Source organism: Aeromonas sp. 5HA1, from assembly GCF_029237245.1.
Classification (GTDB): Bacteria; Pseudomonadota; Gammaproteobacteria; order Enterobacterales; family Aeromonadaceae; genus Aeromonas; species Aeromonas salmonicida.
Window position 1 is genome coordinate 1 of sequence record NZ_JAACFW010000004.1, and the last position, 229138, is coordinate 229138.

The 229138-nt window shown below is 57.7% G+C and carries 201 protein-coding genes, 3 tRNA genes, 1 rRNA gene and 4 pseudogenes (1 of these 209 cut by a window edge); 121 read left to right on the top strand and 88 right to left on the bottom strand.

The window, feature by feature from the left end:
• The first annotated feature begins 145 nt into the window (after positions 1-145).
• The 3 genes from rrf (at position 146) to tcdA (ending at position 1441) form a co-directional block, all read left to right on the top strand.
• Positions 146-260 (top strand): 5S ribosomal RNA (rrf, locus tag GWQ27_RS04825).
• 98 nt (positions 261-358) lie between these two features.
• Positions 359-435, top strand: a tRNA-Asp gene (locus tag GWQ27_RS04830).
• Positions 436-604: 169 nt separating this feature from the next.
• Positions 605-1441 (top strand): tRNA cyclic N6-threonylcarbamoyladenosine(37) synthase TcdA, encoded by an 837-nt coding sequence (gene tcdA, locus GWQ27_RS04835; protein ID WP_275906799.1) that lies wholly within the window; start codon positions 605-607, stop codon positions 1439-1441.
• Between the two features lie 21 nt (positions 1442-1462).
• Here tcdA and GWQ27_RS04840 read toward each other — a convergent pair whose 3' ends face one another.
• Complete coding sequence (locus GWQ27_RS04840; protein WP_192896387.1) at positions 1463-1897, bottom strand: SufE family protein; 435 nt, start codon at positions 1895-1897, stop codon at positions 1463-1465.
• 13 nt (positions 1898-1910) lie between these two features.
• Complete coding sequence (locus GWQ27_RS04845) at positions 1911-3131, bottom strand: cysteine desulfurase (protein ID WP_275906800.1); 1221 nt, start codon at positions 3129-3131, stop codon at positions 1911-1913.
• A 166-nt stretch (positions 3132-3297) separates the two neighbouring features.
• Here GWQ27_RS04845 and rep point away from each other — a divergent pair, with 166 nt between their 5' ends.
• Complete coding sequence (gene rep, locus GWQ27_RS04850) at positions 3298-5310, top strand: DNA helicase Rep (protein WP_059113836.1); 2013 nt, start codon at positions 3298-3300, stop codon at positions 5308-5310.
• Positions 5311-5320: 10 nt separating this feature from the next.
• Here rep and GWQ27_RS04855 read toward each other — a convergent pair whose 3' ends face one another.
• The 5 genes from GWQ27_RS04855 to GWQ27_RS04875 form a co-directional block, all read right to left on the bottom strand.
• Positions 5321-7606, bottom strand: a complete 2286-nt coding sequence (locus tag GWQ27_RS04855) for an EAL domain-containing protein (protein WP_275906801.1) — start codon at positions 7604-7606, stop codon at positions 5321-5323.
• 84 nt (positions 7607-7690) lie between these two features.
• Positions 7691-8146 (bottom strand): c-type cytochrome, encoded by a 456-nt coding sequence (locus GWQ27_RS04860; protein ID WP_005318144.1) that lies wholly within the window; start codon positions 8144-8146, stop codon positions 7691-7693.
• 197 nt (positions 8147-8343) lie between these two features.
• Positions 8344-9372, bottom strand: coding sequence for an L-threonine 3-dehydrogenase (gene tdh, locus GWQ27_RS04865; RefSeq protein WP_021140268.1), 1029 nt, complete (start codon positions 9370-9372; stop codon positions 8344-8346).
• A gap of 68 nt (positions 9373-9440) precedes the next feature.
• Positions 9441-10631: a glycine C-acetyltransferase gene (locus GWQ27_RS04870; protein ID WP_021140267.1), complete on the bottom strand. Its 1191-nt coding sequence runs from the start codon at positions 10629-10631 to the stop codon at positions 9441-9443.
• 115 nt (positions 10632-10746) lie between these two features.
• Positions 10747-11391 carry a TetR/AcrR family transcriptional regulator gene (locus GWQ27_RS04875; protein WP_005318149.1) on the bottom strand — a complete coding sequence of 215 codons (645 nt, stop codon included), beginning with the start codon at positions 11389-11391 and terminating at the stop codon, positions 10747-10749.
• A 146-nt stretch (positions 11392-11537) separates the two neighbouring features.
• Between GWQ27_RS04875 and rfaD the strand changes: the two genes are divergently transcribed.
• The 6 genes from rfaD to GWQ27_RS04905 all read left to right on the top strand — a co-directional run bounded on the left by rfaD (position 11538) and on the right by GWQ27_RS04905 (position 18502).
• Positions 11538-12497: an ADP-glyceromanno-heptose 6-epimerase gene (rfaD, locus tag GWQ27_RS04880; RefSeq protein WP_275906802.1), complete on the top strand. Its 960-nt coding sequence runs from the start codon at positions 11538-11540 to the stop codon at positions 12495-12497.
• A gap of 85 nt (positions 12498-12582) precedes the next feature.
• Positions 12583-13704 carry a glycosyltransferase gene (locus GWQ27_RS04885; RefSeq protein ID WP_275906803.1) on the top strand — a complete coding sequence of 374 codons (1122 nt, stop codon included), beginning with the start codon at positions 12583-12585 and terminating at the stop codon, positions 13702-13704.
• Between the two features lie 90 nt (positions 13705-13794).
• Positions 13795-15555: a polysaccharide deacetylase family protein gene (locus GWQ27_RS04890; RefSeq protein ID WP_275906804.1), complete on the top strand. Its 1761-nt coding sequence runs from the start codon at positions 13795-13797 to the stop codon at positions 15553-15555.
• A 6-nt stretch (positions 15556-15561) separates the two neighbouring features.
• Positions 15562-16773, top strand: coding sequence for an O-antigen ligase family protein (locus tag GWQ27_RS04895; RefSeq protein ID WP_275906805.1), 1212 nt, complete (start codon positions 15562-15564; stop codon positions 16771-16773).
• Positions 16774-16820: 47 nt separating this feature from the next.
• Complete coding sequence (locus GWQ27_RS04900; RefSeq protein ID WP_275906806.1) at positions 16821-17453, top strand: glycosyltransferase family 25 protein; 633 nt, start codon at positions 16821-16823, stop codon at positions 17451-17453.
• The gene (locus tag GWQ27_RS04905) at positions 17450-18502 is read left to right on the top strand and encodes a glycosyltransferase family 9 protein (RefSeq protein WP_275906807.1); all 1053 of its coding nucleotides are present in this window, start codon (positions 17450-17452) and stop codon (positions 18500-18502) included. The genes GWQ27_RS04900 and GWQ27_RS04905 overlap by 4 nt, the downstream gene beginning before the upstream one ends.
• Here the strand turns inward: GWQ27_RS04905 and GWQ27_RS04910 are convergent.
• Positions 18477-19541: a glycosyltransferase family 9 protein gene (locus GWQ27_RS04910; protein WP_275906808.1), complete on the bottom strand. Its 1065-nt coding sequence runs from the start codon at positions 19539-19541 to the stop codon at positions 18477-18479. The two genes, GWQ27_RS04905 and GWQ27_RS04910, sit on opposite strands and share 26 nt — an antisense overlap.
• Before the next feature lie 167 nt (positions 19542-19708).
• Positions 19709-20572, bottom strand: coding sequence for a YicC/YloC family endoribonuclease (locus GWQ27_RS04915; RefSeq protein ID WP_059169735.1), 864 nt, complete (start codon positions 20570-20572; stop codon positions 19709-19711).
• A 271-nt stretch (positions 20573-20843) separates the two neighbouring features.
• On the opposite strand from GWQ27_RS04915, the gene rph reads away from it, so the two are divergent.
• From rph to GWQ27_RS04960, 9 genes are all read left to right on the top strand, one after another.
• Positions 20844-21560, top strand: a complete 717-nt coding sequence (rph, locus tag GWQ27_RS04920; RefSeq protein WP_275906809.1) for a ribonuclease PH — start codon at positions 20844-20846, stop codon at positions 21558-21560.
• Between the two features lie 82 nt (positions 21561-21642).
• Entirely contained in the window at positions 21643-22296 is a 654-nt protein-coding gene (gene pyrE, locus GWQ27_RS04925; protein WP_219598053.1) for an orotate phosphoribosyltransferase, read from the top strand.
• A gap of 176 nt (positions 22297-22472) precedes the next feature.
• Complete coding sequence (locus tag GWQ27_RS04930; protein WP_275906810.1) at positions 22473-24905, top strand: heavy metal translocating P-type ATPase; 2433 nt, start codon at positions 22473-22475, stop codon at positions 24903-24905.
• A 10-nt stretch (positions 24906-24915) separates the two neighbouring features.
• Positions 24916-25305, top strand: coding sequence for a Cu(I)-responsive transcriptional regulator (cueR, locus tag GWQ27_RS04935; RefSeq protein WP_005318178.1), 390 nt, complete (start codon positions 24916-24918; stop codon positions 25303-25305).
• An 84-nt stretch (positions 25306-25389) separates the two neighbouring features.
• A complete protein-coding gene (locus GWQ27_RS04940) occupies positions 25390-26544 on the top strand; it encodes a diguanylate cyclase (RefSeq protein WP_181455381.1) in 1155 nt (384 codons plus the stop codon).
• 30 nt (positions 26545-26574) lie between these two features.
• Positions 26575-26838, top strand: coding sequence for a YihD family protein (locus GWQ27_RS04945; RefSeq protein WP_005318183.1), 264 nt, complete (start codon positions 26575-26577; stop codon positions 26836-26838).
• Between the two features lie 196 nt (positions 26839-27034).
• Positions 27035-28486 (top strand): cytochrome c oxidase accessory protein CcoG, encoded by a 1452-nt coding sequence (ccoG, locus tag GWQ27_RS04950; RefSeq protein ID WP_021138504.1) that lies wholly within the window; start codon positions 27035-27037, stop codon positions 28484-28486.
• A gap of 84 nt (positions 28487-28570) precedes the next feature.
• Positions 28571-29560: a serine/threonine protein kinase gene (locus GWQ27_RS04955; RefSeq protein ID WP_275906811.1), complete on the top strand. Its 990-nt coding sequence runs from the start codon at positions 28571-28573 to the stop codon at positions 29558-29560.
• Between the two features lie 377 nt (positions 29561-29937).
• Positions 29938-30546 (top strand): thiol:disulfide interchange protein DsbA/DsbL, encoded by a 609-nt coding sequence (locus GWQ27_RS04960; RefSeq protein ID WP_005318191.1) that lies wholly within the window; start codon positions 29938-29940, stop codon positions 30544-30546.
• Positions 30547-30649: 103 nt separating this feature from the next.
• On the opposite strand, the gene phnE is transcribed toward GWQ27_RS04960, so the two are convergent.
• From phnE to GWQ27_RS04985, 5 genes are all read right to left on the bottom strand, one after another.
• Positions 30650-32185, bottom strand: a complete 1536-nt coding sequence (gene phnE / locus GWQ27_RS04965; RefSeq protein WP_275906905.1) for a phosphonate ABC transporter, permease protein PhnE — start codon at positions 32183-32185, stop codon at positions 30650-30652.
• Complete coding sequence (locus GWQ27_RS04970; RefSeq protein ID WP_256686537.1) at positions 32185-32946, bottom strand: ATP-binding cassette domain-containing protein; 762 nt, start codon at positions 32944-32946, stop codon at positions 32185-32187. The genes phnE and GWQ27_RS04970 overlap by 1 nt, the downstream gene beginning before the upstream one ends.
• Complete coding sequence (locus GWQ27_RS04975; RefSeq protein WP_265431837.1) at positions 32943-33788, bottom strand: putative selenate ABC transporter substrate-binding protein; 846 nt, start codon at positions 33786-33788, stop codon at positions 32943-32945. Before GWQ27_RS04975 ends, GWQ27_RS04970 begins: the two co-directional genes overlap by 4 nt.
• Positions 33789-33912: 124 nt before the next feature.
• The gene (gene pncB, locus GWQ27_RS04980; protein WP_021138499.1) at positions 33913-35091 is read right to left on the bottom strand and encodes a nicotinate phosphoribosyltransferase; all 1179 of its coding nucleotides are present in this window, start codon (positions 35089-35091) and stop codon (positions 33913-33915) included.
• 101 nt (positions 35092-35192) lie between these two features.
• Positions 35193-35828, bottom strand: coding sequence for a nicotinamidase (locus GWQ27_RS04985; protein WP_275906812.1), 636 nt, complete (start codon positions 35826-35828; stop codon positions 35193-35195).
• Between the two features lie 74 nt (positions 35829-35902).
• Here GWQ27_RS04985 and GWQ27_RS04990 point away from each other — a divergent pair, with 74 nt between their 5' ends.
• Both GWQ27_RS04990 and GWQ27_RS04995 read left to right on the top strand, forming a co-directional pair.
• Positions 35903-36553 carry an NUDIX hydrolase gene (locus GWQ27_RS04990; protein WP_011898224.1) on the top strand — a complete coding sequence of 217 codons (651 nt, stop codon included), beginning with the start codon at positions 35903-35905 and terminating at the stop codon, positions 36551-36553.
• Positions 36550-37047, top strand: a complete 498-nt coding sequence (locus tag GWQ27_RS04995) for a DUF523 domain-containing protein (protein WP_275906813.1) — start codon at positions 36550-36552, stop codon at positions 37045-37047. The genes GWQ27_RS04990 and GWQ27_RS04995 overlap by 4 nt, the downstream gene beginning before the upstream one ends.
• Positions 37048-37205: 158 nt before the next feature.
• Here GWQ27_RS04995 and GWQ27_RS05000 read toward each other — a convergent pair whose 3' ends face one another.
• The gene (locus tag GWQ27_RS05000) at positions 37206-38105 is read right to left on the bottom strand and encodes an acyltransferase (protein WP_275906814.1); all 900 of its coding nucleotides are present in this window, start codon (positions 38103-38105) and stop codon (positions 37206-37208) included.
• 136 nt (positions 38106-38241) lie between these two features.
• A pseudogene (locus GWQ27_RS05005) lies at positions 38242-38913 on the bottom strand (ATP-binding protein); the annotation flags it as partial.
• 114 nt (positions 38914-39027) lie between these two features.
• On the opposite strand from GWQ27_RS05005, the gene GWQ27_RS05010 reads away from it, so the two are divergent.
• The 5 genes from GWQ27_RS05010 to GWQ27_RS05030 all read left to right on the top strand — a co-directional run bounded on the left by GWQ27_RS05010 (position 39028) and on the right by GWQ27_RS05030 (position 45043).
• Positions 39028-39717, top strand: a complete 690-nt coding sequence (locus GWQ27_RS05010) for a TnsA endonuclease N-terminal domain-containing protein (RefSeq protein ID WP_275906815.1) — start codon at positions 39028-39030, stop codon at positions 39715-39717.
• Positions 39710-41638, top strand: a complete 1929-nt coding sequence (locus GWQ27_RS05015; protein WP_275906816.1) for a Mu transposase C-terminal domain-containing protein — start codon at positions 39710-39712, stop codon at positions 41636-41638. Before GWQ27_RS05010 ends, GWQ27_RS05015 begins: the two co-directional genes overlap by 8 nt.
• Complete coding sequence (locus GWQ27_RS05020; RefSeq protein ID WP_275906817.1) at positions 41635-42525, top strand: TniB family NTP-binding protein; 891 nt, start codon at positions 41635-41637, stop codon at positions 42523-42525. Before GWQ27_RS05015 ends, GWQ27_RS05020 begins: the two co-directional genes overlap by 4 nt.
• Positions 42522-43616 (top strand): TniQ family protein, encoded by a 1095-nt coding sequence (locus GWQ27_RS05025; protein ID WP_275906818.1) that lies wholly within the window; start codon positions 42522-42524, stop codon positions 43614-43616. Before GWQ27_RS05020 ends, GWQ27_RS05025 begins: the two co-directional genes overlap by 4 nt.
• Positions 43617-44128: 512 nt before the next feature.
• Complete coding sequence (locus GWQ27_RS05030; protein ID WP_275906819.1) at positions 44129-45043, top strand: hypothetical protein; 915 nt, start codon at positions 44129-44131, stop codon at positions 45041-45043.
• Here GWQ27_RS05030 and GWQ27_RS05035 read toward each other — a convergent pair.
• A complete protein-coding gene (locus GWQ27_RS05035) occupies positions 45033-46619 on the bottom strand; it encodes a hypothetical protein (RefSeq protein WP_275906820.1) in 1587 nt (528 codons plus the stop codon). The two genes, GWQ27_RS05030 and GWQ27_RS05035, sit on opposite strands and share 11 nt — an antisense overlap.
• Positions 46620-47562: 943 nt before the next feature.
• On the opposite strand from GWQ27_RS05035, the gene GWQ27_RS05040 reads away from it, so the two are divergent.
• The gene (locus tag GWQ27_RS05040) at positions 47563-48459 is read left to right on the top strand and encodes a hypothetical protein (RefSeq protein ID WP_275906821.1); all 897 of its coding nucleotides are present in this window, start codon (positions 47563-47565) and stop codon (positions 48457-48459) included.
• A gap of 110 nt (positions 48460-48569) precedes the next feature.
• On the opposite strand, the gene GWQ27_RS05045 is transcribed toward GWQ27_RS05040, so the two are convergent.
• The 7 genes from GWQ27_RS05045 to GWQ27_RS05075 all read right to left on the bottom strand — a co-directional run bounded on the left by GWQ27_RS05045 (position 48570) and on the right by GWQ27_RS05075 (position 59633).
• Entirely contained in the window at positions 48570-49661 is a 1092-nt protein-coding gene (locus GWQ27_RS05045) for an XRE family transcriptional regulator (RefSeq protein WP_275906822.1), read from the bottom strand.
• Complete coding sequence (locus GWQ27_RS05050) at positions 49606-50253, bottom strand: hypothetical protein (protein ID WP_275906823.1); 648 nt, start codon at positions 50251-50253, stop codon at positions 49606-49608. Before GWQ27_RS05050 ends, GWQ27_RS05045 begins: the two co-directional genes overlap by 56 nt.
• 604 nt (positions 50254-50857) lie before the next feature.
• A complete protein-coding gene (locus tag GWQ27_RS05055) occupies positions 50858-53167 on the bottom strand; it encodes an RNaseH domain-containing protein (RefSeq protein ID WP_275906824.1) in 2310 nt (769 codons plus the stop codon).
• 8 nt (positions 53168-53175) lie between these two features.
• Positions 53176-56244, bottom strand: coding sequence for a hypothetical protein (locus GWQ27_RS05060; RefSeq protein WP_275906825.1), 3069 nt, complete (start codon positions 56242-56244; stop codon positions 53176-53178).
• A complete protein-coding gene (locus GWQ27_RS05065; protein ID WP_275906826.1) occupies positions 56232-57263 on the bottom strand; it encodes a hypothetical protein in 1032 nt (343 codons plus the stop codon). The genes GWQ27_RS05060 and GWQ27_RS05065 overlap by 13 nt, the downstream gene beginning before the upstream one ends.
• 1395 nt (positions 57264-58658) lie before the next feature.
• Positions 58659-59030 (bottom strand): hypothetical protein, encoded by a 372-nt coding sequence (locus GWQ27_RS05070; protein WP_275906827.1) that lies wholly within the window; start codon positions 59028-59030, stop codon positions 58659-58661.
• Between the two features lie 225 nt (positions 59031-59255).
• Positions 59256-59633, bottom strand: coding sequence for a hypothetical protein (locus GWQ27_RS05075; RefSeq protein WP_275906828.1), 378 nt, complete (start codon positions 59631-59633; stop codon positions 59256-59258).
• Positions 59634-59797: 164 nt separating this feature from the next.
• Between GWQ27_RS05075 and GWQ27_RS05080 the strand changes: the two genes are divergently transcribed.
• The 3 genes from GWQ27_RS05080 to GWQ27_RS05090 all read left to right on the top strand — a co-directional run bounded on the left by GWQ27_RS05080 (position 59798) and on the right by GWQ27_RS05090 (position 61356).
• Complete coding sequence (locus GWQ27_RS05080; protein WP_275906829.1) at positions 59798-60361, top strand: hypothetical protein; 564 nt, start codon at positions 59798-59800, stop codon at positions 60359-60361.
• A 173-nt stretch (positions 60362-60534) separates the two neighbouring features.
• Complete coding sequence (locus tag GWQ27_RS05085) at positions 60535-60810, top strand: hypothetical protein (protein WP_102989885.1); 276 nt, start codon at positions 60535-60537, stop codon at positions 60808-60810.
• Positions 60811-60828: 18 nt separating this feature from the next.
• Positions 60829-61356 carry a type II toxin-antitoxin system HicB family antitoxin gene (locus GWQ27_RS05090; RefSeq protein ID WP_275906830.1) on the top strand — a complete coding sequence of 176 codons (528 nt, stop codon included), beginning with the start codon at positions 60829-60831 and terminating at the stop codon, positions 61354-61356.
• Positions 61357-61462: 106 nt separating this feature from the next.
• On the opposite strand, the pseudogene GWQ27_RS05095 reads toward GWQ27_RS05090, so the two are convergent.
• A pseudogene (locus GWQ27_RS05095) lies at positions 61463-62308 on the bottom strand (YifB family Mg chelatase-like AAA ATPase); the annotation flags it as partial.
• Positions 62309-62692: 384 nt separating this feature from the next.
• Here GWQ27_RS05095 and ilvG point away from each other — a divergent pair.
• The 6 genes from ilvG to ompA all read left to right on the top strand — a co-directional run bounded on the left by ilvG (position 62693) and on the right by ompA (position 70517).
• Positions 62693-64339, top strand: coding sequence for an acetolactate synthase 2 catalytic subunit (gene ilvG / locus GWQ27_RS05100; protein WP_265461695.1), 1647 nt, complete (start codon positions 62693-62695; stop codon positions 64337-64339).
• Positions 64336-64626, top strand: coding sequence for an acetolactate synthase 2 small subunit (gene ilvM, locus GWQ27_RS05105; RefSeq protein ID WP_005318216.1), 291 nt, complete (start codon positions 64336-64338; stop codon positions 64624-64626). The genes ilvG and ilvM overlap by 4 nt, the downstream gene beginning before the upstream one ends.
• Positions 64627-64638: 12 nt before the next feature.
• Positions 64639-65580, top strand: coding sequence for a branched-chain amino acid transaminase (locus GWQ27_RS05110; protein ID WP_059111903.1), 942 nt, complete (start codon positions 64639-64641; stop codon positions 65578-65580).
• Positions 65581-65729: 149 nt separating this feature from the next.
• Entirely contained in the window at positions 65730-67571 is a 1842-nt protein-coding gene (gene ilvD / locus GWQ27_RS05115; RefSeq protein ID WP_275906831.1) for a dihydroxy-acid dehydratase, read from the top strand.
• Positions 67572-67574: 3 nt separating this feature from the next.
• Complete coding sequence (ilvA, locus tag GWQ27_RS05120; RefSeq protein ID WP_169047048.1) at positions 67575-69095, top strand: threonine ammonia-lyase, biosynthetic; 1521 nt, start codon at positions 67575-67577, stop codon at positions 69093-69095.
• A gap of 315 nt (positions 69096-69410) precedes the next feature.
• Positions 69411-70517 carry a porin OmpA gene (gene ompA, locus GWQ27_RS05125; protein WP_058395154.1) on the top strand — a complete coding sequence of 369 codons (1107 nt, stop codon included), beginning with the start codon at positions 69411-69413 and terminating at the stop codon, positions 70515-70517.
• A 56-nt stretch (positions 70518-70573) separates the two neighbouring features.
• On the opposite strand, the gene GWQ27_RS05130 is transcribed toward ompA, so the two are convergent.
• Entirely contained in the window at positions 70574-70969 is a 396-nt protein-coding gene (locus GWQ27_RS05130) for an HPP family protein (RefSeq protein WP_211183137.1), read from the bottom strand.
• Between the two features lie 133 nt (positions 70970-71102).
• On the opposite strand from GWQ27_RS05130, the gene GWQ27_RS05135 reads away from it, so the two are divergent.
• Complete coding sequence (locus GWQ27_RS05135) at positions 71103-71657, top strand: TetR/AcrR family transcriptional regulator (protein WP_265461698.1); 555 nt, start codon at positions 71103-71105, stop codon at positions 71655-71657.
• A 52-nt stretch (positions 71658-71709) separates the two neighbouring features.
• Positions 71710-72825, top strand: coding sequence for a hypothetical protein (locus GWQ27_RS05140; RefSeq protein WP_275906832.1), 1116 nt, complete (start codon positions 71710-71712; stop codon positions 72823-72825).
• Between the two features lie 87 nt (positions 72826-72912).
• Here GWQ27_RS05140 and priA read toward each other — a convergent pair whose 3' ends face one another.
• Complete coding sequence (gene priA / locus GWQ27_RS05145) at positions 72913-75120, bottom strand: primosomal protein N' (protein ID WP_275906833.1); 2208 nt, start codon at positions 75118-75120, stop codon at positions 72913-72915.
• A gap of 147 nt (positions 75121-75267) precedes the next feature.
• On the opposite strand from priA, the gene rpmE reads away from it, so the two are divergent.
• The 3 genes from rpmE (at position 75268) to GWQ27_RS05160 (ending at position 78510) form a co-directional block, all read left to right on the top strand.
• Positions 75268-75483, top strand: a complete 216-nt coding sequence (rpmE, locus tag GWQ27_RS05150) for a 50S ribosomal protein L31 (protein ID WP_005318234.1) — start codon at positions 75268-75270, stop codon at positions 75481-75483.
• A 169-nt stretch (positions 75484-75652) separates the two neighbouring features.
• Positions 75653-77086 (top strand): DUF2867 domain-containing protein, encoded by a 1434-nt coding sequence (locus GWQ27_RS05155; RefSeq protein WP_042467752.1) that lies wholly within the window; start codon positions 75653-75655, stop codon positions 77084-77086.
• 179 nt (positions 77087-77265) lie between these two features.
• Positions 77266-78510 (top strand): malic enzyme-like NAD(P)-binding protein, encoded by a 1245-nt coding sequence (locus GWQ27_RS05160; protein ID WP_275906834.1) that lies wholly within the window; start codon positions 77266-77268, stop codon positions 78508-78510.
• Between the two features lie 79 nt (positions 78511-78589).
• Here the strand turns inward: GWQ27_RS05160 and GWQ27_RS05165 are convergent, their stop codons facing one another.
• The 4 genes from GWQ27_RS05165 to trmA all read right to left on the bottom strand — a co-directional run bounded on the left by GWQ27_RS05165 (position 78590) and on the right by trmA (position 82168).
• The gene (locus tag GWQ27_RS05165) at positions 78590-78772 is read right to left on the bottom strand and encodes a hypothetical protein (protein ID WP_010635722.1); all 183 of its coding nucleotides are present in this window, start codon (positions 78770-78772) and stop codon (positions 78590-78592) included.
• 54 nt (positions 78773-78826) lie between these two features.
• Positions 78827-80152, bottom strand: coding sequence for a two-component system sensor histidine kinase RstB (gene rstB / locus GWQ27_RS05170; protein ID WP_275906835.1), 1326 nt, complete (start codon positions 80150-80152; stop codon positions 78827-78829).
• A 38-nt stretch (positions 80153-80190) separates the two neighbouring features.
• A complete protein-coding gene (rstA, locus tag GWQ27_RS05175) occupies positions 80191-80898 on the bottom strand; it encodes a two-component system response regulator RstA (protein ID WP_275906836.1) in 708 nt (235 codons plus the stop codon).
• A 136-nt stretch (positions 80899-81034) separates the two neighbouring features.
• On the bottom strand, positions 81035-82168 hold the full coding sequence (trmA, locus tag GWQ27_RS05180) for a tRNA (uridine(54)-C5)-methyltransferase TrmA (protein WP_275906837.1): 1134 nt from the start codon (positions 82166-82168) through the stop codon (positions 81035-81037).
• Positions 82169-82340: 172 nt separating this feature from the next.
• On the opposite strand from trmA, the gene GWQ27_RS05185 reads away from it, so the two are divergent.
• The 8 genes and pseudogenes from GWQ27_RS05185 to GWQ27_RS05220 form a co-directional block, all read left to right on the top strand.
• Positions 82341-83483 carry a DUF5610 domain-containing protein gene (locus GWQ27_RS05185; protein ID WP_059111892.1) on the top strand — a complete coding sequence of 381 codons (1143 nt, stop codon included), beginning with the start codon at positions 82341-82343 and terminating at the stop codon, positions 83481-83483.
• Positions 83484-83573: 90 nt separating this feature from the next.
• The gene (locus tag GWQ27_RS05190) at positions 83574-84113 is read left to right on the top strand and encodes an ATP--cob(I)alamin adenosyltransferase (RefSeq protein ID WP_275906838.1); all 540 of its coding nucleotides are present in this window, start codon (positions 83574-83576) and stop codon (positions 84111-84113) included.
• A 99-nt stretch (positions 84114-84212) separates the two neighbouring features.
• A complete protein-coding gene (locus tag GWQ27_RS05195; RefSeq protein WP_275906839.1) occupies positions 84213-85895 on the top strand; it encodes an HAD-IIIC family phosphatase in 1683 nt (560 codons plus the stop codon).
• Positions 85888-86118 carry an acyl carrier protein gene (locus GWQ27_RS05200; protein WP_043142890.1) on the top strand — a complete coding sequence of 77 codons (231 nt, stop codon included), beginning with the start codon at positions 85888-85890 and terminating at the stop codon, positions 86116-86118. The genes GWQ27_RS05195 and GWQ27_RS05200 overlap by 8 nt, the downstream gene beginning before the upstream one ends.
• Complete coding sequence (locus GWQ27_RS05205; RefSeq protein WP_275906840.1) at positions 86115-86864, top strand: AAC(3) family N-acetyltransferase; 750 nt, start codon at positions 86115-86117, stop codon at positions 86862-86864. The genes GWQ27_RS05200 and GWQ27_RS05205 overlap by 4 nt, the downstream gene beginning before the upstream one ends.
• Before the next feature lie 61 nt (positions 86865-86925).
• Positions 86926-88281, top strand: a complete 1356-nt coding sequence (locus GWQ27_RS05210; RefSeq protein WP_345893533.1) for a DUF4910 domain-containing protein — start codon at positions 86926-86928, stop codon at positions 88279-88281.
• A gap of 132 nt (positions 88282-88413) precedes the next feature.
• The gene (locus GWQ27_RS05215) at positions 88414-89529 is read left to right on the top strand and encodes a class I SAM-dependent methyltransferase (RefSeq protein ID WP_275906841.1); all 1116 of its coding nucleotides are present in this window, start codon (positions 88414-88416) and stop codon (positions 89527-89529) included.
• 120 nt (positions 89530-89649) lie between these two features.
• Positions 89650-89787: pseudogene (locus tag GWQ27_RS05220) on the top strand (IS1595 family transposase); the annotation flags it as partial.
• Between the two features lie 150 nt (positions 89788-89937).
• Here the strand turns inward: GWQ27_RS05220 and GWQ27_RS05225 are convergent.
• Genes GWQ27_RS05225 through pseF form a run of 5 tightly spaced genes read right to left on the bottom strand, consistent with a single transcriptional unit; the run spans position 89938 to position 94480 of the window.
• Entirely contained in the window at positions 89938-90201 is a 264-nt protein-coding gene (locus GWQ27_RS05225; protein ID WP_265457743.1) for a hypothetical protein, read from the bottom strand.
• Positions 90198-91493: a 6-hydroxymethylpterin diphosphokinase MptE-like protein gene (locus tag GWQ27_RS05230; RefSeq protein ID WP_275906842.1), complete on the bottom strand. Its 1296-nt coding sequence runs from the start codon at positions 91491-91493 to the stop codon at positions 90198-90200. The genes GWQ27_RS05225 and GWQ27_RS05230 overlap by 4 nt, the downstream gene beginning before the upstream one ends.
• Positions 91486-92532 carry a pseudaminic acid synthase gene (gene pseI / locus GWQ27_RS05235; RefSeq protein ID WP_275906843.1) on the bottom strand — a complete coding sequence of 349 codons (1047 nt, stop codon included), beginning with the start codon at positions 92530-92532 and terminating at the stop codon, positions 91486-91488. Before pseI ends, GWQ27_RS05230 begins: the two co-directional genes overlap by 8 nt.
• A gap of 6 nt (positions 92533-92538) precedes the next feature.
• A complete protein-coding gene (gene pseG / locus GWQ27_RS05240; RefSeq protein ID WP_275906844.1) occupies positions 92539-93795 on the bottom strand; it encodes a UDP-2,4-diacetamido-2,4,6-trideoxy-beta-L-altropyranose hydrolase in 1257 nt (418 codons plus the stop codon).
• A complete protein-coding gene (gene pseF / locus GWQ27_RS05245) occupies positions 93785-94480 on the bottom strand; it encodes a pseudaminic acid cytidylyltransferase (protein ID WP_275906907.1) in 696 nt (231 codons plus the stop codon). Before pseF ends, pseG begins: the two co-directional genes overlap by 11 nt.
• A gap of 165 nt (positions 94481-94645) precedes the next feature.
• On the opposite strand from pseF, the gene GWQ27_RS05250 reads away from it, so the two are divergent.
• The 14 genes from GWQ27_RS05250 to GWQ27_RS05315 all read left to right on the top strand — a co-directional run bounded on the left by GWQ27_RS05250 (position 94646) and on the right by GWQ27_RS05315 (position 109004).
• Positions 94646-95182 (top strand): GNAT family N-acetyltransferase, encoded by a 537-nt coding sequence (locus tag GWQ27_RS05250; RefSeq protein ID WP_275906845.1) that lies wholly within the window; start codon positions 94646-94648, stop codon positions 95180-95182.
• Positions 95179-95412, top strand: coding sequence for a hypothetical protein (locus tag GWQ27_RS05255; RefSeq protein ID WP_005318271.1), 234 nt, complete (start codon positions 95179-95181; stop codon positions 95410-95412). The genes GWQ27_RS05250 and GWQ27_RS05255 overlap by 4 nt, the downstream gene beginning before the upstream one ends.
• Entirely contained in the window at positions 95412-96161 is a 750-nt protein-coding gene (locus GWQ27_RS05260) for an SDR family NAD(P)-dependent oxidoreductase (RefSeq protein WP_275906846.1), read from the top strand. The genes GWQ27_RS05255 and GWQ27_RS05260 overlap by 1 nt, the downstream gene beginning before the upstream one ends.
• Complete coding sequence (locus GWQ27_RS05265; protein WP_275906847.1) at positions 96161-97531, top strand: AMP-binding protein; 1371 nt, start codon at positions 96161-96163, stop codon at positions 97529-97531. The genes GWQ27_RS05260 and GWQ27_RS05265 overlap by 1 nt, the downstream gene beginning before the upstream one ends.
• Positions 97531-98589, top strand: coding sequence for an acyl-protein synthetase (locus GWQ27_RS05270; RefSeq protein WP_275906848.1), 1059 nt, complete (start codon positions 97531-97533; stop codon positions 98587-98589). Before GWQ27_RS05265 ends, GWQ27_RS05270 begins: the two co-directional genes overlap by 1 nt.
• Entirely contained in the window at positions 98568-99773 is a 1206-nt protein-coding gene (locus GWQ27_RS05275; RefSeq protein ID WP_275906849.1) for an acyl-CoA reductase, read from the top strand. The genes GWQ27_RS05270 and GWQ27_RS05275 overlap by 22 nt, the downstream gene beginning before the upstream one ends.
• A 171-nt stretch (positions 99774-99944) precedes the next feature.
• Complete coding sequence (locus GWQ27_RS05280; RefSeq protein WP_212540831.1) at positions 99945-100889, top strand: glycosyltransferase family A protein; 945 nt, start codon at positions 99945-99947, stop codon at positions 100887-100889.
• A 37-nt stretch (positions 100890-100926) separates the two neighbouring features.
• Positions 100927-102030 carry a glycosyltransferase family 8 protein gene (locus GWQ27_RS05285; RefSeq protein ID WP_275906850.1) on the top strand — a complete coding sequence of 368 codons (1104 nt, stop codon included), beginning with the start codon at positions 100927-100929 and terminating at the stop codon, positions 102028-102030.
• A 47-nt stretch (positions 102031-102077) separates the two neighbouring features.
• Entirely contained in the window at positions 102078-103055 is a 978-nt protein-coding gene (locus tag GWQ27_RS05290) for a class I SAM-dependent methyltransferase (RefSeq protein ID WP_275906851.1), read from the top strand.
• A 133-nt stretch (positions 103056-103188) separates the two neighbouring features.
• Positions 103189-104499 carry a glycosyltransferase family A protein gene (locus GWQ27_RS05295; protein WP_275906852.1) on the top strand — a complete coding sequence of 437 codons (1311 nt, stop codon included), beginning with the start codon at positions 103189-103191 and terminating at the stop codon, positions 104497-104499.
• A 77-nt stretch (positions 104500-104576) separates the two neighbouring features.
• The gene (locus tag GWQ27_RS05300; protein WP_275906853.1) at positions 104577-105911 is read left to right on the top strand and encodes a glycosyltransferase; all 1335 of its coding nucleotides are present in this window, start codon (positions 104577-104579) and stop codon (positions 105909-105911) included.
• Positions 105912-105922: 11 nt separating this feature from the next.
• A complete protein-coding gene (locus tag GWQ27_RS05305) occupies positions 105923-107032 on the top strand; it encodes a DegT/DnrJ/EryC1/StrS family aminotransferase (RefSeq protein ID WP_275906854.1) in 1110 nt (369 codons plus the stop codon).
• Between the two features lie 51 nt (positions 107033-107083).
• Positions 107084-108241 carry a hypothetical protein gene (locus tag GWQ27_RS05310; protein WP_275906855.1) on the top strand — a complete coding sequence of 386 codons (1158 nt, stop codon included), beginning with the start codon at positions 107084-107086 and terminating at the stop codon, positions 108239-108241.
• Positions 108242-108245: 4 nt separating this feature from the next.
• Positions 108246-109004, top strand: coding sequence for a class I SAM-dependent methyltransferase (locus GWQ27_RS05315; RefSeq protein ID WP_275906856.1), 759 nt, complete (start codon positions 108246-108248; stop codon positions 109002-109004).
• A gap of 508 nt (positions 109005-109512) precedes the next feature.
• Here GWQ27_RS05315 and GWQ27_RS05320 read toward each other — a convergent pair.
• Positions 109513-109782: a hypothetical protein gene (locus tag GWQ27_RS05320; protein WP_275906857.1), complete on the bottom strand. Its 270-nt coding sequence runs from the start codon at positions 109780-109782 to the stop codon at positions 109513-109515.
• 177 nt (positions 109783-109959) lie between these two features.
• Here GWQ27_RS05320 and GWQ27_RS05325 point away from each other — a divergent pair, with 177 nt between their 5' ends.
• On the top strand, positions 109960-110751 hold the full coding sequence (locus GWQ27_RS05325; protein ID WP_275906858.1) for a methyltransferase domain-containing protein: 792 nt from the start codon (positions 109960-109962) through the stop codon (positions 110749-110751).
• A 244-nt stretch (positions 110752-110995) separates the two neighbouring features.
• On the opposite strand, the gene pseC is transcribed toward GWQ27_RS05325, so the two are convergent.
• From pseC to GWQ27_RS05375, 10 genes are all read right to left on the bottom strand, one after another.
• Entirely contained in the window at positions 110996-112132 is a 1137-nt protein-coding gene (gene pseC, locus GWQ27_RS05330; RefSeq protein ID WP_275906859.1) for a UDP-4-amino-4,6-dideoxy-N-acetyl-beta-L-altrosamine transaminase, read from the bottom strand.
• Positions 112129-113133, bottom strand: coding sequence for a UDP-N-acetylglucosamine 4,6-dehydratase (inverting) (pseB, locus tag GWQ27_RS05335; protein WP_108535629.1), 1005 nt, complete (start codon positions 113131-113133; stop codon positions 112129-112131). The genes pseC and pseB overlap by 4 nt, the downstream gene beginning before the upstream one ends.
• A gap of 221 nt (positions 113134-113354) precedes the next feature.
• Positions 113355-115184, bottom strand: coding sequence for a maltodextrin glucosidase (gene malZ / locus GWQ27_RS05340; protein ID WP_275906860.1), 1830 nt, complete (start codon positions 115182-115184; stop codon positions 113355-113357).
• Between the two features lie 6 nt (positions 115185-115190).
• Positions 115191-116039: an HDOD domain-containing protein gene (locus tag GWQ27_RS05345; RefSeq protein ID WP_005318309.1), complete on the bottom strand. Its 849-nt coding sequence runs from the start codon at positions 116037-116039 to the stop codon at positions 115191-115193.
• 137 nt (positions 116040-116176) lie between these two features.
• On the bottom strand, positions 116177-116596 hold the full coding sequence (locus GWQ27_RS05350; RefSeq protein ID WP_275906861.1) for an META domain-containing protein: 420 nt from the start codon (positions 116594-116596) through the stop codon (positions 116177-116179).
• 334 nt (positions 116597-116930) lie between these two features.
• Positions 116931-118292 (bottom strand): molecular chaperone, encoded by a 1362-nt coding sequence (gene yegD, locus GWQ27_RS05355; protein ID WP_265434195.1) that lies wholly within the window; start codon positions 118290-118292, stop codon positions 116931-116933.
• Between the two features lie 177 nt (positions 118293-118469).
• Positions 118470-119459: a 2-hydroxyacid dehydrogenase gene (locus GWQ27_RS05360; protein WP_275906862.1), complete on the bottom strand. Its 990-nt coding sequence runs from the start codon at positions 119457-119459 to the stop codon at positions 118470-118472.
• A 77-nt stretch (positions 119460-119536) separates the two neighbouring features.
• Positions 119537-119995, bottom strand: a complete 459-nt coding sequence (locus tag GWQ27_RS05365) for a CreA family protein (protein WP_275906908.1) — start codon at positions 119993-119995, stop codon at positions 119537-119539.
• Between the two features lie 174 nt (positions 119996-120169).
• Positions 120170-121024: a hypothetical protein gene (locus tag GWQ27_RS05370; protein ID WP_275906863.1), complete on the bottom strand. Its 855-nt coding sequence runs from the start codon at positions 121022-121024 to the stop codon at positions 120170-120172.
• A gap of 50 nt (positions 121025-121074) precedes the next feature.
• Positions 121075-121461 carry a TraR/DksA C4-type zinc finger protein gene (locus GWQ27_RS05375; protein ID WP_005318322.1) on the bottom strand — a complete coding sequence of 129 codons (387 nt, stop codon included), beginning with the start codon at positions 121459-121461 and terminating at the stop codon, positions 121075-121077.
• Between the two features lie 467 nt (positions 121462-121928).
• On the opposite strand from GWQ27_RS05375, the gene GWQ27_RS05380 reads away from it, so the two are divergent.
• The 9 genes from GWQ27_RS05380 (at position 121929) to GWQ27_RS05420 (ending at position 131184) form a co-directional block, all read left to right on the top strand.
• Positions 121929-123260, top strand: a complete 1332-nt coding sequence (locus GWQ27_RS05380) for a glutamine synthetase family protein (RefSeq protein WP_219598034.1) — start codon at positions 121929-121931, stop codon at positions 123258-123260.
• Positions 123261-123438: 178 nt separating this feature from the next.
• Entirely contained in the window at positions 123439-124800 is a 1362-nt protein-coding gene (locus tag GWQ27_RS05385) for an aspartate aminotransferase family protein (protein ID WP_099994574.1), read from the top strand.
• Between the two features lie 54 nt (positions 124801-124854).
• On the top strand, positions 124855-125952 hold the full coding sequence (locus GWQ27_RS05390; RefSeq protein ID WP_081097817.1) for a polyamine ABC transporter substrate-binding protein: 1098 nt from the start codon (positions 124855-124857) through the stop codon (positions 125950-125952).
• 116 nt (positions 125953-126068) lie between these two features.
• Positions 126069-127154, top strand: a complete 1086-nt coding sequence (locus GWQ27_RS05395) for a polyamine ABC transporter substrate-binding protein (RefSeq protein ID WP_059111854.1) — start codon at positions 126069-126071, stop codon at positions 127152-127154.
• Between the two features lie 76 nt (positions 127155-127230).
• The gene (potA, locus tag GWQ27_RS05400) at positions 127231-128385 is read left to right on the top strand and encodes a polyamine ABC transporter ATP-binding protein (RefSeq protein ID WP_005318332.1); all 1155 of its coding nucleotides are present in this window, start codon (positions 127231-127233) and stop codon (positions 128383-128385) included.
• Positions 128382-129287, top strand: coding sequence for an ABC transporter permease subunit (locus GWQ27_RS05405; protein WP_005318334.1), 906 nt, complete (start codon positions 128382-128384; stop codon positions 129285-129287). The genes potA and GWQ27_RS05405 overlap by 4 nt, the downstream gene beginning before the upstream one ends.
• A 73-nt stretch (positions 129288-129360) precedes the next feature.
• Positions 129361-130203, top strand: a complete 843-nt coding sequence (locus GWQ27_RS05410) for an ABC transporter permease subunit (RefSeq protein WP_005318337.1) — start codon at positions 129361-129363, stop codon at positions 130201-130203.
• A gap of 45 nt (positions 130204-130248) precedes the next feature.
• Positions 130249-130953 carry an MOSC domain-containing protein gene (locus GWQ27_RS05415; protein WP_275906864.1) on the top strand — a complete coding sequence of 235 codons (705 nt, stop codon included), beginning with the start codon at positions 130249-130251 and terminating at the stop codon, positions 130951-130953.
• 154 nt (positions 130954-131107) lie between these two features.
• A tRNA-Pro gene (locus GWQ27_RS05420) sits at positions 131108-131184 on the top strand.
• Between the two features lie 289 nt (positions 131185-131473).
• Here GWQ27_RS05420 and GWQ27_RS05425 read toward each other — a convergent pair.
• Both GWQ27_RS05425 and GWQ27_RS05430 read right to left on the bottom strand, forming a co-directional pair.
• Positions 131474-132001: a hypothetical protein gene (locus GWQ27_RS05425; RefSeq protein ID WP_005318344.1), complete on the bottom strand. Its 528-nt coding sequence runs from the start codon at positions 131999-132001 to the stop codon at positions 131474-131476.
• Positions 132002-132125: 124 nt separating this feature from the next.
• The gene (locus GWQ27_RS05430; RefSeq protein WP_275906865.1) at positions 132126-132590 is read right to left on the bottom strand and encodes a thioesterase family protein; all 465 of its coding nucleotides are present in this window, start codon (positions 132588-132590) and stop codon (positions 132126-132128) included.
• Between the two features lie 133 nt (positions 132591-132723).
• Here GWQ27_RS05430 and recQ point away from each other — a divergent pair, with 133 nt between their 5' ends.
• Entirely contained in the window at positions 132724-134547 is a 1824-nt protein-coding gene (gene recQ / locus GWQ27_RS05435; RefSeq protein WP_275906866.1) for an ATP-dependent DNA helicase RecQ, read from the top strand.
• An 87-nt stretch (positions 134548-134634) separates the two neighbouring features.
• Here the strand turns inward: recQ and GWQ27_RS05440 are convergent, their stop codons facing one another.
• A complete protein-coding gene (locus GWQ27_RS05440; protein ID WP_125608323.1) occupies positions 134635-134937 on the bottom strand; it encodes a c-type cytochrome in 303 nt (100 codons plus the stop codon).
• A gap of 104 nt (positions 134938-135041) precedes the next feature.
• Here GWQ27_RS05440 and GWQ27_RS05445 point away from each other — a divergent pair, with 104 nt between their 5' ends.
• The 3 genes from GWQ27_RS05445 (at position 135042) to GWQ27_RS05455 (ending at position 137612) form a co-directional block, all read left to right on the top strand.
• A complete protein-coding gene (locus GWQ27_RS05445) occupies positions 135042-136469 on the top strand; it encodes a protein adenylyltransferase SelO (RefSeq protein WP_275906867.1) in 1428 nt (475 codons plus the stop codon).
• A 10-nt stretch (positions 136470-136479) separates the two neighbouring features.
• On the top strand, positions 136480-136767 hold the full coding sequence (locus tag GWQ27_RS05450) for a DUF3630 family protein (protein WP_275906868.1): 288 nt from the start codon (positions 136480-136482) through the stop codon (positions 136765-136767).
• A 170-nt stretch (positions 136768-136937) separates the two neighbouring features.
• Complete coding sequence (locus GWQ27_RS05455; RefSeq protein WP_059111846.1) at positions 136938-137612, top strand: 7-cyano-7-deazaguanine/7-aminomethyl-7-deazaguanine transporter; 675 nt, start codon at positions 136938-136940, stop codon at positions 137610-137612.
• Positions 137613-137883: 271 nt separating this feature from the next.
• On the opposite strand, the gene rraA is transcribed toward GWQ27_RS05455, so the two are convergent.
• Entirely contained in the window at positions 137884-138369 is a 486-nt protein-coding gene (gene rraA / locus GWQ27_RS05460; protein ID WP_005318362.1) for a ribonuclease E activity regulator RraA, read from the bottom strand.
• 145 nt (positions 138370-138514) lie between these two features.
• Between rraA and GWQ27_RS05465 the strand changes: the two genes are divergently transcribed.
• A complete protein-coding gene (locus GWQ27_RS05465; protein WP_275906869.1) occupies positions 138515-140368 on the top strand; it encodes a methyl-accepting chemotaxis protein in 1854 nt (617 codons plus the stop codon).
• A gap of 70 nt (positions 140369-140438) precedes the next feature.
• Here the strand turns inward: GWQ27_RS05465 and mgtE are convergent, their stop codons facing one another.
• The 7 genes and pseudogenes from mgtE to GWQ27_RS05500 form a co-directional block, all read right to left on the bottom strand.
• Positions 140439-141863 (bottom strand): magnesium transporter, encoded by a 1425-nt coding sequence (gene mgtE, locus GWQ27_RS05470; protein WP_058395131.1) that lies wholly within the window; start codon positions 141861-141863, stop codon positions 140439-140441.
• Positions 141864-142013: 150 nt separating this feature from the next.
• Positions 142014-143420, bottom strand: coding sequence for a siroheme synthase CysG (gene cysG, locus GWQ27_RS05475; RefSeq protein WP_275906870.1), 1407 nt, complete (start codon positions 143418-143420; stop codon positions 142014-142016).
• 12 nt (positions 143421-143432) lie between these two features.
• Positions 143433-144245: a nitrite transporter NirC gene (nirC, locus tag GWQ27_RS05480; protein ID WP_275906871.1), complete on the bottom strand. Its 813-nt coding sequence runs from the start codon at positions 144243-144245 to the stop codon at positions 143433-143435.
• Between the two features lie 50 nt (positions 144246-144295).
• Positions 144296-144613, bottom strand: coding sequence for a nitrite reductase small subunit NirD (nirD, locus tag GWQ27_RS05485; RefSeq protein ID WP_275906872.1), 318 nt, complete (start codon positions 144611-144613; stop codon positions 144296-144298).
• Between the two features lie 35 nt (positions 144614-144648).
• Positions 144649-144720, bottom strand: a pseudogene (gene nirD / locus GWQ27_RS05490) (nitrite reductase small subunit); the annotation flags it as partial.
• Positions 144720-147266, bottom strand: coding sequence for a nitrite reductase large subunit NirB (gene nirB / locus GWQ27_RS05495; protein WP_275906873.1), 2547 nt, complete (start codon positions 147264-147266; stop codon positions 144720-144722). The gene nirB and the pseudogene nirD (GWQ27_RS05490), both read right to left, overlap by 1 nt.
• Before the next feature lie 299 nt (positions 147267-147565).
• The gene (locus tag GWQ27_RS05500) at positions 147566-148486 is read right to left on the bottom strand and encodes a LysR family transcriptional regulator (protein ID WP_219591463.1); all 921 of its coding nucleotides are present in this window, start codon (positions 148484-148486) and stop codon (positions 147566-147568) included.
• A 190-nt stretch (positions 148487-148676) separates the two neighbouring features.
• Between GWQ27_RS05500 and GWQ27_RS05505 the strand changes: the two genes are divergently transcribed.
• Positions 148677-150071, top strand: a complete 1395-nt coding sequence (locus tag GWQ27_RS05505) for an MFS transporter (protein ID WP_275906874.1) — start codon at positions 148677-148679, stop codon at positions 150069-150071.
• Between the two features lie 73 nt (positions 150072-150144).
• Here GWQ27_RS05505 and hslU read toward each other — a convergent pair whose 3' ends face one another.
• From hslU to argS, 4 genes are all read right to left on the bottom strand, one after another.
• Entirely contained in the window at positions 150145-151473 is a 1329-nt protein-coding gene (hslU, locus tag GWQ27_RS05510; RefSeq protein ID WP_005318386.1) for an HslU--HslV peptidase ATPase subunit, read from the bottom strand.
• Between the two features lie 64 nt (positions 151474-151537).
• Positions 151538-152071, bottom strand: a complete 534-nt coding sequence (hslV, locus tag GWQ27_RS05515) for an ATP-dependent protease subunit HslV (protein WP_275906875.1) — start codon at positions 152069-152071, stop codon at positions 151538-151540.
• Between the two features lie 191 nt (positions 152072-152262).
• A complete protein-coding gene (locus GWQ27_RS05520) occupies positions 152263-153090 on the bottom strand; it encodes an SPOR domain-containing protein (RefSeq protein ID WP_059168219.1) in 828 nt (275 codons plus the stop codon).
• 3 nt (positions 153091-153093) lie between these two features.
• The gene (gene argS, locus GWQ27_RS05525) at positions 153094-154839 is read right to left on the bottom strand and encodes an arginine--tRNA ligase (RefSeq protein WP_275906876.1); all 1746 of its coding nucleotides are present in this window, start codon (positions 154837-154839) and stop codon (positions 153094-153096) included.
• A 313-nt stretch (positions 154840-155152) separates the two neighbouring features.
• Between argS and GWQ27_RS05530 the strand changes: the two genes are divergently transcribed.
• From GWQ27_RS05530 to GWQ27_RS05540, 3 genes are all read left to right on the top strand, one after another.
• Positions 155153-155719 (top strand): LON peptidase substrate-binding domain-containing protein, encoded by a 567-nt coding sequence (locus GWQ27_RS05530; RefSeq protein WP_021138448.1) that lies wholly within the window; start codon positions 155153-155155, stop codon positions 155717-155719.
• A gap of 132 nt (positions 155720-155851) precedes the next feature.
• Positions 155852-156421 carry a sigma-70 family RNA polymerase sigma factor gene (locus tag GWQ27_RS05535; protein ID WP_005318397.1) on the top strand — a complete coding sequence of 190 codons (570 nt, stop codon included), beginning with the start codon at positions 155852-155854 and terminating at the stop codon, positions 156419-156421.
• A complete protein-coding gene (locus tag GWQ27_RS05540) occupies positions 156414-157091 on the top strand; it encodes a ChrR family anti-sigma-E factor (RefSeq protein ID WP_275906877.1) in 678 nt (225 codons plus the stop codon). The genes GWQ27_RS05535 and GWQ27_RS05540 overlap by 8 nt, the downstream gene beginning before the upstream one ends.
• A 63-nt stretch (positions 157092-157154) precedes the next feature.
• On the opposite strand, the gene bacA is transcribed toward GWQ27_RS05540, so the two are convergent.
• From bacA to galE, 6 genes are all read right to left on the bottom strand, one after another.
• Positions 157155-157970, bottom strand: a complete 816-nt coding sequence (bacA, locus tag GWQ27_RS05545; RefSeq protein ID WP_275906878.1) for an undecaprenyl-diphosphate phosphatase — start codon at positions 157968-157970, stop codon at positions 157155-157157.
• A 271-nt stretch (positions 157971-158241) separates the two neighbouring features.
• On the bottom strand, positions 158242-159237 hold the full coding sequence (locus GWQ27_RS05550) for an aldo/keto reductase (RefSeq protein ID WP_275906879.1): 996 nt from the start codon (positions 159235-159237) through the stop codon (positions 158242-158244).
• A gap of 182 nt (positions 159238-159419) precedes the next feature.
• Positions 159420-160400 carry a galactose-1-epimerase gene (gene galM / locus GWQ27_RS05555; RefSeq protein WP_265461753.1) on the bottom strand — a complete coding sequence of 327 codons (981 nt, stop codon included), beginning with the start codon at positions 160398-160400 and terminating at the stop codon, positions 159420-159422.
• Between the two features lie 91 nt (positions 160401-160491).
• A complete protein-coding gene (gene galK, locus GWQ27_RS05560) occupies positions 160492-161640 on the bottom strand; it encodes a galactokinase (protein ID WP_275906880.1) in 1149 nt (382 codons plus the stop codon).
• Complete coding sequence (locus GWQ27_RS05565; RefSeq protein ID WP_113721034.1) at positions 161637-162695, bottom strand: UDP-glucose--hexose-1-phosphate uridylyltransferase; 1059 nt, start codon at positions 162693-162695, stop codon at positions 161637-161639. The genes galK and GWQ27_RS05565 overlap by 4 nt, the downstream gene beginning before the upstream one ends.
• An 82-nt stretch (positions 162696-162777) precedes the next feature.
• On the bottom strand, positions 162778-163791 hold the full coding sequence (gene galE / locus GWQ27_RS05570; protein ID WP_275906881.1) for a UDP-glucose 4-epimerase GalE: 1014 nt from the start codon (positions 163789-163791) through the stop codon (positions 162778-162780).
• A gap of 204 nt (positions 163792-163995) precedes the next feature.
• Between galE and GWQ27_RS05575 the strand changes: the two genes are divergently transcribed.
• The 6 genes from GWQ27_RS05575 (at position 163996) to GWQ27_RS05600 (ending at position 173904) form a co-directional block, all read left to right on the top strand.
• Positions 163996-165000: a substrate-binding domain-containing protein gene (locus tag GWQ27_RS05575; RefSeq protein ID WP_011898254.1), complete on the top strand. Its 1005-nt coding sequence runs from the start codon at positions 163996-163998 to the stop codon at positions 164998-165000.
• A gap of 219 nt (positions 165001-165219) precedes the next feature.
• Complete coding sequence (locus tag GWQ27_RS05580) at positions 165220-168297, top strand: beta-galactosidase (protein WP_275906882.1); 3078 nt, start codon at positions 165220-165222, stop codon at positions 168295-168297.
• Between the two features lie 234 nt (positions 168298-168531).
• Positions 168532-169518 (top strand): galactose/glucose ABC transporter substrate-binding protein MglB, encoded by a 987-nt coding sequence (gene mglB, locus GWQ27_RS05585; protein ID WP_005318413.1) that lies wholly within the window; start codon positions 168532-168534, stop codon positions 169516-169518.
• Between the two features lie 53 nt (positions 169519-169571).
• The gene (gene mglA / locus GWQ27_RS05590; protein WP_021141103.1) at positions 169572-171092 is read left to right on the top strand and encodes a galactose/methyl galactoside ABC transporter ATP-binding protein MglA; all 1521 of its coding nucleotides are present in this window, start codon (positions 169572-169574) and stop codon (positions 171090-171092) included.
• Positions 171093-171108: 16 nt separating this feature from the next.
• A complete protein-coding gene (gene mglC / locus GWQ27_RS05595; protein ID WP_219598008.1) occupies positions 171109-172119 on the top strand; it encodes a galactose/methyl galactoside ABC transporter permease MglC in 1011 nt (336 codons plus the stop codon).
• 51 nt (positions 172120-172170) lie between these two features.
• A complete protein-coding gene (locus GWQ27_RS05600) occupies positions 172171-173904 on the top strand; it encodes a methyl-accepting chemotaxis protein (RefSeq protein WP_275906883.1) in 1734 nt (577 codons plus the stop codon).
• A gap of 605 nt (positions 173905-174509) precedes the next feature.
• Here GWQ27_RS05600 and GWQ27_RS05605 read toward each other — a convergent pair.
• The 3 genes from GWQ27_RS05605 to GWQ27_RS05615 form a co-directional block, all read right to left on the bottom strand.
• The gene (locus tag GWQ27_RS05605; protein WP_005318419.1) at positions 174510-174878 is read right to left on the bottom strand and encodes a hypothetical protein; all 369 of its coding nucleotides are present in this window, start codon (positions 174876-174878) and stop codon (positions 174510-174512) included.
• Position 174879: 1 nt separating this feature from the next.
• The gene (locus GWQ27_RS05610; RefSeq protein WP_159167231.1) at positions 174880-175527 is read right to left on the bottom strand and encodes an AAA family ATPase; all 648 of its coding nucleotides are present in this window, start codon (positions 175525-175527) and stop codon (positions 174880-174882) included.
• Between the two features lie 99 nt (positions 175528-175626).
• Positions 175627-175803, bottom strand: a complete 177-nt coding sequence (locus tag GWQ27_RS05615) for a hypothetical protein (RefSeq protein WP_005318424.1) — start codon at positions 175801-175803, stop codon at positions 175627-175629.
• A gap of 747 nt (positions 175804-176550) precedes the next feature.
• Between GWQ27_RS05615 and arcA the strand changes: the two genes are divergently transcribed.
• The 4 genes from arcA to GWQ27_RS05635 all read left to right on the top strand — a co-directional run bounded on the left by arcA (position 176551) and on the right by GWQ27_RS05635 (position 181396).
• Positions 176551-177771, top strand: coding sequence for an arginine deiminase (arcA, locus tag GWQ27_RS05620; protein ID WP_058395113.1), 1221 nt, complete (start codon positions 176551-176553; stop codon positions 177769-177771).
• 62 nt (positions 177772-177833) lie between these two features.
• Positions 177834-178760: a carbamate kinase gene (gene arcC, locus GWQ27_RS05625; RefSeq protein WP_005318428.1), complete on the top strand. Its 927-nt coding sequence runs from the start codon at positions 177834-177836 to the stop codon at positions 178758-178760.
• Between the two features lie 102 nt (positions 178761-178862).
• Positions 178863-179867 carry an ornithine carbamoyltransferase gene (gene argF, locus GWQ27_RS05630; RefSeq protein ID WP_021140781.1) on the top strand — a complete coding sequence of 335 codons (1005 nt, stop codon included), beginning with the start codon at positions 178863-178865 and terminating at the stop codon, positions 179865-179867.
• A gap of 122 nt (positions 179868-179989) precedes the next feature.
• Positions 179990-181396, top strand: a complete 1407-nt coding sequence (locus GWQ27_RS05635; RefSeq protein WP_275906884.1) for a YfcC family protein — start codon at positions 179990-179992, stop codon at positions 181394-181396.
• 165 nt (positions 181397-181561) lie between these two features.
• Here GWQ27_RS05635 and GWQ27_RS05640 read toward each other — a convergent pair whose 3' ends face one another.
• The 4 genes from GWQ27_RS05640 to GWQ27_RS05655 all read right to left on the bottom strand — a co-directional run bounded on the left by GWQ27_RS05640 (position 181562) and on the right by GWQ27_RS05655 (position 184474).
• Positions 181562-182053, bottom strand: coding sequence for an arginine repressor ArgR (locus tag GWQ27_RS05640; protein WP_005318434.1), 492 nt, complete (start codon positions 182051-182053; stop codon positions 181562-181564).
• 201 nt (positions 182054-182254) lie between these two features.
• Positions 182255-182719 (bottom strand): aspartate carbamoyltransferase regulatory subunit, encoded by a 465-nt coding sequence (pyrI, locus tag GWQ27_RS05645; protein WP_005318436.1) that lies wholly within the window; start codon positions 182717-182719, stop codon positions 182255-182257.
• Between the two features lie 17 nt (positions 182720-182736).
• Positions 182737-183657, bottom strand: coding sequence for an aspartate carbamoyltransferase (gene pyrB, locus GWQ27_RS05650; protein WP_275906885.1), 921 nt, complete (start codon positions 183655-183657; stop codon positions 182737-182739).
• Between the two features lie 274 nt (positions 183658-183931).
• The gene (locus GWQ27_RS05655; RefSeq protein WP_275906886.1) at positions 183932-184474 is read right to left on the bottom strand and encodes a hypothetical protein; all 543 of its coding nucleotides are present in this window, start codon (positions 184472-184474) and stop codon (positions 183932-183934) included.
• Between the two features lie 201 nt (positions 184475-184675).
• Between GWQ27_RS05655 and GWQ27_RS05660 the strand changes: the two genes are divergently transcribed.
• A tRNA-Trp gene (locus GWQ27_RS05660) sits at positions 184676-184752 on the top strand.
• Positions 184753-185058: 306 nt separating this feature from the next.
• The gene (locus GWQ27_RS05665; RefSeq protein ID WP_275906887.1) at positions 185059-186429 is read left to right on the top strand and encodes a phosphatidylserine decarboxylase family protein; all 1371 of its coding nucleotides are present in this window, start codon (positions 185059-185061) and stop codon (positions 186427-186429) included.
• 54 nt (positions 186430-186483) lie between these two features.
• Here GWQ27_RS05665 and GWQ27_RS05670 read toward each other — a convergent pair whose 3' ends face one another.
• Positions 186484-187002, bottom strand: coding sequence for a class IV adenylate cyclase (locus GWQ27_RS05670; protein ID WP_059111823.1), 519 nt, complete (start codon positions 187000-187002; stop codon positions 186484-186486).
• A gap of 361 nt (positions 187003-187363) precedes the next feature.
• Here GWQ27_RS05670 and GWQ27_RS05675 point away from each other — a divergent pair, with 361 nt between their 5' ends.
• Positions 187364-189253 carry a methyl-accepting chemotaxis protein gene (locus GWQ27_RS05675; RefSeq protein WP_021140785.1) on the top strand — a complete coding sequence of 630 codons (1890 nt, stop codon included), beginning with the start codon at positions 187364-187366 and terminating at the stop codon, positions 189251-189253.
• Between the two features lie 55 nt (positions 189254-189308).
• Here the strand turns inward: GWQ27_RS05675 and GWQ27_RS05680 are convergent, their stop codons facing one another.
• Together GWQ27_RS05680 and GWQ27_RS05685 are read right to left on the bottom strand one after the other, a co-directional pair.
• Positions 189309-189821 (bottom strand): lipocalin family protein, encoded by a 513-nt coding sequence (locus GWQ27_RS05680; protein WP_275906888.1) that lies wholly within the window; start codon positions 189819-189821, stop codon positions 189309-189311.
• A 14-nt stretch (positions 189822-189835) separates the two neighbouring features.
• Positions 189836-190738 carry an AraC family transcriptional regulator gene (locus GWQ27_RS05685; RefSeq protein ID WP_219598005.1) on the bottom strand — a complete coding sequence of 301 codons (903 nt, stop codon included), beginning with the start codon at positions 190736-190738 and terminating at the stop codon, positions 189836-189838.
• Positions 190739-190883: 145 nt separating this feature from the next.
• Between GWQ27_RS05685 and yqhD the strand changes: the two genes are divergently transcribed.
• The 8 genes from yqhD to GWQ27_RS05725 all read left to right on the top strand — a co-directional run bounded on the left by yqhD (position 190884) and on the right by GWQ27_RS05725 (position 201663).
• Positions 190884-192047, top strand: a complete 1164-nt coding sequence (gene yqhD / locus GWQ27_RS05690) for an alcohol dehydrogenase (protein WP_021140788.1) — start codon at positions 190884-190886, stop codon at positions 192045-192047.
• A gap of 507 nt (positions 192048-192554) precedes the next feature.
• Positions 192555-194078, top strand: coding sequence for a Re/Si-specific NAD(P)(+) transhydrogenase subunit alpha (locus GWQ27_RS05695; RefSeq protein ID WP_021139838.1), 1524 nt, complete (start codon positions 192555-192557; stop codon positions 194076-194078).
• Positions 194079-194089: 11 nt separating this feature from the next.
• Positions 194090-195574: a Re/Si-specific NAD(P)(+) transhydrogenase subunit beta gene (gene pntB, locus GWQ27_RS05700; RefSeq protein WP_059111821.1), complete on the top strand. Its 1485-nt coding sequence runs from the start codon at positions 194090-194092 to the stop codon at positions 195572-195574.
• Positions 195575-195670: 96 nt separating this feature from the next.
• Positions 195671-196423 carry a transporter substrate-binding domain-containing protein gene (locus tag GWQ27_RS05705; RefSeq protein ID WP_087756971.1) on the top strand — a complete coding sequence of 251 codons (753 nt, stop codon included), beginning with the start codon at positions 195671-195673 and terminating at the stop codon, positions 196421-196423.
• A gap of 182 nt (positions 196424-196605) precedes the next feature.
• Positions 196606-197271, top strand: coding sequence for a PAS domain-containing protein (locus tag GWQ27_RS05710; RefSeq protein ID WP_275906889.1), 666 nt, complete (start codon positions 196606-196608; stop codon positions 197269-197271).
• Positions 197272-197299: 28 nt separating this feature from the next.
• Positions 197300-198607: an L-serine ammonia-lyase, iron-sulfur-dependent, subunit alpha gene (locus tag GWQ27_RS05715; protein WP_275906890.1), complete on the top strand. Its 1308-nt coding sequence runs from the start codon at positions 197300-197302 to the stop codon at positions 198605-198607.
• A 239-nt stretch (positions 198608-198846) separates the two neighbouring features.
• Entirely contained in the window at positions 198847-200247 is a 1401-nt protein-coding gene (locus GWQ27_RS05720; protein ID WP_042467774.1) for an L-cystine transporter, read from the top strand.
• A gap of 87 nt (positions 200248-200334) precedes the next feature.
• The gene (locus GWQ27_RS05725) at positions 200335-201663 is read left to right on the top strand and encodes a CoA-disulfide reductase (RefSeq protein WP_275906891.1); all 1329 of its coding nucleotides are present in this window, start codon (positions 200335-200337) and stop codon (positions 201661-201663) included.
• Positions 201664-201788: 125 nt separating this feature from the next.
• Here the strand turns inward: GWQ27_RS05725 and GWQ27_RS05730 are convergent, their stop codons facing one another.
• A complete protein-coding gene (locus GWQ27_RS05730) occupies positions 201789-202544 on the bottom strand; it encodes an outer membrane protein assembly factor BamD (RefSeq protein ID WP_042467795.1) in 756 nt (251 codons plus the stop codon).
• A gap of 117 nt (positions 202545-202661) precedes the next feature.
• On the opposite strand from GWQ27_RS05730, the gene rluD reads away from it, so the two are divergent.
• The 4 genes from rluD (at position 202662) to GWQ27_RS05750 (ending at position 208157) form a co-directional block, all read left to right on the top strand.
• Positions 202662-203642: a 23S rRNA pseudouridine(1911/1915/1917) synthase RluD gene (gene rluD, locus GWQ27_RS05735; RefSeq protein ID WP_005318472.1), complete on the top strand. Its 981-nt coding sequence runs from the start codon at positions 202662-202664 to the stop codon at positions 203640-203642.
• Between the two features lie 135 nt (positions 203643-203777).
• Entirely contained in the window at positions 203778-204527 is a 750-nt protein-coding gene (pgeF, locus tag GWQ27_RS05740; protein WP_131730426.1) for a peptidoglycan editing factor PgeF, read from the top strand.
• Positions 204528-204698: 171 nt separating this feature from the next.
• Positions 204699-207272 (top strand): ATP-dependent chaperone ClpB, encoded by a 2574-nt coding sequence (gene clpB / locus GWQ27_RS05745; protein ID WP_219598000.1) that lies wholly within the window; start codon positions 204699-204701, stop codon positions 207270-207272.
• A gap of 60 nt (positions 207273-207332) precedes the next feature.
• Positions 207333-208157 carry an MBL fold metallo-hydrolase gene (locus GWQ27_RS05750; protein WP_275906892.1) on the top strand — a complete coding sequence of 275 codons (825 nt, stop codon included), beginning with the start codon at positions 207333-207335 and terminating at the stop codon, positions 208155-208157.
• 219 nt (positions 208158-208376) lie between these two features.
• Here GWQ27_RS05750 and asnA read toward each other — a convergent pair whose 3' ends face one another.
• Positions 208377-209369, bottom strand: coding sequence for an aspartate--ammonia ligase (gene asnA, locus GWQ27_RS05755; RefSeq protein WP_219591445.1), 993 nt, complete (start codon positions 209367-209369; stop codon positions 208377-208379).
• A 153-nt stretch (positions 209370-209522) separates the two neighbouring features.
• Between asnA and asnC the strand changes: the two genes are divergently transcribed.
• Positions 209523-209984: a transcriptional regulator AsnC gene (gene asnC, locus GWQ27_RS05760; RefSeq protein WP_005318482.1), complete on the top strand. Its 462-nt coding sequence runs from the start codon at positions 209523-209525 to the stop codon at positions 209982-209984.
• 21 nt (positions 209985-210005) lie between these two features.
• On the opposite strand, the gene GWQ27_RS05765 is transcribed toward asnC, so the two are convergent.
• Positions 210006-210770, bottom strand: coding sequence for a transporter substrate-binding domain-containing protein (locus GWQ27_RS05765; protein ID WP_059168197.1), 765 nt, complete (start codon positions 210768-210770; stop codon positions 210006-210008).
• 85 nt (positions 210771-210855) lie between these two features.
• Between GWQ27_RS05765 and GWQ27_RS05770 the strand changes: the two genes are divergently transcribed.
• Positions 210856-211392, top strand: coding sequence for a DUF2301 domain-containing membrane protein (locus GWQ27_RS05770; RefSeq protein WP_275906893.1), 537 nt, complete (start codon positions 210856-210858; stop codon positions 211390-211392).
• On the opposite strand, the gene GWQ27_RS05775 is transcribed toward GWQ27_RS05770, so the two are convergent.
• A complete protein-coding gene (locus tag GWQ27_RS05775) occupies positions 211389-211793 on the bottom strand; it encodes a CBS domain-containing protein (RefSeq protein WP_059113722.1) in 405 nt (134 codons plus the stop codon). The genes GWQ27_RS05770 and GWQ27_RS05775 overlap by 4 nt on opposite strands.
• 141 nt (positions 211794-211934) lie before the next feature.
• Here GWQ27_RS05775 and GWQ27_RS05780 point away from each other — a divergent pair, with 141 nt between their 5' ends.
• Positions 211935-212639 (top strand): SDR family oxidoreductase, encoded by a 705-nt coding sequence (locus GWQ27_RS05780; protein WP_111588569.1) that lies wholly within the window; start codon positions 211935-211937, stop codon positions 212637-212639.
• Here the strand turns inward: GWQ27_RS05780 and GWQ27_RS05785 are convergent.
• The gene (locus GWQ27_RS05785) at positions 212565-213125 is read right to left on the bottom strand and encodes a 2-amino-4-hydroxy-6-hydroxymethyldihydropteridine diphosphokinase (RefSeq protein WP_005318495.1); all 561 of its coding nucleotides are present in this window, start codon (positions 213123-213125) and stop codon (positions 212565-212567) included. The genes GWQ27_RS05780 and GWQ27_RS05785 overlap by 75 nt on opposite strands.
• A 126-nt stretch (positions 213126-213251) precedes the next feature.
• Here GWQ27_RS05785 and GWQ27_RS05790 point away from each other — a divergent pair, with 126 nt between their 5' ends.
• From GWQ27_RS05790 to GWQ27_RS05805, 4 genes are all read left to right on the top strand, one after another.
• The gene (locus tag GWQ27_RS05790; RefSeq protein WP_096071838.1) at positions 213252-213344 is read left to right on the top strand and encodes a YnhF family membrane protein; all 93 of its coding nucleotides are present in this window, start codon (positions 213252-213254) and stop codon (positions 213342-213344) included.
• Between the two features lie 104 nt (positions 213345-213448).
• A complete protein-coding gene (locus GWQ27_RS05795) occupies positions 213449-214849 on the top strand; it encodes an ATP-binding protein (RefSeq protein WP_275906894.1) in 1401 nt (466 codons plus the stop codon).
• Between the two features lie 8 nt (positions 214850-214857).
• On the top strand, positions 214858-215373 hold the full coding sequence (locus GWQ27_RS05800) for a hypothetical protein (RefSeq protein ID WP_058395097.1): 516 nt from the start codon (positions 214858-214860) through the stop codon (positions 215371-215373).
• Positions 215370-216650: a sigma 54-interacting transcriptional regulator gene (locus GWQ27_RS05805; RefSeq protein ID WP_059168192.1), complete on the top strand. Its 1281-nt coding sequence runs from the start codon at positions 215370-215372 to the stop codon at positions 216648-216650. Before GWQ27_RS05800 ends, GWQ27_RS05805 begins: the two co-directional genes overlap by 4 nt.
• 55 nt (positions 216651-216705) lie before the next feature.
• On the opposite strand, the gene GWQ27_RS05810 is transcribed toward GWQ27_RS05805, so the two are convergent.
• Positions 216706-217188 carry a DUF1097 domain-containing protein gene (locus tag GWQ27_RS05810; RefSeq protein WP_275906895.1) on the bottom strand — a complete coding sequence of 161 codons (483 nt, stop codon included), beginning with the start codon at positions 217186-217188 and terminating at the stop codon, positions 216706-216708.
• Between the two features lie 372 nt (positions 217189-217560).
• Here GWQ27_RS05810 and msrP point away from each other — a divergent pair, with 372 nt between their 5' ends.
• Both msrP and GWQ27_RS05820 read left to right on the top strand, forming a co-directional pair.
• Positions 217561-218565 (top strand): protein-methionine-sulfoxide reductase catalytic subunit MsrP, encoded by a 1005-nt coding sequence (gene msrP / locus GWQ27_RS05815; RefSeq protein ID WP_169046975.1) that lies wholly within the window; start codon positions 217561-217563, stop codon positions 218563-218565.
• Positions 218566-218638: 73 nt separating this feature from the next.
• The gene (locus GWQ27_RS05820; protein ID WP_275906896.1) at positions 218639-219271 is read left to right on the top strand and encodes a protein-methionine-sulfoxide reductase heme-binding subunit MsrQ; all 633 of its coding nucleotides are present in this window, start codon (positions 218639-218641) and stop codon (positions 219269-219271) included.
• Between the two features lie 47 nt (positions 219272-219318).
• Here the strand turns inward: GWQ27_RS05820 and GWQ27_RS05825 are convergent, their stop codons facing one another.
• Positions 219319-219567 carry a PepSY domain-containing protein gene (locus GWQ27_RS05825; RefSeq protein ID WP_021139857.1) on the bottom strand — a complete coding sequence of 83 codons (249 nt, stop codon included), beginning with the start codon at positions 219565-219567 and terminating at the stop codon, positions 219319-219321.
• Between the two features lie 63 nt (positions 219568-219630).
• Between GWQ27_RS05825 and GWQ27_RS05830 the strand changes: the two genes are divergently transcribed.
• The 4 genes from GWQ27_RS05830 (at position 219631) to GWQ27_RS05845 (ending at position 222705) form a co-directional block, all read left to right on the top strand.
• Positions 219631-219963 (top strand): hypothetical protein, encoded by a 333-nt coding sequence (locus tag GWQ27_RS05830; RefSeq protein WP_005318516.1) that lies wholly within the window; start codon positions 219631-219633, stop codon positions 219961-219963.
• Between the two features lie 106 nt (positions 219964-220069).
• Entirely contained in the window at positions 220070-220726 is a 657-nt protein-coding gene (locus tag GWQ27_RS05835; protein WP_005318517.1) for a response regulator transcription factor, read from the top strand.
• Between the two features lie 37 nt (positions 220727-220763).
• On the top strand, positions 220764-222113 hold the full coding sequence (locus tag GWQ27_RS05840) for a sensor histidine kinase (RefSeq protein ID WP_021139858.1): 1350 nt from the start codon (positions 220764-220766) through the stop codon (positions 222111-222113).
• Positions 222114-222243: 130 nt separating this feature from the next.
• A complete protein-coding gene (locus GWQ27_RS05845; RefSeq protein ID WP_113721028.1) occupies positions 222244-222705 on the top strand; it encodes a hypothetical protein in 462 nt (153 codons plus the stop codon).
• A 76-nt stretch (positions 222706-222781) separates the two neighbouring features.
• On the opposite strand, the gene torA is transcribed toward GWQ27_RS05845, so the two are convergent.
• Complete coding sequence (torA, locus tag GWQ27_RS05850; RefSeq protein ID WP_275906897.1) at positions 222782-225262, bottom strand: trimethylamine-N-oxide reductase TorA; 2481 nt, start codon at positions 225260-225262, stop codon at positions 222782-222784.
• A gap of 22 nt (positions 225263-225284) precedes the next feature.
• A complete protein-coding gene (locus tag GWQ27_RS05855) occupies positions 225285-226415 on the bottom strand; it encodes a NapC/NirT family cytochrome c (RefSeq protein ID WP_275906898.1) in 1131 nt (376 codons plus the stop codon).
• 366 nt (positions 226416-226781) lie between these two features.
• Between GWQ27_RS05855 and GWQ27_RS05860 the strand changes: the two genes are divergently transcribed.
• Positions 226782-228752, top strand: a complete 1971-nt coding sequence (locus tag GWQ27_RS05860; RefSeq protein ID WP_275906899.1) for a DNA topoisomerase III — start codon at positions 226782-226784, stop codon at positions 228750-228752.
• Between the two features lie 80 nt (positions 228753-228832).
• Here the strand turns inward: GWQ27_RS05860 and GWQ27_RS05865 are convergent, their stop codons facing one another.
• Positions 228833-229138, bottom strand: partial view of a TrkH family potassium uptake protein gene (locus tag GWQ27_RS05865; RefSeq protein WP_275906900.1) — the final stretch only. It continues 1050 nt past the right edge of the window; the window shows 306 of its 1356 coding nt (coding positions 1051-1356); its start codon lies off the right edge, out of view — the gene reads right to left on this strand; the stop codon is at positions 228833-228835.

Below are 229138 nucleotides of genomic sequence, written 5' to 3' on the forward strand. Positions count from 1 at the left end.
AATTACCCGTGAGGCTTAACCATACAACACCCAAGAAGTGTTTCTGGCCTTGTAGCGAATGAACGAACTACTAACTAATTCAGTGATAGCGAAGCCAACAGGCAACTCGTTATTCACGTCAGCTTTCCAAGATTGAAGTAATTTGCCTGGCGGCCATAGCGCCGTGGAACCACCTGATCCCATGCCGAACTCAGAAGTGAAACGCGGTAGCGCCGATGGTAGTGTGGCATTCGCCATGCGAGAGTAGGACACTGCCAGGCACCCAATTAAACGATGATGTGCAAAATCACGTCATTGGCCGAGAGGATGACACCTCGTTGAAACGGCAGACAATTTAGCAAAAAGCTAACCAGACAGCGGAGCGGTAGTTCAGTTGGTTAGAATACCGGCCTGTCACGCCGGGGGTCGCGGGTTCGAGTCCCGTCCGCTCCGCCAATAAATTGAGAAGCCCAGTCGAAAGACTGGGCTTTTTTCATTTCCGAAACTGCAAAGTCAGCGGTCACCATTCCCCACCCCCTCTTCCTTTCTCCATACTGAGCCCTCTTGATGATCGCCGCTGGCTGCGGTTGCCGCTATAATGGCCGCCCTCAAGCAAGGTGATGGTATGAAAGCAGAATATCTACAGCGATTCGGGGGCATTGCCCGTCTTTATGGTCAGAGTGCACTTGGCTCCTTCAGTCAGGCCAGGGTCTGCGTGGTGGGCATCGGCGGGGTCGGCTCCTGGGCGGCCGAGGCGTTGGCCCGTGCTGGCATCAACCAGATCACCCTGATCGACATGGACGACATCTGCATCACCAACACCAATCGCCAGATCCACGCCATGCAGTGTACGGTCGGCCGCCTCAAGACCGAAGTGATGGCAGAGCGCATTCGAGCCATCAATCCGGATTGTGACGTGATCGAGGTGGATGATTTCGTCACTCCTGACAACCTGGCCGAGCATATCAAGCGGGAGTTTGACTACGTGGTGGACGCCATCGACTCGGTCAAGGCCAAAGTGGCGCTGATTGCCTTCTGCAAGCGCAACAAGATCCCTGTGATTGTGGCGGGTGGTGCTGGCGGGCAGATGGATCCCACCCAGATTACTGTGGCCGATTTGGCCAAGACCATTCAGGATCCGCTGGCAGCTAAGGTGCGCTCGGATCTGCGCCGGCTGCACAATTTCAGCAAGAATCCTGCTCGCAAGTTCGGAGTGGAGTGTGTCTTTTCAACCGAGCAGTTGAGTTACCCGGATGGCAATGGTGGCACCTGTCAGGCCAAGGCCGCCAGCGATGGCACCATGAAGATGGATTGTGCCTCCGGCTTTGGTGCTGTGACGCCGGTGACGGCAACCTTTGGGTTGGTTGCCGCGTCCAGGGTATTGAAGAAGATTGCCGAGCGGGGTGCTCGCGCCGGAAAAGAGGCCGGGAGTGAAGAAGTAGGGTCGATTAGCGAAGCGTAATCGACCACTGAACAAGGCGGATTAGACTGCCTGCTCCCGGATCGCCAGCACGATCGCTCTGAGCCCGTTACCCCGTGACGGGCTCAGGTGTTTTTCCAGCCCCAGCTCGGTGAAATAAGCCTCCATGTCAAAGGCCTGAATCACTTCTGCGGATTGGTGGTTGAGCGCCGCCAGTAGGATGACGATGAGGCCGCGCACTATGCGGGCGTCGGAGTCGCAGGCAAAATGCCAACGGTCATCCTCTCCCTGCTCCCCTTTCAGCCAGGCCTGGCTTTCACACCCCTTGAGACGAAACTCCTCCTGCTGCCACTCGGCAGGGAGGACGGGTAGCAGCTTGCCGAGCTGGATGATGAGCCGGTACTGGTTTTCCCAGCCGTGGGCGGCCGCAAATTGTTGGCGGATGCCCTCGGCATTGGGTTCCAGGCCGATCTGGGTATAGGTTGCGAGGCTGTTCATGAGGTTGTCTGCCTTAGAAGAAGTCACTGAGTTTGCGCAGAGCCGCCAGCAGGGCATCCACGTCGTCTTGATTGTTGTAACAGGCCAGCGAGGCCCGCATGGTGCCGCCGATGCCAAGGCTCTCCATCAGCGGCATGGCGCAGTGATGGCCGACCCGCAGCGCTATGCCCTGCATGTCGAGCAGGGTGGCGGCATCCTGGGGATGGATGTCATCCAGCAAGAAGGATACGGCGCCGGCGCGCTGGCCGGGTTCACCGACAAGACGCAGACCCGGTACCTGCCGCAGCCCTGCCACCAGATGGTCGGTGAGTACTTGCTCGTGGTGAACCAGGGCAACCCTGTCTTGCTGCATGATAAAGTCGATGGCGGCAGCCAGGCCTATGGCACCGGCGATGTGCGGGGTGCCTGCCTCGAACTTGAACGGCAGGGCGTTGAAGGTGGTGCCGCTGAAACTGACCCTGTCGATCATCTCGCCGCCAGCTTGCCATGGCGGCATCCGTTCCAATAGCTCGGTGCGGCCCCACAACACGCCGATGCCGGTCGGGCCATAGAGCTTGTGGCCGGAGAAGGCGTAGAAGTCGCAGCCGATGGCTTGCACATCTACCTCGAGGTGAGCCACCGCCTGGGCACCATCGATCAGGGTCAGGGCGCCGACAGCTTTGGCGGCAGTTACTATCTGCGATACCGGATTGACGGTGCCGAGGGCATTGGAGACATGGGCCACGCTCACCAGTCGGGTGCGCGGTCCCAGCATGGCTAGGTAGGCGGCCATATCCAGATCGCCCCGCTCATTGAGGGGAATGACCCGGACAACGGCGCCGGTTCGCTGGGCAATCAGCTGCCAGGGGACTATGTTGGCATGGTGCTCCAGGGTGCTGAGTACGATTTCGTCTCCCGCTTTGAGCTCGCTCATTCCCCAGCTTTGGGCCACCAGGTTGATTGCCTCGGTTGTGCCGCGGGTCCAGATCACCTCGCGACAGTGAGGCGCATTGATGAAGCGGGCGACCGTCTCGCGGGCGGCCTCGAAGGCCCGGGTGGCGCGGCTGCTCAGGGCATGGGCAGCGCGGTGCACGTTGGCGTTGTCGGCCCGATAGTAGTGCGCTATGGCATCCAGCACCGCCTGGGGTTTCTGGGTGGTGGCGGCGTTATCCAGATAGACCAGAGGATGGCCGTTGACCTGCTGCGCCAAGGCCGGAAACTGGCTGCGCAGTTGGTCGTGCTCTTGCTGATTCATGCTCCCCTCGTCATCATCTGGAAAAGTCGGCCATGATCCTGAAAATGGCGCTCGAACACAAGGCGCACGATGCTTGCCGACTGATGGTGTATGGTGCATCGATACGGCTCGCCCGCTGATTTCTGTTACAATGCCGCCCCTCATCATAAGCCAAGAGATCCGGCCCATGAAGCTCAACCCCAATCAGAACGAAGCGGTCAAGTTTGTCTCCGGCCCTTGCCTGGTGCTGGCGGGAGCCGGATCGGGCAAGACGCGCGTCATCACCAACAAGATCGCCTACCTGGTACAGCAGTGTGGCTATAACGCCCGCAACATAGCAGCCGTCACCTTTACCAACAAAGCGGCGCGGGAAATGAAGGAGCGGGTCGGTCAGACCCTGGGTCGCAAGGAGGCGCGGGGACTCATGGTCTCCACCTTCCATACCCTGGGTCTCGATATCATACGCCGTGAGCACAAGAGTCTGAATCTCAAGGCTAACTTCTCCCTGTTCGACGATACCGACCAGCTGGCACTGCTCAAGGAGCTGACCGAGGCTGAGCTGGATAATGACAAGGACAAGTTGTCGGCCCTCATCAGCCAGATCTCCAACTGGAAGAACGACCTCATACTGCCGGCGCGTGCCATGCGTATCGCCCAGGGGCCGGAAGAGGTGCTGATGGCCCAGCTCTATGAGCGCTATCACCGCCAGATGGTGGCCTATAACGCGCTCGACTTCGATGACCTTATCGTGATGCCGACCCTGCTGCTCAAGAGCAATGAAGAGGTCCGCACCCGCTGGCAAAACAAGATCCGCTACCTGCTGGTCGATGAGTACCAGGACACCAACACCAGCCAGTACGAGCTGGTGAAGCAGATCGTCGGCGAGCGGGCCCGCTTTACCGTGGTAGGGGACGATGACCAGTCCATCTACTCCTGGCGCGGTGCCAAGCCGCAGAATCTGGTGCTGCTCAACGAAGACTTTCCGAGTCTCAAGCTCATCAAGCTGGAACAGAACTACCGCTCCAAGGGGCGCATTCTGAAATGCGCCAACATATTGATTGCCAACAACCCTCACGTGTTCGACAAGGCGCTCTTCTCCGAGCTCGATTACGGGGTGCCGGTCAAAGTGTTGTTTGCCAAGAACGAGGAGCACGAAGCGGAGCGGATCGCCGCCGAGCTAATGGGCCACAAGTTCATGAACCGCACCCGGTTCAAGGATTACGCCATCCTCTATCGTGGCAACCATCAGTCGCGCATCTTCGAGAAGGCGCTGATGACCAACCGCATCCCCTATCGCATCTCGGGCGGCACCTCTTTCTTCTCCCGTACCGAGATCAAGGACATCATGGCTTATCTCAAGCTGCTGGTGAATCCGGACGAGGACACCGCCTTCCTGCGGGTGGTCAATCTGCCACGGCGGGAGATAGGTCCCACCACGCTCGAAAAACTGGGTCAGTATGCCAACCAGCGTGGCAAGAGCCTGTTTGCCGCCAGCTTTGAGCTGGGGCTGGAACAATCGCTCTCCGGTCGTGGTCTGGTGGCCCTGCAGGCCTTCACCAATTGGCTGGTGCGATTAGGCGAACAGGCGCAGCGGGGCAACCCGGTGGAGGCGGTGCGGGACATGATCAAGGAGATCCACTACGAAGAGTGGCTCTACGAGACCTCCCCCAGCCCGAAGGCGGCCGAGATGCGGATGCAGAACGTCTCCACCCTCTACCGCTGGATCACCGAAATGTTGGAAGGGGATGAGCTGGAAGAGTCGATGACGCTCGCCCAGGTGGTCACCCGCCTTACCTTGCGCGACATGATGGAGCGTAACGAAGGAGAAGATGACGCCGATCAGGTGCAGCTGATGACACTGCACGCCTCCAAGGGGCTGGAGTTCCCCTATGTCTTCATGGTGGGGATGGAAGAGGGCCTGTTGCCACATCAGACCAGTATCGATGAAGACAACGTGGAGGAAGAGCGGCGCCTCGCCTACGTGGGCATTACCCGTGCCCAGACCGAGCTCACCTTCACCCTCTGCAAAGAGCGGCGCCAGTATGGCGAATCGGTACGGCCCGAGCCGAGCCGCTTTCTGCTGGAGCTGCCCCAAGACGATCTTGAGTGGGAAAATCAGAAGAAGGTGACGGCCGAGGAGCGCCAGCAGAAAGGGCAGGTTGGCGTCGCCAACCTGCGAGCGCTGTTCAAGAAGGATTGAGCCGACACGGCTAGCCGCGTTCACTCTTGGTCTGGCTGAGCAGGGGAGTGATATCTGCCCCCGGCATGGGGGGGGAGATGTAGCGCCCTTGCCCCATCAGGCAACCCATGTCGATCAGCTTCTGCAACTGCTGCTGGTTCTCGATCCCTTCGACCACCAAGGTGAAGTCCAGATCCTGGCAGATGTCCCGCATGGCGCGGATCAGCGCCAGATCCTTGGGGGATTGCAGCATGCGATGGGTGAAACTGTCATCCACCTTGATGTAATCCACCGGGAAGTGGAACAGGGCATTGAGGGAGGAGAAGCCGGTGCCAAAATCATCCAGACTGATCTGAATGCCTTTGGCCCTAAGCTCGTGCAAAGAGGTGAGGGCATCGGAATCCTGCCGCGACAGCTCCCGCTCGTTGAATTCGAAAATCAGGTAACCCGGTGCTATCCCCTCGCTCTCAATAATGTCGACCAGTCGCATGATCTGATCGTGGTTGACCAGATGCTTGCCGGAGAGGTTGATCGCAACCTTGAACTTGCTCTGGCCCGACATGGGCAGCCAGTTCTTCAGTTGTTGGCAGGTGTGGCGCAGTATCTGGTAATCCAGCTCCTGAATAAGTCCGCACTGCTCCGCCAACGGGATGAAGTCGAAGGCATCCTTGAGTACACCCTCCTCCGTGATCCAGCGAGCCATCACCTCCAGCCCGGTCAGACGACTGTCCTTGAGCCGGATCACCGGCTGGAAATAAGGCACTATGCGCCCCTCTCGCAGGGCTCTGGCCAGCATCTCCTCCGGTGAGGTCCAGGTCTGGGCCGAGCACTCTTCCGAATAGCTGACGATGCGGCTGCGACCGTTGCGTTTGGCCTGATACATGGCCAGGTCGGCCTGATGCAGCAGCTGACTGATATCTGAAGTCTGCTCCGACACACTGGCCACCCCCAGGCTGACTGTGATGCTCAGCTCATTGCCTTGCAGCCGGAATGGATAGGAGAGGCGGCTGATGACGCGGTTGAGAACAGGGCTGATATCCTCCTCGTCCTTGCTGTTGTCCAAGTAGATGACGAATTCGTCCCCTCCCAGTCTGGCCACCATGTCGTTTTGTCTGATGCAGGTTTGCAGACGGCGACTCATCTCTTTGAGCAACTGATCGCCAGCGCTATGGCCCAGGGTGTCATTGACCTGCTTGAAGTGATCCACATCGACGAAGATGAGTGCAAATCCTGGCGTCTTGTAGCGGTGGAAGTGGGTCATGGCGTGGTTGAGGTGGTTCATCAACAGCGCCCGATTCGGCAACTGGGTCAGTGGGTCGTGAAGCGCATCGAATTGCAGCCTGCGTTCGAGCTCCTGGTGTTGCTTGAGTTGCTTCTGCAATCTGAGATTGGTCTGCCGCAGCTGTTGCAGGCGCTGGTTGATGGAGTCTTCCGAGTTGATGTCGTGCAGCTGCTGCCGGATCCGCCTCAGCTCCAGCAACAGGGTCAGCTGGCTGCGCAGAAAGTCGAGGAACAACCGGTTATCTGTCTCCAGCGGCTGCTGAGTACTGATAAGGAAGTGGGCAAAGTATTGCTGCTGCAGGCGCAAGGGCTGGCTGTACCAGTGCAACTGCTCTTTGTGCTGTTCCATGTTGTTGGTGCTGTGGCACAGGCTGGTGATGAACTCATCGCTGTGCGGTGGCTGCTCGGGATATATTTTTTCCAGCCGATGGCTGTCTATTCGGACCAGCAACATGTCCTGAATGGCCAGTATCTGGCGTAGCACAGCTTCCAGCTGGGAGAACAGTGCCTGGCTGGGCAGGGTATTGGCCAGGCGGATAATGCGATTGATGCTCTCAATCTTTTTTTGCCAGTCCGGATCCTTGCGGATAAGGGGGGAGGCCAGTTCCGATAGCTGGGAGCCTGCCTGGGTTTCATTCAGCCGCTTGGCGAGACATTCCAGCAACAGGCGCAGTGTGGGCAGATCCTTGGGCTGACAGCAGGCCAGTAACCACTGTATCTGACCGTGCTCGACCGGCAGTATGCACCAGCCTTTCGCCTCATCGAGCTGGTCAAGCTGATCGGAGATCCGCGACTCCTCCAGCCCCAGCTGCAGTTTGAAACGGTCAGAAATCTGATGCTCGCAGACCCAGTGCAGCCCCGCTTCCGATAAGCCCAATATGCCAAAATGTTGCAGAGGACAGAGCTGGTTCAGCTGCTGGATCAGGGTGTCATACTCTTTAGGGGTGGCCTCGGAGGGTGCTGGGAAGTCCATAATAGAGGAAACCAACGCCAACAAGGGAGTCGAGTAATGCGGTGCTGTGGGTTGGGCTGACATAGAAACTCCCGGTTTGCCTACCTTACAAAGAGTAGTCGGAAGTAAACAGATTGAAAGGGCCGCAATTGCGGCCCTTTCAATCACTTAGAGGTTGTCGGTCATGTAGTGAATGGCGTTTTCGATCTCTTCATCGCTACAGGTGACGCAAGTCCCCCGTGCTGGCATCACACCGCTCTTGCCGGTGAAGCCTTCAATTGCATGTTTCTTTAATATATCAATGCCTTGCGCTATGCGTGGCTCCCACACAGCCTTGTCGCCGCGTTTGGGGGCACCGGCAATACCCATGTCATGACAGGCAAAGCACGCCCCTTTGTACACGGCCTCGCCATCACGTGGGCCGGATGGTGCTGCCGCCACAGGAGCTGCGCCTGCAGTCGCAATCCCTTCCAGCTCCTTGGCGGTATAGACCTGACCGACGGGCTTGATCCGTTCGGCAATCGCGTCCGGTGACATCTCATCGGCAGCAAGTACAACGCCGGACAAACTGGCAGCCGTCATTCCGACAGCCAGCAAATAGCTCAGTTTTTTCAACACGCTCATGTACTCCCAGCAGGCTTTTATTATCCCTAGAAAACGGCTGGATTATAACCGAATAGTTACAGCCATTTAAACGCTTGTGTGTGAAGTGTTAAGCACTCTGCGTGCAAAGTTTCTTCGTCAGATCACAAACTGGTGAGGATGCATGATAAAAAAACCCGGTATTCACCGGGTTTCATGAAAGAGGGCGACCCAAGGGCTTATTTGTCCCAGCTGAGGATTACCTTGCCGGACTTGCCTGACCCCATGGCTTCGAAGCCTTGCTGGAAGTCATCGATATGGAAATGATGGGTGATGATGGGAGTGAGATCCAGACCTGACTGGATCAGGCTTGCCATCTTGTACCAGGTCTCGAACATCTCGCGGCCGTAGATCCCTTTGATAAACAGTCCCTTGAAGATCACCTTGTTCCAGTCTATGGCCATGGTGGAGGGGGGGATGCCGAGCATGGCAATTTTGCCGCCGTGGTTCATCTTGTCGATCATGTCCTGGAAGGCCGAGGGCACACCGGACATCTCCAGCCCCACGTCGAAGCCTTCAGTCATGCCGAGTTCGCTCATCACGTCAGCAAGTTTCTCTTTGCTGACGTTGACGGCGCGGGTGGCACCCATCTTGCGAGCCAGCTCCAGCCGATATTCGTTGACGTCCGTGATCACCACATGACGGGCTCCCACGTGGCGACAGACGGCTGCAGCCATGATGCCGATGGGGCCTGCACCTGTGATGAGCACGTCTTCGCCCACCAGGTCGAAGGAGAGCGCAGTGTGCACTGCGTTGCCGAACGGGTCGAAAATGGCGGCCAGTTCATCGGGGATGTTGTCGGGCAGCTTGAAAGCGTTGAAGGCCGGGATCACCAGATATTCGGCGAAGGAACCCGGGCGGTTGACGCCGACCCCTATGGTGTTGCGGCACAGGTGGGTGCGGCCGGCCCGGCAGTTACGGCAGTGACCGCAGGTAATGTGGCCCTCGCCGGAGACCCGATCCCCCACGGCGAAGCCACGCACTTCCTGGCCGACGGCGACCACTTCGCCCACGTATTCATGACCGACCACCATGGGCACGGGGATGGTCTTTTGGGCCCATTCGTCCCAGTTGTAGATGTGCATGTCGGTGCCACAGATGGCGGTCTTGCGGATCTTGATCAGCAGATCGTTGTGGCCGAGCTCGGGTGCCGGGACATCCGTCATCCAGATGCCGACTTCGGCTTTGAGTTTGGAGAGTGCTTTCATGGTTGTTCCTTCATGCCAGTCAATCACGATGAATGCAGAAAAAAGGGGCTGCAGCCCCTTGGTTCAAATCAGATGACACCGAGTTCGCGGCCGATGCCGATGAAGGCATCGATCGCCTTGTCCAGCTGTTCACGGGTATGAGCGGCGGACATCTGGGTGCGAATGCGGGCCTGGCCCTTGGGGACGACAGGGAAGGAGAAACCCACCACGTAGATGCCGGCGGCCAGCATGCGGCTCGCCATTTCGGAGGCCAGCTTGGCATCCCCCAGCATCACAGGGATGATGGCGTGATCGGCACCTGCCAGGGTGAATCCGGCAGCGCTCATCCGCTCGCGGAAGTAACGGCTGTTCTCTTTCAGGCGGGCGCGCAGCTCGTGACCGTCGGCCAGCATGTCGATCACCTTGATGGTGGCCGAGACGATGGAGGGGGCCAGCGAGTTGGAGAAAAGGTAGGGACGGGAGCGTTGACGCAGCCAGTCGATCACCTCTTTCTTGCCTGAGGTGTAGCCACCGGAGGCGCCTCCCAGTGCCTTGCCCAGGGTGCCGGTAATGATGTCGACTCTGTCCAGCACACCGCAGTATTCATGGGTGCCGCGACCGTTGTCGCCAATGAATCCGACTGCGTGGGAATCATCCACCATCACCAGGGCATCGTACTTGTCGGCCAGATCGCAGATGGATTTCAGATCGGCGATGACTCCATCCATGGAGAAGACGCCGTCGGTGGCGATCAACTTGAAACGGGCACCATCGGCGTTGGCCTGTTTGAGCTGGGCTTCCAGCTCGGCCATGTCGTTGTTGGCATAGCGATAACGCCTGGCCTTGCACAGCCGCACGCCGTCTATGATGGAGGCATGGTTGAGGGCATCGGAAATGATGGCGTCTTCGGCACCGAACAGGGTTTCGAACAGGCCGCCGTTGGCATCGAAGCAGGAGGAGTAGAGGATGGTATCCTCGGTGCCGAGGAAGGCAGAGAGCTTCTGTTCCAGCACCTTGTGGTTGTCTTGGGTACCGCAGATGAAGCGCACCGAGGCCATGCCGAAGCCGTGGCTATCGAGCCCCTGATGGGCTGCTTCGATAAGTTCCTTGTGGTTGGCCAGTCCCAGATAGTTGTTGGCACAGAAGTTCAGTACCTGCTCACCGCCCACCGCAATCTGGGCCTGTTGGGCCGAGGTGATGATGCGCTCCTGCTTGTACAATCCTTCAGCCTGTACTTGGCCAAGTTGCTCGGTCAGGTGACGATAGAATCCGTTAGACATCCTCGATCCTTATTGGCTATTGCAGCTGTTTATCAACAATGGGCAGTATTTTACTGCAATCTGTTGCGGTGAATTCAAATGATTGTGCTGACATTCAACAATTGTGAAACAGATCTCACCCTGCTGGTTGGGCCAGTTGACTGTAATGCTGCTCCAGTTGACGGATCTGCCCGGCCACCTGGGGCTGAATATAGGGACGCAGCAGGAACAGCACCCGCAATACCCCCTGGTAGAGCAGTGGCTTGGTGATGCGGGTATGGGGGGCCTGGGCAATCTGGAACGGGATCCAGCAGGTCACCACCATCTTGATGGTCTGGCCAAGGTCGGGCAGGTCCTCGTCGTTGACATCTATGATACCCCCTTCGCGCAGGCTCCTGAGCAGGGCGACCACGGAGGAGCGCAATTGCTCCTGGGCCTTGAGATACTTCTGCTGCAATGGCTCATCGCGACTGAGGATGTCCGGTAAATTTGCGTAGAAAAAACGGAACTGCCACATCAGATAAAAGATGGCATCCAGGTAGCCCATCAGGTTTTCCAGCTTGATCTCGTTGCTGCGCGCCGGGGTAAAGCTCTCGCTCAGGTGACGGGCATATTGATCAAAAATCGAGTGGATGATGTCTTCTTTATTCCTGAAATGGTAATAAAGGTTGCCTGGGCTGATGCCCAGATGGGCGGCAATGTGGTTGGTGGTGATGTTGCGTTCACCCTGATCGTTGAACAGCTCGGTGGCGCTGTGAATGATCCTGTCTCTGGTTTTCATCACTGTTCCCTCTGGCGGGCCCCTTGCATCAAGGTCGAATCCCCTTGCGGCCCGTGATAAACTTTTCGGCAATTTCAAATTGGCTCACTATACACAGCTTTAACAAGCAGTCACATGTGACCATCAACGTACGCGAGGCAAACTCCATGATCGTAGTAACTGGCGGTGCTGGCTTTATCGGCAGCAATCTGGTCAAGCAGCTGAACGCTCAAGGACGGACCGATATCGTGGTCATCGATGACCTGACCGACGGCACCAAGTTCGTCAATCTGGTCGACCTGACCATTGCCGATTACATGGATAAGGACGAGTTCCAGGCGCGGATCGTCTCCGGTGACGAATTTGAAGAGTGGGATGACGGCATCGAGGTGATCTTCCATGAAGGTGCCTGCTCCGCCACCACTGAGTGGAATGGCAAGTTCATCATGGAGGTCAATTACGAGTACTCCAAGGATCTGTTCCACTACTGTATCGAGCGGGAAATTCCGTTCATTTATGCCTCCTCCGCCGCGACCTACGGTGGCCGCAACGACAACTTCATCGAAGATCCCAAGTTCGAGCAGCCGCTCAACGTCTATGGCTACTCCAAGCAGCTGTTCGACCAGTACGTGCGCCGCTGGCTGCCTGAGATCAACTCCCAGGTCGTGGGTCTGAAGTACTTCAACGTCTACGGTCCACGCGAGCAGCACAAGGGCTCCATGGCTTCCGTTGCCTTCCACCTCAATACCCAGGTGAAGCAGGGTGACAATCCCAAGCTGTTTGAGGGCTGTGACGGTTTCCCGGATGGTGGCCAGATGCGTGATTTCATCTATGTGGACGATGTCTGCAAGGTTAACCTCTGGTTCTGGCAGAACCCGCAGCACTCCGGCATCTTCAACTGCGGCACCGGCCGAGCCGAGCCTTTCCAGAACGTGGCCGAGGCCGTGATCAAGCATCACCAGCAGGGCGCCATTGAGTACATCCCTTTCCCGGATCATCTCAAGGGGCGCTATCAGAGCTTCACCCAGGCAGACCTGACCAGGCTGCGCAGCGTGGGTTATGACGCCGAGTTCAAGACAGTGGCCGAAGGCGTGGCCGATTACATGGTCTGGTTGAACCGGGCGTAAATCAGCCTTATGGAGTCCGGGCCGTCTCCTAAAGAGATGGCCCGTATTTTTAGTATTAAAACCTCCAATTGAAGTGACTTTAAGTATGAAAAAGAAAGTGCTATTCCTGATGGAGACGTTGGGAGGAGGAGGGGCTGAAAAGGTATTGGTTAATATTGTCAATAGTCTTGATGATATAAAGTATGACGTCACGTTGTTATTATTGAAACGTGAGGGAATGTATTTATCAAAAATACCACCTCATGTAAAAATACGGTACCTGCTAGATGCAGAGCCTACGGGGCTAGTGCGTAGAGGAATGATGTATTCGCTAAAGAAAAGATGGCTTAATGTAGTTCTATCAAAGCCATGGCTAGCCAATATGTCGTTTCCAGAAGAGTATGATGTCGGGGTTTCTTTTCTGGAGGGTGACAGTAGTTTGCTATTATCCCACCTGGATGGTCCCAAGAAAAAAATAGCATGGGTACATATAGACCTGGAGAAACATCATACCCTGCCAAGAGAGATAGAGAAGGCCGTATATGAGAGCATGGATCAAATAATCTGTGTTTCGGAAGGTTCTAAGCATTCAATTTTGAGTCTTTACCCTGCCCTCAATGATATTACCTCAGTTATTTATAACCCGATAGATCTAAAAAAAATCATTGATGGTGGCGAACAGAAAATCAGAGTTGGTTCGGGCCTCAATGTATTGGCTGTTGGTCGCTTGCTCAATGATCAAAAGGCATTTGATGTTCTGTTGGATGCTCACAGAATAAACATATCTGCGGGATTGAATTATCACTTGACGATTCTTGGTGAAGGATCGGACAGGTCGACCCTGGAAGCCTATATCACAGAGCATCAACTGGGTAATAATACTAACTTGCTTGGTTTCAAAGATAACCCTTATCCCTACATCGCAGGTTGTGACATATTTGTCATTTCTTCTCATTATGAAGGGTATCCAGTTGTACTGGTTGAGGCGATGACGCTCGGCAAACCCATCGTGTCGACCGAGTGTACCGGACCCAAAGAGGCATTAAGCAATGGAGAGTTTGGTCATTTGGTACCCATTGCGAATGCACAAGCGTTAGCTGATGGTTTGAAAATGCTATTGGAGAATGATGCCATTCGTGAACGCTATGCTGAGTTATCAAAGCAGCGATCTGAATTTTTCAGCTTCGAACGCAGCATGCAAGATATTGAGACACTATTAAATACCTAGTCATCGCCTCATCGGCATGATGAAATTCGTCTACCGCTCTCTCATGAAATGGTAGAGAGATGTATAGAATACGTTGTGGGTGGGAAAAATATGAACATATTGATGGCACTCTCCCAGCTCGAAGTGACGGGAGCTGAGGTCTATGCCACCACTGTCGGTAACGAATTGACCCGACGTGGTCATCAGGTTTGCTACGTATCGGATACGCTGACCAAGCCTACTCTGGGGCCGGTGTTCAAGCTGCGTTTCAACAAGCGCAGCATATTGCGCCGTTTCTTGCATGTGTTTTACCTCATCTATCTCATCAAGAAGCACCATATTCAGTTGGTACACGCCCACTCCCGAGCCTCCGGTTGGAGCAGCTATGTGGCCTGCAAGCTGACCGGTACCCCTATGATCACCACGGTACATGGGCGTCAGCCGGTACACGCCTCTCGCAAGGCCTTCCATGCCCTTGGGTTTAGGGCTGTGGCTGTCTGTGAAGACATAGCCCACCAGATCATCGACAACCTGGGGGTGGATCCGGACATAGTGCAGGTACTGCGCAACGGTATCGAGACCGACAAGTTCCAGCCTGTGCCTGTGCCTGACAATGCCAGGCCTGTGATCGCCATCATAGGTCGCCTGAGCGGTCCCAAGGGCGAGCTCTGTTATCGCCTGCTGGATGAGGTGCTTGATCTGGACACTTGTCAGGTTCGTGTGGTGAGCGGCAGTCAGGTGCCCGAGCGTTTCTGTCGCTTTCAGAACCAGGTCGATTTTGTCGGCTATGTGGATGATGTGCCTGCCTTGCTGGCGGGTTGCGATCTGGTGATCGGGGCTGGTAGGGTCGCAATGGAGGCACTGCTGTGCGGGCGCCCTGCGTTTGCCATCGGCGAGGCCAAGGCGATTGGTCTGGTGACTGAACAGAATCTGGCGGAGGCGCTGGCCAGCAACTTTGGTGACATAGGCCCCAAGGATCTGGCTATCGACTTCGCTGCCTTGAAGGCGCAAATTCTGCCTGCGTTGGCCAGCCGGAGTGTGCCTGACGTTATTTGCCAGCGCATTCAGGCTGAGTATGGCTTGCAAGGGGTAGTATCCGGTCTGGAGTCTGTCTATCAGGATGCTGTAGTCGAGACCCTGCGCCGGGAGATGCCTATCGTCATGTATCACCGCTTTATCGAGCATGACAGCGAGAAGGGGGTGCATGGTACCTGGATGCCGATTGCCATGTTTGAGAAGCATCTGCGCTTGCTGAAATGGTTGGGCTACGAGACGCTGACCTTCCGCGATCTGGCTGACAGGGGCTTCATTCATCGCCTGGAATATGGCAAGAAGTACCTGATGATCACCGCCGATGACGGCTACCAGGACAACCTGACCCGCATGCTGCCATTGCTTGAAAAATACGATTACAAAGCCGTGGTATATGTGGTGACGGGAGAGGAGCATAATCGCTGGGACGTGGAACACCCCACCAACCCGGATACCCAGATTTCCCTGATGAATGGGGAGCAGATAAAAGCACTGGTGGCCTCCGGCCATGTGGAGATTGGGGGCCATACCCTGACCCATCCACGGCTGAGCAAGCTCCCCCCCGAGCAACAAGCCCATGAAATAAGAGAAAATAAACGACAGTTGGAGGCATTGCTTGGCTATTCGCTGCTGTCGTTTGCTTACCCTTATGGGGACATGGATGATAGCGCCAAGGAGCAGGCACAGGCCGCTGGTTACCGCTTTGCCGTAGCCACCAACAGTGGTCCCCGAGCCATGCATCAGGATCCCTACCGGATCCGTCGCATCGCCATTTTCCCTCGTACCGATGTTTTTGGCCTGTGGCGGAAGATTCGGGGTAACTACGTATTCAGGAAATAATAATTGATGTCCATTAGAAGCCTCGAACTGCTCGACAAAGCTACGACAGCCTTGTTTGCGCTGGTGATTATGTTTTCCTTTTGCGGCCTTTTTTTGGTACCAGCCGGCCAGACAATTCTTTCCAATCTACTCGTCGTGGCATCCGTATTTGGTCTGCTAAATTACTTTGTTGGTAAAAAGCGAGACGTCGGGCTTGAGGACCGGCGTATTCTCTGGGTCTTGGCAGCCTATGCAGTCATGATTTTTGTAAACCGGCTGATCCATGGTGATCAATATGGTGTGATGCGTGGTTTATTCTACGTTGTCGTGTTTGCGTTGATGATACCACGCAAGCCAGTTCTGTTGACATTGGGCTATGCTGCGATTGTCACTGGGGGTATTGGCTTGGGTATTATGAGCCTCTGGCAATATCAGAGTGGTATTGTCAGAGTTGAAGGATTTACCAATGCCATTCTCTTTTCACAGGCTGCATTGACACTGGCGATATTGAACTGGTTTGTGTTCCAGCAGAGGCAACTGTTGCGCTGGATAAGGTATGGTGCCTTGGTCGCGTTGGTGGCGGCCCTGTTTGCTCTCTATCTGTCCCAGAGTCGGGGGGTCTGGTTGGCCCTTGGTGGTATCGTTGGTTATGTCATTTGCTACAAGGCGTTATTCAAACCATGGAAATATATTGCCATAGCAATATTGTGCATCGCATCCATGGGTATTACTTACCATACCAATCAATTGGTACAACTCAGGGTCGCAGATGCGGTTTCTGATCTTAATTTGGCTGAAAAAGGATCGTACAACTCTTCGTGGGGGTTGAGGGTCGTTGCATGGCAGAGTGCTTGGCTTGGGTTTCTGGATGCACCTGTTACCGGAGTGGGTACTAATGGTTTTGATGCATTGAAACAAGAGCAGGTCGCGCGAGGATTGGTTCCTCCATTGGCTCTGAATGCTGCCTTGGCACATGCTCACAGCCAATATATGCAGAATCTGGTTATTCGAGGTGGGATAGGTTTTGTCGTGCTGGTAGCATTCCTTTTCCTACCTCTATGGTTGTCCATAAAAAAAATGGGTGGAGATGCAGCATGTGTTCTGATTCCACTTTCCTTTGCCATCAGTGCATTCAGCGACGTACCATTTGAACATCAAGACATACTATATCTATATGTCTTGAGTATGATATTTGTTTGGCATTCATCTGAAATAAAAGTAAATGAGAGCACATTATGATTCCGATATTTGTCATTAGTCTTTCTCGAAGTCAAGATCGGCGAGCAATGCTGATTAAACAGATGAAGCATCTTGGCCTTGAATTTACATTTTTCGATGCAGTCGATGGTAAAGCGTTGAGTGATGCTGAGTTGCAGCATGTTGACTTTCCCCTTGCCCGTGAGACGTGTGGTCACGATCTCAGCATGGGCGAAGTAGGCTGTGCCATGAGTCATATCAGGTTGTATGAGATGATGGTGGAAAAAAACATAGAGCGTTGTGTGGTGCTGGAGGATGATATATATATCCATATGCACTTCAACGCGATTATGGAGAGCGCCATTGCAAAGAGTCATTCTGAGATTATTTTCTTGTATCATGGCAAAGCTAAATGTTGGCCATGGATGAAGCCTTTGCCAGAGGGATATCGTCTTGCAAGATATCGCACCCCAAGTTGTAGCTCTAAACGTGGGATAATCTCTACTGCTGGTTATATATTGACATTGTCTGGCGCTAAAAAATTATTAAGCAAGGCATATCCAATCAGAATGCCCTCTGATTATCTGACCGGGCGGTTGCAATTGAATGGACTGACTGCATCCGGAGTTGAGCCAAGCTGCATGGATGTAGGATTGTTTGAGACAACGATCGATGATCGCAACTATGGTCCTCATCTGGCTAACCGAGAGGTCGAATCGTGATTGGATATCTGCAGCTATTACGCGACCGGATTCGTCGAGCCTTGGGAATTATTTTTTTTGACAAGAAGACCCCTCTTGGCTTGCAAGGAGACATAAGTCATATTTTAGTTATTCGTTGGGATGCTAAGATAGGCGATTCATTTGCCTCATCATTTTTCTTTCGAGAGCTGAAAAAGCTGCCTAATAAATTCATTACTGTTATTACCTCCCCTGCCTTGGCACCTTTGTATCGAGAGGGGTTTGGTGTTGACCATGTGATAGAAGTAACTAAAAGGCCAAGTTACAAAACTCTTTGCGATATAGCCTTGTCAATTCCTCATGTGGATCTGGCAATACATCTCACCGAAGGGATGAAGATGAAAGACTTATACTTTTTGTATAAGTTATCACCAACCAATATCGCATCGCTGGATGATAATGTCGCACGGGTAAATATAAAGCTCTCTGATACTACCAAGGGCATGCTATTTCAAGAGAAATATACATATCTATTGAACATGTTAGGGTTAATGGATGTAGATACTACATATATCATCCCCGATGTTGCTAGAGACAAGGTTATATCTGGCTGCGACAATAGTATTATCATCAATCCTTTTGGTAGCACGCGTTACAAGTCCATGTCACAAGGAAAGGTAACGGAATTGCTGACTGTTTTGGGTCAGTGTTTCCCCACTCGTCATTTTGCTCTACTTTCCTCACCGGCTACTCGTGAGGATGCACAGAAAATGATAAATGGTTGTGGTGCAAACAATGTGGCGCTACTGGAAGGGGTGAATACAATTGAGGATGCAATTTATTGCATTCGGGCAGCCAACGTGGTCATTTCGGTCGATACTGCCATCGTTCATATCGCAGCCGGACTCAAAAAACCACTAATCGCTATTTACCCACTACATGGGAATGAGTTCAATCAATGGCTACCAAGTCCCTCGCCCTTAACCAAGGTGATATTTAGCCACTCTCCAGGCATCAATGCGGATATGAACAATGTAGAAAGTCATGCAATATCTGACGCGCTTTCTATGTTGCTTTCAATTGAGCAATAAGTGTACTCAGTCTTTCCGTCACCATCTCAGGGGTAATGAGGCGATAGAGTTGTTCATTCGTGCCATTTTTATTCAGTGCTGAAAGCTGGTCAGTTTCTGCCCCCTTGGCATCGAAGATATCGATGGCTTGATAACGGGGGTGGTTGACCGGGTTGGCGATGATCTTGTCGCCGCCCGGGGCGACTATGGTCAGCAGGGGCAGGTCGATGGCCTGGGCCATGTGGCGCGGGCCTGTATCATTGCCGACAAACAGCTGACAATGGGCGAACAGACCCACCAGTTCCCGCACCGAGCGGGTCTTGATGTGGTCAAACACGCTGGCCTGCAGCTCGGTTGACAGCAGCGGTTTGAGGCTGCGGTTGTACTCTTCTTCTCCCGGCCCGCAGTAGATCAGGATCTGGGCGTTGTGCTGTTCGATGAGCCATTGGGCAACCTGGGCGAAGCAGTCGATGGGCCAGCGCTTGTAGTGCCCCAGCGAGTTGACCCCCATGGCGATCAAGGATCGCGCGGGATCGACGCCGGCTGCCTGCAAGGTTTCACGTCCCTGCTGTTTTTCTTCCTCACTCAGCCAGAGATGGTAATTGCGATCTTCCCTGGCCAGTTTGAGGGGTTTTAGCAGCGAGAACCTGTCGTCAACCAGCGTGCTGTTGCCCTGGAATTCGGTGTCTTTGCGAAAGCGCACTATGCGGTTGTGGCCGAGCCGCCAGGGGAAGGAGTCAAATCCTATCCGCAACCTGGCGCCGGAGAAGAGGCAAGTCAGCAGGCCTATCATCTGGCCCTGGCTGTTGACCACCACGTCATAGTTTTCGCGGCGGATATCCAGCAGCAGGTCCTTCATGTAACGCCAGTCGTTGCGCCTGGCTTTCTCGATGACGATGAGTCGATCTATATTGGGGTTGCCCTGCGCCATACCCGCGCAATAGTCCATGACCAGATAGTGAACTTCCCCGGTTGGCTCGTTCTGCTTGAGGTTGTTGCACAGCGCGGTGGAGATCAGCACATCCCCTATCTGCTTGGTTTGTACTACAAGGTATTTCATAAGGCAGGCCTCAATAGAGGTCGTTGTTGATCATCAGCGTGCCAGCATACCGCACAAGCGAGTCAGATGCTGTCGGCTCTGAGTGAAAATCTGATCTGGCTCAAGCCAATGGTGGCGTAGTGCGAACACAAAGTAGAAGCCCGTCGCTGACGGGCTTCTTGCATCCATCACTCTATGTTCTGGATCTGCTCTCTCATCTGTTCGATGAGGACTTTCAGCTCGACGGCGGACTGGGTCACGTCGGCGTTGATGGATTTCGAACCGAGCGTGTTCGACTCGCGGTTGAACTCCTGCATCATGAAGTCCAGACGGCGACCACAGGCGCCACCCTTCTTCATGATCTTGATGGTTTCGCTGATGTGCATCTCCAGGCGATCCAGCTCTTCAGCCACGTCGATCTTCTGGGCCAGCAGCACGATTTCCTGCTCGATCCGGGCCGGATCCAGTTCCACCTTGGCCTCGGTCAGGCGATCGGTGAGCTTCTGGCGCTGCCACTCTATGATCTGTGGCAGGTGCACGCGTACTTTCTTCACTTCCACCTGAATGCCATCCAGACGCTGCTGGATCAAGTTCTTGAGGTTGGCACCCTCGCTGGCACGGGAGGCGATGAAATCCTCCATGGTCTGGTCAAACCCGCCGAGCAGCTCGGTGGCAACAGCGTCCATGTCCTGTTCGGCGGCGGCCATGACACCCGGCCAGCGCAGCACGTCGACCGGGTTGAGCTGGCCCTGGCCCGCTTCTTTCATTACCCAGTTGGCGCTGTCTATGATCAGCTTGGCCAGCTCTTCATTGATGTGCAGCTGGCTGGCGGCGGCTTGTGCTGCTTCGAAACGCAGGTTGCACTCCACCTTGCCGCGCTGCAGCTTGGCGCGGAAACGTTCACGCAGCACCGGCTCCAGGCTGCGCAGTTGCTCCGGCAGGCGAATGTAGGTTTCCAGATAGCGCTGGTTGACCGAACGAATTTCCCAAACGGCTGTGCCCCAGTCGCCCTTGAATTCCTTGCGGGCGTAGGCGGTCATGCTGTGAATCATTGATTGTTCCGAGCTTGATGAAGTGTGGGGCCAGTATACTCAGCCCGGCCCTGCTCGTCAGCCGATGCCGTGGTTTTAGAACCAGGTCCAGCTTTTGTGGCGCTGCTGCCCTGCATCCCTATTGATGGTTATTGCTGCCTGTTCCTGCGCGCTCATTCACCTTGGCGACGGTCTTTCACGACTGATCAGGAACCGCTTCTTAGCGGCTGATATTTGGGGCGGGATCACTTATAATCCCCCGCCAATTTGAGCCAGCCCAGAGGTCCGTTCCATGTCACGTCCCAGCGATCGCAGTGCCGCGCAACTTCGCCCGGTTACCATTACCCGCAATTTCACCAAACATGCAGAAGGCTCAGTGCTGGTGGAGTTCGGTAACACTCGCGTGCTCTGCACCGCCAGCGTCGACACCAGCGTACCGCGCTTTCTGAAAGGGAAGGGTCAGGGTTGGGTCACTGCCGAATACGGCATGCTGCCGCGCTCCACTCATTCCCGGATGAACCGCGAAGCGGCCGCCGGCAAGCAGAGTGGCCGTACTCTGGAGATCTCCCGTCTGATCGCCCGCTCCCTGCGTGCGGCTGTCGATCTGACCGCGCTGGGCGAGCACTCCATCACCGTTGACTGTGACGTGCTGCAGGCTGATGGCGGCACCCGCACCGCTGCCATTACTGGTGCCTGCGTGGCCCTGGTGGATGCCCTGAACTGGATGGTGGAGAAGGGACTGATCAAGCAGAGCCCGCTCAAGCAGATGATCGCCGCCGTCTCCGTCGGCATGTTCGAAGGGGAAGCCATCTGCGATCTGGAGTACATCGAAGATTCCGCCGCCGAGACCGACATGAACGTGGTGATGACCGAGGATGGTCGCATCATCGAGGTGCAGGGCACCGCAGAGGCCGAGCCCTTTACCCATGAGGAGTTGCTGGCCATGCTGGCGCTCGCCAAGGGCGGCATCGAAGAGATTATCGCGCTGCAGAAGCAGTCGCTCTCCTAATTTCTGTTTTGAAAAACGCGGCATTGACCGCGTTTTTTTATACCCCCACACAAGTAAACGACAAGCCAAGCAAGGAGCCAGAATGAAAGCCTACCAGCGTCAATTTATCGAGTTCGCCCTGGAGAAGCAGGTCCTCAAATTCGGTGAATTCACCCTGAAATCCGGTCGTAAAAGCCCCTATTTCTTCAACGCAGGTTTGTTCAACAGCGGCCGCGATCTGGCCCGCCTCGGCCGCTTCTATGCCGCCGCCCTGATGGATGCCGGCATCGAATTCGATGTGCTGTTTGGCCCGGCCTACAAGGGGATCCCCATCGCCTCCGCCACCGCCGTGCAGCTGGTGGAGCAACACGATGTGGATGTGCCCTGGTGCTTCAACCGCAAGGAGGCCAAGGATCACGGCGAGGGCGGCAATCTGGTGGGCAGCCCGCTCAAGGGGCGCATCATGCTGGTGGACGACGTCATCACCGCCGGTACCGCCATCCGCGAATCCATGGATCTGATCCAGGCCAACGGCGCCTCCTTGGCTGGCGTACTGATCGCGCTGGATCGTCAGGAGAAGGGCAAGGGTGAGCTCTCCGCCATTCAGGAGGTGGAGCGTGACTACGGCGCCCACATCATCGCCATCATCCAGATGGGGGATCTCATCGCCTATCTGGAAGAGAAGCAGGCCGAGCAGCCGGAGCTGGCTACGCAACTGGCTGCCATGAAGGCGTACCGCGCCCAATACGGCATCTGAGCTGATCACACCGCGTAATAGTTGAATGCGGCGCCCGTTTGCTCTCTGGCAGCAAACGGGCGCCATTTTTTCATCTGCAAAAAGTGAGTCAGGTGGCTTGAGCTTACCCTTAAGGTAAAGGTTAGGGTTTGCTGGTCGGTGCTCGTTCTGGCCGACGGGTTCCGAGGAGGAACAAGATGACCACTCATATTCAATTACCCATCCATCTGCAGCTGCCGCTCACAGGCATGAGCTGCGCCAATTGCGCCAGCCGCATCACGACCGCCCTCAACAAGCTGGAGGGGGTCGAGGCGACCGTCAACTTCGCGCTGGAGCAGGCCGCCATCGACCTGGCCAGCCCCGATCGTTTGCCGGCTGTGCTGGAGAGCATTCAGGCACAGGGCTATGACTATGGCCACGAGACGCTCTCCTTCCAGATCAGCGGCATGACCTGTGCCGGTTGCTCGGCTCGTCTGAACAAGATGCTGGCGGCATTGCCTGGCGTTATTTCGGCTGAGGTCAATTTCTCCATCGAGCAGGCCCGTATCGAGCTGGTGCCGGGTATGCAGACGCCGGCCTCGTTGCGCGAACGTATAGAGGAGCTCGGTTTTGGAGCCCAGTTGGCGCAGGGCTCTGCCAGCGGTCGCCGCCAGCAGTTGCAGGCGCGTGAAGAGCAGGAAGCCGCCGCCGCGTACAAGGCGCTGATCCAGGTTGTTATGTCGGCCCTGCTGACCCTGCCGCTGCTGGTGGGCATGTTCTCAATGGCCGGTCTGCTGCCCTGGCATCTGCCCGCCTGGCTGGAGCTGGTGCTTGCCACCCCGGTGCAGTTCTGGATCGGGGCCCGCTTCTATCGCGGTGCCTGGCTCGCCATCAAGAACCGCTCCGCCAACATGGATGTGCTGGTGGCGACCGGCACCAGTGCCGCCTATTTCTACAGCCTCTATCTGCTGCTGACCTTGGGGATGGCCGCCAGCGGCCAGCTCTATTTCGAGGCGAGCGCCATCATCATCACCCTGATCTCCCTCGGCAAGCTGCTGGAAGCCAGGGCCCGACGCAGCACCCAGTCCGCCATTCGCGAACTGATGGCGCTGCGGCCGGAAACCGCCACCGTCTGGCGCGGTGAGAGCTGGCAGAGCGTCGCCATCGACGAAGTGCTGCGCGGCGATCGGCTGCGGGTGCTGGTGGGTGAGCGGGTGCCGGTGGACGGCAGAATCGTGAGCGGCGAGAGCGAGCTGGATGAGTCGATCCTCACCGGCGAGAGCCTGCCGGTGCTGCGCGGCGAGGGCGACAAGGTGCTGGGCGGTGCGATCAACCGCTCCGGCGTGCTGGAGATCGAGGCCACCACGGTGGGGGAGGACTCCAGCCTCAGCAAGATCATCGCCCTGGTGGAGAGTGCCCAGATGGGCAAGGCCCCGCTGCAGCAGCTGGTGGACAAGGTCTCCGCCGTGTTCGTGCCTGTGGTGATGGCCATCGCCCTCTTCACCCTGCTGGTGTGGTACGCCATCGGCAACGACTTCGGTCAGGCGCTGCTGGCGGCGGTGGCCGTGCTGGTGATCGCCTGCCCCTGCGCGCTGGGACTGGCCACGCCGGCCGCCATCGTCACCGGCACCGGGGTGGCGGCGCGCCACGGCATTCTGATCAAGGATGTGGATACCCTGCAGAAGGCCCACGCCATCAAGGCGCTGATCTTCGACAAGACAGGTACCCTCACTCAGGGGCGGCCGGTGCTGGCGAGCTGGAGCGGCAACGACGAGCAGCTGCGCTTCGCCGCCGCACTGCAGCAGGCGAGTGAGCACCCGCTGGCGCTGGCCATGCGCGAGGCGGCCGGTCAGGATGCCGTGCTGCCCCAGCCGGAGGCGGTGGAGGTGCGGGTCGGGGCCGGTATCCTCGGCCAGGTGGCGGATCATTCGGTCGCCATCGGCAATGCCAGTCTGCTGGCCCAGCTCGGCATTGACGTACCACAACAGGATGAACAAGCCGCCGACGGCGCGACCCGGGTCTGGGTGGCCATCGACGGTGTGGTGGCCGGCATAGCGGCCCTGGCCGATACCTTGCGCCCCGAGAGCCCCGAGGCCATCGCTACCCTGCGCCAGCGCGGCATCGCCAGCTGGCTGGTGAGCGGTGATGCGCCGGCGCCGGTGGCCCATATCGCCGCCAAGCTGGGGTTGGACGGAGCCTTTGACTCCGTGCTGCCTGCGGGCAAGGTGGAAAAAGTGGAGGCGCTGCGCGCCCGCACCCAGGGGCTGGTGGCCATGGTGGGGGACGGGGTGAACGACGCCCCTGCGTTGGCGGCGGCAGATGTGGGGATCGCCATGGGCTCCGGCTCCGATGTGGCAATGGAGACCGCCTCCATCACTCTCATGCGATCTGACCCTCGCTTGGTGGCCGATGCCATCGACATCTCGGCGGCCACTTGGCGCACCATACAGCAGAACCTGTTCTGGGCCTTCGTGTTCAACATCATCGGCATTCCGCTGGCGGCGCTGGGTTACCTCAGCCCCGAGCTGGCGGGGGCGGCCATGGCCCTGAGCAGCATCACAGTCTTGAGCAATTCCCTGTTACTGAAACGCTGGCAACCGCGGGCGCTCGCCCATGCCAGCCACCATGTCAGCACTGAATCGAACCGTTAAGGAGTCATCCATGAACATCAGCAAGGTAGCCAAGGCGACGGGACTGACCGCCAAGACCATCCGCTACTACGAGAGTATCGGCCTCATTTCAGCCCCTGTACGCAGCGATAACGGTTATCGCAGCTACACGGAGGGTGCGTTGCGGGAGCTGCGCTTCGTCAAGCGTGCGCGGGAGACAGGCTTCAATCTGGAGGAGTGCCAGGAGCTGTTGGCGCTCTATCGGAACGAACACAGAACCAGCGCTCAGGTGAAGAAGCTGGCGCAGGAGAAAATAGTCGATCTGCGCAGCCGCATCGCAGGCTTGCAGGCCATGCTGACCTCCCTCGAAGGGCTGGTCTGTTGCTGCCACGGGGACGAAAATCCGGAGTGTCCTATCCTGGATGAGCTGGAACGCGGTTGACTAACCGCTTAATAACAGACGTTTTATTGTTGGCCCGGAAGGGGGAGTGGTAGACTGTGCGGCTCTTGTACAGGGAGCATGCAGTTGACTCAGAGTGTGACACGTCAGGTGAAGCAGGCCATCATGGCCCAGCTTTATACTCACTCCTCATTCAGCCTGCCTTGCCTGGGCCTGCTGGCACTCGGCTGGAGCCTGCTGTTCCACGATTACCTGCCCGCCGGCGAGGCGCTCGGCTGGTTGGCACTGGTCTGCCTGCTGCTGCTGTGTCGTGGCTGGCACCTGCGCTGGCGTCAGTCCAGTCTGACGCAGACCCCCTTGCCAGTGCTGGAACGCGAGTTGTTCATCGGGGTCACCATTACCTCCATCATCTGGGCGCTCGGTGTGCTGCTCTACATGGACAAGCTGCCCGACACCTATCGTGCCGCCATGATGATGCTCTCCAGCCTGATCCTCACCGGCAGCGCCATCATGCTGTTTGGCAGCCGCCGCTCCCTCTACGGCGCCGTCTTGCCGCTCGGGCTGGCCATGCTGTTCGAGCTGGGGGCCGGCAACGAGCAGGAGCGGATCGTCTCCTGCATGCTGGCTGGCTATCTGTTTGTCTTCTTGCCGACCCTGCTGCGCCGTCTGCGGCGGGATCAGGTCGCTTCCCTCTATCACCGTTTCTCCAACGCCGATCTGGTGGCCGAGCTGAAGGCCGTCTCCGAGCATTTGCGTCTCACCTCCCGCCTCGATGGCCTGACCGGCATCGCCAACCGCGCCCACCTCGACGACTCTCTGGAACGGGCCTGGCGCCGCTGTCACCGCGCCCGGGCGCCCCTGTCGCTGGTGCTGGTAGATGTAGATTATTTCAAGCAATTCAATGATCTGTACGGTCATCAGCAGGGTGACGAGTGTCTGCAACGGGTGGCTGCTCTGCTGGCCGAGGTGCAGCGCCGCGAGGATGATCTCGCCGCTCGTTACGGCGGGGAGGAGTTCGCTCTGTTGCTTCCCTGTACCAGCATGCAGGGGGCCTTGCAGATTGCCGAAAACGTGCGGATGGCCCTCAAGGACCTGGGTATCCCCCACCAGAAATCCCTGGTCTCAGGCCGGGTCAGTTGCAGCTTCGGGGTCGCCACTCTGGTGCCGGATCAGAGCGGCTCCATCGCGGAGCTTATCCAAAAAGCGGATGCGGCCCTCTATCAGGCCAAGCATAATGGGCGGGATCGTATCGAAGTAGCCTTGATGGGTAAGGTTGCCTGAGTTTCACATGACAGATTAAAGAGGTTGTCTATGCAATGTCATCGTATCGAAGAGCTGCTGGAGTTGTTGCAGCCTGCCTGGATCAAGGAACAGGATCTCAGCTTGGTGCAGTTTGTTGCCAAACTGGCGGCGGAAGCTGGCTATGACGGCGCCTTGTCCGACCTGACCGACGACATGCTGATCTACCACCTCAAGATGCGGGAATCCGACAAGCAGGCGATGATCCCGGGTCTGGCCAAGGATCATGTGCCCGATTTCAAGGAAGCCCTGCTCAAGGCTCGCGGCATCAAGTGATCCCGGCTCGGTACAAACCGGGCTGAGTAGTTTCAAGAGAATCTCAACGAGAGGTGTATCGTCAACCGGCGATACGCTTTTTTTGTTGCTGAAAATTGCGACACGACTCGAACATTAGATACATCTTACCCACACAATTAGCAGGCTGTTTAAGATATAATCCGCTCCATAACAAATAAGGGAGCTGTGTCTTGCAATGGCCGATCATGAAAAAATCGATATCAAGGATGTGACTGACAAGAGCGTCACCGGGACTTTCAACCCGAACACGTTCAAAGCCAGCGATGACAGATTCAATCCCGGCAACCGCATTTACGTGAGGGCACAGACCGGCTATTGGCAGCGGATGCGCAAGGTCATGGGCTGGTTCTTCGTGGTGCTCTTCGTCGCCTTGCCCTGGTTGCGCTATGACGGTCGTCAGGCCGTGCTGTTTGATGTTGGCCATCAGCAGTTCCACATCTTTGGTGCCACCATCTGGCCGCAGGATCTGACCCTGCTGGCCTGGATCTTCATGATCGCCGCCTTTGCCCTCTTCTTCGTGACCACCTTCCTCGGCCGGGTCTGGTGCGGCTATCTCTGCCCGCAGACAGTCTGGACCTTCATGTTCATCTGGTTTGAAGAGAAACTGGAAGGCGCCGCCAACAAGCGGCGCAAGCTGGATGCAGCCCCCTGGAGTGGCGAGAAGCTGGCCCGCAAGGGGGCCAAGCATCTGGCCTGGATCCTGCTATCCCTCGGTACCGGTCTCACTTTCGTCGCCTACTTCCAGGATGTGACCGAGCTGGTACCCGACTTCTTTACCCTGCAGGCGAGTGGCTGGGTCATCTTCTGGGTACTGTTTTTCACGGCCTGTACCTACGGCAATGCCGGCTGGATGCGTGCCATCATGTGTATCCACATGTGCCCCTATGCACGCTTCCAGTCAGCCATGTTCGACAAGGACACCTTCATCGTCGGCTACGACACCAAGCGTGGTGAGACCCGGGGTGCCCGTAGCCGCAAAGCGGATCCCAAGGCGCTGGGGCTGGGGGATTGCATCGATTGCGACCTCTGCGTTCAGGTCTGCCCGACCGGCATCGATATCCGCGATGGCCTGCAGTACGAGTGCATCAACTGCGGTGCCTGCGTCGACGCCTGCGACCAGACCATGGATCGGATGGGCTATCCGAAAGGGCTGATCAGCTACACCACAGAGCACAAGCTGGCTCATAACAGCACCCATGTGGCGCGGCCCAAGCTGCTCGGTTATGGCCTGGTGATGGTCATCATGCTGGGGGTGTTCGTCTACAACGCCATGTCCATCATGCCCATGGGGCTCGACATACTGCGGGATCGCAACCAGCTGTTCCGCGAGAACAGCGAGGGGCTCATCGAGAACACCTATACCCTCAAAATCCTCAACAAGACACTGCATGCCCAGACCTATCAGCTGGATGTGGAAGGGCTGCCGGAGCACGAGTGGTTCGGCCCCCGCGAAGTGACCCTGAAGGCGGGCGAGATCTACACCCTGCCGGTGAGCGTGGCGGTCGATCCCTTCAACCTGAAGAAGCCGACCCTGGATATACAGTTCGTGCTGAAACGGGATGGGGCGGCAGCCGATGACAGCAAGGGCACACTGCGTCAGGCCAGCAAGTTTATCAGCCGGCTGTAATGGGAATAGTTGGTGCAACTGATTGGTTTGGAACGCCATTGAGCTTAGTGGTGATAGAATGGGGCGCAACGGCGCCCCTTTTTAATGGTGGATGACATGCGTTTCAACTATTCCGACCTTACTCCCGACCTCATCATGGATGCGCTGGATCTCAGCGGTCTGCGACTCGACTCCGGCCTCATCGAGCTCAACAGTTACGAAAACCGGGTCTATCAGTTTCAGGACGAGGAGCGCCGCCGCTATGTGGTGAAGTTCTACCGTCCCGGTCGCTGGAGTCGTGCCCAGATCCTGGAAGAGCACGATTTTGCCGCCCGACTCAATGAGGCTGAGATCCCGGTCGCTGCGCCGCTCTCCTTCGCGGGTGAAACCTTGCTGGAGCATCAGGGCTACCCCTTTGCCATCTGGCAGAGCGTGGGAGGCCGCCAGTTCGAGGTGGACAACCTGGATCAGCTGGAGTGGGTGGGACGTTACCTTGGCCGGATTCACCAGATCGGTGCCAGCCGATCCTTCCATCACCGCGTCCGGCTGGATGTGGAGAGCATGCTGCACGAACCGCGCGAGCTGCTGGCGTCCGGCGAGTGGCTGCCGAGCGGGCTGGCCAAGCAATTCTTCGGTGTACTCGACGAGCTGATCAAGCACGTCTGCGATGCCATGACTCTGGATGTGGCACAGATCTCCCTGCACGGTGACTGTCATCCGGGCAATATTCTGTGGCGTGACGGCCCCATGTTTGTCGATCTCGACGACTGCCGCACCGGCCCCGCCATCCAGGATCTCTGGATGATGCTGAGCGGCGAGCGCCACGAGCAGTTGATCCAGCTCGATATCCTGCTGGCTGGCTATGAGGAGTTCATGGAGTTCGATCCGCGCGAGCTGGCCTTGATTGAGCCGCTGCGGGCCATGCGCATCGTTCACTACATGGCCTGGCTGGCACGGCGCTGGGACGACCCTGCGTTTCCCCGTCACTTCCCCTGGTTCAATACCGACCACTACTGGCGTCAGCAGATTGCGACCCTGCATGATCAACTGGCCGCGCTCAAGGCACCGCCGTTGACCCTGACGCCGGGGTGGTGACATATCAGGAGTGCTGATGGGGGCCCGCAGATCGCGATACCTGCCGCACGATCAACTGGCTGCGCTCAAGGCACCACCGTTGACCCTGACGCCAGGGTGGTGACATATCAGGAGTGCTGATGGGTGCCCACAGATCGCGATACCTGCCGCATGATCAACTGGCCGCGCTCAAGGCACTACCTTTGACCCTGACACCGGGGTGGTGAGCGAGGGCGCGTCGGCATAAGCCCACAGCGATTGTCTGTCGATGACGCGCTCTGCCGTAGCGCCTGCCGGTGTGGCCCTTTGCCATTGACGTCTGAGTGGTGACGCAATAGGCTTGGCACTGCTTCGGTTCGCCGGGCGTGCCTCACAGTGATCCCTTAACAGGAAACGTCATGAAAAAAGTACTATTTTTCCTCGCTGCCATGCTGATGATCCCCATGGTTCACGCCGCCCCCGAATTCAAGGAAGGCGTTAACTATGACGTGGTCAAACAGACAGGCAGTGCCCAGCCGGAAGTGGTGGAGTTTTTCTCCTACTACTGCCCGCACTGCGCGACCTTCGAGCCGATCGTTGAACAGTTGAAAGCGGGGATGCCAGAAGGCGTTCCCCTCAAGAAGAACCCGGTGGCCTTCCTGGGCCGCGAGATGGGTCCGGAAATGCAGCGCGCCTATGCCCTGGCCAGCCTGCTGAATGTTGAAGCCAAGCTGACCCCGGCTATCTTCAACAAGATCCATACCCAACGCCAGTATCCGCAGAGCCGTGCTGATGTGAAGCAGATCTTCCTTGATAACGGCGTGCCGGCTGAAGAGTTTGACGGTGCCGTCGACAGCTTCGCCGTATCCGGCATGGTGTCCCAGTTTGATCGCAACACCGAGAGCTACAACATTCGCGGTGTGCCGGCCTTCCTGGTCAACGGCAAGTACATGGTTAAGATCGAATCCATTACTTCTCAGGAACAGTTCAGCCAGTTGGTGAATTTCCTGCTGGCCAAGAAAGACTGATCCCGCTGTACTCCATGAAAAAGCCCGCCGGTGCAAACCGGCGGGCTTTTTGTTTATCGGGATTGGAGCCTGGCCAGCTCGACGCCGGCTGCTTGCTCCCGATTCAGATCTGGCAGTCCCGCTGGGTGGGCGCCAGTCGCGGCAAACGGGAGCGGCGGCTGATCCCCTCAGCCAGCCAGACCAGCAGCAGGATGGCCAGGATCAGGGTGGCTGCCTGATCGTAACGGAACAGGCTGAGCGACACATAGAGCTGCTGCCCCAGCCCCCCTGCGCCCACCACCCCCAGTATGGTGGCGGCCCTCAGGTTCATCTCGCCGCGATAGAGGCTGTAGGCCAGCCACTGGCGTGACACCAGTGGAAACAGCCCGTACCAGAAGCTGGCCGTGGGGCCGGCGCCGCTCAATTGCAGGGCGAGGCGAGGGGCCTGATCCGCGTTCTCCAGCGTCTCCACGAACAGCCGGGCCAGCACGCCTGTGGTGTGCAGGGTGAGCGCCAGTATGCCCGCCACCGGCCCCAGCCCGACCGCGATCACCAGTAGGCTGGCGAAGATGAGCTCCGGCACGGATCGCAGCAGGTTGAACAGCAGCCTCAGTGGCCAGCAGTGGCGGGCGAGACAGGCCAGCGGCAGTGCCAGCAGGGCGCTCAACAGGGTACTCAGCAATGCCATCTGCACCGTATCGAGCAGGCCAAAGCCGACTGTTCGCAGAAAAGGCCCCGACCAGTCCGGTTGCAGAAACTCGCCGATGAACCGGCCCAGCCCGCCGAAGGAAAAACTCAGCATGCGCCAGTCGAGCTGGTGGAGTGCCATGGCGCTGGCCAGCCCCAGGCAGGCAAGCAGTTGCAGGCCGGGGGAACGGGTGTGGCGCAGCCAGGCGCTGAGGCCGTCGGCCAGGGTCACCAGCAGGATGAAGGCCAGCAGCAGGGTCACTACCTCACCACCAGCAAACATGCGCAACGAGAGTTCGAGCTGCTGGCCGAGCCCGCCGGCACCGACGAAACCCATGATGACGGAGGCGCGCAGGGCACACTCCCAGCGATAGACGGTGTAGGAGATCAGCTCCTGGCGCACCGCGGGCAGCACGCCGTACCAGAGCGCCTGCAGGCGGCCGCTGCCGCCGAGCAGCAGAGCACGGGCCGGTTGCAGGGCGCCGCTCTCCATGATCTCGTTGTAGACCTTGGCCAGCATGCCGCCGTAGCTGACGGCGATGGCCAGGATGGCAGCCAGGGGCCCGAGCCCGGAAAGGCGCACGAACAGCAGCGCCCAGATGAGCTCGGGCAGGCTGCGCAGCAGAATGGCGATGAGCCGGCTGAAAGAGCGCAAGGCGCCGCGCAGCGGGCTGGGGATAGGCCCCAGCTCGGCCAGCGACAGGGCGCGGGAGCCGAGCAAGGCAAAAGGAATGCCGAGCAGCAGGGCACCGGCCAGCCCCAGAGTCGCCACGGCCAGACTCTCCAGGGTAGCTGTCAGGGTCAGGGCCAGAAAGTCCTGATCCAGGCGGGGTGGCCAGCTGGTGGCGAGAAAATTGCCCATCTGCCGCCAGCTCTGGCCATCGAGCAAGCCCAGCCAGCCGTCGGCCTGTTGCCACAGGCTGTAGCCGACCAGGGCCAGCAGCCAGGGCAGGGGATGGCGCCAGCGGCTCATCAGCCGATACACGGCAGTGCCTCCTGGTCACCGGCGTAGAGGGCGGCCAGCATGGCCGGGGTCACGGCGGCGGCGGGGCAGTCGAACTGCACCCGCCCCTCGCGCAAACCTATGATGCGGGGGAAGCGTTCGAGGGCCAGTTCGACCGCGTGCAGGCTGGCGATCAGGGTGCTGCCGCGCGTGCGGGCTTGCGCCAGCAGGGCATCCAGGCTGCTTTGGGCGAGCACGGGATCGAGGGCGGAGACGGGTTCATCGGCCAGCATCAAATCCGGCTGCTGATAGAGCACCCGGGCTATACCGACCCGCTGCAACTGGCCACCGGAGAGCTCGCCGCAGCGCTGCTGCCACTTGTCGGCGAGGCCGAGGCGGGCCAGTTCGGCCCGTGCACCGTCCGGATCGCAGGGGCGCAGCAGCGAGAGCAGGGCGCGAACGAGGGACCACTGGCCGAGTCTGCCAGCCAGCACGGCAGTCACCACCGGCTGGGAGGCGGGCAGAGGAGGCTGCTGCCAGACCATGCCGATCCGGCTGCGCAGCCGCTGGCGGGCCCGGGTGGAGAGGGCCCAGGGATCTTCCCCCCACAGGGAGAGTGCCAGCTCACCGCGCAGCTCTGTGCCGATCAGCCGCAGCAGGCTGGTCTTGCCCGCGCCGCTCGGCCCTATGATGGCGACACACTCCCCTGCCTCGATCTGCAGGCGAAGCGGATGCAGGATGCGACTCTCGCCGAGCCGCAGCCCTGCTCCATTCAGCGCAACGGCGATCACTTCAGCAGACCGGCCTGGGTCGCGGCCGCTTCTATGCCCTGGTAGTTCTCGGGCCTGGTTTCGATGAAACGGCTGGCCCGTTGCAGCTTGAGGATCTCGGCCTGGGCCGGGACGGCAGGATCCAGGCTGAGGAAGGCCTGCTTGATTTTCTCCTGCAGCGCCGGATCCAAGTCGCCGCGCACCGTCCAGTTGTAATCAAAGTAGGTCGGCGTGGTCCAGATCACCTTCACCTTGGCGGTATCGACCTTGCCCTCTTCCACCAGCTTGTCCCACACGGAGGCGTTGAGCGCACCGGCCGGCACCTTGCCGGAGGCGACCCAGGCAACGGTGGCGTCGTGAGCGCCGGAGAAGGCGACATGTGCGAAGTCACGTTCCGGATTGATGCCCTGCTCGGCCAGGAAGTGGCGCGGCATCAAGTGACCCGAGGTGGAGGAGGGGGAGCCGAAGGCGAAGTCCTTGCCCCTGGTGTCGGCCAGGGTCTTGATGCCGCTGTCGGCATTGGCGATGAATTTGGAGGTGAACTGGGCATCCTCCTGGCGTTGGACCAGCGGCACTACCTTGTCGGCCCTACGATGGGCCTGCACATAAGTGAAACCCCCGAGCCAGGCCATGTCGAGTTTGCCGGCAGCCAGCGCCTCGACCACGGCGGCGTAATCGTTGACCGGTACGAACACCACCTCGCGCCCCGTCTTCTCGGCCAGATATTCTCCCAGCGGGGCGAACTTGCGCTGCAACTCGGTGGGGGCTTCGTCCGGGATGGCGGATACCCGCAGAGGTTCGGCGGCAGTGGCGCCCAGGCTGGCCAGCAGTGTGGTGAGGGCAAATATCCATTTAGAGGTCATGGGCAGTTCCTTGTGGTCTGTCGTTCGGGCAAGAGAAAGGCCCGACACCAGTCGGACCTTTCAAGAGGGTCATGGTAGGGGGCCACCGGTGCTCTGCGCAAGATGGGCTCCTCAAAAAGGCATGTTACACCCCGACGTGGAAGGCCTGCTTGAGGTTGCGGATGAAGTCCGCATCCCGGCACAGTGTCTTGCCCGGGCTGTCGGAGATCTTGGCGACCGGGCCGCCGTTGCACTCCATCAGCTTGAAGACGATGTTCATGGGGCTGACACCGGGCAGATCGCAGGTGAGCTTGGTGCCGATGCCGAAGCTGGTGTTGATGCGGCCACGGAAGTGGCGGAACAGCTGCACCGCCTTGTCGAGGTTGAGCCCATCGGAGAAGACCAGCGTCTTGTCGGTGGGGTCTATGCCGAGGCGCTGGTAGTGGCTGATGGCCTTCTCGCCCCACACAACAGGGTCGCCGGAGTCGTGGCGCAGACCCTGATAACGGCTGGCCAGCTCAAAGTCAAAATCACGCAGGAAGGCGTCCATGGTGATGCAGTCGGTCAGGGCAATGCCGAGGTGGTTGGTGAATTCGTCCAGCCAGCTGGTGAGGGCGGCGCGCTGGCTGTGCTCGAGCGGGAAGCCGAGCTGCTGGTGAGCCTGAAACCACTCGTGGGCCTGGGTGCCCACGGCAGGTAGTTGGTACTTTTGGGCCAGCAGGTAGTTGCTGGTGCCGCGAAATGCCGGCAGCCGCTCCTTGAGACGGCCCACGACCGCATCCTGCACCGCATGGGAGAAGCGGCGACGGGTACCGAAGTCGATGAGGTTGAACTCGCTCATCTCTTCCGGGCTGAGGTCCTGTTCCAGCTTGTCGATCTTCTGATCGAGCCGATCCAGCGCCTGGCTGACGCCAAACTGGGGATAGCGGAAGCGGTTGCGCATCTCGCTGATGATGGCGAGCACCGGGATTTCCCACAGGATCACATCCTGCCAGGGTCCCTCGACCCGCACATTGATGCGGCCATCCTGCTCGAATACCTGCAGCAGGGAGGCATCGAGGGGCTTACGGCGCAGGTGATCCAGGTAATCAGCGGTGAAGAAGGGGCGCTCGGCCAGAAAATTCAGTTCCGGCCTGGTCAGCCGCAGGGAGCCGGCGAGACGCAGTTGCTCCTCGATCTGGCCCATCATGGGCAGCAGATCTTCTTCGTTGCGGCTGTGGAATTCGGCCACCACCTCGGCATCCGGATAGCGGTGGAACACCGCCTGCTGCATATGCAGCTTGTAGGCGTCGGTGTCGAGCAGGCTGGTGAGAATCGGTGGCATATCAGGCTCCCCGCAGGCTGGTGAGCGCGATGACGCGCTCCTGCTGCATAGGTAATGTGCAGGCGCCGGTATCGGCTTGGCGGGTGAGGATCGGCGGCATATCAGGCATCCAGCAGGCGTTGTACATCGATCAGGGTCTGGGCCAGCTCGGCCCCGGCTTCGATCATCTGGGTGCGGGCGCTGGCAACCGTATCCGGGGCTATGCCACGGCAAGCATCGAGATGGACGATCACCCGAAAACCGGCGTGGCGCAGTTGCAACACGCTGGTCTTGACGCAGTAGTCGGTGGCGAGGCCGCCGACCAGCACAGTGTCGACATTGCGGGCTTGCAGAAACTCGATGAGCCCTGTGCTACGTCGTTCGGCCAGATCGTGAAAGCAGGTGCCGTAGGGATGCAGGTCCGGCTCGACCCCCTTCCAGACGAAGAAGTCGTAATCTATGGGGGCGGGCAGGCCATCCAGCAGCTCGAAGCCTTGGGTGCCGGGCACGCAGTGTACCGGCCAGGTGAGGTCGGCATTGGGCAAGTCCAGCGGCAACAGCATGCCGGCGGGGTCACTGACGGCCCAGGCTGCGTTGGCGGGATGGGAGTCTTTGCTGCCAATGCGCAGGGTGGCGAGGGTGGCCTGAGCGTTGAGCGCAGCCACAATATCATCCCCGCCCACGACGGGCAGTTCGTTCGGGCAGAGGGGAGTAAATCCCTTCTGCGCATCAATATCCAGGCTGGCGACGGTTCCCATGATTGGCTCCTTCACATACTATTCGTGTGATATTATCTACCAAACATTAATGGAAGGCGAGCAGGGCGATCGACATGCTGAGAATGAGTCTGGATATGGTGGTGCTGCGGTTGTACGAGGAGCGGCTCGAGCTGTTGCTCGAAACCCGCGATCACCCCCCCTTTGCCAACTGCTGGCAACTGCCGGCACTGCGCATCGACGAGACTCGGGATCGGGACCTGGACACGGCTCGCCATCGCCTGCTGGCGGAGTGGGGGCTCGGCCACTGCTACAGCGAACAGGTTTGCACTCTCGGCAATCTGGAGCGGGATCCCCGTGGTTGGTCCACCGCGCTGGTCTACCTCTGTCTGGTCGATCCGGAAGTCGAAGCCGTGCACGGTTGCTGGCATCCACTTTCGGCCCTGCCCGGCCTCAGTCTCGCCTTCGATCATACCCAGCTTATCGCCAGAGGACTGGAGCGACTGCGGATCAAGAGTCGCTACAGCACCTTGCCGCTGCAACTGCTGGGGCCCGAGTTCACTCTCTCCGAGGTGCAGCGCGCCTTTGAAATCATCCTGCAAACTCCGATGAACACGGCGGCATTTCGCAAGCGGATCCATCGTGCCGACATTCTGGTGGATACCGGCCGCAAGCGCACCGGCAAGCAGCGCCCCGCCATCCTCTACCGGTTGGAGAGCCCTTGCTGCGTCATGTTCGATCAGGTGATGCATGGAGCGGAAGCATGAGCAAAGCGCCGCCCCGGGTGCTGGTGAGCGCCTGCTTGCTGGGTCAGCCAGTACGTTACGATGGCCAGAGCAAGGGGATTGTCAGCGACTGGCTGAATGAGCTTGGCGCCGAGGGGCGAACGCACTCTTTCTGCCCCGAAGTGGCCGGCGGACTGCCGACTCCGCGCCCCCCTGCCGAGCGGCAGGGCGACCAGGTGCTGACCGCGAGTGGACTGGATGTGACGGCCGAGTTCGATCGCGGTGCCGAGCTGGCTCTTGCGCTCTGTCAGGCACAAGGCATTCGCTTTGCCCTGCTCAAGGAGGGGAGTCCTTCTTGCGGTAGTAGCCGCGTCTACAATGGCTGCTTCGAAGGTGTGTCAGTGGCGGGTGAGGGCAAGACCACTGCCCTGCTGCGTCGCAACGGCATCGCAGTGTTCAGCGAGGATCAGTTGCCAGAACTGGCCTTGGCACTTGCTTCGGCAACCGCCAAGGAGGCGGACTCAACGCCAAACTGACCCACAGCATCGGCCGGTATCACTTGTGTCAGCACGACGTCAGTTTACTGCCAACGCGTATTCAGCCACTCCTGAAAACCACTCTCAAACTGCTGCCATGGTCACCAACCTGAAGGCCAGCCCTGCTGCCGGGTAGAGCTGGATTGGCGAGGGGTCTTTTACTGCGCCTTGTCTGCCAGCAGTTGGCTAAGGGTCTGGTCCTTTTCGTGCCAGATCCCGTTCAACCACTGTTGAAACGTCTGTTGGAACTCGGGGTCATTGAAGTAATCCCCTACCAGCTTGCGTTCAATCGGCAGAAAGCGGACCTGAACCTTGATCTCCTTCACCCGACCGCACATGAAGTCCCAGTAACTGGGGATACCACCCGGATAGGCGATGGTCACATCCACCAGTTGATGCAGCTGGTCGCCCATGGCCGCCAGGGTGAAGGCGATGCCACCAGCCCTCGGGTGCAACAGATGGCGATAAGGCGCTGCCTGTTTGTCGTGCTTGTGGGCGGTGAAGCGGGTGCCCTCCACGAAGTTCATCACACTCACCGGAATGTGGCGAAACCTGGCACAGGCCTTTCGGGTTGTTTCTATGTCTTTTCCCTTCAGATGTGGCCTTTTTTCCAGAAATTTACGGGAATAGCGCCGCATGAAGGGGAAGTCCAGTGCCCACCAGGCCAGACCGAGAAAAGGTACCCAAATCAGCTCTTTCTTGAGGAAAAACTTCAGGAAGGGGATTTTTTGATTAAAAACCCGCTGCAATACCAGTATGTCGACCCAGGATTGATGGTTGGCAATCACCATGTACCACTCATCACGGCTTCCTTTGTCCGCGCCGACCACCTCGAAAGAGGTCCCTATGATGGTTTTCTGGATCAGGTTGTTGACACCGATCCAGCAGCTTGCGCAGCCATCCAGCAGAGCGTTGCAGAGGGTACGCCAGCCTTTGAGCGGCAACAGCAGCTTGAAAATGCCCAGCAAGAAGATGGGGATAAACCAGAAGAGGGTGTTGAAAAAATAGAGCAGGGTCGAGAGGCTGCCGCGCAGCCGCTCTATCAGCTTGTTTTGCATGAGTCGGGTCCGTCTCGTTGTCTGTGGGTGGCAACCAAGTGGTCAGATCTGTGGCCATAATATCAGCCGATGAGCCGCTAGACCATGCACGGGACCATCACGCATGTGGGACTCACTATCTCTCTATCCCAGCCATTCAGCCGCTGCGCAGCCGCGACAGCAGCCTGTCCATGGCCCTGTAGCCGAGCGCCTCGATCAGATGATCCTTCTCGATCGCAGATCGCCCCGCCAGATCGGCTATGGTGCGTGACACCCGCAGTATGCGGTGCCAGGCCCGGATGCTGAGTCCCAGCTTCTGGATGGCATTCTCCAAAAACTCGGCATCTTGCGGCGATAATCGGCAAATATCTTCGATTTCACGACTATTCAGCAGATTGTTGAGTTTGCCATTGCGGCTCAGCATTCGCTCCCGCGCCGCCAGTACCCGATCGCGGATCTGCTGGCTCGATTCCCCCCGCTCCGCCTTGCCGGTGAGACTCCCCTTGGGCAGCAGCGGTACCTCCACCGTCAGGTCGAAGCGATCGAGGAAGGGGCCGGAGAGCTTGCCAAGATAGCGAAGTATCTGATCCGGGCTGGAGCGGGTCTGGCCGTCACCATAGTGGCCGCAGGGGCTGGGGTTCATGGCGCCCACCAGCTGGAAGCGGGCGGGAAAATCCACCTGACGGGCGGCGCGGCTGATGGTGATGTGGCCCGTCTCCAGCGGTTCGCGCAGAGAGTCGAGCACCTTGCGCTCGAACTCCGGCAGCTCGTCGAGAAAGAGTACCCCGTTGTGGGCCAAGGATATTTCGCCGGGTCTGGGATGGCTGCCACTGTCATTTTTCGAAATTAGTGAGACAGGTCAAACCATAGATCAATGAGTTAGGGCTATTTTTACTCAAATAGATGAGACGATTTTTTGTCAATAGATGAGACGAGGTCTACTTTGAGTGGAAATAGCTGCGACAAGGTTCAGGTGCGTCAAGTTCGTAAGATAGGTCCTACCCGCCGAAGTGTCTCTGGTAGCTATCAGTTCCGTGGAAAAGAGGCGATCCAGTATGAATCCACGCTGGAGCGCGACTTCCTCATTCGCCACGAATTTTTCCCCAATATTGTCTCTATCACTCCTCAGCCTGTTGAGATCCCATTCATCGGTGACAACGGTAGGGCCTACACCTATACCCCTGATTTTCTGATGTCCTTACGGTACCTCAATGGTGAAGCCACACAACATGTCCTGGTAGAAGTAAAACCCCGGGATCTATGGGTGGAAAACTGGCGGGCATGGTCACCCAAGTGGAAGGCTGCAAGACGTTTTGCCCGCAATCAAGGATGGTCATTCAAGATCTATGACGAGTCGCGGATCCGCGACCGTGCGCTGGAAAACATCAAGTTCCTTGACCGTTACCAACGTTTCGCGCAAGCACCAGGACACACAGATACGTTACTGCATGCTCTGTATCAAATAGGGCCGTTGAGTCGTGATGCTCTGTTCGCTCACTGTGGGGTAATAGCAGGAGATGAACGCCCCTGGGCTGTTGCTATTTGGTATCTCCTAGCAACCCGTAAAATCGACTGTGACATCACACAGCAGCTTGATGGCGCGACCGTACTTTGGACACTTCAAAATGGATAATAGCAAGCCAACAAGGGCGCAAGGTGGCATCGTCCCCATCCGCCAGCGGCTGGCTCTGGACGTTGGTCAGTTTGTTCAGCATGAAGGGCTGACATACCGAATCGTGCAGCAAATCGACTTCAACAGTCTGCTTGGTAGTGACGTAACCACAGGCCGCAAAAAACTACTCCCGATTAATGAACTATCATCCCCACCAAATCCGCAGGTCGCCAAACTGGATACCCGCATTGACCTCGACGGTATCGAGGATAAGGATTGGCGCACTGCGAATGAACGATTCGAAGCCATAAAACCCCTGCTCGACCAAGCTCCCAGTATTGGACGAGAAGAGGTTAATAACCGTGCTCTCGAGGTCGGTGTCAGCCCTTCGACCTTGTATCGCTGGCTATCCAGATATCAGGCAGTAGAGACACTGTCGGCGCTCATACCGATGAGCCGTGGTTGGAGAGGTGGCCGAACCCGATTGACCCCACAGCAAGAACAGCTCATCAACGAGACCATTGAATCCATTTACTTGACCGTTCAACGCTCTTCTATTCAAAAGGTTGTTAATGAAGTTTTTCTCCAATGCGAGAAGCAAAACATTCCACCTCCTGGGGCTTCGGCTATCAGGGCAAGAGTAGAGCAGATATCAGAGCGAGAGCAGCTGAGGAGGCGAGGCTTTAGGGAGAAGGCGAAGAACAAATTTACTGCTGCTCCCGGTAGTTTCCCTGGCGCAGACTACCCTCTCTCTGTCATCCAGATTGACCACACACCAGCCGACATCATCCTGGTCGATGATATCCATCGTAAACCCATCGGTCGCCCGTGGATTACGTTGGCAATGGATGTCTATAGCCGGATGGTGACCGGGTATTACCTCTCTTTCGACCCGCCTTCCGAAACGTCTGTTGCCATGTGTGTTGCTCATTCCATCCTTCCCAAGGAGGAGTGGATGACCTTGCACCGAGTGGAAAGTAGCTGGCCTGTATGGGGCATCCCTAAAACGATCCATGTTGATAATGGCGCTGACTTTCGCTCTATCAACTTCAGCAAATCCTGCCAGATGTACGGCATTAATCTAAGCTTCAGACCGGTCAAACAGCCTCGGTATGGCGGACACATAGAGCGGATCCTCGGCACTCTGGTCAAAGAGCTGCATGACTTGCCAGGAACCACATTTTCGAATATCCGAGAACGTAAGGATTACGACTCCGACAAGCGGGCCGTCATGACCAAGGACGAGCTCGAGAAGTGGCTGGTGACGTTTATCTGCAATATCTATCACCGACGCTACCACAATGGCATTGGCATGAGTCCTCTGGCTAAGTGGGATATTGGCATCAATGGAAATAGTGAAGTTGACGGGATTGGCTATCCACCAAGACCAGCAGACAGGATGACGATCCTACTCGACTTCCTGCCGTCATTCAGACGAACCGTGCAGGCATTCGGTGTCACCATTGAGGGGCTCACCTACTTTGCGGACACGCTGCGCTTCTGGCTCAACGCCACAGATCCGGATACCGGGACAAAAAGACAGTTCATTTTTCGCCGGGATCCAAGAGATATTTCCTACATCTGGTTCTTTGACCCAGAGCTAGAGCAATATTTCAAGATCCCGTTGGCAGACCAGTCTCTACCATCAATGAGCATGTGGGAGTATCAGCAGGCTAGGAAGCGATTGAAAGAGCAGGGATACGTGTCCCCGACTGAACCCCAGATCCTCAATACCATCACTCAACTGCGTGAGATCGTCGAAGAGTCCAAAAGCTCGACCAAAAAAGCACGTCGACAGTCACAACGCAGACGTGAACATGAGAAAGGTATTAGCCCAGCAACCCCCTTGCCAGTCCCCGGCACACCGATATCTCCGATACCTGAGCCATCAGCGCTAGATTTCAGCGGGATAGAGCCCTACGACGATGGAGATATAGCATGATTGATCTCGCGCACCTTCATCCCGACTTTCGACATGTGATGAATCTGTCGGACCAAGAGCGAATGGCCTTCATAAACCAGCCGAGGTGGATTGGTTACACCGCGGCCAACCAGATACTGGCAGCTCTCAATGAGCTCGTTGAACAGCCCAAGAAACCCAGGATGTTGAATTTGCTACTGGTTGGTGAACCCAACAACGGCAAGACTACCATTGTGCGGCATTTCCATGAGCAGTATTACAAGGCTACCGAGGATGAGCACCCGGAAGGATTCAAGCCCATCATCTTAGCGGAATCACCGCCAACGGCTGATGAGAAAGGGTTGTATGTATCGATACTGGAGCGATTTTTCACGCCCTACCGAACCTCTGATCCAACAGTAAAACTTCGCTATCAGGTCATTCACCTCTGTCGGGTATGTAAGGTGAAGATGCTGATTATCGACGAGTTTCACTCGCTGCTGGCCGGCTCTGCAATCAAACAGCGGGAGCTCATGAATGCCATTAAACTGCTGTGTAATGAACTCATGATCCCTATTGTGGGGGTGGGGACGACAGAGGCTGTTCGTGTTCTGCACACCGATCCCCAACATGCCAGTCGCTTTGATGTCAAAACCCTGCCAGCCTGGAAGCTGGACAACGAGTTCGCAAAATTGGTGCTGAGTTTCGAGCGTATCTTGCCGCTAAAGCGGCCATCTTCATTGCGCACAGCAGAGTGTATCCAGCTTCTCCATGTTATCTCAGGAGGTAATCTGGGCAACCTGCAGCGATTACTTTCCACATGCGCCATCGCAGCGATCAAGGATGGTTCGGAGCAAGTCAACCGTGACCTGATTGAACAGCACATGTGGCTTCGTCCCACCAACGGACTGAGAGAAACCATGAGGTGAGCCTTGTCTGGCCTGTACAGATACCCCCTCTCAAGGACGAGCTGCTGTCCTCTTGGCTCGTCAGAGCATCCTTGGCTCACGGGTGTGATCCCATGTCTCTCACATCTGCGGTCTGGCCTACATGGAGAGCCTGGACCATCGATATTGATCGTACTCTTGATGAAACAAGATTACAGAGCCTGTACAGCTCATCAGGCTTGAGCATTGATGAGCTGCGTAACATGACCCTGTTTCATCATCTGGATGGGAAAATCCTTTTAATCGGGAAAAAGCCTTCTAGTTTGCCCTGGGTGATCGCAATGGGGAGTCGTAATCGTCAGCACAAGATGGGCGTGTCCTATTGTCCAGATTGCTTGCGAATCGATGACCCCTATTTTCGGTGGCAATGGCGCTTGGCATGGCATACCTACTGCCCTCTACATCATCATGATCTGATTGAGAGCTGCCCTTCTTGCCATATGCCGGTTCAGTATCACCGCATCTCAGCACAGACACCTCACATAGGGATTTGCTTCCACTGTGGCTATGACCTCAGATCAGCGGTCTCTGCTCATGTTGAGGCAAGTCAGACTGATTTCCAGAAACTGGCGTCCCATGTCTTTGACACAGGTGCTGCAGACTGGGGAGACAGGCAGATATCATCCCTAGACTGGTTTGTATTGGCCAAACTCTTACTCAATCTCATCCGACGCGCGGCATCCAGAGAACAAAAAGCACCTTCGCATCTAGGGGATTTTATCCAGGCCACTGGAATTGATTTGCACTCACTCCCGTTACCGCCAACACAGTTACCAATAGAGCTGTTACCTATCGAGCAAAGAAAACCCCTCCTGGCTGCGGTGGCTCAGATGCTATCCCTTGAGCGCGACCTACTGCTCCATTTACTCAAGGAATACGGAGTCTCACGCAATACGTTGATGAATGAATTGACTTGGCCATCAGAGGCGGTGATGGACTGGATAGATGAGCTACCGGCAAACAGTATTCAACGCATCAGAACTAATCCCATTCAGATCCAGAGGCCGAAGGCCAAAGAGGTTGTTCGCCGTGAATGGGCCAGGTTGTTACGCCGCCATGGCCTGATGCGATGAACGATATCTCTACCCGAGAGTGTTTCGGCTGCGGTCGACTGATTGAGCGAGCGCACCGGATCTACAAGAAAGAGTCCTACTGTGGAACGTGCTATGCACGTGAGTTTAAGCGCAAACCATGCCCTCAATGCGGTGGGATGGCTCGGTTGCCAGAGAGGCATCCAAACGCAATCTGTTCGAGCTGCGAAAAGCGTAAACCCTGTGTTCGCTGCGACAAGGAGATGTATCGACTCGGGCTAATGAGTGAATATGGACCTGTATGTATGGCATGCGCCAGGTACTTTTCTGAAGAGCTGGTGTGTAGCCGGTGTGGCCCAGTTTCACGCCACCTTTCTCGGGTACAACGCCTTGGTTTTGATGAACCCGTCTGTCCTCGATGCGCTAGAGCTGACCATGCTTGCTGCCAGGCTTGTGGCCGATCTCGGCGATTGCAGGATGCACCTAATGGACAAAAGCTGTGCTCGAGGTGTTTGGCGTTAGGAGCTATACCCTGTTCAAAATGCGGGTGCCCCATGCCTGCAGGTCTGGGGGATACATGCACAAATTGCTACTGGCAGCAGGTTTTTGAGCAGCGACTTCATTTCAATCAGGGCGTGCTGCATCCTCCAGTGCAGGAGTTGTATCAAGCGTTTTCGCGCTGGCTTCTTGGGCATTGTGGTGCCCACCGATCATCGAGGTTGCTTGCTCGATATTTGGCATTTTTCGAATCTATAGAGCAGCTCTATATAAATGAATCAATGAGTTATCAGCAATTGGTGAAGCAATTTGGTGCTGACATGCTGAGACGTCATCGTTTAGCTGTTCGTTGGCTGATTGATAGCCATGGATGGGTTGAGGATGGCAATTCTAGGCTTGAAGACTCAGAGGTAAGGGGGATTGAGCGACTTCTTCTCGGCGTTTCAGATCCACTGGCCAACCGATTGTTGGTGGGCTACTACCAATATCTGCGTACCAAGCATCAGCAAGGGGGACTATCGCTGAGATCTGTGCGGCTAGCGTTGACTCCGGCCAAGAAATTACTGGGACAAAGTCTCAAAGCGGGGCGCTCTATCCCTGACCAAAAGGACTTGTGTGCATATATCTCCCAATACCCAGGGCAAAAGGCTGCAGTGCATGGCTTTATTACGTACCTGAACCGGGATCAGCATGCCGCGCTGGATATGAGGCAGATCCATCAAAAGAAGCATAAAAATCAGGTTAAAACTGAGCTGGAGAAGCGGCTTGCAGAAATGGTTCAGATGCCTAGGTCTGATAAGGCATTTCAAAATATCTGGGCTATCACTGCTCTGGCATACTTTCATGGGCTGTCGAATGTCAGTATCAGGCAGCAGATTGCGAAAGCGGGTCTCGAAGACGATGGTGACGGGCTGACTTTCCATCATGAAGGGCTGGCCTATTGGATCCCAAAGTGTTCAATTAAGTTGTAAGTTCAGTCTGTTCTCCCCAATAAACACGGAGCTGCTTTTTCACCAAATTCAGATCAAAAAACTCCTCAGAGAGCTCAAACGAAACGACCTCAGGTATATCGCCACAGATAGGCTCAAGGATGAGAGTCCCTTCAACCCGGTCGGTGTACTCAACTTGTACACACCCCATCATTCGACGTCTTGGTTTGTCGCTTCCATCTTGAGTAAAGCAAGTAGCGTAGGGATCCATCTGTGGGTCATGGATGACAGGGACCGGGAACGCATATAGAGCTAGGCTGTAAGGAGTTATGAGTGTGAAGCAAAGCGCATTCTGCAATGTTGATAGCCCAGCCTGGAAGAATTCAGGTAACTCTTGAATGTCAAAGTGTTGAGAGGTTACTCCACTTTCGATTTCTACGGGGGTAATGCCCTTACCTTGACCTGTAGCTCCAACACTGAATGCACCAGGAGGTGCCACGGAGTAAGATTGATCTTTGGGGATCGAAAAACTTGGGTTTCTAAAAATGGTTTTAGTTTCGAGGTCTGGGAATCTGGAACTAGCTGAGATGAACTGCACATGCCTAGTTTGTCTTTTCTCGTCTGGATCTGATTCAGTTAATAAGATGGCATCATCGTTTTTTCTTTCACCTTTTTGTGGTTCAGGCCGATTGGCCGAGCCTGACGGCTTGAATTTGGCTTTATTCCCTGTAGCGACATATCGGATGGATTTAAACGGAAATTCATGAGAACAGGAAAGGATCTCATAGACAATAAATGTTCCAACTTGCGATCCATCATGCCTGAGCCATTGTCCTGAAACGTGCAGATCTGTTGTTCCGTCAAAAGGAAACCGGCATTTGGCGTAGATTGGGAGACCAAGGCTGGAGCAAGAAAGAGCACTTTTGCCGATCAAAGAAGCCGCACTCCACGCCGCAGGGGAGTAGAGTATTCGTGCAATGTCAGCGGCGGATGCACCAGAGATTCCATCGGCAAGACGGAGAAAAACAGATTCATCAGAGCGTTTTATGTACTGTTTAGCTAGTTCAGTTCGGGTAAGTGTTGGTTTGAAAAGGATAGATAAAAGCGAGCTCGAAGATCCGAAGTAAAAACGTATGAGCTCCATACAAGGGATGATTATTTGTAGTTGAGATCGGTCTGTGATAACGATGCAGTTCGAGTGTGTATGTGCGCTATGCCATGGATGCAAATGAATAGGTAGCCAGTATGTTAATGAACGCAACATCCCATATTTTTCGGAATTTGGTTTTCCGCCAGCTTTATAAAAGCTAGTGGTTTCAGCGCTGATGTTCAGTTTAAGAAACGCTTCTTTTGTCGGAGCGGTATTTTCACCGGTTGCCTGACCGTGTTGCCAGATGTCGCCGACTTTTAAGAATGGCAGAAGTCCAATTGGCAACCATATCTCTTTCTTATCTGTTTCTCTCATGGGGTGGGGGCGTGGGTGCCGAGACAGCTGCACCGCAATGGATGGCTGAGATTGCCGCCTGTTGAGGTCTGGATAGGCCACATCGCCAAACCAATCGATTCTCCAAGCTCCCTCTTGTGCTGATAGTTTTTCAATCGTGAATGGAGTTTTCATGCTATCCATGCGTTTTTGAAGATTATGGCCGCGTCCAGCGCAGCAGAACAGCGAGCGCTGCCGCCCAAGATGCAGCCCCCCACCAGAACTGGTCTTTGAAGAGGATCACGTTGTGGAACCCGAGTAAGTCAAACAACAGCTCAGTTGATCCTACAAACAGCGCTTTTAAGATGAAAAGTACGGCCATGAGAGCCGCTATATGCCACCCCTTCATATCTTATCGCTCACTCCATTTTCTTCTTGGTGTGGGGTAACAAGATCAAGGTTACGTCCAACCCGCCTGATGTCTCGATATGCCTGCACAGGTCTTGCGATTAAGCATCCCCTCATAGGGTCCCATACCGTGCTGTTCAAAATTGTTGTAGCGGATTGTTCGGTATGGGTCCATTCAATTAGACCATAGGCCGTCTGCTGTAGGTATGAACGTCCCGTCGTCATCACGGTTAATACTGCCAATGGGATCTGAGAGATCCAGCCGTGCATGCTAAGAGCTGACTCGAGACTGATATATGATAGTTCGCGAGGACGCAGCCGTTTGATGAGATGTTCTAACCGGTACATGGGGAGGGAGCGGGCGTCCGACCAGGCGTATAACCCTCCGCCGACTTTGAGCAAGTTTCCCGCTTTACACTGGCGTACGAGAGAATTTTTGAGCTGCTGGGGCTTTTCATCCGGGAAGAGTAGGGCGAGCTCGGTCAGCGTGTAGAGCCAGTAGTCGTGCTTCCGGTCAAAGTGTCTAAGTTGCTTGAGGAGTTCGGAAGATTTCATACACACACAGTAACTAAATTAGATTACTTTATGTATAGATATTTTGTAGTGAGGGGTTAGTTGGGCAGATATTATCTTCCCTAGTCCTCCGGTTTTGCTCCCATGGCGCTCTTCAACTACCAGCACCAAAACCGGGTACACTAGAACCCCTATTTTGTTCTAGGAGTGCCTCCAGATGCCTGCCCTTATTCCTGAGTTGATCGCCATGGCTAGCGATCCTTCCGTCAAGGCCCCTGATCTTCTGCGTCGTGCCTTGGTTGCTGCCCGTCTCCTGAAGTTGCCTGAGTGGGCTACCTGGATCAGCCACGAGTTGCAGGGCTATCCCGATGGCTCCGAAGTTCCGCCATATCGCCTGTTGCGCGGTGAGTTGAAAGTCATGAACCCAGTACGTGGCTTGATCCCGCTCCACATCGATGATGCTGAGCTTACCGAAATGTTGTCGGAATCTCGTTTTTGCCAACCTATCAGTGCATTGGAAGAGTTGGCGGTGTCGGGAAATGTGGTGCGCTATTTATTTAGTCCTGATCAGACAATGATGATAATGCGGGAAATGCGGCTTGAGATGGTGCCAGAGGTGTCTCTGGGAGCGAACCAGGTGCGTGGCCTCATTGAAGCGGTTAGGGACAAGGTACTGATATGGGCACTCGATCTGGCCGAGGTGGGGATCCAAGGTGAGGGTATGAGCTTCACCCCTCAGGAGCAGCAACAGGCACAGCGGCCAGCCACGACCCACATTCATATCACCGGGGACATCACCAATAGCCAGATCCTAGCCGGCTCATCGGGGGCCCAGCAACAGCAGACGGTGACCCAGGAAGATAAGACGCAGGCACTGGCCGCGTTGTTGCCCTGGTTGGAGCGTGTGATTACCGAGGGAAGACTGCAGGACGGTGAGCTCGAAGAATTGCGAGCTGATCTGGCAACCCTACAAGCACAAGCCGTCTCCCCCAAGCCGAAATGGCAGGTGGTCCGGATGGTAGCCAGCAGTGTAAGGGCGATTCTGGAGGGGGCCAGCGGCGGAGTGCTGGCCGGGCAGACGCTGAGCTGGCTCACCACCCTCATGGCGAACTAAGCGTGAGTACCAAGGGGGCTATCGACCTTGCAGTCCCCATTTCTGCTAAAAATAAGTGAAGATCAGGTCGGTTTGGTGAGCTATCTTCGCCTGGCATCAGCTGCCAGCAACTATCTTACCAAGCGAAGTTTTCTTTCTTGTTCAAAGCCATAAAGCTGATTTAGCTCCGAGTAGTGTAGGCCAAGCACTTGAGTGATTTCATCAGGGGAATAGTCCATGTCCTCTTTCATCTGCTTGAATAATTCGGGCATAAGAGAGGGGGACTCTCCCAGCTGCTCTAGCTGTACTGGCTCATTGATTCGGTATCTCCGAGCTGACATCTGTCGCCAAATGTACTCATATTGACCAGAGCTTATCTGATTCAGCACTTTGGCCCGATAAATCAAAGCAGCCATTGAGACTCGCCAAAAAGGCTTCATGTAGGCAGCTTTTTCAATCGTTAAGTCTTGCAGATAAGGTGCGATTTCCCGACCTGGCATCAGCAATTCAGCCGCGAACATGTTGGCTTCTTCCTCCATGTTTGGATTTGGGATCTTGTGCATGACAAGATGCCCAAGCTCATGGGCAAGGGTGAAACGGTAGCGATCCATTGGCTGGTTTTTGTTGATAAAGATAAGGGGAGGTAGACCATGGATATGGTAGCTGACACCTGATAGACCAGCATCATCCATATCACATTCAACAATGATGATCCCAGCTCGCTCCAACCATTCGACTAAGTTTCTGACTGGACCATTTGGCATGTACCATGCTCGTCGCACATTTTCGGCGATCTTGGTTGGATCACCCTCATAATCATCAAGATCATAAAATGGCAGGGGGAGCTCAGGTCTATAGTCGACGAACTGCATCAATTTCCGTATATGGCCAATGCGGACATTCATTTCAGCCAATAGGCGGTCTAATACCTTGAGCCCAACGGATGCTTTCTTCCGATACATTGGATTGGCACTGATGGGGCCACCATAGAGTCGTTCTGGTAAAGAGAAGAATGAGGGATGGCAAGACAGAGCTTCGGCAAAGAGGAGGGTCTGCTCTATTGTAACCGGCTTCAAGCCCTGCTCAATTTTGGATAACGTCCCCTGTACTATCCCCACTCTAGCGGCCAGCTCGGTCTGACTCAGACCGAGCATACGGCGCCTGAGCTCAATCATTTCTGGTCGTATTGCGTTTTGATACTCCAGTTCTGTTATCGTTTGCATATTTCTTCTCTTTGCCCTGTTTGCGGGACTTGATCACACGCCGTGCGACACCTTCTTGCACCATCGGGGCTGAAGGTTCCATTCGTGGGAGCTCCTGAACCGATGCGGTGACTTGCTGCTGTAGGTCTAGAACCCAGCTCACAGCATTGTTATTTCTCTGTGTCAGCACAAAACTATCAATAGAAATCTCGTGCTTATCCAATACATATAGCGCCTCCAATCGAGAAACGCCGCCAAACATGTCCACGTTAGGATCGTGAAAATCCAATGCACCTTGGGTCGGAAAGTTAGACGATTTGAAGTGTCTCGTCCCTTTCTTGAATCGTATGTAATAGCGCCCATTCACCAGTAAGCCGATGTTCTGGCCAACGCTCGATATCGTCACCCCAGGATAACGCCCTGTTGCAAGTTCCCTCTTCATATACGCAAGGAATTCGTTCCACACCACAGCGGCCCTGACGCGCTTGTGCTGCATTTGGGGAGCAACCGGGTTGTTGAACCACCTCATCCAGGCTTCGTTCATTGCTGTGGTCAGCAATGGGAAAAAGGGCTCTAAATCTCGTCGGGCATCGTCTTTGTTGGTAAGGGTCATATTGGATCTCTTTATGGACGCAATATGTACAGTCTACACCCAACGCAAAACACAACAACAAAATATTCATTAAATTATTCCAAGTCAAGCATTATTACATTATATTGCCAATTAAGTACATTCATATGTACTATCAGTTGCCATTCAATTGAGAACTCGTATGCCAAATCGCCACATTCTTAAGCAGATGCATCATTTGATTGAGGCCCAATCGAGGCGAAGAATTACTCAGCAAGAGATGGCTGAGCGGCTGGGGATTAGCAAGCGAACCTATGTGGAATATTTGCGTGGCACAAACAAGCCGTTGGGGATGACTGTCGTGCTGGATTTGCTATGTGAACTTAAGGAAGAGGATCAGGTATGTGTGCTAAGGACGTGGAAGGAGTTGCGGGTTAGTGATACATGAAAAATGCCATCAGATGTTCCGGGACGTTCCCTGGTCGCAATAAAAAGAGGGCTTTTCTGTCAGGATTAGCCCTCTTCTCTTGTACTTTATTGGATAGGTTTCTATCGTGTCGCCTATATAGCCTCCAAGGCCTATAGGGTTTGCTCTCCAGAGCTTGAAGGCATCAATATGGGCGCCGACGTCAGTATCGTAAGCTTGCTATATCCCATGAACCCTACGATTGATTTCTATAAGAGGATGGTCCTCTGCAACCTGCTTTGCCATATGCATTGGACTAGGTAACCGCAAATTTCCCTCCCAAAGAGGTGCATTTCGGCATAATAGTGCTGTTTGGTGTGCAATATCTAGTTCACTAGCAAAGCTTGCCGAGCTGATCACCGCGATCTCTGTTACCCCTAGTTGCTGCCAAGGGTCACGTAGGGATCTATCCAAGATATCAAAGCGAGTGCTTTTACGCTGTGAAATAACGCGGCCATATTGGTTTGATGGTGATACAAAGTAATACAAGTCAGAGCGGTCTTCCACTCGATAGAGACCGATTTTTGTACCGATAAAGGCTGCCTCTAATGGATGCTTTATATTATCGCCGCTCATCTGAGCAGTATCATCATCAGCGCGGATTCGAACTAACCATGCGCTATTATTTGCAATTTCAGGTAAATTATTTCCCCCACTATCTTTTAATCCGTCATAAACTGCTCGCAAACCACTATGTAGGTAAACAAGTAAAGGCATGTCTGCAATTGGTGTTGGAGCCAAGAAGGCCTGCATTACTAAATTCTGAACATCATCCCTTGTAAAAAGATGTTCCGTTGCATGGATACGAGCTATGCCTGTACGATAGTCAAACCATCTTGTAGTTTTTGAATCGTGATCAAACCAGAATATCTCTGTGTTACCACCATAGAGACCAATTCGAGTAATTACAGGTAAAAACAGGGCGGGACCCTTAGTTTTTATTCGATCGACATAAATAGAAACAATAGTTGTATTTTCTGGCATTGATTTAACTCGGGGTAAGGCTCCAGGTAAAACACCAGACTGACGAATTGCCTCGATTAAGCATGCAGAAGCGGCATAATCTGGATCACTCGGTTCAGCATCAAAGATGAACTGCGTTGTCACTCCCTGCTTTGCAAATAGTTCACGTAACCGAAACTTGGGGTCATGCTCAGCTTTTGCTTGTGCGACAGATAACGAAGTTTCGATTATTGCTGTACCCTCTGAATCATGAATATGAGGTTTAACCTCATGTTGAAACCATTCTTCTAGACTCATCGTCCCGATTCCTGGTTCACATAATGCTTGCTCGGCATTAGAAGGAGATATATGTCGTAACTCTACAATAGGGAGCTGATTTCCTTTGAATAAATGCTTTTCATCAGCCAGTATTTTATATGCATTTTCTAATCTAACACTAGTCCTGGAGTGTGCTGATACAACTAGAACCGACTGTGTTCCGACACTGACGTCGGCGCCCGTGTTCACAGATTTTCTGAGCATACTAATAGCTTTGTTTGCAAGTACCGGTGCTGTTCCCGGCAAGCTTTCCATTAGATGCCAGCATGCCTGATCTAAGAACAATGGCCCTGTTCCAGAAGCAATTAAAGGTGATGACGGTATGTGTGCGTGTATAGGTCGAATATTCCCTCTAGGAGAAAGTTCGCTAGTGCCAAGATAGGGGAAAGGATCAATTCCCATATGACTCAGCAAGCGACTTGTTGCATTCGAGTAATCTGTTTCGTAAGAGCCATCTACATTTCGTTTGGTAAAGATAGCTAATTTTGCGATAGTGTCATTTGTTTGTAATAATACATGACGAGTTTTGTGCCGCCACTCCGTTAGAATATGGCTTAAATGCACACGAATAGCGATGAATGGTAATTCTGTATTCCGGAGCAGAACCAATTGTGGTCTTATACCATGTAGAGCCATAGCTCGTCTTTGGCCGCTCTCTGAAACGATTGGGTTATCCCAAGCCAGGAGATCTCCATCAGATGTTAGATGTAATGATAGAGGTACCGTTGATGACATGGGGGTGGGAGTCATTGCGGATGACACCAACCATGGAACGATTGTGTACGCTAGTGTGGAAGATCCGCCATTTTTAGCGATGATATCCTCTGCCCGTAATAGGGTTGAAGGAAATACATGTAAATTGTCTGGCACGCTAGGTTCAGAAGAGCTAGAGCGGTGTAATACATCTAGTACCCAAATATGCAGTGCACGGTTCACGAGTTCAATGCTGATAGGCTTCAGCGTAACAATTGCAGGTAAGGACTTGTTTCGATCAGGATTAGTGTTAACCCATACCGGCCCCTTTGATAGTATGGACAACATTTCTGACAGTAGATTTGTCGGCATATTATAGCGATTATTACGATTCCAGATATCGTTCAGTAATCGCCAAGCTGTTCGGTAACGTTCAGATGCTTGAAATTGGAATGCATCCGGCAACAGCGTAGGGTTAAAATGGAATAAATTTGTACGTAGTTGACCGACTTTCATCTAGCCTCCTAAATCGAATTTGCGATGTATTTTTTAATTGCAGTGGCAAGTGCTGCATGATGACGGGAAAACTGTGTCCATTCCCCGCTATCCTTTAGTCGTTTTACAGACTCGTTGAGTAGTTTGGCCCAAGTAATCTTACCATCGAAGAAAGCCGCATCAGCGAAGTAACATGTTACCTCTGTCCCCCCTCTTCTAGCTCTTCCCATAAGTTGGGTTAACGTAACAAGGATATTCATTACTGTATAATGTCGAATGTTTGACGGTTGCTGGCTAAATGCAGGTGAAGAGCTACGAATACTGAAGAGAATACCATTAGCAAGTCTCCGTTCTGCAATCACACCCTCTCCTGGTTCGGAGGAAGCTGATACAGTATTCCCCGTTTCGTAACAGATATGTGCAAGATTGTTTCCTGGTCGATCAGATGAGGGTAATGGACGAACGCATACTACAATGCCACCAATTGCCGATTCACTATTTGAGTTAACAATATTGTGTCCTCTCGCCATTGGGAATATAGAGCTGACCAATATACTTTTTGTCGCATGAGGTCCCTGAGTAAATGAGGCGAGGTCTGCATATGAAATTATCTGACCATCCGGTAACCGATGGGCGCCGACGTCAGTGTCGGAACCTCGCACCAGTAGTACTTGTTTCCCTGGGCCATCCATAAGTCCATATAGTGCCGATGCCAGTTCTTCGGCATCTGTATCGCTGCTTGTTACTAGCAGCAATCTCGCTCGGTTAGCTGTCCGTGCATCTGACTGCAGCTTTGCTAAACGTGACTTCAACCATGGCCAAAGTTCTTTTGACAAAGCTCGGATCCGCTCTCCACGTTCATACAGAGACGCTCCTGATACCGCTGTCGTGACGTTCACGTTTTCAAATCTCATATGCCCTGGCATGTCAGGCACATCAATCAAATTGATTGCGGGGAGATCAAAGCTGCTTGCACCAGGGAAAAATGCAGTTGCGGAAAAGCCGATAAACAATCGTTCAACTCCGGCAAAAGATAAAGCGGTGAGTTCCGGCAATGCAAGTAACGTCCGGTGTGGATCTCCTCGCATAGCGACAACATCGAGAGTTGATTCATCATGGCTCAACTCTTTGCGCTTAAAACCATAAACAGTTCGATGCAAAGGGCCATTTGGAGTTGGGGTTACTGGTTCTGGCCCCTTCAATGCCTGTTGTACACCTAATGCATAGTCGACATTCGCCCTTACTAGCACTGGAAGGTCGCGCTGTAGGTTTCTTAGCTGTTGCTCAAGGAAAGAGAGTCGCCCTCGTAATATCAACGATGCTTTCATCTTTTGTCGTTCTTTGGGCTTACTACCTTTTGCAATTTTTCCTAGGTTAGCAAGCTCATCAAGTATCAATTGAAGCTCCATGGCCATAGATTCAGGAGCAAGATTTCCGTCACTTCTTGCCCAATAAGACAGATTGCTTTGTAATGGCCTTAGTTCGTCAGATACCAATTTATTCTGAGTAAATAGGTCATCAAGTGACTCCAGAGATATCTTTAGATTTTCTATCAAGAGCCCATCATCAGCAGTTGGCCAAGTAGTTTCTTTCTTAGGCCATGTGAAATAACCAGAGTGATGAAGATTTAGTAACTCGTTAACCATTAAAGTACAATAGGCTAGCGCCCAGCTGACCCTTATATGACTGCTACGTTTTAGTCCATAAATTGGTGTGTTGGGAAATTCGACATGTCGTCTTAGTTTACTTAGTAGGTTGGCAGTATATTGATTTCCAAGCTCTAGCTCAAAAACACTACAGCTAATAGCTGTCTGAAGCAGGCCATCAATCTCATCTGCAAGAAATACTTGAGAGCGATTTAATAATAGGTCGATGGTGCTCCTGACTCCTGCATCATTAAATTTTTCTGAAATCGGAATTCTTGTGGAGCCAGATAAGAGAGAGTGATGATTGACTACGACAATATCTGCTTCAAGAGCCTGTGAAAGCATAGATGTTTTGCCGCACTTAAACAAAAATGGGCAATGGTGAATTCTGTAATCTTTATCTTTACCAGAACGATTTTTACTAACGGACATATGCAGATTGAAACACGGTTCCTTGCCTGGAAGACTGAGGCTCTCATCGCTAGAGAATGCATCTAATAGGCAACTGTAGTCATATGGATGGCCACTATTTTTATCAATAAAATAGGGCTCAGCCATATCGGCTATCCTGGACTGTGAGTGAAGTGGAGCGATTTTAAGGCTCTCTTTCAGTACTTGTGCAGATTTGGTTAGTGCTGTAACCATATTTCTGACATCAACCAAGCTAGGTACCGCAATCGTGATCTTATATCCACGACGGGCAGCATCTAAAGCCATCATAAGCATCACTACACTCTTACCTGCTCCTGTAGGTGCATTTACCCGATAAAATTTACCAGAGTTGGTAATAATATCAGCCTCTTCCTTTAATAATTTATTAAGTGATGATTTATGGCTGTTATGGAGGTTGTCTGACTTATCTAGTTCTTCTGCTAAAACTGACAGTTCGTCAAATCTCCATTGTATTTCGCTTGTGCCTTTACTCGCATTTAAAGGTATGGATTGTCCCGTTTTTGCCAAGTGGGGACGAAATTCATCTGGAATGGAAAACAACCTGATGCCGTCGCTTAAAAACTGCTTTATGATTATGTCGCCAGAGTCAGGCAAGTCTATTGTTCTCCGGTCGCTACGCCAGTTAGATATTACATTAAGTAACTCAGCGACAACTCTCTGAGGCTCAAGTGGCTTTACTAAACGATAGCATTGCTTTTCTGAGATCTTTTTTGAACTGTCTATATTAGTATCGGTCAATTCAAATAATGGCAATTTTTCCTTAAGTAAGGATGATATTTCTTCTAGTAATGTTTTTGGCTGAGCCAGCTCTGCTGGACGGAATCTAATAAACTTGGCTATTACGAGTTTATCTTCTATTGGGAGCTCTTTCCAACCAGACCAAAGATGAATTCTTCCTGCAGCAAGAGCAATAGCATCTGCGAAGGATGGTTCACATGAAATATAACGAGAAGTTAATGCAAGGCATAAGGCCGCAGAGTTTTCCATTAGGCTTTGCATAACTTAACTATCTCCCTTAGACATCCACTTTCGGTGAAAACTGGTAATGGACTCATCTCACGTAGATAGGATAGGTCACGTTCCATATAGTCAGGAATGACGATCCAGTTATCTTGGCTAGGTGCCATTGACTGTAGGTGTGTAGCGAGTCTTGGGGCTGAGCGCCAAACCTTGGCATCAATATTTATCACCCTGTCGTTAATCAATGTACGAACATCAGATGTATCTACGTCAGGCCACAATAAAGCCTCTAGCCCTATCTCTCCGATGCGTCGTGCAATAGATAATTCTAGTAGTCCAGGTATAAGGGTATATTGCCAAATAGGAGGGAGCAGCATCCAAGTTTTATTGGAATCATAGCCAGATATTTCAGCGCCAGAATTAGTATGAACTAAACCATGTGAAGTCCATTCATACACCCCTCCTGTAGCCACACACCATTGAGACCCACATGTGACAGGGGATGAGTTTATTGCCATCGGCCAACCACACACAGGACATGGGTAAGTAAGCTTGTCACGTTTTAGGTGTTCAGGAGTTTCCGTGTAAAGGTCAGCCAGTCCAATACCTAGTGGCACGAAAACCTCATGAACATCTGAGTTTTGTCCAATGATGGGATGTTGGATTATATATGATCTAAATGTTCGGTATAAAAATTCACCTCCATTTCGCAGTCTGCACGAGTCTCTGACTTGTCTTATGATTCCTTGTACTCGCTCAACTCCAACAGCTGGTTCTAATTCGAGAGCCATTTCCATACAGGATGGTGAGGGATAGCCACCAATACTCAGTGGGCCTGTGTAGGGGCCTCTAACAGCTTCATCCAGCCAGTCCTCAAGAGGTACATGGATTTGCTGCTCCATTTCCAGCAAGGTCAATGGCTTGCATGATGGGCTTAGTCTCCAGTAGAGAGAAATTGCTTCTCGCAATGCAGGTAATGCCAAGGATCTATCCGAAGCCAGTAAGTTGGCGCATTTTGATAAAACTCGTAGCAGCCGAGTAGCAATGGTTTCATCCATGAATATCCTCCCAAGAGGTTACAACTGTATAGATATCTTCAGGAAAAACGGCGATCTGCATCCCATAGTGCATCAAGATAGGTGCCAAATGTTACATGTTTTCTTGAGGTGCAATGCTTCCATCAGTTGAAAGGCCACATCTATACTCGATGTAAAAGAGCGTCAAATATATGTCTGATAGAAGATCCACAAATTAGCAGGACATGTCGAATTGCAATCTAATGGAGGCGCGGGGTATGGAAGGTGATGAAGAGTTCAGTCGATACGACGCTATTGAGTTTTTAGTTAGTTAGGCCGAGATGACCACTTACCTCAATGAAGCAATTGAAGAGGAGGATCCAAAGCTACTTTCGGCGGTTCTTGACGACATAGCGAAGGTGCGAAGTATGGGATTCACTGTCACCAGACACAGCATGAACAAACTGCATTTCGACACTGACGTCGGCGCCAGTTCTATTGAGGGCATCATTCTTCGGTGTCTTAATCGAGAATATCTTCCTTCGCCTTGAGGTGCCAACATGAGGGATTTCAGTGCTTCATTGATGAAGGCTTAGGGTTGAGTAAGGCTGGTTTTCTCCTGAACCAGAGGCTCAGTTTTTTCTGGATCTGGATGAATGGCTAGCACCTTGAGAAAGATCCTGCGAACAGCCATTCGCGTAGGTTCTGGCTTGCAATGTCTCGTTTCCGCCAGCTTTTCTACATAGCGTAATGACCTCGTAATGACCTCAAGTAGTGCATAACTTTACTCGCTTCGTAGAGCAGTATCCCAAACTGATAGGACACATCGTAAAGATCGAAAAACTCACCATGTTGCAGACCTCATCTGGCGACTTTCAAGGCTGGCCATCTCCATTTGCTATTCATGTAAACCTACTCGATTGGCTCATATGAGAATCAAGATAGTCGACATCAACGGTAATGTGCGAGCACTCTCATACAAACCAATACTTTCGCGCCACCGTAAGGGGCGCCGACGTCAGTGTCGGAATGTGATTCGATGTGACTTGGCTCCGGTCTGTCTAATGTTTGTGATGTAACGGAGTCCCCCAGCAGCGAAAGCCGTACTCGCGTAAGGTAGGTCGTGAGTGGTAGCCAAATGGTATGGTTTAGGCTGATGTCTTTTCCTCTTGGTTATGCTCGATTTAAGAACCGAAATGATGCCATCTCCGGTTTGACAGGCAAAGTTTTGTACTCGTAAAAAATGATCTAGTTAGCATGTTTGCCATACCTAGACTGAACTCAGAGATCCTTGAGTTGCCACTGTTCCTGTCACCTGCTGTGTGCGGCTTCTGGACTGACCCCGCCCCAGTAGATGCTCCTGCACTAGAATTGTTCCTATCGTTCAAGTAGCAAGGCGCTCTTGCGCCATCATCAGTTCATGCCCGGTTATCCGATCTACCCCTCGAACATCCCGCTTAGGGGGCGGATCTCCTTGCCGTTAACCGCGCCAGTCAACATCCACTGCCGGAGCTGCGTCAGAGACAAACCAAGCTGCCTTGCGGCGTCATCCATTTTCCAGGACTGCTTGAATAGGAGGTCATCGGCTACCGGATCAAAAGTCCCTGTCTGCATCCGTTCCAGCGCCCGGTTGGCTAGTTCCTTGGCCATATCTCCGTAACGGGCAGTGTTGAATGTGATCTTCTGGCCTTTGTGCTGTGCCTTCCACTGGCCTGTTGATGCCTGAAATGAGAGTCCTTTAGGAAGTGATTCGCTCACAGTCTGTTTACCATTGAACTCGCTATCCACGAAGGTGGGCTGGTGACTCACACTGAACCTCATCCCCTGATACCAACTTGGGTCATGATCTCACATAATGGACTTGTTCGCACCGTGCTTAAATAACTGTGAATTCCATCGCTATTCATCACCAAACAGGGCTTTATTGTACACGGGGACAATTGAACAAATAATTCATACTAAGTAAAAAGGGCTGAATTTCAGCCCTTTTTACATCCTCCGCCAGCCAGTTACCGGCTAAGCCAGGGTTGTGATCTATCTTTCACTCGATGTTTCGGCTTTACTGTGATGCCACCACAGCCAAGTTAACCCAATCGGGGCAATGAAGATCGCCATCCCCCAACAAATCACGATAGTGAACAGCTTGACCAAAAAAAACAAAGGGAGGGCTAGTGTGATAACGGTATTTCCCATTAGAAAATCTTTAACGCTATTCCACACAAATTTAGAGTAAGGATAAAGTAGCGTATTTAGGCCGAAATAGAACATAGCCGATACTGGCATTGGCTTTGCCGTTGAGCTTTGGCTTGATATGAAAATGATAAAAACAGGCAGCAGTGCCCCGAAGAATAGTTGGCGAAAGTAATAGGCTTTATCCAGCCCCCCGAACGTCTTGGCTAAAATGGTTTTCATGGTACCCTCCTTGCTAAAACCCGCATTTTTACACGAGGGCTCGAATGATAACCAGCACCGTTTCTTTCGACAACCAGTGTCGTCCCGTTTCATTGCTGTTTTGGGCTCACTCGCACCTTGTGGCACAATGGCATTGTTGAGTTAGCCAATAGCTTGGGGGGTGCATGGATCCAGTGCGTTTTAAGCAGTTAATGAAGGCGCGGGGACACTGGAGGGATGCAGAGCTTACATCCGCTGAGCCTGCCCTTCGTGATGAGCGGGGGATCGTCACGCTTATCGAGAAAAACACAGGCTACTGGGTCGATGATGAGAGCCAATGTGAAGCACCGGCAAACCCGCTAGCGAATGGCGTTTTTATCTGGACTGAGATCAAAGGGACTGGGCATGCCTTCGTTTCAGTGCATCAGGATAACAGCACTTTTGTGTTCACTTATGGCCGATTTGGGCGAGTCGGTGAGCCACTGGAGGCGGTAGGGGATGGGATCTTGAATGCTTTATCCTATGGCGATGCTAGGGATTACTATAGAAAACAGCTCTATGAGATGGGAGCTAAAGTTTTCCTGATTGATGATGCCGATATATCAATAACGAAAAAATATTTCGAGCGGTTATGGGCTGGCGGGTCTCCGGCAAAGCAAACGGAAGGCATGAGGGACTTTTGCGGTGCCCTTGTCGCTTCAACGATACCTGGAGGGCAAGAGCCGAGATCCTTCGATGCTTGTTGTTGATATGACGAGCGAATTTAAGAAACAGTACCCCAATACTGACGGGATCGCTCCAATGGATGAATCATCAAACAGAGTAAAGGCATATCGAGCAATGTCAGAAGTTGCCTCTTCAGTGGGTAAGTTGTCGCCATATTCTGGTGGGACGGTCGGCGGGTTCCTAGAAGGGGCTTATGATGTTAACCAGTAAGGCAAAGGCAATTATTCGATGGATGGGCATATGTTTAGTCGCCCTTTCTTATTATGCGTGGCTTGGTCTTGCAATCCTTTCTTTTGGTCACATAGACGAAAAGGAAAGCATGAGGCTATCAGAAAAGGTTGTTACGGAGGACTATCATCAAGCCATTGTTAAAAGCATTTATCACGCCACGGATAACGTGATTGAAGTCGCCTCTATTGGGTTTCCAATTGCAGTTATACTTATTCTGATAATTTTCAAAAAAATTAGGTAATAACTTAATGGGGCTGTTATGAAACTGATTGGCCGGATCGAGATTGATGGGGTAACTGATGTTATTTGTGACATTTGCGGCGGAAGCACCACAATAAAAGACGACTACCCCCCTGAGTTTGCGACCCTGAAAGCAGCGTGGGGGTATCCCTCAAAACATGATGGCGAATCTTACGAGCTGGATTTCTGCGAAGATTGTTTTTTTCAAACGCTCGCCAACCTGAAAGAGCAGAGAAGAGGGGCGCTGATATTTTCTGAGCAAGGTTACACCCCTGATCCTGATTTTGGGTTAATCAATCAAGGCGCTGTGGTGCATTATCCCGTAATCATCGAGCGTGATGGTGATACTTGGATGGCTCGTTTCCCAGATGTACCGGAAGCTTTAACCTGCGGGGATTCCCGTGAGGAGGCACTGACAGCGGCATTAGATGCTCTTGTTACCGCATTCGAGTTCTACATTGAGAATGGTCGCCCGGTTCCAGTGCCGAGCTCTCCGATAGCAGGGCAAGAGTTGGTTTCGGTTCCGCTCAGCCTACTACCTAAATAAAGCCAGCCTCACGCTGGTGACGCAGTGCTAGGCTCACTGCGTGTAACATGGGGCCCTTTTTGTCTCATCTATTTCCAAAAAGTCTCATTAATTTCAAAAAATGACAGCCACCGCCCACCAGGGCCACGGCGGAGGCACTGTGATGGGGCGTGCGATAGGGCCTGTGGTGCCAGTGACCGGCGCGCGGGGTCAGGCCGCCGATGGGGTGGATGGCTGCGGTCTGCTGAGCCTCCTGCTCGCTCAGGGGTGGCAAGATGCCGGGCAAACGGCTGGCCAGCATGCTCTTACCGGTACCGGGCGGGCCGATGAACAGCAGATTGTGGCTGCCGGCGGCAGCGATCTCCAATGCCCGCTTGGCCTGTGACTGGCCGATCACATCCTGCAGATCCGGCACATCGGGCAGGGAGTCCGTGGTCTGGGGCTCCGGCAGAGGCAGCTCATATTGGCCTGCCAGCCAGGCGGTGACGGCCAGCAGCTGGTGGGCGGTACGCACCTCGGCATCCTGAATGAGGGAGGCTTCGGGGCCATTTTCTCTCGGTACCAGCAGGGTGCGCCCCGCATCGCGGCAGGCGAGCACGGCGGGCAGCACCCCGAGCACGGGACGGATCTCGCCGGTCAGGGCCAACTCCCCTAAAAATTCGTGATCGAGCAGGTATTTTGCCGGTATCTGCTTGGAAGCGGCGAGAATGCCGATGGCGATAGCCAGATCGAAACGGCCTCCCTCCTTGGGCAGGTCGGCGGGGGCCAGATTGACCGTGATGTGTTTGCTCGGGAACTCGAAATTGCCGTTTAGCAGGGCACTGCGCACCCGATCCCGGGATTCCTTCACCGAGGTTTCCGGCAATCCCACCATGTTGAAGGCGGGCAGACCGTTGGAGAGGTGAACTTCCACCGTGACTTGCGGCGCCGCTATCCCCAGGCTGGCACGGCTATAAACCACAGCTAATGACATAAATCCCGTCCTTGGTTTGATGTATGTGCTGGTTAACCGTTTTTTATTAGTTTTTTGTTCCAGCCGTCAGGCTGCTGCTTAGTCAAAATCAGAGTCTTGTCAGGTAAAAAAGGCTTGCCCAATAAAAATCACCGTGCTAGTTCTAATAGTCATTCGCGGTGCAAACCGCCTCAATTTCACAGGATTTCCGGTTGTAACTATGAACATGGCCTCCCGTTTCGTCAGCATTATTGTGGTCCTAGTGGTGATTATTATCTCACCGCTCGGGGCTCGTTTAGCTGCACGGAACAAGGGATAAACCCACCACCGGACAGAACGAAACAAGCGACCCCCGAGCCTCACAGCTCGGGGGTTTTTTTTCGACTACAGGACAGGATTTTCCACATGAACGGCGCGCAGTTTTTGGTACAGGCTCTCAAGAAACAGGGTGTGACCCAGGTGTTTGGTTACCCGGGCGGAGCCATCATGCCGGTCTACGACGCCCTGTATGACGGGGGCCTTGCCCATCAGCTCTGTCGCCACGAGCAGGGGGCCGCCATGGCTGCGGTGGGCTATGCCCGCGCCTCCGGCCAGGTGGGGGTCTGCATCGCCACCTCGGGCCCGGGCGCCACCAATCTGGTGACCGGGCTGGCGGAGGCACTGCTCGACTCGGTGCCCCTTGTGGCCATCAGCGGTCAGGTGCCCTGTTCCGCAATAGGTACAGATGCGTTTCAGGAGGTCGACGTGCTCGGCATGTCCCTCTCCTGCACCAAGCACTCCTTCATGGTGACCGATGTGGCGGATCTGGGGCGTGTGCTGGAAGAGGCCTTCGCCATCGCCACCGAAGGTCGTCCCGGTCCTGTGCTCATCGATTTTCCCAAGGATGTGCAGCTGGCCGCCGTGCCAGCGCAGAATCTGCTGTTTGCGGTGGAGGAGCCTGAGGCCCTCAATCCGGCCGAGCTGACGCTGGCCCGCACCCTGCTGGCGGCTGCCGAGCGCCCGGTGCTCTACGTTGGTGGCGGAGTGGGCATGGCCAATGCCGAAACCCAGCTGCGCGAGTTTGCCACCGTCACCGGCATGCCGGCGGTCACCACCCTCAAGGGGATTGGCGCGCTGGATCCTGACAGCCCTGTCTATCTGGGCATGCTCGGCATGCACGGTACCAAGTCGGCCAACTATGCGGTGCAGCAGTGCGATCTGCTGGTGGTAGTGGGTGCCCGGTTCGATGACAGGGTGACCGGCAAGCTGGAAGAGTTTGCCCCCGAGGCCAAGGTGATCCATCTGGATGTGGATGCCGCCGAGTTCGGCAAGCGCCGCGCCGCCGAAGTGGGCATCACCACGGATCTCAAGCGGGTGTTGCCCGCCCTGGCCATGGCACTGGCCATCGATCCCTGGCGTGAGCACTGCGCTAACATGGCCCGCGAGTATGCGTTTCGCTACGACCACCCCGGCCAGCCCATCTATGCCCCGGCCCTGCTCAAGCAACTCTCGGCCCGCCTGCCGGACACCAGCGTGGTGGCCTGCGACGTGGGCCAGCACCAGATGTGGGTGGCCCAGCACATGCGTTTCACCAGTCCGCGCAATCATCTTTCCAGTGCCGGTCTCGGTACCATGGGGTTTGGCTTGCCCGCCGCCATCGGCGCCAAGATGTCGCGCCCCGATGACGAGGTGGTGCTGGTGAGCGGTGATGGCTCCTTCATGATGAACGTGCAGGAGCTGGGCACCATACGCCGCGCTCAGCTCAAGGTGAAAATGGTGCTGATCGACAACCAGCGTCTCGGCATGGTGCGCCAGTGGCAGGAGCTGTTCTTCGATGGTCGTTACAGCGAGACCATCCTCTCCGACAACCCCGATTTCGTCGCTCTGGCCGCCGCCTTTGGCATCCCGGGTGAGACCATCACATGCAAGGATCAAATCGCAGCAGCCCTCGACCGCCTGCTGGGGAGCGAAGGCGCCTATCTGCTGCATGTGGCCATTTCAGAGGAAGAAAACGTCTGGCCCCTGGTTCCGCCGGGAGTCGCCAACCACAAGATGATGGAGCAACGCCCATGAACCCGCACACCTTTGCGCAGCCAGCATTTGCACAGCACACCTTGCACATTCACGCCCAGCCCAGACCCGAAGTGATGGAACGGGTATTGAGGGTGGTGCGCCACCGCGGCTTCAATCTCTGTGCCCTCAGCATGGAGATGGGGGCGGAGCAGGATTGCCAACAGCTGCGGATCACGGTTACTGTCGAGTCGGTGCGTCCCATCCAGCATTTATGGAGCCAGCTGGTCAAGCTGGTGGACGTCTCCCGGGTCGATGCACTGGAACAGCAACCCCGGATCAGAGCTTAAGGAGCAACAGCAATGTCACAGCCTTCCCAACCCCAGCCGCAATATATCTGGTTCAACGGCCACATGGTTCCCTGGCAAGATGCCCAGGTGCACGTCATGAGCCACGCCCTGCACTATGGCTCCTCTGTGTTCGAGGGTGTGCGTGCCTATGACACCCCCAAGGGGACCTGTATCTTCCGTCTGCAGGAGCACACCCGCCGCCTGTTCGACTCCGCCAAAATCTACTGGATGGAGGTGCCCTACAGCGAGGCCGAGGTGAATGAAGCCTGCCGCGCCGTGGTGCGCGAGAACGGCCTCAAGAGCGGTTATCTGCGTCCGCTGGCCTTTATCGGCAATGTGGGGCTGGGACTGCATCCACCGCTGGATGCCAAGGCCGAGCTCATGGTGGCTGCCCTGCCGTGGGGTGCCTATCTGGGGGAAGAGGGTCTGAAAAACGGGGTGGATGTGTGCGTCACCTCCTGGAACCGGCTGGCCCCCAACACGATTCCGACCGGCGCCAAAGCAGGTGGCAACTACCTCTCATCCCAACTCATCAGCCGGGAAGCCAAGCGCAACGGCTACGCAGAAGGACTGGCGCTGGATGTGAACGGCTACCTGAGCGAAGGCGCTGGTGAGAACCTGTTCCTGGTGAAAAACGGCGTGCTCTTCACCCCGCCTGCCACCGCCGCCATCCTGCCCGGCATTACCCGCGACACCATCATGACGCTAGCGCGAGACTTGGGTTATGAGGTGCGCGAGCAGGCGCTGCCCCGCGAGGCGCTTTATGTGGCGGACGAGATCTTTATGACAGGCACTGCCGCCGAGGTAACACCTGTGCGTTCGGTGGATCGGATGAAGGTGGGTGCCGGTTGCCGTGGCCCAGTGACCGAGCAGTTGCAGAACGCCTTCTTCGGGTTGTTCAACGGCCAGACAAAGGACAAATGGAACTGGCTGACCCCGGTCGATGACAAGTAACGGCTGACGAGCACGGGGAGGTGCCATGCCTCCCCGAGTCGCTTCCGGTCAGGGTATCCGTGTTGTGCCCTGACCAGGATCGATTCCCGATCCGCGAGTCACACATTCAAGAAATAATGCGCCCCATGGGCATTCAGGGAGTAGAGACAATGCCGAAGTTGAGATCCGCCACCACCACCCACGGACGTAACATGGCCGGGGCCCGCGCCCTCTGGCGCGCCACTGGCATGACAGACGAGGATTTCGGCAAGCCCATCATAGCCGTGGTCAACTCCTTCACCCAGTTCGTACCGGGTCACGTCCACCTCAAGGATCTGGGCCAGCTGGTGGCCCGCGAGATCGAAGCCGCCGGCGGCGTGGCCAAAGAGTTCAATACCATAGCCGTGGATGACGGCATCGCCATGGGCCACGGCGGCATGCTCTATTCGCTGCCGTCTCGCGAGCTTATCGCCGACTCGGTGGAGTACATGGTCAACGCCCACTGCGCCGATGCCATGGTCTGCATCTCCAACTGCGACAAGATCACACCGGGGATGCTGATGGCCGCCCTGCGCATCAACATACCCGTGATCTTCGTCTCCGGCGGCCCCATGGAAGCGGGCAAGACCAAGCTGTCCGATCAGATCATCAAACTGGATCTGGTGGATGCCATGATCCAGGGCGCCGACCCCAAGGTCTCCGATGCCCAGAGCGAACAGGTGGAGCGCAGCGCCTGCCCTACCTGCGGCTCCTGTTCCGGCATGTTTACTGCCAACTCCATGAACTGCCTGACCGAGGCGCTGGGGCTTTCCCAACCGGGCAACGGCTCCATGCTGGCGACCCATGCCGATCGCGAGCAGCTGTTCAAGCTGGCAGGCCAGCGCATCGTCACCCTGGCCAAGCGTTACTACCAGCAGGATGACGAGAGCGCCCTGCCACGCAACATCGCTACCAAGGCGGCGTTCGAGAACGCCATGGCGCTGGATATCGCCATGGGCGGTTCCACCAATACAGTGCTGCACCTGCTGGCGGCGGCCCAGGAGGCCGGGGTGGACTTCACCATGGCCGATATCGACCGCATGTCTCGCAAGGTGCCCCAGCTGTGCAAGGTGGCCCCCTCTACCCAGAAGTACCATATGGAAGATGTGCACCGTGCCGGTGGCGTGGTCGCCATTCTGGGCCAGCTGGAGAAGGCGGGTCTGGTGCACGGGGACACCCGTACCGTACTGGGCGGCTCCCTGGCCGAGCTGCTCAACGAATACGACGTCAGCCGCCAACCGAGCCAGGAGGTGGTGGACTTCTACCGCGCCGGGCCAGCTGGCATCCGCACCACCAAGGCGTTCAGTCAGGATTGCCGCTGGCCCGAGCTGGATGTGGACAGAGCCGAGGGCTGCATCCGCTCGCTGGAGCATGCCTACAGCCTGGAGGGGGGCCTCGCCGTGCTTTCCGGCAACCTGGCCCTTGATGGCGCCATCGTAAAAACGGCCGGGGTGGATGACGAGAACCTCTGCTTCCGTGGCCCGACCCGGGTATTCGAGAGCCAGGACACGGCGGTTGCCGGCATTCTGGATGGCACAGTCAAGGCCGGTGAAGTGGTAGTGATCCGCTACGAAGGGCCAAAAGGGGGTCCGGGCATGCAGGAGATGCTCTATCCCACCACCTATCTCAAGTCCATGGGATTGGGCAAGCAGTGCGCCCTGATCACCGATGGCCGCTTCTCCGGCGGTACTTCGGGTCTCTCCATCGGCCACGTCTCGCCCGAGGCGGCCTCTGGCGGCACCATAGGTCTGGTGGAGGATGGGGACATCATCAACATCAACATCCCGGCCCGCAGCATGGTGCTGGAGGTGGCCGACAGCGTGCTGGCCGCCCGCCGTGTCGCCGTGGAGGCCCGTGGCTGGAAGCCGCTCGACCGTCAGCGTCAGGTCTCCTTTGCCCTGCGCGCCTACGCCATGCTCGCCACCAGCGCCGACAAGGGCGCTGTGCGTGACCGCAGCAAGCTGGAGGAGTAAACAATGGTCTCTGCGGCTGATTATCTACGCAAGGTGTTGCTCTCCCCCGTCTATGAGGCGGCGCGGGTGACTCCCCTGCAGACCCTTAAAAAATTGTCCGAACGGCTTGGCAACCATGTGGCGCTCAAGCGTGAAGACTTGCAACCCGTGCACTCCTTCAAGCTGCGCGGTGCCTATCACAAGATCGCCACCCTGACCCAGGAGCAGAAGGATCACGGCGTCATCGCCGCCTCTGCCGGCAACCATGCCCAGGGGGTCGCCCTGTCGGCGGCCAAGCTCGGCATCAAGGCCATCATAGTGATGCCCAAGACCACGCCGGACATCAAGATCGATGCGGTACGCCGCCAGGGCGGCAATGTCATGCTGTTTGGCAACAGCTTCGATGAGGCCTATGCCGAGAGCCGCCGCCTCTCCGAACTGGAGGGCTACACCCTGATACCGCCGTTTGACGACGTCGAAGTGATCGCGGGCCAGGGCACTATCGGCAAGGAGCTGCTGGAGCAGGATACCCACCTCACCCACGTCTTCGTGCCTGTGGGTGGCGGTGGCCTGGCCGCCGGGGTGGCTGTCTATATCAAGCAGCTGCTGCCGGACGTCAAGGTGATTGGGGTGGAAGCGGAGGGGTCCGCCTGCCTCAAGGCTGCCATGGAGGCCGGCGAGCCGGTCAATCTGGATCGGGTCTCCCTGTTTGCTGACGGTGTGGCGGTCAAGCGCATCGGCACAGAGACGTTTCGCCTCTGCAACCAGTATCTGGACGAGGTGGTGACTGTCTCCAACGACCAGATCTGCGCCGCGCTGAAAGACATCTTCGATGATTGCCGTGCCATTGCCGAACCTTCCGGCGCTCTGTCGCTGGCGGGGCTCAAGGCCTACAGCGAGCGGGAACAGGTCAAGGGCGGACGGATGGCGGCCATTCTGTCGGGCGCCAACGTCAACTTCCACAGCCTGCGTTATGTGTCGGAGCGCTGCGAGATCGGCGAGAAGCGCGAGGGCATGCTGGCGGTGACCATACCCGAGCGCAAGGGGGCTTTCCTCGACTTCTGCCGTCAGCTCGGCCCGCGCATGGTGACCGAGTTCAACTACCGCTATTCGGATGCGGCTCAGGCGTCGTTGTTTGTCTCGGTGCGCCTGACCGGTGGCGACGAGGAGCTGGGCCAGATCATCGACCAACTCGGCGGCAACGGCTATCCGGTGGTCAACATGACAGAGAGCGAGCTGGCCAAGAACCACGTGCGCTACATGATTGGCGGCCGCCCGGCCCGGCCCCTCGGTGAACGTCTCTACAGCTTCAAGTTTCCGGAGCAACCGGGCGCCCTGATGCGCTTTCTGGAGACCCTGGGCTGTCGCTGGAACATCAGCCTGTTCCACTACCGCAACCACGGCGCCGACTATGGTCGGGTGCTTTGCGCCTTCGAGCTGCCGGATGAGGACGTGGCCGCCTTCCACGACTACCTGCGCGAGATTGGCTACGGCTGGAAGGAGGTCAGTGACGACCCCGCCTACCGGCTGTTTCTGGCCAGCTGATACAGAGCGAAAAGCAGGAGGGAGGCGTTATGCCTCCCTCTTCTTTTTGGGCCTGTTTCTTGGGTCTATGGTGGCGACAGCGACATATTGGCCACCGGAAGATCCGAGTTTATGCAGCGCTTTCAACGCACTATGAAAATCCTCATGCACAGGGTCGTTTTCCCGTCTGGAATGTCGCCAGCTTCACACTCTTGAGTCCCTGGTCATTTGAGGCTGACAAGAGATGGGATAACCTGAGTGATGGGGCCAGCTTGGCCCCATCAGGGAAGAGAGCGCATTGCGCGCCCACAACGACTTATTGCAGAGGCTTTCACCATGAATAAATCGATACTTGCCGCTCTGGTCAGCGGCCTGCTTGCGACGGGGGCCGTGCAGGCTGCCGCCCAGGACAATACCTGGTATGCCGGGGGCAAGGCCGGTTGGTCCAAGTACTTCGACGTCGACCAGAAGCAAGTGGTTTCGGATACCCTGGGGGCGCTGCAAAATACCGGCACCAGCAAGGATGCTCTCGGACTGGGTGCGTTTGCCGGTTATCAGCTCAACCCCAACCTGGGTTTCGAGTTCGGCTATGACTGGCTCGGCAAGTACACCTCGTCCGGTGAGCTGAGCGGGGTCAGGGTGGAGGGGGAAGCCAAGAGCCAGATGATCCAGGCCACCATGAAAATAGGGTTTCCGGTCAATGATGCGCTGGATCTCTATGGCCGGATTGGTGGTGGCTACGCCTGGACAGACAGCGAGCTGTCAGCCCGGACGGCGACCGATTTCATCAAGGAAACCGGTGACAAGCATGGCGCAGTTTTTGTCGGGGCCCTGGGCGCCGAATACGCTATTGACCGTGACTGGGCCGCCCGTCTCGAATATCAGTACACAACCCCGCTGGGAGATGCCTCCCTCGATCGTTCCGGCATAGAGATGGATAACGGCCTGCTCTCTGTGGGCATGCTCTATCGCTTCGGCCAGCACGGGAACGAGGTGGTGGCCCCTGCTCCGGCCCCCGCCGTGGAACCCGCACCTGCCGTTGTGGTGGCCCCCAAGACGTTCAGCCTGAGTTCGGATGTGCTGTTCGAGTTCAACAAGGCCACCCTCAAGCCCGCTGCCAGTCAGGCGCTCGATACCCTGTTCAGCCAGATAGTGGCCGCCAATCCCAAGGATGGTGCCGCGACTGTGGTGGGGCATACCGACCGTATCGGCTCCGATGCTTACAATCAGGCATTGTCGGAACAACGTGCCCGCACAGTGGCCGACTATCTGATCGCCAAGGGACTGTTTGCCGACAAGGTGCGAGTCGAGGGGCGTGGCAAATCTTCCCCCGTGACCGGCAACAACTGCACCACTGGCTCCAGGCCCGCACTCATCGCCTGTCTGGCCCCGGATCGCCGGGTCGAGATCCACCTGGAAGGGGTCTCCCAGCCAGTCCAGTAACGGCATGGACGGGATAGCGAGATAACAAGGAGGGAGGCGCTGCCTCCCTCTTTGCTTTATGTGGTTCTGAGCTGCCACAGCTTCAGCCGTTGAAAACCTTGGCCCAGCAGGATCAGCAGCAAGGCGCCCGGCAGCACTGTCTGCCACAGGAAGGGCCACTCCTGCCCCGTCATCAACACCAGCAAGGGGTTGGCGCCAGCGGGGGGATGGATGAGATCCAGGCCTTGCATCAGCGCGATGGCCAGACCCACTCCCAATGCCAGCTGCAACTCCAGCGGCAAGGGGAGCCACTGCACCAGCAGTCCGACGCTGGCGGTCAGCAGATGGCCTCCGAGCACCTTGGACGGACGAGCCAGCGGGCTCGCCGGCAGTGAAAACAGCAGCACGCAGCTTGCCCCGAAAGGCGCCATGATCAGGGCCGTGTGCCAACTGACGTTCAACCAGCCCAGTATCCCGATCGCCAAGGCGGCCCCCAGCCCTGCCCAGAACGGGCCATACCATTTTTTCATCACGTTTCTCTCTTGGTTTGTCTGACGTGATTAGGCACATTAGGTAGACAGATCGGTGTACTTCAAGGGATAAATCGTGAGTGAAAAGCGCCAACAGCTGATGGCAACCGCCTATCGGCTGTTCAATCGTCATGGTTTTCACGCAACCGGCATAGATCGCATCTGGGCGGAGGCGGGTAGCACCAAGCGAACCCTCTACCGCCATTTTCCGACCAAGGATGCCTTGATCGAGGCTGTACTGCTCTCCCGCGAGCAGGAGTTCTTCGCCCTGCTCGAGGGGAAGCTGGCAGGTCTGGAGGGGAGGGAGAGTCGATTGCAGGCTTTGCTTGACGGATTCGGGGAGTGGTTTGGTCGCAGTGATTTCTACGGTTGCAACTTCATCAATGCCAGCGCCGAATTTGCCGATCCGCGTCATCCGGTACGCAAGCTGGTGGTGGCGCACAAACAGACGCTGTTGAACTGGGTCAGGATGCAGCTCGGGTGCAGCATCCCGCAAGCCACCGGACTTTGTCTCTTGCTGGAGGGCGCCGTTGTGATGGCCCACAGCTATCAGCAGCCGCTGGCACTGGTGCAGGCCAGATCGCTGGCCCTGGCCTTGTTATGTGCCGATGATGATGCAACCGTGATCTGATATAGCCAATCGGTGTTAAGCCCCCGGTTGCAGCTGGTCGATAACTGACCAGATGTATAGCGCCGAGGGCGATCAGATGCGCATCGATCACTACGACCTCCAGGGGGAGGTACAACACCAGTATCAGCAGCTACAGACTCGCAAGGTACGTAATCTGGGGCCTGTCGCCCCGGTTGTACCCGGGAATACGACAGCCGGTGAGGCCACCCCTGCTGCAGGTCCGGCTGCGGATCCTGTTGTGGAACGCGTGGTGGCGGAGCTGATGCGCTCAGCCAGAACGATCTCGACGCAAGGGGGGGCGGGTCAGCCAGGTGCCATGGGGACTGAGGGGGTACCCTCTCTGGTCAAGCCGGAAGCCGAGGAGACCAATCCAAATGACGGCCTGGATAACCGGCTGCGGCTGATCAAGCTGATGATAGAGGCCATGCTCGGCCACGAGATAGAGCTGCCCAAACCCATCAAGTCATCTGAAGGGGAGATAGAGGGCGTGGCCCAGGGAGAGGCCGCCCCTCAGGCAGCGGAGCCGGATCAGGCGGTGGAGGTGACCGACACTCTGCTGGAACAGGAGCAGCTCAATGTAGTGGCATCGGCCAGCGTGCAGACCAGTGACGGCCAGACCCTGCAGCTCGATCTCGGTTTTGTACTCGACTGGCGGCAGCTTGAAGTGAGTCAGCGCCGTACCACCCTCAATGCCCTGAAAGACCCGCTGGTGCTCAGTCTGAATGGCAAGATAGCCGATCTGACCGAGGCAAGGGTCAACTTCGATATCGATCAGGATGGCAAGGATGACAGCCTGCCGGGTTTGAGCGAAGGCAGCGGTTTCGTGGCGCTGGATCGCAACGGCAACGGCGCCATAGACGATGGTGGCGAGCTGTTCGGTGCCCGTTCCGGCAACGGTTTTGGTGAGCTGGCGGCGCTGGATGAAGATGGCAACGGCGTACTGGATGAACGAGACAGCCACTTCTCTGCCCTGCAGTTCTGGCACCCGGACCATGCTCCCATCGCCCTGGTGGAGCTGGGAATAGGTGCCATACTGCTGCGCCCCCTCGATACGCCCTTCAACCATCTGGGGGAGAGCGGCAATCAGGGGGTCTTGCGCCAATCCGGCCTCTACCTCACCGAGCAGGGCAAGGGGGGCTGGGTGCAGCAGATCGATCTGCGGGTCTGAACCCGGACCCAGGCTGACGAATCGCGGGATCGCGAGTCACCACTTCTGGCAAGTCGCCGCCAGCGCTTGAGCAATATACGAACTGGTTTAGTTCAGCTCGGTGGGGTCTATATCCAGACTCCAGCGCACCTTCTTGGTCTCGGGCCAGCCGTCGAGCTCCTTGACCGCCCAATCCATCAGTTGTGCCAGCGGGGCCCGGTTCGGCCCCTGCACCAGCAACTGCATCCGGAACTTGCCCGCCTTGCGTTCCATGAAGCCGCTGATGGGCCCCAGCACCTGCACGTGGGGGTAACGGGCGCTGCGCAGCGTATCTGCGAGGCGAGCGAGAAACAGCTGAACCTCGTCACGGCCATTGGCCTCGGCCCGAAACAGCCCCTGATAGCTGAATGGTGGCAACCCCAGCAGGTGGCGCTCTTTCAGCGCCGTGTCGGCGAAGTGGCCGTAACCGTTCTGGGTCAGATCCTGCAACAGGGCATGTTCCGGGTGGTGGCTCTGCAACACCACCAGACCGGGCTTGCTGGCACGACCTGCGCGACCCGCCACCTGGGTGTAGAGCTGGGCCAGCTTCTCGGCGGCACGAAAATCGGCGCTGAACAGGGCGCCATCCACATCCAGCAGACCCACTAACGTCACATCCGGGAAGTGGTGGCCCTTGGCCAGCATCTGGGTGCCGATCAGGATCTTGTACTTGCCCGCCTTGATGTCGCCGAGATGGGTCTCCAGCTCCCCCTTGCGGCGGGTGTTGTCTCTGTCGATGCGCACTACGGGGTATTGGGGGAAAACCGTGGTGAGCAGCTGTTCCAGCTGCTCGGTGCCGACTCCCGAGCCGATCAGTTCGTTGCTGCCGCACTCGGGGCAGCTGTGGGGCAGCGGGCGCACGCTGTCGCAGTGATGGCAGTGCAGGCGACGCCCTGCCTGATGCCAGGTGTACCAGGCGTCACAGCGCTCGCAGGCGGCGCTCCAGCCACACTGGTGGCAGATCAGCGAGGGGGCATAGCCGCGCCGGTTGAGAAACAGCATCACCTGGTTGCCGGCCACCAGGTGCTCCGCCATCAGCTGCTCCAGCTGGGGGGAGAGCCCGGCCTGCAGCCGAACGCTCTTGATGTCCAGGATCACCTGACGGGCGGTCTGGGCGTTGCCGGCGCGCCGCGTCAGGCTGAGGTGGTGATACTTGCCGGTTCTGGCGTTGTGCAGCGTTTCCAGCGACGGGGTGGCCGAACCGAGCAGTATGGGAATGCCGGCGCGATGGGCCCGCATCACGGCGAGATCCCGAGCGTGGTAGCGAAAGCCGTCCTGCTGCTTGAAGGAGCCGTCGTGTTCCTCGTCGATGATGATGATGCCGAGGTTCTTGAACGGGGTGAAGACGGCGGAACGGGTCCCTATCAGGATGGCGGCGCCGCCATCGCGGCAGGCGAGCCAGGCATCCAGCCGCTCCCTGTCATTCATGGCGGAGTTCATCGCCACCACGGGTACCTTGAAGCGACGGCGGAAGCGATTGATGGTCTGGGGGGTCAGGCCGATCTCCGGCACCATCACCAGCGCCTGCTTGCCCGCCTTGAGCAGGGGTTCGAGAATGCTGAGGTAAACCTCTGTCTTGCCTGACCCTGTGATGCCATCGAGCAGGAAGGCGCCGAACTGGTCGCTCTGGCAGGTGACGGCGGATACCGCCAGCGCCTGCTCGCTGTTGAGGCGCAGCCCTTCTCCCGCGTCAAAGTGCGTCGCCCAGTCACCATCATGACTCGGCTCCAGGCTGCGTTTCTCCAGCAGGCCCTTCTTCTCCAGCGCCGTGAGCGCCGCGCTCTGGATCTCCTCCTGCTTGAGGGCGGACGGGGTTTGCGGCCCCTTGCGCAGCAAGGCGAGGGCCTGTTGTTGCTTGGCAGCCCGCTTGAGCTCATTGAGGTCCATATCCATCCCGGCTTGCGTGGCAAACCAGAACTCCAGCTCACGATAGGCAGCTGGCTCCCCCTTGCGTACCAGCACCGGCAGAGCGTGGGGCAGCACCTCTCCCAGCGGATGCTGGTAGTAGTTTGCGCTCCAGTTCATCAGTGCCAGTATGTCCGGCCCCAGCACTGGCGTGCTGTCGAGCACCCTTTTCAAGGGTTTCAACTTGGCTCGAGGCACCTGGCTCTCGGCCGGATGGTCGACCACCAGCCCGACCAGCGTCTGGGGGCCAAAGGGAATCTCGACCCGACAGCCGGGCTCAGGCAGGGGCAAGGGAGAGAGATAGTCGAAGTGACGGCGTAACGGTACCGGGACAGCGACACGAACCAGATCCAGCATTTGGGAAGAATTCACCAGGGATTGCCTATTTTTTCTGCGAAGCCACTTGCCTGATCTCAGGCATTTCCTATATTATTCGCAGCCTTTGAAACTGTGTTCAACAATCGTGTGGTGTCCGACAGAAGATCGGATAGCGACACGGCCTGATAATTGAGGTTGTCCATGAAAGCTGGTATCCATCCCGAGTACGTAGCCATCACCGCCAAGTGCTCTTGCGGTAACGTCATCAACACTTTCTCTACCATGGGTAAAGATCTGAACCTGGACGTGTGCTCCGCATGCCACCCGTTCTATACCGGCAAGCAGAAAGAAGTTTCTAGCGGCGGCCGTGTAGACAAGTTCAACAAGCGTTTCGGTGGCTTGACTGCCAAGAAGTAATCTTACTTCTGAAGAATTCTGAAAAAGGCGCCCATCGGGCGCCTTTTTCATTGGTCGACGTTTTGTATTGAACCGGTTTGCCCTATGGTGTTGGCTCAATCAAGGGAGATGCATGTCTGTCGATGACAGCACCTGCATGGTGAGCATGAACAATACGGGAGGAGTGCCAATGCGAAATTGTCTGGTGATGGGGGCCGCGGGTTATATCGGTTCCTATCTGGTCCCTCACCTGCAAGGGCTGGGTTATCGGGTGATCGCTGGCGCTCGTCGCCCCTGCCGCCTGCCGCAGGGCGTGGAGTTTCGCTTTGCCGACAGCCTCAAGCCCATCACACTGCTGCCTGCGCTGGCGAATATAGACACCGTCTTCTATCTGGTCCACGCCATGGGGGCTGGCGCCGATTTTCACCGGCTGGAGCAGCAGGGAGTGAAGAACTTTGCCGCTGCCGCCCGCGCCGCCGGGGTGCGCCGCATCATCTATCTGGGTGCCATTCAGCCCGAGCAGTGCAACAGTCGCCATCTCAACTCCCGCCGCTATTGTGGTGAACTGTTTCGTGACTCGGGTGTGCCGACGGTGGAGCTGCGCTCCGGCATCATCATAGGGCCGGGCTCGGCTGCCTTCGAGGTGATGCGGGATCTGGTGTTCAACCTGCCCATGATGGTGACTCCCAAGTGGGTGCGCTCTCGCACGCCCCCAATCGCCCTCTCCAATCTGTTGCACTATCTGGGCGGGCTGGTGGAAGTTGAGGGAGTCGATGGCCAGGTGCTCAATGCCGTCGGCCCCGAGCTGCTCAGCTACCAGCAGCAGTTGCAGAAGTTTGCCGCCCATATCGGCAAGCGCTGCCCCATTATTCCCATCCCCTTCCTGAGCCCCAAGCTTTCCGCTTGGTGGCTGCAATTCGTCACGTCTGTGCCGCAGCCGGTGGCCAAGGCGCTGGTGGGTGGCCTCAAGCACGATATCCCTGCCGATGATGGCCCGCTGCGGGCCTTGCTGCCCCAGACACTGCTCAGTTTTGACGAGGCGCTGGCGGAGAGTCTGGCGCTGGAGCAGAAGCTCGGGGCCGAGCAGCAGGGGGAGGAGACGCCGCTGGGCTTGCGCTGGCGCCATCCCGAGTACGGCTTCTATGACCGCACCGCCAGCGGGGAGGCCATCTGTCTCGCCTCGCCAGAGGTGGTGTGGCAGGTGTTGCAGCAGTTGGGGGGTGAGCAGCGCTACTTCTACATGAACGAGCTGTGGGTGGTGCGAGAGTGGATGGATCACCTGATCGGCGGCCCGGCCCGTACCCGTGGTCGCACCAACCCGGATCGCTTCGTGAAGGGGGACATGCTGGACTCCTGGCAGATCCTGGGGGTGGATGAAGGGCGCAGGCTGGATCTGCTGTTCAACATGAAGGCGCCCGGGGTGGGGCGACTGGCGTTCAATATCCTGCCGGAGGAGTCCGGTCTGACCCGGATCAGGGTCACCGCCCACTGGCATCCCCAGGGGGCCTGGGGGCTGGCCTACTGGCTTGCCATGCTGCCGTTTCATCTCTTCATCTTTCAGGGGATGACGGAGGCCATCGCCAGACAGGCAGAAGCCAAAGCAGGCATCCCTGTGATGGGGTGAAACCATATCTATAACTAAATGGGTATTCATGGTTAGCATGACATGCTAATTACTGAATTATCATTGGCTGCCTGCAATACTTTCCTCTGTGAAAGGCTGGCGGTTTTCTTTATGATCCCCAGCCCTCGCCTGTCGCGAGCCAATGCACCACATCATTCACTTCCGTATCGGGGTCCCCCATGTCCGATCTGCGTCAAGAAGCACTCGATTACCACGCTCAGCCCGTGCCGGGCAAAATTGCCATCGCTCTCACCAAGCCCGCCGAGACAGCCCACGATCTGGCGCTGGCCTACAGCCCGGGTGTGGCCGAGCCGGTGCGCGAGATCGCCGCCAATCCCGACGATGCCTACCGCTACACCGGCAAGGGCAACCTGGTGGCCGTCATCTCCAACGGTACCGCCATACTGGGGCTGGGCAACCTGGGGCCGCTGGCTTCCAAGCCGGTGATGGAGGGCAAGGCCCTTTTGTTCCAGCGCTTTGCCGGCATAGATGCCATCGACATAGAGGTGAAGCACGAGACCAGCCAGCAGTTCATCGACACTGTGGCGGCCATCGCCGATACCTTCGGTGGCATCAATCTGGAAGACATCAAGGCGCCGGAGTGCTTCGAGATCGAAGAGGCGCTGATCGCGCGCTGCGACATTCCCGTGTTCCATGATGACCAGCACGGCACCGCCATCGTCACCGCCGCCGGTCTGCTCAATGCGCTGGAAGTGCAGGGCAAGCGCATCGAACAGAGTCGCATCGTCTGCATGGGGGCGGGGGCTGCGGCCACTGCCTGCATGGATCTGCTGATCAAGTGCGGCGCCGCGCCACACAACATCTTCATGCTCGACCGCCAGGGAGTGATCCACAGGGGTCGTACCGACCTGAACCGCTACAAGCAGCGCTTTGCCAACGATACGCAGTTGCGCACCCTGATGGATGTGATTGAAGGGGCGGATGTGTTTGTCGGTGTGTCCGGTCCGGATGTGCTGCCCGCCGAAGCGGTGGCACTGATGGCCCCCAATCCGGTCATCTTTGCCTGCTCCAACCCGGATCCCGAGATCAAGCCGTCCCTGGCCCACTCGGTGCGCGATGACCTTATCATGGGCACGGGCCGCTCCGATTATCCGAACCAGATCAACAATGTGCTCTGCTTCCCCTTCATCTTCCGCGGCGCGCTGGACGCCCGCGCCAGCCGCATCAACGATGCCATGAAGATAGCCGCGGTCGAGGCGATCCGCGGTCTGGTGAAGGAGCCTGTACCGGCCGAGGTGCTGACCGCCGCAGGGGTGAGCGCACTGGCCTTCGGCAAGGATTACGTCATTCCCAAGCCGATGGATGCCCGTCTGCTGCCACGGGTGGCCCGCGCCGTGGCGCTGGCGGCGGTAACCTCCGGCGTGGCGCGTGTCGCTCTGCCGGCAGACTACATGCTGGAATAAGTCTGCGGCGCCATGCCGATCACGACAGAAGGGGCCCCATCTCGGGGCCCCTTTTTGTTACGGGAAGCTTGATGCGTCGTTATTTGGTCTTGGGAGCGACCTTGACGGCCGGCGCCTTGGCGTGGGCAGCCTTGTGGTGTTTTTTCACGACCTTGGTCTGGGTAGCCTGGGGAGCGGCAGCCTTGGTCGGGGTGGCAGCCATGGTGAAGCCGGAGGTCAGGGCGAAGACAGCAGCCAGGCTCAGGGGGATCAGCTTGTTCATATTCCAGTTCCTCATTCGGGTTGATGACATGGAGCGTTTCTCCATGACTTCATCCTAGGGCTGTTCCGTAGGCGGTTCAGTGAGCGGCTGGTGACGGTTTGTATCCAAATGTACAGGCAGCCTGAGGCAGAAGCGGGCGCCGACTGTACTGGGCAGCAACTGCACCTCACCACAGTGGTGGCGGGCTATGCTGCGCACTATGGCGAGGCCGAGACCGGCGCCGCCGGTACGGCGATCCCGGCTCTGATCCCCACGCATGAAGGGCTCGAAGATCTGGGGTGCCAGCGCCGGATCTATGCCGGGGCCGTCGTCGGCCACCTCCAGCAGATAGTGATCCTGCTGCTGGTGCATGGCGAAGGTTACCCGGCTGGTGGCGTGGCGCAGGGCGTTGCCGATGAGGTTCTCCAGTGCCCGATCCAGCAGGTGGGGATCGCCGCGCCAGGGCAGGGGATGGGTGGGACACACCAAGTCGAGTCGTTTTTCTGGCCGCAGCGCCTGCCAGTCCGGTAGGCGGCTGCCGGCCCAGCTGGCCAGCTCCAGCTCGCTGCATTGCAACGGCAGCTCGGGCCGATCCAGCCTGGCGTAGGTGAGCATCTCCTCGATGAGGGCGTCCAGTGCCCCCAGGTCGCGCTCCAGCCCCTGTTGTTCCGCTGCCGATGGTTGCGGGTCCAGCATGGCGAGCCGGTAGCGCAACCTGACCAGCGGGGTGCGCAGCTCGTGGGCGATGGCATCGGTCAGCTGTTTGCGACTGGCCAGCATGGCTTGCAGCTGCTCCGTCATCTGATCGAAGGTGCGTCCCACCCGGCCCAGGCTGCTGCCGGGCGGCAGGCCGGTGCGGCTGGAGAGGTCCCCGTCACCCACCCGGCGGGCGGTTTGTTCGAGACGTTGCAGGCCACGCCAGTGCGGGTGCAGCCAGAGCAGGATCGGCAGACCCAGCGAGAGACCTATGGCCAGCAGCAGCCCCACATCCACCCAGTGCAGCTCGTGCAGATAGGAGAGATAGGGCACGGGGCCGACGATCAGCACTTGATCGGTGCCCGGGATGCGCTGCAGGAAGGTGTCATCCCCCTCGACGATGACTATGTTGCCCGCCTCGAGAAAGGCCTGATCCTCCTTGGCCAGCGGTTGGTTGGCGAGGGCGCCGATCTGCAGCGGCAGGGTGAGCTGGCGACTCTGCTCCGCCATGCGCACGGGCCAGCGCTCTGGCGGCAATCGCGCCAGTTCGCCGGTGAGCAGGCCGAGGGAGCCTTGCATCATCCGCTCCAGATAGCGGTCACCCGCCCGCTCGGCGCTGACCTGATAGACAAGGCCGACCAGCAGTATGGCCAGGGTGAAACAGCCGATCAGCAGCAGGTAGAACTGGATAAACAGACGGCGCATTGGGTGTGCTCTCCCGTGGTCAGTGGCTGATGACCCTATTATTCCCAGGCGTGGGGCACCAGCAGATAGCCTTTCTGGCGCACCGTCTTGATGCGGGTCGGGTTGTTGCTGTCATCCCCCAGCTTGCGGCGCAGGCGGGAGATGGCCACATCCATGCTGCGGTCCTGGCCGTCGTAGTCACGGCCACGCAGGCTGCGAAACAGCGCCTCCCGTCCCAGGATCTGGCCCGCATGGCAGGCCAGCTCCCACAAGAGGTCGAAGTCGGCGGTGGAGAGGGGGATGCTGTCGCCATCGAGGCGCACGTCCCGACCCGGCCCGTCGATCCGCAAGCGGCCGAACTGCAGACGCTGGGGCGGCGTACTGGCCACGGCTGCTTGCGGTGCCTGTCCCTGCTGGCGGAACTGGACCCGCAGCCGGGCCAGCAGCACAGGGGGCGGCGCTGTCTTGAGGATGTAGTCGTTGGCACCCAGCTCCAGACTCAGGATCTGGTTCATGTCGCTGTCGAGGGAGGTGAGCATGACGATGGGGCCCTTGAAGCGTGGCCGCAGATCCCGGCACAGGGAGAGACCATCCTGCCCAGGCAGCATGATGTCGAGCAGCACCAGGTCTGGTTGCTCGGCTTCGATTCTGGCAAGTGCCATGTCGCCTCTGGGCTCCAGCAGCACTTCGATGTCGTGGCGGGCAAGCCAGCTGCTGATTAGCTGGCCTATTTCGGGATCATCTTCAACAAAAAGAATGCGTTGCATTGTGGCGTGACACCCTGGCAGTGGCGCGGATGCGCGCCTGCCAGCATACCGGCTCCCCGCGTGGCATGCATCGGGATAACTAATCAAACAGGGCCCAAGGGCCCTGTTGTCATGCCGGTCGTGGAGACCCGCCGAATCAGCCTGCCTTGCGCTTCAAGTAGACCCCGGCTTCCATGTGATGGGTCCAGGGGAACTGGTCAAACAGGGCGAAGCGGGCGACTTCGTGGGTCTCGCCCAGCACCGCCATGTTGGCCTGCAGTGTCTCAGGGTTGCAGGAGATGTAAAGGATGTTGTCGTACTCCTGCACCAGTTTGACAGTGGCATCGTCGAGACCGGCGCGGGGCGGATCGACGAAGATGGTGTTGCACTGGTAACTCTTGAGATCGACTCCCTTGAGGCGGTTGAACACCCGCTCGCCGCGCATCGCCATGGTGAACTCTTCGGCCGACATGCGCAGTATGATCAGGTTGTCGACGCCGTTGGCGGCGATGTTGAACTGGGCGGAGTCGACGCTCGGCTTGGCGATCTCGGTGGCCAGCACCTTGCGGAAGTTCTGGGCCAGCGCGATGGAGAAGTTGCCGTTGCCGCAGTAGAGCTCCAGCAGGTCGCCCTCGCTCCCCCTGGTCACATCCAGCGCCCAGCCCAGCATCTGCTCATTGATGGCCGCGTTGGGCTGGGTGAAGCTGTTCTCCACCTGCTTGTAGGTGAGCTGGCGGCCGGCCACGTTGAGCTGCTCGATGACGAAGTCATCGCCCAGACAGATCTTCTGCTTGTGGGCACGGCCAATCAGCCGCAGGTCGAACCCCTGAGCCCGCAGATCGGCTTGCAGCGTCTCGGCGGCTTGCTGCCATTCGGCTTCGAGTTTGCGATGGTAGAGCAGGCTCACGATGATCTGGCCGGATTGGGTCGAGAGATAATCGATCTGGAACAGCTTGCGACGCAGCACAAAGTGCGGGCGCAGTCCTGCCAGCAGCACCGGCATCAGCTGGTTGATCAGAAGACTGGCGGTGGGGAAGTGATCGACCCGGATGATCTCCTTGGTGGCCTGGGCATACATGCAATGGAAGAGGTCATCCCCTTCGTGCCAGATGCGAAATTCGGCGCGCATCCGGTAATGCTCGGCGGGTGAGGCATGCACCTCCAGCGCGGGAGGATTGAAGCCGGCAAACAGCTGGGTGAGTCGCTCGCGCTTTTCGTCGAGCTGGGCTTGATAGTCGGCGGGGGTCCGCAGGGCCTGGGAGTCGGCGCCAGCTTGCTGGATTTGGGTCATGATATACCTCACATGCACACCGGCAGAGCCGGGTCGAAATCGGGGGGAAGGCAGCAGGCCACCCAAAGGGGCCCGATTTTAAAAGCCAGCCGCAGATTGTCCAGTATTTTGTGGTCAAGAAGTGTTCAGTCAGGCCGATACCTGATCTACAGGCATGGTGGGAGGACACATTATGCAAATCGACGGCGTGGGCTCAGCCCAACCCAAGGGAGTGGGCGTTTCGCCCAAGGCACCCCAACAGGCACAAGAGAAGCAGGCCAGCAGCGGGGAAGAAGTCTCCTTGCACCAACCGCCCAAGTGGGCGCAGGTACTGGTACAGCAGGCGTTGCAGTTTGCGCTGGAGATCAACGGTCAGCGCTATCAGGCGCCCAAGGCAAAAGAGCCGGAGGTGGTCACCCCCGAGACCCTGTTCGACTTCCAGTCGGTGGCAGACAATGTGTTGCAGTTCATCACAGGACGGCTTGGCGCCGCCCGTGCGGACGGCAAGTCCGATGATGACCTGACCGAAATGATGGAACAGGCCCGCAAGGGCGTGGACATGGGATTTGGTGCCGCCAGGGAGCAGCTGGGTGACTGGGCCACCGAGAACGAAGACATCAAGACCGGCATCGATCAGAGCTACAAGCTGATCCAGGACGGGCTTGAGGAGTTCGAGAAAGAGTTCTTTGGCAAGGTCTCCACCACCGAGATGGGAGCGGCCGAGATGGCCAGCCGTCAGCAGGGATACCTAGAGATCCAGACCAAGGATGGGGACAAGGTGGTACTGCGCTTCAACGACAGCTGGCAGGTCAAATCCGAGAACAGCGAGAGCGGCAGTCAGTTCAGCCTCAAGTCGAGCCAGAGCTTCAGCTTCTCGCTGGAGGGGGACCTCAGCAGCGACGAGATGGATTCCATCGGCAAGCTGATCAAGGGAATCGACGATCTGGCGGGAAACTTCTTCTCCGGCAATTTCGAGGACCTGTTGAAGAAGGCGGGCGAGTTGAAGCTGGATGACAGCCAGCTGGCCTCCTACTCCCTCAAGCTCAAGCAGAGCGTCAAGCTGAGCCAGACCTACCAGGGGGCCAGCTCCCTGCAGGATCTCCTCAAGCCGCTGGCGGATTACCTGCCCAAGTTGAATCAGGTACAGCAACAGGCGGATACCCTGCTGCCGGAATCGCAACAGCAGGCACTGACCCCTGCGGTGCTGGCGGCACGTGGCCAGACCGAACCGGCTCAGGTGAACAGCTTTACCAGCTTCAACCAGCGGATGCTGGAGGCGCTGCGAATGATAGGCCAGTTCCAGCCTGCGACCGAGCCCGCCAGCAAGAGCGTCTGAGCCGCCATCGCCAGGTTCAAGCCATAAGCTGCCGTTTGCCAGCTCCTCCGGGGGCTGGCAAACTGGCTCTTTTCCCAATCCGGTCATCCCATGAACCCGAATCCCAAGAAGCCAAGAGACAAGCGCGAGCTCTGCTACCCCTTCATCTTCGAAACCCAGTTCCAGTGTGATTACGAGATAGCCACCGACGAGCTTTGCTGTCAGGTGGGGGCCGTGCTTGCCCATCTGCCTGCGGAAGAGGAGACCCGCGAGATGGTGGCCGACCTGGGGGCCCTGCAGCGACTCATCTACAACCTCAACGGTTCGGTACGGGGCAAGCTCGGTATTTTTGAAGAGGATCTGGCGTGGTTGAAAACGCGGTATGACCACTACAACGAGGCGAGCCGCGGCCGGGTCACGGGTTTCGTGCTGCCCCAGGGGCCCCAGCCCATTCCCACCCTGCATCTGTGCCGCTGCGGCAGCAAGAAGGTGGTTCGCCTGCTGGTGCGCCTCGAAGAGAGCGGCGTCCGCTTCGATCCCATCCTCTATCGCTTCGCCAACCTGCTGGCAAACTTCTTCTTCGTGCTGACCGTCTTCCTCAAGCAGTTGTGGCAGGTGGAAGAAGTGCCCTACGTCAGTATCAATTACTGACCAAGTGGCTGAAAAGGCTTTTATTTTTCTGGAAGATAAAAGACGATCAGGCCATGCCGTTGCAATCTGGATGGCGCCGATAGCGGAGCAGGGGAAGTCATGAAGACGATTCATCTCAGTGGCAGTTCATTCTTGATGCCGGGCAATCTGGCCTGGCGGTCGCTGGCTGTCCATGGCGAGGTGCAGGTCGCGCCCCATGGGCAGTGGCTGCAAACCCTGATGAATCCATCTGAAGCGGTTGCCCCCCAGACTCACATCATCATCTGGCTGTGGGAAGATCTGGTGCCGGCACAGACGCTGGTAGCGTGGAGCGGTTTGGCACAAGAGGCGCAACAGCTGGCTGTGGCCGCCTTCGTCGCATCACTCTGTCAGCCCCTGCAACAGCATCTGCAGCGTCGACCGCAGGATCACCTGCTGGTCGGGGTCTGCAGTCGTTCCCCTGTCTCCGTATTTGGGGCTGCGCCCTCAGCGCTTGCCTGTCTGGCCCATGAATGTGAGCGTCAGCTTGCCCATTTGCGGCAGCAGCATCCCGGCCTGGATGACTTGCACCTGCCGCTCTGGTTGCAACAGCAGGGTCGCCACCACTGTTTCGACAGCCGCAATCACTATCTGATGTCCTGCCCCTTCTCCATGGCCGGGTTGGCCAGTCTGGCGCAGTGGATTGCCCCCTTGCTGCAGCGGCTGCACAGGCCAGCTCACAAGGTGCTGGTACTCGATTGCGACAATACCCTCTGGGGTGGCGTGGTCGGCGAAGATGGCGTGGGTGGCGTCCTGCTGGGGCAGGATGGGGTGGGTCGTCTCTATCAAGCCTTCCAGCAGGCGGCCATTTACTGGCATGGGCAGGGCGTCATATTGGCGCTCTGCTCCAAGAATCTGGCCGACGATGTGTGGCGGCTGTTCGAGCAGCACCAGGGCATGGTGCTTGAGCGCCAGCACATAGCCGCGGCCGAGATTGGCTGGGAGCCCAAGTCAGCCGGCCTGCGGCGTTTGGCTGCCCGGCTCAATGTGGGGCTGGACAGTCTGGTGTTCTGGGATGACAGCGAGCTGGAGCGTGCCGAGGTGCGTGCCAATTGCCCCGAGGTCACCGTCATCACGCCCCCCGCCGAGATCTGGGGGTGGCCCGATGCGCTGATGACGCTCGCCGAGCTGCAAAGCCGCCACCAGAGCCGGGATGACGGCTTGCGCCAAGGCTCCTATCAGGCACAGGCAGAGGCGAATGCAGTGCGCCAGCAACTGGGCGACGAACAGGCCTTCTTGCAACAGTTGGGGCTGCGGGCAAGCTGGCAGCCGCTCTCCCAAAGCAACCAGCTGCGGGCCGAGCAGCTGAGCCAGAAGACCAACCAGTTCAATCTCTCCGCCCGGCGTTATCAGGCGGGTGAGCTGGCACAGCTTGCCAGTACGCAGGGCGAGGTCTGGCTGGCCTCGCTGCAGGACAAGTTTGCCGATCACGGCATGACGGCCCTGCTGGTGCTACGCCCCCTCAATGAGGGGGCCGTGCTGCTCGATACCCTGGCCATCAGCTGTCGGGTGCTGGGGCGAGGCTTCGAACACTGGCTGCTGGCGCAAGTGGCTGCCCGACTGATGGCAAAAGGCGTTGACCAACTGGTGATAAGCATGGTGCCCACGGATCGCAACCAGCCGGCGCGGGATTTTCTGGCGACCCTGCCGACCCGGCCGATAACCACTCCAGCGGGATTGACGCCGCTGGTGGACGAGATATTCCTCTGCCTGGATCTCCCCTCTCTTTCTCTCCCGTTTCTGGAGTTTTATGCCAATGAATGACCTCATCGCGCTGGTTCGCCAGCAATTTCCCCAGGCCAGCATCAACGAGCAGGCCGCCCTCGGCCTCGGCAGCTTTCCCGAGTGGGACTCTCTGGGTCACTTCAATCTGCTGCTGCTCATCGAGCAGCACTTTGCCGTGCGGTTCGAACCGCAGGAGCTGGCCGAGCTGAAGAGCCTGGCCGATATCAGGCAGGCTCTGCTACGCAAAGGGGTTGCCGAGTGAAACAGGCCATCGAACAGGCGCTGAGCGAACTGGGGATCCCCAAGGGGAGCGCCCTCATGGTGCACTCGGATGCCATGGTCGTGGCCCAGTTTTCCGGTATGGGCAATGCCCAGGGGATAGCCACCTTCTGGATGCACCTGGAGCAGTGGCTGGCGGGGGATCTGCTGGTGCCGACCTTCACCTACAGCCCAATGGCGGGCGAGTGTTTCGACCCGGCAGCCACCCCGAGCAAGGTGGGACTGATGACGGAGGTGTTCAGGCAGCGTGACGGCGTGGCGCGCACACTGGATCCCATCTTCAGCTTTGCCATCAGTGGCCCCCACGGGGCCGAGCTGGCGGCCCGTGAGTGTCACGACTGCTTCGGTCAGGAGAGCCCGTTTGGCTGGCTGGCGGAGCAGGATGGCTGGTTGCTGGGATTGGGCTGTTATCCTGTTCGAGTAACTTTCGCCCATTATCTCGAGCAGCAGCTGGGTGTAAAATATAGATACTTCAAAGAATTTGAAGGAGATATCGTCATTGGCTCATCAACTGAAAGATGGTCTGGCCGATATTTTGTCCGCGACTTGGCAATAAGAAGTGACAGTGATTTGACCCGTTTGGTCACTCTGTTGGAGACGCGGGGCCAGTGGCACCAAACACTGTGTGGCCGGATTCCAGTCTGGGCTATGTCATGTAAAGACTTTATGGCGGCAGCCCGTGATCTGCTGGCCCATGATGCCTATGCATTAATAACGGCTGGCAAGTAATGCCCACTTGGTTATTTCAAGGGGAGTCTGGTAAACCAGAAATCCTTCAGTCTGGAAGATTATGACAGCATCATGTTTTGAGTTACCAGAGGACTGGCACAATAGCCCGCTCGTTGGGGAGTGTATCTATCGATTGATGGAGGTTTTGTTCCCCCTCAACCGCAGCCTGACAGGTGATGGCGTGCGCCAGACTCTGGCCCTGATCCGCCAGCACTGCCTGCCTGATCTGCAGATCCGGGAGGTGGCCAGTGGCACCGAATGTTTCGACTGGACCGTGCCCGATGAGTGGAACGTACAGCAGGCCTACATAGTAGGGCCGGACGGTCGCAAGGTGGTGGATTTCAAGGATCACAATCTGCATCTGGTGGGTTATTCTGAGCCGGTGCGCTGCACCCTCTCCCTGGCCGAATTGCAGTCCCATCTGCACTCCTTGCCCGACATGCCGGATGCCATCCCCTATGTCACCTCCTATTACAAGCGTCGCTGGGGCTTCTGCTTGCCGCACAAGGTGCGCGAGGCGCTGCCGGAGGGCAACTACGAGGTGGTGATCGACGCCAGCCTGGCGCCGGGCTCGCTGACGTATGGCGAGTGGGTGCTGCCGGGAGAGAGCGAGCAGGAGATACTGCTGTCCAGCTACACCTGTCACCCCTCCATGGCCAACAATGAGCTGTCAGGCCCCTGTGTCGGTGTCTTCCTGATGGCCTGGCTCGCCTCCCTGCCAACGCGCCGTTACAGCTATCGGTTGATGCTGGTGCCCGAAACCCTGGGGGCCATCGTCTATCTCTCCCGCCATCTGGACCACCTCAAGCAGCACACCCTGGCCGGCTTCAACCTGACCTGCCTGGGAGATGAGCGCAGCTACTCCTTCCTGCCCTCACGCCAGGGCAACAGCCTGGCGGATCGCATCGGCCGTCATGTGCTGGGCCACCTGGCGCCGGGTTACAAGGCTTACAGCTTCCTGGAGCGAGGCTCCAACGAGCGCCAGCTGTGCGCCCCCGGCATCGACCTGCCGGTCACTACCCTGATGCGCAGCAAATATGGCTGCTATGCCGAGTACCACACCTCGCTGGATGATCTCTCGCTGGTAACCCCTGCCGGTCTGGCGGGCGGTTTCCTGGCGCTGCGACGGGCCATCGAGTGTCTGGAACTGGACGAGCGTTGCGAGGTGACAGTGCTGGGAGAGCCCCAGCTGGGTAAGCGGGGTCTCTATCCGGATCTGTCGACCCGCTATTCCGGTTGGCAGGTGAGGGAGATGATGAATCTGCTGGCCTACAGCGATGGCCAGCTGACCCTGTTCGAGATCGCCGAGACCATCAAGGTGCCTTTCTGGCGGGTGGTGCCACTCGCTAGATCACTTCTTGACGCGGGGTTGCTACGTCAACATAGCCCCGTTCTAGAAAATGTACTTACAAAATAATAATTACTTGGAGTGTATGGGGTTGGTAAATACGATAGTGTTCATACCTCAGCTCCTTATCGAATATCACATGTTTTGTATGACAGAAAAATGCCACTTTATCTACCTTGGTCATGCTTTAAGGAAAGAATTATGAAGTGCCCATATTGTCACAGTGATAACACATTGATTTTTCTTGAGCGAAAAATGCCAACAGTCCTATCTGCATATTCTGGCAGTTTTCCTGTGAAAGTGGCAGATATGCAGATTAGTGCTTGCAAGGATTGCCTAGTCGGCTTTGCGTCAAAGAAATTATCCTCGGAAGAGTTAACTGAGATATATGATAACTATTCATATATTTCCCCGCTAAATAATATTGGCGTTACTAAATATGATGGAATGATTAATACTATCAGAAAGAATTTTAGTGTAAATGATGAAATAATAGAAATTGGTTGTTCGGAAGGGTATCTTTTGAAAAAGCTCAGAGATGTTGGCTTTTCGAATGTGACGGGAATTGAGCCAGGCCCTCAGGCTGATAGTGCGAAGGCATTGGGACTCAATGTCATAAAAGGTTATTTTGATGCCAGTCATGCTAAGAATAAAATCGATGGCTATTATCTCATGCATGTGTTCGAGCATTTTGAAGACCCATTCTCAATTTTTAGATTAATGTCTGAAACATTGAATAAGACAGGGAAGATCGTAATTGAGGTACCAAACTTTGGTGGTTTCCACATTCAACACTTATTCTATTATAATATTTATTTCATGCAAGTTTTGTCTCGGGCCAATGATTTAAAAATAATAGATTATTTCATTGAAAATGGTAATCTAAGAGTTGTTTTCACTAAGAGTGAAAACGTACGATATCGCGAAATTAATCTCGTGTTCGACAAGAGAAAATATATAGAAAATATTACGGATATTAAGAATAGCTATGAATCATATCGTGAGAGAGTTAATAATTTTCTTAGAGGTAAAGATACTGTTTTTTGGTGGGGGGCAGGATCCGCATCTGTAATTCTTCTGAATGAAATAGAGCGAAATGTGTTGGGTAATACCAAAATAGTCGTTGTTGACGGAGATAGGAATAAGTCTAATCTTACTATCCCAGGTGTAAATTTGAAAGTTGACCATTATAGCATTCTTAACGGCACACATATCAATAACTTGGTGATCGCATCCAGCTTCTATAAAGAGATATTTGATTCAATAGAGCTCAGTGGCATAACGTATGACCATGTGGAGGTTTTTAGTTATGCCTAAAGCCATTAGGCTGCAGGCCATTACCGTCAGAGCGAGAGCTGAACACGAGAGCTGAAAATACGGTTGGCAATATGGTGTAAATATGTTGCCTGTGATTTTTATAATGGATGTAACGACATCCATGGCGTGGTGACCCATTACCTCTGGAATTATCTGGGTTGGCGTAGGATGCTGGAACGTTACGGAAGGGGGGTGAATATCAAAGCGTGTTTTCATGAGGCGCTGGGGCACCCCATGCAACACGTAATGGGGACATAGCCAAAATAAATCCCTGATCAGGTGCGGAATGTCGGGTAGAGGCACTGGTTGTTCTGCAGCTCAGCTGCGGGCAGTGGGTTGGAGAGCAAAATTAGCTGAACGCTTGGAGGCATGACAGTTCCTTGCGAGATGAATTGGATATGACCTTGCTCATGAAACATCTCCTGCTGTGGTGGGGGAGGAAGGGGCCGCCAGGGTATGAACCAGCTCATATTCGAGATAGTCGGCCAGCCCAAGCCAGTCTTGCCGCTCCTGGCTGTGGAGCAAGGAGGCTATCAGGTCGGGTGGCAGGCTGCCCCGTTGGTTGAGGGTCTCCTGCAGCAAAACGGGCAGGGTCTGACTCGCCGCGACCGATTGTCCCAGCCGAAACTGGTGTGCCAGCGCCGTGATGCGGGTTATCAGGCTATCCCTCATAACAGGTACTCCTGGTGGTAGCTGCAACCCGCTATCTCGGCCCCTTCACGGCTGCTGTTCCAGAAATGCACCTCGGGATGGCGCGCTATGTATCGTTCAAGTTCGATGCGATAGGCGGAGAAGTTCGGATTGGTCTTGACCCGCCGCCCGTGTCCATCGAGGGTCCAGCTGAGCGCCTGGCTGGCTCTGGGGCCGAGCGCTCCATCCGCCCATCCGGAGTGGGTTAGCTCGCCGGGGAAGGCAAAATCCGTTCCCAGCAGAATGACCTGCTGGCAGCCCATCTGCACGGCGAGGTCGACGGCGGGATGGATCACGCTGCCGCCCGAGTGCAGGGTTCCCTTGGGGATCTCCTGCCTCAGCGTCTGGTACATGGGACTGCGGGAGTAGGCTGCCTTGCGCGGCCCCTGCCAAGCCAGCAGGGCTGCCGTAGGGACCATGGGATAGTAGACCAGGGTGGTTTGGGCCGACTGGGCGGCAGGCAACCTGTCGCCGTAGATGGCCTCATCGATAGTGACCACTATGTCGGGTCGGATGCCGTGGCGCAGCAAAAAAGCCAGCGCAGTATCGACGCTGATCAGCAGGTAGTCCTGCCGACGGCTCTGCAACTGCTTCTGCAGGGTGGCCAGGTTGTGCTGCAGGGTCGGGCCGCTTGCCACGACAAGGGCCTGCTTGCCTCGCGCCAGCCCGAACAGGCTGGCCACGTCGCCATCGCTCGTCAGCAGCTCGCGGTTTTCGGCCAGCCGCCGGGTGACAGCCGGATGTTCGGCATCGAACCTGGCCAGGACGAACGGCAACTCTATTTCACTCACCAGCCGGTCCCGGATACGGGCTGCGGCGTCTTCCACCAGCTGCAGCTCGGGCGGCAGGGCGAAGAAGGGCAGACGGATCTCGCTCTCGTCCCCCGCCATCATCAGTTCGACCCTGGTATCTGCCAGCCAATCCTGCTGGTCCAGCAGCCGCAGCACCAGGGAAAACAGGGCGCCATTCATGATCTTCACTTCCAGCCGCTTGAGGCCGGTGCGGCCCAGCAGGGCGCGCGGCAGATCGCCGAGCCCAGTGCCGTAGAGGTGCAGCACGGCGACCTCGGGCAGGCTGGCCGCCTGCAGCTCGGCCTCTTTCACCCTGTCATGACGACTGGTGAGCTGGATGCCGTCGATGCTGAGGGTCGAGCCCAGCCCTTCGGTCAGCTCGGCCTGGATGCTCTCCACGTCCTGCGCCAGCAGGCGGGGCCAGAGGGCGGGCCAGCGCTGGCGGATAAGCCTGCCATGCTGGGCGAACAGTTCATCACTCATCTTTGTCTATCCACTCCCAGCTCAGCGGCTGATTGGTTGCCATGTCGCGACTGACCCGCTTGCCGATGAGTCGATCGTAATCGGCGGGAGGCAGGCCGAGGGCAGGACGCACCGACTTGATGTGGGCGGCGGTGAGCGCCTCTCCGGCCGCAATATCTTTGACCAGATAGAGGGAGCGGCGAAAGGCGCGGTTGCCTTGCTCGCTCTGGGTGAGCTGGTAGTCGGCCACTCCGAGCGCCGCATGGGCGGTGTTGACCGAGGCAATGAGCTCTGTGAGCTCGGCAGGCTCCATGGAGAAGGCGCAATCCGGTCCGCCGTCGGCGCGGGCCAGAGTGAAGTGCTTCTCGATGAGGGTCGCCCCGAGCGCTGTGGCGGCGATGGCGGTGGCCGATCCCAGGGTGTGATCGGAGAGCCCCACCTCGACGCCAAAGCGCTGGCGCAGCATGGGGATGGTGCGCAGGTTGTATTCGGCCGCGGGCGCCGGATAGCCGCTGACGCAGTGCAGCAGCGCCAGCTGGCCGCTGCCATGCTTGAGCGCCATATCGACGGCGGCGGCGATCTCGGCCTCGTTGGCCATGCCGGTGGACATGATGAGCGGCTTGCCGGTCTGGGCGGCGTAGCGAATGAGGGGCAGATCCACCAGCTCGAAGGAGGCAATCTTGTAGGCCGGGCAGTCGAGAGATTCCAGCAGATCCACGGCGCTGAAATCGAACGGGCTGCTGAACACCGTCAGCCCCAGCTCGCGCCCCTTGGCAAACAGGGCCTGATGCCATTCCCACGGCGTGTGCGCCCACTCATAGAGGTCATACAGGCTGTGACCATCCCACAGGCCGCCGTGGATCTGAAACTCGGGCCGATCGCTTCTGAGGGTGATGGTGTCGGGTCTGTAGGTCTGCAGTTTGACCGCACTGGCCCCGGCCGCCTTGGCGGCTGTCATGATGGCCAGCGCGCGTTCCAGGTTGCCGTTATGGTTGGCCGAGAGTTCGGCGATCACATAGGGCGCCTGCACCGGGCCTATGGATTGATGGGCGATCTGCATCTGTGGTCAGGCTCCTGTGCCAAGTTGCCAGCCTTGCGGCGCCGGCTGCCAGGGGGCAGGGGGCGCTATCTTGGGTGGCTCGGCAAGATAGAGGGGAAATTGGGAGAAAATTGTTTGCAAGCGATGTGCCAGCTCTTGCCATTGCTGTGGCGTGAGTGACGGATGGGCCTGCCATACCAGCTCCGGGCCGCACAGGGTCAGGGTGAGCAGATGCTTGTCATCCTGCTGGAACCGCCACTGCTGGCCGTCAGGTATCAGTTGATAATCGGCTTGGGGCAGCAGCCAGGCGGTGAGACGATCCAGCCCCAGGCCATCCACCTGTTGCTGGCCGCGTTGGCGATAGTCATCAGCCTGTCGCTCCAGCCGCTGCAAGGCCTGCATGAGCCGCGCCGGCTCGGCCAGCTCGTCCAGCATCAGCCGCTCGGCCAGCTGGAAGCGGGCTATCACTACATCGTTGAACTGCTGGTTGTCGACTATGGGCACCGCCAGGGTCGGCAAGCCGAGACAGGCCCGCTCCCAGGTCATGCCGCCGGCGGCGCCGATGGTGAAGTCGTGCTGATTCATCAACTGCGCCATCTGATCGCTCTGGCGCAGCAGCACTATCTTGAGCTCGGACAGCTCGGCCACCCTCTGCTCCAGCTCGGGCCAGAAGGGGTTGGCACCGCCTGCTACCAGAGTCCACCGGATGGTCCGTGCCCAGGGCAGCCGGGCCAGACTGTTGAGGGTGGTGAGGCAGGCGCCGGCCGGGTCGGCGCCGCCGAAGCAGATGAGGCCTCGCTGCCACTGGCTGGTTTGTTGACGTGCCAGTTGGCGACAGGCGGGCCGCAGCAGGGCATAGTCGGTGCCAAGCAATAGTCGGCAATCGGCTGGGATCAGCGGTTGGTAATCGGCGGCTGTGCGCAGTGGTCCCTGATCCAGCAGCAACTGGCAGTGATGCGGACGGTCGGCCAGATCGTCGATCACCAGCACGTGGCCGCAGTGGGCGGCCAGCTGAGTTTCGAGCCGCCGATCAATCCGGTAGTGATCGACAATCAACCAGTCGGGATGCAGGCGGGGCAGGGGGCCGGCGTCGTCCAGCGTGGCCAGAGGGTGGTGGTGATGGGCCTGCAGCAGCGGCAGCAGATGCGCGGGCAAGTCGTGGCAGAGGAAGTGACACTCGGCCCCCGCCACCCGCAGCCGATCGGCGATGGCCAGGCAGCGCATCAGGTGGCCCAGCCCGATTTCGGCTCCGGCATCGAGCCGGAAGGCGACGTTAAACGCCATCCTGGCTCAGCACCCGATAGAGCAGTTCGGCCAGGTGCCAGTCTTCCGGCGTATCTATGTCGACCACCCTGTGCCTTGGCAGAATATGGCCGATCCCTTCCCCGCCCACCGGGCTTATGCCCCCCAGCCAGGCTGCGCGGCTGCCCCAGTAGAACTGGCCGGCATCCTGGTAGGCGGGTTCCAGATCCTGAGAGCGTTGCGCCATCTGCTCCGGCCAGAAGGGACTGACTCTGCCTTGTGCGTCCATGCGCACCGCCCGCTGGATGGGGAAGCCGAACTCGGCCACCGTGTAGACGAAGGGGGCCTGGCTGGCGAGCAGGCGGTCGTGGGCGGCGCTCAGATCGCCGGCCTGAATGAGTGGCACAGTGGCATAGATGCAGCAGTAGTATTCCGCCTGCATGCCGAGATCGTCGAGTTGCCGGATGGCATCGATCACCACAGGGGTGGTGCCGGTATGATCGTCGGCCAGGCTGGCGGGGCGCAGGAAGGGCACCTCGGCACCGAGTTGGCGGGCCAGGTCGGCGACCTCCCCGTCATCGGTGGAGACCACAATTCGGCTGAAGCAGCCTGCTGCCCTGGCCGCCTGAATGGCGTAGGCGAGCATGGGCTGGCCGCAGAAGGGGCGGATATTCTTGCGGGGAATGCGCTTGCTGCCGCCCCGGGCCGGAATGATGGCGATGGCCATGGTGCTCTCTCCCTGAGGGACGGGGTCTGGCATCCCCATCCGGATAATTGCTGACAACTCTTTGATTATTTTTGAGATTATACCGAGTTTTCATCTTATATTATTGAGCTTTGCTACGGAATCGCCCTGCTATGGTCGATAACATGGGCAAGTGATGGGAAGTGGGTGGTATTGAGCATGAGTTATGGTGTCGAGCTACGCCCGGTTCAGCCGTGGGACTTGCCCACACTGAGGCGCTGGCGCAATCAGGATGAGGTACGGCTGCAGATGGTCGAACAGGCGCTCATCTCTCCCCGCCAGCAGCGGCAGTGGTTTGCCAGCAGCCGTGAGCGGCCGGATCAGCAACACTGGGTGCTCTGGTGTCGGGGTCAGCGGGCAGGCTACGTCAATCTGAAGGGGGAAGCGCGGCAGCCGTTGCAAGGTCAGTCGTTGGCCGATGCGGGCCTCTATCTGGGCACCTCCAGCGTGCGCCATCCCATGCTGGCCGTTGCCGCCGCCCTGTCCCAGCTCGATCAGGGTTTCGATACCTTCGAGCTCGGCTGCATCCGCACCCTGGTGCGCGCGGGCAACGGCGCCGCCCTGCGCCTGAACGAGCAGCTGGGTTATCGCCAACATGGGCAGGAGGGCGACTTTCTCGCCCTTGAACTGCAACCCGCCGATTATTATGCCGCCCGTGAACGGCTACGGAGATTTTTCAGATGACTACAGCGTTGGAACAGGTTTTTGCCGATGCCCTCGGCATAGACGTCGGCACCGTCAGCGACGGGCTGGCTTACAACAGCATTCCCCAGTGGGACTCCGTCGCCCACATGGGCCTGATCGCCCAGCTGGAGGATTGCTACGGCGTCCTGCTCGATACCGATGACATCATCGACATGAGCTCGGTCGCCAAGGCGCGGGAGATCCTGGCCAAATACGGGGTCGCCCTCTGATGCAGGGGCTGCTGCAGGGCAAGCGGGTACTGATCACGGGCGCCGGGCGCGGCATTGGCCTCGCCATCGCCCGCCAGTTCGCCGCGCAAGGAGCCGAGCTGTGGCTGGGGGGCCGCGATGAAGCGGCCATGAGCCAGCTGACGGCCGCCCTCGGCGCCGAGTTCGGTGTCCCCTGCCAGCCGCTCTGTTTCGACGTGGCCGAGCCGCAGGCGGTCAAGCAGGCCTTTCAGCAGCTGTTTGCCCAGACCCGTCAGCTGGACGTGCTGGTCAACAATGCCGGTGTGCTGGAAGAGGCCCTGCTTGGCATGGTCAATCAGGCCCAGCTGGAGCAGACCTTCAGCCACAATGCTTTCAGCGTTGTCTATTGCAGCCAGTATGCCGCCCGCCTGATGCAGCGCAGCGGTGGCGGCAGCATCATCAATTTGGCCTCCCTGATGGGACGGGTGGGCGCCGCCGGGCTCAGCAGCTATGCCGGCAGCAAGGCGGCAGTGATCGGCATCACCCAGTCGCTGGCCAAGGAGCTGGCCACCAGCCAGATCCGGGTCAACGCCATCGCCCCCGGCTTTATCGATACCGAGATGGCGCGTGCCATCCCGGACCAGAAGTTCGCCGAGCGTCTCGCCAGCATCGCCATGGGGCGGATCGGCACGCCGGACGAGGTGGCCAAGGTAGCGCTGTTCCTCGCCTCCGACCTGTCGAGTTACGTGACCGGTCAGGTCATAGGCGTGGATGGAGGCATGTTGGTCTGATGAAGCAACTTCATCCTCTACTCGCTCATCTGCATGAGGATAACCCGGCGCCGGCCTGGCGGGATCCGCTGGATGGCTGGCTCTCCTACGGCGAGCTGGCACGGCGGGTGACACAAGTGGCGGCGACTTACCCGAGTGAGCGCAGCCTCGTCTATCTGCCCTTCTTCACCCGCACTTCCCATCTACTGCATTATTTGGCCGCGCTAAGGCTGGGGCATGCGGTGATGCTGGCGGATCCCGCCCTGCCATTGGCCCAGCATGATGCCAGCTGCCAGCAGTTCGCCGCGAGCTGCCGGGTAAATGAAGCAGGGGAGTTGATCCGTCTCAGGGATACCAGCCCACTGTTGCACCCCGAGCTGGCGGTGTTGTTGCCGACCTCGGGCAGCACGGGCTGTGCCAAGTGGGTGCGCCTCTCGGGCCGCAATCTGGCGGCCAACGCGGCTTCCATCGCCGACTATCTGGCGCTGACGACGACTGAACGAGCCATCACCAGCCTGCCGCTGTTCTACTCCTACGGTTTGTCGGTACTCAACAGTCATCTGCTGGTGGGTGCCTCTCTGGTGCAACACGAGGGGAGCGTGCTGGATCGCAGCTTCTGGCAGCAGGTCGAGCAGCACGGTGTGAGCAGTTTTGCCGGCGTGCCCTTTACCTATCAGATGCTGGCCCGGCTGCGTTTTGACTGGGCCCGTTATCCCTCCCTGCAGACCCTGACTCAGGCAGGTGGACGGCTCGAACCCGCGCTGGCGCAGCAGTTTGCCGAGCAGGCGCTGCGGCTGGGGCGCCGTTTCTTCGTCATGTATGGCCAGACAGAGGCGACGGCGCGCATGGCCTGGCTGGCAGCGCACGAGGTGGTCACCCATCCGGATGCCATCGGCCGCGCCATTCCCGGCGGCCACTTCTCCCTGCGCGAGCTGGAGGGGGGCAAGCCCGGGGAGGGGGAGCTGGTCTATCGCGGTGACAACGTCATGCTGGGCTATGCCAGTGCCGCCGAGGATCTGGCGCAGGGTGCCCTGTTGCAAGAGCTGGCCACCGGCGATCTGGCTCGCAGTGACGAGGCGGGCCGTTACTACATCTGCGGTCGTCTCAGCCGTTTTCTCAAGCTGTTCGGCAAGCGTATCAGTCTGGCGGAGGTCGAGAGCCAGCTTCATCGCTGGGGCTGGTCGGGAGCCTGCGGTGGACGTGATGACTGCCTGCTGGTGGTCGTCGAACCCCATGGCGAACTGACGGGCGACGGCTTGCAGCGCGAGCTGGCACAGTGGCTGCAGGCGCCGCCACGGGCGGTGCGGGTGATGCAGGTGGCACAGCTGCCGCGCACCGCCAACCACAAGATTGACTATGCCGCCCTGACCAGACTGGCGGAGGAGGCGTGATGGAAAGCTTGCTGGCCGCCCCCATCTTCGACCTGCCCCAGGTCGCCAAACAGGCGCTGTTGCTGGCGCGGCTCAATGCCCTGACCCGTCACCATGTCGAGCACTGCGCCCCTTATGCCAATGTGCTGCATGCCTTCGGCTGGACGGCAGAGGCTGCCGATTATGGCGAGCTGCCCTATCTGGCGGCCCGGCTGTTCAAGCTGGCCCAGTGGCAGAGCGTGCCCGAGGCCGAGGTGTTCAAGGTGCTCACCTCGTCAGGCACCACGGGGGCGCCGTCACGGATAGTGCTGGACCGGGAGACCGCAGCGTTGCAGAGCAAGGTGCTGGTGAAGATACTGCAGGAGTTTGTCGGCAAGCAGCGTCTGCCCATGTTGCTGGTGGAGCAGCCCGCCCTCATCCAGAACCGCAGCGGCTTTTCTGCGCGTGGCGCAGGTGCCCTGGGGCTCTCCTTCCTCGGCCGTGACCACACCTATGCCCTCGACGAGCAGATGCGGCCCAACTGGCCGGTGATAGAGGCGTTTTGCGACAAATACGCCGGTCAGCCTGTGCTGCTATTCGGCTTTACCTTCATGGTCTGGCAATGCCTGCTGGAGCCCCTGCGCGAGCGCGGACTGCACCTGCCCTTTGAGCAGGGCATTTTGTTTCACAGCGGCGGCTGGAAGAAGCTGCAGCATCTGGCGGTTGACAATCCCGCCTTCAAGGCCCGTTGCCGCGAGCAGCTGGGGCTGGGTCGGGTACACAACTTCTATGGCATGGTGGAGCAGGTGGGATCCATCTTCGTCGAGTGCGAGCAGGGGCATCTGCATGCCCCCGTGTTTGCCGATCTGCAGGTGCGCGATCCGCTCACCCATCAGCCGCTCGGGGTCGGTCAGCCCGGTTTGTTGCAGGTGCTCTCCGCCATTCCCGGCAGTTATCCAGGCCACAGCCTGCTGACCGAGGATCTCGGCGTGCTGCTGGGGGAGGATGACTGCCCCTGTGGCCGCCATGGCCGTTATTTTCAGGTATCAGGGCGCCAGCAAGGCGCCGAGGTGAGGGGATGCAGCGACACCTTCCAGTGACGCCGCCGCAGGCGGTAGAGGGGCTTTGGTTGACGGGGCCCGACGTCAGCTTCGTTGCACCGGCTGCCAGCTGGCAGACCTTCTGCCCGCAGCCGTTACCCTGTTTTGCTCCCGTCATCTACGACTTCGTGGCGGCCCTGTCGGCACGCCTGCAACAGGAGGGGCGGCGTCACCCCGATCTGGCCGCGTTCGGCTTCTGGCTGCGGCCGCGCCAGCTGGCCAGAGAGCGGCAACGGCTGCAGGGGCGGGGGGCGGTGGGCGTCGCGTTTCACCTGGTGCCCTCCAACGTGCCGACCGTGGCCTTCTACTCCTGGCTGATGGCCCTGCTGATGGGCAATCCCTGCGTGGTGCGGCTGTCGTCGCGCCGCGACCCGGTACAGGATGCCATGCTGGCCATACTGAACGACCTCTTCAGCCAGGTTGAGTGGCAGGGGATCTCCATGCGCACCCGCTTCATTCGCTATGGCCACGACGAAGGCACCACCGGCTGGTTGTCGGCCCGCTGCCGGCTGCGCATCATCTGGGGCGGCGACGAGACCATCCGCCAGGTGCGGGCCATTCCTCTCTCCCCAAGTGCACAGGAAGTGGTATTTCCGGAACGCCGCTCCATGGCGGTGCTAGACAGCCACTGGCTGGCCGGGCTGGATGCTGTGGGCTGGCAACAGACCCTGGGGGCCCTGCAACAGGACTGTACCCGTTTCAATCAGCAGGCCTGCGCCTCCCCCACTACCCTCTGCTGGCTGGGCGAGCCCGACGACGAGTTGCGCCGCCGACTGCTGGTGGCCCTGTTTGCTCCCTTTGCCAACGATCCCGCTCTGGTGATGGAGCGGCTCATCCACAGTCAACAAAATGCCGCCCTGGACGGTGAGATGCAGCTGAGCGCATTCCCGGGTGTCACCTTATTGACTCCGGCCGCCTCCCTGCGGCTCGCACACGTCGGAGGAGGTACAGTCGCCGAGTTTGTGGCCGATACCCTGAATGAGCTGCTGTTGCAGCCGTGGGATATGCAGACCTGTGTCTGGGTCGGGGCACGCAAGGCGCAGCTTGAGGATGCCTTGCCGAATGCGCCCGCCTGCCGCATCGATCGGGTGGTGGCGCCGGGACAGGCGCTGGCATTCGAGTGGCACTGGGATGGGATAGACATGCTGCACGTTTGCAGCCGTGGTCTCGCCCAGCATGAATAATCGGGTGTGGCTCACATAAATCCCGCAGCTTCAATGGATTAGCTTGGTCAGGTATATCTCTTGCAGTAAAACCTGACAGAGAGGGGGAAAGGGTTGACAGGGACCGTGCGGTAGCCTTGCCCATTTTCTCCCATCCGCTTCTTTTCTACTCATCTTCTCTTGGATTTCCCTATGAAAGTCAGCGTATTGGTGCCTGTCTACAATCTGGCGCGCTTCATCGAACCCTGCCTGCTCAGCCTGCTCGAGCAGCAAACGGATTTCGAGTTTGAGGTGATCGCCATCGATGACGGCTCGAGTGATGACTCCTGGGCTATCTTGCAGCGGCTGGCGCGGCAGTGGCCGGGATTGCGTGTCTTGCAAAACAAAAAAAACATAGGGGTGTGCCTGACCATACGTGCTTTGCTGGAACAAGCTCGGGGAACGTATATGGTTTATGTCGATGGAGATGATTTGGCTCTACCCGGCAAGCTGCAGGCGCTGACCAATCATCTGGATAGGCATCCCGATTGTGGTTTCGTATATCACGAGGCAGAAGTATTTGATAGCGACTCAAATCGTACCACCTCGCTATTCAGCAGGGATTATTACAACGCCAAATATATCCCTGATCGAGCGGGTCCGGAACATCTGGTCCAGTATGGGCTATTTTTCAATACCAGTTCCTGTGCTTTCCGCCGGCATGAAAGAATGTTGGATGCAGTGAATCTTGATTGCCATGTAGTGAACGACTACTCCTGGCATATTATCAATTCATCTTATCTGGGGGGAAATATAGACCGTATTCCACAGGTATATGGGCGTTATAGAGTCCATGGTGGCAGCATTTGTGGAACTATTCGTGCTTCAGATGAATGTCGTAAGCTTGCCTTGCAAGATATGCTGGCAGCGTGTGACTTAGCGCTTGACGCAGGAATGGATGAGCTGTTGGTGAAAAGGGGGAAAAGCCATCTTTGGTTTTCCACAGCTCTGTATTTTTTGCGTGCCAGAAACTGGGCGTTGTTTGATCATTTCATTACTGATTCCGTTCAGTATCAGTGGTTTTTTGATGATCGCCATGAGTTTGCATGGCAACATAAAAATGAGCCAGAGCGAGTGCTTGAGAAAATTTTTGGCTGATCGAATATGTATTTCATTAACTGAGTCAAGTAACCACATGAAAAAAATAATTCATGCTGCTTTCTGTATTGATGATTCCTTTTCCGTTCATTTGGCAGCCCTGATACATAGCTTGGGGAAATATCTCAATCAGGACTTCCAACTGAAATGTCATATTCTAGCTCGACTTAATGGAGAGAATATACTTAAGCTATCGAAGTTGAATTCTGAAAACATAGTAATCAAGTTTCATGATAATTTACCAAGTTATAAAAACATCCCTATCAGCAGCCTCTATAATAATAGATTGAATGAGGTTACCTATTATAGGTTTGCTATCTCACATGTCTTGCAAAATATTGATAAGGTTCTGTTTATCGATGCTGACATGATTGCTGTGGGGGATGTCAGCTCGCTTTGGTCGATTGAGATGGGGGGGGCAGTCGTCGCCGTGGTCTCTGATCATATATTGGGATATGATAAAGAGAAACAACAGGAACGAGGAATATCCTCCGGAAAGTATTTCAACGCAGGTTTTATGCTGATGGACCTAGATAAATGGCGAGAAACAAATATCAGTGAACAAGCATTGGGCTTACTCATTGATAATAATGGTTTTGAGCACAATGACCAAGATGCTTTAAACATTATATTGGAGAAAAAAACATTCTATCTCGATACTAAATGGAATGCTCAACCTAATCATCTTGCGCAACAGGATGTGCCTATGCCTGTCTTGGTACATTTCTGTGGTCAGGAAAAACCTTGGCATGCATATTGTGTCCATCCTTTCAAGGATCATTACCTAGAAAGTCGAGCTGAAACTGAATATGCATGTGAGCCGCTACAGGCATATCTTGATCAAGATGATATGGAAATATTGTCCCGCTTGAAAATGAAATTTCCTAATGGTGCGCGCGTTGTCGTTTGGGGGGCAGGTCAGAGAGGTCGGCGCTTATGCTATGAAATGATAAATAATATGAGTCAGTATTCAATAGTTCATTTTGTCGATAAAAATATAAATGGCGAATTTATGGGTATAAAGATAAGTAACCACCTTTTGGATATAAAAGCGATTGATGCCATAATAATTGCATCCATCCCTTACCGGGCCGAGATTATAGATGAAATAGGGGCGAATGCTGGTCTTGCTTATATATAAAATGCTTGCTTTTGTTTTATTCTATAATCGTTTATCAGGATAATATAATGAATGTTATAATGTTTCCCTTTGACAGGGTTAAAAAAGGGGCGACAGTTGCTATATATTGCGCTGGTGAGATAAGTGAGAGCTTCCTAAACCAATTAAGTGCAGTCAACTATTGCCAAGTTTCTTGGTTAGTAGACCGAAAGTTCCAGTCAAAAGAACTCCAGGAAAATTTGGCTTGTCTACCCCCAAATTTAATGGATTGGCAGCAGCCTGATCAGATTATTATTGCATCACAGGCATTCAAGAATGAGATAAGTGAATATTTATTGAAGCAGGGAGTTCCTGCATCAAAATTGATCACGATAGGGAATGAGCAAAAAATTGATGTGCTAGATCTCATCCAGGCCAGATTGAGTGCGACTCCGTCAGGTTATGACTGGGGGGCTTATTATAAGTCAGCTGAACTTGCTACCCTAGCTCAATATAACAAGTTTATAAAACCAATTCTTGAACAGTGGGAAAGAGAACTGGACTATAGCAATGTATTGGACTTTGCTTGTGGAGAGGGACGTATAGCAGAACTAATGCTGGAGCGTTGCCAACATTTACAGCTGATCGATGCCAGTGCCAAGGCGGTTGATTTTTGCCGTGAACGCTTTGCCAAATCCCCCCATGTACAAGTTCAGTGCAATGCGGCTGGTGCACTACCACAAGCTGACGGTTCTCTGAGTCTGGTCTATTCGTGGGATGCCATGGTGCACTTTTCATACAAGAGTCTTGATTTCTATCTCAGTGAATTTAGTAGGGTATTGCGACCTCGTGGGTATGTGCTCATGCATCATTCTAACTTGGCGACCTTGGCTGATCAGATGAGAGTCTTGGATCTGTGGAGTTTGAATGTTGGTGGGAGAAGCAATGTATCAAGGAATGATATTGCTTTTATAGCCAAGCATCATCGTTTTGAGGTGATCAGCCAGACGGTTATGGATTGGGGTGTAAGAGATATGGACTGCATAAGTGTGTTAAGAAAAATATAACATTACCCTTAATTAATTATAGTTAAGAAAATACAGAATAAGATATGTAACCTATGTCAGAAAGATATATCATCTCGATAAAAGTGATGGGTTGGCTTGCAAAAATTAATGTTATTTTGGGGCGAAATAATCTATGTTGATCTCCATAATTATCCCATGTTATCAACAAGAAAGATATCTTGAGAGGGCCCTCGATTCTATTCAACTACAGAATTATCATCCCCTAGAAGTGATCATCGTTGATGATGGCTCGGTCACGCCAGTCACTTATCCTGAAAAGGAGTATTCCTTCCCTATAAATTTAATCAGAAAATCAAACCACGGATTATCTGCAGCAAGAAATACTGGAATAGACAATGCAGCAGGAGAATTAATAAAGTTTCTTGATGCCGATGATACACTTCTACCTGGATGTCTGACTGCACAAGCTGCATGTATCGGCAAGTCACCAAGAAGCATCAGTGTTATTGGTTATAAAGATATTGATGAGGATAGTGAAATATCGCGAGATATATACCCTGCCTTTGGAGATGTCATCCCTGCGTTAATGATCGATAATTTGGCTCCGGTGCATTCCTTTTTATTTCGCAAGCAGGATCTGATAGATGCGCATGGTTTTGATGTAACCACAAGGACTAGTGGTGGGTGTGAAGACTATGACTTGATCTTTAGAATGGCACTTAATAAAGCCAGTTTTATAAGTCTGCATGAGGTGGGCGTTGTATATCATCGGCGTAGTGGCTCTATGTCTACCAATGTAGAAAATATGAAAAAAGCAATGTTGGATGTATGGTTGTATAATGTATCCATATTACTAAAGTCTGATGAGAAGATGCGATCTTCATATCTGATACCTATATTGTCAGGGTTGTCGTTGAGGTTAGATAAGAGACCAATATTGATACCCCATGAGTTTGATGATCTGATTATTGAACTTGTCAAAAAATTGAATCAATTAGGGAGCTATCTTAGCCCTGGAGAGTCACAGCTCTTGCTTGGCTTTATATATAAGCATGCGGATTTGTTTCCACTTTATCAACCTCTTAGATTAATTTCAGGGTCAGCAAGTTCGTCTATTTCGATAAAGACTCAAGAGTTACTTGATTATAGAGTGTATCTGCTAGGTACTGGATACCGCTTTGATGACCAGCGGTTAAATAAAATATTATCACTTGGTAGAAAGCATAATAATCGATTCGCCATATATGGTGCAGGTGAAATTGGTAGCAGGATTTACAAACTGCTACAGTCTGCAGGTATTGTTCCAGCATGCCTATTTGACAAAAATCCAGCAAGATCTAACCATAAGTATAACATACCAATATTACTGCCTAGTGAAATACACTCTGCTAATATTGATGCAGTAGTTATTGCTTCAGATGCTTACTATCAAGAAATATATGAGTTATTGATGTCAGCCTGTCCTGATATTGAGGTGGTGTGATGATGCTAGCAGGTCAGATTTTAATAAATTCAAATTGGGCTATTTCTCCCAAATCGTTCTGTGATTGGGATTGATATATGACTAAAAAAAATCATGTAACTGGTGTTTCGAAGCCTGATGTTCTGGTTTCAGTATTATTAATCTCATTCAATCATGAGCGGTACCTGAGGTGTGCTCTAGATTCTGTCGTTATGCAGGATACCAATTTTAAATATGAGGTTTTAGTACATGATGATGCATCTCAAGATAACTCTCAGAGTATAATTGATGAATATGAAGATAAGTATCCCAATCTCATTATAAGTTTGAAAAGAACAGAGAATGTTTATTCAAAAGGAGATCGGCTTTCTATATGGCGTTTCTTTGTAGAGCAATCTCAGGGGGAGTATATCGCATTTTGTGAAGGAGACGACTATTGGTCATCAAAGAATAAACTTAAAAAGCAACTTTCAGGATTAATGAGTGAATTGAATTGTAATATCTCATTTCATCCAACAATTAGATTAAATGTTGAAACTGGATCATTTTGTGGTTCATATGGGGATTATTCTGATTTTGATTCAAACGATACCTTATTCATTCCGTTTGTGTCAGCAAGTAATTTCTTTATGACAAATACAGTTCATATATCTTCCATTATGATACGACGCAGTTCATTTCTGTCATTTTATCACTTTTTTGAAAAATATCCATGGCTTGATGCAAGTGATCATTTTATTAAATTGATAGGAGTTTCTGCAGGTGCACTATATCTAAGAGATGCAATGTCAGTTTATAGAGAGTGTGTGCCAGGTTCTTGGACTAGTGTAAGAGAAAGCAATATTAACTTGAAAGTTTTACATTGTATTAAAATGATTTCTCTCTCTCAGGGCATATCCAATCTCTCTGTGAATGGATATAGTGATATTGGTCGCAGTCACTTACTCAGGTATACTCTCGAGTTGCATTCATTACTTCATTCTATCAGTGCTCTTGCTTACCTAAATGAGTTCTATTCACTTATTGTGAATGAAATAAGAAAGACTTTAATTTTATACCCTTCTCACGAAATAATATATTTTGGTGCAGGTACTATATTTGATGCTCTTATTGGTGATGACCAAAATATAATTAGCGTTATTGATAGAGGGCGGTTTTATAAGCTTAAAAAAAGACATGTATTATCTAGTTGTGAGCTAGAAGAATATTTTTTTAAGAAAAATGATGTAATTGTCATAACTCCAATTTTTAGGGGGCATTCGATACGCGCTAGCTTATCTAATGCGTTGGGTTTAGACTGTCATTTTGTAATTGTCGATGATTTATTGACTTTAGATTTAATTAGTAAAAGTATACTTTCTTCAGCGCAAAGATTTTTGGTTGAGCGCGGATTATCTGAAGATGATGTTTATCTGAATACCAGCATGAACTAGGGGATTTTAGAATGAGGATTATTCCTGTTACAAAGCCATATCTCCCACCTTTAGATGAATTTATTCCATATTTGGAAGAGATCTGGAAAAATCATCAATTAACAAATAATGGGCCTTTTCATCAGCAGCTGGAGCAAGCCTTATGCTCATATTTAGGTGTTGAGCATTTGTCCTTATTTTCCAATGGCACTTTGGCTTTGGTTACGGCTCTGCAGGCATTAAGAATAAAGGGTGAGGTTATTACGACCCCTTATTCATTCGTTGCAACCAGTCATGCTCTGATATGGAATAATCTTACCCCGGTATTTGTTGATGTTAAACCTGGGTCATTTAATATAGATGCTACAAAAATCGAAGAGGCTATTACACCGAATACGACAGCTATCCTACCAGTGCATTGCTACTCAACACCCTGTGAGGTTGAAGAGATTCAGCGGATTGCCGATAATTATGGTCTACGGGTTATATATGATGCAGCTCATGCATTTGGAACTAAATACAAAGACGAAAGTATTTTGAATAATGGTGACATGTCAGTACTTAGTTTTCATGCAACAAAGGTTTTTAATACATTCGAGGGTGGGGCGATAATCTCAAGTTCGGCCAAGTTAAAGCAGCGGGTTGATTACCTAAAAAATTTCGGTTTTGCCAATGAAGTGACTATTGTTGCTCCTGGAATTAATGCCAAAATGAGTGAGGTGAATGCTGCGTTTGGGTTATTGCAACTCAAGTATGTTAATGATGCTATCTCACAAAGAAAAGTTATTTTTGATAGATATTGCTATGAGTTAGCAGGTGTGGCCGGGATTGATCTTCCTCTGATGAAGCTTGACGGGATTATAAATTACTCCTATTTTCCTATCCTAGTAAACGATGACTATATAATGAATCGTGATATGCTCTATAATAAGCTAAAGTCAGAGGGTATTTTTGCAAGACGATACTTTTATCCATTAATTAGTAATATACCGATGTATAATAAAATTCCCTCTTCATCCACCCACAATCTCATCAATGCCAATAGCTTATCAAGTAGTGTAATTTGTTTGCCTTTATATCCAGGTCTGGATTCTGACTCTATAACTAGAATAATAGCATTGATCAAAAATATTCATGGCTAATGTTATTCTCTATATTTTTAATCTCAAATGCCTGTTTTTGGTAGATTCCAAATGAAAACTGATGCTATACCATTATCAAAAAATGGAAAGACAAGTGACTCAGGGGTTTTGATATTTTCAGGATATAATCCAAGGGCTGTCATTGCATTTATAAGAACTTTAATTATTACAGAGATTAAATTTGCAATTATTGCTGCATCTGCAGAGGATTGTATTTTGTCGACTGACTATAATAGTCACGTTGCGGCTATTCGTAGTGTAAAGTCACTAGATAAAGATGACCTGAAGCGTTGTATTACTTTATCGCAGGCTATGTTGAGCTGTGAAGCAATGGTTGTTGCGCCATCGTCAGAGTTTCTGAATAGATATTTATTAAGTGAGTATGAGTTTTTCGAAGATTTAGGAGTTACAATCCCTCTCGTTAATCATAATCTTTATGAGATGATTTCTGATAAGAAGTCATTTAGTCAAATATGTTCTGAACATGAATTACTTGTTCCTTGTGAAATCTTAAATCCTGAAGAAAAAAATCTTCCATTCGTAGCGAAACCAATAAAGTATCAGTCGAAGCTAGGTGAAATTCATAGTCCTGTTATACTAAAGAATAACTATGACTTAGAGTGTTTTTTTTCTAGGGCTGATTGTGATGATTTTTATTTTCAGGAATACGTGTCTGGTGAGACCTACTATCTTCTTTATTACTTCGAACGTTCAGGTTTAGTAGAAAAGCTCTCAATGCGGAATTTAATTCAACAACCCAATGGAAAGTCAGTTATTGCGTCTGTATTAAGTGATATCCACAGTTCATCTATATCAGATAGTTATGAAAAATTACTATCCAGCATGAATTTTTTTGGGTTAGTTATGATTGAACTGAAAAAATATAAAGACAAGTACTATATGATAGAGGCAAATCCCAGGTTCTGGGGGCCATCCCAACTTTTTGTTGATGCACAGTATAATCTATTTATTAACTTTTTAAATGATTGGCTAGGAGTCTCTTATTCTGTTAAAACTGGGGTTTTTAATAAGAATGCTAAATACTTTTGGATGGGTGGGTTTATTGAGAGCATATCTTCCTCGCCTTGTACTTGTCACTTAGAAGATAGAGATGCGGTGGCAATGCTTGGTGGTTTGGGGCCGTTTATGTCGAATGATATATATATGCGCTCAGATACTCTCCAAATTGGATTGAAATATTGGAGCTAACATAATGAATAGTGAACTACTTGAAAAGCTTTATTATAAAATGAGTAAGCATGCTCATTATCAAAAACTGAATCCTCTCGTAGAGAATTTATTTTATAATTGCAAGATTAAACCTAGTGTTAATCGCTTTGAGTATGAGCGTTTTTTTGCTATTGAGTCATATATTGAGCTTGTTGACTTAACCATATTAGATGTTGGTGGTAATACGGGATATTTCTCTTTTGAAAGTATTCAAAAAGGTTGTAGTCTGGTTCACTACTATGAGGGTAATCCCGAACATTGTGAGTTTGTAAAGTTGGCTGCTAGTATGATAGGTATATCTGACAGGCTGAAAGTCTACAGTAAATATTTTCAGCCTTCAGAAGAAGTACAAAAGGTTGACCTGATATATTTGCTTAACGTACTTCATCATATTGGTGATGACTTTGGTGTTGTGAGTGATGAGCGCGGTTGCCTCGCGTCTGCCGCAGACATGTTGCGAAAATATTCAAGCTTAGGGTCATATTTAGTATTTCAGATGGGATATAACTGGAAGGGCGACCTTAACAAGCCATTGTTCAACAATGGTACCAAGTCGGAAGTTATTGAGTGGTTGGAGTCGGTTACTGCAGGATATTGGGATATTATATCAACTTTAATTGCAGTGCAAACATCCACTGGAGTAACATATCTACCTAAAAATGATGAAAACATTGTTCGAAATGATGAGTATGGTGAGTTTTTGAATCGCCCAATATTCATTCTAAAAAGTAAATTACTTTAATGGTGGAGTGATCTACATTGTATCCTAAATTGATGCAACTTGAATGAAACTGAGTGAGCATATGCTTAGCAATCCTCTCATATGAGCAGGTGTGATCTGGTCGTTGTTCCTGAAACCTATTGGTGGCTCCTTGATACTTATTTCAAGTATTCAGACATGGGTAAACCAACGTTGATAACGGACCTTTCTTTGCATTTCTTAGCTCACTCCCCCGCAATTGGAGCCTGCCCAGGAGCATATCCACGACCACTACGGTGCAACCTGCAGCATCAGGCCCTGGCCGAGCAGCTGGCTGGCGGTGCGACTGGATTGTTCCCATTTGTCATGCCACCGGGGCCATTCATTGGGGCCAGGCTCATGGTCAGCAACGCTATCGCGGTTGGCCTGTGGCAAGACATGCAAGCAGTTACACAAGAGCACGCAGGCTAGGCTACACCATAAGCCAAAGTGGACTGCGACTGACTGCGCCTGGGACTCTCGTTGAAAAAGGCGGCCAAGGTGTGTGGCATCAATCTGAAAACTGCTTTTTTACCAGGACCAACTTTTCTGCTTGCTCAGCCGGTTGGCACTTACGCGGGATATTTTCATTAACGAGTTGTTGTTCTCGCTCGCCCGTATTCACGCCCTGCCGGGCCTTGGTGCGCCAGGCATAGAGTTGGGGTGCTTTGAGGTTCCACTGGGCTGCAGTCCTACTCATCCCCGATGCCAAGGCTTCATCCTTGTACTGCCGCGAGTAACGAGTACGGCTCTTTTTCTGTTCCGTTGTTGCTTTGCTCATGATTCACCTCTGTCAGTAATTTTACTCACTTAACGAGGTGTCCATCCATCGACAGTGGGTTAGATCAGTTACTTACGGGGATTGTTGATGAGCAAACAGAAAATCGCATTTTGAGAGCACAGTCTAAGCAAGTGTTCGGATGTAGTTAACTACTACAGGAAGGAGATAATTAATTTTATGAAATGCATCATCTGTGGTTCTCTCATGAGCTATTTTTTTACAAAAGAATTCAATGAGTTCAACTTAACTCATGTTGATTATTGGAAATGTTCTTATTGTGGATTTTGTGCATCCAAAACTCATTTTGAAATGTCAGAAAAAGAATGGGGTGGTTTAAATGACGCATTTCATTCTAAAACTCATTTCACCGATAGTAACCCATACAATCGTAATCAACGTTATTTTAATCAGTCTTTAATGCTCTCACTCATGGCTAAACAAAAACTCATTAATGTAGGTGAATGGTTAGACTGGGGCTGTGGAGTCGGAGCTATAGCTATTTTACTTAAAGATTACTTTGATTTTAAGTTATTGACTTACGATAAATTTTTTACCCCAAATGTTAATTCTGTAAATATAAATGATCTCAAAAAAAGGTCATTTGACCTAGTGGTTAATACGGCAGTTTTTGAACATGTTAGAAATCGAGATACTTTAGAAGAAATAGAATCTTATGTGAGTGATACTGGGTGTTTGGCAATACATACTCTTATCCCTGCAACGGTGCCGAAGGATCCGAATTGGATGTATTTACTACCTGTACACTGTGCTTTTCATACGAATCAAAGCATGGGGTTATTGATGAGGAGTTGGGGTTATAAATGCTCTGTTTATAACGAGCATTCAAAAATGTGGGTATTGTTCCGAGAAAATGCTGATGCTGTTTGGCCAAGAGTAGAAAAACTGAACAAGTCGTTGGGGTGGAGATATCTTCATTTTAAGGATGGTTTTATGGATTATTGGAAATAACCATAGTTAAGCCTCATGTACAGGACCTTAAGAAAAAACGTCAATTCAAATCCCTCCCAAGATCCTGTTTTATGTATATTTTATCTGTTTTGTTCGGCGAGAGCTTTTTGACAGAAAATCTACAGCCCATTCCAGCCTCTCTCTTATTTCACTGATGGCTCGGTGCGATGCAGGGAACAGCGCCCTGCTCTTGGTTGACAAAAATCAGCTCAAGTTTGTCGTTGTGCCACCCAGAATGCAGTGCTTATGGGCTCATGGATCGCAACAAACCATTGATCATGTCTTGCTGGGCATGACCCAGTGCTGGAAATAGTGGCAGCGTTATAGCGCCGCTATAGAACTGTTCTGCATGGGGTTGGGGGGACGGCGCCCACCTTTGATACCAAGGCTGATGGGATATCGGCATATAGTGCACGTTGGCGCCGATGTCATGTTCACGCAGTTTTCGGAACAGCACTCTACGATATTCTGGAGCAACATGGTGCACATAGAGATGAAAGGCGCTGCGCCGTTCTGGGCTGAAGTAACGGGGCAAGAGTTCAGGGGCCAGCGTTTCAAAGTAACGACGGGCAATCTCACTGCGCTTGGCGATCCAGGCGTCAAGATTGCTCATCTGGCTCAACCCCAATGCCGCCTGGATATCTGTCATCCGGTAATTGAAACCCAGCATCTGTTGCTCGTAGTACCAGGGACCGTCCGGTTCGTTGATGAAATCTTCCGGTTCACGGGTGATGCCGTGGCTGCGCAGCATGCGCATGGTTTTGGCCAAGGCTGGGTCATTGGTCATGGCCATGCCGCCTTCACCCGTGGTGATGATTTTCACCGGATGGAAGCTGAAGACTGTGATGTCGCTGTAGCGGCCATTGCCGGTCGGTTCGCCGTGATAGCGGGCGCCGAGGGCGTGGCAGGCATCTTCTATGATGCGAAAACCGTACTCCCGGCCCAGACGATGGATCTCTTTCATATCGCAGGGCAAGCCCGCGAAGTGCACCGGAATCACTACCTTGGGCAGGCGTCCTTCCGCCTTGGCGACAATCAGTTTACGCTCCAGCTCCAGTGCGCACATGTTGCCGGTATCCGGCTCTATGTCGACGAAGTCGACCTGAGCACCGCAATAGAGCGCACAATTGGCCGAAGCGACGAAGCTGATGGGGGAGGTCCAGACCCAGTCTCCCGGGCCGACACCCAGAGCCAGACAAGCGATGTGTAGAGCGGCTGTACCTGAGTTCACGGCGACGCCAAAGCATGCGCCACAGTAATCGGCTAATACTTGCTCGAAGCGAGGAACGACCGGGCCCTGAGTCAGAAAGTCCGACCTCAGTACCTCGACTACGGACTCGATATCCGCCTCGCTGATCGACTGTCTGCCGTACGGGATCATTCCATTACCACCTTGTCATTCAACTCTTTTAGCTGGGCCACCGTCAGGAAGTCGCTGTTGTTGCGGGAGTTATATTCGAAACCCTGTTCGACCATGACCCCCTTCTCGCCTGCAGCTGTGACTGAGAAGTCATTGTTGCGATTATTGAAATTGATGGTGGGGCCGATGATGAAAAAGTCGTCAAACTCGAAGGTGTGGTAGGAGTCGTCGGAAGGGCACATCACTTCATGCAACTTCTCACCGGGGCGAATACCGATAATTTCCTGGGCCAGCTGGGGCGCCATGGCGGTAGCCAGGTCGGTGATCCGTACTGAGGGCAGCTTGGGCACGAAGATCTCGCCGCCCTTCATCCTCGGGAAGTTGTTCATCACAAAATCCACTCCTTGCTGCAGGGTGATCCAGAAACGGGTCATCTCGGCATGGGTGATGGGCAGTGTGCTGGCACCCTGGTCTATTCGTTTTTGGAAGAAGGGCACCACTGAGCCGCGTGAACCCACCACATTGCCATAGCGCACCACCGCGAAGCGGGTCGGATCCTGGCCTGCAATGTTGTTGGCCGCCACGAACAGCTTGTCGGAAGCCAGCTTGGTGGCGCCATACAGGTTGATCGGGTTGGCAGCCTTGTCGGTAGAGAGGGCAATCACCTTCTTGACCTGATTGAGCAAGGCGGCCTGGATGACGTTCTCCGCCCCATGAATGTTGGTCTTGATGCACTCCATGGGATTGTATTCAGCGGCGGGGACCTGCTTGAGCGCGGCCGCGTGCACGACGTAATCGACGCCGCGCATCGCCATGTTCAGCCGGTTGGCATCCCTCACATCCCCGATGAAATAGCGCATGCAGGGGTCGTTGAACACCTGTTGCATCTCGAACTGCTTCAGTTCGTCGCGGGAGTAGATGATGAGCCGCTTCGGCTTGTAGCGTTCCAGAACTGTCTTGACCAGCATCTTGCCAAACGAGCCAGTGCCGCCGGTAATCAATAGGGTTTTATTGTCGAACATGACGGATTCTCGCTAGTGATGCCAAGAGGCAAGCAATATATGTGCCTGGAACCAGTTTAGCCGAAAAGGGCTGGAAGCAGTTTTGTATGATGCCAGTTTTATTCCACTATGAGTGAAGTAACTAGATGATTCATAGAGAAATCCAACCCAGCTCAAACAACTTTATGCGATCTCTGATGCTTTAACAAAAAGCGGAACATTCGGTTCCGCTTTTTTGACGCTTAGCTGGAGAGCAGCACTCTGGCCGAGTTGGCGGGTATGGTCACCTGTACCTGTCCCTGTACCACTTCGTACTTGTCACCGTTGAAGGCATCGGTGAAGCGGCTGGCGGGGCTGGCGGTCTGCCACAACGGCAGGCTGATGGTGCGCGGCTCGGTCGGATGACGGTTGCAGGCGACCACAACTTGATCGCTTTGCAGGGTTCGAGCGAACACATAGCTGTGAGGGCCGGCATAAAGGGTCTGGATATCGCCACGGCGCAGAGCAGGCCGCTGCTTGCGGATCTGGATCAGCCGGCGGTAGTGATCGTGCAGCACGTGGTCCCAGGCCGTGGTCTCCCACGGGAAGCAGCGGCGGCAATCCGGGTCCTTGCCACCGGAGAGGCCGACTTCGTCGCCGTAGTAGATGGATGGCACGCCGATATAGGTGAGCAGCAGGGTGGCGGCCAGCTGCATCCGCTGCTTGTCCTCTCCCAGCAGATGGAGAAAGCGGGCGGTATCGTGGCTGTCCAGCAGGTTGAACTGGGCCAGCTGGTTCTTGAACGGGATATGAGCTCGTGCCAGCTTGAGCCAGCTGTCCAGCTCCTCGGCGCTGATCTTGATGGGGTGATAGGCAATGTCCTGCCCGGCCAGGAAGGCGCGGATCGGGTGGGCGAAACCATAGTAGTTCATGGCGCCATCCTCCTGATCCCCCTGCAGCCACTGGCTTGCCTCGAAGAAGTGCTCGCCGAGCACATAGGCATCCGGGTTTTCCTGCTTCACGGCGCCGCGAATGGCACGCACATGGCCGCGATTGCCTTCAGCGGTACCACGCTCCCCCAGCATGTGGATGACGTCAAAGCGCCAGCCGTCTATCTGGTAGGGTGCCCGCATCCAGTAGCGCAGTATGGCGTCGTCGGCGCGATAGATAGCGTCCTGTACCTGCTCGCTGGAGAAGTCGAGCTTGGGCAGGCTGCGGATCCCCTTCCAGCTGACATAGTCACCTTCGTTGTCAAAGGTGTAGAAGCTGCGCCACGGTGAGTCCGGGTTGCTCTGGGCACCCTGTGGCGGGCAAAACCAGGGGTGCTCGGTCGAGGTGTGGTTGACCACTGCATCCAGAATGATCTTCATGCCGCGCTGGTGCAGGTTGCGGGTCAGCTCGGCGAACTGTGCATTGCTGCCGAGGTGGGCATCGACCTTGAAGTAGTCCTGGGTATCGTACTTGTGGTTGCTCGGTGAATCGAAGATGGGGTTGAGGTAGAGGGCCGTCACCCCGAGAGATTGCAGGTAGTGCAGCTTGGCATCGATGCCCGCCAGGTCGCCGCCGTAAAATTCGCAGGCGCCGTGGCCCTCTTCGTGACGGCTGACCGGCTCACCCCACCCCTTGCTGATCACCGCCTTGCCGCGGTACTCGTATTCATGATGCTTCACGCTCAGGGCCGGATCGCCGTTGCAAAAGCGGTCGGGAAAGATCTGGTAGAACACCTGATCCTGCACCCAGGCTGGCGGCTGGTGCAGGCTGTTGAAACGAAAGTGCTGCTCCCGAGGCGGCATGGCCGAGCTGACGCCAGCGCCGTGCAACCACCACTGCTCCTCATCGGTCAGGCATTTGAAGCAGTAGAGATGGATATCCTGCCCTTTGATCAGTGGCAATGTGACTTGCCACACCTGCAATCTGTCCCGGGTCGAGACTGGCGTCATCGCCAGCAGGTACTCTTCGTTGTCAGGTTCGTGGCGCAGCCACACCTCCCGGATCGGGGCATCCAGCTCGCTGAACAGGGTGAGTTGCAAGCTGTCGGCGCTCTCTTTGAACCAGGGCGCCACCTGGGGATGAAACAGAAATGGATGGGTCATGAGTGCTTATTGAGTCAGAAGGTCGGCGAGGGCATTACCCTGTTCGTGAAGCGTTTCGAGCTGGCCTGCCAGCGATTTGGGATCCAGTCCCAGCTGGTCGGCAAGCGGCTTGGGGAAACGGGCAATGATGGCCTGGGCGGGCACGCCCGCATTCCAGGCGAAGGAGATGAAGACGGCGAGCCGGATCAGCACCGCCTCCTTGCTGACCGGATCGTGGGAGAGGGGATCCAGCTGCTGGGAGATTGCATCGACGAAGGCTTCCGACAGGTTCCAGCGCCGCGCCAGTTCGGCACCGAGCTGGGCATAGTCGTACCCCAGCATCTCCCGTTGGGCCTCTACCCGGCTGCTCCCCTTCTGGATCGCCATATTGATGAGCTCGGCCTCTTCCGGCAGTGTGCTCTGGATAAGCAGCTCACCTATGTTGTGGATCAGGGCACAGGTAAAGGCGGTCTCGGGATCCAGCACCTTGGCCTCCTGGGCCAGGGTCTTGGCGATAGTGGCAACCTGGAAGGTCTCGGTCCAGAACTTGTTCTTGTCGAAGCTGGGGGGGGCCTTGAAGGTGCCTATGATGCCGGAGGCGACTACCACGGAGCGCAACCGGTTGAAACCGAGGCGGATCACCGCCTGCTCGATGGAGGTGACATCATTGCCACGGCGCAGGGCGGCCGAGTTGGCCATCCGCAGCACCTTGACGCTGATCACCTGGTCCATGGCGATCTTGCCCGCTATCTGGTCGATACGGGCATTTTCATCGCTGAAACTCTGCATCAATTCATGCAGCAGCTGCGGAATAGTGGGGAGTTGTTTGATCTTGTCAAACAGACGATCCATCGACATGGCTGAGGCAGCCTCCATTGCGAGCACTGCCTCATATTGTGCCACAGGCGGGACACTTGTTCCTGTTTGTGATGCCGGTTTCGTGAGCACGAGGGTCTGTTGCTGTGTAGTCCCGACCGCAATTGAGTCAGTTTGACGCCGGCAGACAACCGTGCTTATAGCACCCAGTCACGCAAGGTGTATTCCAAACTGTGGTGTTTCCCCTTCAGGAGCAAGGTCTGGGTGGTGCCGCTCAGGGTGGCGCCTTCGAGCAGTGTGGTGATGACTGCCTGCTCTATGGCGTCGAGAGGAGCCTGACAGGCCATCTCGGTACTGCCGAGGCTGGTAACCCAGAATCTGTCGCCCTCGAGGTGGCCCTGGCCGAAGTAGCGGTTGCAACCAGCGATACCGTTGACGGTGAAGTGTTCACCTATCTCGAAATCGGGCGGATTGTCGCGGGAGGCCGCAATGGCCTGGCCATCCAGCTTGTCGAGCACCCAGTGATGATGCTGCAAGTCTTGCTGGACGAACGAAGGGGTACTGCTGCAGGCGCTGAGCAGGAACAGGGCGAGCAGCAGTAGCAGGAATCTGGGCATGGAAGGGCTCCGGTAGTGGGAGCAACAAGCATACCTCCTGCGCCGTCCCCGGGGCAGGGCGAGGGGAGCCGACCCCGACTGCTTCTGTCGCCCTGTGAGTCAACCCTGTGTCGTTAAATGGCAACACCTTGCCGTGATCGGGATGCGTTCGATGCTGAACAGGCGATAAGAGCGCTTATCGTCTCTGTCTCCGTGAGGTGGAACTGCGGGCCTCAGTCAGCGAACAGACGTGCGGCATAACGAGCGAGTCCTGCCGCAATGGAACCGAAGTCATCGCCCCCTTCAAGAGGCGTGGCAGGCAGCTTCTGGCGGATGCTGACTGGCGGTGTCATGGTCAGCCAGCAAACAGGCGCTCGGCATAACGAGCAAGCCCTGCCGCCACCGAGCCGAAGTCATCGCCACCCTCAAGCGGAATGGTGGGCAACTTGTGACGAATAAAGGCGGCGATCAGCGGCGAACGGGCGCTGCCGCCAGTGACGAAGATGCGGTCCGGCTGCACTCCTGCATTGGTAATGGCTTCGTCCATCAGCTCGCCAATCTTCTCCAGCAGCAGGGCAGAGGCGCTGGCCAGCTGTTCACGACTGAGCTCGGCTTCCAGCCCCTTCTCCAGTTCACTCAGGGATTGGCGATTCAGCTCCTGCTCCGAGAGGGCGATCTTGCCCTGCTCGGCACGCCATACCAGCTGGTGGCTCAGTTTGTGAGCGCGCAGGTTGGCCAGCCGTCCCAGTTTGCTGCCCGGCAGGCTGTCGAGCTGCAGATCCTGCAGCTGACGCGCGGTATCCAGGCTGTAGAAACGGCCCTGGGCGCTGACGTCGTTGATGGCGGCGGCATCCCAGAACAGCGGGTGAGGCAGCGGTTTACCGGTCTTGAGGGTCTCGTGCATGCCGAGCAGCGGCATCATGCCTTCCACCGTCAGCCTGATATCGAAGTCGTTGCCGCCGATGCGCTGGCCGCTGTGGCCGAGCAGATCGCCGCTGCGATCCAGCTGGTCGCGATGGCTCGGGCCCATGCGCAGCATGGAGCAGTCTGTGGTGCCGCCGCCGATATCCACCACCAGCACGACGGCGTCTTCATCCAGCCGCGCCTCGAACTCGAAGCCGGCCGCCACGGGTTCATAGAGGAACTCCACCTGCTCGAACCCGGCCAGACGGGCCGCCTCGGTCAGGATGGCGATGGCCTGCCTGTTGCTCTCTTCCCCTGCCAGCCCCTGAAAGTTGACCGGTCGACCTATCACGGCGCGGCGTACCGGAGTGCCAAGCTGCTGCTCCGCCTGGCGGCGTACGTGCAGCATCATGGCGCAGACGATGTCTTCGAACAGGGCGATCTGGGGAGCCTTGAGGCCGTAGGCGCCGAGGAAGGATTTCGGTGACTTGATGTAATAGCCATCGTCCGGCTCCTCCAGATAGCGCTCCAGCGCCGCAGCGCCGAAGCTGAGTTCGTCGATCAGCCCCTCTTCCCGCATCTGGCGGCGTACCGCCTGGGCACGGGTAACCACAGGGCCGCGCAGCTTGAGGTATTCGGCCTGCTGGGCCGGTGCCAGCCCTTCGGCCAGCAGGCCGGCGATGGCGTCTCTGTGGGGCGCGTGCAGCGTGGAGGGGAGATAGCGGGAACCGCCCAGAGTCAGCAGCCTGGGGCTGCCTTGTTCCATCACGGCGACGGCACAGTTGGAAGTACCGTAATCAAATCCGATAAACATGGGCAGCCAGACTCCTGAATAAAAAAGGGCAGATAGCCTACCCGATGACGTCGGGTCTCACAACCCGACGCCCCGGATATTGAGGTCGCAGGGGAAAATACACAGGGGGGAGCATGTCGGTGTGGAAAACAGAGGGAATGGCTCCCTCTGTCGTTCATGGCTACGGGTGCGAGAGGATTACTCCACCTCGTTGTCGCTATGGCCCTGGCTCTCTATGGCCTTGAGGTTGCCGAGGGTGGTATCGGCGATGGCGTGCAGCGCCTCGCGGGTCAGGAAGGCCTGATGGCCGGTAAACAGCACGTTGTGACAGGCGGAGAGGCGGCGGAACACGTCATCGGTGATCACCTCGTTGGACTTGTCGGAGAAGAAGAGGTCTTCCTCTTCCTCATAGACGTCCAGCCCCAGGGCACCGATGCGAGCGGTCTTGAGCGCCTCTATGGCGGCGTTGGAGTCGAGCAGACCGCCCCGGCTGGTGTTGATGATCATCACGCCATCCTTCATCTTGGCGAACGCCTCCTTGTTCAGCAGGTGATAGTTCTCCTTGAACAGCGGGCAGTGCAGGCTGATGACATCGGACTGGCGGAACAGGGTGTCGAGATCCACGTACTCGGCACCCAAGTCGATGGCCGCCTGACTCGGGTAGGGATCGCTGACCAGCAGACGCATGCCAAAGCCCTTGAGGATGCGCAGGGTGGCGATACCGATCTTGCCGGTGCCGATAATGCCGGCGGTGCGACCGTGCATATTGAAGCCGACCAGCCCCTCCAGCGAGAAGTTGGCATCGCGGGTGCGCTGATAGGCCTTATGAATGCGGCGGTTGAGGGTCATCATCAGCCCCACCGCATGTTCGGCAACGGCTTCGGGAGAGTAGGCGGGGACCCGTACCACTTTCAGCCCCAGCTCCTTGGTGGCAGCCAGATCCACATTGTTGTAACCGGCACAGCGCAGGGCGATGACCTTGGTGCCGTTGGCCGCCAGCTCGGTCAGCACTTCCCGGTCGGCGTCGTCATTGACGAACAGGCACACCACGGGGAAGCCGTGGGCCAACCGGGCTGTCTTGGCCTCCAGCCGTACGTCGAAGAACTCCAGCTCATAGCCGTACTGGCTGTTGGCCTGATTGAAGTGTTCCTTGTCGTAGCTCTTGGTACTGAAAACGGCGACTTTCATGGTGTGCTCTCCGCAAATAATAATGTAGTTAAATTACAACAAATGTGGGCCGTCATCACGGGATAAATGGGGCCGATTCAGCCCCATGGCATGATGGGAACCGCACTCACGGCGCTCTTATACGAACCATCTACCAATTTGGTGCTGTAGGTCAGATAAACCAGCGCATTGCGCTTTTCGTCGTAAAAACGCACCACTTTCTGCTCCTTGAACACCAGTGAGGTGCTGACATCGAACACCTCTTCCCCCGCTTTGAGCTTGGCAGGCAGTGAGATGGGGCCCGTCTGATGGCAGGAAAGCGAGGCGTGAGAGGGATCTTCCGCCAGTCCCAGCCCGCCTTTGACGCCACCGGTCTTGGGGCGTGCCAGGTAGCAGGCAATGCCGGCGATTTTGGGGTCATCGAACGCTTCCACCAGGATCTTGTGGTTGGGGCCGAACAGGTTGAAGGCGGTACTCACCTCCCCTATGGGGTCGGCCTTGTCGGCCAGGGCCGGCATTGCCACCAGACAGCCCGCCAGCAGCAGGCCTGTATTCATGTTTCGCATATGGTTTCCTTGGGTTGTCAGCAGCAGGCAGGGCGCGATCTGGGCACTCTGGCTGCCACGGTCCCACTTGCCTCAGAGGGCTGTCTGCCCCCGGTCCCTGATGGCCGGGGGATAATCCCGGCGGTGATGCCAGCGCCGCTCAACGCGCACGCCGTTCGAACACTGTTACCGCGGAGGATACTCCCAATATTGGGCTGGAATACTGTTGAGCAAGGGGGTCATGTCCGGGTTGGGGAGCTGAATGGTGACCCGCTTCTCCAGATTGGCGCTGGCGAGGGCTTCACGGATCTTGGGATTCTCACGGAAGAAGGTCATGAAGCTGCCATCGGCATAGGCCCGTTCCAGCCCTGTCTGGATCGCCTTGGCCAGCTTGGGGTACTCGGGGCTGACGAAAAAGAACTCGGCAAAGGGATAGCGGATCAGCAGGCGCTGATCGATGACCAGATTGGGGTATTGCGCCACCAGTTCGCTGCGCTCGGCAAAGATCTCCACAAGACTGCGCGGGAAGAAATCGAGTTTGTCGCCGTCGTTGATGAGACGAAACAGCGTGCTGTAGCGACCGGAATAAGTCGGGATAGCGGCGTTTTCCAGGATCTTGTTGTCAGCCCAGCCCACACCTTGTGCCGCTTTCAATTGCTTGAGATCGGCCAGCGAATTGATCTGGTTGAACTTCTCCTGAGCGTCGCTGTGGATGAAGGAGAGGCGCAGGCCTTCCAGACCGCGAAACAGCGGGATCGGGACGGCAATGAGGGAGGATTCTAGTGCGCTGGAGGTACCCATCCAGAATACATTGATGGTCTTTCCCTTGCTCAGCTGTTGCTGCAGGCTGTACTGGTTGAGGTTGAGTTCGACCTGCTCGATGCGAAACGGCTGTCCGGCATGTGTCAGCGCCAGTTCCAGCAGTTTGAGTTGATATTCCTTGTCGAGATCGTTGATTGGTCGGCTGGGAACCTTGACCGTGAGGGTCTGTGCTTGTGCCAGCAACGGCAGACACAAGCACAGTCTGAGGAACCATTTCACTCTCTGCTCTCCTGTAGAATCCGGGACTTGCCCGGAGTCTAACAGAAGAATCAGGCAACGCGACGGTACACGTGAGTGTCGTTGAATTCCTTTGTACTCTGGCATTCAACGCAGAAGCGGGACTCGGGACGAGCCTGCAGCCGCTTGAGAGAAATCTCGTCACCGCAAGATTCGCAGTAACCAAAATCCCCTTCGTTGATACGCCTTAACGCACCCTGCAGCTTGCGCAGGTGCAACTTGTCATGCTCGATGCGGTTCAGCTCCAGACGACGGGCTTCCTCGATACTGGCACGGTCAATTTCATCAGCCATCTCGTTGGTATCGGTGGCGATGGCCTGGCTGGCCTGGGAGTTGAGGCGATCTTCGAGTTCGAGGATCTGACGCTCGATCTGCCCCTTGTAAAAGGCCAGTTGGTCTTTAGTCATGAAATCACACATACGGTTTACTACCAGTCAGTTACTAACCCAATTATCCCTGTTTATGGGGGCTGTCTGCCTGCAGACCAAGCCCTGTGTCCTGAATTTGCACCAAATCCAAGCAGGAGAGTGCAAATCAGGGCGGGCCTTGTACCAAAAAAATGCAGGCATGCAAAGCAAATAGGATAAGGATTGTGCGCCCTTGCAAAAAAATGACCCGATTCGGACAGGGTCTGACTGAGAACATGGAGGATCCTGCCCCCTCGTTGGCATCGAGCTTGCAGTGGGTCCTGGGTGAGCCAAGGTGTTTAGTATTTGGTGCCGACATGGTCATTATATGCACCGTTATTTATAATTTTTTAAACACCACCGCTTGACATCGGCCTTAACGGCGGGCTTTTATGGTGTTGTTGATTACAATTTGATAACAAGGGTGTTCCATATACTAGACACCCTTGCCAATGGCAATCGTAAAGTCGGGGTTTAACATGGACAGTATCAAGGGCTGGATGGAGAGCAATCGCATCACGGAAGTGGAGTGCCTGTTTCCGGATTTCACCGGTAATGCCCGAGGCAAGATCATTCCAGCCAACAAATTTTTGCGCGAAGGGGGCATGCGGCTGCCCGAGGTCATCTTCACCCAGACGGTGACCGGCGAGTACCCGGATGACGACAGCATGATAGACCCGCTGGAGCGGGACATGCAGCTCTACCCGGACCCCAACACCATTCGTTTCGTGCCCTGGGCGCTGGAGCCGACCGCTCAGGTGATCCACGACTGTTTCGACATCAATGGCAATCTTATCGACATAGCGCCGCGTTCGGTGCTGCGTCGGGTCCTGTCATTTTATGAGAAGCAGGGGTGGAAGCCGGTGGTGGCCCCCGAGCTCGAATTCTACCTGGTCAAGCGCAACGAAGACCCCGACTATCCACTGGTACCGCCCATTGGCCGCAATGGCCGCCCGGAGACGGCTCGCCAGTCGTTCAGCATCGATGCGGTCAACGAATTCGACCCCATCTTCGAGGACATGTACGACTACTGCGAGGCGCAGGAACTGGAAGTGGACACCCTTATCCACGAATCCGGCGCCGCCCAGATGGAGATCAACTTTCTGCACGGCGATGCCATCGCTCTGGCCGATCAGGTGTTCCTGTTCAAGCGCACCATGCGGGAAGCGGCTCACCGTCACGGCATCTATGCCACCTTTATGGCCAAGCCGATGAGCGACGAGCCGGGCTCCGCCATGCACATCCACCAGAGCCTGGAAGATGTGAACGGTCGCAACCTGTTCGGCACGGACAATGGCGGTAATACCGAGCAGTTCATGCACTTCATCGCCGGTCTGCAGAAATACACACCAGCCGTGACCGCCTTGCTGGCGCCGAACGTCAACTCCTATCGTCGGCTCACCTTTGGCGAGAGCGCGCCGCGCAACGTGCAGTGGGGTGTAGAGAACCGCACCTGTGGCCTGCGGGTGCCCTTCTCCGATGCCAGTGCCCGCCGGGTAGAGAACCGTTTTGCTGGCGCCGATGCCAACCCCTATCTGGCGCTGGCTGCGACCCTGGCCTGCGGCTACCTCGGCATGATGGAAAAGCTGGATCCGTTGCCGGAAATGAAGTCGAGCGCCTATGACCTGCCTTACAGTCTGCCCCGCTCGCTGGAGGAGGCTCTGAGCCATCTTGAGCAGTGCGAGCCCCTCAAGGAGATGCTGGGGGAGCGTTTCATCCGCGCCTTCGTGGCTGTCAAGCGCAAGGAGTACGAGACCTACTTCGGGGTGATCAGCCGCTGGGAGCGCGAGTTCCTGCTGCTGAACGTGTGATCCCGTGGGCGTGCCAGCCCCTACAGTGGGGAGGCCAGACCCGGCCTCTCCTGTCCTTGTATCGAAGACACCAGAAAGCATGCCAGCTGTGAGTGGCAGTGACTGAAAGCGCGCCTGCCACCCGGATTGATTGACGAAAGAGTCCCGCTTAAATCGAAGGAACCGAGGAGCAAATACAATGCAGCACACGACACGTGAGTGGCAGCAGCTGGATGCCAGCCACCACCTGCATCCCTTTACCGATTTTCAGGCGCTGAACCAGAAGGGCAGCCGCATCATCACCAGGGCCGAAGGCATCTATCTGGAAGACTCCGACGGGCGTCGCATTCTGGACGGCATGGCGGGACTCTGGTGCGTCAACATGGGCTACGGTCGTCAGGAGCTGGTGGAGGCAGCCACCAAACAGATGCAGCAATTGCCCTACTACAATCTTTTCTTCCAGACAGCACACCCTCCTGTGATCGAGTTGGCGACCCTGCTGGCCGAGGTGACTCCGCCCCATCTCAATCATGTCTTCTTCACCGGCTCTGGCTCCGAGTGCAACGATACGGTGCTGCGCATGGTCCGCCACTACTGGGCCAGCAAGGGGCAGCCGGACAAGCAGGTGATCATCAGCCGCCACAACGCCTATCACGGCTCCACCGTGGCGGGTGCCAGTCTGGGTGGCATGAAGGGCATGCACGCCCAGGGCGGCCTGCCCATTCCCGGCATAGTGCACATCGATCAGCCCTATCACTTCGGTGAGGGGCAGGGCATGAGTGCCCACGAGTTCGGTCTGGAGCGTGCCCGCCAGCTGGAGCAGAAGATCCTGGAACTGGGGGTGGACAAGGTGGCCGCCTTCATCGGCGAGCCCATCCAGGGCGCCGGCGGCGTCATCATTCCCCCCGACAGCTACTGGCCCGAGATCCAGCGTATCTGCGATCACTACGGTATCCTGCTCATTGCCGACGAGGTGATCTGCGGCTTTGGCCGTACCGGCCACTGGTTCGCCAGCGAGGGATTCGGCATCAAGCCGGACCTCATGTGCCTGGCCAAAGGCATCACCTCCGGCTATCTGCCCATGGGGGCCGTGATGGTGGGGGATCGCGTTGCCAGGGTGCTGGTGGACGAGGGCGGCGAATTCAACCACGGCTTCACCTATTCCGGTCATCCGGTGGCCTGCGCCGTCGCCATTGCCAACATTAAGCTTATGCAAAGCGAAAGCATAGTTAAGCGAATTCATGATACTATCGGCCCCTATTTGCAGCGCCGCTGGCGCGAGCTGGCAGACCATCCGCTGGTGGGCGAAACCCGTGGCAAAGGCCTGGTGGCCGCGCTGGAAATAGTGCAGGACAAGCAGACCAACAGCCGCTTCCCGGCTGGGCTGCAAGCCGGCATGACCTGCCGGGAATTCTGCTTTAACAATGGCTTGGTGATGCGGGCGGTCGGCGATACCATGATCATATCGCCCCCCTTGGTCATCACCGAGGAACAGGTGGATGAATTGGTCAATCTGGCCAGGCTCAGTCTGGATCTGACGGCGGCAAAGCTGAAAGGGTAGGCGGGGGCTGGGCAGGTTGGCTTACGCATATAATTTGCTTAGGAGACAAGGACGATGTCTTTCAAAACGGGAATGATTGCCGCTTCTGTGGCGCTGGTCATGGCAAGTACCGGGGCGATGGCCGACGAGAAGGTGTTGCACGTCTACAACTGGAGCGACTATATCGCGCCGGAGACCCTGGAAAACTTCCAGAAAGAGACGGGCATCAAGGTGGTATACGACGTGTTCGACAGCAACGAGGTGCTGGAAGCCAAGTTGCTGGCGGGCAGTTCAGGTTACGACATAGTCGTGCCGTCCAACCCCTTCCTGGCCAAGCAAATCAAGGCGGGCGTGTTCCAGAAACTGGACAAGTCCAAACTCTCCAATTGGCAAAATATGGATGCCGACCTGTTGAAGGCGCTCGAACCGAGTGACCCGGGCAACCAGTACTCCATTCCTTACCTGTGGGGCACCATCGGCTATGCCTACAACGCCGAGAAGGTAAAAGCCGTGTTGGGCAAGGATGCGCCGGTGGACTCCTGGGATCTGGTGTTCAAACCGGAGAACATGGCCAAGTTGAAGGAGTGCGGTGTCTCCTTCCTCGACTCACCGACCGAAATGCTGCCGGCCGCCCTGCAATATCTGGGCTTCAAACCGGATAGCCAGAAGCCGGACGAGTTGAAGCAGGCAGAGGCACTGTTCCTCTCCATCCGCCCCTATACCGCCTATTTCCACTCCTCCAAGTACATCTCGGATCTGGCCAACGGCAACCTTTGCGTCGCGGTCGGCTATTCCGGTGACTTGCAGCAGTCCAAGGCGCGGGCAGCGGAAGCCAACAACGGCGTGGCGCTGACCTACAGCATTCCGAAAGAGGGGGCGGGCAGCTTTTTTGACATGATCGCCATTCCGGCTGATGCCAAGAACGCAGAGTCCGCGCACACCTTCATCAACTACCTGATGAAGCCTGAGGTGATCGCCAGCATCACCAACTTTGTGCAGTTCCCGAATGGCAACAAAGCAGCGACGCCCCTGGTGGATGAGGCTATCCGTACCGACCCGGGTATCTACCCCAATGCCGAGACGCTGCAGAAGATCTATACCTTCCCGGATCTGCCGGCCAAGGTGCAGCGCCTGATGACCCGCAGCTGGACCAAGATCAAGTCTGGCAAGTAAGTGACGAGTACCCCTCCCGGTCTGCAGTTCGGCCGGGAGGGTGGTGACAACCCGACAGGTTGAACGGCGCGTATGGATGCGCAGCTGGCATACCAAAAACAGATGAGGACTGATACGTGCACACAACCAAGACAGTGACTATGACCCTGGCCCTGGGGTTGGCAAGCCTGGCTCATGCCGCCCCCGTGGTTCATTTCTACAACTGGTCCGATTATATCGGTGAAACCACCCTCAGCGATTTCCAGCAGGCGACCGGGATCAAGACCGTCTATGACGTGTTCGATTCCAACGAGACCCTGGAAGGCAAGTTGCTGACCGGACGTACCGGTTACGATCTGGTGGTGCCTTCCAACAACTTCCTGGCCAAGCAGATCACGGCAGGTGCATTCCAGAAGCTGGATCCCGCCCTGCTGCCCAATCTGGTCAATCTGGATCCCGTCTTGCTCAAGCAGCTCGACAAGGTGGATCCGGGTCACCAATACGCAGTCCCCTATCTGTGGGGAACCAACGGCATCGGTTACAACGTCGACAAGATCAAGGATGTGCTGGGAGTCGACAAGATTGACTCCTGGGCTGTGATCTTCGAACCGGAAAATATGCAGAAGCTGTCCCGCTGTGGTGTCGCCTTCCTCGACTCGGCGGACGAGATGATCCCGGCCGTGCTCAACTACCTCGGACTCGATCCCAACAGCCATAAGCCGGAAGATATCAAGCGTGCCGAGGAACAGTTGCTGAAGGTGCGGCCCTATGTGACCTATTTCCACTCATCCAAGTACATAGCCGATCTCGCCAATGGCGACATCTGTGTGGCGGCGGGTTTCTCCGGCGACATATTGCAGGCAGCGGCCCGTGCCGACGAGGCGGGCAAGGGGATCAATATTGCCTACAGCATCCCGAAAGAGGGGGGCAATCTCTGGTTTGACATGATGGCTATCCCGGCGGATGCCACCAATGTGAAAGAGGCGCATGCCCTCATCAACTATGTGCTCCAGCCCGAAGTGATCGCCAAGGTCAGCAACTATGTGGGCTATGCGAATCCCAATGCCAAGGCGGGAGAGTACATGGACGAGAGCGTGCGAGATGACGAGTCAGTCTATCCACCCCAGGCGGTGCTGGAACGGCTCTATGTGCAGCAAGCGCATCCCCGGGCGGTGCAGCGTCTGATCACCCGGAGTTGGACCAAGATCAAGTCCGGAACCTAACCTTGGCGCCCACCCCGGGGCGCCAGATTGTTTTATGGATCGGCCAAAGGCCGGTATCACGTTTGGGAGTTTGGTAATGGCGATAGCCTCCAGTGCCTACAAGAAAGCCCTCGAGGGCAACCAGCAGCGCAAAGAAGTGCTGGTTAAAATAGATCGGGTAAGCAAGCAGTTCGATGAAACGCTGGCGGTCGACAACGTGTCCCTCAACATCCACAAGGGGGAGATCTTCGCCTTGCTGGGAGGTTCCGGCTCCGGCAAATCGACCCTGCTGCGGATGCTGGCGGGATTCGAGCGCCCCACAGAGGGGCGACTGTTCCTCGATGGCGTCGACATCACCGACATGCCGCCTTATGAACGTCCCATCAACATGATGTTCCAGTCCTATGCCCTGTTCCCCCACATGACGGTGGCGCAGAATATCGCCTTTGGTCTCAAGCAGGATGGCCTGCCCAAGGCGGAGGTGGATGCGCGGGTGGAAGAGATGCTCAAGCTGGTGCAGATGGCCCAGTATGCGCGCCGCAAGCCGCATCAGCTCTCCGGTGGTCAGCGCCAGCGGGTCGCTCTGGCTCGTTCCCTGGCCAAGCGCCCCAAGCTGTTGCTGCTGGACGAACCCATGGGGGCGCTGGACAAGAAGCTGCGTTCACAGATGCAACTGGAGCTGGTGGAGATCATAGAGCGGGTCGGCGTAACCTGCGTCATGGTGACCCATGATCAGGAAGAGGCCATGACCATGGCCGAGCGGATCGCCATCATGCACCTCGGCTGCATCGAGCAGATAGGCAGCCCGATGGATATCTACGAAACCCCTGCCAGCCGGCTGGTGTGCGAGTTCATCGGCAACGTCAACCTGTTTGACGGCCTGCTGGTGGAGGATGAGCAGGACCACGCCACCATCGCCTGCGCCGACCTGGAACAGCCCATCTACGTGGGCCACGGCATCAGCTCCCGCGCCGAGAACAAGAAGGTGACCTACGCGCTGCGGCCGGAAAAACTGCTGATGAGTACCCAGAAACCGACCGAGATCGAGCATCCGGACTTCAACTGGACCAAGGGTGAGGTCTATGACATCGCCTATCTGGGTGGTCACTCGGTTTATCATATCCAGCTGCCCTCGGGCAAAATCGTTCAGGCTTTCATCGCCAATGCCGAACGCCACGGCAAGCGGCCAACCTGGGATGACCAGGTGTTCCTCTATTGGGAAGATGACAGCGGCGTGGTGCTGCAATCATGAAGGCATTGAGACGACTGAAGCGACTGGGTGGGCGCCAGCTGGTGATCGGCATTCCGTTCTTCTGGCTGTTCCTCTTCTTCCTGCTGCCCTTCATCATAGTGGTGAAGATCAGCTTCGCCGAAGCGGACGTGGCGATCCCGCCTTATACCGACGTGGTGAGCTGGGCCGACAATCAGCTCACCATACTGCTCAACCTGGGCAACTACCTGTTGCTGCAGGAGGATGAGCTCTACATAGCTGCCTATATTGGCTCCCTCAAGATAGCCTTCATCAGCACAGTGCTCTGTCTGTTGATCGGCTATCCCATGGCCTACACCATAGCGCGCGCCAACAAGGAGACCCAGACGGTCTTGTTGTTGCTCATCATGATGCCAACCTGGACCGCCATTCTGATCCGGGTCTACGCCTGGATGGGGATCCTCAGCAACAACGGCCTGCTCAACAGTCTGTTGATGGGCATTGGCCTCATCGACGAACCGCTGCAGATCCTCAACACCAACCTGGCTGTCTACATCGGCATCGTATACTCCTACCTGCCGTTCATGGTGCTGCCGCTCTATGCCAATCTGGTCAAACATGACCAGAGTCTGCTGGAGGCAGCCTCCGATCTCGGTGCCCGCAACCTGACCCGCTTCTGGCGGATCACTGTGCCCCTCTCCAAGAACGGCATCATTGCCGGCTGCATGCTGGTGTTTATCCCGGTCGTGGGTGAGTTCGTGATCCCGGAGCTGCTTGGTGGCCCGGAGACCCTGATGATCGGCAAGGTGCTGTGGCAGGAGTTCTTCAACAACCGCGACTGGCCGGTGGCCTCTGCCCTGGCGGTAGTGATGCTGGCGGTGCTGATAGTCCCCATCATCCTGTTTAACCGCAACCAAGCTAAGGAATTGGAGGGCAAGGTATGAAGAAGGAACTGCTGATAGTCCCTCTGTCCTCCCTGTTCAATTGCAACCAGGCTAAAGAGCTGGAGGGCAAGGTATGAAACGTTTCGGTTTTGCCAAGATGATGCTGTGGCTGGGGTTGCTGTTTATCTACCTGCCCATGGTCATCATGGTGATCTACTCCTTCAACTCCTCCAAGCTGGTGACGGTATGGGGAGGCTGGTCCCTCAAGTGGTACTTCGGCCTGCTCGATAACAAGCAGCTGATTGGATCCGTGCTGCGCTCGCTGGAGATAGCGCTCTACACTGCGGTTGCTGCCGTGGCGCTGGGGACTGTGGCTGCCTTCGTGCTGACCCGGATCCCGCACTTCCGTGGCCGGACCCTGTTCGGTGGCATGGTGACGGCACCCCTGGTGATGCCCGAAGTGATCACGGGTCTGTCGCTGTTGCTGCTGTTCGTCGCCATGGCGCAACTGGTGGGCTGGCCTGCCGAGCGTGGCATGCTGACCATCTGGATTGCCCATACCACCTTCTGTACCGCCTATGTGGCGATCGTGGTGTCGGCGCGACTGCGGGAGCTGGATCTCTCCATCGAGGAGGCGGCCATGGATCTGGGGGCCAAGCCCTGGAAGGTGTTCTTCCTGATCACCATCCCCATGATCGCCCCTTCGCTGGCGGCGGGCGGCATGATGTCGTTTGCCCTGTCGCTGGATGATCTGGTGCTGGCGAGCTTTGTCTCGGGGCCGGGCGCGACCACCTTGCCGATGGAAGTTTTCTCGGCAGTGCGGCTCGGGGTGAAACCCGAGATCAACGCTGTGGCCAGCCTGATCCTGCTGTCAGTGTCGCTGTTCACCTTCAGCAGCTGGTATCTGATGGCCAGGGCGGAAAAACGTCGCCGCGCCGAGATCGCCATGACCACCCAGATGCAGGCAGTCGCCTGACCTCGTGCTAATATCCGCATTCTCTCGTCAATCCGGAGGATGAGAATGCGGATCTCCATCTTTAGTGGCCAGGGTACCGAACTGGTACCGGGCCTGGTCAGTGCCATCAACAAGCAAGCCACGACCATACCGCTCTGGTGCGGTTTTGGCGGTCTGGGTGGCGATGAGCAAAGTGACCCACGTCATCATGGCGGCCCGGATAGGGCGCTGCACTACTACCCTGCCGATCACTACCCCTGGTGGCACAACTGGCAAACCGCCATGGGCCTTGCTGCGCCCCGCATACCCTGGCAACCCGCCGCTTTTGGCGAGAATCTGTCCGGCCTTGGGTTGACCGAGGAGCAGGCCTGTATTGGTGATGTCTATCGGCTCGGTGAGGCGCTGATCCAGATAAGCCAGCCTAGGTCCCCTTGTTTCAAACTGAACCTGCGCTTTGGTTACCCCCAGCTCTCTCAGGTGATGCAACTCAATGGTCGCTGTGGCTGGTTGTTGCGGGTACTGGAGGAGGGGACGGTCGTACCGCAAGAGACTATGGAGCTGGTCGACAGACCCTATCCCGCTCTGACCGTAAAGCGCACCGCTGACATATTGTTCAACCAGGTGCGCAACGAAGCGGATCTGCTGTTGCTGCTGGAAAACCCGGCGCTATCCCCCAATTGGCGCCAGCATGCGGCCAACTGGCTGGAACATGGAGTGGTGGCTGATTGGCAGCGCCGTTTGCTGGGCCCGGCCGAATTTCAGTTTTCCTGAGGTAGGTTGGAAAAATGTCACAGCGGTGCACCCTTTCTGTGAACCCTGGGCCAAAGCGTTGAATAGTTGAACCAATAGCCACTTTTTTCCTGTCAAATGTAAAAAAGGCTTGTGTCATGTCAGGGCTTTAGGTAAATTCTCGCCCCGCAGACATCGGTGTGTAGCGCAGCTTGGTAGCGCACTTCGTTCGGGACGAAGGGGTCGGAGGTTCGAATCCTCTCACACCGACCATATTAGAAAAGGCCGCTCAATGAGCGGCCTTTTCGCATCTGGATTTTGCTGATCCTCGGTACGAAAAATATTGCTGGTTGCTGGTTGTGACCGAGGCATATCGATACCAAGACAGTTTTTCTTTCCTTTTTCCTCTTGTCTCTTCTTGCCGTCGTGTTGCGCAGCCATTAAAAGGGCCACCGCTCGGTGGCCCATGGGTGGAGTCTGATCCTGACTCCGGCACTCTAGATTGTGGCAATCTCGCTATGGGTCTTGTCTATGGTGCCCTCCTTGCGCGCCAGGCGCTTACTCAGATATGCCAGTGCTGATGCCGCAATGCCTTGAAGCTGTGTTGAGGTTGCAAGGCCGCGTGCTTGGGGTACTCACTAATGAAATGTTCGATTCCCTCCATCAGTTGTGAACGTAATGAAGACACGGGCTCATGCCAGGCTTGCAGGCATAAATGGCCGGGGATCAACTGCTCCTGATAGTCTTCCAGCAGCTGTTCTGGCCAGGGTTCAATACCGGAATTGCGTTGCAGTAGATAATGGGCGGCGGGTTCACGGGCATAAATGAACTGAATCTGGGCCAGATCGCGTTGGCTTAGCGTTTGACTGTTTATGTGACAGGTCAAATATTTTCCCGTCTTCAGATCCAAGAAGTGACCGCGTTGCCGACAGGCTACGATGCGATACCAGGGCAGGTGCGAACAGAGAGAGTATCCCTCAAGCTCCTGTTCCAGCCAGTGGCGACACTCGGGTGTCTGCACCTCGTCGAGCATGGACTCGAGCTGTGTCAACAAGGCTCTGGATGGTTTGGTAGCCAGTTTCGCACTCATCGCCTGCAATCCTCCCTCTGCACATAATCCCGAATTTCAGTATGGACCCGTGGGTGGCAGAGGGGGTAACGATTCTAATGATTAAAATCAGATTAGCAGCGTGGTTTTTATGCAATAGGTGGGGTCAGCCCACCAGATAGGTACCGGTACCGAAGGCGATGTGGGTGCCCTCTTCGTTGTGCAGTTCCATCCGGGCGACGGCGACCTTGCTGCCGGCACGGATGATGTGGGCGGTGGCGATGAACTCGTTGCCGCGGCCCGGGCGCAGGTAGTCCACCCGCAGGTCTATGGTACCGAGGCGGGAGAATCGCTCCTTGAGGTAGCTGGGAGAGAACTCTTCCAGCTCGTCGATGCATGAGGCGGCGACTATCATGCCGCCGGCCACATCCAGCAGGCTGGCGGTGACGCCGCCGTGCAAGATGTTGTGGAAGGGGTTGCCGATCAGCTTGTCATCCATCTTGATGCGCAGCTCCACCTTGTCGAAGTCGTAGTGGGTCACCTGCATGCCAATCAGCTTGTTGAACGGCATCCGCTCTGCGAACAGGTTGGCAATGCCACTGAGCGCCATCTTCTTCAGCATGTGTTTCATTCTCTGATACCGATCCCTGTCATCAAAGCCGAGTAAAAACTCCAGCCAGTCTGCAACACTTCCTTAACAGTCGCAATGGCAGGTTTATTGTGAGCGGCGGCTGCTTTAGAATGGCGACCCCAAAGGAGAGCCCATGACCGTCATTGCCGAAACCCTGCCCGATACTCCACTTGCCTTGTTGCAGGCGGTATTCGGCTACCAGCAATTTCGGCCGGGCCAGCTGGAGATCATCGAGCAGATAGTGGCGGGACGCGATGCCATGGTGCTCAAGCCCACAGGTGGCGGCAAGTCACTCTGCTTCCAGATCCCGGCGCTGCTGCGCCCTGGGCTGGGCGTAGTGGTCTCCCCGCTTATCTCGCTGATGAAGGATCAGGTCGACAGCCTGCGCGCCAACGGTGTGGCGGCCATCTACATCAACTCGGCCCTGAGCCGGGAGGAGATGATCCAGAACTTTGCCGCCATGCGCCGCGGCGAGATCAAACTGCTCTACGTCTCCCCTGAGCGCTTGTTGCAGCATGAGTTCATGGATCGGCTGGCGGAGCTGCCGCTCGGCCTGTTCGCCATCGACGAGGCCCACTGCGTCTCCCAGTGGGGCCACGATTTTCGGCCGGAATACGCGGCGCTCGGCCGGCTCAAGCAGTGGTTCCCCCAGGTGCCCGTGGTGGCGCTCACCGCCACCGCCGACGAGGCGACCCGCAGCGACATGCTGCACCGGTTGGAGCTCAACGATCCCTTCATCCATACCGCCAGCTTTGACAGGCCCAACATCCGCTACAGCTTGGTGGAGAAGTTCAAGGCGGCGGAGCAGCTGCTGCGCTATGTGCAGAGCCAGAAGGGCAACTGCGGCATCGTCTACTGCTCAAGTCGCAATCGGGTGGAGGAGGTGGCCGAGCGCCTCTCCCGCCACGGCAGCAAGGCCGCGCCCTACCACGCCGGTCTGCCCCTGGCCCAGCGCCAGCAGACCCAGGATGCCTTCCTCAAGGATGACATCGAGATAGTGGTGGCGACGGTGGCGTTCGGCATGGGAATCGACAAGCCCAACGTGCGCTTCGTGGTGCACTACGACATCCCCAAGAACATCGAATCCTACTATCAGGAGACGGGCCGGGCCGGCCGTGACGGTACCCCGGCCGAGGCGCTGCTGCTGTACGACCCCGCCGACATAGGCCGGGTGCGGCGCCTGCTCGACAACATAGAAAACCCGCAGCAGTTGCAGGTTGAGCAGTACAAGCTCAACGTGATGGCGGCCTTTGCCGAGGCGCAGACCTGCCGCCGTCAGGTGCTGCTCAACTACTTCGGTGAATACAACGACAAGCCGTGCGGCAACTGCGACATCTGTCTGGATCCGCCTAAGAGCTATGACGGCACCGAGGATGCCCAGAAGGCGCTCTCCTGCGTCTGGCGGGTGGGTCAGAACTTCGGGGTCGGTTACGTGGTGGAGGTGCTGCGCGGCTCTCTCAACCAGCGCATCAAGGACCATGGCCACGACAAGCTGTCGACCTACGGCATCGGCAAGGATCAGAGCCACGAGTACTGGATGAGCGTGATCCGCCAGCTGATCCACAAGGGGCTGCTGACCCAGAACATCACCCGCAATCTGGTGCTACAGCTGACCGAGGCGTCCCGCCCCGTGCTACGTGGCGAGATGAAGCTGGAACTGGCGGTGCCACGGTTGCAACCCATCTCCAGTCGCAAGGAGAAGCGCAACGGCCTGCTGGACAACGCCAACTACGACAAACGGCTGTTCAAGGAGCTGCGCGGTCTGCGCAAGCAGATCGCCGAAGACGAAGAGGTGCCGCCCTACGTGGTGTTCAATGACGCGACTCTGGTGGAGATGGCTCAGCTGATGCCGATGACCGAGGCTGATATGCTCGCCATCAATGGCGTCGGGCATCGCAAGCTGGAGCGCTTCGGCGAAGCCTTTATGGACCTTATCATCGACTACTGTCGGCGGTAGGCAATGACCCCAGCCTCCCGCTCAAGAATGGGAGGGGCACTTTTACACCCTTCTTTGCAAGGGCTGGGGTCGCCTGGATAAGGGGGGTTATTTCAAGCTGGCATAGAAGGCAGCCAGATTTTCCATGTCTGCTTCGGTCAAGGGGGCCATAAAAGGCACCATCAAGGGCTCCTGGCGACTGCCATCCTTGAAGGCTTTCAACTGTTTCACCAGATAGGCGGCATTCTGGCCGGCCAGATGGGGATAGTTGGGGATCAGTGCCTTGCCTTCTACCCCGTGACAGGCAGCACAGACCGCCGCCTTGGCCTTGCCCGCTTCGATATCGGCGGCCTTGGCCAGATGTCCCCAAGCCAGTGCCAGCAGCGGCAGGGCATACACCCATCTTTGCATCTTCTTCTCCTTGAAATGAAATAGCGCAATCGCCTGTTAGCCGAACTCGGCCGACGGCGGTATAAAGAGTGACACGAGCATACGCAGGGACGAATCGCACCACCATGAAGCTGATCAACACTTTTGCCACTGAATTGCCCTGGGCTTGTGAGCCTGTCGTCCCCCAGCCACTGCGTGAACCCAGGTTGCTGCATCTCAATCGTGGCCTGCTGGCCGAGCTGGGACTGGAGGGTGTCAGTGACACTGACTGGCTTGCCTGTTGTGGTTTGGGGCAGCCGCTGCCTGGCATGCAGCCTGTGGCGCAGGTCTATGCGGGCCATCAGTTCGGTGGTTACAGCCCGCGCCTCGGTGATGGCCGCGCCCTGTTGCTGGGGGAGCGACTGGCCACCGATGGCCAGCGCTGGGATCTGCATCTGAAAGGGGCGGGCAAGACGCCCTTCTCCCGCTTCGGTGACGGCCGCGCCGTGCTGCGATCCAGCATCCGCGAGTATCTTGCCTCAGAGGCGCTCCATGCTCTCGGTATCCCCAGCACCCGCGCACTGGTGCTGGTGGGCAGCAAGGAGCCCGTCTACCGGGAGCAGGAAGAGACGGGCGCAACCGTGTTGCGTACCGCGCCCAGCCATCTGCGCTTCGGTCACATCGAATACTTTGCCTGGAGTGGTCAGGGGGAGAAGATCCCGGCTCTCATCGACTATCTGCTGCGTTACCACTTCCCTGAACTGAACAACGGCGCCGAGCTGTTTGCCGAAGTCGTGCGCCGCACGGCACGGCTTATCGCCAAGTGGCAGGCGGCTGGTTTTTGTCACGGGGTGATGAACACCGACAACATGTCGCTGCTCGGGCTGACCCTGGATTACGGTCCATACGGTTTCATCGATGCCTATGTGCCGGATTTTGTCTGCAACCACTCGGATCCGGATGGTCGCTATGCACTGGATCAGCAACCGGCGGTGGGTTACTGGAATCTGCAAAAGCTGGCGCAGGCGCTGGCCGGGCATGTCGACGGCGACGCCCTGGCCACCTCGCTGGCCCAGTACGAACATCAGCTGATGCTGCACTACTCCGAGCTGATGCGGGCCAAGCTTGGGCTGACGCAGTGGGAGGAGGAAGATCCCGCCCTGTTCCGCCAGCTGTTCCAGCTGCTGGCGAGCCAAGGGGTGGATTATCACCTCTTCCTGCGCCGCCTGGGTGAGGTGACAGGGAAGGGGGAGTGGCCTGTCTCTCTGCTGGCCTTGCTGCCGGATCCTGCCATCTGGCAGGGATGGCTTGAACTTTATCGGGTGCGGCTAACCCGGGAGGGGAGCGAGGATGCTGTCCGCAAGGCACAGATGGATGCCATCAATCCCAAGTACGTGCTGCGCAATGCCCTGGCCCAGCAGGCGATAGATGCCGCCGAGAGTGGGGATATGACCCCGTTCGAGCGGCTGCTTGCTGCCTTGCAGCAGCCCTATGATGAACAACCCGAGTATGCAGATCTGGCTACGCCCGTCCCCCAGTGGTATTGCGGTGGTGAGCTTTCTTGCAGTAGCTGAGGAATAAACCATGAATTGGCGCGTGAATCGCATCGAACTGGAACAAGGCGTTGTCATGCTAGATTGCCCGGGACTCTGCTGGGATACCTTTCCGGCGCTGGCCAAGGGCTTGCTGCAGGAGTGGGAGTTAGGGTTTGTCGACAAGGAGTGGGGCGCCGATCGTCACAGCTGGCGGCTGGAATTTGAAGGGAGTCAGCTCAGGCTGGAATATGAGCACTACAGCGGTTGCTGGCTGGCGGTAGTGCAGCCGGCAGATCGCGAGGTGGTGATCTGGCTTGGCCGACAGCATAAAGATTGAACTATCGGTTTGGGGCCTATGGTCTTGACCCTTAGGCGACAATGGCCGCTGGCCGAATCAGCAGCATAGAGATTGAACTATCAGTTGGGGGGCGTATAATCTCGCCCCTCAATTATCGCCAATGGTGGCGGTATGGGTTCCCTAACCCCATTAACCAAAAAGGTCACAATATGAATTTGACCCCTGCTCAGCACCGCACGGCGCTGGTGCGTCTCTCTTTGTTCCACATCCTGATCATTGCCAGCAGCAACTATCTGGTGCAGCTGCCGATCACCATTTTCGGCTTTCACACCACCTGGGGGGCGTTCAGCTTCCCGTTCATCTTCCTGGCCACCGACCTGACGGTACGGATCTTCGGTGCTGGCCTGGCACGCAAGATTATCCAGACAGTCATGCTGCCTGCGCTGACGGTGTCCTATGTCCTCTCAGTACTGTTTTTCGAAGGCAGTTTCCAGGGGGTCGGTAATCTGGCCGAGTTCAACCTGTTCGTGGCGCGCATCGCTCTGGCCAGTTTCATGGCCTATCTGGTGGGCCAGTTCATGGATGTGGTGGTGTTCAACCGGTTGCGCCTGCTCAGGGCCTGGTGGGTGGCGCCAGCTGCCTCGACCCTGTTTGGCAATCTGGTGGATACCATCGCCTTCTTTAGCATCGCCTTCTGGCGCAGTACAGATCCCTTCATGGCCGAGCACTGGGTCGAGATCGCCACCGTGGACTATGTATTCAAGCTGCTGATAAGCCTTGGGTTGTTTGTACCGCTCTACGGTGTTTTGCTGCGTTACCTCAGCCGCAAGCTGGTGGGTGAGGCCGGATTGGCCGGTCTGCAAACGGCGACGCGCCAAGCCTGACGAGATTGACCACCCCAGCGGTGGTCAATTTTTTTGCACTTTCGGAAAATAAGGGTTGCTTAGTTAAATGAGAATGATTATTGTTAACTTGTTTTCCGGGAAAGACTTCATTCGTTCCAACGTGATGGACTTCTTGTGAAGGCACGACATTGCTCACATTGCTTCCAGTTATAGGGCCAGTTCTTCTGGCCCTCTTTTTTTTGTCTTTTTTCAGCAAGTTTCAGCCATAAAAAATGGGAGCCAAGGCTCCCATCGTCATGTTGATTTCGGCTTACTCGATATCGAGTGCCTCAGGAGAGAGGATCACCCCTGTGGTATCTGCGTAGAGATGATCATCCGGCAGGAAGGTGACGCCACCGAAGTTGACCGGCAGATCCGTCTCCCCCACGTCCTTGCTGTCGGCGCCAACCGGAATGGCCGCCAGTGCCTGGATACCGATATCCAGATCTTCCAGGATGTCGACTTCGCGCACGCAGCCATAGCAGACGATCCCTTCCCACTCGTTCTCGGCGGCCGTGGTGGCAATGTCGCTGTCGATCAGGGCACGGCGCATGGAGCCACCGCCATCGATCAGCAGCACGCGGCCGACGCCGTTCTCTTTGACGAGCTCACGAATAAGACCGTTTGATTCGAAGCATTTGACCGTGGTGATGACGCCGCCGAAAGAGGCGCGGCCGCCGAAGGAGCAGAGCATGGGTTCGAGCACATCCACCATGTCCTGATAGATGTCGCACAGTTCTGAAGTGTTGTATTCCATTGTGTCAAATCCACCGCTGGAAACAGGTGGAACCAGTATAAGGAGTGGGACTGGCATTTCAATGAATATTCCTTGAACAACAACAGGGATAACGTTTTCTGCATAAGCTCAATGCAGTCCATCCCTTGTTTGTGAGAGGCCCATAGTGTTGATCCGTCATAAATTGATCCTGAATACCGCGCTGGTGGCCGTTGCCATGCTGGTGCTGAGCGCTCTGTTCCTCTACTCCAGCCAGGTAAGCCGCCATCTGGCTGAAGCCCAACGCAATGTGGACGGGCTCGAAATCGCCATGTTGAACCTGCGGCGAGCCGAGAAAGACTTCCTGATCCGCAAGGATCTGACCTTCGTCGAGCGCTTCAATAAAGAGTTGGCTGATTTCCACACCCTCAACCGGACTCTGAGCACAGATGACAACATCAGCGTCGTGCACGGTGAACTGGCCCGGCTGGATCAGCAGATGGGGCTCTATGGCAAGGCCTTCAACGATCTGGTGACCCAGCAGCAGACTATCGGGTTGGGGCCGGAAGATGGGCTTTATGGCCGCTTGAGAGCGGCGGTGCATCAGGTTGAAGAGGGGCTCAAACAGCTGGATCAGCAAGGGCTGCTCGTCACTATGCTGCAACTGAGACGGGCGGAGAAAGACTTCATGCTGCGCTTCGACATCCAGTATCTGGAGCGTTTCCAGACCCTGCACAAGAGCTTCCAGGATAATCTGGCAGTATTGCCGGAGGCTGACCGTGGCAAGCTGGAGCAGGCCAGCCAGCAGTACCGGCAGGACTTCGTTGCCCTGGTGCAGGGGATGCAGGTGCTGGGACTGAAAGAGGATGAGGGACTGCGCAACCAGATGCGGGATCTGGTGCATCAGACCGAGCAGGGCTTTGCGGCTGTCGGCCAGCATATCGCCGACGAGCTGGTACGGCAGACCTCCCGCCTCAACAGTCTGATGCTGGTGTGTGGCGGAGTGATCATAGTGCTGATTGGCGTCATGAGCGTACTGCTGGGCCGCAGCATAGACAGACCCATCTCGCGGGTGAATGACACAGTCAATCGCATCCGCCAGGACAATGACCTGCGCCTCAGGATTGAGTTGAAAGGGGCTGACGAGATGGCCCAGCTGGCGGGTAATCTGGACGTGATGCTGGGCGGCTTTCGCCATCTCATCGGCGACGTGAAGCAGAGCGTGCATACCCTGACCGAGGCGGCGGATCACCTCTCCAGCAACGTCAGGCGCACGAGCGAAGGGGCGTCAAGGCAGTTGCAGGAGACAGACCAGGTGGCGACGGCCTCCACCGAGATGGGTTCCACCATAGAGGAGATAGCACGCAACACTGAGCAGGCTGCCAACAATGCCCAGGCGACCAACATCAAGGCGATGGAGGGGCGCACCGCGGTCGAAAACACGGTTCGCCAGATCCGCTCGCTGGCGGGCAATCTGGAGAGCTCCTCCCGCGAGGTGACCCAGTTGCAGAAAGAGAGCGAGACCATAGGCTCTGTGCTGGACGTGATCCGCGGCATTGCAGAGCAGACCAACCTGCTGGCCCTCAATGCGGCCATAGAGGCGGCGCGGGCGGGAGATCAGGGCCGTGGCTTTGCGGTGGTGGCAGACGAAGTACGCAGCCTCGCCATCCGTACCCAGAAGTCGACCCAGGAGATCGCCGGCATCATCAGCTCGCTGCAAAAACAGACCGGCAGCATAGTGGGCATGATGGCAACCTGCCGGGAACAGGGCAACAGCAGCTCGGAGCAGGCCAGCACGGCGGGTGATCTGCTGGGACAGATCACTCAGGATGTCACTCACATCATGGACATGAGCACCCAGATCGCCGCCGCCATCGAGCAGCAGAGCCTGGTGGCCAACGAGGTGAATCGCAACGTGACCAACATCCGTGATATCGCCCAGGAGTCGAGTCTGATGGCGGAGGAGAATGCCAAATCCAGCCATGGGTTGACCGAGCAGGCCAAGCTGCTCCATCAGGCGGTGGCCAAGTACCGGGTGTAGCTGCCTGCACCGGGCGGGATAGTCAAAGGGAGCCATAGTGGCTCCCTTTGTTGTTTGAGGCTGGTCGTTCCTAGATGAGGAACAGGGTGGCCAACCCGAGGAAGATGAAGAAGCCGCCGGTATCCGTGATGGCGGTGATCATCACGCTGGCGCCTATTGCGGGATCCCGGCCGAGACGGGTCATGGTCATGGGAATGATGACCCCCATCAGGGCGGCGACCAGCAGGTTGATCATCATGGCCAGCGTCATCACGGCACCCAGCGCCGGATCCTGATAGAGCAGATAGGTCGCGACCCCCATGGTGCCGCCCCATACCAGGCCGTTGACGAGGGCTACTCCCAGCTCACGCCACAGCAGGAAGGAGATGTTGCCCGCCTGGATATGCTGCAGTGCCAGCGCTCGGACTATCATGGTGATGGTCTGGTTGCCGGTGTTGCCACCGATCCCCGCGACTATGGGCATCAGGGCCGCCAGCGCCACCAGTTGCGAGATGGTGTGTTCGAACAGACCTATGACCCGTGATGCCACGAAGGCGGTACAGAGGTTGATGGCGAGCCAAGCCCAGCGGGTCTTGACCGCCTTGCTGACCGGGGCGAACAGGTCTTCATCCTCGCTGATACCCCCCATGCGGCGCAGGTCTGTGTCACTCTCTTCATACACCAGGTCCACCACCTCTGCGACGGTGAGGCGACCCATCAGCTTGCCCTTGGCATCCACCACGGCTGCGGAAATCAGGTCATCGCGCTCGAAGGTTCGGGCCGCCGCTTCATCGTTGTCTTCCGGGTCGAAGGTCACAGGATCCCGCTCCATGACGTTGGCGACCAGGGTATCCGGTTTGTGCAGCAGCAAAGTGGTGAGGGGCAGCTCCCCCTGCAGGCGGTTGCGCCTGTCGATGACGAACAGTTTGTCGGTGTTGACGGGGATCTTGCCGCGCAGGCGCAGGTAGCGCTGCACTGTCGCCAGGCTCACCTCGGCTCGCACCGTGATGATCTCGAAGTCCATCATGGCGCCGACTGTGTGCTTGCCATAGCGGATCACGTCCCGTACCCGTTCGCGCTGGGGCGGGGCCATGGAGGTGAGCAGGCGGCCCATCAGGTTGCGAGGCAGGTACTGGCCCAGATAGATCTGATCGTCGATGTCGAGAGAGCGCAATGCGTGCAGCAGCGCCTTGTCGCTCATGCCGTTGATGAGGCTGTCCCACACAGTCTCCGATGCCTCGACCAGGATCTGGCCATGTTTCTCTTCATTCACCAGCTGCCACAGCGCGTGCCGCTCGTCCGGCGGCAGGGATTCCAGGGTATCGGCGACGTCGGCGGCGGGCAGTCGGTTCACCAGACGGATTATTTCGCCAGTCTGGTCGCGCTGCGCCGCATCCTGTGCCGACTGGGGGTCGAGCAGGCTGTCGGTGAGGGCATCGTCGGCCAGCAGCAGGGTGAGGATGCGCCTTCTGTCTTTTTCACGCTGTTTGGCGCTGTTCTTGACGGGGTGAGACATGAAACGGAATTCCTGAAATCGGTTGGCCGGATGACCTCCCCATAGGATACCAGACTCAAAACAGGAGGTTATGACCATGAGTGCCGTCAGACGTCATAAAAAACCGCCGCCATGATGGCGGCGGTCTGAATGGACTGGCAGATAGCGGGTTCAGGCCAGTGCGGCGGCTTGAATCCCATGGTTGGTCTGACCGAACCAGGCGAGCTTGTCGGCCAGGGTTACCACGGAGCCCACCATGATAAGAGCGGGACTCTCGACCCCGACGGCCAGCTCCGGCAGCTGGTCGAGGGTGCCGCGGATGACCCGCTGGCGAGGCTGGGTGCCCCGCTCGATCAGCGCCACCGGCGTTGTGCCCGCCTTGCCGTGAGCCGTCAGCTTCTGGCGTATGGTGGCGCACGATGAGAGTCCCATGTAAAACACCAGAGTCTGTTGATCCCGAGCTAGCAGGGGCCAGTCCAGATCCTGGGTGCCACCCTTGCCGTGGGCGGTGACGAAGCGCACGCTCTGGGCGTGATCGCGATGGGTGAGAGGAATGCCCGCATAGGCCGCGCAGCCGCTCGCCGCCGTGATCCCCGGCACCACCTGGAAGCCCACGCCGCTGCCGACCAGCGTCTCCAGCTCCTCGCCGCCCCGGCCGAAGATGAAGGGGTCTCCCCCCTTGAGCCGCACCACCCGCTGCCCCTTGCTGGCTTCTTCCAGCAACAGCTGGTTGATCCCCTCCTGCGGCACGCAGTGGTTGCCCGCCTGCTTGCCGACGAAGATACGCCTGGCATCGCGGCGCACCAGCGCCATCACCTCATCGGAGACCAGCCGGTCATAGACCACCAGGTCCGCCTGTTGCATGTGGCGCAGGGCGTGCAGGGTGAGCAGACCGGGATCCCCCGGGCCTGCGCCCACCAGGATCACTTCCCCCTTGGCACCTGCATCCTCGGCAAACAGAGCGTCGGCCAGCTGGTTGGCCGATGCCTTGTCACCCCGTGCCAGCGCCTGACCGAGCCGGTCGGCGCCAAGCAGCCGCTCCCAGAACTGGCGCCTCTCTCCCATGCTGGCGAAACGGGCCTTGACCCGCACCCGCAGGCCGCCGGCAAAGGCGGCCACGGCACCCAGATGCTGGGGCAGCAGGGCCTCGAGTTTCTCCCGCAGCAAGCGGGCCAGCACGGGTGCCTTGCCGCCGGAGGAGATGGCCACCATCAGCGGCGATCTGTCGATGATCGACGGCATGATGAAACTGGAGCGCTTGGGGTCGTCCACCACGTTGGCGAAGATGCCCGCCTGGTTGGCGCTTTGGTAGACCAGCGCATTGACTTCACGCCTGTCGGTGGCGGCCACCACCAGCCACTTGCCCGTCAGGTGTGCCGGCTCGAACTCGGCAGCCAGCCAGTCGATCGTCCCGCTGGTGGCAAGGGCTGCCAGTTCGGGGTCGAGTGCGGGAGAGACCACAGTCAGCCGGGCGCCGGCGTCCAGCAGCAGGCGCGCCTTGCGCTCTGCGACTTCGCCGCCGCCAACCAGCAGCACGGGTTTGTTGTCGAGTCGGCAAAAGATGGGCAAGTAGTCCATGGGGCCTCCGGATCAGGCTGTTTGGGTATGGCTGGCGGCGGCGTTGGCGTCTGTCACTGCGACCGGACGATCCGCTTTGGGGGTGGCATACCAGTAGCCGAGGCCCATAAAGAGGGCGCCGGAGACGGTATTGCCGAGGGTCACCCACAGCAGGTTGTGGCCTATGCCACCCAGGGTGTAGGCGTCTGAGTGAGCGCCGAACCAGGAGAGGGCGAACAGCGTCATGTTGGCGACCGAGTGCTCATAACCGGAGGCGATGAAGGCCAGCAGGCACCACCAGATGGCAATGAACTTGGCGGCACCTTCGGTGCGCAGCGCCATCCAGATGGCGAGGCAAACCAGCCAGTTGCAGAGGATCCCCTTCATGAACAGGGTCAGGGCCGGTGCCTGGGTCTTGGCCAGTGCCACCTTGTGGGCCAGGCTGCCCGCATCCGGCAGCAGACTGCCGCCGTAGGAGTAGATCAGCGCCACTGCGATGGAGCCGAGCAAGTTGCCTGCCCAGGTCTGGGGCAGGATGCGCAGCAGATCGGTCATGGTGATCTTGCCCGTCTTCACCCCGAAGGTGAGGAACATGGTATGGCCGGTGAACAGCTCGGAGCCGGCGATGATCACCAGCGTCAGGGCGATGCCGAAGGTGGCTCCCATCACCAGAGGGCGAATGCTGGGGTCGACCAGATTGCCGAGAGTGAAGATGAGGATGATGCCCAGGCCCACATAGGCCCCCGCCATGGCGGAGCTGAGCCAGAAGCCCAGCTTGTCGCTGCGCTCGAAGCGGTTGATGCGGGCCGCATTGGCGGCGCATTTGTTGATGGTCTCGGTATACATAGGTGTTCTCTTTAAGGGGTCACCTGTGGGCAGCCCCGATATTCATGTAGTTAAACGGCGACCCAGACTTGCTGGTCGCGCACTTCGACGGGGTAGCTCTGGACAGACATGGCTGCATTTTCGAGACAATGACCGTCGCTCAGGCGAAAGTGCTGCTTCTTGAGCGGGCTGGCCACCCAGAGCTCGCCGTCGTGTTCGCAGATCAGGCCCCGCGACAGCACGTTGGCGGCGAAGAAGGGGTCCCGGTTGTCGATGGCGAACACCTCGGCCGCGTCGCTCGGACGGAACAGGGCGATCTGACGCCCCTCGATCAGAGCGCAGACGCCGGTTCCCGGCAGGATGTCGTTGAGTTGGCAGGCGAATTTCATGATTGAACCTCCACATCGAGCGAAACAGGCATATTCTGGCGCCCTTCCAGCAGGGCACAGACGCCGGTGCCCGGAAAAATGTCATTGAGCTGACAGGCTAATTTCATCACTTTGCCTCCACTTCGATCTGGTAGACGGGAATGCGCTCCGCCGGAGTGGCGGGCCTGTGCTGATCGCGCTCGCTGACGAACTGCACGTCCGGGTCACGCTTGCCGCTGTTGATGAAGTGGCTGAAGCGCTTGAGCGCCTCCTCTTCATTCAGGGTGCGCGACCATTCGCACTCGTAGCTGTCGATCAGGGTCTGGATATCGCGTTCCAGCGTCTCGACCAGCCCCAGCTTGTCGTCGACGAGCACCTCGCGCAGGTAGTCGACCCCGCCCTCCAGGTTGCCGAGCCAGACCGAGGTGCGCTGCAGTTTGTCGGCGCTGGTGACGTAGAACATCATAAAGCGGTCGATCAGCTTGATGAGGGTTTCGCGGTCGAGATCCGAGGCCAGCAGGTCGGCGTGGCGCGGTTTCATGCCGCCGTTGCCGCCCACATAGAGGTTCCAGCCCGCGTCGGTGGCGATGATGCCGACGTCCTTGCCCTGGGCTTCCGCGCATTCGCGGGTACAGCCGGAGACACCGAACTTCATCTTGTGGGGGGTGCGAATGCCCTTGTAGCGGTTCTCGAGGAAGACCCCTAGGCCGACGCTGTCCTGCACGCCGAAGCGGCACCAGGTGCTGCCGACACAGGTTTTGGCCATGCGCAGCGCCTTGGCGTAGGCCTGACCTGTCTCGAAGCCGGCGGCCAGCAATTTCCGCCAGATGGCGGGCAGATCGTCCTTCTGGGCACCGAACAGGCCGATGCGCTGGGCGCCGGTGATCTTGGTGTAGAGCTGGTAGTCGCGGGCCACTTCGGCCACCGCCAGCAAGCCTTCCGGAGTCACTTCACCACCGGCCATGCGCGGGATGACGGAGTAGCTGCCGTCTTTTTGCATGTTGCCGAGGAAGATGTCGTTGGTGTCCTGCAGCTGGGTATTGAGCGGGCTCAGCACATAGCCGTTCCAGCAGGAGGCGAGGATGGAGCCGACCGTGGGCTTGCACACCTCGCAGCCATAGCCGTGTCCGTGCTTGGCCAGTAGTTCGTCGAAGCTCTTGATCCCTTCCACCTTGACCAGGTGGAACAGCTCCTGGCGGGAGTGGGGGAAGTGGGCGCAGAGGTGGTTGTTGACCTCTATGCCCTGCTTCACCAGCTCGGCGTTGAGCACCTGGTTGATGAGCGGCACGCAGCCGCCACAGCCGGTGCCGGCCTTGGTGTGCTGCTTGATGGCGGCCAGGGTGGTGTGACCTTCTGCCACCGCCTGGGCTATGTCGCCCTTGGAGACGTCGAAGCAGGAGCAGATCTGGGCGCTTTCCGGCAGGGCATCCACCCCCAGGGTCGGCTTGGCACCGGCGTAGGCGGGCAGGATCAGGGTGTCCGGGTGGCTCGGCAGCGGCAGGGCGTTGAGCATCAGCTGCAGCAGGTTGCCGTAATCTTCCACATCGCCCACCAGCACGGCGCCGAGCAATCGGCTGTTGTCTTCGCTCACCACTATCTTCTTGTAGACGCCGGCCTGGTCATCCTGGAACACATAGCTGTGGCTGCCCGGGGTGCGGCCATGGGCATCGCCAATGGAGCCGACGGAGACGCCGAGCAGCTTGAGCTTGGCGCTCATGTCCGCCCCTTCGAAACGGCTGTCGCCGCCTAGCAGATGGTCGACCGTGATCTGGGCCATCTTGTAGCCCGGGGCCACCAGGCCGAAGAAGCGGCCCTGCCAGGCGGCGCACTCGCCGATGGCGTAGATGTCGGGATCCGAGGTGAGGCAGCTGTCATCGATGACGATGCCGCCGCGCTCGGCAATGGCCAGATCGCCGTAGCGACCGAGGGTATCCTGCGGGCGTATGCCGGTGGAGAAGACCACCACATCCACTTCCAGCTGGCTGCCGTCGGCAAAGGCGAGGCGATGCTGGGCGTCACGACCGCCGTGCATCAGGATCTCGCTGGTGCTCTTGCTGGTGTGCACCTGCACGCCCATGGATTCGATCTTGCGGCGCAGCAGCTGGCCACCCTGACCGTCGAGCTGTTCCGCCATCAAGACCGGGGCAAACTCCACCACGTGGGTCTCGAGGCCGAGCGCCTTGAGGGCGCCGGCGGCTTCCAGGCCGAGCAGGCCGCCCCCAATGACAACACCGCTCTTGCCGCTCTTGGCGGCGCTGCGGATGGCTTTCAGATCCTCTATGGTGCGATAGACGAAGCACTCGTGGTGCTGACTGCCCGCAATGGGCGGCACCCAGGGGTAGGAGCCGGTGGCCAGCACCAGCTTGTCGTACGCGACCACAGTGCCCTTGTTGGAATGCACCTCGCGGGCCGCCCTGTCGATTTTTTTCACCGCTTCGCCGAGCAGCAGGCGGATGCCGTGCTTCTCGTAAAAACCGGGTTTGACGAGGGAGAGATCTTCGCTGGTATGGTGGGAAAAGTAGGAGGAGAGATGGACACGATCGTAGGCGGGACGCGGTTCTGCACCGAAGACGGTGATCTCGAACCGGTCCGGATCGGCCCGCTCGATCAACTCTTCGATGAAGCGGTGCCCCACCATGCCGTTCCCTATGACGGCCAGCCTGACTTTGCTCATGATTGCCTCTTGTTTGGAGTAATAAAACATCATTCTGAGGCTAGGCTACCCAGTCGCAGGGACGGGACGATTGATGCAAATCAAGTGTCTATTTATATATCTCCTCAGGGGTAATTCGATACAATTCAAAGATATACATAAATAGGTATACCAGTGGTGCATTCTGGACTTTGGCTGTCACGGGGCAAGGGGGCAAGAGGGGGAGCCCGTCTGGCCAGGCATAATGAAAGAAAACACCTCGACAGAGGTGCTTTCACTGTGTGGCATCTGGTTGGTGCGGCGGATTATGGCGGCGCAGATCACCGCTCTTTCGGAGTGGCCTGATAGGGGGCGCGGGCGCAGGTTTCGCGGATGACGGTGCGCAACCAGCGGTGGGCCGGATCGGCGTCCAGCCGTGGGTGCCAGAGCAGGGCCAGGGTGATCCCGGGCAGGGGAAAGGGCAGAGGCAGAGTCACCAGATCGGCGTGCAGGGAGGCGCAGTGCAGGGCTGGCACTGTCGCCACCAGATCGCTGCCCCGCACCAGCGCCAGCGCAGTGGCAAACCCCGGCACCAGGGTGGTGATGGCACGCTCCAGCTTCAGGGCGGCGAGCGCCTCGTCGACGGGGCCGTGCTCCTGCCCGCGCCGCGACACCAGCACATGGCGGGCGGCGGCATAGCGGGCGGCGGTCAGGGGCTCCTCGCACAGTGGATGGCCCGGCCGTACCACGGCGACGAAGCGATCCTGAAACAGCGCCTGGGTGCGCAGCTCGGGCGCCGTATTGGTGCCGATCACGCCGGTTTCAAAATCCAGCTCACCGCTGCGCAGGGGCTGACTCTCCTTGTCGGGCTTGGCCATGAAATGCAGCCGCACCCCGGGCGCCTCGGCTGCGAGCCGCGCCAGCAGGGCCGCCCCGACACTCTCCACGAAACCGTCGCTGGATCTGAGACGAAAGGTGCGCACCAGGTGGGCCGGATCTATCTCCTGCTGGGGGCGCAGTACGGCCTCGGCCTCCTGCACCAGCTGGCTGACCCGCTCGCGCAGGGCCAGGGCGCGTGGTGTTGGCACCAGCCCCCGGCCCGCGCGCACCAGCAGCGGATCCCCAGTGGTGTCACGCAGGCGGGCCAGTGCCCGGCTCATGGCGGAGGGGCTGAGTTTCAGCCGCCTGGCCGCCCCGGCCACGCTGCCCTCATCGAGCAGCGCATCCAGGGTCAGCAGCAGATTGAAATCGGGGGTGGTCATGGTCGTGCCCTCGCCGAGCCGGGTGTTAGGGGTAACCAACCTGATGGCGGTCGGTTGGATTCATCATACGCGAGAATCCGGCTCTTCATATGGCGTGCCGTGCAGCTATAAGTTGCAAGCCGTGCGTCTTCCGCCAGATACACGCTCTGACTAGCCTTGTCGGCATCATAGTTCGCCGGAGGTCATGCCCATGTCACATTCCATCACAATCCCGACGCCTTTTGCCCGCCGTGCTGGCCTGCTGGCGCTCGGTCTTGCCACCCTGTTGCCCATGCTGGCGGGGAGCATGGCCAACATGGTACTGCCCGCGTTGGAGCAGGTATTTGCCGTGCCCTTTGCCAGCGTGCAATGGGTACTGGTGGCCTATCTGCTGGGGATCACCTGCCTGACAGTGGTGGCTGGCAGGCTTGGGGACAGGTTTGGCCGGCGGCGTTTGCTGCTCTGGGGCATGGCGTTGTTTGCATTGGCGTCCCTGCTGTGCACCCTGGCTCCCACCATGGGTTGGCTGATCGCGGCGCGCGTCCTGCAGGGAGCCGGTGCTGCCTGCATGCTCTCTCTGGCGCTCGCCATGGTGGGGCAGCTGGTGCCACCAGAGCGGCGTGGCTGGAGCATGGGACTGCTCGGTACCCTGTCGGCCTGTGGCACAGCCCTTGGCCCCTCGTTCGGCGGCCTCTTGATCGGTGCGTTTGGCTGGCAGGCTCCCTTTCTGCTGCTGGTGCCCGTCAGCCTGCTGGCACTGGGGGCCGGCATGCTGGGTCTGCCACCTGAGGGCGCTTTGCCACAAAGAGAGAGGGTGAACCTGGCGAGTCTGTCGATGCTGGTGATGGCGCTGCTCTGCTACGGACTGGCGCTGACCTCGGGAGGGACTTTGGCGCTGGGGTTGTGGGCGGGGGTACTGCTTGTCACTGCACTGTTCATTCGCCGCGAGCGCCTCGACCCCTCTCCCCTGTTGCCACTGGTGCTGTTGGCCGAACCCCGGCTCAGGGGCGGCTTGCTCGCCAGTGCCCTGGTGGCCAGCGTCATGGTGGTGACACTGCTGATCGGCCCCTTTTACCTGCGCGGCGTGTTTGACCTCGATATGGCGACGGTCGGGCTCATGATCTCGGGGGGACCCCTGCTGGCAGCCTTGACGGGTATGCCTGCCGGCTGGCTGGTGGACAGGTTTGGCGTGCTATGGGTCGTTCGGTCGGGGTTGGCTGTCATGGTCATAGCAGCCCTTGGACTGGCAACCCTGACGGCGGGATATGGTCCGCTCGGCTATCTGTTGCCCATACTGCTGCTGACGGCCGGTTATGCATTGTTCCAGACCGCCAACAACAGTGCCGTGGTCGGTGGGGCGAGTGAGCAGGCACGGGGGGCAGTAGCGGGCTTGTTGACCCTGTCGCGCAATCTGGGTCAGCTGACGGGAGCAGCCGGGCTCGGTGGCCTGTTTGCCACTCTGGTGGGGACGCACAATCTGAGCATGGCCATGCCGACCGATCTGGTGTTCGGTACTCAGGTTACCTTTGCCCTGACCGGCCTGCTCACAGGGTTGGCGCTATGGCTGGTGGGGCGCAGACGAGAGGAGGCGCTGGCGGTGGTGTGAGGATCATGAGACACAAAAAAGACGCCTCCATAGTGGAGGCGTCCAGAATAGTCAGTGCGGTGCCGAGACTCGCTTACAGGATAAAGCGGCTCAGGTCCTCATCTTCAATCAACTTGCCGAGGTGAGCGTTGACGTAGTCGGTGTCGATCACGAAGGTCTCGCCGGACTTCTCGGAGGCATCGAAGGAGATGTCTTCCATCAGTCGCTCCATCACGGTATGCAGGCGACGGGCACCTATGTTCTCGGTGCGCTCGTTGACCTGCCAGGCCGCTTCCGCCAGACGACGGATGCCATCCTTGGTGAACTCGATATTGACCCCTTCGGTGGCCATCAGCGCCTTGTACTGATCGGTCAGGGAGGCGTTCGGCTCGGTCAGGATGCGCTCGAAGTCATCTGTGGTCAGCGCGGTCAGCTCGACCCGGATCGGCAGACGACCCTGCAGCTCGGGGATGAGATCCGACGGGCGGGCGACCTGGAAGGCGCCGGAGGCGACGAACAGGATATGGTCTGTCTTGACCATGCCGTGCTTGGTGTTGACGGTACAGCCTTCCACCAGCGGCAACAGGTCGCGCTGTACCCCTTCACGGGAAACGTCCGGGCCTGAGCTCTCGCCGCGTTTGCAGATCTTGTCGATCTCGTCGAGGAAGACAATGCCGTTGTTCTCGACCGCTGCTATGGCTTTTTGCTTCAGCTCTTCCGGGTTGACCAGACGAGCGGCTTCCTCTTCGATCAGCGCCTTCATGGCCTCTTTGACCTTGATCTTGCGCTTCTTCTTCTGGTTCTGGCCCAGATTCTGGAACAGCCCCTGCAGCTGGTTGGCCATCTCTTCCATACCCGGCGGGGTCATGATCTCGACGCCCATCGGGGAGGCTGAGAGCTCCAGTTCGATCTCCTTGTCATCCAGCTGACCTTCCCGCAGTTTCTTGCGGAAGATCTGGCGGGTGTTGGAGTTGTCGGCTTTCTCTTCCTCACCCCAGGTGTTGCGCGGGTTGGGCAGCAGGGCGTCGAGGATGCGCTCTTCGGCGGCCTCCTCGGCGCGGTATTTCATCTTCTCCATCTCGGTCTCGCGCACCAGCTTGATGGCGACATCGGTCAGATCGCGGATGATGCTGTCCACTTCCTTGCCCACATAGCCCACCTCGGTGAACTTGGTCGCTTCCACCTTGATGAAGGGCGCGTTGGCCAGCTTGGCCAGACGACGGGCGATCTCGGTCTTGCCGACACCGGTAGGGCCTATCATCAGGATGTTTTTCGGGGTCACTTCATGGCGCATCTCTTCACCGAGCTGCATCCGGCGCCAGCGGTTGCGCAGGGCAACGGCGACGGCGCGCTTGGCATCGGCTTGACCAATGATGTGACGATCCAGCTCGTGGACGATTTCTCTCGGGGTCATCTCGGACATGATGGCGTTCCTGTATCCGGGGCGGGCAGGGCCCACCCCTTCGAAAATGGGTTACTTGGCTGGCTTATTTAGCTGAATAATCCAGCACTTCTATGGTGTGGTTGCCGTTGGTGAAGACGCAGATGTCGCCCGCAATCTTGAGGGACTTCTCGACTATGGTTTTGGCATCCAGCTCGGTGTTTACCAGCAGGGCGATGGCCGCGGACTGGGCGAAGTTGCCGCCCGAGCCGATGGCGATGAGATCCTGCTCCGGCTGCACCACGTCACCGTTGCCGGTGATGATGAAGGATTTATGTTCGTCAGCGACCGCCAGCAGGGCTTCGAGGCGGCGCAGGGCGCGATCGGTGCGCCAGTCTTTGGCAAGCGCCACGGCGGCGCGTTCCAGATTACCCTGATGGGCCTGCAGTTTGGCTTCGAAGCGTTCGAGCAGAGTGAAGGCATCGGCAGTACCGCCAGCGAAACCCGCCAGCACCTTGCCGTTATAGAGACGATGAACCTTGCGGGCATTGCCCTTCATGACGGTGTTGCCGAGGGATACCTGGCCATCACCACCGATCACGACCTGACCGTTGCGGCGAACTGAAACTATGGTAGTCACTTTACTTACCTCGCTTGAGCCGAATAACGGCCTGACTGTGCATGGCAAGAAAGATGGGGATGCCTGACTGGCTTTTCAACCCTGGGGGAGTATCCGAAGCGGGTCGACCTCTATCGAGACTTGGTAGGACAGAAAGGAGAAAGGGCCGGGTCTGTCGACCCGGCCCTTTCTCAAGGTTCCCCTGACAGGGTTCACCCCTTCTTGGGGATGCAACCGCTGATGCCAGCGCTTTGCAGCTTGCGGTTGGCCGCATCTGTGGCTGCCTTGCCGCTGAACGGACCCACCATCACCTTGTAGACGGCACCACCGGCTCCGTTGACAACTTGCAGGCTGGAGGAGAGCCCGGCGGTGAAGGCGATACGGGCCTTGAGCGATTCGGCAGAATCCTGCGAACGCAGGGCGGCGCACTGCATCATGTAGCGTCCGCTGTCGTCGCCCGTGGCTGCTGCAACTTGTGGTTTGGGCGCAGCGGCCCGCTCACGTTCCAGTTCGGCACGGATCTCCCGCTCCATCCGCTCCCGGTCCGCCTGACGATCGATCACCTGCTCCTGGGCGCTGGCCACAGGGGCGGGTTTGGCCGGTTGAACCGGTTGCGGCTTGTAGGGCTGCACCTGACCAATGGGCGTACCTGGTTGGGGGATGTCGGTCGGCACCGGCTGCGGCAGTTTCTCCGGCTGCAGGGTGAGCGTCTCCGCCGGTGGCGGCGGCAACACACCCGGCTGGGGAGGTGGCGCTATGACATCGACCTGCTTGTTTTCAAGCCGTTCGATATAGCTCCACTTCTCCTGGGGTAGACCATTGTTCTGCGTTTTGGGCTTGTTGGCCTTGACCTGTTCTTCAATGGTGGGGGCATCGCTGCCCTTGCCATTGATCATGTAAAGGAAGCCGCCGAAACCCGCCAGCAGCGCCCCGGCCAGCAGTGCCGGGATAACAGGAAAGCGGCGAGGTGCCGCTTTCTTGGTGTTACGACCACCGGCCCGTCTTCTCGGGCTGTTGCCGACGTAATCCCGGGTTGCCATCTATTACATGCGCTCCAGGGTATGAATGCCCAGCACGCCCAGACCCAGTTTCAGGACCTTGGCAGTGGCGGCGCACAGCAGCAGGCGGCTCTGGCGGGTGGCTTCATCGACGCCATCCTTGTTGATCGGACAGGCTTCGTAGAAGGTCATGAAGTTGCCTGACAGCTCGTACAGATAGGTACAGAGCAGGTGTGGCATGCCTTTGTCGGCAACGCCGTTGACCGCGTCGGAGAACTGGATCAGCTTCTGGGCCAGTACCTCTTCCGCCTCTTCGTTCAGGGTCACGTTGCCAATAAGCGTGCTGGCATCGATGTTGGCTTTGCGGAAGATGGACTGGATGCGGGTGTAGGCATACTGCAGATAGGGCGCAGTGTTGCCTTCAAACGACAGCATCATGTCCCAGTCGAAGATGTAGTCTGTGGTGCGGTTCTTGGAGAGATCCGCATACTTGACCGCGCCCATGGCGATGGCGTTGACCACGTTGCCCTTCTCTTCGGCAGAGAGGTCGCTGTTGCGGCTCTCCAGCAGGGCGGCGGCGCGCTCTTCCGCTTCATTGAGCAGGTCAACCAGCTTGACGGTACCACCGGAGCGGGTCTTGTAGGGACGGCCATCCTTGCCCAGCATCATGCCGAAGGCGTGGTGCTCGAGCGGTACGGATTCCGGTACATAGCCCGCCTTGCGGGTGATGGTCCAGGCCTGCATCAGATGCTGGTGCTGACGGGAGTCGATGAAATACATGACCCGGTCGGCGCCCAGGGTTTCATAACGGTATTTGGCACAGGCGATGTCGGTGGTGGTGTAGAGGAAACCGCCATCGCTCTTCTGGATGATGACGCCCATGGGCTCGCCATCCTTGTTCTTGAATTCGTCCAGGAAGACAACGGTGGCGCCTTCGCTCTCGACCGCCAGCCCTTTGGCTTTCAGGTCGGTGACGATTTGGGGCAGCATGTCGTTGTACATGGACTCGCCCATTATGTCCTTGTTGGTCAGGGAGACATTCAGGCGGTCGTAGTTGATCTGGTTCTGTTCCATGGTCATGTCGACCAGCTTCTTCCACATGGTGCGGCAGTACTCATCGCCACCTTGCAGCTTGACCACGTAGTTGCGCGCACGCTCGGCGAAGGCTTCGTCTTCGTCGTAGCAACGCTTGGCCTGGGTGTAGAAGGCTTCCAGATCCTTGAGCGCCATGTCGCTGGCGTGCTCGTTGGCCATCTTCTCCAGATAGGCGATCAGCATGCCGAACTGGGTACCCCAGTCACCAATGTGGTTGGCGCGCACAACGTTATGGCCGAGGAACTCCAGAGCACGAGCGGCCACATCACCGAGCACGGTAGAGCGGATGTGGTGCACCGCCATCTCTTTGGCGACGTTCGGCGCTGAGTAGTCCACCACCACGGTTTGCGGCGTCGGCAGCTTCACGTTGGCGTTGGCGCTGGTCACCATGGCTTCCACCTGGCCGGCCAGCCAGCGCTGGTCGAAGAAGAAGTTGATGAAGCCGGGACCGGCGATCTCGACCTTGGCGATCAGATCCGAGGCGGGCAGGTTTTCAATGATGGCAGCGGCCAGCTCACGGGGATTCTTGCGGGCCGGTTTGGCCAGCAGCATGGCCAGGTTGGTGGCCAGATCACCGTGAGCCTTCTCCTTGCATCGGTCTACTTGCACCCGGGCTTCCAGGTCCGCCGGCAAGACGCCTGCTGACTTGAGATTGGCTACCGTTTGTTCAAGTAGATGATGAATATGCTCTTTCATAACTGACCACCAAGGTTGCGCGTCGAAAAATGACTGATATATAAGGGCGTGAATTTTACCCGCATCGGCCCGAGAAAACTATAGGGACGGCCCGCCAGAGTTGGTCGGGCGGATATTTCACTGCATTTGCCACCACTATCCAGAATATTCACTGGGATAAGCGGTGCTTATCCATTTCTACTGCATATCGAATCGGGTTGTCCAGGCTATTTTCCCCTGATTGTTAAGGGTTTTTCTATTCCAACTGGCACTCAATGATCTGCTCTGGTGCGGCCGTCGTATCAAGAAGCATCTCCAACAGAGGAATAACCTGATGAAACTGGCGCTGTTTCCCCTCTCGGCTCACCTGCTGCCCGGTGGCATCATGCCGCTGCGCATCTTCGAGCCCAGATACCAGCGCATGATCGCCGAGGCGGGAGATCAGGGCTTTGTGCTCTGCATGCTCGACCCCCGCCAGCCCGATGCGCTGCGCAACATGTACCCCATCGCTACCCGGGTGCGAATAGTCGATTTCGATCAACTGCCGGACGGTCTGCTGGGCATTACAGTGCTCGGCATGGAACGGGTCAGGATCGTCGATCTGTGGCAGGAGTCCGACGGGCTGAGAGTCGGCGAGGTGGAACTGCTGCCGCTCTGGCAGACAGGACGACTCAATGCCGACCAGCACTCCCTAGTCAGTGCATTGCAGGAGGTGTTCAACGACTACCCGGAGTATGCGGCTCTCTACCACAACCCCGACTGGGATGATGCCAGCTGGGTGGCCCAGCGCTGGCTGGAGGTGTTGCCCATTCCCGTGGAGCAGAAGCAGTGGCTGCTGGCGGCGGAGAACAACCTGCCCGCGCTTTCCCTGCTGAGCGGCCTGCTGGTTGCCACTCATTGAGCGCGAATGTGCGACCCACGGGTGATCCTTTTTCCGCGTCAGGCGTAATGGTGATGACCACAACATTCAAGGTATGGCGCAATGGCATATACTGGCCAACCCCAATCGACTCTGCGCAGGATATCGCCCCCCATGGACAATCCAGATGGCGATCTGAAGTCTCTTCTCATTCGGGTGGCCGAACATGCCGACAAGGCCGCGTTTGCCACTCTGTTCACTCACTTTGCGCCGCGCATTCGCAGCTACGGCCTGCGTCACCTTGGCAGCGAGGCCAACGCCATGGAACTGGTACAGGAGACCATGCTGCTGGTGTGGCAGAAGGCTCGTCTCTACCATCCCGAGAAGGGGGCACCAACCACCTGGATCTACACCGTCATGCGCAACCAGAGCTTCGACATGCTGCGCCGCCGCCGCGCCAGCAAGGAGGATCTCTGCGCCGAGGAGTTGTGGCCCATGCTGGAGTTCAGAGCGGAAGAGGAGCATCTGAGCGGTGGTGAAGATGCGGTGCTGACCCGCCAGATGGCGCACTATCTTGCCACCCTGCCGGAACCGCAACAGCAGGTGGTACGCGGCATCTATCTGCAGGAGTTCTCCCAGCAGGAGCTGGCGGAGCGACTCGGCGTGCCTCTTGGCACCATCAAATCCCGCCTCAGACTGGCATTACAGAAATTGAAAGAGCAAGTGGAGCAAGGCCATGATTAAAACCCATCCGACTCACGCCATGTTGCACGCCTTCGCTGCCGACGAGCTGCCCCTGCCGCTGGCCGTCGGTGTCTCTGCCCATTGTGAGCTCTGCCCAGAGTGTGCTGCCAGTCTGCGAGCCTGCGAAGAGGAACTGGCTCGCCAGTATCTGGAGCCGACCGAGCAGCCTGCCGAGGTGAGCGAGCCCATGCCAGCCGGACTCGACGCCGTACTGGCCGGCATATTGCAGCAGCCAGTGGCCAGCCAGGCCGAGCTCGGCCAACCGGCGCCGTCTACCCCCGAATTGCAGGTAGCCGGCCATTCATACCGCCTGCCCCGGGTACTTGCCCGTCACCATGCCCCCAAGTGGCGCCATATCGGTGCCATTCGCCAGCACAGTTTGCCGCTGGACGAGATGGGGGCCCGCGCCAGTCTGCTTCACATCGAGGCCGGTGGTCGCATCCCCGAGCACACCCATCAGGGTTATGAGCTGACCCTGTTGCTGGCGGGCAACATGCAGGATGGTGACACCTGCTATCAGGCGGGGGACTTCATCTGGCGCGATGCCAGCCATGCCCACAGCCCGCATACGCCGGATGGTTGCCTCTGCTACACGGTGCAGGATGCGCCGGTCCAGTTCACCAAGGGACTGTCGCGGCTGCTCAACGGCATCACCCATCGTCTCTATTGAGGTGGGGCAGCAATAGAAAAAGGGACCGAAAGGTCCCTTTTTCATTCGGCTATTTGCCTGTCATCAGGCAACAAACACCAGGTAGACGGCGAAGGCCACGATGAAGCGGTAGATGGCGAACGGGATGAAGTCGAGGCGACGGATCAGCGCCAGGAAGGTCTTGATGGCAATCATGGCGACCACGAAGGCAGTGATGAACCCCATCGCAAACATGGGAAAGTCGGCCATGGAGAGGAGGTCGCGGCTCTTGTAGAGATCCAGCCCGCTTGCCGCCACCATCATGGGCACCGCCAGAATGAAGGAGAACTCGGCAGCTGCCTGACGGCTGATCCCCATCAGCATGCCGCCGCTGATGGTGGCACCGGAGCGGGAGAAACCGGGCCAGAGCGCCAGACACTGGAACAGACCTATGCCGAACGCCTGCTTGTAGCTGATGTCATCCAGGGTCTCGGAGCGTACCGCCGGACGAAACTTCTCGGCGATGATCAGCAAGATGCCGCCGGCAACCAGGGCGTACATCACGGTTTCCGGTCCGAACAGGTTGGCCTTGATCCAGCTGTGAATCCCCAAGCCGATGATCACGGCGGGCAGCATGCCGAGGATGATGTGCACCAGGGAGAGGGTGGCGTGATCCTGAGGTGGTTTCTGGCCAAAGTGGATGCCAATCAAGCCAAACAGGCGGCGCCAGAAGACGGCCACGACAGCGAGAATGGAGCCCATCTGGATCACCACTTCGAAGGTGGCGGCCTTGGGCCCTTCGAAGCCCAGCAGGTGGCCGACGATGATCATGTGGCCGGTCGAGGAAACGGGCAGAAACTCGGTCAGGCCCTCTACTATGCCCAGCACAAAGGCGACAAACAGGGCGTAAGACTCTGTCATGGTTCAGATCTCTTGGTTGATTGGTCCGGATAAGGTCAACCCCGAGCTGGGTCGGGGTGGCCAATGATGGAGGAAAACCGGGCAGGCAACCAGAAAATATTGGGGCGCTGTGAGGGGCTGTCGTCATACAGGGTTGCCAGATCCCACCCTGCCCCTCTCTTGCCAGGGGAGGGGGCCCATCTTTCGGGGAAGGTGCCGCCGTCACGCCCCTCTTGTCCATGCCGATGCAACAGTGGCTCCTCCCCCTTGCAAGAGCGGCGGCGGGAGAGGGTCAGGCCAGGGTCGTCTCTATCTGCCGTTGCAACGGCTCATCCAGCGGGGGTAAGGCGAGGGCATCGACAGCGTTCACTATCTGCTGGGGGCTGCTGGCGCCAATCAGGGCGCAGCTCACCACGGGATCGCGCAGCACCCACTGCAGCGCCAGTTGTGACAGATCCTGTCCTCGCTGCTGTGCCAGGGTGTGCAGGGCCCGGATCCTGGCCAGCTTGTCCGGAGTGATCTGTTCCGGCTTGAGAAAGGGGCTACCGCTTGCCGCACGGGAATCCGCCGGTATGCCCGCCAGATAACGGTTGCTGAGCAGGCCGCCAGCCAGTGGCGAAAAGGCCACCACGCCAACGCCTTGCTCGCGGCAGACCGGCAGGGTTTCGGCCTCTATTTCCCGCTGGAACAGAGAGTATTTGAGCTGATTGACCAGGCAGGGGGTCCCGAGTTCGGCCAGCCGGTTCGCCGCCCGAGCGGCCAGTTCGGCCGGATAGTTGGAAAGGCCGACATAGAGCGCCTTGCCCTGACGCACCATGAGCGCCAGTGCCTGGCAGGTTTCCTCCAGCGGGGTGCGGGGATCCGGCCTGTGGTGATAGAAGATGTCCAGGTAGTCGAGTCCGAGCCGGCGCAGACTCTGGTGCAGGCTGGCAAACAGATACTTGGCGCTGCCGCCGTCGCCGTAGGGGCCGTCCCACATCACATAACCCGCCTTGCTGGCGATGATCAGCTCGTCTCTGTAGGGGGCCAGACTGCCCTTGATCACGTGGCCGAAGGTGGTTTCGGCGGAGCCGGGGGGCGGCCCGTAGTTGTTGGCCAGATCGAAGTGGGTGATGCCCAGATCGAATGCCTGATGCACCATGGCCTTCACCCTGGCGGGATTGCTGCCCTCGCCGAAGTTGTGCCACAGCCCCAGCCCTATGCTGGGCAGGCGCAGGCCGTGGCGGCCGACGGATCGATAGGGTTGGTGCTGGTAACGGTCGGGGGCGGCCAGGTAGTTGTCATCCATAAAGACTCCTGAATCGGCTCGATAACTGTCAGTGTGCTGTCATGCCCGGTGTCGTTGGCCAAAGCTCCCACCCTTGCCGGAAGAAAGGGCGCAAACAAAGCGCCTCGTTGTCAGAGGGGGTGTCAGCCGGTTCCTCCCTTGACAGAGGGGAGGTCGGGAGAATGACGCCACCAGCACCTGTTTTAGTCTGCGGGGATAAAACGGTAACGGGTCTGGTGATGATAGTGCTGGCCCGGCAGCAGCCAGGGATCACCGAGCGCTGGCCGGTTGGGACTGTCTGGCAGCTGCTGCGCTTCAAGGCAAAAGCCGTCGTAATCCTGATGGGGCTGACCGCTGCGGTTCGGCGTGTTGGCCAGCCAGTTGCCGGTGTAGAACTGCAACGAAGGCTGGTTGGTATAGACCTCCATCGTCAGCTGTTTATCCCCCGACACCACCTGCGCTGCTCGCCCCTGTTCAGGACCATTGAGGAGAAAAGCGTGATCGTACCCCCTGGCCTGCCGTTGCTGGGGGTGGCTCAGCCAATCCAGGCCCATGGGGCGTGCAACCCGCAGATCGAAGGGACCTTCCACTGGCACAATGGTCAGCGGCAGGCCGCTGCCGTCGGTAGGCAGGAAGTAGTCGGCATTGAGACTGATGGCATGGTCGCGCACATCGCCGCCCTTGCTGCCCCCATCCAGATTGAAATAGGCGTGGCTGGTGAGGCTGACCGGAGTAGGGGCATCTGTGCTGGCTCTGAACTCCACCACCAGGTCGTACTGTTCCAGTCGATACTCCATCGTCACCCGCAAGTTGCCGGGAAAGCCCTGATCCCCTGCCTTTGACAGCAGGACGAGTTTGACCCGATCCGATTCCTGTTCCTTGATCTGCCAGATCCTGTGATGAAACCCCTCCCGTCCACCGTGCAGGCAGTGAGGCGGCTGATTGGCATCCAGAGCCCAGTGCTGGCCATCATGTACCAGCTCTGCCCCGCCGATGCGGTTGGCAAAACGGCCCGCGACGGCGCCCAGCCACACCTGTTGTGCGGGATAGGCTTCATCAGCGCAGCCCAGCAGCACTTCACGCCTTGAGCCTGCCACCGGCAGGGTGAGAGAGGTGAGGGTGGCGCCAAAATCGAGGCCGCGCAGGCGCAGCCCTTCTTCATTTTCCAGCTCGAATGGTGTCATGGTTTGCCTGCCCCTGTGCCTGTATGGGTACGGCAGACATGGCTGTCAGTCGTGATGATCGGGTGCATGCCGTCATGGGGTGTGAAGGCTGTCATAGCTTGCCCGCTCCTGCACTGGCGCGGCAGACATAGCTGTCGGCCTTGATGCCGAAGCGGGCCGGGTACTCGGCGTCGACGGCGGCAATCACCTCTGCGACCTGCGCCGGGCGCAGCAGGGCAACCACGCAGCCACCGAAGCCGCCGCCGGTCATCCGTACACCGCCCTCGCGGCCAAGCCTGGCTTTGATGATCTCCACCAGACCATCGATGGGGGGCACGGTGATTTCGAAGTCATCGCGCATGGCGGCGTGGGACTCGGCCATCAGTTGGCCGAGGCGTACCAGATCGCCGGACTCCAGCGCATCGGCGGCGGCCAGAGTGCGGGTGTTGTCGCCCACCACGTGGCGGGCGCGGCGGTAACAGACCTCATCCAGCCCGGCTTTGCCTGCTTCCAGTGCAGCCAAGTCCAGATCCCGCAGTGCCTTGACCCCGTAGTGGCGGGCGGCGGTTTCACACTGCTGGCGGCGGGTGTTGTACTCGCTGTCCACCAGACCGCGGCGCACGTTGGAGTTGACGATCAGCACCGCCAGATCGGATGGCATGGGGATGAGGCGGGTTTCGAGCGAGCGGCAGTCGAGCAGCAGGGCGTGATCCTGCTTGCCGCTGGCGGAGATCATTTGATCCATGATGCCGCAGTTGCAACCGACGAACTGGTTCTCCGCCTGCTGACCGTTGAGGGCAATCTCGGCCTGGCTGATGTGAAGCCCCAGCGCCTCCTTGAAAGCCTGGCCTATGGCCACTTCCAGCGAGGCGGACGATGAAAGACCTGCCCCCTGCGGCACGTTGCCCGAGACCACCAGATTGAGGCCGTGCAAGGCCTGGCCGCGCTCCTGCAGGTACTTCACCACACCGCGTACATAGTCGCTCCAGCGTTGGCTGGGGTGGTGCTCTATGGGCTGGTTCAGGTCGAACAGGTCGCGCTGGTTGTCGTAATCGGCGGCGATCACCTGCACCTGACTGTCGTTGCGCAGGCCGATGGCGACACAGGTTTCGTAGTCGATGGCGCAGGGCAGTACGAAACCGTCGTTGTAGTCGGTGTGTTCGCCGATGAGGTTGACGCGGCCGGGGGCGCGCACCAGCAGGTCAGGTTGCTGTTCGAACTGCTCGACAAAAACGGCGCTGACGCGTTGGCTGGGGGTCATAGGGCCTCCTCATTGGCTTGGCTGGTGTGTTTGTAGTGGATTGGACTGAGTGCGCGAAGTCGTTCTGCCGCTTGTTCCGGCGTCAGATCGCGCTGGGTTTCTGCCAGCATCTCGAAGCCCACCATAAATTTGCGCACTGTGGCGGAGCGCAGCAGCGGCGGATAGAAGTGGGCATGGAGTTGCCAGGCCTCGGGGCAGTCTGAATGGGGCGGGGCGAAGTGCCAGCCCATGGAGTAGGGAAAGCTGCACTCGAACAGATTGTCGTAACGGCTGGTGAGCTCCTTGAGCGCCACCGCCAGATCCTGCTGCAGCTCGGGGGTGAGGCTCAGCAGGGAGGGCACATGGGTCTTGGGCAGCAGCAGGGTTTCGAACGGCCAGGCGGCCCAGAAAGGAACGACTGCCAGCCAGTGTGCTGTTTCCACTACGATGCGGCTGCGATCCGCCAGCTCCCGCTCCACATATTCGACCAGCAGCGGGCGGCCGTGCTCGGCCAGCCAGTTGCGCTGGTGTTGCTCTTCGCGGGCGATCTCGTTGGGCAGAAAGTCGCTGCCCCAGAGCTGGCCATGGGGATGGGGGTTGGAGCAGCCCATGACGGCGCCCTTGTTTTCAAACACTTGCACCCATTGCCACTGGCTCGACAGCTCGGCCACCTGTTCCATCCAGGTGGTGATCACTGCCTCTATGGCGGGCAGCGGCAGCTCGGGCAGTGTCTTGCCGTGATCCGGCGAGAAGCAGATGACCCGGCTGGTGCCGCGGGCGGCTTCCAGTTTCAGCAGGGGATCCTGGTCGCCGCGGGTGGCCGGTGTGTCTTGCATCAGGGCGGCGAAGTCGTTGGTGAAGACGAAGGTGCCCTGATAGTCCGGGTTCTTGTCGCCGGTGACGCGCTGGTTGCCCGCGCAGAGGAAACAATCCGGATCGTGGGATTGGCTCGGCGCTTGACTGACCTTCTCGACCTGACCCTGCCAGGGGCGCTTGGCCCTGTGGGGGGAGACCAGCACATATTGACCGGTCAGCGGGTTGAAACGACGGTGGGGGTGATCAACAGGGTTGAACATCATCACTCCTCATTACCTGATGAAATGGATGGGGTGGCCGCCAACGGGGCCTGGAAGAGAGGGCGAGCGGCGCTGTGCATGCTTACGCCTCGTACCCCTGTGGATTTCTGGATTGCCAGCGCCAGCTGTCGGCGCACATGGTTGCGAGATCCCGGTTGGCGCGCCAGTGCAGCTCGCGCTCTGCTTTGCTCGGGTCGGCCCAGCACTCGGCGATGTCGCCAGGGCGTCTTGGTTCGATGCGGCAGGGTAGCGGTTGACCGGACGCGGCTTCGAATGCCGCGACCATCTGCAGCACGCTCTGGCCCTGGCCCGTGCCCAGGTTGTAGATATGTACGCCGCCCTGACGGGCGCAATGCTGCAGCGCTTTGACATGTCCCTCGGCGACATCCATCACATGGATGTAATCGCGCACGCCAGTGCCATCTATGGTGGGGTAATCGTTCCCAAAGACAGAGAGACAGTCACGACGACCGATGGCGACCTGGGTCAGAAAGGGCATCAGATTGTTGGGGATACCCTGGGGATCCTCCCCCATGGTGCCGGACTCGTGGGCCCCGACCGGGTTGAAGTAGCGCAGCAGCGTCATGCTCCAGTGCGGTTCGGCCCGGTGCAGATCCTCGAGGATCTCTTCGATGATCAGTTTTGATCGACCATAGGGATTGGTGGCGCTGCGGGGGAAATCTTCCCGGATGGGCGTGCTGGCCGGATCACCATAGACGGTGGCCGAGGAGCTGAAGACCAGGCTGTTGACCCCCGCGCGTTTCATCGCCTGCAGCAGGGTGAGGGTGCCAGCGAGGTTGTTTTCATAGTATTCGAGGGGAAGGCGGGTTGATTCACCGACCGCCTTGAGGGCGGCAAAATGGATCACGGCGGCTATCTGCTGTTCGGCGAAGATGCGATCCAGCAGTGCCGGGTCACGTATGTCCCCCTGATAGAAGAGGGGGGCACACCCGCTGATGGCGGCGATGCGGGCCAGCACGCCCACCTTGCTGTTGCAGAGATTATCCACCACCACAGGCTCCATCCCCGCGGTCTGCAGGGCCAGGCAGGTGTGGCTGCCAATATAGCCGCAGCCGCCGGTGACCAGTACTTTCATCCTCTTCTCCATGCTGAAAAAAGCCTGTGAAGGAGTTTAGCCGAGCCCCTGACGAGCAAACTGTGAACTGCTTAACAAAAGCATGTAAACGATTACACTCGTGTGGGTGGTCATAAATGACACGACTTGGCTTTTTCCCCTGTCATCACTGATGATGCCCGGTATAATGGCTCCGTCTTGAACTGTGAAATAAGTGAAAACAGCATGAGTACCATCAAGGATGTCGCCCGTTTGGCCAATGTATCTGTGGCAACGGTTTCACGGGTGATGAACAACTCACCCAAGGCCAGTGCTGCTTCTCGCGAGGTGGTACAAAAAGCCATGGCCGAGTTGGGCTATACCCCCAACGCCAACGCCCGAGCACTGGTCAGCAAGACCTGTGACACCATGGGCGTGCTGGTGGGTGACGTGGCAGATCCCTTCTTCGGTGCCCTGATCAAGGGGGTCGCTGCGGTGGCGGTGGAGCAGGGATTGCACCTGCTGATGGGTAATGGTTTTCACAGGGCGCAGCAAGAGCGCGAGTCCATCGATTTGCTGATCGGCAAGCGGTGCGAGGCGCTGGTGGTACACAGCAAGGCGTTGAGTGACGAGGAGTTGATCGATTACGCCCTGCGGGTGCCCGGCATGGTGCTGATCAATCGCGACATTCCTGCCTTGAAGGGGCGCTGCATCGCTCTCAATAATCGACAGGGGGCCGCCACTGCGACCCGGCATCTGCTGGAGCTGGGCCACCGGCATATCGCGTTTCTCAGCTCGGACCACGCCATCGAGGATGCTACCTTGCGGTTGCAGGGTTACCAGGATGCGCTGACCGAGGCTGGGCTGCGCGCCGATCCCGAGCTGGTCGAGAGCGGCATGCCCAACGAGGAGGGGGGGGAGCGCGCCATGCTCAACCTGCTGGCCAAAGGGCAGCCCATCACGGCTGTGGTTGCCTACAACGATGCCATGGCTGCGGGGGCCATCTCCGTGCTGGCTGACAACGGCCTCAAGGTGCCTGAGGAGGTCTCGGTGGTGGGCTTCGATGACATCATCTACGCCCGATACCTGAGGCCCAAGCTTTCCACCATGCGTTATCCCATCGAACTGATGGCGGCCCAGGCAGCCAAGCTGGCGTTGCAGCTGGCAGCGGGTGAAAGTGAAGCTGTGCAGAGCCGTATTTACACCCCGACGCTTATCAATCGTCACTCTGTGGCACCCGTTCGAGCCTGATCCCTCCTGTTTCCGTCAGTTTCCTGTCCCGGGTCGCCCTTTTTTCAGGTGGGCGATCCGGCTGCGCTCATTTTTACCTTCATTTAGCGATTTTTTACCCTGCTTTACTTAACACAATTGGTGTAATCGTTTACATCTGTGTGAGCAAGATCGCCGATCCCTGGACAAAACTCCCCTACACTGCATAGGTTTTCAGCGTCGATGCAGGGAGAGAAAAAGATGCTCAGGGAGATAGTGGCCCGTCAGGATTGGCAGACCCAGGCGATTACATCGGTGAATCGTCTGGCGGCTCATACCCCCTTGTTCAGCTGGCGCAGTGAGGCGGATGCCCGTACCGCTCTCGCCTCACCGTCACGGTTGCTGCTGGATGGCGAATGGCGTTTCTCCTTCTTCGAGGCACCGGAGTTTGTACCTGAGCAGTGGCTAGAGCAGGATCTGGCGGATGCCTGTGCCATCTCTGTGCCCGGCAACTGGCAGCTGGATGCCGCCTATCCGGCGTCGCGTCCCGCCACTGACGGTCCCATCTACACCAATATCAAGTATCCCTTCCCCTGTAACCCGCCCCGGGTACCAGCAGACAATCCGACCGGCTGTTACTCCCGCGAGTTCGAGTTGCCCGCCGACTGGCTGGCCAGCGGCCAGACCCGCATCATCTTCGACGGGGTGGACAGCGCCTTCTACCTGTTCTGCAACGGCCGCTGGATCGGTTATTCCCAGGACAGCCGGCTGCCTGCCGAATTCGATCTGAGCCCATGCCTCAATGCCGGTCGCAACCGGTTGGCGGTGCTGGTGCTGCGCTGGTCTGATGGCTCCTATCTGGAAGATCAGGACATGTGGCGCCTCGGCGGGATTTTCCGTTCCGTCAGCCTGCTGCACAAACCCGAGCGCCATCTGATGGATGTGCGGCTGACACCCGTGCTGGATGCCTGTTATCGGGATGCTCGCCTCAAGGTGGAGTTGCAAGTCAATGAGGGCGCCGGGCTGGCGGTGGAGGCCAAGCTCTATTTCGGTGAGACGCTGATCGCCGACCGGCGCCAGCTGTTGGGCACAGGCGCCATCGACGAGAAGGGCGCTTACACAGACAGGGCCGAGCTATGGCTGGAGGTAGCGGCGCCGCACAAGTGGAGCGCCGAGACGCCCCACCTTTATCGACTGACCCTGACCCTGCTGGATGAACAGGGCGAGTCCATCGAGAGCGAGGCCCATGACGTGGGCTTCCGGGCGGTGGAGATCCGTGACGGTCTGCTGCGGGTCAATGGCCAGCCTCTGCTCATTCGCGGCGCCAATCGTCATGAACACGATCCCGCCTTGGGCCATGTGGTGACCCCTGCCGCCATGGAGCAGGATCTGCGGTTGATGAAACAACACAACTTCAACGCGGTGCGCTGCTCCCACTACCCCAATCATCCTGACTTTTATCGCCTGTGCGATCGGCTCGGTCTCTACGTGGTGGACGAGGCGAACCTGGAGACCCACGGCATGGTGCCCATGGGGCGACTGGCGCAGGATCCCGCCTGGAGTGGCGCGTTTCTGGAGCGGGTCACCCGCATGGTGGCGCGCGACTTCAACCACCCTTCCATCATCATCTGGTCACTGGGCAACGAATCCGGCTATGGCCCTGCCCACGACGCCATGTATGGCTGGCTCAAACGCAGTGATCCGAGTCGTCCGGTCCAGTACGAAGGGGGCGGGGCAGACACGGCCGCTACCGACATCATCTGCCCCATGTATGCCCGTACCCATCAGGATCAACCCTTCCCGGCCGTGCCCAAGTGGGCGCTGGCCAAGTGGATCGGCCTGCCGGGCGAGACCCGGCCACTCATCCTGTGTGAATACGCCCATGCCATGGGCAACAGTCTGGGGGGCTTTGCCCACTACTGGCAGGCGTTTCGCGATCATCCCAGGCTGCAGGGCGGCTTCGTGTGGGATTGGGTGGATCAGGGGCTCGACAAGCAGACCGGCGATGGCCGCCACTATTGGGCTTACGGCGGTGACTTCGGCGACCAGCCCAACGATCGCCAGTTCTGCTGCAACGGCCTGCTGTTTCCGGACAGGACGCCCCATCCCGCCCTGTTCGAGGCAAAGCGTGCCCAGCAATTTTTCGAGCTGATATTGCTGAGCCAGCATCCCCTGGTGGTGGGGATCGACAGTGAATACCTGTTCCGTACCACGGATAACGAATTGCTGCGCTGGCGACTGTGCGAGAACGGCGTTGTCGTGCAGCAGGGGGAATGCCCACTCACACTCGCGCCTCGGGCCAGTGTGGCGCTGACCTTGCTGGATACGCTGCCAGCCTTTGCGGCAGGCTCCCTCGCCTGGCTGGAGCTGGCCATAGTGCAACCCGCAGCTACGGCCTGGGCCGAGCCGGATCATGAGGTGGCGCACCAGCAATTTATGCTGCCAACGCCCATGGCGATTCCGGCGGCGTTTAACCCTGCCGCGATAAGCGAGCAGCCGGATCACTGGCTTGTCTGCGCGGCTGGCAGCGAGTGGCAACTGGACAAAAGCAGCGGCCGCATCCGCAGTTGGCAGAAACATGGCCGCGAGCGGCTGCGGGAGGCCATTGCCGATCACTTCTATCGCGCGCCGCTGGACAACGACATAGGCACCAGCGAAGCGAATCACGCCGATCCCGACGCCTGGATTGCCCGTTGGGAAAGGGCAGGGCTCAACCATCTGCAGCATCGCTGTCTCGGGTTGGAGGTCAATGCTCATCAGGGCTGTGTGGTGGTCACCCACGGTTACTTCGTCAACGAGGCGCTCAAGCTATCGACCCGCTGGCAGCACAGCTTTGGCGCCGACGGTGCCATGGGACTCACCATCAGGGTGGAGGTCGCCGCAGACATGCCATCGCTGCCCCGCATCGGTGCTAGGCTCTGGCTGGATGAAGGAGTGAACCATGAGTTCAATGAGGTGAGCTGGCTGGGCCGCGGCCCCCATGAGAACTATCCGGATCGCCTGCTTGGCGCAGATCTCGGTTGCTGGCAGTTGCCTCTGACGGCTCTGCACACCCCTTATGTGTTCCCGACCGACAACGGACTGCGTTGTGAGACCCGCCAACTGTTGCTGGGGGACCTGACGTTCGAAGGGCAGTTCCACTTCAGCGTCAGTCGCTACAGTCAGCAGCAGTTGACCCTGGCGCGCCATCAGACCGATCTGGTGGCGCAGGGAGGCCTGCACCTCTGTCTCGATGGTTTTCATATGGGGGTGGGTGGCGATGACTCCTGGAGCCAGAGCGTGCGACCGGAATATTGGTTGCAGCCAGGGAGCTACTATTGGAACTGTGTTCTACGCTGAATCTGACCTGCTCATAGGTAGCGAAAAGGCACGTTCAGGTCCCCATCAAGCGGGGTTAACTTCAACACCATGATTTTTAATGAATTTATTGCTATGTAACAGAGTGTAAGCGTTTTCATTTTGTTGCCATGATCACAGACCTATATACAACAAACTGATTACATTAGGCTGGCGCCAGTTCAATTGGTGTACAGCATTCCCTACAAAAACAGATAGAGAGATCGGAGCATAACAATGAAAAAAATCACGACAGTTGCCGCCGTACTGATGAGCCTGATGGCAGGGGCCACTGCCCATGCCGAAACCCGTTTGGGGGTTACCGTCTACAAGTACGACGACAACTTTATGGCTGTGGTACGCAAGGCCATCGAGAAGGAAGCAGCGGCAAACCCGGGTGTGGAGCTGCTGATGAATGACTCCCAGAATGACCAGTCCAAGCAGAACGATCAGATCGACGTGCTGCTGGCCAAGGGCGTGAAGGCCCTGGCGATCAACCTGGTTGACCCGGCGGCTGCCCCTGTCGTGATTGAGAAGGCCCGTGGCGAAGATATTCCGGTCGTCTTCTACAACAAGGAGCCGAGCACTGCCGATCTGGCCAGCTATGAGAAGGCTTACTACGTGGGTACCGACTCCAAGGAGTCAGGCATCATTCAGGGTCAGCTGATCGCCAAACACTGGAAAGCTCATCCCGAGTGGGATCTGAACAAGGATGGCGTCATCCAGTTCGTGCTGCTCAAGGGCGAGCCGGGCCACCCGGATGCCGAAGCCCGCACCTCCTACGTCGTCAAGACCCTGAACGATGGCGGTCTCAAGACGGAGCAGCTGCACATGGATACAGGTATGTGGGATACCGCCATGGCCAAGGACAAGATGGATGCCTGGATCTCCGGCCCCAACGCCAACAAGATTGAAGTGGTCATTGCCAACAATGACGGCATGGCAATGGGCGCCGTCGAGTCACTGAAAGCCCAGGGCAAGACCGCCATTCCGGTGTTCGGCGTCGATGCGCTGCCCGAGGCGCTGGCCATGGTCAAGAGCGGTGCCATGGCGGGCACCGTGCTGAACGATGCAGCCAACCAGGCCAAAGCCACCTTCGAGCTGACCAAGAATCTGGCTGAAGGCAAGCCGGCCGGTGAAGGTACCCAGTGGACTATCGTCGACAAGGTCGTACGTGTTGCCTACGTGGGTGTGGATAAAGACAACCTGTCTCAATTCGAGTAACTCCCTCCTCCAGGGCAAGGGAGATCCCCTTGCCCTTTTTTCAACCAGATGTGATGGCTGATATGACAACACAGCAACAATCAGAATGGCTGTTGGAGATGATTGACGTCAGTAAAAGCTTTCCCGGCGTCAAGGCACTCGATAATGTCAATTTACGGGTCCGTCCTCATTCTGTGCATGCGTTGATGGGCGAGAACGGGGCAGGGAAATCCACGCTGCTCAAGTGCCTGTTCGGCATCTATGAAAAGGATCAGGGCAAGATTTTCTTCAAGGGGCAGGAGGTCAATTTCACCTCCTCCAAAGAGGCGCTGGAAAATGGCGTCTCCATGGTGCATCAGGAACTCAACCTGGTATTGCAGCGCACCGTGATGGACAACATGTGGCTAGGTCGCTATCCCACCAAGGGCTGGTTTGTCGACCACGGCAAGATGTATGACGATACCAAGCGCATCTTTGACGAGCTGGATATCGATATCGATCCCAAGGTCAAAGTGGGCACGCTCTCCGTGTCCCAGATGCAGATGATCGAGATCGCCAAGGCATTCTCCTATGACGCCAAGATCGTCATCATGGACGAACCTACCTCCTCCCTGACCGAGAAAGAGGTAAACCACCTCTTCAAGATCATCAACAAGCTGAAAGAGAAGGGCTGCGGCATCGTCTATATCTCCCACAAGATGGAAGAGATCTTCCAGCTGTGTGACGAGATCACCATATTGCGGGATGGCCAGTGGGTGGCAACCCAGCCGCTCAAGGGCATGACCATGGATCAGATCATCGGCATGATGGTCGGTCGCGAGCTGACCCAGCGCTTCCCGGAAAAAACCAATCAGCCCAAAGAGGTGATCCTCGAAGTCGAACATCTGACGGCCAAAAACCAGCCCTCCATCCAGGACGTGACCTTCAACCTGCACAAGGGGGAGATCCTCGGCATCGCCGGGCTGGTGGGGGCCAAGCGCACCGACATAGTAGAAACCCTGTTCGGTATTCGCGATCACAGTGCGGGTGCCATCAAGCTGCACGGCAAGGTAGTGGCGAATCATACGGCGCATGAGGCCATCTTGAACGGTTTCGCCCTGGTGACGGAAGAGCGCCGCTCCACCGGCATCTATTCGCGCCTTGATATCGCCTTCAACTCCCTGATCGCCAACATGGACAGCTACAAGGGCTCCATGGGACTGCTCAGCAACAACAAGATGAAGAGCGACACCCAGTGGGTCATCGACGCCATGCGGGTCAAGACGCCGACCCAGCAGACGCAGATCGGTTCCCTCTCCGGTGGCAACCAGCAGAAGGTCATTATCGGCCGCTGGCTGCTGACCCAGCCGGAAATCCTGATGCTGGATGAACCGACCCGCGGCATCGACGTGGGGGCCAAGTTCGAGATCTACCAGCTCATTTTGGAGCTGGCGAAGAAGGACAAGGGCATCATCATCATCTCGTCTGAAATGCCCGAGCTGCTCGGGATCACCGACCGCATCATGGTGATGAGCAATGGTCGGGTCGCCGGGATCGTCAACACCAAAGAAACTGACCAGAGCGAGATACTGCGCCTGGCATCTCTGTACCTCTAGAGACAGGAAGACATTTATGGAGTCGGCTAAAAATTTCAATCTGATGCAGGCGCTCAAGGAAAACGCCATCTACTTGGTGTTGCTGGTGCTGCTCATGGTCATAGTGAGCCAGGAGCCCTCCTTCCTGAGCCTCACCAACTTCAGCAATATCCTTACCCAGTCCTCGGTGCGGGTCATCATAGCGCTGGGGGTGGCGGGCATTATCATCACCCAGGGGACGGATCTGTCGGCCGGTCGTCAGGTCGGTCTGGCGGCGCTGATCGCGGCGACCATGTTGCAGGCGCTGACCAACGTCAACAAGGTGTTTCCCAGCCTGGGGGAAGTGCCCATCCCCGTGGTGATCCTGCTGGTGTGTGCCGTGGGTGCGTTGATCGGGCTGGTTAACGGTCTGATCGTGGCCTATCTGAACGTCACCCCGTTCATTACCACCCTGGGGACCATGATCATCGTTTACGGCATCAACTCCCTCTACTTTGACTCCGTGGGTGCCTCGCCGGTGGCCGGTTTTGACCCCCGCTTCTCGAGTTTCGCGCAGGGCTTTATCCGGATAGGGGGGTTCAAGCTTTCGTATCTCACCTTCTATGCGGCCATCGCCAGCGTCTTTGTCTGGGTGCTGTGGAACAAGACCCGCTTTGGCAAAAACATCTTCGCCATCGGTGGCAACCCGGAAGCGGCCAAGGTGTCCGGCGTCAATGTGGCGGTCAACCTGGTGATGATCTATGCACTGGCCGGTGTCTTCTACGCCTTTGGCGGCATGTTGGAAGCGGGCCGTGTAGGCAGTGCCACCAACAACCTGGGCTTCATGTACGAGCTGGATGCCATCGCAGCCTGCGTGGTGGGTGGGGTTTCGTTCGCCGGTGGTGTGGGGACGGTTGCCGGCGTGATCACAGGGGTGCTCATCTTCACCCTGATCAACTACGGCCTGACCTATATTGGAGTCAGCCCTTACTGGCAGTTCATCATCAAGGGCGGCATCATCATACTGGCGGTGGCTCTGGACTCCATGAAGTACGCCAAGAAGAAATAACAATTGGCAGGGAGGGTTGGCATTGCCGGCCCTCCCTTCTGGAGGGAACCCATGCCATTCAAGGTCAAGATTTACCTCTTGCTGCTATTGGCCATTCTGGTCACCATCGGCACCGCCTGGTTCAGTGTGAATCACTTCATCAGTGGTTACATTCGAACCCAGTCCACCCAGAACATCAATGAACAGATAGTGCTCGTCAAAGAGAAGCTGGCGGGAGACATCAATCAGAAAATCCTGCTGGCGGCCAACCTCAACTTCGGCGTGACCAACGTCAAGAAGACTCTGGAAGAGACCGGATTTCACAACATCGTCAAGGTGATCGGCGACATGGCGTTCGACGTGGGCGGTGTCATCAACGATGCGGCCAAGGTGGATGCCCTGCGCAAGCTGATCCCCGAAGCCAACAACCAGATCACCATCAGCCCGTTACAACAGGTGGATGGCAAGCCGGTCATGACCATACTGGTGCCGCGCGGTGCCGATTCTGCCTACCTTTATTACCTCGATATGAGCGAGTTCAAGCATCTGCTGGAGAAAGTGAGCGGGGAAGGGCGCTACTTCTCCCTTGCTGACGGTCAGGGCAATGTGCTCTACAGCAGCAAGCCGCAGGGAGAGAGCGAGTCTCGCCCCAATCAGCTGGATATTCGTGGCAGCAGCTGGACCCTGACCGGTTATGTCGATCTCGACTATATCCGCGCCATGACCCAGGCACTCAACGGCAAGATTGTCATGGCCCTGCTGGCGGTGGCTGTCCTGGTGCTGGTGCTGGCCATGCTGGCGCTCAATGTGGCCTATCGTCCCATCCTCTCGTTGCGGGATCTGGTGCTGGAGCTTTCTCGCGGCAGCGGCGACCTGACCCGCCGACTGGCGGTGACGAGCAAGGATGACCTGGGCCAGATCTCGGCCGGCATCAACCGCTTCATCGAGCGTCTGCAGGAGATGATGAGAGAGGTGCAGGGGGCGAGTGGACAGCTCAATACCGGCATCGAAGGATTGGCCACCCAGACCGGTGCCGCTCAATCCTTGCTGGCGGATCATGTGCGCGAGACCGAACAGGTGGTGACGGCCATCAACGAGATGAGTCGCACTGCGGTTTCCGTCTCGGAGAGTGCCGCCAGCACGGCCCAGCTCACCGGTCAGAGCCAGCAGCTGGCGGATCAATCCCGTCAGGTAGTCGATCAGGCCATGGCCAGCGTGATGGCGCTGGTGGACGAGGTGGCGGCGACGGCGCGATCCATCGAAGCCATGCAGCAGGATGTGCAGCAGATTGGTTCAGTGCTTGGGGTAATTGGCAGCATTGCCGAGCAAACCAACCTGTTGGCGCTCAACGCTGCCATAGAGGCGGCTCGCGCCGGTGAACAGGGACGGGGTTTTGCGGTGGTGGCGGACGAGGTGCGCTCGCTGGCTGCCCGCACCCAGAAGAGCACGGCCGAAATCCAGACCATGCTGGCCAGCTTGCAGCGGGGCACCCAGACAGTGGTGGATGCCATGAGCAACACCAAGCAGAGTTGTCAGGGAGCTGCCGAGAACACCACCAAGGTAAACGAGTCGCTGGACTTGATGGCGGGTGAAGTGGTGGAGATCAACGATCTCATCAGCCACATTGCCACGGCTGCCGAGCAGCAGAGCGCGGTAGCGGAAGAGATCAATCGCAACATGAGTGCCATCGCAGAGGTGATCCGTCAGCTGACCAGCAACGGGGAAGAGACGGTGGCAAGCTCGGCGTCGATGCAGAAGACTTATGATCGGCTGGGAGAAATCGTGGGGCACTTCCGACTGGCGTAATAGCGCTATGGTGTGGCCGAGGTAAAAAAGGCCAAAAAGATGGGGGCGACTTGCGTCGCCCCCGATAGTCTTATCGCTCATATCCTTGAACGAAGTTGCTCCCTGCAATCCCTGACTATACCTCTTCCTTTAGGTTTCCCCTTCCCAATCCTTTGGGGTGTCCTTTAGCCATCATGGCCTGACGAGTCATCCTTTCCCGTCGCACTTTCTCCGTCCCGGGAGGTGTCCTTTACCACATCCTGTGGTGAGTCCATTTGCCCAACCCTGGCAGCCAGTCTTCCCGACCGACTTCATTGCGTCCGTGCAGGAGTAACTATAAGGATTTCAGGAGGGACGACAACGGCAGTGTGAAAAACGTTTTTACCGATCTGGTTACGAAGGAAACCTTTATGGTTTTTTTGTTTTTAAAATCATTATGTTAATAATTTTTTGTTCAGGTTTTTCGATCCTGTCTTCCGACTATCGCGGGGTCTTTTCAGGCGCCTGGCTTACGCAGTAAATGGCGAATGTCTCACACTCCATTTAACTCGGGTTCAGGAAGTGGAGAGGGAGTCACAACAGGGGCGCGGGGGGATGAGAATGGCTGTCTGTTAATACGGTAAGATTCAGTTGTGCTCTTGCAGCCGCTCATAGATGGTTTGGCGCTCTTCCGGGCTAAGAGAGGAGAAGTAGTGGGTGAACAGGCGCAACAGCAGGGATTTGTTCATGCCGTCCTGCTGGGTCAGATTGCCCAGCTCGTCGATGGCCGCCGTACTCAGGGAGAAAGTTGCCTTTTTATAGCTGGGTTTCAGGTGTTCGCCACGCTCGATAAAGGCGAGCGCCGTCAGGGCTTCATCCCGATGCAGGCTCAGCTCAAGACTGACTACTTTGGGTTTGCCCTTGGCGTAGAAATCCGCATCCTCGATAAACTCGTCTATGGTGAATTTCTTCTGATGATGCAGATTGTGCTTCTTCTTCAGGTCGGCAAGGCCCATTTCACACCTCCAGCTCCAAAAACTCTTTGGCGATGGTCCGGATCTCTTCGGCCGACTTGCCATCTGGCTCGATCTCCATGACGGAGAGCCCCTTCTCTTCGCTGTCGTCATAGACGTTGCGGCTGTAGGTGATGGCGTTCAGTACATCGACCCCAAACGAGGAGCAGACCTCCTTGGCCTCCAGAATGCGTTTTACCTGGTTGGGCAGAGCAGGGCACTGGGTCAGTACAACGGCAGCCTTGAGGGTGGGATTGACCATCTTGCAGGTGGTGATGAGGTCTTCCATGTGCGGCAACGTCTTGAGGTCGCGGCGCTTGGGTCTCAGCGGGATCAGGGCATGGGTGGCCACCGCCATGGTGGAGCGCAGAGCCCGGTTATCCTGACCACCGCAGTCGACGATGACGTAGTCGTAGCGGTTCTTCAGGCTGAGCAGGTCGTTGCGAATGTTGCCGTAGAGCTGCACGCAGTTGATTTGTGGCAGCTCCGGGTTGTCATTGCGCTCCTGGATCCAGTCGGAGGTGGTGCGCTGGGGGTCACAATCGACCAATAACACTTCGCCATGAAACCGGGTTCTGAGGTCGACTGCCAGATTCTGAGCCAGGCAACTCTTGCCGCTCCCACCCTTCTCACCACCGACCAGCAGGATCATGACAGTCCCCTATCCCTATGAAAAATAGCTGCCTTGAGTATAGGAGGGGGTTGATGCATGACAAGCCAGGAGGAGCCGGGCTCCTCCTGGCTTTCACACTCAGTAGTGCTGACGACCTCCGTACCACTGACACACATACTCGGGGACCAGCATCTGGGGGGCCTTGTCCACATGGCAGACCACCATGGGGATGGCAGGGGCGCCTTGCGCGCTGACCAGGGACGGTGTTGCGGGCAGAACCAGGGCGGCAAGCAGAAACAGGGACTTGATCTTCATGACTATCTCCTTGGTGACAGAACAGGGCGTGATCCGGATCACTTTCTGAGTTAAGTCGAGTCGGCCTGTGACGCAAGGTTGCGAAATAAATTCAACTAATGAAAAAAGTTTGAAAAGAGGGTGTGGCAGGGTCGGTGAAAAATGCATGACCAAGATGCTGGTTTTGTGCATATCCATATAAAAGGTATGTCACTGACAGCTTGCGGCACAGGCCTGTGCTGGCGGGTCTGGCACAATGCCATGATCTGGGACAAGAAGAGGATTATTCAGCGAGCGATCCGGTTATGACTATTTATCTTGGTCTCCCTCCTTTTAAAATCAGTGAAGAATTCATTTTTTTGAATATTAAATTCAATAGATTAGGAATCTCTCTTTATGTGTATGAAAAACAAGTTTTTTTGTTTTGGTTTGTTTTGCGCTGTCGAGATTTAAAATGAATGAAATAAGCTGAAATATGAAATTAAAGTGTAGGAAATTGCTTATTCAAGCGGTTCTCTTGAATGGGAGATTGTCAGTTCTGTTATGCTCGTCAAAGAATAAACTGTGGTTTTATTCAGTTCTGGCTGAATGTGATCAATGTCCAAGTTTGGCGTGATTTGCAGGTCTAACCTCGGTCTCGAAAGGCAAGGGCAGGATAGAACACAAGCTGAGTACCCTACATAAAGAATATCCCGCCTTAGCCACGAGCATGAATAGAAGGAATCTATTCAATCACTCGCAGGGACCACTGCTAGACGGAATATAATCATGAGCAAATTTTATGTAGGTTCTGAAGTTGGCCAATTGCGCCGCGTCATGCTGCACCGCCCCAACCTCAGTCTGAAGCGTCTGACCCCCTCCAACTGCCAGGATCTGCTGTTCGACGATGTCCTGTCCGTTGAGCGTGCCGGTCAGGAGCACGACAAATTCGCTCAGGTACTGCGCGATCAGAATGTCGAAGTTTTCCTGCTGACCAACCTGTTGGCTGAAACCCTGGATGTACCGGAAGCCAAAACCTGGCTGTTGCAACATCAGGTCTCCGATTATCGTCTCGGCTCTTCTCTTGCCAATGACGTGCGTTGCTTCCTGGCGGACATGCCGCACCGTGAGCTGGCCCGCATCCTCTCCGGCGGCCTGACCTACTCCGAGATGCCTTACAGTGGCGTCAACATGGTCGTCGGCATGCACGCTCCGACCGATTTCATCATTGAACCTCTGCCGAACCATCTCTTTACCCGGGACACCTCCTGCTGGGTTTACGGTGGCGTCTCCATCAACCCCATGGCCAAGGCCGCCCGTCGCCGTGAAACCAACCATGTGAAGGCCATCTACCGCTGGCACCCGCAGTTCGCCGGTCAGGACTTCATCAAGTACTTCGGTGATGAGGATCATGACTATGACAACTCCACCATCGAAGGGGGAGATGTGCTGGTGATCGGTCGTGGCTCCGTGCTCATCGGCATGTCCGAGCGCACCACGCCGCAAGGGGTCGAGCACCTGGCTCGCAGCCTGTTCAAACACGGTCAGGCCAAACAGGTCATCGCCATGCAACTGCCGAAACACCGCAGCTGCATGCACCTGGATACCGTCATGACCCACATGGATATAGATACCTTCTCCGTCTATCCGGAAGTCATCCGCAAGGACGTGAACTGCTGGAGCTTGACTCCGGGCGGTGCCACCGGCATGAACATCAAGGAAGAGGGTTACTTTGTTTCCGCCATTGAAAAAGCGCTGGGCGTGGATCAGCTCAAGCTCATCACCACGGGTGGTGACAGCTTCGAAGCCGAACGCGAACAGTGGAACGATGCCAACAACGTGCTGACAGTGCGTCCTGGCGTGGTGGTGGGGTATGAGCGCAACACCTACACCAACGAGAAATATGACAAGGCCGGCATCACAGTTCTTTCCATTCCGGGTGAAGAACTGGGTCGTGGCCGCGGCGGCGCCCGCTGCATGAGCTGCCCGATGGAACGTGACGGCATCTGACAAGACGGCGTGGCGCCGGCAGAGGCTGGCGCCACACATACCAAGATTCGAGATCAACACTCATGAAAAAACCAACTGTCGTCGTCGCCCTGGGTGGCAATGCCCTGCTCCGTCGTGGCGAGCCCCTTGAGGCGGATATCCAGCGCAAGAATATCGCCACCGCCGCCAAGACCATCGCCCTGATAGCTCAGGAGTACAACGTGGTGCTGGTGCACGGCAACGGCCCGCAAGTCGGCCTGCTTGCCTTGCAAAACAGCGCCTATACCAAGGTGTCTCCCTATCCCCTGGATGTGCTGGGCGCCGAGTCCCAGGGCATGATCGGCTACATGCTGATCCAGGAGCTCAAAAACCTGATGCCGAGCCGCAACGTGACCGCGCTGCTGACTCAGGTGCAGGTTGACCCCAAGGATCCGGCATTTGCCAATCCGACCAAGTTTATCGGCCCCGTCTATGAGGAAGCGGAAGCCCGCGCCCTGGCTGAAGAGAAGCGCTGGGTCGTCAAGGCTGACGGCAAGTTCTTCCGCCGCGTGGTGCCGTCACCGCTGCCCCAGCGCATCGTCGAAGGCGATGCCATCGAAACCCTGATTGCACAAGGACACCTCATCATCTGTACCGGTGGTGGTGGCATTCCCGTGACCTGGGATGGCAAGTGCCTGACCGGTATTGAAGCCGTCATCGATAAGGACATGTCTGCCGCCTACCTGGCCAAGCAGATCAAGGCCGACGCCCTGCTGATCCTGACCGATGCCGATGCCGTCTACCTGGATTGGGGCAAGCCGACCCAGCATCCGCTGCGAGTCACCAGCCCGGATGAACTGGCTGGCGTCAAGTTCGATGCCGGCTCCATGGGGCCCAAGGTTGAGGCGTCCTGTGAATTTGTCAAAGCGACCGGCGGCATGGTCGGGATCGGCTCGCTGGAAGATGGCCTGGCCATCCTCAAGGGAGAGGCCGGCACCAATATCATCGCCACTCGCACCGTGGGTGTGTAGCCAATAGCGCACCCGAATGTGACTCGAACAAATTTGAACTGTGAATGCGTAGCCAACACTACTGCCTATTTGGTCTGAACAAATATAGAGAGAGAACTCATCATGGCTTTTAATCTGCGTAACCGTAACTTCCTGAAACTGCTGGACTTCACCCCACGCGAAATCCAATACATGATCGACTTGGCCATCGACCTGAAAAAAGCCAAATACGGTGGCTATGAGCGCAAACACCTGACCGGCAAGAACATCGCCCTGATCTTCGAGAAGACCTCCACCCGCACCCGCTGTGCGTTTGAAGTGGCGGCCTTCGACCAGGGCGCGCAAGTCTCTTACCTCGGCCCAAGCGGTTCCCAAATCGGTCACAAGGAGTCCATGAAGGACACCGCCCGTGTACTGGGGCGCATGTATGACGGCATCGAATATCGTGGCTACGGCCAAGAGATCGTGGAAGAGCTGGGCGCTTATGCCGGTGTCCCGGTCTGGAACGGCCTGACCAACGAATTCCACCCGACCCAGATCCTGGCCGACTTCATGACCATGCTGGAGCACGGCAAGGGCAAACGTCTGGATCAAATCAAGTTCGCCTACCTGGGTGATGCCCGCAACAACATGGGCAACTCCCTGATGGTCGGTGCCGCCAAGATGGGTATGGATATCCGCCTGGTTGCCCCCAAAGCCTTCTGGCCGGAAGAGGATCTGGTTGCCAAGTGCCGCCTGATCGCCGAAGAGACAGGCGCTCGCATCACCCTGACCGAAGATGTGAAAGAGGGTGTGCTGGGCACCGACTTCCTCTACACCGACGTCTGGGTATCCATGGGTGAAGCAAAAGAAGCCTGGGATCAAAGGGTGAAACTGATGACCCCGTATCAGATCAACATGGACGTCATCAACGCCACCAAGAACCCGGATGTGAAGTTCATGCACTGCCTGCCGGCGTTCCACAACGATGAAACCACCATGGGCAAGGAAGTGGCTGACAAATATGGGATGAAAGGTCTGGAAGTGACCGAGGACGTGTTCGAATCAGAGCACAGTATCGTGTTTGACGAGGCCGAAAACCGGATGCACACCATCAAGGCAGTGATGGTTGCTACGCTGGGCGACTAAGGTCGCAGTAGTGGTGCCGGGGGGTAACCCCCGGCTTTTCGACCATGTGACGGCGGCATAATACCTCTAACCCTACAACCCGCAGCTTGCATGGATACCACACCACAGAAGGAAGCTGGACCATGACCAAATTCAAGTTCCCGTCAGCCTACACGATACTGTTTGTGCTGATCGCCTTGGTGGCCGCCCTGAGCTGGGTAGTGCCAGCCGGCAAATACGACATGATCATGAACGATGCCCTCGGCAAGGAAGTGCCGGTGGCCGGAACCTACAAGCTGGTAGAGGGGAATCCCCAGGGGATAGTCGACGTGCTGCTGGCGCCTATCGATGGTCTCTACAACCATGACACTTATGAGGCCGGCGCCATTGACGTCTCCCTCTTCATCCTTATCATCGGTGGTTTTCTTGGCATTGTGACCAAGACGGGTGCCATTGATGCCGGGATCGAGCGCGTTACCGATCGGCTGCGTGGCCGTGAAGAGTGGATGATCCCGATCCTGATGGCGCTGTTCGCCGCAGGGGGCACCATCTACGGCATGGCCGAAGAGTCGCTTCCCTTCTACACCTTGCTGGTGCCCGTGATGATGGCCGCCCGCTTCGACCCTGTGGTGGCTGCGGCAACCGTGTTGCTGGGTGCCGGTATCGGTACTCTGGGTTCTACCATCAACCCGTTTGCGACCGTAATCGCTGCCAACGCGGCGGGCATCTCCTTCACCGACGGCATCTGGTTGCGTGTCGCCATGCTGGTGGCCGGCTGGCTGCTGTGCGTGGCTTATGTGATGCGTTATGCCAAGATGGTGCGCAACGACCCCAGCAAATCCCTGGTGGCTGACAAGTGGGAAGAGAACCGTGCCCACTTCCTTGGCAACAAGAGCGACCAGATGCTGGAGTTCACTCTGACTCGCAAGATAGTGCTGGGTATCTTCGTCGCCGCCTTCGCCGTGATGATCTACGGTGTGGCCGTTCTCGGCTGGTGGATGGCGCAGATCTCCGGCGTCTTCCTGGCCGCTGCCATCATAGTCGGTGTCATCTCCCGCATGAGCGAAGAGGAGCTGACCACCAACTTCATCGACGGTGCCCGCGACTTGCTCGGTGTGGCCCTGATCATAGGTATCGCTCGCGGTATCGTGGTGGTGATGGACAACGGCATGATCACTCACACCATTTTGCACAGCGCAGAAGGGATAGTGACCGGTCTCTCCACAGTGGTGTTCATCAACGTCATGTTCGTGCTGGAAGTGGTGCTCTCCTTCCTGGTGCCGTCCTCCTCCGGTCTGGCCGTGCTGACCATGCCTATCATGGCGCCGCTGGCCGACTTCGCCAACGTGGGTCGCGAGCTGGTGGTGACCGCTTATCAGTCTGCCTCCGGTCTGGTGAACCTGGTGACCCCGACCTCCGCCGTCGTCATGGGCGGTCTGGCCATCGCCAAGGTGCCTTATGTGCGCTGGCTGAAGTGGGTGGCTCCGCTGCTCGGTATCCTGACCGTGCTGATCGTAGCCTGCCTGAGCCTGGGTGCCGTGCTGGCATAACAGGTGAAAGACGACATGAAACGGGAGCCAGTGGCTCCCGTTTTTTATGGCCGAGAAACAAGACAGGACGGGGAATCCGGTGCTCCTCTTACATTAGCCCGCAATCAGGTGGGCAAGACAACAAAAAGGCGACCTGGGTCGCCTTGCTGCATTCAGGGGAGGAGCTCAGCGGGCCTGCTCCAGGGTGCGCACCACGGCGGCGTGGGCCTGACGGGTACGGCTGATATGGCGCGGGGCGACCAGCACAACATCGTTGCCGGCGACGGCGCCCATGATCTCGGGATTGGCGTTGCGATCCAGCAGACGGGCCACTACGGTGGCGGCGCCCGGTGTGGTGTGGATCAGCACCATCTGCTGGTTGTGCACCACTTCGCGCACCATGTCGTGAATGGAGCGGGTGCTGCCGGCGGGTTCCAGCTGATCGTCCACTAGCGTGTAGACCTTCTTGCCGTTGGCATTCTGGGCCTTGGCCACGCCGAGGCGACGCAACAGACGGGAGATGGTGGACTGGCTGATGTCGGCAAAGCCGCGCATCGACAGCTCGCGGCGGATCTCTTCCTGGGTGCTGTAGCAGTGCTGGCCGATGATCTGGCGACAGGCATCCAGCTGGGCCAGATCGGGCTCTTGTTCAACGGGACGACTGAGGGTTTTGACCACGGCGATTTCCTTTGACGGTGACCGGAGGCTATCGCTCGATATCTGCCATCAATGCCTTTTTATAGCTAAAAATTCTGATGGTAAGACGTGAGGCAGGGAATCAACGATGTTTAGCCTTTATAGGATGGCAAATTATAGCTAAACGGAGAATCTGTGATGTGACAGGGGTCAAAAATGGGCCCCATGGGGCCCACTTGGCTATCAATAACGTTCGCTGACGATGTCCTGGGTGAAGGACTTCTCGCAGTATTTGCACTTCATGCGTACCACGCCCTTCACCTCGCGCACCCGGAAGTAGCTGTCGACCGGCTCGTTGTGGGAGATGCAGTTGGAGTTGGGGCAGTGGAACACACCGGTGATGAACTCAGGCAGTTCCAGCTGATGCTTCTTCACCACGGCGAAGTCTTCGATGATGTTGACGGTCGCCTTGGGGGCGAACAGGGCCAGCTGGTTGGCCTGTTCCGCGGTCAGGCGGGTGTTCTCTATCTTGATGAGATCCTTCTTGCCCAGCGCACCGGATTTGAGGTTGAAACCGACGGTGATCCGCTCCTGAGTCTCGATCAGCTGGAACAGCTTGAGGATCTTGATGCCCTGGCCGGCGGGGACGTGGTCGATGACGGAGCCGTGACGGATGGCTTCGACTTGCAGTTGATTCTTCTCGGACATGATGTTCCCCTTTTCCCTTAGACGGTTTCGTTCAGTACCAGAGCCAGCAGTGCCTGGCGCGCGTAGACCCCGTTTTCCGCCTGCTGGAAGTAGTAGGCGTGAGGCGTCTTGTCGACCGCCACATCGATCTCGTCGACGCGGGGCAGGGGGTGCAGGATCTTCATGGTGGGCTTGGCCCCTTCCAGGGTCGCCAGCTCCAGCACGAACTTGGCGGCCATGTGTTTGTATTCGGTCTCGTCGAAGCGTTCTTTCTGGACCCGGGTCATGTAGAGGATGTCGAGCTCAGGCATCACCTCTTCCATGGTCTCGTGCACGCTGAACTGGATGCCTTTCTCTTCCAGCTCTTCGCACAGGTAGTCCGGCATCGCCAGCGCTTCCGGGGAGATGAAGAAGAAGCGGCAGTTGAACAGGCTCAGGGCCTGGGCCAGGGAGTGAACTGTACGGCCGTATTTCAGGTCACCCACGAAGGCCACGTTGAGGCCGTCCAGCTTGCCTTGCGTCTCATGGATGGAGAAGAGGTCGAGCAGGGTCTGGGTCGGATGCTGGTTGGAACCGTCACCACCGTTGATGACAGGCACGCGGGAGAACTCGGAGGCGAGGCGGGCGGCACCCTCTTTCGGGTGACGCATCACCACGGCATCCGAGTAGGAGCCGATGATCTTGATGGAGTCGGCCAGGGTCTCGCCCTTCTTGGCGCTGGTGTTGCCACCGTCGGCGAAGCCGATGATGTTGCCACCCAGGCGCTGAACCGCGGTCTCGAACGAGAGGCGGGTGCGGGTGGACGCTTCGAAGAAGCAGCTGGCAATCAGCTTGTCTTTCAACAGGCGGGTGTCGGGCTCGGCCTTCAACCGCTGTGCGGTTGCGACCACCAGTTCCATATCGGGCCGGGTCAGGTCCGAAATGGAGATGACATGTTTCTTATAGAGTGGATTGGTCATCGTCTGCATTCCCTTTGACATCAATGAAGGTTTTTCGGGCACAAAAAAAAGCCCCTGAAACAGGGGCCTTTTTTAAAAATAACTGGGGATCTGTGGGGCGGGAACCGGAAACAACGGGGCCGCTCTGGTGCGCACCACCCGTCTGCAAGGCTGTTTTCCGAATCAAAAACTGCATCGTCTTGTCCCGACCTTTTTCAAAATCGGACAGATTATAGGGCCGGTTTTTGAATTGTCAAAAATTTATTTCAAAGGCAGGATTTGCATAGGAAAACGTTTAAGTGCCGTGAACGGGTCGGCAAACCCACACGCTGTGTTCTGTTTGCAGGGGGTGTTGATCTTCGGCCATGGAACGCAGATAGGCGAGTCTGTGATGTCCTTCCAGCAGGCAATAGGGTTGTGGCAGCGGCTGCCCGTCCGGGTAACGGCTATCCGGCGCCGTGGCCAGCACTATGATGGGCTCTGACCAGGTGCCTTGCGTCAGCATGTAGTCGCCGAGCCAGGAGCGACGTACGTAGCGGTTGTGGCGCAGCATCTCGCCCCAGCGCTCGATCACCTCCATATGACGGGAGCCGGTCTGGGCGATGATCCGCTCGGTGGGCCACTGCTCGCACTCAAACTGGTGACGGGCGAGATCGATAAAGCTCCAGTTGGACTCAAAACCGCGCCAATGACGATAAATCCATTGAGAAAGCACGCTGTGGGGAATGAAGGGGACCTGCGAGGCAACCCGGTCGAGATAGTCGGGCAGGGACTCCGTCTTGCGCTCATCCCTGAAGTTGAGCGGCGCCAGTTGTTGGAGCAATCGGTAATTGAGCATGAACAGCCTCCCTGAACCAATCTTCACCCTACCCCCATTTATGCGGCTTTCCTACCCTGACAAGGCTGTAAATACAGCAAGTTACCCAGTGATGCTGCGCAAATTAATGCAAGTTGCTCGTCATTTGTGCAATCGCATCGAAAGTGAGAAAAAAGCCTTTACCTTTGAACCCGGCTTTGTATAATTCGCCTCGTTTGTTGCAGGGGCGTAGTTCCAATTGGTAGAACAGCGGTCTCCAAAACCGATGGTTGCGGGTTCGAGTCCTGCCGCCCCTGCCATTTTCAGAAAAGCCAGCTCATTGAGCTGGCTTTTCGCATTTCTGCGTTCCCGGTTTTGTTCCCCTGGTTCCCTCTCTCTTCCCTGTGTTGCGGTCGTTTCGCGGCAGTTGTCTCGCTTCACATTCAACGCCTGCCTTGACCGCTAGTCGCTATTGCACCAATCCGCCCTGTCGTTTCTGGCAATCGTGCTTCATGGCTCCCTGTGCTACACAAGACGGGCGGTGCCATTGCGCCTTGATGGCACTCAGATAGCCAATGCTCAAGCCGTGGATTGTGGGCGTGAACATCACTTGCGGAGATAGACTCATGAACGAGGCAGTTGAAACCCGACTGAACAAGTCTCGCCCCGGTGGCTGGGTACCCCGGGACAGTGCCCATATAGCTCGCTGGATCCGGCGGATGAAGCACTATGTCGCCAACCAGCCGGGTGAGCTGGTGCCCCCCATCGCCGAGCTGCGGGATCTGGTCAATGCCGATCCCTGGTTGCACGCCCAGGCAGAAGCCATGTTCAAGGAGGCCTGGCGTCACAAGCATCTGACCCCGCTCGGCCAGGTCGAGGTGCGATCCTTCGAGGAGTTTCTGGGGCTGCTCAACGGCATCATGACCACGGCACCAGAGGCATATCAGGATATTCCGACGCACGAACCCTCCGGCCTTATCGGTTTTCCCATCAATGCCCTGCTCGACTGGCCCATGGCGACCCAATTCGGTTATCACTTCTTTGCCAACGCCCTGATCAATCAGCAGTTCAAGAAAATCCTCGATTACTGGGCGCTGTTTCTGCAAAGCCCGGCCTCACGCTATGTGCTGAATGAGCCGGTCAGCAAGCTGGATAAAGAGACTCTGGTGGTGCCCTGGCTCGGCAAGGCGGCCAAGAGCGAAATGGTCAAGGTGGCCTGCGGGGCCCTGGGGGAAGGGACAAATCCGACACCTGGCAGCTTTGAGCAGATTTTCCAATGTGACCCGTCGGCCGAGTATCACGGTTTCAGTTGCTGGGATGACTTTTTCACCCGCACCTTCCGTCCCGATGTGCGACCTGTTTCGGCACCTGAGGATGACAACGTCATCGTCAACGCCTGCGAATCGGCGCCGCTGCAGGTGAAGAAAGGGGTGAGCCGCAGCGATCAGTTCTGGCTCAAGGGACAGCCCTATTCCCTGGACAACATGCTCGATTTCGACGATCTGGCGCCCCGCTTCGATGGCGGCACCGTCTATCAGGCCTTCCTCAGTGCGCTCAGCTATCACCGCTGGCACAGCCCGGTGAGCGGTACCATCCGCAAGGTGCGCGTGGTCAACGGCACCTACTATCTGGAGAACCAGTTCGAGGGCTTTGTCGACCCGCAGGGGGCGGACCCCAGCGCGCCCAACAACTCGCAGCCCTTCCTTACCTCGGTGGCAACCCGGGCGCTGATCTTCATCGAAGCAGACAACCCCAAAATCGGGCTGATGTGCGTGGTGCCTGTGGGCATGGCTGAGGTGTCGAGCTGCGATGTTACCGTGAGGGCGGGGGACAGGGTGAAGAAGGGGGATCCGCTCGGTATGTTCCACTTCGGCGGCTCGACCCACTGTCTGGTGTTCCGCCCCGGGGTCAAGCTGGAGTTCGAGTTTTACGGTCAAACTCCGAGCCTGGATGCTGGCAACATGAGGCTCAACACCGCCATCGCCCGAGTGAAGTAAGGGTCACTTAATGGAAACAGGCCGCCTGCGGGCGGCCTGTTTGTTATCGCAAGGTCAGGCCAGCGTCTTTGCCAACAAGTCCATGTAGGCACCCTCGATCAACTGGGAGGGCTCCACACCAAGGTGCGCCATAATGTCGTGAGCCTCCTGTATCCCTGCCTCGAGCAGTTCGTCATCCTCCAACACTACTTCTAGCTCGAGAAAGTGACCGAGCCCCTCGACCAGATCGAGATGGATCCGTGTTCTGCCGGCTAGAAAGAGGGTGCGCGTCTTGCGCACCCTACCGATCTGGCCACAGGCCAGGCTGAGGGTTTCGCGGAGGCTGTCCGGTTCGCTCGTTGGAGTGACGTGATAGAAGCTCTCCTTGGGACCTTGCCGATTTGCACGGCGGTAGAAGATGAGCTGGCCGGCAGAGGGCGATAGGGTGCGCAGTTTGAGGCGGCCTGACTCGCAGCGAAAGAAAGTATCATCCTGTGCTATCTCGATGGGACCCTGATTGGCGATGGCGGCTGCCTTGGGGAGGAGTGTGTCGATCCGTGCGATCTTGGCCTTGATCTCTATGTTTCGGGGCATGGAATAAGGGTCTCCTTAAGCGCAATGGGTCTACCAACCTACCACAGATTGAGCTTGCCGGGGCCGGCAACATGAGGCTCAACACCGCCATCGCTCGGGTACGCTAGGTAGGCGCGTGTGACGGGATACAAGACGGGCCGCCTCTCAAGGCGGCCTTTTTACATTGGTCGGGGTTGCACCGGCAGTGGATCAAGAGGGAAAGGATGAGTGCCGGATGGAAAGGAGTGTTGCCAGGGGGGTCGCTACTGATGCATTTAAAATCAAGGGATTGATATTCATGGAACGGGATTTTCAGTCGATATAGTCCACACAAGGTGTGCAGCTTTGTTTGACGCCATTGAGACAGCCATAAGGATATCCCATGAATCTCTCCCTTCGCGGCAAGTTGTTGGCCACCAGTCTTGGCGTGGTCCTGATCACGGTTTGCCTGCTGGGCATGACCGCCTTCTATACCCTGAAAAACCAGACCCTGAGCGCCATCGACAGCGAGGCGCGCAACTATGCCAGCGCCTACGCCGAGGGGATCGGGAAATGGATGCAGGACAGGCGTGAGAGCCTGACCGCCCAGGTCAATGTCATCGCCAACCACCCGACGTCCGAGCTGGTGCCTCATCTGCAGCAGACCTTGCGATCCGGCGGCTTCGGGCTGGCCTACTACGGCTCGGAGGAGGGGGTGATGACCCGCAACGATCCCTCCCTCAACAAGGGTGATTATGACCCGCGTGCGCGGCCCTGGTATCAGGATGCGGTCAAGGCGGGCAAGCTCATTATCACGGAACCTTATGTCAGCGTGACCATGCAGCAGCTGGTGGTGACCCTGGCCGAGCCCGTGATGCAGCAGGGCCGACTGGCCGGTGTGGTCGGTGCCAACCTGGCGCTGGAACAGCTCATCAAGGATGTGCTGGCGATGCGGGTGCAGGGGGATGGCTACGCCATGCTGCTGGACAAGAGCGGCCTTATCGTCGCTCACCCGAACAAGGATCTGGCGCTCAAGAAGAGCCAGGACTTGGCGCCTGAGCTCGATGCCAACCGCTTGGTGGGCATGAGTCAGCAGGGCGGCCTGCAGGCGGTGCAGATTGGCGGACGTGACACCAAGATGCTGGTGTTGCCGATCCCCAACACCGACTGGCTGCTGGCCATGGTGATGCATGAGGATGTGCTGATGGCGCCGTTGCAGAGCCTGCTGTTGCAGTTGTCACTCATCAGTGCGGGTCTGATCCTGGTGTTCGGCCTGGTGCTGACCAGCACCTTCAAGTACCTGTTCCAGGATCTGGGCCGGGTGGCAGGGGCGCTGCACGATATCGCCCACGGCGAGGGGGACCTTACAGTCCACATCAACACCCGCAGCAAGGATGAAGTGGGCCAGCTGGCCGAGAGCTTCAACCAGTTTGTGGCCCGCCTGCACGGCATCGTCAGCCGCTTGCGGGATGTGACCGTCGAACTGGCGGCCCAGTCCCGTACTCAGGCGGCCGGCGCCCTGGCTCGCAGCCAGCGGGTGCGCCAGCAACAGGACGAGATCGTCATGGTGGCGACTGCGGTAACCGAGATGGCTTCTGCAACTCAGGAGATCGCCGGCAACGCCGAGTTTGCGGCCACCACCTCGGGGGATGCGGTCAAGCTCGCCGTTGCGGGCCAGTCCCAGGTTGGCCAGAGCCAGCGCAGCATCACAGGGCTGGCGGATGAAGTGGCCGATGCCAGCCAGATCATCAATGAGCTGGATGCCCATGCCCAGAAGATCAGCGGCATTCTGGCGACCATCAGCGGCATCGCCGAGCAGACCAACCTGCTGGCGCTCAACGCCGCCATCGAGGCGGCACGGGCCGGCGAACAGGGTCGTGGCTTTGCCGTGGTGGCGGACGAGGTGCGGGTGCTGTCCAAGCGTACCCACGACTCCACCGACGAGATCCAGCAGATGATAGAAACCCTGCAGCAGACAACTCGCCGTGCGGTCGGTGGCATGGAGACCAGTCGCCAGCTGGCGGGCACCAGCGTGGAGGATGCGGAAGCCGCCAACCAGAGTCTGTCACTGATCAACCAGGCCATAGGTTCCATCAGCGACATGGCGACCCAGATAGCGGCGGCGGCCGAAGAGCAGACTTCGGTCACCAGCGAGATCAGCCGCAATACCGAGAACATACGCCACGTTTCTCAGGAGCTGGCCGAGCAGGCGGGCGAAGAGGCCGCTCAGGCCGCCGAGCTCAAGTCGCTGACCGAGCGGCTGGAGCAGGAGATAGGCCGCTTCCGGCTCTAAACCGGCCAGCAATAAAAAGGGCAGCCCGCGGGCTGCCCTTTTGCATGTTCGCAGGTTATCCGGGCTGCTTGACCCAGATGAGCTTGTCGGTGGCAAAACCCAGCTCTCTCGCCTTGGCGATCAGGGCATCGACCTTGGCTTTCGGCGGGTTGGGGGTGCGGGAGAGGATCCAGAGATAGTCGTGGTTGTAGCTGGTCACCAGGGCGAGCTGGTAATCGGGGTCAAGATCGATGACGTTGTAGCCGCCGTAGAAGGGGCCGAAGAAGCTCACCTTGAGCCGAGCCTCGTCCGGCTTGTCAACGAAATAGGCCTTGCCCTCGGCCTCGCGCCAGCTGCCATCGCTCTGCTTGCCCCGATTGATCACCCTGACGCCACCATCATCACGCAGGCTGTAGCTGGCGCTGACCTCTTCCAGCCCCCGCTCGAAGCTGTGATCCAGACGCGCTATCTCATACCAGGTACCAAGATAGCGGTCGAGCTGGAAGCCGGTGACGGGACGGATGCCATCGGCCATTCCGGTACAGGCCGTCAACAGCAGGCCACACAACAGACAGAACAGTGAACGCATAAGTTATCCCTCTTTTATCCCTCAATGATACGAAGTTGGCCGTCCCGAAAGCGGGAGGCCTGATCGGTTGGCGTGCTGCCGAAATAGCGTTTGTACTCCCGGCTGAACTGGGAGTTGCTCTCGTAGCCGACCTTTGCCGCCGCGGCACCGGCCTTGATGCCGTCGTGCAGCATCATGAGCCGCGCCTTGTGGAGGCGAAACGACTTGATGTACTGCAGCGGCGAGGTGGAGGTGACCGCCTTGAAGTGGTGGTGAAAGGCGGAGACGCTCATGTTCACCTCCCGCGCCAGCTCCTCCATGGTGAGGTTGTCGGCGAAGCGCGACTCTATCATACGCAGCACCCTGGCTATCTGGCCCACATGGTTGTGACGGTTGGCCAGCGCCTGCAGCGCCGGGCCACCCCCCTCATGCAGCGCGTAGAACAGCATCTCCCGCACTGTCTGCGGTCCCAGCACCCGGGCGTGGTGGGGCTTGTCCATCAGGTCGATCAGTCGCTCGGCGGCACAGAACATTTCTTCGGACAGGGGGACTGAGTGGACACCGCTCTTTTGCACAGCCGGGGCGGGCAGGGCATCCCCCAGTTCCAGCAGCAGCTCCTGCAGGGTGGCGACGTTGATCTCGAGGGAGAAACCGACAAGAGGTTGCTCGTGGGAGGCAAAACACTCGCACTCACAGGGCAGCGGCAGCGTCATCAGCAGATAGTGGCTGGGATCGTAACGAAACACCTGATCCGCCAAATAGCCCACCTTGTGTCCCTGCAGTATCACTATCATCCGTGGCTGGTAGAGCACGGGGGTGCGACCGTGGTACTCGGTGGTGTAGATAAGGTTTACCTGCTCAACCGGAGAAGCTGTGATGCCGGGAGCCGTGACGTGACGGGTCAGTTTGGCGGCGAGGTCGGTGTAACGGTTCTGCATGGAGTCTCATTTGTGGTGATTCTGGCGGGTTTGTAGAAATAGGCAAGAATCAAGCAGGATGTTGTCTTGATGGTAGAGGTGGTCTGGAGAAAAATGCAATCACATTTTGCGGCCTGGCCGCCCGAAACATAGAAAGGCAATGTCGATGAACAACTTTACTCTGCATACCCCGACCAAGATCCTGTTCGGCAAGGGCCAGGTTGCCCAGCTTCGTGAACAGCTCCCGAGCGATGCCCGCATCCTGATCACCTATGGCGGTGGCAGTGTGGTGCGTACCGGCCTGCTGGCCCAGATCCGCGACGAGCTGGCGGGCATGACACTGTTTGAATTCGGTGGCATCGAGCCCAACCCCACTTACGAGACCCTGATGGGGGCGGTGGCGCTGGCCCGCGCCGAGCGCATCGACTTCCTGCTCGCCGTGGGCGGCGGCTCAGTGCTCGACGGTACCAAGTTCATCGCCGCCGCTGCCCATTACGATGAGGCCCGGGATCCCTGGCACATACTCGAGACCGTTGGTAACGAGGTGCGCTCCGCCATTCCGCTCGGCGCCGTGCTGACCCTGCCGGCTACCGGTTCCGAGATGAACATGGGTGCCGTGGTGACCCGCCGCAGCACGGGTGACAAGGTGCACTTCTTCTCGCCCTTCGTGATGCCGCGCTTCGCCGTGCTGGATCCCGTGCTCACATACACGCTGCCGGCTCGTCAGGTGGCGAACGGTGTGGTGGATGCCTTCATCCATATCCTGGAGCAGTACCTCACCTACCCGGTCAATGCCAAGGTGCAGGATCGCTTCGCCGAAGGCCTGTTGTTGACCCTTGTCGAAGAGGGCCCCAAGGCGCTGGTGGAACCGGAGAACTACGAGGTGCGCGCCAACATAATGTGGAGTGCCACCATGGCCCTCAACGGTCTGATCGGTGCCGGTGTGCCCCAGGACTGGGCTACCCACATGCTGGGTCACGAGCTGACCGCCCTGCATGGCCTGGACCACGCCCAGACCCTGGCTGTGGTGCTGCCCGCCCTGTTGCAGGCCAAGCGCCAGCAGAAGCATGCCAAGTTGCTGCAATACGCAGAGCGGGTGTGGGATCTGCGCAGCGGCAGCGAGAGCGACCGTATCGACGGGGCCATTGCCGCCACCCGTGACTTCTTCGAGCGGATGGGCGTCAAGACTCGCCTGCGGGACTATGGTCTGAGCGAGCTGGGCATCGACACCCTGATCGGCAAGCTGGCGGAGCACGGCATGACCGCCATTGGCGAGCATGGCGATATCGATCTGGTGCAGAGCCAGCATATTTATGAAGCCGCCTGGTAACGGCACAGGGGCAGAACGTCGGGATCGAAACGATTAATTCAGAGGGGTCGGGGCCTGCCATTTGGCGGGTGGCCGGCCCCTTGTCTGTTACAAAACAGTTACTTTTCCTGTTTTCGCCCCGATATCTGTGATCGGAGCAGATTTCGTAAGAACAAAAAGCGCTAAGATAGAGGGCCGGTAAAACATTTTTTTTGACTGGTTGGATCACTTTTTCCAGTGCTTTTTACTGGTATAAGTCGCTAATTTGGTTTGTTTTTTTAAATCCAGGTCCGGGATGGGCTGAATTCTGTACGCGCGCCATCGGGACTGCGGTTGTAATAAAACTCCAAAATTTGATACTAATCACCTTCGCGCCTGAGAAGCGGGGGCCTGACCATGACAGGAGGTTGAGGTAAAGCCTACTGATTTTCATAACAAAGGGCCCGTGACCTGCACTTTGGTCATGTCTTGTTTCGCCAGAAATGCGACACTGGGCAGCGATTGTTTATTAACCATCAGGGAATAGTCATGCAGATTGGAATACCGAGAGAGAGTCTCGCCGGTGAGACCCGGGTCGCAGCGACCCCGGCCACCGTTGAGCAGCTGAAAAAGCTCGGCTTCGAGGTCGCCATCGAGGCCGGTGCCGGCCAGCTGGCCAGCTTCGATGATGCCGCCTTCGAGGCTGCCGGTGCCAGCGTGGTACCGAGCGTCTGGCAAGCCGACCTTATCTTCAAGGTCAACGCGCCGACCGATGCCGAGATCGCACAAATTAAAGATGGTGCCACCCTGGTGAGCTTCATCTGGCCTGCCCAGAACCCTGAGCTGGTCAAGAAGCTGTCCGAGCGCAACATCAATGTGATGGCGATGGACATGGTGCCGCGGATCTCCCGTGCCCAGTCCCTCGATGCCCTCTCCTCCATGGCCAACATAGGCGGCTATCGCGCCGTGGTCGAAGCTGCGCACCAGTTTGGTCGCTTCTTCACCGGCCAGATCACTGCCGCCGGTAAAGTCCCGCCCGCCAAGGTATTGGTGATCGGTGCCGGTGTGGCCGGTCTGGCTGCCATCGGTACTGCCGGTTCCCTCGGCGCCATCGTCCGCGCGTTCGATACCCGTCTGGAAGTGGCCGAGCAGATCGAATCCATGGGGGGTGAATTCCTCAAGCTGGACTTCGGCAGCGAAGATGGTGCCTCCAGCGATGGTTATGCCAAGGTCATGTCCGATGAGTTCATCGCAGCCGAGATGGCGCTGTTTGCCCAGCAGGCCAAGGAAGTGGACATCATCATCACTACCGCCCTGATCCCGGGTCGTCCGGCTCCGAAGCTTATCACCAAGGAGATGGTCGACAGCATGAAGCCGGGTTCCGTGATCGTGGATCTGGCTGCAGCAACCGGCGGCAACTGTGAATACACCAAGCCGACCGAGTTGTTCGTGACCCCCAACGGCGTCAAGGTGATCGGTTACACCGACCTGCCGGGTCGTCTGCCTGCCCAATCCTCCCAGCTCTACGGTACCAACCTGGTCAACCTGATGAAGCTGATGTGCAAGGAGAAGGACGGCCAGGTTGCCATCGACTTCGAGGACGTGGTCCAGCGCAACATGACGGTGATCCAGGCCGGTGAAGTGACCTTCCCGCCGCCCGCCATCTCCGTCTCTGCCGCGCCGCAGAAGCCCGCAGCTGCCCCGATCAAGAAGGCCGAAGCGAAGCAGCCCTCCAACAAGAAGTTCGTGTTCGGTGCCCTTGGCATCGCCGCCTTCGGTTGGGTGGCGGCCGTGGCACCTGCTGCCTTCCTGTCTCACTTCACCGTATTCATCCTGGCCTGCGTGGTCGGTTACTACGTGGTGTGGAACGTCTCCCACTCCCTGCATACGCCGCTGATGTCGGTCACCAATGCCATCTCCGGCATTATCGTGGTCGGTGCCCTGCTGCAAATTGGTCAGGGTTCTACGCTCGTCACCGCGCTCTCGTTTGTCGCCGTGCTGATTGCCAGTATCAACATCTTTGGTGGCTTTACTGTCACCCAGCGCATGCTGAAGATGTTCCGTAAGGATTAAGGGGGTTTAACGTGTCTCAAGGACTGGTAACAGCATCCTATATCGTTGCCGCCGTGCTCTTCATCCTCAGTCTCGCGGGACTGTCGAAGCAAGAAACGGCCAAGCATGGCAACTTGTTCGGTATCGCGGGTATGGCCATCGCCCTGCTCGCTACCGTATTCAACCCGGAAACCAGTGGCGTGCACTGGATCATCCTGGCCATGGTGATCGGCGGTGCCATCGGCGTGCGTCTGGCCCTCAAGGTCGAGATGACAGAGATGCCCGAGCTGGTAGCCGTGCTGCACAGCTTCGTGGGCATGGCGGCCGTGCTGGTGGGCTTCAACAGCTTCATCGACTTGCACCCGTCTGCGCCGGCCGAGGTGGTGGTGTCCGTCGGTTCCAACCTGGATGCGACTCTGGCTGCTGCCCGGGCGGCGTTCGAGCAGGCGGCCAGTGTCGCCCAGGTCGAGCACCTCTCCGGCGCCATGCTGAACATCCATCTGGTGGAAGTGTTCCTGGGCGTCTTCATCGGTGCCGTGACCTTCACCGGTTCCGTGGTGGCGTTTGGCAAACTGCGTGGCCTGATCTCTTCCAAGCCGCTGATGTTGCCCCATCGCCACAAGCTGAACCTGCTGGCCGTGCTGGCCTCTCTGGCGCTGATGGTCTACTTCGTCAATGCCGGTGGTTCTACCTTCGCCCTGTTGGTGATGACCCTGATCGCCTTCGCCTTCGGCTGGCATCTGGTTGCCTCCATCGGTGGCGCCGACATGCCGGTCGTGGTCTCAATGCTCAACTCCTACTCGGGTTGGGCGGCGGCAGCGGCGGGCTTCATGCTCTCCAATGACCTGCTGATCGTGGTGGGTGCCCTGGTAGGTTCCTCCGGTGCCATCCTCTCTTACATCATGTGTAAGGCGATGAACCGCTCCTTCATCTCCGTTATCGCCGGTGGCTTCGGCTCCGACGGCGTGGCCTCCACGGCCGACCAGGAGATGGGCGAATACCGCGAAACCAGCGCCGAGGAAGTGGCTGATCTGCTGAAGAACGCCAGCTCCGTCATCATTACCCCGGGCTACGGCATGGCGGTGGCGCAGGCCCAGTATCCGGTGGCTGAAATCACCCAGAAGCTGCGTGATCGCGGCATCAAGGTGCGTTTCGGTATCCACCCGGTTGCCGGTCGTCTGCCAGGCCACATGAACGTGCTGCTGGCGGAAGCCAAGGTCCCGTACGATATCGTGCTGGAAATGGACGAGATCAACGACGACTTCAACGATACCGATGTGGTATTGGTGATCGGTGCCAACGACACCGTCAACCCGGCTGCGATGGAAGATCCGGGCAGCCCGATCGCCGGCATGCCGGTGCTGGAAGTCTGGAAGGCGCAGAACGTCATCGGCTTCAAGCGCTCCATGAACACTGGCTATGCCGGTGTCCAGAACCCGCTGTTCTTCAAAGAGAACACCCAGATGCTGTTTGGCGATGCCAAGGCCAGCGTCGAGGCCATCCTGAAAGCGCTGTAAGCGTCGGCCAGGAGAGACAAAAGGAGGCTTCGGCCTCCTTTTTTATTACTCACTTTTTGGTATATCCTCAGCCAATGCATGGATGGAGATCACGGCATGATGTGGCGTAAAGGATGGATCTTGCTCTGCCTCTGGTGGGGATGGACGGTACAGGCAAACGAACAGCCGAGCCTGACTCTGTTGACCGAGTTGTGGCCGCCCTATGTGATGCGGCTGGACGACGGCAGCCTGGGGGGCGCCGATCTGGAGCTGGCCCGCAAAGTACTCACAAAAATGGGCTATCGCACCACAGTAAAGGTGTTGCCCTGGAAACGGGTGCTGCAGGAGGCCAGATTCCAGAACGGGGATGCCATCGTCGATGCCTTCTTCGAAGAGCGGCGGCTGGAGTGGCTGCACTATCCGGATGAGCCGCTCTCCCAGAGTGGCGAAGTGATATTTTTCCCCCTGAACAAACCCGTCGACTTCCAGAGCCTCGCCAGCCTCAAGGGGCTGCATATCGGCACCCAGGCGGATTATGCCTATGGCGAAGCCTTCCTCACCGCGACCGAGTTCACCCGCTTTCCCATGACGGGAGAGAGCAACATGATCAAGCAATTGCACATGATGATGGCGGGGCGGCTCGATGCCGTTGTGATGAACCAGAGGGTGGGATTGCATCTGCTCAAGGGGCAGGGGTTGCAGGATCTGGTGGGCCATAGCATCAAGACGGTGACCGACAACAACCGCAACTTTCTCGCCTTCACCCACAAACCCGGCCATGAGCGCCTGGCCTATCAGTTTTCCCTCGCCCTCAAAGCCTTCAAGCAGACCCCCGAGTATCAGGCCTTGCTGACCCGCTACGGGCTCTGAGGCGCGGTCACGTCCCGTTTGTTGAGTCATGTCACCAGGCGGGTCCTTTTGTTGTGCTCTCGTTCACAATCTGTGGCACTTTGCCGCCACTTGGGCATAATGCCTGCGCAAAAAGCGATATGGCTCAACTTTATTTGAGTCTGATTGCTTTAGCGTTACCCCAAGTTGACTGGATGACTCCTATGATGCAGGCCACCCCATTACGCCAAACCAGTGCGTTGACCGATGAAGAGCGCCACCTGATCGCCAGCTTCGAACCTGCTGTGGAGGCGCTCTCCGCCCTGTTCGGCCCGGGTTGTGAAGTGGTGCTGCACGCTTTTGACAGCCTGCACGCTTCCGTCATCAAGATCGCCAACGGCCATATCACAGGCCGGGAAGAGGGGGCACCTGTCACCGACTTTGCCCTCAACAAATTGCAGAGCGCAGCAGGCAGCCAGTGGAGCAGCTACTTTTCCCGCACCCGGGAGGGGGGGCTGCTCAAGTCTTCCTCCATCACCATCAGCAACCGGGAGGGCAAGCCCATCGGCATGCTGTGCGTGAACTTCAGCCTGGAGACGCCGCTCGGGGCCCTGCTCGATACCTTCTCGCTGCCCGCTGCGCCAGCGCCCCTCAACAACGAGACCTTTGCCAGCTCGGTTGACGATCTGGTCGCCCAGGTGATCCACAAGGTGGATCAGGATGCGAGCCTCGGCAGCAGCGTGCGCAACAAGGCGATTGTGCACCGGCTCTACGACATGGGCATCTTCGAGATCAAGGATGCCGCCCAGCTGGTGGCCGAGATGCTCGGCATCTCCCGTCATACCGTCTATCTGCATATCCGCAACCACAAAGCGGATCTGACCGAATAATAAGAGCCCGCCCGTGGGCGACATGAACATGAGAAACATCGCAATGAAAGCACAATGGACCGACTTTATTACCCTGCTCAAGCGTGAAGTGGTGCCGGCCCTGGGCTGCACCGAGCCCATGTCGGTGGCGCTGGCGGCGGCCAACTGCCGCAAGCTGCTGGGGCAGGATCCGACTCGCGTCAGCGTCTGGGTCAGCGGCAACCTGTTCAAGAATGGCATGGGGGTCGGCGTGCCCGGCACCGGCATGATAGGGCTGCCGGTGGCGGCGGCGGTCGGTTTCACCGGGGGCAACCCGGATGCGGGGCTGGAGGTGCTCAATACCCTGACCCCGGCCCAGGTGGAGGCTGCCAAGGCGCTGCTGCCCATCATCAAGGTGGACGTGAAGGATGTGGCTGACGTGCTCTACGCCGAGGTCTTGGCTGAGGTGGAGGGCCACAGCGCCCGTGTGGTGATCTGTACCGACCACACCCGCATCGTCTTGATGGAGCTGGACGGCGAGGTGCTGATGGAGCAGGCCAGCGCCCCCGGCGTGCAGATCCAGCCCGCCAAGTCCGGCAAGCCCGCCATGACGCTGCGCGAGATAGTAGCGTTTGCGCTGGAGGTGCCGCTGGCTGAGATCGACTTCATTCGCGCCGCGGCCACCATGAACCAGGCGCTGGCGGATGAAGGGCTGCAGGGTTATGGCTTGCAGATCGGCAAGATCCTGACCGAGCAGGTGGAACGCAAGCTGCTCTCCGATGATCTGATGACGCTGGCCATGCGGCTCTCCTCGGCGGCCTCCGATGCGCGGATGGACGGTGCCATGCTGCCAGCCATGTCCAACTCCGGCTCCGGCAATCAGGGCATAGCCGCCACCATGCCGGTGGTCGCCGCCGCCCGCTTCCTCAAGGCGAGTGACGAGCAACTGACCCGGGCGCTGGTGATGAGCCATCTGGTGGCCATCTACATCAAGACCCATCAGAACAAGCTGTCGGCGCTGTGCGCCGCCAGTACCGCCGCCATGGGCTCGGGAGCCGCCATTACCTGGCTGCTGGGGGGGCAATTCGAGCAAATTAGTCACTGCATCAACAACATGATCGGCGACGTTTCCGGTATCATTTGCGACGGCGCGGGCAGTGCCTGCTCCATGAAGGTCTCTACCTCCACCTCGGCGGCAGTCAAATCATCGCTGATGGCCATCAACAATCTGCACGTGCCCCAAAGCGAAGGCATCGTCTCCGATGACGTGGACGAAACCATCGCCAACCTGGGTCGCCTCTCCAAACTGGGGATGCTGGATACGGATATCGAGATCATCAACATCATGCGGGCCAAGCAACAAGGCAAGGCCCAATGATGCAAGGGGTGGCGCAGGCCACCCTCTGTTTTTCCGTCTGCTGACGCCACTCCGGCCACGGGGAGTCCGATACGGTCGATGTCAGGGAGGTGTCTGCCCGGCACTTCCCAATTTTGCGTCACCCCGGTTGCACCGGGGGACGTGCCGCCACGATGCGGCGAGTTTCAGGGAGGAGTGTGCGTACCGGGCACTCGTCCGTACACCTCGGGCCCGGCCCGATTATTTTGGGGAATATCGTCATGACTCTTAGCGTTATAGGTAATCTGGCCATTGCGGCCATCTTGCTGCTGTTTCTCTATCGCTTGCAGCAAAAACATGTGAGCTTCACCCGTCGGGTGTTTGCGGGTCTGGGGCTGGGCATACTGTTTGGTGCCGCCTTGCAACTGCTCTACGGGGCTGGTGCAGGGGTCATAGGCCAGACCATCGACTATTTGGATATCGTCGGCAGTGGCTATGTGAAGCTGCTGCAGATGATCATCACGCCGCTCATCATGGTCTCCATCATAGGGGCCATCCTCAAGCTCAATGGCGGCACTGCCCTTGGCAAGATCAGCGCCATGACCATAGGGGTGCTGATCTTCACCACCATGCTTGCTGCCGGCGCAGGCATACTGATGTCCAACCTGTTTGGTCTGACGGCTGAAGGACTCACCGCCGGTGCCGCCGAGACCGCCAGGGGCGCGGCATTGCAGACCACCCTCGGCAGCGTCGAAAGCATGTCCTTTGCCAAGATGGTGCTGGAATTCATTCCGGCCAACCCCTTCCTCGACATGACAGGTTCGCGCAAGACCTCCACCATAGCCGTGGTGATCTTCTCCATCTTCATCGGTCTGTCCGCCACCGGCATAGCCCGCAAGAAACCCGAGATCTTCGAGAGCTTCGGTCGCTTCATGGAGGTGGCCCACGTCATAGTGATGCGGATGGTGACTCTGGTACTGCGCCTCACCCCCTATGGCGTGCTGGCGCTGATGGCCAAGGTGGTCTCCGGCTCCAACTATGCCGACATCCTCAACCTGCTCAACTTCGTCATGGCTTCTTACGGCGCCATTGCCATCATGTTCGCCGTGCATCTGCTGCTGGTGGGTCTGGTGGGGATCAATCCGCTGCGTTTTCTCAAGAAGATCATGCCGGTACTGGCGTTTGCCTTTACCTCTCGCACCAGTGCGGGCTCGATCCCGATGAACGTGCAGACCCAGACCAAGGCGCTCGGCATTCCAGAGGGGATCGCCAACTTCGCCGCCTCCTTCGGCTCCACCATCGGCCAGAACGGCTGCGCAGGCATCTATCCGGCCATGCTGGCGGTGATGATAGCTCCCACAGTGGGGGTCAATCCCATGGATCCCGGCTTCATCATGACGCTGATCGCCATCATCACGGTCAGCTCCTTCGGGGTTGCCGGGATAGGTGGTGGTGCGACGTTCGCTGCCTTGATCGTGCTCTCAGCTCTGGACTTCCCGGTGGCACTGGCGGGCCTGCTCATCTCCATCGAGCCGCTGATCGACATGGGCCGCACCGCCCTGAACGTCTCCGGTTCCATCACGGCGGGCACTGTCACCAGCCGCTTGCTGGGCGAGACGGACATGCAGGTGTTCAACAGCGAGCACGAAGTGTGCCTGGACGGCGAAGAGTCCACCATCTGACCCGCTTGCCAGGGCAGGGGCCAGCCCCAGCCCATCGATAGACCAGAGGGAGGGCATGCCCTCCCTCTGCCATTGAAAGGAGAAAGTATGAGAATCCTGATCATAGGTGGCGAAGCCGCCGGTATGAGTGCGGCGGCCAAGGCCCGCCGTCTGGCCAAGGATGCTGAAATCGTGGTGTATGAGGCGTCCGAGGTGATCTCCTTCGGTGCCTGCGGCCTGCCCTATTTTGTCGGCGACGAGTTTCAGGAGCCGGGATACATGGCCGAGTTCACCCCCGAGCAGTTCGCCACCAAGGGGATCGAGGTTAAGACGGGCCATAGGGTGCTGTCGCTCGATGCCTGCGCCGGTACTGTGCAAGTGGAGCACCAGGGTGATGTCTTCACCGACACATACGATCGTCTGATGGTCGCCACCGGTGCCCGTGAAGTGATGCCCCCCATTCCCGGCCTGCAGCAGCAAGGGGTGTTCGGCCTGCGCCGCATGGCCGACGGTCTGGCGCTGAAGGCGGCTGTGCAGGACAAGCGAAATACCCGGGCCCTGGTGATCGGCTCCGGCTTTATCGGACTTGAAGTGGTTGAGGCGCTGGTGCATCAGGGTAAAGAAGTGCGCCTCATCGAACTGGCGGATCGGGTCATCCCGGATGCCTTCGACAGCGAAATCACCCGGCACATCGAAACCGAGCTGCGCGAGCAAGGGGTCTGTGTCCATCTGGGTGAGCGAGTCGAGGCTTTGCTGGGGAATGGCAGGGTGACCGGCGTGCGTACCGACAAGGGAGAGTATGAGGCCGACATAGTGGTGGTCTGCACAGGGGTCAAGCCCAACACCGAGTTCCTGGCCGACACCGGCATCAAGCGGCTGGCCAATGGTGCCATCGAGGTGGACAGGCAGGGCCGCACCTCGCTGGCCAACGTCTGGTCGGCTGGCGACTGCGTCAGCGTCTGGCACAGCGTCAAGCAGCAGCAGGTCTATGTACCGCTCGCCACCATAGCCAACAAGCTGGGGCGCATGGTGGGCGAGAACCTGGCCGGGGCCGAGCAGGTGTTCCCGGGCACGCTAGGCTCTGCGGCGCTCAAGGTGCTGGGGCTGGAGGCGGGTCGCACTGGTCTCTCTGAGCAAGAAGCCCAGGCGATGGGCATCGATTACCGCACCGTCGTCATCAAGGACAAGTGTCACACCAACTACTGCCCAGGCCAGTCCGATATTCACGTCAAGCTGGTCTACGAGGCGGGCAGCAAGCGCCTGCTGGGTGGCCAGATCCTGGGTCGCAAGGGGGCGGTACACCGCATCGATGCGCTGGCGGTCGCCATCACAATGGGGGTCACTACCGAGCAGCTCGGCATGCTGGACTTTGCCTATGCGCCGCCTTTCTCCCGCACCTGGGACGTGCTCAACGTGGCGGGCAATGTGGCCAAGTAGCTGACTGAAGATGGCGGCGCGTACACGGCGCTGTCATGCCAGTTGCACTCTGCAGGTAAATTGCAGACATAAAAAAACCGATGCCTGGGCATCGGTTTTTGTTGCTACCTGTCTAGCCGTTTCACTCAGCCGCGGCCGAGGCGGTTATCCGGGTAGTTCTTGGCCAGCACTTCACGGGCATGCTGGGCAAGGGTCGGCATCTTCAGCGTGTCGTAGGACTCGACCATGATCTCCAGCGCCTTTTCGGTTTCGGCCGTGTCGGGATAGGTCTCGACAATCAGCTTGGCACGGTTGGCGGCGGCGATCAGAGCATCACGCTTCACGTAGTACTCGGCCACGCTCAAGTCGTAGCGGGCAAGGCGGTTCTTCAGGCCGATCATGCGAGCACGGGCATCGGCGGCATAGACGCTGTTGGGATAATTCTGCAACAGTGTCTTGAAGTCCTGGAAGGCCTGACGGGCATAAGAGGGGTCTTTATCATCCCGATTGATGCCCAGGAAGTCCTGGAAGAAGTTGTAATCGCCGGCCATGTTGGTCAGACCGCGCATGTAGAACACATAATCGATATTTTTATGCGCCGGATTGAGGCGGATAAAACGGTCGATATTGGCGATCGCCTGAGCGGTATCGTCCTGTTTGTAATAGGCGTAAATCAGGTCAAGCTGAACCTGGTTGGAGTAGGCGCCGAAAGGATAGCGCGAGTCCAAAGCTTCCAGTAACTCGATAGCATTCACATAGTTACCGGCATCCAGCTTGAGGCGTGCTTTCTGGTACAGGGTCTCCGGCGGTTCGTCGGGTACCTTGGGTTTTGTGCTGGAACAGCCTGTGATCAAGGTAGCGACCAAGGCGAGTGACATCAGCAGGTGAGACTTCTTTCCCATCAACAACATCCGGTCCATTTCCACGAAATTGGCAAAGTATCCGTTATGCTTGGCTAAAAGAAAAGCTAGAATACCCGGATTATTTCGAATTGATACCCCCCGCTCAAGAGACCATACATGAGCCAGCATATTGAACTGACAGGCGAATTTCAGGATCACCAATTCGGGCAGCGACTCGACCAGGCCCTGGCCGAATTGTTTCCAGACTACTCCCGAACCCGCATCAAGGAGTGGATTTTACAGGACAGAGTGACCCTGGATGGTCAGGTTGCGAACACGCCGCGCGAGAAGGTACTTGCCGGGCAACAGGTGCATGTAGATGTCGAGCTGGAAGATGACACCCGCTGGGATGCCCAGGACATAGCACTCAACATCGTCTACGAAGATGAACACATTCTGGTGATCGACAAACCGGCCGGTCTGGTGGTTCACCCTGGCGCAGGCACGCCGGATGGCACCATTCTCAACGCCCTGCTGCACCGTTATCCCGACATCGCCGAGGTGCCTCGCGCCGGTATCGTGCACCGTCTGGACAAAGACACCACAGGTCTGATGGTGGTGGCCAAGACGGTACCGGCCCAGACCCATCTGGTGGAAGCGCTGCAGGCGCGCCAGATCACCCGTGAGTACGAAGCCATCGCCATCGGTCACATGACCGCAGGTGGCACGGTAGATGCCCCCATAGGTCGTCACCCTACCCAGCGTACCCATATGGCCGTGGTGCCCAATGGCCGTCCTTCCGTGACCCACTATCGGGTACATGAGAAGTTCCGTGGCCACACCCGTCTGCGTCTGCGACTGGAAACCGGTCGTACCCACCAGATCCGCGTACACATGTCTCACATCAAGCATCCGCTGGTAGGGGATCCCGCCTACGGTGGTCGTCTGCGCCCGCTGCGCAATGCGACACCCGAGCTGACCCTGGCGCTGCGTAACTTCAACCGTCAGGCGCTGCATGCCACCATGCTGCAACTGGCTCACCCCATCACGGGGGAAGTGATGCAGTGGCACTCGCCCACGCCGCAGGACATGCTGGATCTGATGGAAGTGATGCGGGCCGATACCCTCGCCAATCCGGATGATTTGGTCTGGAACTGATGAGCTGATAAACAAGGCTGTCCGCGACGGTTTCTGCCGTTGCCCGGCCTTGAATCATACCTGAAACGGGGCTCCTTGACTGGCAACAGCGAAGGAGCCCCGTTTTTATATGTAGAAATGTGAGAGGAGCCTCAGATGAAATGGATCGAACCCGACTGGCCGGCACCGGCTCGTGTCAGAGCGCTGTCGACCACCCGGGATGGCGGTGTGAGCCAGGGTGTCTTCGCCGGTCTCAATCTGGGAGCCCATGTGGGTGATGAAGTGGCGCGGGTTGAGGCCAATCGGGCCCGCCTGCAGCAGGCGGCGCAGATCCCCGGGTCCCTCAACTGGCTCAATCAGGTGCATGGCACCGCAGTGCATCAGGTCAGCAACCAGTATGATGTCGTGCCGGATGCCGATGCAGCCTGTGCCCATGAGGCGGGGTTGGCTTGCATAGTGATGACAGCCGATTGCCTGCCGGTGTTGTTCTGTGACAGAGCCGGCACTGTCGTGGCGGCAGCCCATGCCGGTTGGCGCGGATTGTTGGGCAATGAGCAGGGTGGCGTACTGGAAGCCAGCATTCAGGCCATGGGGTGCAATCCTGCCGATATCCTCGCCTGGCTTGGCCCCGCCATAGGCCCCGGGGCCTTCGAAGTGGGGGGCGAAGTGCGAGACGCCTTTATGGCGCAGCAGGCCGAAGCAGAAGCTGCATTCGTACCTTCATCCAACGAGGGGAAATGGCTGGCGGATATCTACTTGCTGGCCAGGCTGCGGCTGGCCCGTGCCGGGGTCGGCGCCGTTTACGGTGGTGAGTACTGCACCTTCGGCGATGGCGAGCGGTTTTACTCGTATCGCCGCGATGGCCAGACGGGCCGCATGGCATCACTTGTCTGGTTGGCACAATAGCCTGTGCCCGGCTCTTTTCTCCGGAAAAGGGCCGGGATCCAGCCCATCCCCGCCTTGCAGAAAAAATAACCAGCCCCTGCCCTTGAAATAACCCGTACGGGCCTCATCTTTCTTGTCAGAAAGTTATGTTGTTTGCCGCGCAAGCGGCGTCTGCCTTGAAGGGGGAGTGCAATGCGCCTCGATCGTCTTACCAGCAAATTCCAGATTGCTATTTCCGATGCCCAGTCTCTTGCACTGGGTCGTGATCACCAATTTATCGAACCCGTCCATCTGATGACAGCGCTGGTCAATCAGGATGGCGGCTCCATTCGTCCACTGCTCACCCTGACCGGGATGGACATCAATACCCTGCGCTCACGCCTGGGGATTGAGCTGGATCGACTGCCCAAGGTGAGCGGCGTGGAGGGCGACGTTCAGCTCTCCAGCGGCCTCGGCCGGCTGCTCAACGTCTGTGACAAGCTGGCCCAGCAGCGCAAGGATCAGTTCATCTCTTCCGAGCTGTTCGTGCTCGCGGCCCTCGACGAGAAGGGCAACCTGGGTGAGCTGCTGCGTGCCCAGGGGCTGACCAAAGAGAAACTCGAAGCTGCCATCGACAAGGTGCGTGGCGGCAGAAAGATCGATGATGCCAACGCCGAGGAGAATCGCCAGGCGCTGGAGAAATACACCATAGACCTCACGGAGCGGGCCGAACTAGGCAAGCTGGATCCCGTGATCGGTCGCGACGAAGAGATCCGCCGTACCATACAGGTGCTGCAACGCCGGACCAAGAACAACCCTGTGCTGATCGGTGCCCCCGGCGTCGGCAAGACCGCCATTGTCGAAGGGCTGGCCCAGCGCATCATCAACGGTGAAGTGCCGGAAGGGCTCAAGAACAAGCGGGTATTGTCGCTGGATATGGGATCCCTGGTGGCCGGTGCCAAGTATCGCGGCGAGTTTGAAGAGCGGCTGAAAGCTGTACTCAACGATCTGGCCAAGGAGGAGGGCAACGTCATCCTCTTCATCGACGAGCTGCACACCATGGTCGGCGCCGGTAAAGGCGAGGGCGCCATGGACGCGGGCAATATGCTGAAACCGGCGCTGGCCCGTGGCGACCTGCACTGCGTCGGTGCCACCACGCTGGATGAGTACCGTCAGTACATAGAGAAGGATGCAGCCCTCGAGCGCCGCTTCCAGAAGGTGCTGGTGGAAGAGCCGAGCGTGGAGGACACCATTGCCATCCTGCGCGGCCTGAAAGAGCGTTATGAACTGCACCACCATGTGCAGATCACGGACCCCGCCATTGTGGCGGCAGCCCAGCTGTCTCATCGCTATATCGCGGATCGCCAGCTGCCGGACAAGGCCATCGACCTCATTGACGAGGCCGCCGCCAGCATTCGTCTGCAGATTGACTCCAAGCCGGAGTCTCTCGACCGGCTTGAGCGACGCATCATCCAGTTGAAACTGGAGCAGCAGGCGTTGATGAAAGAGGATGACGATGCCAGCCGCAAGCGGTTGGATCTCATCAGCAAGGAGATTGGCGAAAAAGATCGGGAATACAACGAGCTGGATGAGGTGTGGAAGGCCGAGAAGGCTGCCCTCGCCGGTACCCAGCACATCAAGGCGGCGCTGGAACAGGCCCGTCAGGATCTTGACGTGGCACGTCGCGCTGGCGACCTGGGGCGGATGTCAGAGCTGCAGTATGGCCGCATCCCCGAGCTGGAGAAACAGCTGGATCTCGCCACCCAGGCAGAGATGCAGGAGACCAGCCTGCTGCGCAACCGCGTCACCGACGTGGAGATAGCGGATGTGCTGGCCCGCTGGACCGGCATTCCGGTGGCGCGCATGCTCGAAGGGGAGCGCGACAAGCTGCTGCGGATGGAAGAGAAGCTGCACAGCCGGGTGATCGGTCAGGAGGAAGCGGTCGAGGCCGTATCCAACGCCATTCGTCGCTCTCGTGCCGGGCTCTCCGATCCGAACCGGCCCATAGGTTCCTTCCTGTTCCTCGGGCCTACCGGGGTGGGCAAGACAGAGCTGTGCAAGGCGCTGGCCGAGTTCCTGTTCGATACCCAGGATGCCATGGTGCGGATCGACATGTCCGAGTTCATGGAGAAACACAGTGTGGCCCGTCTGGTGGGGGCGCCTCCCGGTTACGTGGGTTACGAGGAGGGCGGTTATCTGACCGAGGCGGTACGCCGTCGTCCCTACTCGGTGATCCTGCTCGACGAAGTGGAGAAGGCGCACCCGGATGTGTTCAACATACTGCTGCAGGTGCTCGATGATGGCCGCCTGACCGATGGTCAGGGTCGCACCGTCGATTTCCGCAACTCAGTGGTGATCATGACCTCCAACCTGGGGTCGGATCTGATCCAGGAGCACCACTCCGAGAAGGATTACGACGAGATGAAGGCCCTGCTGATGGAGGTGCTGACCCGCAGCTTCCGACCGGAGTTCATCAACCGGATCGACGAGACAGTGGTGTTCCATCCGCTTGGCGAGGATCACATCAAGTCCATTGCCCGCATCCAGCTCAAGAGCCTGATGGGTCGTCTGGAGGCTCAGGGTTACGAGGTGGAGGTGAGCGAGGCGCTGCTCGAGAAGCTGGTGCATGCCGGGTTCGACCCCGTCTACGGGGCACGGCCCCTCAAGCGGGCGATCCAGCACAAGGTCGAAAACCCGCTGGCCCAGGCACTGCTCTCCGGTCGCATCGTTCCCGGCAAGAAACTGCTGCTGGGGGCCGACAGCAACGGCCTGACCATGAACCAGTAATAGGATTGTCGATGAAAAACGCAGGCCCTGTGCCTGCGTTTTGTTTTCTGGGGGATTGAGATGATGAAGTTTTCCATCTTGGTGGATGATGATGTGCATCTACCCGGCTGCTTGCCTGAAAAGGGGCTGTCGTTACTGTTGGAGTGCGATGGCCTCAAGGTGCTGTTTGACAGCGGCCGTGGACGGGCTTTGCAACACAATGCTGATGTGATGGGGATCGATCTCGCCTCGCTCACCCACGTGGTGCTGTCCCACGGTCATTATGATCATGTGGGTGGTATTGGTTCGCTACCCCTCTACTCACCAGCTATTCCTCTGATCGCCTGTCCGGATGTGTTCTGCGAGCGTGGCTATTTTCTATCGCTCCCCTTCTTGCGTCGCAACCTCTATCGCCTCTCGGGGGATCTTGAGCGGGAGTCGCTGAGCGCAAAGGGGCTTCTCCCCCACTGCTCCGCCGAGCCGGTGTGGCTCTCTGATCGTTTGGTGTTCCTCGGGAGCATTTCGCGGCGCGACCGGGCAACCCCTTCGCTGCTTGGTTACATATTGCGAGGTGGGCGAATAGAGAAGGATGCCATATCGGATGATTCGGCGCTGGCCTACAAGAGCCCACGTGGACTCATCATCTTCATCGGCTGCGGCCACTCCGGGGTCGAAAACATAGTGCAACGGGCCAGGGAGGTGTGCGGTGATGAGCGGGTGCATGCCGTCATCGGTGGTTTGCACCTGAAGTTTTCCGGCCCGCAGCGGGCGGCGGCGCTGGGCATGTATCTGCAACAGGAGGGAGTGGAGAGCCTCTTTGCCTGCCATTGCACCGGCAAGCGGAAAGTGGGGCTGCCACGGCAGACCAACATAGGTGCGGGGTTCGCATATGTATTTCCGCCATAAAAAAAACGGCAATCCTAAGATTGCCGGGAGGAATGTAGTCATGCGACCTGACGTGGGTTGAGCGGGTCGCAGGGGCAAGCCCCGGTTTCGCAGAGAGTCGGAATGATCCTCTGCTTACAGCATGCCCGTGATGCGCTCTCTCATCCCGGACGGCCACACACCTGTCAGGCCTGACCTGAACGCCGCAGCATGCGGGTCAGACCCATTGAATCATCTTGCTTACAGCATGCCAGGGATGGCGGCCTTCATCTCTGAGGGCCAAACGCCGACCTGAACCTGACCTATGTGCTCTTTTTGCAGCAGCAACATGGCCAGACGGGATTGGCCTATGCCGCCCCCTATGGTCTGCGGCATCCGCTCTGCCAGCAGATCCTGGTGCCAGTCATATTGCAGGCGACCTTCATCACCTGTGATGGCGAGCTGGCGGCGCAGGGCCTCTGCGTCCACCCGGATCCCCATGGAGGAGATCTCGAAGCTGTCTTCCAGCACAGGGTTCCACACCAGAATGTCACCGTTCAGACCCGCCAGACCCAGTTCGCTGTGGCTGCTCCAGTCGTCATAGTCCGGGGCGCGTACATCGTGACGCTCGCCGTGGGAGAGGGCGCCGCCGATGCCGATGAGGAAGACTGCACCCAGCTCCTTGGCGATGGCGCGTTCGCGCCCCTTGGCATCGAGAGCCGGGTAGCGGGCCAGCAGCGCTTCGCTGTGGAGGAAGTGGATCTCGCCCGGCAGGAAGGGAGTCAGTTCGTGTTCGGCGCAGACGGCACGCTCGGTGGCCTTGATGGCGGCCCAGATGCCGCGCACGGTTTCTTGCAGATAGGCGAGATCGCGGCGCTCGCTCGGCATCACCTTCTCCCAGTCCCACTGATCCACGTAGACGGAGTGGATGGGGGTGAGCTTGTCTTCGTCCGGGCGCAGTGCCTTCATGTGGGTGTAGATGCCTTCACCCGGGCCGAAGCCGAAGCGACCCAGGGTCTGGCGCTTCCACTTGGCAAGGGAGTGAACCACTTCGTAGCTGTGCTCCGGCAGTGTCTTCACCTTGACCTGCACCGCATTCTCGCTGCCTGACAGGTTGTCCTGAGTACCATCTCCGACCCGGCTCAGAATGGGGGCTTGCACCTCCATCAGGCCCAGTTGCTGGGCGAGTTGGCGGGAGAACATCTCTTTGACGAAGCTGATCTGCTGTTGGCTGCGAATGTAGTGCTGTTTCATGCTGAATACCTGTCTAGAACCCGTTGGATGTGACGATTCTTCAACAGAATGAACGCTAAATTCAATATTCGATAATAGAAATAGGCTTTACACATTTTTTTGTTCAAAATAGACCGCAAATTAATGAGGTATCGTCAACGGGAGTGCAAAAAAGTGCCGGAAAATTATCGGATCGATAATCTCGATCAGGCCATCCTCACCGCCCTGATGGAGAATGCGCGGATCCCTTATGCCGAGTTGGCCAAACAGCTGGCGGTCAGCCCGGGTACCATCCATGTGCGGGTGGAGAAGATGAAGCAGGCGGGGATCATCGAGGGCACGCGGGTGCAGGTGAACCCCAAGAAGCTGGGTTATGACGTTTGTTGCTTCATCGGGATCAATCTTAAAAGCGCCAAGGATTACCCCTCGGCACTGGCCAAGTTGCAGGCGCTGGACGAGGTGGTGGAGGCCTACTACACCACGGGTCACTACAGTATCTTCATGAAGGTGATGACCCGCTCCATCGACGAGTTGCAGACTGTGCTGATCCACAAGATCCAGACCATAGACGAGATACAGTCCACCGAAACGCTCATTTCGCTGCAGAACCCGATATTGAGAGACGTGAAACCTTGACGAGCCACCTGACCGTCGGGATCAGGGTTCGATATAGGGAATGCCGTACTTGTCGTAGATGGCCTTGAGTCGGCCATCCCGCTTCATGCGCAACAACTCGGCATCGTAGGCGGTCATCATGGCTGGTGTATCGGCATCGGCCTTGGCCTTGGTCCAGACGGTGTAGTAGGGGCTGGCCTTGAGTGGCTTGGGCAGGTAATCGAGTTTGCCCTCCAGCCCCTCCTCTCTGATCTGGGCGAAGGCGGTAACCAGCGGCATGGGCACTGTATCAATGCGCCCGGCGATCAGTTTGCGCAGTTGCAGCTGGTTGATGGGGATCTCCTGGATCTGATAGGCGGGGTCCTTGAGCGCCGCAGCCAGTTCGGGAGTGTAGGCAAAATCCTTGGTCAGCCCGATGCGCCAGGGTTTGAGGTCTTCCAGGGTATCGTAGCGGATCCTCAGCATGTCGGCTTTGCGCACGAAGAAGTGCCAGCTGTGGCGCAGATGGGATTGCTGTGGATAGAGCAGGTAGCTCTCTCGCTCCGGCTTGTAGGAGTGGGTCATCACAAGGTCATACACGCCGGTCTCGGCATTGCGGGTGAGGCGGGCACCCGCATCGGTCAGTTCGATCTTGATGGGGATCTTGAGCTTGTTGAAGATGGCGGTGACCACGTCCACATCGAGTCCGCCAGGCTGGGCCTTGTCATCCAGAAACTTCAGCGGCGGCTCAAGGGTGCCGCCTATGACCAGCTCTTTGGCCTGGAGCCAGAGAGGGAACAGCAGACAGAGCAGGGGTAACTTTCGCAAACCACATCTCCTGCACGGAATAGGGAATCGCCCACGGGCATGATTCAAGTATATTGGCCCGAATATTCAACAGAGACGACCCCGGATGGCAAATCCTGAAATCGAAAGTGAGTTGGATGGCATCGACAGGTTATCTGTCGGCTTCTATCGTCTTGGCTTGAGTCTGGCAGCTTTATTGCTGGTGTGTCGAGGGGCCAGCCTGCTGATCGGGCAGGATTTTTTAGCGCCCTCAGTCTGGTTGACGGCGCTGGTGGTGGCCAGCGGGGTATGCGGACTCTGCCTGCATGTCTATGACAAGCGCATCCGTTTCATCTTGCAGGTGTTTGCCTGGGGTGGCCTGGTACTGAGTGCCAGCGGAGCGCCCGAGGTGCTGGTGTTGGGGGCGTCGTTGGCGACGCTCTCCGGACTGGCGTTCAAGGAGCAGTTCTGCTTCGCCATTCCGGGCATCAAGGCGCTGCCCCTGTTGTTGCCCTTGCAGTGGGGACTGGAGTGGGCACAACTGGGCTGGGCCGCCGCGCCGGTTGCCCTGGCATGCGGCCTGTTGCTTGGCTTGCTCTGTCTGGCAAAGTGGCGGATGCCCCTGCACTTCGACATCGGTGACAAGGGGCGTTACCAGATTTAGGTCTGATGGCAGCCTTTCATCTGCTGATTGAGGGCTTGCATCACTTGATGGCGGCTGATGATGCCGATCACTTTGCCCTGCTCCAGCACCGGATAGATCTTGGGTTTTGCCCCGGTCATCTGGCGCGCCAGATCCAGAATGCTGTCGTCCGGGTCGACCGAGAGAGGCGTCCGGCTCATCATGTCTTCCACTTGAGTGCGGGTATCGCAGTGGTAGCTGCCGGTGATCAGACTGGGAATGCAGTCCTGTTCGGAGAGAAACCCGACCAGCTGTTGTTGGTCATCCAGCACAGGCAGGCCGCTCAGCCCTGAGTGGTGCAGCCGATCCAGCGCTTCGGCCAGACCGAGTTGCGGGGTGAGGAAGTGGGTCAGGCGACTCATGTGATCGCGAATATGTAGCATATGATGGCTCCAGAAGCGGGGTGTAGTGCCACTATGGGCGCTGTGAGGCGGACAAGGCCAGTGGTTTGTGCCATGGGGATTGATAGGTACCGCCGTCGCGGGTATGCCAGTGGCTGGTGAGCAATGACAAAAGGAGAGGTTATGCGTGCATTGGTAACGGGCTGTGGCCGTCGACTCGGTTTCTACCTGTGTGAACAGCTGGTAGCGGCAGGCTGGCAGGTAACGGGCAGCTATCGCAGCGAGCGACCCGAGCTGGCTCGGCTGCGCGCCCTGGGAGTGACGCTGGTGCAGGCGGATTTCGCTTGTGAAGAGCAGGTCGGCCAGCTCATTGAGGTGCTGGCATCACAGCAGGATCTGGCGCTGGTGATCCACAACGCCTCGGCCTTCGAACCAGAGGCGGCAGATGCTGCGGCGCAGCTGGCCCAGTTCGATCAGTTCTATCGGGTACACATGGCGGCGCCATTTCGGCTCAACCGGGCGCTGGCGCCCCAGCTGGCCCGCAATGCCAATGCCAGCATCATCCATATCACGGATATCTATATTCACGCTCCGGCGCCCCAGTTTGCCAGCTATGTGGCCACCAAGGCCGGAGCCCACTCCCTTGCCATGAGCTTTGCCCGCGAACTGGCGCCTGCCATCCGGGTCAACACCATAGAGCCGGGCCCTATCCTGTTTCTCGACGAGCATGGCGACGCGTGGCGCCAGCAAGTGCTGGCGAAGACGCCGCTGGCGCGGGAAGGCGGGCTTGAGCCTATCTGGCAGGCGGTGCAGCTACTGATGGGGAACGACTACATGACGGGGGCCAGCATCCGGGTAGATGGCGGCCGCAGCCTGGCGGTCATCTGAACCCTGACTGAGCCGCAAGGGGGTCAAGCCTACCTGCAGCTCCTCGATCACCTTGCCCTTCATCAGCCGGGTATGCAGTGGTAGCGTGACTTTGCGGTCATGCACTTCTCCCTGGCCATACAGCTCGGCCAGCAGTTCATTGAGATAGGCATCGACGCGAGTCGCGGCAAAATCATCTGCGGCACTGCTGGCCAGAATGTCGATATCCAGCGGCCGGTCGAGCACCTTGCAGTTCGGATCGCTGCGATCCCGGCCATGGGCCAGTTCCATGGCGATGAAGAGGGTTTTCAACTGCTGGGCTGTCAGCCCGCTTTCGGCAACGAACAGGCAGTTGAGGAAGTCGTGCCTGGAGTGCATTCCCACCGGTTTGGTCTGGATCACCGAACTCAGCTGCAGGCGGCCAAAGTGTTCAAGCAGTTCGCCAACCACCTGACTGACGTGAATATGGGGATCAAGATTCGATCCAATGCTGCACAGATAGAACATGCTCACCGATCCTTGGGTTGGGCTCATCTGAAATGTATACACGGCTCACGGTTATGGGATTAACTATGCATTAACATACATTTGTCTGTTGTGATCAGGCTCTTGTTGGCAAGAAAGGAGGTTTGCATGAGTGTGGAACTGAAATGGGCACTGTTGACCGCATCCAGCGCGTTGGCAATGATCCTGATTATCTGTGTGGCATCCGTCGGTCTGGCGTGAACCCCGTCCCTCATTTGCGGTATGAACCGGCCTCCTGGCCGGTTTTGCTTTTTGGGGGAGTGCAGATATGCTGACCCACCCATGATGAATCGAGGCAGCACAAGATGACCAAGGTACGCCCACGTTCCTTGCTGCAAGTGGTATTGATGGGCTTCGTCCTGGTATTGATGCCGCTGGGCGGCATGATCTGGCACGACAGTCAGGCCCTCGAACACTTGAGCCAGTTGACCAGCGACGAGCTGGAGCGGGCGGTGCGCGATACCCGTCGGGCGACCCTGCTCACAACCCAGGCCATTGATCTGGAACGTACTCTTCGCCGTTATGCGGTACTGGGGGATGAGCGCATCCTGGCCAGTTACCAGCAGCAGCTTGCCAGTTACCGCAGCCTGCTCGCTGCTCATCAGGGCTCGATCCCGGATGCCGAGGCTTACACCGGCCTCGAGCAGGTGCTGGCCTGGCTCGAGAGCCTGCAGGATCTGGCCAAGGCCAGAGCCGCCTCGGCCAGCCCGCAATTTGATGAATTTAATCAAATTAATCAGCAGCTTGAAGTGATTACCCGAGGCCAGGTCGATGAGCATGTGAGCCGGGTACGCGCCATGATTGCAGAATTGATGAGAGAGATCTGGTGGGTCAGCGGTTTCGTGGCCGTGCTCAGCCTGCTGCTGGTGCTGCTGTTTACCTATCTGATTATCCACCCTGTGCGTCAGATTGAGTCGCGGATCTTGAGTCTGGGTGCGGGTGTGGAGCCGGACAAACGCCCCGTGGACGGGCCGGCAGAGTTGGTGGTATTGGGGGAGCGGATCAACTGGTTGCACGACAAGCTCAAGGAGCTGGAACAGCAGAAATACCAGTTCCTGCGCCATGTTTCCCATGAGCTCAAGACGCCGCTGGCGGTGCTGCGGGAGGGCTCGGACCTGCTTGGCGAGCAGCTGGTGGGGCCGCTTACGCCGGATCAGCAGGAGATCTGCCAGATGCTGGAGGAGAACAGTCGCCGATTGCAGATCCTGATCGAACGTCTGCTCGATTTCAACCGCCTCAGCCAGCAGGAGGTGTTTACCCTGACGCCGGTGGCGCTGGCGCCCTTATTGTCAGAATTGTCTGCAGAATATCGCCTGGCACTGGAATCCAAACAAATCAGTGTACACTTGCCGACCGATCCCATCATGCTGCAGGCGGAGCCTTATCGCTTGCGATTGATCCTCGATAATCTGTTTTCCAATGCGGTCAGCTATGGCGCCAGGGGTGGCCAGATCTGGATCCGCGCCGGGCAGGATGCCAACGGCGGCTGGCTGGAGGTGGCCAACGAAGGGCCCGTCATTCCGGTAGCCGAACGGGAGCGGATCTTCGAGCCATTCGAGCAGGGCAGTATAGTTCGGCAAGGTTTGTTGAAAGGTTCCGGCATGGGGCTTTCCATCGCCCGCGAGTCGGCGATGAGCCTTGGCGGTGAATTGGTATTGATTGAAGACGAACAGGCTGATGTCTGTTTCCGGTTGACGTTGAAGTGAAGCAAAAGATGAAACAATGTGTTGTTCCGGTATTGATGATGGGCCTGCTCACAGGCTGTTCTTTGCTGCCAGCGCGTGACCCGGCGGCGTCGCCGGATCTCGCCCTCGCCAAGCGCATGGAGTTTGCCAACAAGGAGATGCAGGTACGCCTGCAATACTCGGACTGGTTGCTGGCCAGTCACGCTCAGCAGCGGGCGCAGGAGCGTCAGCGCCTCAAGGGCGCGACCGATGTCGAGAGCCGGGTCAGTCTGGCCATGGTCAATACCCACCCCTCCGAGTCGGTGGCAAACCGTCGGGCCGGGCTGGACAAACTCAAGAGCCTGCTGCCCGAGCTCGGGCTCGATGCCCAGGCTTTCCTGCGCAGTTGGATTGCGCTGGGTGAGGAGCTGCTGGTACGTGACAGCCGTCGTGACGACCAGAGTCAGGAGGTGCAGCGTCTGCGCCGCCAGATTGAACAGCTCTCCGCCATCGATGAACAGCTTAATCAACGCAAGCTCAACGGCAGTGGCGAGGCCCTGCCATGAGCCGGATCCTGCTGGTTGACGACGATGTCAGCCTGCTCAAGCTGATGAGCATGCGCCTGCGCAGCCAGGGCTACGAAGTGGATACCGCCGACAGCGCCGAAGGGGCGCTGGACAGACTGCGCCAGCAACGGGCCGATCTGGTGTTGAGCGACTTGCGCATGGCCGGCATGGACGGCCTGGCGCTGTTCGAGCGCATCCAGTCACAGTGGCTGGGGTTGCCTGTCATCATAATGACAGCCCACGGCACCATTCCCGATGCCATCCAGGCTACCCGCTCCGGGGTGTTCAGTTTTCTCACCAAACCCATCGACAAGGATGAGCTGTTTGCCACCATAGAGCATGCGTTGAGCCTGACACGCCCAAAGCAGCAACAGGAGTGGCAATCGCTGATCCTGACCCGCAATCCGCAGATGGAACAGTTGCTGATCCAGGCCAACAGCATAGCCGGCATGGAAGTGCCCGTGCTGATCATGGGGCCGTCCGGCTCAGGCAAAGGGGTGATGACTCAAGCCCTGCATCAGGCCAGCAGTCGCCGTGACAAGCCGCTGCACGTCATCAACTGCGCCGCCTTGCCGTGGCCTGCGCTGGATCTGCAGCTGTTTGGCGAGGACGGTCAGTCCGGCCTGTTCGAACAAGCCAAAGGCGCGACCCTGTTTCTCGACGAGATAGGAGACCTGTCGGAATCGCTACAGGCCAAGCTGTTGCAGGTGTTGCAGGAGTACGGTCAGGGTACGCCCGAGGTGCGGGTCATCAGCTCCAGCCATCAGGACCTGGTGACGGCGATGGAAGAGGGGCGTTTTCGGGAAGATCTCTTCTACCGCCTCAATGTGGCCAACATCACCTTGCCACCTCTCAGCGCCCGCAGTGAAGACATTCCACTGCTGGCCAGACAGGCGCTGGACGAATATCGCAGTCGTCACAATGACTGTGCGGCCCTGGGTTTTTCACCCGAGTCGCTGGCCATGCTGGCGGCCGCAGCCTGGCCCGGTAACGTGCGTCAGCTCTACAGCGTGGTGGAACAGCTGGCGAGCCTCTGTTGCAGTCCTGTGATTGGGGTGTCCATGGTGGAGTCCGCCCTGAGTGGCGGTGGCGGTGGCATCCCCTCGTTCAACGAGGCGCGGGCCGAGTTCGAGAAGGAGTATCTGATCCGTTTGCTGCGTACCACTGAGGGCAACGTGACCCTGGCGGCCAACATGGCGGGCAGAAACCGTACCGATTTCTACAAGTTATTGAATCGGCACGGCATAGAGGCGGCAAACTTCAAGTCGAAGGGATAAGCCGGGCAGTGTAGGTTTGCGTCCCGGCGAAGGATTATTCGCTGGTGAGTGCCATTCAGGCGGGATCGACTACGGCGGTAGAGGTTTGGGCTTTCTGGGTTTTCTGGGAGAGCCAGAGCCCGCTCGCTTTCATCAGATAACCGAATAGTGCGCCTATCACCAGAGACGGCAGTATCAGGCGCCACTCCCCCGCGGCACCGAAGGTGGCGCAGCAACCGGCAAAGGTGCCGGGAATGTAGTCCAGCCACTGCTGCTTTGCCTGCACACACATCAGGGTCGCAACCACGCCCGTCATCATATAGCCCGCCATGCCCGCTCCCCACCAGGCATCCCCGTGGATCAGCAGCAATGCCCATAGCATGCCGCTCCCATTGCACAGCATGGTTTGCAACAGCGCCTTGTAGCCACCGTTGGAGGCGAAGTAGCTGGTGCAGCCTAGAAAGCCGACCCAGGAGATGAGGCCGAGTGTGACGGCAACCCAGCCCCAGACGGCAGAGAGGATCCCGGTCGTGATGGCGATGGCGATCAATGGGCTCATGGCGTGACTCTTCTGTAGTGGAATTCGTAAAGAAAGGGAGCCTACCCCGCGCAGGGGGGGCGGCAAGCAGGGGCGAGATTGTGTGTGATCTTCATCACTCATTTCAACTCAGGAATACGCTTGCGCTCGCGAAAAAAATTCATTGGAGGCGTGCTCGACCCTGCACCATAGTTATGAGCCCTGTCCTGCTCATGGAGTGAGTCTGATGGCGCCAAATGTGATCGTTCCTCTGCTGGTATTCGTAGCATTGTTCCTGGTCGGAACCATGGCCAAGGCTCTGCCCCTTTACCAGCTCATGTAAATTTTCGTGAAATAAAACTCGGCCGGGGCAGGTCTTATGGTTGTTACCCTCATAGCCCCGGGAGTTTTTCCATGTTGATCAAGCGCCGTTCTTCTCATCATCCCACCGAACAGGATGTTACCCCGGAAGCCGTTTATCAGGATCGCCGCCTTATCCTCAAAGGGTTGGGCCTGGGGGCCGCCACTCTGGCGTTTCCCGCTCAGGCTGGCGTGCTCGACCTCTTCTCCGGCGACAAACCGGCACCTGCCGCATCGACCAGACCGCTCAACATTCGCGCCGCCGCCAGACCTGAGGGCGTGATCATCACCCCGGAGGAGAAGGCCACCACCCACAACAACTTCTATGAGCTGGGTACCGACAAGGGGGACCCGGCCCGCAATGCTCACTACCTCAAGCCCGAGCCGTGGCAACTGCGGGTAGAGGGGGAGGTGGCCAAGCCCTTCACCCTGGATGTGTGGGACCTCATCAACAAGACAGAGCTGGAGGAGCGCATCTATCGGCTGCGCTGCGTAGAGGCCTGGTCCATGGTGCTGCCCTGGAGCGGTATCAGTCTGGCGGAGCTCATTCGCCGTGCCGAGCCCACCAGTCGCGCCAAGTTCGTGGCCTTCGAGACCCTCTATGACCCCGAGCAGTTGCCGGGGCAAGCATCCCGTTCTCTTGGAGGGGGCATAGATTATCCCTATGTGGAGGGGCTGCGCATTGACGAGGCGATGAACCCGCTCTCCTTCCTGGCGATGGGCCTCTATGGCAAGACGCTGCCCGCCCAGAACGGGGCACCGATACGGCTGGTGGTGCCCTGGAAGTACGGCTTCAAGAGCATCAAGAGCATAGTTTCCATCCGGCTGGTGGAAGAGATGCCACCGACCACCTGGAATCTGCTGGCATCGAACGAATATGGCTTCTACGCCAACGTCAACCCGGAGGTGGATCACCCGCGCTGGAGTCAGGCCAGCGAGCGCTTCATCGGGGAGGGTGGCATCTTCGGTGCCAAGCGTCAGCCTACCCTGATGTTCAACGGTTATGCCGACGAGGTGGCCTCGCTCTATCAGGGAATGGATCTGAGACAATGGTACTGAGACTGACAACCGCTCATACCAAGGGCCGCACCCATGGGGTGGTCCTCACTTATCAAGCCATGGACTCAAGAAAATGGTACTGAGACTGACAGCGGTTCACATCAAGGGCCTGCGAGTGCTGGTGCATATGGGGTCCCTCGGCTTTCTGCTCTGGCTGGGGTATGCCTTGCCAGCCGGGCTGCTGGGGGGGGATCCTGTGCAGGGGCTGACCCACTATCTCGGCAAGGGGGCGCTCAATCTCTTGCTGATCACTCTGCTGGTGTCACCGCTCGCCAAGCGCTGGCGGCAGGGGCAGCTCATCAAGCTGCGCCGCCCTCTCGGGCTCTGGTGTGCGGCCTGGGCCGGGTTGCACTTTATGGTGTGGCTGGGGCTGGATCTGCAATTCGACTGGGGGCTTATTGGCGGTGAGCTGGTGAAGCGCAGCTACATACTGGTGGGGGCAGTGGCGATCTTGTTGCTGGCGGCGCTCAGTCTGACCTCTATCCCTGCCCTGCTGCGGGTCATGGGGCCGGCCTGGCAGAAGTTGCACAACTGGATCTATGCCGTTGCCCTGCTGGTGCCGGTGCACTACTGGTGGTCGGTGAAGAGTGGCTGGCAGGAACCGCTCATCTACCTGCTGCTGGCCTGTGCTCTGCTATGGCCACGGCGGGAGAAGTTGCTGCGCCCCTGGCGTCAGAGTCAACGCCAGAAGCTGAAAGAGGCGTAAGTTGCCGCTCAGGCATCACAGCGCAGAACTCGCATAGCAAAAGAGGCCTAATCGGCCTCTTTTTTGGTGATGTCGCCCGTGTAGGCGTCGACCAGCAACTGCACTCGCTGTTCGTCGGCATCCAGGGTTTCTACCTCGAATTTATCCCCTTCCAGCTCCACTTCCCGAATGTCGTGGTACCCTTGGGCCAACAACAACTTGACCAGCGCCGGCATGTCGAGACGCACCTGGGCCGCCCAGCCAAGGGTGGAGAAAAGGCAAAGGATCAGCAGGAAACTGCGTGGGATCATATTCATTCCGGATTCATGGCTGGCAGACTATAAACGGCATTATGTTAGGTTTTTGGAGATGAATCACCCATGAATAGAGCCCTGTCTCTGCTTGGGTTGCTGCTGCCCGTGATGGCGCAGGCGACCACGCCGAACGAGGCCTTGCTGCAACAAGCTGTCAGCGAGGGTCGGGTCAGGCCCTTTCATGAGGTGATGGAGGTGGCCTCCCTCCTGCCGGTGCGCGTGCTGCGCGTCGACCTGGGGGAAGAGGATGGCATCTGGCTGTATGAGCTCAAGCTCATCGACAGCGAGAACAGCGTGATCAAGGTCGGCTATCGCGCCGACAATCTGGAGATGGTGTGGCTCAAGGGCCACCATCTCGAGCGGCTGTTCGAGCCACGCCCGCCGCAAGAGGAAGATTGACCTTTGGGTGGGTGCCAGGTTGGGCTCCAAACTGACAATCCGGCACAATTGTTCAACCCTCCCATCTCCGTTGACGCAAGAGTAACCCTGCTTTGGATACCCATTTATGCGAATTCTGATAGTAGAAGATGAGAAGACCCTGGCGGGCCAGCTAGCCGAACAGCTGCGTCTGTCCGGTTTCGTGACCGACCTCTGCCATGATGGCAATGAGGCCGGCTTTCTCGGCGAGACCGAGCCTTATGACGCCATCATCCTGGATCTCGGCCTGCCGGGTCGCGATGGCCTGAGCGTGCTGAAGGAGTGGCGCAGCAAGGGGATAGATACCCCTGTGCTGGTACTGACCGCCCGAGGCCAGCTGCACGAGAAGATTGAGGGGCTCAATGCCGGTGCCGACGACTACCTCACCAAGCCGTTCCAGGTGGCGGAGCTGGTGGCGCGGGTACAGGCGCTGGTGCGACGGGCGGCGGGCAATGCCAGTTCGATCCTGGAGATCGGCGGGGTGCGGCTCGACATGGCGGCCTCCCAGGTCTGGTACGAAGGCACCCCCATCAAGCTCACCGCCCACGAATTTCGGGTGCTTGGCTACCTGATGCAGCACAGGGGCAAGGTGGTGTCGCGCAGCGAGCTGATCGACCACATCTATGCCCAGGATTTTGACCGCGACTCCAATACCGTCGAAGTCTTCATCGGCCGGATCCGCAAGAAGACCCACGCCGATCTCATTGAGACTGTGCGTGGCCTTGGATACCGGATCAACGAATGAGTCGGGCCTTGATGCAACCACTGCCAGGGTGCGGTGAATGAGGCTGGTCAGGACCCTGCGGGGGCGACTGGTAGTCATAGCGCTGGTCTGGTGCGGTCTCTTCCTGTTTGCCACAGGTTTCAGCCTGCAGACCATGATGCGCAACTACTGGCAAGAGGCGGAAGCAGACGGCCTGCGCCTGCAGCTCTACGATCTGCTCTCCCGCCTCGAGATCCAGCCAGATGGTCTGCCCATCGTCACCGAGCCCATGGCCGACCCCCGCTTTCGTCAACCCTATTCCGGCTACTACTGGCAGCTGGAGCTGGGGGATGAGGTGGTCAGCCGCTCGCGATCCCTGTGGGATGTGCACCTCAAGGTGCAGGGTCTGAAGTCGGCGTTTGGCGATCCGGATCTGTTTGTCGGCAGGGGACCCAACAAGGAGCCCCTGCTCATCATGACGCGTACCGTGCTACTGCCCGGGTCGGATCGGACGTTTACTCTGGTGATGGCCAAGGACAGCAGCGCCTTGACCCAGACCCTCAAGAAGACCCGCATCAGCCTGTTCCTGGGCCTCGGCTTCGCCGCCACGGGTCTGGTGCTGGGCTTCATGTTCCAGATCGTCTATGGTCTGCGTCCGCTGCATCTGCTGCGCCGCGAACTGGGACGGGTACATCAGGGGCATCAGGAGGGATTCCGGCTGCGTTATCCGCTGGAGATACAGCCGCTGGTGGAAGACATCAACCGCCTTCTGCACCACTACAGCGAGCTGCTGCAGCGAGCCCGCTCCCATACCGGTAATCTGGCTCACGCCCTCAAGACGCCGCTCAGCATAATGCGCAATCAGGTGGCCCAGTTGTCGCCGGAGGATCAAGCCGCCATCGGTGAGCAGCTCGACCAGATCCAGCGCCACATCGACTATCACCTCGGCAAGGCGCGGGTGACCGGCGCCGCCAAGATCCTAGGGGTGTCGACCCCGGTGCGGGCACGGGTGGAGTACATCTGCCGTGCCTTCTCCCGTCTCTATCCGGGCAAGGAGGTGGATCTGCAGGTACCGGCCAATCTGGCGGTCGGGGTGGAGGAGCAGGACTTCGACGAGATGGTGGGCAACTTGCTGGAGAACGCCTACAAGTGGTCGGCCGGTCAGCTGCGTATTTCCAGCGCCGAGCTGGGGGGCTGGATCACGCTGCGCATCGAGGATGACGGCCCCGGCATGAGCGAGGATCAGATCGCCAAGGCTGTGTTGCGCGGGGTACGGCTCGACGAGAAGGTGCCGGGCTCGGGGCTCGGCCTCAACATAGTCTCCGATCTGGCCGAGGCCTATCGAGGCAACCTCATCATGGGTCGGGCGGAGTTGGGTGGTCTGGCTGCGTCTCTGTCACTGCCCAAGGTGGCCAGGGTAGAGAGCTAGATATTATCAGCCCCGTTATGGGGCTGATGGAATTGTGGTGGTCTGGCCGCGTCCCTTCACTGCCCAGGTGGCAAGGGGGGAAGGTCAGGCATAAGATAAGACACTTGTTCAAGCCTGAGGAAGGGTAGCAATGACAGACGATCCATGGGCACTATGTCACCTTGATGACTCGTTCGATTCCTCCGTGTTGGGGATCAAGGGGGCACAGCTTCAGTGGTTTGAAGACAGAGATAGCCTGATCGCATTCCTGCTGGAAGATTTCATCGATCTACTGGCCGATGCCGGCGAGCTGGATGAAGACGAAGTTGCCAGCGCCCGCGAGCGCTTCACTCTGCTGGTGGAGCAGATCAGCGACGATCGTGCCTTGGTGGATGCGCTCAACGATCTTGCCTCCGGCCTGCGTCGTATCGCCTGGCTGGGGCCGCTCTCCGAGCTGGCCGAAGTCAGTGATGACTTCGCCGCCGGCCTGCGCCGCTATTTCTGGACCCAATACGATGGCGACGAAGATGACCCGGATGCCTGGGTGTCGGAAGAGCTCTGGCCACAGCTGGTGGAGTGCGCGGAAGAGTATATGCAGGAAGGCGACTTCTGAGTCACCAAGCCATAGCACATTGACAGCAATAAAAAACGGCGCCTGATGGCGCCGTTTTTGTTGGTCGAGTGTGGACTCAGCCGTTGGCCGGGACCGCGTGAGCGGTATTTGCCAGTGCCGGGCCCCTGTATTTCTCGATCTGCAGCTGGGCCATGTGGCCACAGTTGCCCTGCGCCAGGCTGGAGGTGCCCTCGTCGAAGGTCAGGCAGTTGACGTTGCCGTTCTTGCAGATGGCCCCCGCCTCGCCGGGTTTGGCCGGGTCGAACCAGGCCCCTTCACAGATGCGCACCACGCCAGGACGTATGTCTTTCGACACCAGGGCACCCACCAGGATCTGGCCGCGATCGTTGAAGGCACGCACCAGATCCCCATCCTGAATGCCACGAGCCTTGGCATCATCCGGGTGGATCAGAATGGCCTCCCGATCGGCGATGGCAAACTTGTCTCGCAGCGGCGTGTTGTCCAGCTGGGAGTGCAGGCGTTGGGTCGGATGCGAGGTGTTGAGCGACAGCGGATAACGGCTGGCTGCCTCGCTCTTCACCCACTCCTTGGGCTCATACCACTTGGGATGGCCGGCGCAGTCGGCATAGCCCATGCCGGCGATGGTGTTGGAAAAGATCTCGATCTTGCCGGACGGGGTGCCGAGCGGGTTGAGCAAGGGGTTCTCGCGAAAGTCGGCGTGACGGATCCACTGGCGGTTCGCCTCCGGAATGGGGAAGCGGATGTAGTTGTTGGACTCCCAGAACATGTTGAATGGCGGCAGCGCCACCCGCGCACCACGGGCCTGGGCGGCCATGCCGTCATACATCTGCTTGAGCCACAGCATCTCGTCCTTGCCTTCGGTGTAGGCTTCCAGCAGGCCCAGCTTGGCGGCAATGGCGCTGAAGATGTCGAAGTCGTTGCGTGACTCGTGCTGGGGCGGCACGCACCGGTGCATGGGGAACACGTAGCGCTGGGAGTAATCGCCCCCCATCTCCAGATCGTTGCGCTCGTAGCTGGTGGTGGCCGGCAGCACTATGTCTGCGTGCTTGGCGGTGGCGGTCCAGTAGGGTTCATGGACTATCACGGTCTGTGGCTTGCGCCAGGCCTTGAGCAGGTTGTTGGTGTCCTGATGGTGGTGGAAGGGGTTGCCACCCGCCACATAGACCAGCTTGATGTCCGGATAAGTCACCTGACGACCGTTGAAGTCGATGGTCTTGCCCGGGTTGGCGAGACAGTCGGCGATGCGGGCCACCGGGATCGGGGCCGGACTGTTCTTGGGCGCGTTGCCGGCCGAGATACCCGCCAGTATGCCCCCCTTGGCGGTGGGGCTGCCACCGGAGGAGTAGTGGTAGCTGAAGCCGTAGCCGCCACCGGGCAGGCCGATCTGGCCCAGCATGGCGGCCAGGGTCACCAGCATCCAGTTGGGCTGCTCGCCGTGATGCTGACGTTGCATGCCCCAGCCCGCCATGATCATGGTGCGCTTGGACGCCATGTCGAGGGCCAGCTGACGGATCACGGCTGCATCGACACCGCAGACTGTGCTCGCCCACTCGGCACTCTTCGGCTGACCATCCTCCTTGCCCAGCAGGTAGGTGAGGAACTTGTCGAAACCACTGGTGTAGCGATCGAGGAAGGCCTGATCGTGCTTCTGCTCGGTATACAGGGTGTGGGCCACCCCCAGCATCATGGCCACGTCGGTATAGGCGTTCGGTGCAATCCACTCGGCCCCGGCCAGCTTGGCGGTCTCGTTGTAGACGGGATCGATGCTGATGATGCGGGTGCCCTTCTCCTTCAGTGCCTGGAAGCCGGCCTGACCCTCGTGGTCCGGCATGTTCCAGCTGTTCTTCAGGGTTACCTGGGCGTTGACGCCCCACAGCACCACCAGTTCGGCGTGTTCGATCACGTTCGGCCAGGCGGTCTGCTGCTCATACACCTCGATGGAGCCCATGACGTGGGACATGATCACCTGGGCGGCGCCGGCGGAGTAGTCACCGGCATAACCGGTGAAGCCACCGGCCAGGTTCATCAGGCGGTGCAGCAGGGTACGGCTGTTGTGGAACATGCCGACGCTCTTCCAGCCGTAGGAACCGGCGTGGATCGCCTGCGGGCCGAAGTCGCTCTGTACCCGGCCTATCTCGCCGGCCACCAGTTCGATGGCCTTGTCCCAGCTCACCCGCACCCATTCGTCGGCGCCGCGCAGCTCGGGTCTGGCACCAGGGCCCTGCTCCAGCCAGCTCTTGCGCACCATGGGGTACTTGATGCGGTTCTTGGCATGGACCTGGTAGGGCGCCATGTCGATGAGGTCGTTTGGCGCCGGATCATCGGCTACCGGCTGGACGCGCACCATGCGGCCATCTTCGACTATGGCTTCGAAGGCACCCCAGTGGGCGCCGGTCAGTATGCCTTTCTGGGCCGGGACCAGGGTCGGGAACTGTTCCAGCGCCGTGCTGATGGCCTGGGCCAGCGCACTCTTCGGGAAGATGCCGGCGAGCAGCGGCAAGGCCGCGCAGGCGCCGAGCCCCTTGAGCAGGTTGCGGCGGGACAGATTGGTGTTCTTATCGGTAAAAAAAGTCATGACGATTTCCTCTGTGCCAGCCTTAGTGCGCCGCGCTCATGTCACTGGCATGTTTCTGGACGTATTGGGTCAACATGCGAGCCTGTTCCGGGGTCAGGGAGGTACGGTTTTCCATCCCCTTGATGACGCCGATCCACTGGTTGGCATTGAAGTGATCCAGCGCCGTGAGGCCGTGGCAGCCGGTGCAGTTGTTGGACATCAGGGTGGAGGCGTATTGCCACAGCTTGCCCTGATCGCCAATGAGCTGGGTCTGATCCACCCAGGCGGTCAGTTTGACCTGATGCCAGGTGAGGTTGGTGGCGCTGTCGGTTTCGCTCTGGCCGGTGACCAGGGATTTTTTGGCGGCATCGCCTACCAGCACGCTGAGGATCCGCTTGCCGGGAGCGGCGTAGAAGACTTCACTCACGCCGTCCTGTTGCCAGCCTTCGATCTGCACCTGGGCACGGCCATTTTCGTTGGCCAGTACTTCCACCTTGGTGGAGGGCATCAGGGTGCCTTCGTCTGTCTTGGCGGCGGCATCGAGGAACAGCGGCGCCGTGGCGATGGCGTAACGAGTAGTGACGTTGGCCGGAGTCTGGGCGGCAGCCTGGGCCAGCTCGCTCGCGCCGGCGGCAGCCAGCTCGCTCATGTCAGGCATGATGTGGGCGACACCGCGGTGGCAGTCGATACAGGTCTGGCCTTCCTTGATGGCGACCGGGTGCTCGGCCCGGGCATTGGGGCGTTGGGCCAGAATGTCCATGGCGGCGTAGCTGTGGCAGCTGCGGCAGGTGGCAGAGTCATTGGCTTTGAGCTCGTCCCACACCGACTGGGCCATGCGCAGCTTGTGCGACTCGTATTTCTCAGGGGTGTCCAGGGTGCCGATCGCCTCATGATAGATATCCTTCACGGCGCGGATCTTGGTCCACAGATAGGCGCTGGGTTCATTGGGGATGTGACAGTCTGCACACTCGGCCCGGATGCCCTTCACGTTCTGGAAGTGGACGCTGCCCTGATACTCGGCCAGCGGGGTTTGCATGGAGTGGCAGGAGACGCAAAACTCGGTAGAACTGGTTTTATGCATCACTGTCATGGTGACACCCAATGCCGCGACGCCCAGCAGGGCTCCGAGCAGCAGGAGCCAGAACCAGGTCTTTCTCAATAATTTTCCAAGCATGGCGGCATTTTCCTACGATCAAATATTACCAATATAGTAGTAGCTAGAGAGAGGCTGGGGATTGACCTCTATCATGATTTTTATTTTGCAATGCCATATTAAATGCATTAATTATTTTGTATTTTATCATTTAATTGAATTTAATTTAATATCCATGCTTTTCTTATCCTATTCGAACTCGTTCGGGTCAGGTTTCATTACATGGCCCGCATTAGCATCTTGAAGGGTAGTCGCCCGCTTTATCCCGAGTCGCACCTCTGACCGACTGTGTGCTCGTGATCACCGAACCCGCGGATGGCCAGGCTTGGGCTTTGCAAAAGGCTCGGTATATACTGTTCGCATATACAGTATTCAGGTGTGTTTACCATGCGACTCTTTATCGCCGAGAAGCCCAGTCTTGGCCGAGCCATTGCCGATGTGTTGCCCAAGCCCCACAAGAAGGGGGACGGTTTCATCGAAACTGCCCAGGGGGATGTGGTGACTTGGTGCATCGGCCACCTGCTGGAGCAGGCCGAGCCCGATGCCTACGACGCCGCCTTCAAGCAGTGGCGCATGGAGCAACTGCCCATTATCCCCGCCCAGTGGCAACTGGTGGCCAAGCCCAAGACCAAGACCCAGCTAACCGTCATCAAGCGGCTGATCAAGCTGGCCGACTGCGTGGTGAATGCCGGTGACCCGGACAGGGAAGGGCAACTGCTGGTGGACGAGGTGATCGACTTTCTCGGTTACCCCAAGACCAGACCGGTGCAGCGCTGCCTTATCAGCGATCTCAATCCGCCGGCGGTGCGCCGCGCCCTCGACAAGCTCAGAGACAACAAGGAGTTCGTGCCGCTGGCGGTATCGGCACTGGCCCGCAGCCGTGCCGACTGGCTCTATGGCATCAACATGACCCGTGCTTACACCCTGCTCGGTCGCAAGGGCGGTTGCAGCGAACTGCTGTCGGTCGGTCGGGTACAGACCCCGCTGTTGGGGCTGGTGGTGCGGCGGGATCTGGAGATAGAGGCCTTCGTACCAAAGCCCTTCTATGAGGTGCTGGCCCATCTGGTGACCGATGGCAACGAGCGCTTCAGTGCCAAGTGGCTGCCCTCCGAGGCCTGCCTGCCCTGGCAGGATGAGGAGGGGCGGGTGCTCAACCGGGCGCTGGCGGAGAAAGTGGTCAGTCGCATCAATGGCCAACCAGCATCGGTGGAAGAGGTAGAGGAACAGGCCCGCAAGCAGGCGGCGCCGCTGCCCTACAACCTCTCCAGTTTGCAGATCGATGCCGCCAAGCGCTTTGGCATGGATGCCAAGCGAGTGCTGGATGTCTGTCAGGGACTCTACGAGCGCCACAAGCTCATCACTTATCCCCGATCCGACAGCCGTCACCTGCCCAGCGATCACTTCAACCGGGCCGCCCAGGTGCGGGAGGCCATCGCTGCTACTGCGCCGGCATTCGCCAGGGCGGTGAGCGAGGCGGACGGCAAGATCCGCAGCAAGGCGTGGAATGACAGCAAGGTGGATGCCCACCACGCCATCATCCCCACCGAGAAGCGTGGCAACGAGGGCAGTCTCAGCGGCGATGAGGCCAAAATCTACGGTCTGGTGGCGCGCCAATACCTGCTGCAGTTCTACCCGCCGTTCGAGTACAACGACAGCAAGGTGCTGCTGCGTATCGCGGGTGGCCTGTTCCAGGCCAAGGCGCGGCGGATCCTCAAGGCGGGCTGGAAGGCCCTGCTGGGGGTGGAAGAAGATGACGACGAAGAGAAAGCCGGTACCCTGCCCGCCCTGAAAGAGGGGGAGCAATTGCTGTGCAAGCGCGGCGAGCTGCTGGAGAAGATGACCCAGGCGCCCAAGTCGTTCACCGATGCCACCTTGCTGGCCGCCATGACCGGCATAGCCCGCTACGTGCAGGATCCCGAGATCCGCAAGACCCTGCGCGAGACCGATGGCCTGGGTACAGAGGCGACCCGGGCCGGCATCATAGACCTGCTGTTCAGGCGTCGTTTTCTGGTGCGCCAGGGCAAGAGTATCAAGGGCACACCCACTGGACGGGCACTGATCCTGGCGCTGCCCGCCACCGCTACCACGCCGGACATGACGGCTCTGTGGGAGCAGAGCCTGGGCCAGATTGCCGAGCGGCACGCCAGCTATCAGCAATTTATGGGGCCACTGACGGAGCAGTTGAACACCTTGATCGAGGGGGCCAGGCAGGATTCCGGCGCCAGCTTCAGCGCCCTGCCCAAGGCGGCGCCGGGGGCCGGCAAGCCGCGTTTTCCCCGTCGCAAGAGCAGTGCAGGCACCACTGGCACTCCTCGCAAGAGTGCCGGCAAGCGCCCGGCCAAGAGCAAGGCGACCTGAGTCGCCGCGCCGCAATACCAGGCTGGATAAGCCAAATAGAAAAAGGGGCTCTTGGCCCCTTTTTCTATATTGCACCTGGACTAGCCCGTATAGACACTCTCTTCCGGATACTTGATGCGGGTTTCGCTCGGGCGAGCCAGCATGAAGGCCAGGGTCAGCGGGCCGAGACGACCACAGATCATCACCAGTACCAGGATAAGCTTTCCCGGCTCGCTCAAGGAGGCAGTAATGCCGGTAGAAAGCCCCACAGTGGCGAACGCAGAGACGGTCTCGAACATGATTTTGTCGAACGGCAGATCCTCGGTCACCATCAGCAGGAACATCGCCAGCATCAGTACCATGGTGCTGACCATGATGATGGCCAGCGAGCGGGTCACTATCTGGGG

What these genes read in the sequence shown, in the direction of transcription:
- tcdA (WP_275906799.1), top strand. Translation starts at nt 605, where the DNA reads ATGAAAGCAGAATATCTACAGCGATTCGGGGGCATTGCCCGTCTTTAT.
- GWQ27_RS04840 (WP_192896387.1), bottom strand. Translation starts at nt 1,897, where the DNA reads ATGAACAGCCTCGCAACCTATACCCAGATCGGCCTGGAACCCAATGCC.
- GWQ27_RS04845 (WP_275906800.1), bottom strand. Translation starts at nt 3,131, where the DNA reads ATGAATCAGCAAGAGCACGACCAACTGCGCAGCCAGTTTCCGGCCTTG.
- rep (WP_059113836.1), top strand. Translation starts at nt 3,298, where the DNA reads ATGAAGCTCAACCCCAATCAGAACGAAGCGGTCAAGTTTGTCTCCGGC.
- GWQ27_RS04855 (WP_275906801.1), bottom strand. Translation starts at nt 7,606, where the DNA reads ATGTCAGCCCAACCCACAGCACCGCATTACTCGACTCCCTTGTTGGCG.
- GWQ27_RS04860 (WP_005318144.1), bottom strand. Translation starts at nt 8,146, where the DNA reads ATGAGCGTGTTGAAAAAACTGAGCTATTTGCTGGCTGTCGGAATGACG.
- tdh (WP_021140268.1), bottom strand. Translation starts at nt 9,372, where the DNA reads ATGAAAGCACTCTCCAAACTCAAAGCCGAAGTCGGCATCTGGATGACG.
- GWQ27_RS04870 (WP_021140267.1), bottom strand. Translation starts at nt 10,631, where the DNA reads ATGTCTAACGGATTCTATCGTCACCTGACCGAGCAACTTGGCCAAGTA.
- GWQ27_RS04875 (WP_005318149.1), bottom strand. Translation starts at nt 11,391, where the DNA reads ATGAAAACCAGAGACAGGATCATTCACAGCGCCACCGAGCTGTTCAAC.
- rfaD (WP_275906802.1), top strand. Translation starts at nt 11,538, where the DNA reads ATGATCGTAGTAACTGGCGGTGCTGGCTTTATCGGCAGCAATCTGGTC.
- GWQ27_RS04885 (WP_275906803.1), top strand. Translation starts at nt 12,583, where the DNA reads ATGAAAAAGAAAGTGCTATTCCTGATGGAGACGTTGGGAGGAGGAGGG.
- GWQ27_RS04890 (WP_275906804.1), top strand. Translation starts at nt 13,795, where the DNA reads ATGAACATATTGATGGCACTCTCCCAGCTCGAAGTGACGGGAGCTGAG.
- GWQ27_RS04895 (WP_275906805.1), top strand. Translation starts at nt 15,562, where the DNA reads ATGTCCATTAGAAGCCTCGAACTGCTCGACAAAGCTACGACAGCCTTG.
- GWQ27_RS04900 (WP_275906806.1), top strand. Translation starts at nt 16,821, where the DNA reads ATGCTGATTAAACAGATGAAGCATCTTGGCCTTGAATTTACATTTTTC.
- GWQ27_RS04910 (WP_275906808.1), bottom strand. Translation starts at nt 19,541, where the DNA reads ATGAAATACCTTGTAGTACAAACCAAGCAGATAGGGGATGTGCTGATC.
- GWQ27_RS04915 (WP_059169735.1), bottom strand. Translation starts at nt 20,572, where the DNA reads ATGATTCACAGCATGACCGCCTACGCCCGCAAGGAATTCAAGGGCGAC.
- rph (WP_275906809.1), top strand. Translation starts at nt 20,844, where the DNA reads ATGTCACGTCCCAGCGATCGCAGTGCCGCGCAACTTCGCCCGGTTACC.
- pyrE (WP_219598053.1), top strand. Translation starts at nt 21,643, where the DNA reads ATGAAAGCCTACCAGCGTCAATTTATCGAGTTCGCCCTGGAGAAGCAG.
- GWQ27_RS04930 (WP_275906810.1), top strand. Translation starts at nt 22,473, where the DNA reads ATGACCACTCATATTCAATTACCCATCCATCTGCAGCTGCCGCTCACA.
- cueR (WP_005318178.1), top strand. Translation starts at nt 24,916, where the DNA reads ATGAACATCAGCAAGGTAGCCAAGGCGACGGGACTGACCGCCAAGACC.
- GWQ27_RS04945 (WP_005318183.1), top strand. Translation starts at nt 26,575, where the DNA reads ATGCAATGTCATCGTATCGAAGAGCTGCTGGAGTTGTTGCAGCCTGCC.
- ccoG (WP_021138504.1), top strand. Translation starts at nt 27,035, where the DNA reads ATGGCCGATCATGAAAAAATCGATATCAAGGATGTGACTGACAAGAGC.
- GWQ27_RS04955 (WP_275906811.1), top strand. Translation starts at nt 28,571, where the DNA reads ATGGTGGATGACATGCGTTTCAACTATTCCGACCTTACTCCCGACCTC.
- GWQ27_RS04960 (WP_005318191.1), top strand. Translation starts at nt 29,938, where the DNA reads ATGAAAAAAGTACTATTTTTCCTCGCTGCCATGCTGATGATCCCCATG.
- phnE (WP_275906905.1), bottom strand. Translation starts at nt 32,185, where the DNA reads ATGAGCCGCTGGCGCCATCCCCTGCCCTGGCTGCTGGCCCTGGTCGGC.
- GWQ27_RS04975 (WP_265431837.1), bottom strand. Translation starts at nt 33,788, where the DNA reads ATGACCTCTAAATGGATATTTGCCCTCACCACACTGCTGGCCAGCCTG.
- pncB (WP_021138499.1), bottom strand. Translation starts at nt 35,091, where the DNA reads ATGCCACCGATTCTCACCAGCCTGCTCGACACCGACGCCTACAAGCTG.
- GWQ27_RS04985 (WP_275906812.1), bottom strand. Translation starts at nt 35,828, where the DNA reads ATGGGAACCGTCGCCAGCCTGGATATTGATGCGCAGAAGGGATTTACT.
- GWQ27_RS04990 (WP_011898224.1), top strand. Translation starts at nt 35,903, where the DNA reads ATGCTGAGAATGAGTCTGGATATGGTGGTGCTGCGGTTGTACGAGGAG.
- GWQ27_RS04995 (WP_275906813.1), top strand. Translation starts at nt 36,550, where the DNA reads ATGAGCAAAGCGCCGCCCCGGGTGCTGGTGAGCGCCTGCTTGCTGGGT.
- GWQ27_RS05000 (WP_275906814.1), bottom strand. Translation starts at nt 38,105, where the DNA reads ATGCAAAACAAGCTGATAGAGCGGCTGCGCGGCAGCCTCTCGACCCTG.
- GWQ27_RS05015 (WP_275906816.1), top strand. Translation starts at nt 39,710, where the DNA reads ATGGATAATAGCAAGCCAACAAGGGCGCAAGGTGGCATCGTCCCCATC.
- GWQ27_RS05020 (WP_275906817.1), top strand. Translation starts at nt 41,635, where the DNA reads ATGATTGATCTCGCGCACCTTCATCCCGACTTTCGACATGTGATGAAT.
- GWQ27_RS05030 (WP_275906819.1), top strand. Translation starts at nt 44,129, where the DNA reads ATGCCTGCAGGTCTGGGGGATACATGCACAAATTGCTACTGGCAGCAG.
- GWQ27_RS05035 (WP_275906820.1), bottom strand. Translation starts at nt 46,619, where the DNA reads ATGAAAACTCCATTCACGATTGAAAAACTATCAGCACAAGAGGGAGCT.
- GWQ27_RS05040 (WP_275906821.1), top strand. Translation starts at nt 47,563, where the DNA reads ATGCCTGCCCTTATTCCTGAGTTGATCGCCATGGCTAGCGATCCTTCC.
- GWQ27_RS05045 (WP_275906822.1), bottom strand. Translation starts at nt 49,661, where the DNA reads ATGCAAACGATAACAGAACTGGAGTATCAAAACGCAATACGACCAGAA.
- GWQ27_RS05050 (WP_275906823.1), bottom strand. Translation starts at nt 50,253, where the DNA reads ATGACCCTTACCAACAAAGACGATGCCCGACGAGATTTAGAGCCCTTT.
- GWQ27_RS05055 (WP_275906824.1), bottom strand. Translation starts at nt 53,167, where the DNA reads ATGAAAGTCGGTCAACTACGTACAAATTTATTCCATTTTAACCCTACG.
- GWQ27_RS05060 (WP_275906825.1), bottom strand. Translation starts at nt 56,244, where the DNA reads ATGCAAAGCCTAATGGAAAACTCTGCGGCCTTATGCCTTGCATTAACT.
- GWQ27_RS05065 (WP_275906826.1), bottom strand. Translation starts at nt 57,263, where the DNA reads ATGGATGAAACCATTGCTACTCGGCTGCTACGAGTTTTATCAAAATGC.
- GWQ27_RS05075 (WP_275906828.1), bottom strand. Translation starts at nt 59,633, where the DNA reads ATGAAAACCATTTTAGCCAAGACGTTCGGGGGGCTGGATAAAGCCTAT.
- GWQ27_RS05080 (WP_275906829.1), top strand. Translation starts at nt 59,798, where the DNA reads ATGGATCCAGTGCGTTTTAAGCAGTTAATGAAGGCGCGGGGACACTGG.
- GWQ27_RS05085 (WP_102989885.1), top strand. Translation starts at nt 60,535, where the DNA reads ATGTTAACCAGTAAGGCAAAGGCAATTATTCGATGGATGGGCATATGT.
- GWQ27_RS05090 (WP_275906830.1), top strand. Translation starts at nt 60,829, where the DNA reads ATGAAACTGATTGGCCGGATCGAGATTGATGGGGTAACTGATGTTATT.
- ilvG (WP_265461695.1), top strand. Translation starts at nt 62,693, where the DNA reads ATGAACGGCGCGCAGTTTTTGGTACAGGCTCTCAAGAAACAGGGTGTG.
- ilvM (WP_005318216.1), top strand. Translation starts at nt 64,336, where the DNA reads ATGAACCCGCACACCTTTGCGCAGCCAGCATTTGCACAGCACACCTTG.
- GWQ27_RS05110 (WP_059111903.1), top strand. Translation starts at nt 64,639, where the DNA reads ATGTCACAGCCTTCCCAACCCCAGCCGCAATATATCTGGTTCAACGGC.
- ilvD (WP_275906831.1), top strand. Translation starts at nt 65,730, where the DNA reads ATGCCGAAGTTGAGATCCGCCACCACCACCCACGGACGTAACATGGCC.
- ilvA (WP_169047048.1), top strand. Translation starts at nt 67,575, where the DNA reads ATGGTCTCTGCGGCTGATTATCTACGCAAGGTGTTGCTCTCCCCCGTC.
- ompA (WP_058395154.1), top strand. Translation starts at nt 69,411, where the DNA reads ATGAATAAATCGATACTTGCCGCTCTGGTCAGCGGCCTGCTTGCGACG.
- GWQ27_RS05140 (WP_275906832.1), top strand. Translation starts at nt 71,710, where the DNA reads ATGTATAGCGCCGAGGGCGATCAGATGCGCATCGATCACTACGACCTC.
- rpmE (WP_005318234.1), top strand. Translation starts at nt 75,268, where the DNA reads ATGAAAGCTGGTATCCATCCCGAGTACGTAGCCATCACCGCCAAGTGC.
- GWQ27_RS05155 (WP_042467752.1), top strand. Translation starts at nt 75,653, where the DNA reads ATGCGAAATTGTCTGGTGATGGGGGCCGCGGGTTATATCGGTTCCTAT.
- GWQ27_RS05160 (WP_275906834.1), top strand. Translation starts at nt 77,266, where the DNA reads ATGTCCGATCTGCGTCAAGAAGCACTCGATTACCACGCTCAGCCCGTG.
- GWQ27_RS05165 (WP_010635722.1), bottom strand. Translation starts at nt 78,772, where the DNA reads ATGAACAAGCTGATCCCCCTGAGCCTGGCTGCTGTCTTCGCCCTGACC.
- rstB (WP_275906835.1), bottom strand. Translation starts at nt 80,152, where the DNA reads ATGCGCCGTCTGTTTATCCAGTTCTACCTGCTGCTGATCGGCTGTTTC.
- rstA (WP_275906836.1), bottom strand. Translation starts at nt 80,898, where the DNA reads ATGCAACGCATTCTTTTTGTTGAAGATGATCCCGAAATAGGCCAGCTA.
- trmA (WP_275906837.1), bottom strand. Translation starts at nt 82,168, where the DNA reads ATGACCCAAATCCAGCAAGCTGGCGCCGACTCCCAGGCCCTGCGGACC.
- GWQ27_RS05185 (WP_059111892.1), top strand. Translation starts at nt 82,341, where the DNA reads ATGCAAATCGACGGCGTGGGCTCAGCCCAACCCAAGGGAGTGGGCGTT.
- GWQ27_RS05190 (WP_275906838.1), top strand. Translation starts at nt 83,574, where the DNA reads ATGAACCCGAATCCCAAGAAGCCAAGAGACAAGCGCGAGCTCTGCTAC.
- GWQ27_RS05195 (WP_275906839.1), top strand. Translation starts at nt 84,213, where the DNA reads ATGAAGACGATTCATCTCAGTGGCAGTTCATTCTTGATGCCGGGCAAT.
- GWQ27_RS05200 (WP_043142890.1), top strand. Translation starts at nt 85,888, where the DNA reads ATGAATGACCTCATCGCGCTGGTTCGCCAGCAATTTCCCCAGGCCAGC.
- GWQ27_RS05210 (WP_345893533.1), top strand. Translation starts at nt 86,926, where the DNA reads ATGACAGCATCATGTTTTGAGTTACCAGAGGACTGGCACAATAGCCCG.
- GWQ27_RS05215 (WP_275906841.1), top strand. Translation starts at nt 88,414, where the DNA reads ATGAAGTGCCCATATTGTCACAGTGATAACACATTGATTTTTCTTGAG.
- GWQ27_RS05225 (WP_265457743.1), bottom strand. Translation starts at nt 90,201, where the DNA reads ATGAGGGATAGCCTGATAACCCGCATCACGGCGCTGGCACACCAGTTT.
- GWQ27_RS05230 (WP_275906842.1), bottom strand. Translation starts at nt 91,493, where the DNA reads ATGAGTGATGAACTGTTCGCCCAGCATGGCAGGCTTATCCGCCAGCGC.
- pseI (WP_275906843.1), bottom strand. Translation starts at nt 92,532, where the DNA reads ATGCAGATCGCCCATCAATCCATAGGCCCGGTGCAGGCGCCCTATGTG.
- pseG (WP_275906844.1), bottom strand. Translation starts at nt 93,795, where the DNA reads ATGGCGTTTAACGTCGCCTTCCGGCTCGATGCCGGAGCCGAAATCGGG.
- pseF (WP_275906907.1), bottom strand. Translation starts at nt 94,480, where the DNA reads ATGGCCATCGCCATCATTCCGGCCCGGGGCGGCAGCAAGCGCATTCCC.
- GWQ27_RS05255 (WP_005318271.1), top strand. Translation starts at nt 95,179, where the DNA reads ATGACTACAGCGTTGGAACAGGTTTTTGCCGATGCCCTCGGCATAGAC.
- GWQ27_RS05260 (WP_275906846.1), top strand. Translation starts at nt 95,412, where the DNA reads ATGCAGGGGCTGCTGCAGGGCAAGCGGGTACTGATCACGGGCGCCGGG.
- GWQ27_RS05265 (WP_275906847.1), top strand. Translation starts at nt 96,161, where the DNA reads ATGAAGCAACTTCATCCTCTACTCGCTCATCTGCATGAGGATAACCCG.
- GWQ27_RS05270 (WP_275906848.1), top strand. Translation starts at nt 97,531, where the DNA reads ATGGAAAGCTTGCTGGCCGCCCCCATCTTCGACCTGCCCCAGGTCGCC.
- GWQ27_RS05275 (WP_275906849.1), top strand. Translation starts at nt 98,568, where the DNA reads ATGCAGCGACACCTTCCAGTGACGCCGCCGCAGGCGGTAGAGGGGCTT.
- GWQ27_RS05280 (WP_212540831.1), top strand. Translation starts at nt 99,945, where the DNA reads ATGAAAGTCAGCGTATTGGTGCCTGTCTACAATCTGGCGCGCTTCATC.
- GWQ27_RS05285 (WP_275906850.1), top strand. Translation starts at nt 100,927, where the DNA reads ATGAAAAAAATAATTCATGCTGCTTTCTGTATTGATGATTCCTTTTCC.
- GWQ27_RS05290 (WP_275906851.1), top strand. Translation starts at nt 102,078, where the DNA reads ATGAATGTTATAATGTTTCCCTTTGACAGGGTTAAAAAAGGGGCGACA.
- GWQ27_RS05295 (WP_275906852.1), top strand. Translation starts at nt 103,189, where the DNA reads ATGTTGATCTCCATAATTATCCCATGTTATCAACAAGAAAGATATCTT.
- GWQ27_RS05300 (WP_275906853.1), top strand. Translation starts at nt 104,577, where the DNA reads ATGACTAAAAAAAATCATGTAACTGGTGTTTCGAAGCCTGATGTTCTG.
- GWQ27_RS05305 (WP_275906854.1), top strand. Translation starts at nt 105,923, where the DNA reads ATGAGGATTATTCCTGTTACAAAGCCATATCTCCCACCTTTAGATGAA.
- GWQ27_RS05310 (WP_275906855.1), top strand. Translation starts at nt 107,084, where the DNA reads ATGAAAACTGATGCTATACCATTATCAAAAAATGGAAAGACAAGTGAC.
- GWQ27_RS05315 (WP_275906856.1), top strand. Translation starts at nt 108,246, where the DNA reads ATGAATAGTGAACTACTTGAAAAGCTTTATTATAAAATGAGTAAGCAT.
- GWQ27_RS05320 (WP_275906857.1), bottom strand. Translation starts at nt 109,782, where the DNA reads ATGAGCAAAGCAACAACGGAACAGAAAAAGAGCCGTACTCGTTACTCG.
- GWQ27_RS05325 (WP_275906858.1), top strand. Translation starts at nt 109,960, where the DNA reads ATGAAATGCATCATCTGTGGTTCTCTCATGAGCTATTTTTTTACAAAA.
- pseC (WP_275906859.1), bottom strand. Translation starts at nt 112,132, where the DNA reads ATGATCCCGTACGGCAGACAGTCGATCAGCGAGGCGGATATCGAGTCC.
- pseB (WP_108535629.1), bottom strand. Translation starts at nt 113,133, where the DNA reads ATGTTCGACAATAAAACCCTATTGATTACCGGCGGCACTGGCTCGTTT.
- malZ (WP_275906860.1), bottom strand. Translation starts at nt 115,184, where the DNA reads ATGACCCATCCATTTCTGTTTCATCCCCAGGTGGCGCCCTGGTTCAAA.
- GWQ27_RS05345 (WP_005318309.1), bottom strand. Translation starts at nt 116,039, where the DNA reads ATGGAGGCTGCCTCAGCCATGTCGATGGATCGTCTGTTTGACAAGATC.
- GWQ27_RS05350 (WP_275906861.1), bottom strand. Translation starts at nt 116,596, where the DNA reads ATGCCCAGATTCCTGCTACTGCTGCTCGCCCTGTTCCTGCTCAGCGCC.
- yegD (WP_265434195.1), bottom strand. Translation starts at nt 118,292, where the DNA reads ATGTTTATCGGATTTGATTACGGTACTTCCAACTGTGCCGTCGCCGTG.
- GWQ27_RS05360 (WP_275906862.1), bottom strand. Translation starts at nt 119,459, where the DNA reads ATGAAAGTCGCCGTTTTCAGTACCAAGAGCTACGACAAGGAACACTTC.
- GWQ27_RS05365 (WP_275906908.1), bottom strand. Translation starts at nt 119,995, where the DNA reads ATGAATACAGGCCTGCTGCTGGCGGGCTGTCTGGTGGCAATGCCGGCC.
- GWQ27_RS05375 (WP_005318322.1), bottom strand. Translation starts at nt 121,461, where the DNA reads ATGTGTGATTTCATGACTAAAGACCAACTGGCCTTTTACAAGGGGCAG.
- GWQ27_RS05380 (WP_219598034.1), top strand. Translation starts at nt 121,929, where the DNA reads ATGGACAGTATCAAGGGCTGGATGGAGAGCAATCGCATCACGGAAGTG.
- GWQ27_RS05385 (WP_099994574.1), top strand. Translation starts at nt 123,439, where the DNA reads ATGCAGCACACGACACGTGAGTGGCAGCAGCTGGATGCCAGCCACCAC.
- GWQ27_RS05390 (WP_081097817.1), top strand. Translation starts at nt 124,855, where the DNA reads ATGTCTTTCAAAACGGGAATGATTGCCGCTTCTGTGGCGCTGGTCATG.
- potA (WP_005318332.1), top strand. Translation starts at nt 127,231, where the DNA reads ATGGCGATAGCCTCCAGTGCCTACAAGAAAGCCCTCGAGGGCAACCAG.
- GWQ27_RS05405 (WP_005318334.1), top strand. Translation starts at nt 128,382, where the DNA reads ATGAAGGCATTGAGACGACTGAAGCGACTGGGTGGGCGCCAGCTGGTG.
- GWQ27_RS05410 (WP_005318337.1), top strand. Translation starts at nt 129,361, where the DNA reads ATGAAACGTTTCGGTTTTGCCAAGATGATGCTGTGGCTGGGGTTGCTG.
- GWQ27_RS05415 (WP_275906864.1), top strand. Translation starts at nt 130,249, where the DNA reads ATGCGGATCTCCATCTTTAGTGGCCAGGGTACCGAACTGGTACCGGGC.
- GWQ27_RS05425 (WP_005318344.1), bottom strand. Translation starts at nt 132,001, where the DNA reads ATGAGTGCGAAACTGGCTACCAAACCATCCAGAGCCTTGTTGACACAG.
- GWQ27_RS05430 (WP_275906865.1), bottom strand. Translation starts at nt 132,590, where the DNA reads ATGAAACACATGCTGAAGAAGATGGCGCTCAGTGGCATTGCCAACCTG.
- recQ (WP_275906866.1), top strand. Translation starts at nt 132,724, where the DNA reads ATGACCGTCATTGCCGAAACCCTGCCCGATACTCCACTTGCCTTGTTG.
- GWQ27_RS05440 (WP_125608323.1), bottom strand. Translation starts at nt 134,937, where the DNA reads ATGCAAAGATGGGTGTATGCCCTGCCGCTGCTGGCACTGGCTTGGGGA.
- GWQ27_RS05445 (WP_275906867.1), top strand. Translation starts at nt 135,042, where the DNA reads ATGAAGCTGATCAACACTTTTGCCACTGAATTGCCCTGGGCTTGTGAG.
- GWQ27_RS05450 (WP_275906868.1), top strand. Translation starts at nt 136,480, where the DNA reads ATGAATTGGCGCGTGAATCGCATCGAACTGGAACAAGGCGTTGTCATG.
- GWQ27_RS05455 (WP_059111846.1), top strand. Translation starts at nt 136,938, where the DNA reads ATGAATTTGACCCCTGCTCAGCACCGCACGGCGCTGGTGCGTCTCTCT.
- rraA (WP_005318362.1), bottom strand. Translation starts at nt 138,369, where the DNA reads ATGGAATACAACACTTCAGAACTGTGCGACATCTATCAGGACATGGTG.
- mgtE (WP_058395131.1), bottom strand. Translation starts at nt 141,863, where the DNA reads ATGTCTCACCCCGTCAAGAACAGCGCCAAACAGCGTGAAAAAGACAGA.
- cysG (WP_275906870.1), bottom strand. Translation starts at nt 143,420, where the DNA reads ATGGACTACTTGCCCATCTTTTGCCGACTCGACAACAAACCCGTGCTG.
- nirC (WP_275906871.1), bottom strand. Translation starts at nt 144,245, where the DNA reads ATGTATACCGAGACCATCAACAAATGCGCCGCCAATGCGGCCCGCATC.
- nirD (WP_275906872.1), bottom strand. Translation starts at nt 144,613, where the DNA reads ATGAAATTCGCCTGCCAACTCAACGACATCCTGCCGGGAACCGGCGTC.
- nirB (WP_275906873.1), bottom strand. Translation starts at nt 147,266, where the DNA reads ATGAGCAAAGTCAGGCTGGCCGTCATAGGGAACGGCATGGTGGGGCAC.
- GWQ27_RS05500 (WP_219591463.1), bottom strand. Translation starts at nt 148,486, where the DNA reads ATGACCACCCCCGATTTCAATCTGCTGCTGACCCTGGATGCGCTGCTC.
- GWQ27_RS05505 (WP_275906874.1), top strand. Translation starts at nt 148,677, where the DNA reads ATGTCACATTCCATCACAATCCCGACGCCTTTTGCCCGCCGTGCTGGC.
- hslU (WP_005318386.1), bottom strand. Translation starts at nt 151,473, where the DNA reads ATGTCCGAGATGACCCCGAGAGAAATCGTCCACGAGCTGGATCGTCAC.
- GWQ27_RS05520 (WP_059168219.1), bottom strand. Translation starts at nt 153,090, where the DNA reads ATGGCAACCCGGGATTACGTCGGCAACAGCCCGAGAAGACGGGCCGGT.
- argS (WP_275906876.1), bottom strand. Translation starts at nt 154,839, where the DNA reads ATGAAAGAGCATATTCATCATCTACTTGAACAAACGGTAGCCAATCTC.
- GWQ27_RS05530 (WP_021138448.1), top strand. Translation starts at nt 155,153, where the DNA reads ATGAAACTGGCGCTGTTTCCCCTCTCGGCTCACCTGCTGCCCGGTGGC.
- GWQ27_RS05535 (WP_005318397.1), top strand. Translation starts at nt 155,852, where the DNA reads ATGGACAATCCAGATGGCGATCTGAAGTCTCTTCTCATTCGGGTGGCC.
- GWQ27_RS05540 (WP_275906877.1), top strand. Translation starts at nt 156,414, where the DNA reads ATGATTAAAACCCATCCGACTCACGCCATGTTGCACGCCTTCGCTGCC.
- bacA (WP_275906878.1), bottom strand. Translation starts at nt 157,970, where the DNA reads ATGACAGAGTCTTACGCCCTGTTTGTCGCCTTTGTGCTGGGCATAGTA.
- GWQ27_RS05550 (WP_275906879.1), bottom strand. Translation starts at nt 159,237, where the DNA reads ATGGATGACAACTACCTGGCCGCCCCCGACCGTTACCAGCACCAACCC.
- galM (WP_265461753.1), bottom strand. Translation starts at nt 160,400, where the DNA reads ATGACACCATTCGAGCTGGAAAATGAAGAAGGGCTGCGCCTGCGCGGC.
- galK (WP_275906880.1), bottom strand. Translation starts at nt 161,640, where the DNA reads ATGACCCCCAGCCAACGCGTCAGCGCCGTTTTTGTCGAGCAGTTCGAA.
- GWQ27_RS05565 (WP_113721034.1), bottom strand. Translation starts at nt 162,695, where the DNA reads ATGTTCAACCCTGTTGATCACCCCCACCGTCGTTTCAACCCGCTGACC.
- galE (WP_275906881.1), bottom strand. Translation starts at nt 163,791, where the DNA reads ATGAAAGTACTGGTCACCGGCGGCTGCGGCTATATTGGCAGCCACACC.
- GWQ27_RS05575 (WP_011898254.1), top strand. Translation starts at nt 163,996, where the DNA reads ATGAGTACCATCAAGGATGTCGCCCGTTTGGCCAATGTATCTGTGGCA.
- GWQ27_RS05580 (WP_275906882.1), top strand. Translation starts at nt 165,220, where the DNA reads ATGCTCAGGGAGATAGTGGCCCGTCAGGATTGGCAGACCCAGGCGATT.
- mglB (WP_005318413.1), top strand. Translation starts at nt 168,532, where the DNA reads ATGAAAAAAATCACGACAGTTGCCGCCGTACTGATGAGCCTGATGGCA.
- mglA (WP_021141103.1), top strand. Translation starts at nt 169,572, where the DNA reads ATGGCTGATATGACAACACAGCAACAATCAGAATGGCTGTTGGAGATG.
- mglC (WP_219598008.1), top strand. Translation starts at nt 171,109, where the DNA reads ATGGAGTCGGCTAAAAATTTCAATCTGATGCAGGCGCTCAAGGAAAAC.
- GWQ27_RS05600 (WP_275906883.1), top strand. Translation starts at nt 172,171, where the DNA reads ATGCCATTCAAGGTCAAGATTTACCTCTTGCTGCTATTGGCCATTCTG.
- GWQ27_RS05605 (WP_005318419.1), bottom strand. Translation starts at nt 174,878, where the DNA reads ATGGGCCTTGCCGACCTGAAGAAGAAGCACAATCTGCATCATCAGAAG.
- GWQ27_RS05610 (WP_159167231.1), bottom strand. Translation starts at nt 175,527, where the DNA reads ATGATCCTGCTGGTCGGTGGTGAGAAGGGTGGGAGCGGCAAGAGTTGC.
- GWQ27_RS05615 (WP_005318424.1), bottom strand. Translation starts at nt 175,803, where the DNA reads ATGAAGATCAAGTCCCTGTTTCTGCTTGCCGCCCTGGTTCTGCCCGCA.
- arcA (WP_058395113.1), top strand. Translation starts at nt 176,551, where the DNA reads ATGAGCAAATTTTATGTAGGTTCTGAAGTTGGCCAATTGCGCCGCGTC.
- arcC (WP_005318428.1), top strand. Translation starts at nt 177,834, where the DNA reads ATGAAAAAACCAACTGTCGTCGTCGCCCTGGGTGGCAATGCCCTGCTC.
- argF (WP_021140781.1), top strand. Translation starts at nt 178,863, where the DNA reads ATGGCTTTTAATCTGCGTAACCGTAACTTCCTGAAACTGCTGGACTTC.
- GWQ27_RS05635 (WP_275906884.1), top strand. Translation starts at nt 179,990, where the DNA reads ATGACCAAATTCAAGTTCCCGTCAGCCTACACGATACTGTTTGTGCTG.
- pyrI (WP_005318436.1), bottom strand. Translation starts at nt 182,719, where the DNA reads ATGTCCGAGAAGAATCAACTGCAAGTCGAAGCCATCCGTCACGGCTCC.
- pyrB (WP_275906885.1), bottom strand. Translation starts at nt 183,657, where the DNA reads ATGACCAATCCACTCTATAAGAAACATGTCATCTCCATTTCGGACCTG.
- GWQ27_RS05655 (WP_275906886.1), bottom strand. Translation starts at nt 184,474, where the DNA reads ATGCTCAATTACCGATTGCTCCAACAACTGGCGCCGCTCAACTTCAGG.
- GWQ27_RS05665 (WP_275906887.1), top strand. Translation starts at nt 185,059, where the DNA reads ATGAACGAGGCAGTTGAAACCCGACTGAACAAGTCTCGCCCCGGTGGC.
- GWQ27_RS05670 (WP_059111823.1), bottom strand. Translation starts at nt 187,002, where the DNA reads ATGCCCCGAAACATAGAGATCAAGGCCAAGATCGCACGGATCGACACA.
- GWQ27_RS05675 (WP_021140785.1), top strand. Translation starts at nt 187,364, where the DNA reads ATGAATCTCTCCCTTCGCGGCAAGTTGTTGGCCACCAGTCTTGGCGTG.
- GWQ27_RS05680 (WP_275906888.1), bottom strand. Translation starts at nt 189,821, where the DNA reads ATGCGTTCACTGTTCTGTCTGTTGTGTGGCCTGCTGTTGACGGCCTGT.
- GWQ27_RS05685 (WP_219598005.1), bottom strand. Translation starts at nt 190,738, where the DNA reads ATGCAGAACCGTTACACCGACCTCGCCGCCAAACTGACCCGTCACGTC.
- yqhD (WP_021140788.1), top strand. Translation starts at nt 190,884, where the DNA reads ATGAACAACTTTACTCTGCATACCCCGACCAAGATCCTGTTCGGCAAG.
- GWQ27_RS05695 (WP_021139838.1), top strand. Translation starts at nt 192,555, where the DNA reads ATGCAGATTGGAATACCGAGAGAGAGTCTCGCCGGTGAGACCCGGGTC.
- GWQ27_RS05705 (WP_087756971.1), top strand. Translation starts at nt 195,671, where the DNA reads ATGATGTGGCGTAAAGGATGGATCTTGCTCTGCCTCTGGTGGGGATGG.
- GWQ27_RS05710 (WP_275906889.1), top strand. Translation starts at nt 196,606, where the DNA reads ATGATGCAGGCCACCCCATTACGCCAAACCAGTGCGTTGACCGATGAA.
- GWQ27_RS05715 (WP_275906890.1), top strand. Translation starts at nt 197,300, where the DNA reads ATGAGAAACATCGCAATGAAAGCACAATGGACCGACTTTATTACCCTG.
- GWQ27_RS05720 (WP_042467774.1), top strand. Translation starts at nt 198,847, where the DNA reads ATGACTCTTAGCGTTATAGGTAATCTGGCCATTGCGGCCATCTTGCTG.
- GWQ27_RS05725 (WP_275906891.1), top strand. Translation starts at nt 200,335, where the DNA reads ATGAGAATCCTGATCATAGGTGGCGAAGCCGCCGGTATGAGTGCGGCG.
- GWQ27_RS05730 (WP_042467795.1), bottom strand. Translation starts at nt 202,544, where the DNA reads ATGGGAAAGAAGTCTCACCTGCTGATGTCACTCGCCTTGGTCGCTACC.
- rluD (WP_005318472.1), top strand. Translation starts at nt 202,662, where the DNA reads ATGAGCCAGCATATTGAACTGACAGGCGAATTTCAGGATCACCAATTC.
- pgeF (WP_131730426.1), top strand. Translation starts at nt 203,778, where the DNA reads ATGAAATGGATCGAACCCGACTGGCCGGCACCGGCTCGTGTCAGAGCG.
- clpB (WP_219598000.1), top strand. Translation starts at nt 204,699, where the DNA reads ATGCGCCTCGATCGTCTTACCAGCAAATTCCAGATTGCTATTTCCGAT.
- GWQ27_RS05750 (WP_275906892.1), top strand. Translation starts at nt 207,333, where the DNA reads ATGATGAAGTTTTCCATCTTGGTGGATGATGATGTGCATCTACCCGGC.
- asnA (WP_219591445.1), bottom strand. Translation starts at nt 209,369, where the DNA reads ATGAAACAGCACTACATTCGCAGCCAACAGCAGATCAGCTTCGTCAAA.
- GWQ27_RS05770 (WP_275906893.1), top strand. Translation starts at nt 210,856, where the DNA reads ATGGCAAATCCTGAAATCGAAAGTGAGTTGGATGGCATCGACAGGTTA.
- GWQ27_RS05775 (WP_059113722.1), bottom strand. Translation starts at nt 211,793, where the DNA reads ATGCTACATATTCGCGATCACATGAGTCGCCTGACCCACTTCCTCACC.
- GWQ27_RS05780 (WP_111588569.1), top strand. Translation starts at nt 211,935, where the DNA reads ATGCGTGCATTGGTAACGGGCTGTGGCCGTCGACTCGGTTTCTACCTG.
- GWQ27_RS05785 (WP_005318495.1), bottom strand. Translation starts at nt 213,125, where the DNA reads ATGTTCTATCTGTGCAGCATTGGATCGAATCTTGATCCCCATATTCAC.
- GWQ27_RS05790 (WP_096071838.1), top strand. Translation starts at nt 213,252, where the DNA reads ATGAGTGTGGAACTGAAATGGGCACTGTTGACCGCATCCAGCGCGTTG.
- GWQ27_RS05795 (WP_275906894.1), top strand. Translation starts at nt 213,449, where the DNA reads ATGACCAAGGTACGCCCACGTTCCTTGCTGCAAGTGGTATTGATGGGC.
- GWQ27_RS05800 (WP_058395097.1), top strand. Translation starts at nt 214,858, where the DNA reads ATGAAACAATGTGTTGTTCCGGTATTGATGATGGGCCTGCTCACAGGC.
- GWQ27_RS05805 (WP_059168192.1), top strand. Translation starts at nt 215,370, where the DNA reads ATGAGCCGGATCCTGCTGGTTGACGACGATGTCAGCCTGCTCAAGCTG.
- GWQ27_RS05810 (WP_275906895.1), bottom strand. Translation starts at nt 217,188, where the DNA reads ATGAGCCCATTGATCGCCATCGCCATCACGACCGGGATCCTCTCTGCC.
- msrP (WP_169046975.1), top strand. Translation starts at nt 217,561, where the DNA reads ATGTTGATCAAGCGCCGTTCTTCTCATCATCCCACCGAACAGGATGTT.
- GWQ27_RS05820 (WP_275906896.1), top strand. Translation starts at nt 218,639, where the DNA reads ATGGTACTGAGACTGACAGCGGTTCACATCAAGGGCCTGCGAGTGCTG.
- GWQ27_RS05825 (WP_021139857.1), bottom strand. Translation starts at nt 219,567, where the DNA reads ATGAATATGATCCCACGCAGTTTCCTGCTGATCCTTTGCCTTTTCTCC.
- GWQ27_RS05830 (WP_005318516.1), top strand. Translation starts at nt 219,631, where the DNA reads ATGAATAGAGCCCTGTCTCTGCTTGGGTTGCTGCTGCCCGTGATGGCG.
- GWQ27_RS05835 (WP_005318517.1), top strand. Translation starts at nt 220,070, where the DNA reads ATGCGAATTCTGATAGTAGAAGATGAGAAGACCCTGGCGGGCCAGCTA.
- GWQ27_RS05840 (WP_021139858.1), top strand. Translation starts at nt 220,764, where the DNA reads ATGAGGCTGGTCAGGACCCTGCGGGGGCGACTGGTAGTCATAGCGCTG.
- GWQ27_RS05845 (WP_113721028.1), top strand. Translation starts at nt 222,244, where the DNA reads ATGACAGACGATCCATGGGCACTATGTCACCTTGATGACTCGTTCGAT.
- torA (WP_275906897.1), bottom strand. Translation starts at nt 225,262, where the DNA reads ATGACTTTTTTTACCGATAAGAACACCAATCTGTCCCGCCGCAACCTG.
- GWQ27_RS05855 (WP_275906898.1), bottom strand. Translation starts at nt 226,415, where the DNA reads ATGCTTGGAAAATTATTGAGAAAGACCTGGTTCTGGCTCCTGCTGCTC.
- GWQ27_RS05860 (WP_275906899.1), top strand. Translation starts at nt 226,782, where the DNA reads ATGCGACTCTTTATCGCCGAGAAGCCCAGTCTTGGCCGAGCCATTGCC.